Below are 230,686 nucleotides of genomic sequence, written 5' to 3'. Positions count from 1 at the left end.
ATCACCCGCGACGATCTGGTCGATCTGGGCGTTGACGTACCGCACCAACGCCGACGCCGCCCGTGACAAGGGTTCGACCGCCGGCAGCGGGGGCACGATATGGGCCAGCTTCGACGGATAGGTAGACGGCCGAGCACCCGCAGCCGCCAGCCGGTTGGTCAGCCGCTTGGGGACCGACCGGCTACGGGGCCCGAGTTCGGCCTCGACCTCACGCCACGCCAGCAGCCGCTCGTCCGCCCACGCGCGCACCGAGTCGTCGGCGATCTCGGCGCACAGCTCCCCGCCCTCGGCTCTGCGAAGCCGGTAGCGGTTGCGGACGGTGTGGATTGTCGCGATGCTGTCCAGACGTTTGCCGAGGGTCACCCCGGTGAGCAGCTCCCTGACGGCGTCGGGTAGCCCGTCGGTGGGCGGCCAATGCAGCTCCACGCGCCCCTCGGCCGCCGGAACCTTCACCTGCCATCCGGTGTCGTCGTCACCGGAGCGACGGCGGAGCAAGATGGCGTGCGTCTGCAGGTCGCGCTCCGCGGTGTCGTAGTACTCGCTGGTCAAGTCGACGATGTCGTGCTCGACGTGAGCATCCGTGAAGATGTCGCGCAGATCCGGCAACTGGAACTGATCATCGACGTCCCACTTGTCTTCCCGCTCGAGAGCCTCGTGCATACCTGAGGGATTTCCGCCTGGTCACACGGTCAAACCAGCTTCTCGAAGGTCGCCTCAGGCGCTGAGCTCTGCGGCGTCGGCCACGCCGGCGCCGAACCATCGCCGCAGTGCGTCGGTCAACCCACCATCGTCGGATCCGTCTGCGGCCCAGGCGACGTAGCCGTCGGGCCGGATCAGCAAGGCGGCCGGCCCGTCGACCACCCGCGCCCGCACGGTCTCGACCCGGTCGACCCATGCCTGCGCGGCATCGGCGTAACCGCCCGCCGAATCGATCAGCACCGGCCGGCCGGCCCGCATCAGCTCGGCCACCCGACGCCCGTCGTCGAGCACCAGCTCGGGCACCATCGACCCGCAGAGCCGGTGTCCCCCGGACCCCATGTCGTAGGGCAGGTCCGAGCCGGCGATCACGTTCGCGATGTGCGTCGCGCCGTCCGGCGTCGCCAGCAGTTCGGCGAAAAGTGTTCGCAGAGCATCGACTTCGGGACCGGCCGCCATCAGCGCGGCCTGCGCCATCGACTGCGTCATCACGCGCCGGCCGATCGGGTGACGTTCGGTGTGGTAGCTGTCCAACAACCCCGGCGGAGCCCAGCCGTTGAGTTCGGCGGCCAGCTTCCAGCCGAGGTTCATCGCGTCCTGCATGCCCAGGTTCAGCCCAGGACCACCCATCGCCGAGTGCACATGCGCGGCATCGCCGACCAGGAACACGTTGCCGGCCCGGTACCGGTCAGCCTGCCGGGTGTTCTGGCCGTTGATGCGCCGCAACGCATGTGGCCCGTCGCCGGGTGGCGGACCGATGGGCAGATCCACCCCGATCACCCGCGCGGCGCTCTCCCGCAGTTCCGCCAGCGTCAGCGGCGGAGCGTCGTCGGGCAGCATGTTCCCGTATTCGATCGTCCCGACCATCGGCCGGCTCGGCTCGAACTCGGCGTAGATCAGCACGCCACCATCGAACCTGTTGTGCCCGAACGGGATATGTCCGAACCCCGGGAGGTTCAGGCCCCCGTCGCCGGTGCGCAGCTCGTCCGGCACGCTGACATGTGCGATCCGAGCGACCACGTCGGTGGTGAACCCGGGGAACTCGATGCCGACGCTCTTCCTGACGAAGCTGCGCCCACCGTCGGCCCCGACGAGGTAGCGGGCGTCCAGCCGGTAGGAGTCCTCGGAGGAGGTCACCGACAGCGTGACACCGTCGGCGCGCGAATCGATTCCGGTGAGCTCGTGACCCCAGCGGATCTGCACGCCGAGGGACTCCACCCAGTCGACCAGCGTGCGCACCACGCGGGGCTGCTGAATCATCATGCCGTACATGGGATTGTCGACCACGCCGACGAAGGGCAGCCGCATACCCGCGAAGATGTAGCCGGGCATGGGTTGCGGCGGGTCGGCCGAGCCACTGAGCATCGCATAGAGGCCGCGCAGGTCGAGCGCGCGAACCGCCTGTCCGACAATCCCATTGGCCTTCAATTCGGTGCTCGCAGCGGCAAGTTGCTCGAGCACGACGGGACGAATGCCTGCCAATGCGAGCTCCCCCGCCAGCAACAGGCCGTTGGGCCCGGCACCCGATATGACGACGTCCGTCTTCTCGTTCATTTCTTCCTCTCGGGTTCAGGCAGTCCGGCGGTGACGGCCGCGAACCCCTGTCGCAGCAGCGCCGGAAATGACACCGGTGGGTCGGCATGTGCGTACTGGTCCATCGCGACGTCGCCGACGGCGCGGACCACGGCCACCACCAGCTGTGGATACATGTCGTGCACAGGGTCGGTGCCGGTGCGCTCGGCGATGACCGCCACCCACTCGTCGAACATCGCGCGGAATGTCGCGTCACGGATCTCCGGAACCATCAACAGTTTTCGCACCTCGGCAAGCTGCTGACGAGTCGGCAGGACGTTCTCCGCGCCGTACATGTCGGCGAAGTCCTCGTCGAGCGGCTCCAGCACGGCCTCCATGACCGACGTCCACAACGGCTCGTCGGCCGGCCGGTTACGCAGCGTCTCGATGCTGCGCCGCATACGTTCGACCTGGCGGTAGGCCAGTGCGTCGTACTTACCGGCGAAGTAATTGGTGAAGGTGCGCACCGAGACACCGGCCGAATTGGCGATGTCTTCGCGGGTGACGTTCTCCAGCCCCCGCTCGAACATCAGCCTCAGCGCCGCGTCGCTGAGCGCCCGCCGCGTGTCGAGTTTCTTACGTTCCCTGAGGCCCACGCCGACCACGCTAACCGAATATTGCCTATTGGGCAATATTTCCTGTTGGGCAATATTCTGTGGGACCGGCAGACGTGCTTGCCTGTCCCCGGTGTGAATCCCGGTGCGGCTGGATCAACTGGTGCCCAGCGGATCGATGGTCCACGCGATGTAGAGCACCGCGGCGCTGACGGTGGCAGTGGTGACGAAATCGATCGCCCGGGAGCGCACCACCAGCAGACCGGCCCGATCGTCGGCCAACGTCAGCCGCAATGCCGCGGCCACCCCGACCCCGATGCCGATGACGAGCGCGCCACGGCGCCAGTAACCCGCCACAACCAAGGCGAACGCCGCGATGAAGATCAGCCCGACCACGAGGATCGGCCACTGCCCGGCGAACACCTTGCGGACGAATTCCCGGGTGGTCACGCCAGTTTCGACTCTTCGAGCTCGACGACGTTGGTCAGCAGGAACGCCCGCGTCAGCGGCCCCACACCGCCGGGATTCGGCGATACGTGCCCGGCCACCTCCCAGACGTCGGGAGCCACATCACCGGTGAGCTTGTCGTTCACCCGGCTCACGCCGACGTCGACGACGGCAGCGCCCGGCTTGACCATGTCCGCGGTCAGCAGGTGCGGCACACCGACCGCGGCGATGATGATGTCGGCCTGCCGGGTGAGGCTGGGAAGATCGCGAGTTCCGGTGTGGCACAACGTCACCGTGGCGTTCTCCGAGCGCCGGGTGAGCAGCAGACCCATCGGCCGGCCGACTGTCACACCACGGCCCATCACCACCACATGGGCACCGGCGATCGGTACGTCGAAGCGGCGCAGCAGATGCACGATGCCGCGGGGAGTACACGGCAGCGGTGCGTCTTTGCCGAGCACCAACCGGCCGAGGTTGGTCGGGTGCAGCCCGTCGGCGTCCTTCATCGGATCGATGCGCTCAAGCGCGGCGTTCTCGTCGAGATGCTTGGGCAGGGGCAGCTGCACGATGTAACCCGTGCAGTCCGGATTGGCGTTGAGTTCGTCGATGGTCGCATCCAACTCGGCCTGCGAGATGTCCGCGGGCAGGTCGCGGCGGATGGAGTTGATGCCGACCTTCGCGCAGTCGGCATGCTTGCCGCGCACATAGGCCTGCGATCCTGGATCGTCACCGACCAGCACGGTGCCCAGACCGGGCGTGCGGCCCGCAGCGGTCAACTTCGCTACGCGTTCCTTGAGATCGGTGAAGATCTCGTCGCGCGTGGCCTTACCATCCAGCGTTATCGCACCCACCCTGTCATTCTTGCAGGCCGCATGGCAGGCTCCCGCTATGCACAGTTCTGCGGATGTGTTCAGTGAGGCCAAGTTGGGCCCGGTGACGTTGCGCAACCGTGTCATCAAGGCCGCCACGTTCGAGGCGTCGACACCGGACGCCCTGGTCACCGACGACCTCATCAAGTACCACCAGCTGCCCGCGGCAGGCGGGGTCGGCATGACGACCGTGGCGTACTGCGCCGTCTCCCCCGGCGGCCGCACCGATGGTTGGCAGATCTGGATGCGCCCGGAGGCCCTGCCAGGACTGCGGCGGCTCACCGAAACGATCCACGGCGAGGGCGCAGCCATCAGCGCCCAGATCGGCCACGCGGGCCCGGTGGCCAACGCCCGCACCAACAAGGCCCCGGCTCTGGCCCCCGTACGGTTCTTCAATCCGCTGTCGATGCGGTTCGCGCGCAAGGCCACCGTCGACGACATCCGCGATGTGATGGCGGCCCACGCCAACGCCGCACGGCTGGCCATCGACGCCGGATTCGATGCGGTCGAGGTGCATCTCGGCCACAACTATCTGGCCAGCTCGTTCCTCAGCCCGCTGATCAACCGCCGCTCCGACGAATTCGGCGGGTCGCTGGAGAACCGCGCGAAGGTGGCGCGCGGCGTGGTGCGCGCTGTGCGGGACGCCGTCGACAAACACGGCGACCGCCGGATCGCAGTGACCGCCAAGCTCAACATGAGCGACGGGGTGCGCGGCGGCATCTCAACCGAGGAATCGCTGCAGACCGCCAAATGGCTCGAGGAGGACGGCGGGCTGGACGCCATCGAGCTGACCGCGGGCAGCTCGCTGGTCAACCCGATGTACCTGTTCCGCGGTGGCGCGCCGGTCAAGGAGTTCGCGGCCAACTTCAAACCACCGATCAGCTGGGGTATCCGGATGAGCGGCCACAAGTTCTTCCGCGAGTACCCCTACCGCGAGGCCTACCTGCTGCGCGACGCCAAGCTGTTCCGCGCCGAACTCGAACTGCCGCTGATCCTGCTGGGCGGCATCACCAACCGCAAAACCATGGACCTCGCGATGGCCGAAGGCTTCGACTTCGTTGCGATGGGCCGCGCGTTGCTCGCCGAACCCGACCTGATCAACCGCATCAAGAACGAGGACACCGCAGGCTCGGTCGCCTCACTGTGCACGCACTGCAACCAGTGCATGCCGACGATTTACCGCCACACCCACTGTGTGGTCACCGGAGCGCCCGACTCTCTGTCAATCTGAGAGGTATGCGGGAGACCGCTGACGACGCCATGGTGACCTACCGCTACGTGCGGGTGGGTCTGGTCGCCCTCGTGGTGTTCTTGTTGGTGTCACTGGTGCTGACGGCCACCCGGACGTGTCTGCAGGGTTCGATCAGCGCGTTTTTCTATACCCGCACCCATGCGGTGTTCGTGGCCGCGCTGTGCGCCATCGGCGTATGCCTGATCGCCTACCAGGGCAGCCGCAACGCCGAGGATGCGCTGCTGAACTTCTCCGGGTTCATGGCGTTCGTCGTGGCACTGATCCCGACCGGAACGGACGGGCTGTGCAAGCCCTGGCTGCCGTCGGTGGCCGATCCGCTCGGCGGCGTCGCCAACAACATCACCGCCCTGTTCGTTGCCGCAGCCGCCGGGATCGCGCTGTATCTCGCATTGAGCCGGTGGCGGCCGCCGCAGCCGGAGCCCACCGCCGAAGACGACGAGTGCGCCACCGCCGCGGCGCTGTGGAAGTGGCTGGCGAAAGCGCTGCTGAAGACCGAAACCTGGCTGCCCAAGGCGTTGTTCGCGATCACCGTCGTCGGCGCCCTGGCATTGTTCTCGGACTGGTTCATGGCGCGGGCGCACGCGTTCGCCGCAGTCGCCATGTTCCTGGCCATCACGATGGTCGCGGTCTACCACGCCTGCTACGCCCGCGCCGCGGGCCGCCAGCAGCGGGCCCGGTTCTACGCCGCCATCGCGGTGCTGATGCTCGCCACGGTGGTCTTTGCCGTGGTGCTGCTGATCAAACATGTGGAGTTCGGCCTGCTGCTGGTCGAACTCCTGCTGATCGGCGAGTTCGCGGTGTTCTGGGCGGTCCAGACGTGGGACGTGTGGGAGCCGCGCGACAAGTACCCGCCCGAGGCGGTGCCCGCGCTGGCCAACGCCCCTCAGCCCGCCCGGTAACCGTCGATCAGCAGGTTCTGCCCGTCGCGCCGCAGCACGAGCACGGCCCCGGGAACCGGGACCAAGCCCTCGACCGCGGGTGCGGGCACCGCCCAGCCCGACTCCGCACAGGTCGCGGTGTCGTAGGTGCGCAGCGCCGGCTGGATGCCGCGGTCGGCGACGACGAAGCTGTGCGGGAAAACCACATACGACAGCCCGGCGCCGCGACCGGGCACCCTGTTGGTCAACCCGCTCACCGTCCCGTTGACCGTGCAGCGGGGCGCGCCGTCGGCACCGAACAGCGTCATCTGCCGGTCGGATACGACGAAGTCGTCGCCGGGCCCCGGAGAGGGCTGCGGGTAGCCGCGCTCGGGGAGCGCTGTGACCGTCTTCTGCACGACATTCGCGTACGACGGCGCAGCGGGCGCCCCGAAGCCCGCGAATTGCAGGAACACCCCGACGGCGTTGGCTGCGGCGGCGATGACATCGAGCGGTCGGGCCTGCGGATCCTGCTGGGGTGCTGCATGCACGACCACCGTGTCCCACTGGGTCACCCCGCTGGCCGGATCGACTGCGATGAGCCGGATGTCGACGCCGGCGGCCGACGTGCATCGGGCGACCGACACCATCCACGAGCGGGTGTCGGCATCGATCTGCCCGTCGGCGCACTCCGCGGGGTTCGGGTCCGACACCGTCCACGCCGGCTTGCCGGTGCGGGTGTCGAAGCGAGTCCACGACACCGCGTCCCGGGAGACCAGGTACGGCACATCGCGGTCGGCGGCGTGTCCGACGGCTTCGAGCATTCGCGCGTCGGTGGTGGTCCACAGCCGCGCTCCGGTGACGGCGTCGAGGCCTACCAAGGCCCGGCCCAGGGACACCACGACCGTGGCTCCGTTGTCGAAGACCGAGATGCCGTCGGCCGCGACGTCACTCTGCCCGGTACGTGCGTAATGCCAGCGCTCGGTGCCGTCGGCGCCGTATGCCGTGACCCGGCGGTCGGCGAACACGACGAAACCGGCTCCCGCTGCGGCGATCTGGTAGTGCCCCGGTTTGCCGACGAGCGTGCCGGGGGCCTCGGCGTCGAAGGTGCCTGCAACCGTGACACCGAAGCTGCGCTTGCCCAACTCCGACGGCAGCGCGGGCACATCGGTCGCCGCCGCCGTGGAGCCGTAGACAAAGCGATCGTCGTCGCCTGCGCGGAGCGCGCCCACGGTGACCACCGCGCCGGCGACCACCGCGATCACCACCCCTGTCACGACCAACCGCACACTGTCGCGGCCCAGCCGGGCAAACGCAGAGGTGGCCAGCAGCGTGGCGATCGCGCCGGCCAGACACAGCAGCCATGCCGCCACGCCCGCGGGCAGTGCAGGCGACACGGGGTATGCCTGGGTCAGGGTGCGGTAGAACGCCGGGATGCCCTGGCTGAAGTAGGCGAAGAACCCCAGCACCGCCAGCGTCACCAACACGACAGGGATGCCTGGCAAATCTCGCCCGTCGCGCCCACGCTGCCACACGGTGACCATCGAGGCGATCAGGAGCAGCGCGATGACGGTCACCGCCAGCGGCATGCGACTCGGCAGATCCGCACCCCAGCGGTGCAAACCACCGATGAACCACGCGTCGAGGCCCAGCGGGCGCTGCGGACCCAACCGGCTCCACCACCCCAGCGCGACAGCGCATGCCAGCAACCCCACCGCCACCCCGGCGCACACGGTTACCGCCGGCCGCAGCACGGCACGAATTCGTTCAGTCGCCTGATCTCGGGACATGCGGGCCATCGTCACACATGCCGCCACACGATCGCGGCGCGGCAATTCCCGCAGCCGGACGGTTAGAGTTGGTCCCGATGAGCCGACCAGCCCCACCCGCGCTGACCGTTCGGTACGACGGGTCGACCCGTACCTTCGCCGCAGGCAACGATGTCGTCATCGGCCGCGACCTGCGCGCCGACGTTCGCATCGCCCACCCGCTGATCTCGCGTGCCCATCTGGTGCTGCGGTTCGACCAGGGCCGGTGGGTTGCGATCGACAACGGCAGCCTCAACGGCATGTACGTCAACGGCCGCCGGGTGCCCTCGGTGGACATCCAGGACGGCCAGGTCATCAACATCGGCAACCCGGACGGCCCGCAGCTGAGCTTCGAGGTCGGCCACCACCAGGGCAACGTGGGTCGCACGCCGACGGTCGCGGTGCCCATCGCCACGCGGCAGTCCGGCAGCTGGCCCACGCAGGCGCCCACCGGCGGCGGCTGGCAGCAGCCGCACTCCCAGCCCCCGGCAGGCACGCAGCGCCCGGGATATCCGTCGGGCCCGCAGCAGCGCTATCCCACCGGCACGCAGTCCGGCTTCTCCAGCGGCCCGCAGTCGGGCTATCCGAGCGGTCCGCAGACCGGGTATCCGAGCGGCCCCCACACGGGTTATCCCAGCAGCCCGCAGTCGTACGCACCGCCGCCACCGCCGCGGCCCGCAGGCCCGCCCTCGGCGCAGGCCCCGACCACCATGGGCCCTGCCGTGTCGGCGCCGCGCGGCGGCAACGAGCCGATCGCCAACAAGGCGACCAGCATGCTCAAGATCCTGCGGCCGGGTCGCGGACCCGAGCCCGCGACGGGCGCGGTGAAGATCGGTCGCGCCACCGACAACGACATCGTGATCCCCGACGTGCTGGCCTCGCGCCATCACGCCAGCCTGCTGCCGATGCCGGGCGGCACCCAGATCCGCGACGAGCGCAGCATCAACGGCACGTTCGTCAACGGGGCCCGGGTGGACTCGGCGATCCTGCACGACGGTGACGTGGTCACCATCGGCAACGTCGACCTGACCTACACCGGCGGCACGCTGGTGCGGCGCAGCGAGACCGAGGCCGACACCCGCACCGGCGGGTTGGAGGTCCGTGCCCTCACGTGGACCATCGAGGGCAACAAGACTCTGCTGGACAACATCTCGCTGGACGCGCGGCCGGGCACGCTGACGGCCGTGATCGGCCCGTCGGGTGCCGGCAAGTCGACGTTCGCCAAGCAGGTCGCGGGTCTGACCCATCCGACCAGCGGCACGATCACGTTCGAGGGTCACGACGTCCACGCCGAGTACGCCTCCCTGCGGTCACGTATCGGCATGGTGCCGCAGGACGACGTGGTGCACGGGCAGCTCACCGTCCGGCAGGCGCTGATGTACGCCGCCGAACTGCGCCTGCCGCCCGACACCACCAAGGCCGACCGCGAACAGGTCGTCATGCAGGTGCTCGAAGAGCTCGAGATGACCAAGCATCTCGACACGCGTGTCGACAAGCTCTCGGGCGGTCAGCGCAAACGCGCGTCGGTGGCGCTGGAGCTGTTGACCGGCCCGTCGCTGCTGATCCTCGACGAACCCACCTCGGGCCTGGACCCCGCGCTGGACCGGCAGGTCATGACGATGCTGCGCCAGCTGGCCGACGCAGGCCGCGTGGTGCTCGTCGTCACCCACTCGCTGACCTATCTCGACGTGTGCGATCAGGTGCTGCTGCTGGCTCCCGGCGGCAAGACCGCGTTCTGCGGGCCGCCCAGCGAGATCGGCAACGAGCTGGGGACCACCAACTGGGCAGACATCTTCAGCACCGTCGCGGGCGACCCCGAGGCGGCCAAGCAGCGGTACCTGGCCATCCACGGCCCTCCTCCGCAGAGACCGCCCGCGGAGAAGCCGGCCAACCTCGGCGAGCCGGTCCACACGAGCCTGCTGCGCCAGTTCTCCACCATCGCGCGCCGCCAGATGCGGTTGATCGTCTCCGACCGCGGCTACTTCATCTTCCTGGCGCTTCTGCCGTTCATCATGGGCGTGCTGTCGCTGTCGGTGCCTGGTGAGACGGGCTTCGGACCGCCGAACCCGGCCAGCGATGCGCCCAACCAGCCCGGGCAGGTGCTGGTGCTGCTCAACGTCGGCGCCATCTTCATGGGCACCGCGTTGACCGTGCGCGACCTGATCGGTGAACGCGCGATCTTCCTGCGTGAGCAGGCGGTCGGCCTGTCCACGTCGGCCTACCTGCTGGCCAAGATCTGTGTGTACAGCGTCTTCGCGGTGATCCAGGCGGGCATCGTCACCGCCATCACGATCATCGGTGTCGGCGCGCCCACCCAGGGTGCCAACGTGCTCGGCAACGCGTCCTTCGAACTGTTCGTCGGCATGGCCGCATGTACCGTCTGCGCCGCCACCGTCGGCCTCGCGCTGTCGTCGATGGCCAAGACCAGCGAGCAGATCATGCCGCTGTTGGTGGTCGCGGTCATGAGCCAGTTGGTGTTCTCGGGCGGCATGATCCCGGTGACCGGCCGGGCCGGCCTGGATCAGATGTCGTGGGTCACGCCGGCGCGCTGGGGTTTTGCGACGACGGCCTCGACCGTGGGACTCACCGATTTGGTGAAGCCGCCGATCATGCCCGACGACTCGCTGTGGAAGCACACGTCAGGCGCGTGGCTGTTCAACATGGCCATGCTGGCCGGGCTGTCGGTGTTCTACATCGGCTTCGTGCGATGGAAGATCCGCCTCAAGGGCTGAGTTCGTCCGGCGAGCAGACATCGGGGTACTCCAGGCGCGGCGTGTCGGGTGCCGCACTGTCTGTTCGGCGGAGAAAGGCTAGCCGCCGACGGCGAGCCCATGGGCTGCCGCGTAGGCCAATGCCTGCTCGATGTCGACCTTGGCGCCGCGCAGCTTCGCCGTCGTCCAGAACGTGGGGTCGACGCGGGAGGCGCGCAGATCGGCCTCTTCGAACTTGGCGTCCTGCACGCGGGCGCCGGTCAGGTCGGCACGCCGCAGCACGGCCTTGCGCAGATCGGCGCCGACCAGACTGGTTTCCCGCAGCCGGCAGTCCGACAGGTCGACGCCGCGCAGATCGCACCCGCCGAGCACCGCAAGTGTGAGGTCGGACTCCACCAGGGTGATCGGCCGCAGCCGCGCCTCGGTGAACACCGAACCCAGCAGGCTGCAGTTGGTGAACGTGCTGTGCCACAGCGTGGCCCGACGGAACGTGCAGTTGCGGAACGCCGAGCCGGAATGCTCGGACTCGGACAGGTCGACGCCGCTGAAATCGCACTCGGTGAAGACGACGCGCTCGGTGCGCAGCCGGCTCAGTGCTCCGTCGTATTCGTCGGCGCGAAAATCGACGCCGACGAATTCCTCGTCGGCCCAGGAGAGTTCCGTCACGGGCTCAGCCCGGCAGCGCCGTCAGGCTGCTCAGTGAGTATTCGGTGATGGCGATCAGCGCAGCCTTGGCCGAATTGCGGTCGCGGGCGTCCACGGTGATCACCGGGATGTGGTCGGGCAGCGCGAGCGCCTTGCGGACGGCCTGCGTGGGGTGCCGCGGCGCGTCGTCGAACTCGTTGACCGCGACGATGAACGGCAGGTTGCGGGCCTCGAAGAAGTCCACCGCGGCGAAGCTGTCCTGCAGCCTGCGGATGTCGACCAGCACGATGGCGCCGATGGCCCCGCGGACCAGGTCGTCCCACATGAACCAGAACCGGCGCTGGCCCGGCGTGCCGAACAGATAGAGCACCAGATCCTCGTCGAGGGTGATGCGGCCGAAGTCCATCGCGACAGTGGTGGTCCGCTTGTCCGGGGTGCCGTCGAGGATGTCGACGCCCTCGGAGACGTTGGTGACCAACGCTTCGGTCCGCAACGGCATGATCTCGGAGACCGAACCCACGAACGTCGTTTTGCCTGCCCCGAACCCGCCCGAGATGACGATCTTCGTCGACGCAGCCCGCCGCCGCGGTTTGCCGCCGGCGCGGTCAGAGTGCCCGTAGACCACGCAGGGTCCTTCCTATCAGTTCGCGGCGCTCGTCGAAGGTCGCCGAGTCGTCGAGGGTGGTGTGCACCCGTAGATAACCCTGCGTCACCAGGTCCCCGATTAGCACGCGCGCCACGCCGAGCGGCAGGGACAAATGTGCCGCGATCTCCGCCACAGATGGGCTGTCGATGCACAGTTCCACAATTTGACCACGGACATCACGAGCCGACCAGCGCGGTTCCCGCGCCGGAGACTCCAATGCCTCCACCGGCGCCTCCAAGGGCAGATGGACGCGCGAATCGGTCCGGCCTGCGGTCAGCGTGTACGGACGGACCAGGCTCGGTTGCTCGGCGGGATCAGATACGTCCATGGACCGCTCACGAATGTTGGGTTGCCCGGCGCGACGACTGCACAACGGCGCCGACGCGTTCCACCAGGATCGCCATCTCGTACCCGATCTGCCCGATATCGCAGGATCGGCCGGCCAGCGTCGCAAGGTTCGAACCGTCACCGACCCGCATCAGCAGAAGGTAGCCGTTGTCCATCTCGACCACCGACTGCAGCACGTTGCCGCCGTCGAAGAGTTGCGCCGCGCCCGTGGCCAGGCTGGCCAACCCGGACGCCACTGCCGCGAGCTGGTCGGCACGTTCGATCGGCATGTCCTCGCTGGCCGCCATCAACAGGCCGTCGGCCGACACCAGGACGGCGTGCGACACCCCGGACACCTCGCGGGCGAACTTGGACACCAACCAGTCCAGAGAATCGCGCTGCGTTCCTCCACGGGTCATTCGCTATCTGTTCCTCTGGTCTCTCGGGCGTGCGACCGGCCGGCGGCCACGCCGCCGAAATGGTTGCTGATGCTCGCGCGGACGGCCTCGGGATCACGCGGCTGGAACGCCGCGAATACGCCGCTGTCAGGTTCGTCAGCCGATGCTACCGTTTGCGCGCTGTCCTCGTACCGGTGTGCTCCGCCGTTGCGGTGCCGGCCGTTGAGCCCGGCGACCGCCGCGACACCGCCCGGGACCAGGCGCGCACCCGGCGTACGCATCGGCAGACCTTCCTCGGTGTGCTGTTCGACCGGCGCATCCTGCGCCGCGGCGGCGACGGTCCAGCCCTTTTCCCAGACGGTCTTCCAGTCGAGGTCGGCGCTGCGGACGTGCGTCGTCGGGTCGATGTCCCATTCGGTCACCATCGACTGGTAGATCGCGTCGCCGTCCCCTGCGGTCGTCACCGGATGCGGTTCGTCGGCCGCGGGCTGCGGCGCGGCGAGCGGAGCAGGCGTCGGTGGGGTGAACTCCGCCTGCGCGCCGTTGGACGCGGCCTGTGCCCGCGATGCGAAGAACGCCGACGTGTTGGTGACGGCCGTGTTGGTCAGCGCCCCGTTCGCCGTGTCCCGGCTGGGATGCTCGTCCTCATCGGTCGGCCACTGCTGCGGCCAGGAGGCGGCCGGTTCGCGGGTCGGCAGCGCCTCGGCCGCCGGTTCCGCTGCGGGTTCCTCGGCCGCAGGCTCCGACGGTTCGGCGGTGATCGGGGCAAGCGTCGGGGGCAGGTCGGAAATACCGCTGGCCCCGGGATTGCGCTGCGGCAGCAGCCCGAACGGCGCGTCGGCGGAACCGTTGCGCATCGGTTCGGCGGCGTCGGCGGCCGAACCGCCCGGCCGGGTGTCGAGGCCCATCGCCGCGGCCAGGCCCATCGGGGCGTCGCCGGACGTGTTGACCGTCGGGCGCGGCGCCGGGGCCAGGGACACTCCGTCACGCACCAGCAGTTCCGCCGGAATGTAGATCCCGGCGGTGGTTCCGGAGTTGGGTTCGTCGGCAATGGTGCTGCGCAGCCGGACCACGAGCCCGTGCTGCGTGGCCAGGCGTCCGACCACGAACAGGCCCATGTGGCGGGCGGTGTACGGGTTGACCTCACCACCGGACTGCAGACGGGCATTGGCCACCCGCAGGTCGGCCTCGGTCATACCCAGACCGATGTCGCTGACCTCGATGACCAGCCCGCCGGTGTCCGCGTACACGGCCGACACGCGCACCTGAGAGATGGGCGGCGAGTAGCGCAGTGCGTTGTCGAGCAGTTCGGCCAGCAGGTGGATCAGGTCACCGGATGCCGATCCGACCACCTCGGCCTCGGCGACGGTGGCTGTGATGACCCGCGCGTAGTCCTCGACCTCGGAGGCCGCGGCGTTGATGATCGTGTCGATCGGGACCGGGTCTTTGTGCTCGCGCGTGACCTTCGAGCCCGACAGCACCAGCAGGTTGGCGCCGTTGCGTCGCATCCTGGCAGCCAGGTGGTCCAGCTTGAACAGGCTTTCCAGCCGCTCGGGATCGTCCTCGTCGCGCTCGAGCCGGTCGATCAGGGACAGCTGCTGGTCCACCAGCGAACGGCTGCGGCGCGACAGTGTCTCGAACATGTCGGACACCTGCGACTGCAGCTGCGCCTGTTCACCGGCCAGGAAGACGGCCTGCTGGTGCAGTTCGTCGACGGCGTGCGCCACCTGGCCGACCTCTTCGGTGGTGTACACCGGCAGCGGCTCGACGATGCCGGGCTCACCGCCGCTGCGGACGCGTTCGATCTCGGTCGCAAGATCCTCGTGGGCGACTCTGAGGGCGCTGTCGCGCAGGGTCCGCAGTGGACGCACGAGTGAGCGGGCGACGAGCAACACGATCACCAATGCGCTGACGATGGCGATGGCAACCAGAATCGCGTCGCGGATGGCCGTGCTGCGCTGATGGTTGGCTTCGGCGTCGACGGCGGCCGGGATGGACTCGGTGAAGTCGCCGATCATCTGTTCGGCGACCTTGTCGGTGGCCTGCAGCGAGGCGAGCAGATCGGGGTTGTCGACGAGCGGGATCGTCGGGTCGGACAACATGCCCAGCCGCTTGACCATCTCCGAGCGCAGCGTCGCCGCCTGCTCCGAGGCTCCGCCCAGAACCTTTGCCATCGCCGTCACGGTCGACGGTTCGGTACCGGCCAGCGCGACCATCGAGCTGCGCAGCACCGGCTCGGGCAGGTCGCCGCCGCGGGTGACCAGCAGCCGCTGCATCATCATCTGCCCGCGGGCGCCGATGGCCCGCGACAACGCGTCAGCCTTGAGCTGCACGTCCTGGTCGTCGGTACGCGCCGATCCCGTGATCGCGGTCTCCGCGGTGAGCAGCAGCGACCCGTACCCCATCACCCGTGTCCGCAGGTCGACGGCGTTGGCCGTCACCGCGCCGACCAGTTCCTGGCCCTTGTCGATCAAGCTGTTGACCGATTGTGCGACGTCGTTTGCGACCTGGGTGGAGTCCGTGCGCTGGCGCAGGTCGTTCTTGCGTGCGGTGAACTCCGCCGTCGCGGCCTGAGTGTCACCACCCTCGGTGGCCGCCACCATGACGCTCTCCAGCGCCGCCATGTATTTGTCGATGTCCGGGATCATCTCGGCGCGGTCTGCCGCCAGGCGCAGGCGGGAGGCCTCGACGGAGCTGCCGTAGATGCGCAGTCCGCCGAACACGATGGCGAGAATCAGCGGCACCAGAACGATGGCGAGCACTTTCCCGCGGACGGGCCAGTTGGCGGGCGACCAGCGAGATGGTCGCTTTGCCGGCACGTGTGGCGTCGACGCGAATTCAACCACCGTTCCGTCGGCCTGTTTGAGCTGCGAAAAGGCGGTCATCGGCATCCAACCCTGCTACCGGCTGCGTCTCGGCACTTCGGTCCTGAGGCGTGATTCATTAGGCTTCCTGCTGATTTCGCCCACGCTTGGGCGGGCGTCACTACGCCTGGCAATTCGACGAGTATGACAGCCACTGGCGAGCGTTTCCACAATTCTTACTGAACAGACAGAGTTCGTGACCGAGCCGTAGCGCAGTCGTGTGGTAATTGAGCAAACCTCGCAACCATCGCTGATCTTGTCGATCGCCGTCACCGGGAGTACGGTGCACCGGCCCGCCGTACGATGACCCTCGAAATGTTCCGGTTGCTGTTTTTCTCGCCTCGAATCGCCCCCAACACGGGTAACGCGATCAGGATGGTCGCGGCCACCGGCTGCGAATTACATCTGGTCGAGCCGCTGGGATTCGATCTGTCGGAGCCCAAACTGCGCCGGGCCGGGCTCGACTACCACGACCTGGCGTCGGTGACCGTGCACCCGGATCTGGCCACCGCGTGGTCGGCGCTGATGCCCGCCAGCGTGTACGCGTTCACAGCGCACGCATCGACGCCGTTCGCCGATATCAGCTACCAACCGGGCGATGTGCTGATGTTCGGACCGGAACCCACCGGATTGGATGCCGAGACGCTCGCGGACCCGCATATCACGGGCCGCGTGCGCATCCCGATGCTCGACGGCAGGCGGTCGCTGAACCTGTCCAACGCCGCCGCGGTCGCCGCGTACGAGGCGTGGCGACAGCACGGCTTCACCGGCGCCGTCTGACTCCCATATATAAGGCCTCGCGGTCAGGTCACCAGGTGTCCCAGTGCGTGAGTTGCTCGGCGGGCAGCCTCTTGGCGGGCTTGAAGTCGGTGCCCTTGGTGTAGGCGATGGGGAACAGCCCGGCCTGCGCGTACTTGTCGAACGGAATGCCCAGCACCTCGGCGGCCTGCTTCTCACCGTCGCCCAGCAGGTGCAGCGTCGTCCACGCCGAACCCAGGCCCCGCGAGCGCAACGCCAGCATGAAGCTCCATGCCGCGGGCAGCAGCGACCCCCAGTACGACGCCTGCATGCCGGCGGGCGCTCCGTCCGGGCGGCCCTCCAGGCACGGCACCATCAACACGGGTGCCTTCTCGAAGTTCTCGTTGAGAAACTTCGCCGAGCTCATCACGGCGCCGATCTGCTCGTCGCGGATATCGCCGCGCTCGGGTGCGGGCAGGTCGAGGTAGGGGTTGGCGTTGGACCGGTAGATGTCGGCCAGCGCCTTTTTCTTTGCCGGGTCGGTGACGAAGACCCACTGCCAGCCCTGAGCATTGGAACCGGTCGGCGCCTGCAGCGCCAGGTTCAGGCACTCCATGATCACCTCGCGCGGCACCGGCTTGTCGAAGTCGAGGCGCTTGCGTACCGATCGGGTGGTGGTCAGAAGTTCATCAGTGGACAAGTTCAGGTTCGAATCGGCTGTCATGGCGCGAGACTACATTCGGGCCATGACCGCTGAATTGACACCGGAAGTAACCGAACGCCTGACTGCCGATCACTACGGCTGGTTGACCACCGTCGCGAAATCCGGATTGCCCGTTCCCCGCTTGGTGTGGTTCTTCTTCGACGGCACCGATGTGGTCGTGTATTCGATGCCGGGCGCGGCCAAGGTCCGCCACGTCACGGCCCATCCGCAGGTGAGCCTGAACCTGGATTCGGACGGAAACGGTGGCGGTGTGATCGCCCTCGGGGGCCATGTCGCGATCGACGCAACCGACGTGGATCCGCGTGAGGACACCCCGTACTGGGCCAAGTACTCCTCCGATGCGGAGCGGTTCGGCCTGACCGAGGCAATGGCCGCGTACAGCACGCGGCTGCGAATCACCATCGACAAGGTGTGGACCACTCCGACCGGCGAGTAAGGGACAGACTCAGCGGTTCTGCCGTTCCGCGACGTGCCAGGCGCCGTGGTGGTTGTGCCAGCCGGGCTGGGCATTGGGGGCGGGGTGTGCGTAGGTGTGCGGGCTGTAGGAGTGGCCCGGTCCGGAAGGAGCCGTGGACGTGGTGCTTGCCGACGCGGTACCGGCCAGGCCGAGGGCGGCGCCGCCGATGATGCCGGCGGAGATGATCGGGAGGGCGATGGCGCTGGTGATGCGGTTCATTTCTGTATTCCTTTGCGTGAGTGGGCTTTTCGTTTGTCTCTTCGGCTTGTTTCGCCGTTGAGATAAGAATGCCGCCCCACGCGGTCCAGGTCTGTCGTCCTGGTGGTGGATACACCCGATGAATGTGGTGTCCTCCGATCGGAGGAAAGCCGGTATCAGCCGGCCGTCAGCGGAAGTCCCGGGAGCGGGACGCCACCTTGAGGTCGACGGGGCTCATCCGGTCGGCCAGTACGGTGACCGCGCCGCTGGCGTTCTGCACGATGCCCCTGATGACCAGCGCCGAGGCCGTCTGTGCCAACTTGCGGTGGCGCGCCCACACCCCCGGCGCGCACAGCACGTTGACCATGCCGGTCTCGTCTTCCAGGTTGACGAAGGTGACGCCCTGCGCGGTCGCCGGCCGTTGGCGGTGAGTCACCGCACCCGCCACCAGGATTCGGGTCCCGTCCGGAATCTCCAGCAGCCTGCTCGCGGGCACGACACCCAATGCCTCGAGGTCTTCCCGCAGGAACTGGGTGGGATAACTGTCCGGCGAGACACCGGTGGCCCACACGTCGGCGGCGGCCAGTTCCAGATCGGTCATCCCGGGCAGTGTCGGGATGTGCGATGACGACCCCACCCCGGGCAGGCGGTCCGGACGCTGAGTGGCGGCCGCGCCCGCTGCCCACAGCGCCTCCCGTCGGGTGATCCCGAAACACCCCAGCGCGCCCGCGGTGGCCAGTGCCTCGGTCTGCGGGATGCTCAGCTGAATCCGGCCGGTCAGATCGAGCAGAGTTGCGAACGGCCCGTTGGCATCCCGCTCGTCGACGATGCGCTGCGCCAGCTCATCGCCGATGTGCCGGACACTGCCGAGCCCGAGCCGAACCTCCAGCCCGCGGTTCTCGCATGTGGCGTAGGCCAGGCTGGCGTTGACGTCAGGCCCGTGCACCGTCACCCCGTGCCGTCGGGCATCGGCGACCAGCGACTGCGGTGAGTAGAACCCCATGGGCTGCGCCCGCAGCAGCGCCGCGCAGAACGCCGCAGGGTGGTGCAGCTTGAACCACGACGAGTAGAACACCAACGACGCGAAGCTCAGCGAATGGCTTTCCGGGAAACCGAAGTTGGCGAAGGCCTCCAGCTTGTCGTAGATCCGGTCGGCCACCTCACCGGTGATGCCGTGTTTCTCCCGCATGCCGTCGTAGAAGCGCGAACGCAGCCTGCGCATCTTCTCGGTGGAGCGTTTGGATCCCATGGCCCGGCGCAACTGGTCCGCCTCGGCCGCCGAGAAACCCGCGCAGTCGACGGCCAGCTGCATGAGTTGCTCCTGGAACAGTGGAATGCCCAGGGTCTTTTCCAGCGCGGGCTTCATCGAATCATGGTCGTAGGTGACCTTTTCCATCTTGTTGCGCCGCCGGATGTAGGGGTGCACCGAGCCGCCCTGGATCGGGCCGGGACGGATCAGGGCCACTTCGACCACCAGGTCGTAGAACTCGCGCGGTTTCAGTCGCGGCAGCGTCGCCATCTGAGCCCGTGACTCGACCTGGAACACCCCGACCGAATCGGCCTTCTGCAGCATCTCGTAGACCGCGGACTCGCTCAGGTCCAGCTTGGCCAGATCAACCGTGATGCCCTTGTGTTCGGCCACCAGATCGATCGCATAGTGCAGCGCCGAGAGCATGCCCAACCCGAGCAGGTCGAACTTCACCAGGCCGATGGCCGCACAGTCGTCCTTGTCCCATTGCAGGACACTACGATTGGCCATGCGGGCCCATTCCACGGGGCACACGTCGGCGATGGGGCGGTCGCAGATCACCATGCCGCCGGAGTGGATCCCCATGTGCCGGGGCAGGTTCGCGATCTGGGTGGCCAGGTCGATCACCTGCTCCGGGATGTCCTCGACCTCGGGTGAGTCGACCTTGCCGTTCCACCGGCTGATCTGCTTGCTCCAGGCGTCCTGCTGGCCTTGGGAGAATCCGAACGCGCGGGCCATGTCCCGCACCGAACTGCGCCCACGGTAGGTGATGACGTTGGCGACCTGGGCGGCGTAATCCCGGCCGTAACGTTCGTAGACGTACTGGATGACGTTCTCGCGCAGGTCCGATTCGATGTCGATGTCGATGTCGGGCGGGCCGTCGCGGGCCGGGGACAGGAACCGCTCGAACAGCAGCTCGTTCTTGATCGGGTCGACATTGGTGACCTTGAGCGCATAACACACCGCCGAATTGGCCGCCGATCCCCTGCCCTGGGCCAGGATGTTGTTCTCCCGGCAGAACCGGGTGATGTCGTGCACCACCAGGAAATACCCCGGAAACGTCAGCTGCTCGATGATTTTCAGCTCATGCTCGATCTGCGCATAGGCTGCGGGCGCCTGCGCAGGTGGCCCGTACCGTTCGGCCGCACCCGCCATGACCAGGTGCCGCAGCCAGGTGTCCTCGGTGTGCCCGTCCGGAACGTCGAAAGGCGGCAACTGCGGGGCGATGAGTTCCAGCCGGAACGCGCACTGGTCACCCAGATCCGCTGCTGCCGCGACGATTTCGGAACCGAACAGCTGTGCCATCTCCTCCCCCGAACGCAGGTGCGCCCCGCCCAACGGTGCCAGCCAGCCGGCCGCGGCCTCCATCGAGTTACGCGCCCGGATCGCCGCCATGGCCATGGCGAGGCGACCGCGGGAGGGCGCGGCGAAGTGCGCACCCGTGGTCGCGACGATGTTCACCCCGAACCGCGGCGCCAGGTCTGCCAGCGCGGCATTGCGTTCGTCGTCGCACGGCTGCCCGTGGTGAGTGAGTTCGACGCTGACCCGGCTCTGACCGAACCGGTCCACCAGGTCGGCCAGCGCCCGCTCGGCAGCCTCCGGACCACCTTCGGACAATGCTTGGCGGACATGGCCTTTGCGGCAGCCGGTGAGGATGTGCCAGTGCCCGCCGGACGCCTCGGTGAGCGTATCGAGGTCGTAGCGCGGCTTTCCCTTCTCACCGCCGGCCAGGTGCGCCCTGGCGATCTCCCGGGACAACCGCCGGTAGCCTTCGGGCCCCCGGGCCAGCACCAGCAGATGCGGGCCGGGCGGGTCAGGGACATCGGTGCGCGGCGTGTTGCCCAACGACAACTCGGCGCCGAACACCGTGGCCACGTCGAGTTCCCGTGCGGCCTCGGCGAACCGCACCACCCCGTAGAGCCCGTCATGGTCGGTCAACGCGATGGCCCGCAGATTCAGCCGGGCCGCCTCCTCGACCATCTCCTCCGGGGTGCTGGCGCCGTCGAGGAAGCTGTATGCCGAATGTGCGTGCAGTTCGGCATAGGACACCGCGCCGGGCGCGCGGGACACCTCGGGCGGTTGATAGACCCCGCGCTTCCGTGACCAGGCCGGGCTGTCGCCGCCGTCGCCGGACTCTTCCAGCGGGAGGCCGGACCGCCGCGGTTTGCCTTCCTCGGCGGGCCGAGGCATCCGACCCGAGAGGACCCGCTCCATCTCGGCCCAGCTCGGCGGCCCGTTGTGCCAACCCACCCCGCCAGTCTATCGAACATATGTTCGCATAAGTAGTCGAGCGGTGCCTGGTGCCGAATTTGGGCCTCAGCGCTTCTACCGGGTGGCTTCCTGTTCGCGTTTGATTTCCAGGGCGATGTCGATGAGTTGGTCTTCCTGGCCGCCGATCAGCTTGCGCTGCCCGGCCCGGTGCAGCAGCTGGTGCGCGGGCACCCCGTAGCGCTCGGACTGGCGGATGGCGTGCTTGAGGAAGCTGGAATACACACCCGAGTAGCCCATGATCAGCGCGTTGCGATCGAGCAGGCATTCAGCCGGCATCGCCGGTGCGACAACCTCTTCGGCAGCATCGGCGATATCGAAGAAATCGATCCCGGTCTTCACACCGATCTTGTCGAACACCCCGATGAGCGCCTCGACCGGCGCGTTACCCGCCCCTGCCCCGAACCGGCGGCACGACCCGTCGATCTGCTTGGCACCCGCACGCACCGCCTCAATCGAGTTGGCCACACCCAGACCGAGGTTCTCATGCCCATGGAAACCGACCTGCGCGTCGCTACCGAGTTCGGCGACCAACGCCGCCACCCGATCAGCCACCCCATCCAAAACCAGCGCACCGGCGGAATCCACCACGTACACACACTGGCATCCGGCGTCGGCCATGATGCGGGCCTGCGCGGCGAGCTTCTCCGGGCTGATCGTGTGGCTCATCATCAAAAACCCCACCGTCTCCAGACCCAGCTCACGAGCCAACCCGAAATGCTGGATCGACACGTCGGCCTCGGTGCAGTGCGTCGCGATCCGGCAGATCGACCCACCGTTGTTCTGGGCTTCCTTGATGTCTTCCTTGGTGCCCACCCCCGGCAACATCAAAAAGGCGATCTTGGCGTCCTTGGCCGTCTCGGCGGCCAGCTTGATCAGCTCCTGCTCAGGGGTCTTGGAAAACCCGTAGTTGAAGCTCGAACCGCCCAACCCGTCACCGTGGGTCACCTCGATGACCGGCACCCCCGCAGCGTCCAGCGCCGCGACGATCGCACCGACCTCGTCCTTGGTGAACTGATGACGCTTGTGATGCGACCCGTCACGCAACGACGTATCGGTCATCCGGACGTCCCACACCGGGTTGAAGAAAATGTCAGCGGTCATCGGACTGCCTCCTCGACGCTGAGCGACTCTTTGGCGATCTCTTCGCCGACCTTGGTCGCCGCCGCGGTCATGATGTCCAGGTTTCCAGCGTAGGGCGGCAAATAGTCACCCGCACCCTCCACTTCCACGAAAATGGTGACGAGGTGGTTGCCCCCGTTGACCACCGACGGCTCGTCGAACTGCGGCTCGTTGAGCAGCCGGTAGCCCGGCACGTACGTCTGCACCTCGGCCACCACATCCTTGATCGACGCCGTGATCGCGCCATGATCCGCATCCTCGGGAATCGCGCAGAAGATGGTGTCGCGCATGATCATCGGCGGCTCCGCCGGGTTGAGGATGATGATCGCCTTACCCTTGCGGGCCCCACCGATATCACGCACACCCGCACTGGTGGTCTTGGTGAATTCGTCGATGTTGGCCCGGGTTCCCGGGCCCGCCGAGGCAGACGACACCGATGCCACGATCTCGGCATACGGCACCTCCACCACACGCGACACCGCATACACCATGGGGATGGTCGCCTGCCCGCCACAGGTCACCATGTTGACGTTCGGTGCGTCCAGATGTGCGCGCAGGTTTGCCGGCGGGATAACACCGGGGCCTACGGCGGCCGGGGTGAGGTCGATGGCCCGGATGCCGGCCTCGGCGTAGCGGGGTGCGGCGTCGCGATGCACATAAGCACTGGTGGCCTCGAACACCAGATCAGGCTTCTCGTCTTGGGCCAGAAGCCAATCCACGCCCTCGTGACTGGTTTCCAAACCGAGCTTGCGCGCTCGCGCCAGGCCTTCGGACTGCGGGTCGATACCGATCATCCAGCGCGGCTCCAGCCATTCCGAACGCAGCAATTTGTACAGCAGGTCGGTGCTGATGTTGCCCGACCCGACGATGGCAACTGACGCTTTCTCAGCCATATTCGGCTCCCTTATTCGAAACTCAGTCTTACTGAACCTAACCCGGCGAAGTCGGCGACGAAATCGCTGCCCGCAGGTGCATCTATCGCACGCGTGCACGACCCCGGCAACACAATGTCACCGGCCTTCAGACGCACACCGAAACTCTCCACCTTGCGGGCCAACCAGGCCACCGCGGTCACCGGATTGCCCAGCACCGCATCACTACGCCCCTCGGCGACCACCTCACCGCGGTTGGTCAACACCGCATCGATGGCCCGGATATCCACATCCTTGGGCGACACCCGCGCCTCACCGAGCACCCATCCCGCCGACGACGCGTTGTCAGCGATGGTGTCGCACAACTTGATCTGCCAATTGGTGATCCGGGTGTCGATCAACTCGATCGCAGGCGCGAACGCCGCCGTCGCGGCCAGCACATCCTCCTCGGTGCACCCCGCCCCCGGCAGATCGTCGGCCAAGATGAACCCCACCTCCACCTCCACCCGCGGATAGAGGTACTTCGACGACTTCACCGGCACATCCTCGAAAACCTGCATCACATCGAGCAGATGCCCGTAATCCGGCTCGTCGACGCCCATCATGTCCTGCATCGCCTTGCTGGACAGGCCGACCTTGTGGCCGATCACCTTGGCGCCCTCGGCCACCCGCGCCCGGATGTTGATCAGCTGGATCTCGTAGGCATCCACCACATCAATCTCGCCATACCGATCAGTCAACGGGGTCGTCGGAACCTGGCTGCGCTCAGCCTGAGCCAGGTCTGCAGCCAGCTGATCACGAACCTCGACACTAAGCACGGTGTCGCTCCACCATGGCCTTGATGTCCATGCCCCCCAGGGAATCTGCTGCGACTTCGGCATTGTGTGCGTGTGCGAAGTGGTGGAGCCCGAAGACCGAATCCATTCCGTTGCGCATTCCCATCTGGTCCTCACACTGGTTGACCGCCTTCTTGGTCAACGACAGTCCAAACCGCGGCATCGATGCGATTCGTGAGGCCAATGCGAATGTCGTGCGCTCCAGATCATCACGAGACACGACCCGGTTGACCATGCCGACCTCGTACGCACGCTGAGCGCTGAACCGATCACCGGTGAACAGAAGCTCTTTGGCAAAACGCGACCCCACCATCCAGGGGTGGGCGAAGTACTCCACTCCCGGAATCCCCATCTGCACAACCGGATCCGAGAAGAATGCGTCGTCCGACGCCACGATCAAATCACACACCCAGGCCAGCATCAGGCCCCCGGCGATGCAGGCACCCTGAATCATGGCGATGGTCGGCTTCGGAATCTCCCGCCATCGCCGGCACATCCCGAGATAGACCTCCATCTCGCGAGCGAACCGTTGGTCCCCGCCAGACCTCTCGAGGTGATCCCACCAAAGCACCGCACGGTTGTCGTAGTGAACGTGGTGATCACGTCCAGGAGTGCCCAGATCATGACCCGCGCTGAAATGCTCACCGGCTCCGGCCAGCACGATGACATCGACCTCGTCATCGTCGACGGCTGACGCGAACGCCGAATCCAGGGCGTATGTCATCACCGAGTTCTGGGCATTCCGATAGCGCGGACGATTCATCGTGACAACCGCGACGCCGTCGCGCACCTGATACGTCACCACATCGGTCTCGTCGTGCAACTGTCCGTCTCCTTGACCCCAGATCCCAACAGACACATCGTCACGCCGAAACCACTGGCCCCATCCCGCAGCGTCCACTCACTGGAAGTCATATGACTCACACAGAACCGAGCGTCGATCGATTCAACCTTCCGATGTTCCAGTCATTCGACACTTGGGCTATGCGGGACAACGCGGATCGTGTGTGATCGCATCCGTATCACCTAGAAAGGGCTCTCAATGACGATGCTGACGTTCGAATACCAGGACACATTGCGTGAAGTCACCACCCCGAAAGGAGTTCTGCGCTACCACGAGGCCGGTGACGGTCCGCCGTTACTGATGCTGCATGGCTCCGGTCCGGGAGTGACCGGTTGGCGCAACTTCCGCGGCAACCTCGCCGTGTTCGCCCGGCACTTCCGCTGCCTGATCCTGGAGTTCCCCGGTTTCGGGATCAGCGACGATTTCGGCGGCCACCCGATGGTCGACGCGCAAGGGGCCGCGGTGGCGTTCACTGACGCTCTCGGACTCGAGCGCGTCGACGTGATCGGCAACTCCATGGGCGGCGGTGTCGGCGTCAACTTCGCCATCAACCATCCCGAACGCGTCGGGCGGTTGGTGACGATCGGCGGCATCGGCACGAGCATCTTCAGCCCTGGGCCCAGCGAAGGTATCCGACTGCTTCAGGAGTTCACCGAGCAGCCGACCCGGGCGAAGTTGGTCGACTGGCTGAACTCGATGGTGTATGACCCGAACCTCGTCACCGAGAACCTCATCGAGGAGCGGTGGGCGCTGGCCACAGATCCCGCAACGTTGGAATCCTCACGGCGGATGTACGGCAAGGCCGCGTTCGCGGCGATGATGGAGATGATGCGCACGATGGATTCCCCGATGCCGTGGGCGATCATGCACAAGGTACAGGCGCCGACCTTGCTGACATGGGGACGCGACGACCGGGTGAGCCCGCTGGACATGTCACTGATACCCATGAAGAGTATCCCGAACGCCGAACTACACGTGTTCCCCAACTGTGGGCATTGGGTCATGATCGAGGCCAAGGAAGCGTTCGAACGAACAGTGCTGCCGTTCCTCGGCGTCAGCCACCTGAACGGGGATAGCTGAGAAAGCGCAGCAGATACCGGGCCAGAGACCTGGCTGGCACAGGAGCCGGCCAGGACTCCGCACGGAAGTACGCATCAGAACCGCCATCAACGAAAACAACGCTTCCACAGAGGAAGTCAGCCGCATCCGACAGCATGAACATCATCCAGTCCGCGAGATGCCCGGCGTCACCGTAGCCCCCGACCGGCACCGGGAAGGATTTGACCGCCTTGGCTTCCTTTGGATCTGCCAACTGCTCGGCCAGCAACGGTGTCGTCACCGCCCCAGGTGCCACGGCGTTGAGTCGAATACCCGCACCCGCCCAGTCTGGGCGCACAGCCTGTCTTCGCACCCATCGAGCAACTGCGATCTTGGAGGCGGCATAGATCATCGCAGCGGAAGCCCGTCCGTAGAACCGCACCGCGCGCAGGGCTTTCTCGCCATCACCGGCCAGGAACGCCCGCACTGCCCGCCTCGGTACCGCCGGCGTGGTGGTTGCCGAATTGCTCGCGATCACCACCACTTTGGCGCGATCGCTGCGCGCCAAGGCCGGACGCAACGCATCCAACAGCTCAGTCACGCCGAAATAGTTGACCTGCGCGATGAGACGCTCCCGGCCAGGAATCGGACCGAGCCCTGCCGCCAGCACCGCGCCGTCAAGTACACCGCCGGAAGTGGTCAGTAGTTCACCCACAGCACTACGACGACCGCCATCGGTCGACAGGTCGGCCACGATCTCGCTGTCTCTGAGATCAACACCGATGACTTTGTGACCCGCCGCCCGTAACCGTTGCGCCACTTCCCAGCCCATACCGGACGCTGATCCGGTTACTGCATATGTGCCCACCGGTCAGGCTCCTCGCTCATCGGCTTCGGCGCCAAGTGAGGCTCCGGTGGCGCCCGCGATGAGCAGCCGGTGGCCGGCCGGTCTTCCGTCCAGCATTCGGCTCGTGCGTTTGGTGATGCGCCAGCCCTCCTCTCTGCGTTGCAGCTCAAAGTGGTTGGCGGCCGCACGCCATACGAGGTACTCCTGGGCCGATGCTTGCCAAGCTTGGTGAGGGAACTGACTGTCTGGCAGTGGCTGTGGACGGCGAAGCACGACGAGTGATTCACACAGCGCCACCGCGGTGTCGCCCGCGACGGTTACCACTGCCGGCCCGAGAAAGTGACAACACCCGGCCGCCACCAACTCGCCGTGCGGCGCTGAGCTGACCATCGCGCGGATGTCAGAACTACTGGTCATCCGCCAGCCCTCGACGTCATAGCTGCCATCTTCGGCCCACAACGACGCGGCGCCATCGGCATTCGCGCAGTCCACCGCCGGGCCGTAGGACGCGATCAACCGGGCGATGGCACGTTCGTCTTCCAACAGACGCACCCGGTGCAGTAGGTCGGTGACTGTCTCCTGGTCGAGGGTCACGGCGTGTTTCCTTCCACGGTGGCGGCGATGTCGGCCAGACGTATCAACTGCTCGCAGTAGTGTTCGACCGAGTGGGCCGCGATGGTGCAATACGCGACGGTGGCACCGCTGCCTGCCAGCTCCAGAAGCCGGGTCCGGCAATCGACTGGGTCACCGGACGGATCCACCGTCTGCCCAGTTCCCAAGATGACCTCGAATCCCGTTGGCACGTCGGTATTGTCGAGCATCACACGGACATCGGATGGGTCGAGACCGAATGGCATCCAGCCGTCGGCAAGGCTGACGGCCCGCTGCAATGAGGCCGCGGTCCGCCCACCTACCCAAATCGGCACGTCGGTGCGAGCAGCGTGCGGCATGACGGTCATCGCGGAGAATTCATGGAATCGGCCGGAATAACATCCTTCCGCCCGGCCGAGCGTCGCGCGCAGCGCGCGGATGGCATCGTCAGCACGGGCCGCGCGTTGCGGCCACACGGCTCCGATGAGATCGAATTCCTCTTTCAGAGAGCCAATCCCGACCCCGAGGACCACTCGGCCCGCGCAGATGCGGTCCAACGTCCCGTATCCCTTGGCGATGTCGAGGGGATGGTGATAACCCAGCACCAGCACCGCGGTAGCTAGGCGGATGCGACGCGTGTGGGCCGCGAGGAACCCCAACGTGGCCAGTGGATCCCAATACACCACACCGCGACGGGTCGCGTCGCTGCTGGGGATCGCGACATGCTCGGAACACGTCAGGAACTCGAAGCCCGCCTCATCGGCCACCTTCGCGACCGTGGCGAGATCGTCTACGGTGGCGGTCGCTTCCCACTCCGAAGCCACGCCGGGAACTTGAACGACGATCGGCGTCGACAGTCCTATCCGCATATCACTTACGCAGCCTGACCAGTTCCTGAATCGCTTCATGGGCTTCCAGCACCACCCTCGCACGGTCCGGTGAGCTGTTGCGCGCCGCGGTGGCGGCATTGCCGCCCGCCACGTACACCGGTCCGTCGTGCAGATGTGCAAGTCCTTCAGCGGCAACGTCGCCGGGTTCGTTGACGATCATCCCTGGGGCGTCGAAGTTGAGCCCGATACGCTCCATCGCCGGTGTCCGGGTCACTCCCAGCACCAATTCGAGAACATCTACGTTGTGCTCACGCAACTCGAGCCACAGACTCTCGGCGAACATCCTGGAGAAGGCCTTGGCACCAGCGTAAACCGAGTGCCGATCAGCGCCCATGTAGCCCGACAGGGAGCCCACGATCAGGATCCCCCCGCGACTGCGTTCCACCATTTGACGCCCGTACAGTTGAACAAGATCCATCATCCGGGTCACGTTCAAATCGATCACCTTCTGGAAGTCCGCAAGTGGCGCATCGAGGAACGGCTCGTTGCAGGTGCTTGCGCCCGCGTTGTAGATCAGCAGTCCCACCTCTAGGTCCGACGTCGCAGTGGAAATGCGCTGCACGGCAGTCCGGTCGAGCAGATCCACCGCCACTGTTCGGACCTCGGCCCCGACGGCCCGGCACTGGTCGGCCGTCTCTTCCAAGGGTTCGGGTTTACGTGCGATCAGCACAAGACCAAATCCGTCCCGAGCGAGTTGACGAGCGAACTCCGCGCCGACTCCTTCCGAGCCGCCCGCGATCACTGCCCACCTTCCGTACTTCTCGAGATCGGTCACCGATTTCTCCTCATCGTTGTGTGCTGCCGCCGTCGACCGGCAACGCGGCGGCGGTGATGTATCGGGCCTCGTCGGATGCCAGAAACAGGCTCGCATTCGCGACATCGTGCGGTTCCACCCACGGAATGTCGAGAAGGTTCATCGTCCGCGCCGCCTGTGCAAACTCTGTACGGGTGGGCACGCGGTCCAGGTCTGGCCGAAATCCGCTGCGGACCATGTCATTCTGGATCAGCGGTGTGTCAACGTTGGTCGGGTGGACCGTATTGACCCGAATCGCGTGCGGTGCAAGCTCATGCGCCAAGCTGCGCATCAGGCCGACGATGCCGTGTTTGGCTGCGGTGTAATGACCCACACCGACCAGTCCGCGGTGCCCAGCGATTGAGCTGACCAGGACGATGGAGCCGGCACCGCGCGCGATCAGCTGCGGCGCGGTGACTTTGCAGGTATGGAACACTCCCGTGAGGTTCACATCGAGCATGGTCTGCCAAGTCTGCTCATCCATCTCCGCCATGGCTGCCCTCGATGTGATTCCCGCTGTGGCACAGACGATGTCGAGACCACCGAATTCTGCGACACCGGTGTCGACCACAGCGGCGAGCCCGTCGACGTCACGGACGTCGACGATCGCGGTCGAGATGCGGCCACCGACTGCTCGCACGAGCCGCGCGGTGTCCGCAAGATCGACGGGAGTGGCCGGAGGTACGCCCACGGTGGCGATCGGGCCGCAAAGGTCGACGGCGATGACTGCGGCGCCTTCCTCGGCGAAGCGCACCGCCTGGGCGCGTCCGATGCCGCGAGCTGCACCCGTGATGAAAGCTACCTTCCGGGCCAGCCGCCCTTCCCTGTGCGTCATGTCTTTTGGGTGAGACCGGCGTCGACGACAAGCTCGGCTCCGGTGATGTATCTCGCGTCGTCAGAGGCAAGAAACACCACGGCGTTGGCAACGTCCACGGGCTCAACCCACGGCACGGGCAAAAGATGGCGGGCCGCAAGTACTCGCGCGGCATCGGCCTCTGTCGGGTCTTCGATGTCGGGGCACAGGCGTCGATACGTTGCCGCGTTGCGAACCATCGGGGTCGCGACCGCGCCGGGGTGCACCGTGTTGACCCGAATGCGTCGCGGGCCGAGCTCGTTGGCCAACGTGCGCGCCAGCCCGACCACGGCGTGTTTGCTCGCTGTGTAATGCGCGGAGTTGGCGGTACCGCGCATGCCGCTGGTCGAGCTGATGATGACGATCGATCCACCGTCGTCGCCGAAATGCCTGGCAGTCGCCTTTACGGTGTGCCACACTCCGGTTACATTGACATCGAGGGTGTCCCGCCACGCCTTTTCGGACAGTTCCCACGTCGGGGCTCCGGGCGGATGAATGCCCGCATTGGCCACAACGACGTCCAGGCGTCCGAGCTCGGCAACGGCAGCATCGACCACCTCGGAGAGCACGTGCGAGTTACGCACATCCGCCAACCCGGCGATACAGCGCCTTTCACGCTCCCGCACCAACGCTGCGGTACACCCGAGTTCGTCCTGCATCGCATCGATGTCCACCGCGATCACGTCGGCACCTGCATCGGCAAACCGCTCGCAGTGTGCCCGGCCCGTCCCGCGTGATGCGCCGGTGACCAGGGCAACCTTGCCCGCCAAGGTCGGCATCTAGGATCCCTCGATCAAGGCGAATCCCTTGTAATCGGCGTTGGCGATCTCGGCGCAGATGTCGAGATAGGTTGCAAATCCGCCGATGAACAACATGAAAACCCGCGGCTTTCCCGGAACGTTGGCACCCATGTACCAAGAATTCGCCCGGGGGAACAATGTCGCCTCGGCTCGCTGATTGCATTCGAGAACCCAGCCGTCCACGGCTTCCGGTGTGGCCTCCATGGCGGCGTAGCCCTGCTCGTCGAGGTAGGCGATGGCGTCGGCGATCCAGTTGATGTGCGCTTCGGCATGCAACACCATGTTCGCCAGCACGGCAGGCGCACCCGGGCCCGACACCAGGAACAGATTCGGGAAACCGTCGACACCCAGGCCCAGGTAGGTCCGCGGTCCATCGGCCCAGGAATCCACGAGCCGCCTGCCCCCGCGGCCGACGATGTTGATCTTGGCCAACGCGCCCGTCATCGCATCGAACCCGGTCGCCAGCACGATGGCGTCAACGTCGTAGTGCGCCTCGGTCGTGTTGATCCCGCTTTCGTCGACGCATTCGATGGGCGTCTTGCGAACGCTGACCAACCTGACATTGGACCGATTGAACGTCTGAAAATAGTTGGAGTCAGTACAGATTCGTTTCGTTCCGATCGGATGATCGGTGGGAATCAACAACTCCGCCAGCTCAGGAGCGTCGATGAGCGCGCGGATCTTCTCCTCATAGAATTTGCGCGCCTCCTCGTTGGCCTCGATGTTCGTCATCTGATCGGCGAAAGTCTTGGAGAACAGCACACCACCGAGATTCCAGCGCTCTTCGAATGCCGCGCGGCGCTCGTCCGGCGTGGCTTCCATGGTCAGTTTCGGGTGGACCACGTGCGGCGACCCTCCGCCGCTGCGCCACGACTTGTGGCGCCGCTCCGCGTAGTTGGCCTTGATCTCGGCGATTTCAGCATCGGTCAGTGCGCGGTTGCCCGCCGGGACACTGTAATTCGGTGTGCGTTGGAATACGTACAGCTGCTCTGCTTGTTCGGCGATCACCGGAATCGACTGGATGCCCGATGATCCCGTGCCGACGACGGCGACGCGTCTGCCGGTGAAATCGACGCCCTCGTGCGGCCAATGCGCGGTGTGGTAGATCTCGCCGGCGAAGGTTTCCAGTCCGGCGAAATCCGGCGTCAACGATGCCGACAGTGGCCCGGTGGCCATGACCACGAACCGCGCAGCGACAGTGACCGTACCGGCAGCACCCTCGCCGGTCACCCGCCAGAACAACGCATCCTCATCGAACACGGCAGAGCTGACCCGGGTGTTGAAGGTGATTCCGCTGCGGAGATCCAGCCGGTCGGCCACCCAGTTTATGTACTTGAGGATCTCGCCCTGAGTCGCGTACTTCTCGGTCCAGGTCCATTCCTGCTGAAGTTCTTCGGAGAAGGAATAGCAGTAGTCGACGCTCTCCACGTCGCAGCGAGCACCGGGGTATCGGTTGAAGTACCACGTGCCGCCCACATCAGGTGCAGCCTCGAACACCCGCACGGACAGTCCCCGCTCGCGGAAATGGTGCAGAGCGTACAACCCCCCGAACCCCGCTCCGACCACAACTACATCGACATCGAACCCGGTCACGCTGCTCACGCACCGTACGGTAGGGCCTCCGATCCGCACCGCCGGTGGAGTTTCCCGGTGAGCGGGCATCCCAAGATTTCGTCCCGGCCATTGGACAAGCGCCCACACCCGCGGTGTGGCCCCGGCCAAGATGGCACGCATGACCGACGTGGAATCCGCCCCGACGCAGACAACCGGCGTGCGTACCGTGGTGGTTACCGTCAGCGAGGTCATCGACGAAAGCCACGACGCTCGCTCACTGGTACTGACCGTGCCCGACGAGCACCGCGATCGGTTCGCCTACCGCCCCGGGCAGTTCTTGACACTGCGGGTGCCCAGTAACCTCACGGGTGCGGTAGCCCGTTGCTACTCTCTGGCAAGTTCACCGCACACCGACGAGTCCCCCAAGGTCACCATCAAGCGAACCGAAGGCGGATACGGTTCAAATTGGCTGTGCGACAACATTTCCTCCGGTGACACGATTGAGGTTTTGCCTCCGTCCGGAGTGTTCACCCCAACCAGTCTCGACGGCGACTTCTTGCTGTGGGCCGCGGGCAGCGGTATCACACCGGTGATGTCGATCTTGAAATCCGTGCTGGTGGCCGGCACCGGCCGGGTCATCCTATGCTACGCCAACCGCGACGAGAAGTCCGTCATTTTCGAAGCCGAGTTGCGTGAATTCGCAGCGCGCTATGCCGGCCGGATCACGGTGCTGCATTGGCTCGAATCGATTCAAGGCCTCCCAACCCACGCTCAGCTCAGCGCATTCGCGAGCATGTTCAGCGGCTACGAATCGTTCATCTGCGGACCAGCGCCCTACATGGCCGTGGTCAGGGAGGCGTTGACAGAGGCCGGCGTTCCACGGGACCGGATCCATCAGGAAGTTTTCCAGTCGCTGACCGGCGATCCGTTCGCCGAGGTAACCGCCGAAACGCTCGTTGTCGACGACACGGACGCTGCCGACGCCGAGATCCAACTCGACGGTCAGGTACATACGTTGCGATGGCCGCGCGGGCGCAATCTCGTGGAGACCATGCTGGCCGCAGGCATCGCCGTGCCCTACTCGTGTCGGGAAGGCCATTGCGGTTCGTGTGCGGCAACCACGATCGAGGGCGAAGTCGAGATGGGCAATGCCGAGATTCTCGAGGACAAAGACATCGCCGATGGCCTTTTCCTGGCCTGCCAGGCTTGTCCACGGTCACACAAACTCAAAATTGAGTTCTGAAACCCCTTTTCGACCCCCTCTGCCGACCGGCATTTCGGTATCTCACAACAGCGTCGCCGTTCGGTCAGGCCGCTTCTGTCGATACTGTTGCACCCCGGGCGATTCGTGTTCCGGCGGCTGGGAATCCGTAATTGCAGTGCTGATTCACGTCCACTCACTGGGACAGCCGCGACGGCTGGACGGCTGATGAGTCCACCATCAGAACCATGACGAAACGGGTGATCGACAGTATCGCGGAGCTGGCCGAGCAGCTCCGCGGACAGGCCGCCGAGGCGGAGAAGATCGGTAAGTTGACCGACGACACGGTCAAGACCATGAAGCAGGTGGGCTCCATACGGCTGCTGCAGCCGAAACGGCATGGCGGACTTGAGGTTCACCCGCGCGAGTTCGCAGAAACTGTGATGGCCACCGCGGCCCTGGATCCCTCCGCCGGGTGGATCAACGGTGTCGTGGGCGTACATCCGTACCAGTTGGCATACGCCGATCCCCGTGTCGGGGAGGAGATCTGGGCCGACGACATCGACACCTGGGTGGCCTCTCCCTATGCACCGCAGGGCGTGGCCAAACCGGTCGAGGGCGGCTATATCTTCAACGGCCGGTGGCAGTTCAGCTCCGGCACCGACCACTGTGACTGGATCTTCCTCGGAGCCATGATCGGCGATGCAGACGGCAAGCCGCTCATGCCCCCGCAGATGCTGCATATGATCCTGCCCCGCAAGGATTATGAGATCGTCGAGGACTCCTGGGATGTTGTCGGCCTGCGCGGTACCGGCTCCAAGGATGTCATCGTCAAGGATGCGTTCGTGCCGTCGTACCGGACGATGGACGCGATGAAGGTGATGGACGGCACCGCCCAACGCGAAGCCGGTATGACCGAGACGCTCTACCTCATGCCGTGGTCGACCATGTTCCCGCTCGGCATTTCTTCGGCGACCATCGGTATCGCCGAGGGTGCACTGGCCGCCGCTCTCGACTACCAGCGCGAGCGCGTCAACTCCAGCGGTGTCGCGATCAAGGACGATCCCTATGTCATGTACGCCATCGGTGAGGCGGCCGCCGACATCAACGCGGCGCGTCAGGAACTGCTCGCCAATGCCGACCGCATCTACGACATGGTCGACGCCGGCGAGGAGGTGTCGTTCGAGGACCGGGCCGCGGGACGACGCACGCAGGTACGTGCCGTGTGGCGGGCGGTGTCGGCGGTCGACGAGATCTTCGCCAGGTGCGGCGGGAACGCAGCGCGGATGGACAAACCACTGCAGCGCTATTGGCGCGACGTCCACGTGGGGCAGGCGCATGCGATCCACGTTCCCGGCACCGTTTATCACGCATCGGCATTGAGCTCGCTCGGTGTGGACCCCCAGGGTCCGCTGCGGGCGATGATCTGAGGGGAAGCGCAATGGCCTTGATCAAGAGCCTGGGCTACGTGACCGTCCAGGCGACCGATATCGAGCGGTGGCGCCATTTCGCCTTCGGCGTATTGGGTTTCGCGGAAGGCGGCGGGCCCGATCCCGCGACGCTGTACCTGCGCATGGACGAGCGCGCCGCCAGGATCATCGTCACGCCGGGCGATACCGACAAGATCGTCACCGTCGGCTGGGAGGTTCGCGACCACGCGGACCTTGAGGAACTCAAGAGTGCGCTTGACGCCGCCGGCGTTCCGTACAAGGAACTGTCACTGGCGGAGGCCGATGCCCGACGCGTTGAAGAGGTCATCGCATTCGACGATCCCGCCGGCACCTCGCTGGAGGTATTCCACGGCGCGGTACTCGATCACAGTCCCGTGGTGACACCGTTCGGCGCCAAGTTCGTCACCGGTGAACAGGGGCTGGGCCACGTGGTGCTGCCTGCATTGGACGTCAACGGATTGTTCGAGTTCTATACGCAGGTACTCGGGTTCAAGTCGCGCGGCGCGTTCCGGGTGCCGGTGCCACCAGAATTCGGGCCGGTACGGGTGCGGTTCATGGGTGTCAATCAGCGTCACCACAGCCTGGCCATCTGCCCGGCGTCGAACCTGCGCGACCCCGGGTTGATCCATCTCATGGTCGAGGTCGACACCCTCGACGCAGTCGGCCAGGCCCTGGACCGCGTGAACAAGGACGGCTTCCAGTTGTCGTCGACACTCGGGCGGCACACCAACGACAAGATGGTGTCGTTCTATGTGCGTGCGCCCGGCGATTGGGACGTCGAGTTCGGCACCGAAGGTACGCGCGTCGACGAAACCTATTACACCGCCGAAGAAATCACGGCCGACAGTTACTGGGGCCACGAGTGGGTATCTGATCTGCCCGCGGCCATGCGCCCGTGAACACCGACGTCGTTCCAGTTGCGGTGGGCGACATCGCCGGCTGGGATCACGAAGCCGATGTTGTCATCGCAGGCTATGGCGTCGCCGGTGCCTCCGCGGCGGTCGAGGCGGCACGTGGCGGCGCCGACGTGCTGGTGCTGGAAAGGACCGGCTCGTGGGGCGGGGCCGCAGCGATGGCGGGCGGATTCATCTACCTCGGCGGCGGTACGGCACTCCAGACCGCGTGCGGTTTCGACGATTCCGTGGAAGATATGGCCGCATTCCTGAATGTGGCCATGGGTCCGGGAGCTGACAGCGAGCGCATCGCCGACTACTGCGAACACAGCGTCGCGCATTTCGACTGGCTGGTCGGTTGCGGTGTGCCATTCAAGGCGGAGTTCTTCGGTGAGCCCGGCTGGGAGCCGATGGGTGACCAGGGTTTGATGTTCAGCGGCGGAGAGAACTCCTTCCCGTTCAACACCGTGGCGCGGCCCGCCCCCCGCGGTCACGTGCCACAGATGTCCGGCAAGAAGCAAGGTGAGGCCAGCGCCGGCTACATGTTGATGAAGCCGCTCGTCGAGACGGCGACGGCGGCGGGGACGCGGGCCCTCTACGACGTCCGTGTTCAGCGGCTCGTCGTCGATACCGGAGGGCGAGTCGTCGGCCTCACCGCCCGCCGCTTCGGCAACCCGGTCGCGATTCGAGCGCGGCGCGGGGTCGTGCTGGCAACCGGCAGCTTCGCATACAACGACTCCATGGTGGCGCAGTACGCTCCGCGCATCGCGGGTCGTCCGGCAGCGTCGATCGAGCAGCACGACGGACGAGCTATTCGTATGGCGCAGGCGCTGGGCGCCGATCTCGCACACATGGACGCCACCGAGGTCGCCATCTTCGCCGATCCTCAGCAGTTGGTGCGTGGCGTCCTGGTCAACGCCCGCGGCCAACGCTATGTGCCCGAGGACACCTACCCGGGCCGTATCGGCCAGCTGACGCTCTACCACCAGGACAACACCGCCTATCTGATCATCGACGGTGAGGCTCACGAGGAGGCAATGTCCTCACCGACACCGCAGCTGATGTTCCGGCCACCGACCTGGGTTGCCGATACCGTGGCCGAACTCGAAGAGGCAATCGGGTTGCCTCCGGGCTCGCTGCAGCACACGGTTGAGGCCTACAACGACGGTGCGACTCGAGGCGAGGATCCGCTTCTGCACAAGAAGCCGCAGTGGCTCAGGCCGATCGGCGCGCCACTGGGTGCCATCGATCTGAGGGAGAGCACGGGCGGATTCACGCTCGGCGGTCTGGCCACCACCCTTGACGCTGAGGTGCTCCACGTCAGCGGCGAACCCATTCCGGGCCTGTATGCGGCGGGCAGATCGACTGCCGGCCTGGCGGCGTGGGGGTACGCCAGCGGTATCTCGCTCGGCGACGGCAGCTTCTATGGTCGCCGGGCCGGGGCCGCCGCAGCCCGTGGTTGAGCGCCTCGGATGCAGCTGGACATCAGCTCCCTCGCCCGATTGGTGAGGTCCACTGCGCACACTCGCCGGGCACCTCCCTGACCGTTACCGCGAGCGCCTCCAAGATGTGACAGCAGACACATGTTTGTGGTAGTTATATTTCTATTAGTCATATAGCGACTAGTCATATCGCCGCCCGCGGAGGATCCCATGACCGCGACCATCGAACAGTTCGCGACCACCGCCACGAAGACCGCTGCCGACGCGCCCAGCGCGGTCATTGATCGCGTCTCCGCCGTTCTCGACGCATTCGACGGACCAGGCCGGCTCACCCTGGCGCAAATCGTGCGGCGCACCGGGTTGCCCCGTTCGTCTGCACATCGGTTTCTCGAGCGACTCGTGGAACTGCGCTGGGTGCGCCGTATCGGGCGCGACTACGAACTGGGGATGCGCCTCGTTGAGCTGGGATCGCTTGCGGTGCACCAGGACCGTCTACACAAAGCGGCGATCCCGATCCTGCACAAGCTGCATGCCGCCACGGGTCTGGTTGTTCACCTGGCTGTCCTCGACGGACCTGATGTGCTCTACATGGAGAAGGTGGGCGCCAGGATGGCCACAGCGATCCCGACGCGCGTCGGCGGCCGCCAGCCGGCACATTGCGCAGCGGTCGGCAAGGCCATGTTGGCGTTCGCAGACGATCACGCCATCGAGCTGCTGGGTACCGACCTGGGGCAACAAACCAAGTACTCGATCCGTACCCATGCTCAGTTGAGCAACGAGTTGTCGAAGGTACGTGCGCACGGCGTGGCATTCGATCGCGAAGAATCACTGCGCGGCTTCGGCTGCGTCGCTGCCCCGGTGGGAGACCCCGGCGAGGCTGTTGCCGCGATCTCGGTCTGTGGTCCGATGAGTCAGATCGTTTCGCTGGACCAGCAACTCGTTGCACCGGTACGAATGGCGGCGCTCGGAGTTTGGCGGTCGATGGAAGGCGCCCCGGTCCCGGCGGCGTTGCAGCATATGCGGCCGTTACGGGGCGGACCGGCGGCCTCGATTGCGCCCGCGGCCAGTAGCCCGCAGCCGGCATGAGCAACCATCACGAGGCAGCACCCGACGTGACCGCCGGGCTCGATCCAGAGATCGCCGACATCATCGAAGCGTTGGACTCCGGTTTCCCGGCCGTCCATACCATGACCGGCGAGCAGGCGCGTGCCGCGATCCGGTCTCGATTCGTTCCTGTGGCGCAACCAGAAGCCGTGGGCGCCATGGACGATACGACCGTTCCCGGTCCGGCCGGAGTGGTGCCGGTTCGGATCTATCGGCCGCGCACCGCCGAGGGCCCCGTACCTACGCTCGTATTCGCACATGGCGGCGGTTGGGTGTTCTGCGATCTCGACAGCCACGACGAGCTCTGCCGTGACCTCGCCAATCGCATTCCCGCCGTGGTGATCTCCGTGCACTATCGACGAGCCTCCGAGGAAGGCGCATGGCCGGCCGCAGCCGAAGACGTGTACGCCGCCACGTGCTGGGCGGCCGACCACGTTTCGACGTTGGGCGGCGACCCAGGCGCCATCATGGTTGGCGGCGACAGCGCCGGTGGCAATCTCGCTGCCGTCACCGCGGTGATGGCGCGTGACCGCGGCGGCGCCGAGTTGGCGGGCCAGCTGCTGCTGTATCCAGTCATCGCCGCCGATTTCGATACCGATTCCTACCGCCGGTTCGGCGAGGGTTTCTACAACCCCCGCCGCGCATTGCAGTGGTACTGGGACCAGTATGTCCCCGATATCTCCGACCGTGAGCACCCGTATGCATCTCCGCTGCAGGCCGATCTCGCCGGCTTGCCGCCGGCAATCACCTTCGTCGCCGGCCACGATCCGCTCCGCGACGAGGGTTTGGCGTATGCCGAAGCGCTGCGGGCCGCGGGGGTGTCGAGCGTTACGCGAGTGTTCGACGGAGGAGTTCACGGCTTCATGACCATGCGTGCTCTCGATATCTGCAGGCGTGCTCGCGCTCAGGCCTGCGTCGATGTGGCAACCGTACTCGGCCACAAGGTCACTGGGTAATAGCAGAGCCGTTCGGGGTTTCGAGGACCAACGGGGCAGCGGCACCGTAGCGCTGCTCCGGGTCAAGGACGCAATGGGTGCGATCGAATACCGTCACCATGCACCGGTTGTTGTGATTGCAGCGGCTGCGGACGCTGCGGTCGGCGCGCATCCGGTTCACCAGATCCGGCTCACGCAGCAGCGCACGACCCATTGCCAGGAAATCGAACCCCTCCCCCAACCCGACTTCGAGGTGTTCGCAGTTGGTGATGCCACCCAGCAGAATCAACTTGGTGTTGCGCATCAACGGAACGAATTGGCGTGCAGCAGAGAGCATGTAGAGATCCTCGTAGGGGTAGCTGCCCATCGCCCATTTGCCCGCGATTCGGATCGCCGGCCGCATTGCCCGCGGCATGACCTGGGCGAACTCTCGCACCGGAACATCCCCGCGGAACAGGTACATCGGCTTGAAAACCGATGATCCCTGGGTCAACTCGATGGCGTCCAAGGTTTCGTCGACATCCAGCAGCTGCGCGGTTCGCAACGCTTCGTCGATCCAGATGCTGCCGGGCAGACCGTCGTCCATGTCCAGTTTGGCGATCACCGCGACCCGGTTCCCGACCACCTCCCGAACGTGCTGCGCGATCTCGCGCACGAAACGTGACCTGTTGTCGATATCGCCGCCGTACTCGTCCCTGCGCCGGTTGATCAGCGCACTCAAAAAGGAACTCGGCAGATATAGGTGTCCGAAATGCAGTTCCACCGCGTCGAATCCGGCGTCTACGGCAACCTGAGCGGCGTCGCCGAACTGGTCGATGACCATGCCGATCTCACTTCGTTTGATCTCCCGGCAATAGGAGAACGAGGCCGGATTGACAAACCGGCTCGGCGCCACGGCCGTCACGCCGGTCAGCCGCTTCTGCGCCACTACACCGGCATGCCCCAGTTGCGCCGAGATGGCTGCGCCGGCATGGTGCACCGCGTCGGTGAGTTTGCGCAGGCCCGGTAATGCCGCCGCGTTCATGACGATTTGGCCCGGTGCACTGGCGGCCTCTGACGACACGCAGCAATAGGCAACCGTGGTCATGCCGACGCCGCCGGCGGCGAAGGTCCGATGGAACTCGACGAGGTCGTCGGTGACAAGGCCGTGCGGCGACCTGCCCTCCGAGGTCGCCGCCTTGATCATCCGGTTGCGCAACCGAATTGGGCCAAGGTGAGTCGGGGCGAACGGGTCTGGGCTGATGTCGTTCATTACGCTACTGTCACTCTCCCCGAGGGCGCGGTCAACGCCGCTCTCCCATTGGCCGGGAGCGCACAGCCGGGAATACCGATGTCATCCTTAACCTCGTTGCATGGCCGACAACGAAGTCAGGAAAGTCGTCTATGTCATCGACCGCGTGCTGACCCAGTGCGGCCAGGCGCGGGCGTTCATCGATCGATACCTCGCCGAGTACGCGCCCGGTGCGCGTGAGCGCGGTATGACGCTGGAGCACGTTCTGGTCAGCCCGCCGATCTGGTTCGACGACCAGCCCAACACCGTCACCGTTATCTGGAGCCTGCCCGACCCGCTGGCCTGGTGGCAGATGACCTGGCAAGGCCGCCCAGACCCGTCGCTGGCCCAATGGTGGTCGAGCATAGCCGAATTGGTGCGAGATCGATCGCGTTCGGTTGCCGCGTCGGCCGCGGATGTCGACACCCTGTGCGGAATGCAAGGAGAGACCGATGTATAGCGTCACCCGCCTGATCGATGTCACCACGAATCATCGCTCCCGACTGCTGACGACACTTCGCGGCGCCGCGACGGCCACCGATGCACAGAGCTGGATCGTGGCGGCCACCGAACCCGGTTCACGCAACGGAGGCGACCTACTGGTCCATCTGCGTTTCGCCGACGAGGGCCAATGGCGATGCGTGGCAGATCAGTTCGCATCGGTATTGGCAGATCCGGAAGTCACGCGGGTCAACGGTGTGAGCTACCACGGCACGCCGGTCAGCACCGGTACGCCGGGCACGGTTTACCGGACTCTGCTGCTGCGGGTGGCGCCTGAAGCCGATTCGGACACCGTTGCCCGCTTCGAGGCAGAGCTGCGATCGATGCCACGCTATGTGCACACCATCCGCGCGTGGCAACTGAGCCGGGTGATCGACTCCGTCGGGGCGACATCATGGACCCACGTGTTCGAGCAAGAGTTCACCGACGTCGACGGTCTGATGGGCCCTTACCTCATGCACCCGATTCACTGGGCGGTGGTGGACCGCTGGTTCGACCCCGAGACCACCGACGTGATTGTCCGCGACCGGGTGTGCCACAGCTTCTGCAGCATCGCCCAATCCCCGCTGTCCTGACCGCTCACACCCCCGCGGGCAGGATGTGCGGATGAGCTGTCACCGGCGGCTGCAGTGGTGGCAGAAGCTCTTTGCCATCGAGAGAATGCACCGTGAGGTTCTGCGACCACGGGTAGTGCAGACTGAACGCGACCAGTCCAGTGCGTTCGACGGCCGGCAGATGGCACATCGCCAGAACTGTCTCGGCGAGGTACTCCACGGGCTCGGTCGGAAACGTGTCCGGTATCAGGCTGGCCGCTCCAGGAGTTCGCACTGCACTGGTCGGGCCGACCGCGTTGACAGCGATATTGGCATCCAGCAACTCTGCGGCGATCCCCTGGGTGAACCGGTGCAGGGCCGCCTTCACCGATGCATAGACGACATCGCCGGAGACCTTGTTGTATTCGCGGTATGGCCGCACCGGCGGGAGCCCGGTCACCGAGCCGATATTGACGATCCAGCCACCACCCTGCTGGCGCATGTGTGGGATGGCTGCCTGCGTCAACACAAATGGCGTACGCACGTAGTGCTCGACGGTTCGATCGAAGGTGGCCATCGACATGTCTTCGATGACCGAATAGTCGGCAAACCCGGCGTTGTTGACCAGAATGTCGAGCCGGCCGGTGCGCTCCACAACCTGATCGACCAAGCCCGCACGCTGTTGTGGGTTTTCGAGGTCGGCGGCAATGCCGAGCGCGGTACCCCCGGCGGATTCGATGAGTTCGATGGTCTCGTCGATCGTTCCCGGCAACGCAGTCGACTCTCCCGCCCGCGTCGACAGGGAAGGTTCGTACGACCTGGCCGTCACCGCCACCGTCGCCCCTTCGGCGGCCAGCCGCTGAGCGATTGCCCGTCCGATACCGCGGCTGCTGCCGGTCACCAAAGCGGTTTTGCCGCTGAGTAGTTGGCTCATCCGACGACGAGATCCTCTTCTATCGGACGGCGGTGACTCTGCCACACGTCGATCAGTCGGAACGGGAAGGCCGTGACAATGCGGCCGCCGCCGGAACGGTAGTAGGTGTGTGCCGTCGGGGTGTGACACCACACCGTCTTGGCCATTGTCTCGTCGATCTCCCGTACGTAGTCTGTGAACGCCTCCGGCGTGACTTCGATGGTTTCGGCCCCTCGCAGCGCCATCAACTGCAGGCACTCCATGACGTAATGCACCATCACCTCGACACCGAAGTTGTGTCCGGCGCCATGACCGGGACTGTAGTTGGGCGCCGACGACACGAACATGTTCGGAAATCCCGGCACCATCCCACCCCGATAGGCACTAGGGCTGTCCCCCCACACTTCTCTCAGCCTGAGCCCATTGCGACCCCGAATATCGATGGTGGACAGGAAGTCCAGGTGATAGCCGGTTGCGTAGACGATGACATCCAAGTCGATCTGACGACCGTCTTGAGTGACGATGCCGCGCTCGTTGACCCGCGCGGGTTCAGCGGCCTCGACGTCGACGTGCGGTCGAGTCAACGCTGAGTAGTAGCCACCCGGATCGCGGATGATCCGCTTACCGTATGGCGCGAAGTCAGGTGTGACCTTCGCGGCCAGCTCACTGCCCGCCCCGAACGTCCGGTTGATGTAGTCCAGGCACATCTGCAAAAGCACGTCGTTGGCCTTCGATATGGACAGCGGGTGCTCGGCGGCCCATTCAGGATCACGCAGGATGACAGGATAGTTGTTGTCGGCGGTCCCCCAGAACGACTTCAGGCGATTCCAGTTGGCGTAATACGGCACGTGGTTGTTGAGCCATCGCCGGGGCTCGGGAACCTCGTCGCTCAATCTCTTGCGTGGCGCGACCCAATGAGGCTGTCGCTGGAACACTGTCAGATGCTGGACCTGGTCGACAGTGGCGTCGACGATCTGAACCGCCGTGCATCCCGCACCGATGATCGCGACCTTCTTGCCGGTGAGATCCAAATCTGGATCCCATTCGGCAGAGTGGATGCTCACCCCGGTGAAGGTTTCCATGCCCGCCAGTTCCGGCCAGCGAGGACGATTCAGGTAGCCGGTGGCCGGGATCACGACGTTCGCGTAGGACACGTCGTGGTTGCCACCCGGCGAGGCGGTGTGGACTTCCCATTGTTTGCGACGCTCGTCCCATCTCAGAGCCATCACTTCGGTACCGAACCTGGTGTGCTCGCGCAGCCCGTTCTTGTCGGCCACTGACACGAGATAGTTCTGATATTCGGCGCCCTGCGGGTAGTAATTCGACCAATCGCCGTTGATGTCACGCGAGAGCGAATAGTAAGCCGACGGAGTGTCCACTCCGATGCCCGGATAGACGGTGGTGTGCCAGGTGCCGCCGACCTCGTCGTTTCGATCAATGATCTCGTACTCGATTCCGGCGGCGGAAAGCTCAAGCGCGGCGGCCAATCCGGCAATTCCCGCGCCGATGACGACGACCTTGAAACCGGTGGGCAGCCTGGCGGCCCGGGGCAGGACGGGCTGCGACGGATGGAAGCCACCCTGTTCCAGCAACAGCCCCACATACTGCGTATCGACGTCGGTTCCCAGGGCCAGTGGGGCGATCCGACCGAACAGTTCCGGATCGTCGGCGCGCACGGCGTCCACCGGCCGCGGGGTGCCCATGGCAACGACGATCTGGTCGACGAGCTCGTCGAGAGTCTCCGGAGCGGCGACACCGATGTGCTCGGGCGGGTCGGGGACGTGGGAGATCTGCGGGCCGAATCGATCGACCACGTCGGGGTCACCGGTCAGTTGCGCCAGCACCGCTACCAGCACCCCGGCATCGGCCTGGCGCAAGTTCTCTCGCAGTTCGTCGGCATCCATCACTGCCTCGGCCGCCGTCGCGGTCGCATCGGTCGTCATCGAACCTCCCTTGTCTCTTTGAGTATGTGATCGGCGGCGAGCACCGGTGCGGCTCATGTCTACTGAGCGGGAGGTTGCTTGGTCGGCAGTCGTGGACGACGCCTAGTGTCACCGGACATGGACGGCCTCAATGACGTGCTCACCCCGGCGCGCAGTCACGCCCTCGGCGATATTCCACGCCGCTCGGCCCGCAGATATCCGGACAAGGTCGCGATCATCGACGGCGACGTGACACTGACTTTCGCCGAGTTCGAGCGCCTGGTGGATCGTGCCTCAGCAGCGTTGCAAGACAACGGTTTCTCCCCCGGAGACCGAGTCGCTGTGTTGGCTCACAACTGCTGGCAGTACGCGGTGCTGGCGTTCGCCACGGCTCGTGCCGCGGTGGTGCTGGTGCCCATCAATTTCATGCTCACGGCCGAGGAGATTTCGTACATCCTCGGCCACAGCAGGGTCACCGGTTTGATCGTCGAATCCGACCTGGCGGCAACGGCTGCCCGTGCCGTGCAGCTCGGCGGGGTCGTCGACACCACAGTGGCTCTCAACCTGCCCGGGCAGAGCACACCCGACGGCTGGACGGATTTCGACAACTGGCTCAAGACGAACTCGCCGGCGCCGAGGCACCACGTAACCGACGATCAGCTGATCCGGCTGATGTACACGAGCGGAACCGAGTCACACCCAAAGGGCGCGATGCACACCAGCCGCAGCCTGATGGGCAACTACGTCAGCTCCATCGTCGCCGGTTCCATGGAAAGCACCGACATCGAGATCCATTCGTTGCCCCTCTATCACTGTGCGCAGCTCGACAATTTCCTCATCACCGACATCTACCTCGGCGCCACGAGCATCATTCTTCCATGCCCCGAGCCCGAACTCGTCCTACGCGCGATCGAAAAGTACAGCGTCACAAATTATTTCGCTCCTCCGACGGTGTGGATCGGATTGCTGCGCTCGCCGGTGTTCGAGCAAGTCGACCTTTCCAGCCTGCGCAAGGGCTACTACGGAGCGTCGGCAATGCCCGTCGAGATCCTCGCCGAGATGCGCGAGCGCCTGCCGAACCTGCGCCTCTGGAATTTCTACGGCCAGACCGAGATGGCTCCGTTGGCATCAGCCCTCGGTCCAGACGAGCAGGATGCCCATGCGGGGTCGGCCGGCAGGCCGGCGATCAACGTCGAGACCGCGATCCTGGACGACGACAATGAGCCGCTGGGCGTCGGAGTTGTCGGGGAGATCGCGCACCGCAGCCCGCATCTGATGCTCGGCTATCTCGATGACGATGCCAAGACCGCCGACGCGTTTCGCGGAGGCTGGTTTCACTCCGGCGACCTCGGCTACTACGACCGGCACGGCCTCCTACATGTCGTCGACCGCAAGAAGGACATGATCAAGACCGGTGGCGAGAACGTCGCGAGCCGCGAGGTCGAAGAGATCCTCTACCGGCACTCCGGGGTCGAGGAGGCGGCAGTCTTCGGACTTCCCCATCCGGTATGGGTCGAGGCAGTGGTAGCCGCCATTGTTGTGCGGGAGGGTGTTGATCTCACCGAAGAAGACATCCTCGCGCATTGCCGACTCCACCTGGCCGGGTTCAAGACTCCCAAGCACATTTTCTTCGTCGACTCGCTGCCCAAGAACCCCAGCGGCAAGCTGCTGAAACGACTGCTGCGCGATCAATTCAATCTCGAGCGGGGTTCGGTGCGCTGAGGAGGTCGCGTGCACTACGCATCAAGTAACGCCCACTGGGCGGGAAGCTCTACGCGCGTGCGATCGCACTCGACATAGCCTGCGCTCTAAGGAGTCACCGCGGGGCAGCTGCGCTCGATGACTTCGGGACCGACGCTGGATCCAGCTGTCACCGAAGGGTCCACCAGCTACTGAAAGGACTGTGCCGACAGTGTTCAAGGGACGCATCGCAAGATTCGACGGGCCTGGTCAACCATTCCAGATCGAAACGGTCAGCCTACCCGCGGTCGGCCACGGCGAGATCCTCATCAGGGTCAGCCGCGCCAACATCTGCGGCTCCGATGTGCATGCCTGGCACGGCACGTTCGCCACCCGCGGACTCGGCGGTCAACTTCCCACCGTGTTGGGCCACGAGATGGTGGGCGCCGTCGAAGCACTCGGCGACGGTGTGTCCACCGACTCGAACGGCAGTCCACTCTCACCGGGCACCAGGGTCGTGTTTCCCTATTTCTTCCCCTGCCACACCTGCCGCAACTGTCTGGCCGGCCGCCGCAACGCATGTCTGAAGCTCAAGATGGCCATGCTTGGGCGCGCGGACCAGCCCCCTTACTTCGTAGGCGGATACGCCGACTACTACCTGCTTCCGGCCGGGGCCGTCGTCTACACCGTGCCCGACAACGTTTCCGACGACATCGCTGCAGGCGCCAATTGCGCCTTGTCACAAGTGATGTACGGACTCGATCGGGTTGATCTACAGCTCGGCGAATCCGTCGTCGTACAGGGGGCCGGAGCACTGGGCCTCTACGCGGTCGCGGTGGCGAAAGCCCGTGGCGCCGCGACGGTCATCGCTGTAGACGGGGTTCGCGAGCGTCTGGAGCTCGCCAAGGAGTTCGGGGCCGACGCGATCATCGATATCACCGAGGTTCCCGCCGATAGGGACCGGACGAAGATTGTCCGGACGCTCACGGAAGGTCAGGGCGCCGACGTAGTCGTCGAGGTGGTCGGGCACCCGTCGGCGATCGATGAGGGTCTCAAGATGCTCGGTCAGTTCGGACGGTACGTGGAAATCGGAAACATCAACATCGGCAAGACCTTTGAGTTCGACCCCTCGCGTTTCGTGTTCGCCAACAAGACCATGGTCGGGGTGTCGCTCTACGATCCGGCGGTACTGTCCCGGGCGCTGGCATTCCTCGACACGTTTCAAGACACGTTGCCCTTCGACCGGCTGGCCGCAGCGTGTTATTCCCTTGACGACATCAACGACGCGTTCGCAGCCGCCGAAGGCAAGCGCGACGTGCGCGCCAGTATCGTTCCCTGACGGAAAGCAGTCCAATATGCCCAGCTCCGATATGCATAACTACGATCGCGACGAGTTGTTCATCGATGGCCAATGGGTCAGGCCCGCGAGCACCGCGGCCATCGAGGTGATCGATCCTGCGACCGAGCACGTAATCGGCCGCGTCCCCGCAGGATCGGTCGAAGATGTGGACGCCGCCGTCGCCGCCGCGCGGCGCGCCTTCGACCCTTTGATCGGCATTGGCGAACGGTACGAACGTCTCACGCGCGTGATCGAGGCCATGGAGAAGCGGCTACCGGCCATCGCCGAGACCATCACCCGCGAGATGGGCGCACCCATCCGGATTGCTCAGTCGGTTCAAACTCAGGTTCCACTTGCGGTCGCGCGCGGATTCGCCGAAGCACTGCGGACATTCGAGTTCGAAGAACGCATCGGCAACTCCATGGTGCTACGCGAGCCCTATGGTGTCGTCGGCGCCATCACACCGTGGAATTACCCGCTCTACCAAGTGGTCGCCAAAGTCCTTCCGGCGATCGCCGCAGGCTGCACCGTCGTACTGAAACCCAGTAATGAAGCGCCTTTGTCGGTGTTCGAATTCGTCGAGGCGCTCCAGGCCGCCGAACTGCCGCCCGGGGTGGTCAATCTCGTGTCCGGGCCCGGCCGGGTGATCGGTGAACGGCTGTCCGAGCATCCTGACGTCGACTTCGTATCGTTCACGGGTTCGACCGGCGTTGGCAGCCGGGTGGGCGAACTGGCCGGTAAGACGATCAAGAAGGTCGCGTTGGAACTGGGCGGCAAGTCCGCCAACGTCATACTCGACGGAGCCGACCTGGCAACGGCAGTCAAAGTCGGTGTCGGCAGTGCCTTCCTCAACGGCGGCCAGACCTGTATGGCGTGGACGCGGATGCTGGTGCCACAGGCCCACTACGGCGAAGCACTCGACCTCGTCGAGGCCGCTGTATCGAAGTATCCGGTGGGTGATCCGTGGGATCCGAGCACCAGGATCGGCCCGTCGGCCTCACAGAGCCAGTACGAATCGGTAGTTGGGTTCATCGAACGTGCACGACGCGACGGTTCCCGGCTCCTACTGGGCGGGCCCGAGAAGATCCGCGACATCGGCTATTACGTCGCGCCAACGGTATTCGCCGACGTCGACCCGGAGTCGGAGTTGGGTCAGGAGGAGGTTTTCGGACCAGTGCTGGCAGTCATTCCGTTCACCGACACCGAGGATGCGCTGCGCATCGCGAACGGCACCCCCTACGGACTGTCCGGTGCAGTGTGGGCCGCCGACGACGCTGCCGCCATCGCGTTCGCCCGCGCGGTGCAGACCGGTCAGCTCGACATCAACGGCGGCAAGTACAACCCCGCCGCGCCGTTCGGCGGATACAAGAAGTCAGGCATCGGTCGCGAGCTGGGCCGAATCGGGTTCGAGGAATATCTGCAGGTGAAGTCGCTGCAGCTGCCCGCATGACGACGAGCAAACCAGGAGACGCACCGATGCAACCATTGAAGATCGACAAACGCGACACCATCGAGATCTGGACGATCAACCTGCCCGAGGTGGCCAACGCGATCACCGACGAGGATTTCATCGCAGCCTTTGAGGCGGCCGTCGACTTCGCAAACGCCGACACGGCAGTGCGCGCGATCATCTTGACCGGCGAAGGCAAGGTCTTCTCCGCGGGCGGCAACGTCAAGGAGATGGCCGACCGCCGCGGCATGTTCGGCCTCGACGCCATCTACCAGCGATACGCCTACGTCGACGGAATTCAACGACTACCACGGGCATTGACCAGGCTCGAGGTTCCGATCATCGCAGCAGTCAACGGTGCGGCGGTCGGCGCCGGATGCGATCTCGCCGCCATGTGTGACATCCGGATCGCCTCGGAGCGAGCATCTTTCGCCGAGAGCTTCGTGCAACTCGGACTGGTTCCCGGTGACGGTGGCACCTGGTTTCTGCAGCGGGCGATCGGCTACGCGCGTGCTGCCGAGATGACCTTCACCGGCGACCGCATCAATGCAGAGACTGCACTTGAGTGGGGCCTGGTCAGCCGTGTCGTCGAGCACGACGAGCTACTCACCGCTGCCACAGATCTCGCCACGCGCGTCATCAAGAATCCACCACACGCGCTGCGAATGGCCAAACGCCTGCTACGAGAATCACGTACGGGCGAGTTGGAGTCCACGCTGGGTATGGCCGCTGCCATGCAACCGCTCGCCCATCAAGATGCAGAGCACGTGCGCCGGATCGGGAAATGGCGAACCGCCTGATGGCACCGCCCCGAATGGTCCCGCCTGCGGCTCTCGAACGATCAGCGACCGCCGCGCTGCGCCAACAGGTGCGTGGGTTCCTCGCCGAGCAACTCGCTGCCGGAACCTTCACTCCCTCAATCGATTCCTGGTTGTCAGGATGGGACGAGGATTTCACAGCCCGACTGGCACAGCGAGGCTGGATCGGCATGACGGTGCCCAAGGAGTATGGCGGGCACGGGCGCAGCTTCATCGAGCGGTTCGCGGTCACCGAGGAGCTGCTGGCCGCAGGCGCACCCGTGGCCGCCCATTGGATCGCCGATCGGCAGATCGTGCCGTCACTGCTGAAGTACGGCACCGAAGCGCAAAAGCGAGAGTTCCTGCCCGCAATAACGGCGGGACGGTGCTTTTTCGGCATCGGTATGAGCGAACCGGATTGTGGCTCCGATTTGGCGAGTGTCCGAACCCGGGCCACGAAGGTGGCCGGCGGCTGGCACATCAGCGGCACCAAACTGTGGACCTCCGGCGCGCACCGCGCCCACGCCTTCATCGTGTTGGCCCGCACGGCTCCGCTGGATCCCACGCACCGGCACAGCGGTCTGAGCCAGTTCATCGTACGGCTCGACAGCCCGGGTGTTACCGTGCGACCGGTCATTTCGATGAATGGCCGCCACCATTTCAACGAGGTCGTCCTCGATGACACCTATGTGCCCGACGTCATGGTGTTCGGCAAGATCGGCGACGGCTGGCACCAGGTGACCTCCGAGCTGAGCTTCGAACGTAGCGGCCCTGAACGATTGCTGAGCACCTTCCCGCTGTTGGCTGCTTGCGCTGACGCCGAGGAAGCCCAAGCGATTTCGCGTGACACCAACCTCGGCCGACTGGTCGCACGCGTGGCCGGACTTCATCAGATGTCGATGGCGATCGCCGGTGCGCTCGAACGTCATGAGTCCGCCGACGTGCCGGCGGCAGTGGTCAAGGTACTCGGGACCACCACCGAGGGCGACATCGCCGACTTTGCCGATCTGCATGTCGGAGACGACAACACCGTTGGCCCAGCGATCCGGCAGTTGGCGGCGTTCGCGGTCGATCAGAGACCCGGATTCACCTTGCGCGGAGGAACCAACGAGGTACTGCGCGGCGTGATCGCCCGCGGATTGGGGATCCGATGACCACCCCATCGAACGGCACCGATCACCACGCGGCGTTATCCGTAGACCCAGATCTCGTTGGGATGATGAACGCGGTCTTCGCCGATCAACGGAAATCTGGGCCTGCCGCCGCCCCGATAACCCGCGACGCCGGTCTGTGGCAGCGACTCGACGAGCTCGGTCTCGTGCGACTGACGGGACGCGAGGAGACCGGCGGCAGCGCGGCTGGCTGGCCGGAGGCCGCCGAGCTCATGGCCGCCGCCGTACGCCACGGTATCCGGATCCCGTTGGCCGAGCATGATTTGCTGGCCTGCTGGCTCCTGGACGTTGTGGGGCTGCCGGCGGACGGCGCCGCCCGCACCATATGCGTGTTGGGCCATGACGGGACGGCACGCCACGTGCCGTGGGCCTCGACGGCCGAACGGGTCGTCGTGGTGTGGCCGACAGGTATTCACTATTACGCTGCCGATCTGGATGTTTCGGATCCTGCCGTGCAAATCACGCAGGGCACCAACATGATTGGTGAACCTCGAGACAGCATCAGCGCTGATCTGACCGCGCTGGCCGGCACACCGGTCGCCGCCGGCCAACTGACACAACTCAAGTTGAAATCGGCACTGGTACGTTCGATCCAAGTGTGCGCAGCGCTCGATCGAATCCTCGAACTGACCATCGAACACACCTCCTCCAGAGCCCAGTTCGGCCGCTCACTGTCGAAGTTCCAGGCGGTTCAAAACATGGTTGCCGACATCGCTGCAGAAGCGGCCTTGGCCCGTGCAGCCACCGAGGCCGCCCTCACTGCGGTCGTGCAGAGCGCTTGGTCGGCGCCAAACCTGGAGTTTCTCGTGGCAGTTGCCCGATCGTGCGCCGGCCATGCCACCTCGGTGGTGGTACGCAACGCGCATCAGGCGTGCGGTGCGATCGGGACCACGATGGAACATCGGTTGCACGAATACACCCGTCCCGCGCTTACCTGGCGGTCGGAATTCGGATCCGTTCAGTCCTGGGACGCCGTGGTGACCGATGCCGCACGATGCGTCGGTTCACGCGGCCTCTGGAGCTTGATCGCCGATTGAAAAACAGTCCACTGACTGGGCATTGCGGTACAACAGGCCACGCTGCAGCGATTGACTCCAGAAGCGAAGGATCATCACAACGAAACACCAACGGGAGACACATCGTGAGCGCTGACGCCATCTCACTGGCCGAATTGCAGGACTTTGTCGGTAATTTCTGGTTTCACTACGACGAGGCGCACTACGGTGAGATGGCTGCCGCGTTCGCCGAGGACGCTGCGTACCTGAGTCGCAGCGATTCGGGTTCGTGCCCGTTCGAAGAGGCGCTGGCGGCCGACTTGTCCGGTGCGGCCGCGATCATCCCCTGGTTGACGGAGCACCGCCGGGCCAGCCCCTACCCGCTTCGTCATCACGCGACGAACCTTCACATCACCGGCACCGAGGATGGTGTGACGTACGCGCGCTTCTACATCTTCGTCAATCAGGTCACCAATTTCGTTCCGTTCGCAGTGTCCAGCGGAGTCACTCACGTCGGCGTGCGTCGCGACATCAGCGCACCGAAAGGCCTGCAATTCACCAAGATGGAGGTCATTCTCGACGTCACCAATTCCGAGCCGCTGGCCGGCGCAGGCCTGCCCGGTGCTCCCGACGGCGCCGCGGCGGGCGCATGACGGTGACCTCCGCGCGCGAGTTGTTCGAAGGTGGCGTTGCCGTGATCACGGGCGCCGGAGCGGGAATCGGTGCCGGTTTGGCCCGATACGCCCACCGGCTTGGTATGACTACGGTCCTGGCCGACATCGACAAGGCCGCAGTCGAGTCACTGCGCGACGAACTCGACGACACTGGTGCCACCGCGGTAGCCGAACACTGTGATGTTCGCGATCCAGACGCAGTGGCGGCGCTGGCGGAACACGTCTATCACGATCGCGGCCCGGTCCGGCTTCTGGTGAACAATGCCGGAGTAGAGCAGTTCGGCTACCTGTGGGACACCCCGATCGCGAACTGGAATCGGGTGATGGACGTCAACGTCAGCGGTGTGTTCCACGGTGTACGCGCCTTCCTGCCCAGGATGATGGCGCATGACTCCCCCACGTGGGTTTGGAATCTCTCGTCGATCGGCGGGGTGGCGGCTGTGCCGTTGCAAGCGCCCTACATCATCAGCAAGCACGCCGTCCTGGCCCTCACCGAATGCCTGCGAATGGAAGTGGAGTTGTCTGGCCACGCTCACCGTATTCACGTCCACGCGGTGCTGCCGGGGGCCGTGAAATCCAACATTTTCGAGGCTGCAGGTGGCGTGGATGCCGGTGAGGCCAATGCCGATGTCGGTGCCGCCGAATCACAACGGGCAGCAATGCTGGACATCAAAGCCGAGGCCATGGACCCGCTCGCGGCAGCCCAAGTGATCTTCGACCAATCCGCGCAAGGCCGGTTCTACCTGCTGACCCAACCCGAATACGTAGGCTCGGCAATGGCAGAACGTGCCCAGGTGCTCACCACTCAGGTGCCACCGCAACTGCGCACTCAGCGCCGGTTCGACCCGGCCCGGCAGTGATCATGCGGTCCGCACAGGAGGGCCCCGCACTCGATCCCGATGCCGCAGCACGATACGCAGCGTTCGGACCCGTCAAACCGATCCGGCAACGCGGCCTCGACGCGGTCCGGGAAGCGCTCGAAACAGCACCGCTACCAACGGATATGCCACAGATGGCGGAGATCAGCGACATGACGGTTCCGGCATCCGCACGGCAGATACCCGTGCGCATATACCGGCCGGCGCGGACGTTCGATGACCCGGCACCGGTGGTGTTGCACTTCCACGGCGGCGGCCTGGTGATGGGCTCCAATCATTCGTTCGAACCACTGTCTCGCGGGCTCGCAGCAGCCAGCGGAGCAGTCGTGGTGGCGGTGGATTACCGGCTTGCGCCGGAGAATCCGCCGCCCGCGCAATTCGACGACGCCTTCACCGCCACCGAATGGGTGGCATCGAACGCCGCATCGCTAGGTGTCGACGCTGCGCGGCTCGTGGTTGCCGGAGACAGCGCCGGCGGCGGACTTGCCGCGGCCGTGGCCCTGGCGGCGCGAGACCATCACGGCCCGGCGATCTTCGCCCAGGTTCTCCTCTACCCGGGCCTTGATCGGGACATGGGAGCGCCCTCGATCACCCGGATGACCGAAGCGCCCATGCTGTTGCACGAAGACATCGTCTACATGCACGACCTGGCCGACCTCGGCGCCGACGCGCCCCACAGTCCGTACCGGGTACCGGCATACGCGACCGACTTACGAGGTCTTCCTCAAGCGATAGTGGTGACCGGCGAATGCGATCCGATCCGGGACTGGGGCGAACGCTACGCCGTGCGACTGCGCGATACCGGCGTCCAGACCACGCTCACCCGCTATCCCGGCATCTATCACGGATTCCTCATGCGGTACGAGGCGACCGCACGGGGTCGGCTGGCGTTGGCCGAAACTGGCGCGCTGCTGCGTGCGAAATTCGCCAATCCCCTTCCGTTCTGAGGACAGACCTACCGTCCCAATAGCCGGACAACCCGGGCCCGCACGACGGTGATTCGGCACACAATCGAACACACCAACGGCGTTTGTCAACGCCGCAACTGATAGGTAAGGAGTCCCTGTAATGCTCACCGAAGAGCGGCGCCTGGAGTTGTCAGACATCCTCCGCCCCGCCGCGCCGCCCCGCGAAATCGACAACGTCTACACCGACGATCAGCGGGATCGCCTGCTCGAAGTGGTTCGTAGGGACGCGCCGTGGAGGCTCATCATCGCTCAGCACTTCGCCTCGCCCGAAGAGCTAATCGCGACCATGAGCGGCAAATTCCCCGAAGGTTTCACTCCCACTCTCGATCTGTTCCTGACCCCGACCTTCCGCGGCTTCCTGGCGAACTACGGCACCCTGCTCTATCCGGAACTGCACGATTGCTTCTACAACGCCGGATTCATCGAACAGGCCAAGTCGTACTGGCATGCCGAATATGCCAAGCCGCAGATGATGCTGTTCAATATCAACGGACCATGCGCGAATCGCGATCCCGGACACCTCGATTCGCCCAGTTTCCGCGGTATCCGCTACGAGAACGCGCCAACTTGGCTGGTAAGCGTCATGGGCAAGTCCGGGTTGTTCCAGGAATACCTGATCAAGATGGCGCAGGTGATCACCTGGTTCTCCCTTGACGAGGGCAGTGGCTTCACCTATTGGCCCGAGGGGCCGCTGAGGGCGCCCAAGCGCGTGCTGCCGCCGGTGTACAACCGCGGAGTAGTGGTGCAGAACGAGATGCTGGTGCATCGCGGTGAGGCCAACGGACCACTGGAACAACAGGTTCCGGCCGGACTAGGTTTCGACACGGTGTTCGCCGGCGATCCGTCAGACCACGACTACTGGGTGCTCAAGAACGGCGAAGATGTGATCGCCCGGCATCACACCGACGAGCTGCGCTTCCTGGTCCACTGGTCGGCAGAGGTCTTCGAAGACTACGACGAACTGAAGAAGAACATGGACCACTCGGACGACCTGACCATCGACAAGGCCATCGACATGATGGTCGACGACCTCGGCAAAAAGGGCATCAAGCTCGACATCCCCAGTGCACCACTGCATGACGCGGCCTTCATCGGTGCCCTGAACGCAGGCTATGACCTCGGTGGCCCATCGATCTACCCTGACGAAGCACCGTTGAGCTCCTTCCAATTCGCGTGAGCTCTCCACCCGTTGTGTGCTCCGGCGCCCCAAATTTGGGGCGCCGGAGCACACAACGACTCTGGGCAGGGCTTGCACGTCGGCGACTGCAGCTCAGGAAGTTGAAGAGATCGGCATGATCGGGATCTTTTTCATGGCACTTTCGCGGGGGTCTGGCGCTGCGGCTGCCGCGGCGTCATTTTCTTCTCTTCGGGTGTTGGTCCATACGCAGAAGGGGCTCGCCTTACGCGAACTTGAAATCCTTGGGCGGCAAGTTTATGGCCAGCTTGCATCCTGGGAAGAATGGCGCTGAAATACTTTGCTCAAACGTGCAATTCATCCATGCCCGCGCCGGCGGATACAGGACCTCGTCAAGGTAGCGTTGTAGAACTTCGCAACGGCGCATGTTCAGCACAACGTGATCGGGGTTGTGAACGATGTACTCGCCGCCATAGCCCAAGGTGCCGTCGATACTCAGGCATGCCAGCTTCAGATAGTCCACCACGTGCACCGGTTCGATCTTGAGCACCTTGGCCAGCTTCGGGTACTGGTAATCGATGATCATCTGGTACATGTCCGGTAACGCCAGCTAAACTTCCTCCTCGGGAATGACTTTCACCCATTGGTCGATGAAGCAGTTGTGGTCCTTGAGGTACTGATCCCAGTAGGTCGTTATGAGGCGGCGCAGAGCAGGTTTGGTCAGATCGCCGGTTTGCACATCGAACGGGATGGCCTGGTATTGCGGGTTTTTCCAGTCCCACTCCGGCGGTGCGAGAAACCGACTCATCGGCATCACCTGGCGCATTCCACCGCGCGACACCTCCTCGGCAATGTCGATCGCCGTAGCCAGCCCACACTTGGGGGCGTATGTCTGGATATGGGCGTAGGGCATGAACACCATGACGTCTTCGAATACTCGGGCGAGTCGAGCGAGGAATTCCTGCGAGAAGTCCTCGATGTTACCCACCTTTCCCATGAAGTCGTGCTGGTAGTCGTCATAGTTGAGGCTCGTCCGAGCTTTCAGCGCCGAGGTTTCCAAACGCGGTGAACTTGAGATCGATCGCAGGTTCATGGCACTGATGATCAATAATCCGCAATACCGCCTGCGATGGCTGGATTGGGGGCAGGACATGGTCGACCCCGTCACCGAATTCCTCGCCACCCGTGTCCATCTGGACGAGGATCCGTTTGCCCGTGCGGTGCCCGCTCATCTGGTGATCCAGATCAGCCGCGAGGCCTATATCCATTGGGCCGAAGGCGGCGACTTCGATCATCTGCAGTCGGCCTTGAGGGCTGGAATACACATCGTCATGCGCGCCTTGACAACGCTGCCGTAGCGAAATTCGTTCGTCGAGCGGGAATTGGTAACTTCGGCAGAGAATCAGAGTTCATCGAGGACAGGCAGTGAACCATTGCGTACCGCGGCCTCGATGGACATCCTCAGCTGCTGACACACCAGAAGCCCAGCGCCCCCGGTGTCCCCACATCCCCGAAGCCGGCGCGGCGAATAGATGCTCGCTACTGTGCATTTCGATCGAGACGCGGCATTCCACTGCACGCTGGTCTGCTCCCAGCTGCTCTTTCGAACCAAAACGTGCGCCCCGCATGACAAACACGTGATCGGCGTCATGGGCGCGTCACGCAGCCGGTTGTCGGGGCGGAGACTCATTGCGTCAAGCCCACCAATCTGGGAAGTCGATTGGCCGCAAGATTCTGTTCGACCTCCTTCATCCACGCCTCGCGCGGACGAGAGGTGTCGATCTCGAATTCGAAGCGGTCCACCATGTCTGGGGCTATATCTGCGGTATCGACGTAGAACTGCTCGTACCACCGACGCAGCTGATACACCGGACCATCCTCTTCGCACAGCAGCGGGTTGTCGATTCGAGCCTTTCGCCGCCAGATGGCCACGTCCTGCTCGAAGCCGATCTTCACGAAGTCCCCCAGGGCGATCGCCATCTGCGTGGCTGCTTCTTCCGGCAGCGCCTCCGACTTCTCCACGGTGATTCCATATTGCAGCACAAAGGAATCCGCGTCGATGGGATAGTGGCAATTGAGCAGCACCGTGCGCTGATCGCCATGCTCGTAGTGGTAGGTCAGGTCATCGATCATGAATGACGGACCGTAATAGGACGCCACCGAGGTCGTGCCGAGAATCTTGGCGCTCTCGCCAGAACCGAGATCCGGCCGCGCCTCGCTCCTGTAGTACTGCGTGGCCACATAGCCTTCGAAGATGTTCTTGAACTCGGTCGGCAGCCCGCCGTGGATGTAGAAGAAGTGCGCCATATCGACGACATTGTCGATGATCTCGCGACAATTGGTGTTGACCGTCGTGGTGTACCAATGCCAGTCAGTCCAGGTGTCACCGCCCACCCCCTCGATACGCGGAATGGTGACGTCGACGGGTGGCGCCTTCTTCTCAGGATCGTTCCAGACGAACAACATCCCGTCCTGCTCGATCGTGGGCCATTTTGCAGTACGGGCAAGCTTGGGCACCCTACGGCTGTAGGGGATCTGCTTGCAGCGGCCGTCGCCGCCCCAGCGCCAATCGTGGAACGGGCAGGCGATCTCGTTGCCTTTGACCTCACCGTCGGACAGGTCGCCACCCATGTGCCTGCAGTAGGCGTCAAGTGCGTTGATGTTGCCGTCTTCTCCACGAAAGATTACCAGCTTGCCACCGAATGCGTTGATTGCGTGTGGTTTACCGTCACCTAGATCGCGGGTCAAACCCAGGCAGTGCCAGCCGCGCGCAAATCGCCTCGGGGCGGCATCGGCCTCGATCTGCCGAATGTCGCCTGCGCCGTCGGACTGCAACGAAGTCATGCCGCCATCCTCTTCATCTGATCGCTTACCAAAGGGACTAATCCTGTTGTAGCACCGGCACCGTGGACGAACCGACGCTGTGTTCCACTGACTGGGCAGGCCAGACACAAAGCTGCGACGTTCGTCTGAGAATCGGCGAGTGGATGATCCCCAGAACATGATTGTCGATCTGCTGGTTGTCGGCTCGGGAACCGGCATGGCCGCAGCACTCGCGGCCCACGAATTGGGTCTTTCAACACTCATAGTGGAGAAGACGGAGTACGTCGGAGGGTCGACCGCCCGCTCGGGTGGAGCGTTCTGGATGCCGGCGAACCCAGTCCTGACAGAGGCCGGTTCGGGAGACACAGTGGCAGCCGGACGCACGTACCTTGAATCCGTCGTGGGCGATGCTGCACCGATCAGCCGCGCGCACTCATTTCTGGATCACGGCGCCGCGACGATCGACATGCTGCGCCGCACCACCCCCATGAAATTTCAATGGGCGAAAGGCTATTCGGATTACCACCCGGAGCTGCCAGGAGGCAGCGCGGTCGGTCGCACGTGCGAATGCCGGCCGTTCAACACTTCGATACTGGGCCGGGAACTGGCGCGCCTGCGCCCCGGGGTGATGAAGTCGTCTTTCCCAATGCCGGTGACGGGTGCGGACTACCGCTGGCTGAACCTCATGGCGCGGGCACCCCGCAAGGCAATACCGCGCATCATGCTGCGCGCAGTGCAAGGGATCGGCGGCCTGGCCCTACGCCGACGCTATGCCGCCGGCGGGCAGGCTCTCGCCGCGGGCATGTTTGCCGGCGTCATTCGCGCTGGGATCCCGGTATGGACCAGCACTCCGCTCGTCCGGCTGCTCACCGACGGCGTCCGCGTCAACGGCGCGGTAATCAGCCGTGATGGCTCATACGTCACGATCACAGCGCGCCGGGGCGTCGTCCTGGCGGCCGGCGGATTCGACCATTCGATGGACTGGCGCCACAAATTTCAATCCGAATCGCTCGGCGAACACTTGAGTCTGGGAGCCGAGGGCAACACCGGTGATGCGATCCGCACCGCCCAGGAATTGGGCGCCGGGACCGCTCTGATGGATCAGGCGTGGTGGTTTCCGGCGTTCGCTCCCCTATCCGGGTATGCGCCCACCGTCATGCTCGCAGAGCGGTCGCTTCCGGGATGCCTGTTGGTCGATCAGACCGGCAACCGGTTCATCAATGAGGCAATCGACTACATGTCGTTCGGGCAACAAGTGCTGCAGCGCGAGCGCGCAGGGACACCGGTCGAGACCATGTGGATGGTTTTCGATCAGCAGTACCGCAACAGTTATCTGCTTGCCGCAGAGCTCTTTCCACGCATGCCGATTCCACGGCAATGGTACGACGCCGGCATCGCGCACCGCAGCGATGATCTCGCCGGACTGGCCAGGTCGATGGGTGTCGACCCGGCATCGCTGATCTTCACGATGAAGCGCTTCAACCAGTTGGCGCGCGCGGGTGAGGACGCCGACTTCGGCCGGGGAGCCAGTGCCTACGACCGCTACTACGGCGATCCGACCGTGACGCCGAATCCGAACCTGCGCGCCCTCGATCACGGCCCCTTCTACGCAGTCAGAGTAGTCCTCAGCGACCTTGGGACATGTGGTGGTCTGCAGGTAGATGACCTCGGTCGGGTATTGCGCGAGGATAGCTCGGTCATCGAGGGCCTGTACGCAATCGGCAACACGGCTGCCAATGCGTTTGGTGCCAGCTATCCCGGTGCGGGCGCGACCATCGGGCAAGGATTGGTGTTCGGCTATATCGCCGCGCGTCACGCCGCTGGGCGCATGAACTGATCGGAGGAGCAGGGCTGGCCGAGACCGGTCAGCCCTGCTCCTCCTCGGCTGCAATCCGCCGCTCGACCTCATACCAGTACTCACGCACAGGCCATTGAATACCCGTCACACCGGCTTGGGTGAACAAGTCACCGGCGGCATCGATTTCGTCGATCAACTGCTGTGCCAGATCCCGCTCAGCGGCGTAGTACCGCTCGGACCACCGCAGCGCCAAGTGCGCATACGACCAGGCCGGCTGCTCAGCGGTCCAGCGTGCCTCCGTCACAGCGGCACGCTGCATCCGATCGGCGTAGGCGACATGCTCGCCGAGTATTTCCTTGAGATGGTCAGGGCTGGTCAGGTGCCCCAAAATCACCCGCATCAGTGGATGATGCTTGAGGGTGGGCGGTTCAACCGGCTCTTCGTTACTCCATCGGGTGACCGCGGTCAGTCCGTCATCGGTGATTTTGTAGATTCGCCGACTGCGGGTGCTGCCCTCCACGCGTGAGGTGACCAAACCCAGCTGTTCGAGACGCTTGAGTTCAGAGTAGATCTGACTGTAGGCGGGAGTGGAGTAGAAGAACCGTATCGCCCAGTTGATCCACTTCTTGATGTCGTACCCGGAGAGCTCGTCTCCCCCGGACAACATGCCTAGCAGCGCCCACCCTGTGGGGGCGAGGTTAGGCCGGTCGGTGGGTTCTCGGGCAGCTTCCGTCACCGCCCAAGGCTAGCAACAGCCCGAGTGGCCCAGGTGCTGCGACAACCACTGACTGGGAGGACTCGTTGCAGGTAGGTCCCGTCGGCGCGACAGTTGAGGCGGTCTAACCAAAGGAGGAGCATGCCCGACGAGACGACCGCTGCTGGGCGCGGCGCACTACTCACACCGTTGGCCCCGGCAATGCGCCGGGTCCTCGGGCACTTCTGCACGGGCATTGCGGTGATCACGGCACACGATGGCGCCCACCCTATTGGCTTCACCTGCCAGTCGGTCACCTCTGTGTCGCTCGAGCCGCCGTACATTTCGTTCTGCCCGTCGGCCAATTCGACCAGCTGGCCCTTGATCCGTGAGGTCGGTTCGTTGTGCGTGAATGTCCTCGCAAGAGGTCAACGCGACGTCTGTGCTCGGTTCGCCACCCGCGGCGGCGACAAGTTCAAGGAGGTGGACTGGTTCGCCGGCAGCAACGGCGCTCCCACCCTCGTCGGCACTCTTGCCGCAATCGAGGCCGACGTCGAGTTGGAGCATGCCGCCGGAGACCACACCATCGTGGTGGCGCGTGTGACGGGACTGTGGGCACATGACGAACGCTCCCCGCTTCTCTTCTTCCGCGGCGATTACGGAGTGTTCGATGAGAACGACGATGTCTGATTCAGATTCGGCACAGTCCGGCGTCCGCACAAACGAGGCATACGATCGGGTATTCGCCGTGGGACACACCAGCGACCCGATTCCCGTTGTCGACGTCGAACGCGAAGAGTCGCTTTACGAACCACTGACAGACTCTCTGCGGCGCCTGATCGATGTGACGATCCGCAGCGAAGCTGCCGACAGCGTTGTGACGCAAGCGAGCCGGTCTGCTGCTAAGTCCCCGGCGCCGATGGATCAGACCGGGTCGAAGGCCGAGATCAACCATTTCCCATCGAGTTTGGTCAGGCTGACGACCACGCTGCTGGCGGTCAACGCGGGGTCGGGCCGCTCCTTGCTCACGGTCTCCTGATTGAGGAAAACCAATACCTTCGCCGATTCAGGATGGATTTCCATCATGGCGGCGCGCACAACTTGAGCGCTGGCCTTTATGCCTTTGTCTCGTACCGCCGGTGCCACCACGTCTGAGGTGAACTTTCCATAGTAGGTCAGGAAGTCGCCGACCATCAACGCCCGGGCGGTTGCCAAGTCTTTGTCGAGTGTTTCGGGGGCATACGACAACAGCGCCACGGTTCCGGTCGACGCGGCCTCGACGACGCCCTTGACCGCCACTGGGCCGGTCTCCTGAGCGACTCGGTACTGCGTGAAATACAGGATTGTGGCCGAGGAGGCTGATGACACGAGCAGGATTACGACAACGACGACGCGCCATCGCATCGCCAGAGCGCGCAATGTTCGCCCGGCTCTGCCGGGTTTCCTCGCCGGTTCGGCGGGCAGTGGCTCATCCTCGGACTCCTCGGCCACCGGTTCCACGAAGTCCGGATCGGCGACCGCAATATTGCCGCCGTCATCCTCGATGGTGGCCGTGGCGATTTCGTCGTTGACTGTCATGGCACAAACTCCACTTTCGACATCTTGATCTGATCGCCCTCACGCTGCAGGTCCACGCTGAGGCGCCAGGTGCGCGGCGCGTCCTTTGCCCCGGCCGCATTCGTGACCGTGGACGAGGCCGTCACCAACACCACCGCCGAATCGTGGGTCATCGACTCCACGGCTGCGGCGTTGGCAGTGGCCGCTGTGGTGACCTTCGCGTCTTTGGCTACTTTGATGAAATCCTCAGCGGCATGCTGAAAGTCGTCTCTGAACGCCCCGGTGGAGTTGTCGACGATGCGCTGCACATCGCCCTGGGCATTGTTGAAGTCGATGGACATCAACGTGACGACGACCTGGCGCGCGGCGGCGGTGAATTCAGCGCGGTCATGCGCCTCTCGAAGCACCTTCTGTTGATGCCATACGAAGTATCCAGTCGCGGCGACCAGCACCGCGGTGCAGGCAAGGGCCAACGCGGCGGCAACGATCGACGGGCGCGGTCGGGCCAGCCCCAGCCTGGGCAAGCGCCTGCCGTTGGGTTGCCTTGCCACCATGTCGGCATGAGAGGCTCCACCGTCCGACGCAGTCTTGCAGGCGTCAACCTCGGCCGCCTCGGCTGGGCGACTGGCGGCGGCCTGCTCACGCAGCCGCAGAGCCCGGGTACGAGCCGCCATTGCAGCCGATTCGGCTTCAGCGACCTCTGCCTCTGCCTGTTCGGCGAGCAGCGCGGCCTGGTCTGGTGTCAGTTCTGCTTCGTCAGCTTCCGCGTACTCCGAATTCCGGAGCGGTTCTTCTCGGTCACGCTGCGTCCTCGCACCTCGTGTCATGATCTGCAACTGCGTTCCTCCGATGGCGAATGTGACCGCGGCCACGTCCCGATATCCGCACGGTAATCCGCGGAACCCCCTCGACAGTTCGCCGTTTCCCACCCAGTGGGCAGGCATATCGTCGCCGCGCACTACCAGTGACGTAGCGCGCAGAGTGCTCCCTTCGGGCCACCGCTCCTCGTCACGGAGACACCATCAACGGCCAACTCGCAGTGGAACATCGGAGAGGTCGGCAATCGCCCGCTGGTCGCAGTGACCATGGCCCACTGATCAGGGTCGGCCAGCATCACATCGATCACCCATGGCTGGCCCGGACCGATTGTCGCCTCCACCTTGGGGCTGAATTCATAGGGGTTGTGACTGTAATCCGCCCACGTGGGCGGGTCGACCTCTCGATAGTAGATGTCCGCGGTTACTTGGCTTTCCGCCGAAACCTTGTAGGTCACGCGGTGCAGAACCGGATCGTCTGCGTGGGCCTGAACCGGCGTACACAACAATGGCGCTGCGAAAGCCACAATTACGGCTCTACGCATCAGTCTCCCCGTCCCCACATGGCAGTCCCATTTCGCGACTGACAACTCAGGAACAGGCCATCGGGAGCTTGGGCCACCCAATTCTCGTAACCTTCACAGCTTGAACCGAACTCTTTGACGCCAGCCATCGAGGGCGACCGGAAATACCTCGGCTCGTAGCGGCGCGGCGAGCCACAAAACACCAGCCGACCCCACGAAGTGGTGCCGAAGACGAAGTATGCGGTGTCCGAGCATGGCGCCCCAAGCACCACTCCCGGGGCAATACCGGGAACACACGACGGATCGCCACAGGTCGATGGCTCGGCCGCCGCACTGCCGGGCGTCATCAGCACAGATGCCAATACCGTCGCCACGGCCAGAGTCGTTCTCACAGGGTCACTTTGACATGCACTCGGCGGGTACCGGAGTCGATATGTCCGCTCAGTGGGCACACCCGCTCGTTGGGCCGATTGCCGGTGTTAGCGTCGGGCACCGCCGAATTCGCGCCGAACGGCCAGTCTGAGGAGTAGGCGATGTCGCGTGTAATCGTGTTGGTGTCGACCAGCGTAGCCGTAGTGGTCGGTGTCTTGACCGGGCCCACGGCCGTTGCCGACGACTCGTCGTGGGGACTGAACGGTACCTACGTCGCAACGTCCAACGGCGAGTGGGCCCGCAAAAACGAGGTCTTCTACGAACAAGACAGTGTCCGCAGCACCTGGGCGATCAGCACGCAGTGCAGCTATCCGGGCGAATGCACGGGAACGGTGCACAGCGAATGGGGTTGGACAGCACCGATTTATCAGAAGAGTGGGGTCTGGTACGTCAAGCACACCGTCGACAACTGGGTGCCATGCCAGGACGGAACGACAGCTCCCGGTCTGCAGGTTTTCCGCTTCAAAGCGATGACTCCGGATGGGGCGATGTCCGATCCCGCTTCCACGACTCTGGTGGGTGAAGACATCACCACGAGCCCTAGCGGTGCCTGCGGCGTCAACAAGCCCGTTTACATCAATATGCCGTTCAAGCTAGTCAAGGCGTGACGTGTGCCGGTAAGCCGGCGCCACTTACGGGACGCCGGCATCGCAGCCACTCGAGTCACTTGGGAAGTAAGTCTTCCCAAGTCCCCGCAGCCGGTGTCGCCAAATCGGCCTGGCTGTATACCTTCCCGTCCGGGGTCGCATATTGACCCGTCTTCGGGTCGTACGTCGCGAAGGCCACGGAGGGGCCCGCGGCGCCCGGGGCAAATGCGCTGGGCGCAGCAGGCAAAGCGCCGCCGGCAGGCGCCTGGGGCACGACGGGTCCGACCGGGGGCGGCGGCACTGCCCCATCGGCCGGCACGGAAGTCGGTGGCGGCGTACCCTCCGTCGGCCCGAAGATCTGGTCGCCGAAATTGACCCGGTCATCAGGCGGTACACCCTGGGCAATCAGATTCGGGTCGATTGGGTACGGGCCCGTGACGTGCTGTCGCATGGCCAGCGGCTCGTAAGGCTTGTCGCTGTCGCAGATTTCAACGGAAGGGGCGCGCTTCCCCGGATGGTCCATGCACGGGAAGTTACGTGCCCCGCGCACCCCGATCGGTGAGTCCTGCGGCAACTTGCAGTACAACCCGTCAGGGGTGTCAACGTCAGTCAAGTCCGCCGGTGACCGCCATGACGACGGCGGCAAGAAGCCAACCGTACACGCCGGTGGGTCGCCCAGCGTGAGACTGAATTCCGACAACGCCATACCCGTTGGATTGTTCAGGGAAGATCCGTAGGACTGGGTTGCAGCCAGGTATGGCGGCAAGAGCACGAGCAACTGTTCGATCGACGGATGGTAGGTCACGCCGATCTGGCCGATCGTGGTCAGGTTGGCCAACATCACCGGCAAGGTGGGCTTGACCTGGTTGAGCAACTGCGTGGCTTGGTCGGCGGCCCCGGAGCCGGTCCGCAGGATGGTACGCAGGGCGGTGTCGTCCGCAGCCACTTGCTGGCTGATCCCGGCCAGGCCCTGCGCCCAGGTACGTATCGCGTCGACGCTGGCAGCCTGACCGTCGAGCAACGGTCGGCTGTCGTCGACAAGTGTGCGCGTCTGATCCGCGGTGTGGTTGGCGTCGGCGCTCAGCCGCGCCGATGCGTCGAACAACGCGGCCAGGTCATGGCCGGTTCCGTTGAGTGCCTTGAATGATTCGCCGAGCAGGTCACCAAGTTTGCCTGAGGGGATACTGTCCACCAGCGCACTCATCTGATCGAGCATGGGGCCGACCGGAGGTGGGATGGATGCGTTGCTTTCGGCGATAACCGAACCATCTTGCAGGTACGGCCCGGTATCGGTACGGGGCCGCAGATCCACGTACTGTTCGCCGACGGCAGAGATACTGCGCACGTCGGCCTGCAAGTCCGCCGGGATCTTCGGCGTCTTTTGTAGCGACATCGTGACGACGGCGCCGTGTCGGGTGGGTGCAACGTCTGTGACCTTGCCGACCTCGATCCCGCGATAAGTGACATTGGCGAACTGGTACAGGCCTCCTGTCGACGGCAGCTCCAATGTGACTGTCATGCGGCCGATTCCGACGAGCACGGGGGCCTGCAGGTAGACAAGCACCATCATCGTGAGCCCGATGATCGAAGCGATCGAAAAGACGACCAGTTGAGTGCGGACGAAGCGGGTGAGCATCAGTTTCCGCCTCCCTGTCCCGTGGGGGCGTTCGCCGGCTGGTCGTCGCCCGACGGTGCCGGTGGGGCGTCGGGGGTGGCCCGCTCGGTCGGTGCGGGCGGGTTGTCTGCGCCGTGAGCCCCCGGCACGTCGACCAGCGGCGGGATCGGGGCAAGTTCAGTGGGGACCGGGGTAACGGGCGCTTTGAGCGGATCCAGCGTGTACGACGAGTACCACGGATCTCCCGGTGCGGGGACAAGCGATGCGCCTGGCTCGCCCCATCTGGTCCCGAGCAGGATTCCGCTCTTGAGTCTGGGGATCGTGAAGTCGAAAACGATGAACTGGTTCATGTAGTCGCCACGGATGCCCCGGTCGATGAATTCCTGCGTATATGGGTAGGTCGGAAGGTACGACAGCGCCGTCACGAGATCGGGTCCGACATCTGCCAATGCGCGCACGGTGGGTTCGAGATTTTTCAAGTTACGGACGAGGTCAGCCTGCGAGTCATTGATCAGACGATCGGCGGTGGCACTGAGACTGCCGAGCTTCTCCAATGCGGTGGTGATCTGGGGTCGTTGCTCGACCAGAATCTGTAGGGCAGCAGGGATCCGGTCAAGCGCTTTCGTAACGACATCGCGTTGTGCGGCAACGGTGCCGGCAAATCGGTTCAATGCGCTGATCGTCGCAACGATGTTCTCGCGCTGGTTGTCCAGAATCGTCACCACGCTGTTCATTCGGGTGAGCAAGTCGCGGATCTGGTCAGACCGACCGTCGAGCGCGGCGTTGAAGTTGTGGATTATGTCGCCGATCTGGGTGAGACCGCCACCGTTGACCACGGTCGACAGCGACGACAGCGTCTGCTCGGTCGACGGGTAAGTCGAGGAGCGATTCAGCGGAATGGTCGAGCCGGGCTGCAAGCGGCCTGTTGGAGGTTGGCCTACTGGGGGATCCAGCGCCAGGTGCATCGAGCCCAACAGGCTTGTCTGTCCCACGGTGGCTACCGCGTTCGCAGGCACGACGACATCCGGCTTGACCGATACATCCACATCGGCGTTCCAGTCGTCGACCTTCATCCTGCCCACCGTGCCAACAACCACATCGCTGACCATGACCGGCGAATTCGACTCCAACGTACCCACATTCGGTATCTGGACGTGATACATCACGGCATCGACATCGCTACCGACGGTGCCGGGCAATGGCAGCGAGTTCACACCGTCAAATGTGCAGCCTGAGAGGGCCACGGCGCTGGAGCAAGCCGCTGCGAACAATCCGCGCGCCGACCTGCGTCGTGTCTTCATGGCGTCCCTCCTGGTGGTGGCGGCACGGCAGCGGCCTCTGCAGGCAACAACATCTCCGGCAAGCTCGATGGCTTCCGCGTGGGCGGCGGGAGCATCACGCCGGGTACGGGGGGAATCGGGGCGCCGGGGAACAGTGCAGGCTGTGGATCCGCCGGCAGACCGCCAGGCGTGTACGCGCCGGGCGGATGTGCGGGATCTGCCCAACCGGCGGGCGGCGCAACGTCACCTGCACCGGTGTAGGCCGATACCGCGGGAGGTATAGCGGCTGGGCTGTCACCTGTGCCGCCACCCCCGGGGGCAAGTCCCGGTTGGGAATAGACGACGTTCTGGGGGGCGGGTCCCAGGTAGGCGTTGAAAGGCATCGGCAGGTAGTTGAAATTCATCAGACGCAATGCGGGGCCCAGATATTGAGCGCAGGCCTTGGCCGACTGCTCTGCGGTGGCGTTCTCGACGGCTCCGATGGCCGAACAGAGGAGCGCGACCGGGTTGGCGAAGTTGTTCATGGCGAACGACCCTCGTGGGCCTCCGGTGTCCGGGTTGTAGATGTTGTAGCCGTTGACGAGTGCATTTGGTGCCGCATGCAGCACGTTCTTGACCACCATGGCGTTGTCCGTCAGGACCTGGGTGACGTTCGCCAGCCGCTGGATCTGCTCCGCGGTCTGATCATGTGACCCTGCGATGAACCGCTGCACATCGCCGACAGCGCCGGATAGATTGTTGATGGCGGCATCGAGATCGGATCGGCTCGCGTCGACCGTACTGGTCACGTCGGCCAGTCGATCTTGGAACTGCACGATCTGAACATTGCTGTCGCGCAGCGCGGTAACGAATGTTTGCAGGTTCTTGATGACGTCGACGATGTTCGCGCTACCCTCGCCGAGAACGCGGCCCACGGTGGACAACTGGGTAATCGTCTCGTGCAGTTTCTCACCGTTTCCGTCCATGGCGTTGGCGGCCGTATCGATGAAGCGGCCGAGCGATGTATCCGACACGCCGTTGGCGGGGCCGAGTTCGGTCGCCAAGCGAGTCAGCTGCGCTTTGACTTCGTCCCACTCGACAGGCACCGCCGTACGATTCAGCCCGATCTCCGCGTGGTCGGCCATCACCGGGCCGCTCGCAGCGGGGCTCGAACCGTAGGCCGGGGTCAGCTGGACGTAGCGTGCCGAGACCAGGTTCTGGGCCACGATGATCGCCTGCGCATCGGCCGGGATGGGCACGTTGCGGTCAACGCTCAGAGTGGCTTTGGCCCGAGTGCCCTGCGGCTCGATCGCGTCGATGGTGCCGACCTTGACGCCAACGACCCGAACATCGTCGCCCGGATAGATCGCCGTCGCTGAACTGAAGTAGGCGACGATCGTCTTGGGGCTGAACAGCTTCTGGTACAGCAGCCAACCCGAGCCCGCCACGATCAAGGCCATCAAGGCAGCGAACAGCACCTTGGCCAACCGTGGAGTGTGTCTACGTTCGGCCATCATCGCCCTCCTCCGGGAATACCGTTGTAGGGGAACGGGAACTCGGCGCGCGGTCCGGCGTTGTCAGGCGGCTGCCCAGCGTTGACACCACGGCGGAACCCCAACGCGTAATCCAGGAATGGCTGAATCGCGGATCCGGGCAGCAAATTGGAGGCGAACCCGTAGTAGTAGAAGCCATTGTTCACGGCCTCCCCTTGGGTGAGCTGATACTTCGCCAGCCCGGCAAGCGATTTTGTGAGGTTGTCCCGATTGCGTTCGAGCATCTGCAGGACCTTGTTGAGCTTCTCCAAGGTCGGGGCGAGTTTCTTCTCGTTGTCGGCGACCAAGCCGGACAGCTGCTGGGCCACCGCCGACGTACTGGCCAGTAGGTTGACGATCGCATACCGACGCTGCTGCAGGACACCGAGCAGATCGTTGGCGTTGAGAAGGAGCCGATTGACCTGCTGGCTGCGCTCGGACAGGATCCCCGTGACATCGGCGGCACTCTTGAGGAGCCCGGACAGCGATTCGTCACGATTGTTGAGCGACTTGGAAAGTCGGGTGACACCGTCGAAAGTGGGCGCCAACTGGGGGGCTATCCGGTCGATGGTCTCCGACAAGGTGTCGAGCGACTGATTGATGGCCGAGGTGTCGGTGCCCGCGGTGTTCGAGGTGAAGTCTGATACCGCATCGGTCAGCGAATACGGCGACGCGGTGCGGGTCAGCGGGATGACACCCGAGGCACCGAGGCTGCCACTGCCGCGCGGTTGCAGTGTGAGGATCCGCTGGCCGAGCAGGGTCCCGGTCCGGATCTGCGCGGTCGTCTCGGATCCTAGGCGGACCTTTCCGTTGACCGCGAACGTCACCAGTGCACGGCCATTTTCGAGTTCGACGCTGGAGACGGTGCCGACGTTCACACCCGAGACCTTGACGTCGTTGCCCGCCGACAATCCTCCGGCCTCGGCGAACACGGCGTGATACCTGACCGACGTCGCCATCGACCACAGCTGTTGGGGCTGCATGCCGGCGACGATGGTCAGGATGATCAGCACCAGGCCGAGGAAACCGGTACGGACGAGCTGTTTTCCACGATATTTGTGCATCAGGGTTCTGCGCACCTTCCGGTGTTCTGAATGACCCAGGGGAAATGAGCGGTCCGTCCCTGCAGGTCGGTCACCCGCACCGACACGCCGCAGATGTAGAGGTTCAGCCAGCTGCCGTAGGAACCGAGCCGAACCAGCTTGCGATAGTTGGCGGGAGTCTTCTGCAGTGTCAGGTCGAGCCGGGCCATGTCGTTGTCGTTCGACAGCAGCGGAGCCAGTCGGCTCAATTGGTCGACGGTGCCAGACAGCGGCGGACGGGATTGAGTCAGCAGGTCGGCGAGCGACGCTGTCCCCTTGTCCAGCGCGGTGATCGCGTCTCCGATCGGGTCCCGGTCGGCGGCAAGGCCTGTGATCAGATTCTCCAGGCGGTCCACCGCACCGGAGAATTTGTCGCCATCTTTCGCGACGGTGGCCAGGGTGTCGTTGAGGTTGGCGATCAGCTGTGAGACGGTTTGACCGTTGTCGGCGACAGCATTGGTGAACGACGAGGTCCTCGCGAAAAGCGATTCCACATCACCACTTTGGCCTTGCAAGATCTGGATCAGGGAGCCGGTCAACGCGTTGACGTCCTGAGGATTCAATCCACGGATGACAGGTTTCAGACCGCCGAGCAGCAAGTCGAGGTCGAGAGCTGGTTCAGTCCTGTCTACCCCGATCCGTGACCCCGGGGGCTGAATCCTTGCCGCACCGGGCCGATTGACGAGTTCCAGATAGCGATCACCGACGAGGTTGAGGTAGCGGACCGCCGCCCGTGTCCCTTCCGTGAGCCGGACGGAGTTGTCGGCGTCGAAGGTCACGACGACCGTGTTGTCCGATTGCAGGGCCACATCCTTGACGGTGCCGATGCGGATTCCGGCCACTCGCACCGAGTCTCCCGATTTGAGACTGGAGGCGTCGGCGAACACTGCGGAATAGCTGCTGCTCGAACCGGATCGGTACTGCCCGAAGATTGCGAACAACGCCGCCGTCAGCAGCGTCATCACCACCGCGAAGACACCGAACTTGACGGCGGTTCGTCCCAGGCCCGTCATCCCGGTTGTCCGATCTGAGCGGAGTTGCGGGGCGGGCCGTCCAACGGTCCGTACAGCATCTGCTTGAGACCGTCGGAGTTGAGCAGGATGCCCTGGTTACCGTATTGCGCCGGATTGGCGTTGACATCTGTGACGACAAACGGTGGATGCTTCTGGAACGGCACCTTCGGCAGGTCTGTGCATTGCGGACCACCTGTCGCCGCCACCTTCGGAAGGTTCGCTGGATATCGGTACCGCTCCTGGCCGAGAACGACGGTCTGCAGCAACAGCCCGCCAGGAACCGGGCTGCCGGGTGCCTTGGCAAGCTGCGCGGCTCCACCAAGCCCGCAGGTAAGTGCCTCGTGGTACTGATTGGTCAGGTCGGTCGTCGGCGCAAGCAGGTGCATCACATCGGTGATCGCCTGGCGGTTGGTGCCAACCACGTCATTGCCTACATCGGACAAGCCGATCACGCTCAGCAGCACCGCGTCGAGGCTGCGCTGCTCGTCAACAAGCATCTGACTGGAGGTGGTCGCGGCTTTGGCGCTCGTGAGTAGATCCGGTGTGACATCGGCGTAGGCACTCGTCACCTGCGGCGCCACTGCAAGCTCATGCTCCATCGCGGGCAGGCTCGGGTCGATCTTGGTCAGGAATTCATCGAGATCGGACAACGTCTGGCCCATCTGCCCGCCTCGCCCATCAAGAGCCGATGACAGTGCGCCGAGGGTCTCGTTGAGTTTGTCCGGTTCGATCTTCGACAGCACCGATGACAGCTGCTCGAAGACGGTGTTGATCTCCACGGTGACGTGGTCGGCCGAAAGCACCTGCCCGGCTTGCAACGATTGTGTCGCCGGATCTTTCGGGGGAACGAACTCGACGAATTTCGAGCCGAACACCGTCGAGGACGCTATATCGACACCGGTGTTGGCCGGAATCAGGTCCATCCGTGCCGGGTCGATCGCCAGATGGATCGCCGCCTGACCGTCGGGCAGCGACTCGATGGACTCGACCGAACCCACCTGTGCGCCATGCAATTTCACCTTGGACTGAGGGTTCATCACCAAGCCGGCCCGCGACGAGAGCACGGTCACCGGCACAGCCTTGGTGAAGCTACCCCGGAACAGCCCCACCGCTACAGCCACAATCGCCACGACGATGGCTGCGGTCGCCAATCCGGCCAACGGACGCACCACATTCGGATTTCTCTTCATCGACTCGACGCGCTCCTAACCCGACAGGTTGAAGTTGCCGTTGGACCCATAGATCGACAGTGACACCAGCAGAGTCACCGAGATCACCACGATGAGTGAGGTACGCACCGCGTTGCCCACCGCCACCCCGACGCCCGACGGCCCTCCCGCCGCGAAATATCCGAAATACGTATGAACCAGAAGGACTGCCAGCGCCATGAGGATGGCTTGAAGGAAAGACCACAGGAGGTCGATCGGGTTGAGGAAGGTCGAGAAATAGTGGTTGTACAGACCCGCGGACTGGCCGAACATCACGACGGTGGTGAGTTTGCTGGCGACGAACGACAGGATCACCGCGATGGAGTACAGGGGCGCGATGGCGACCATGCCCGCGACGATGCGGGTGCTGACCAGGTACTCGACCGGCCGGATGCCCATGGTCTCGAGTGCATCGATCTCCTCGCTGATCCTCATGGCTCCCAGCTGAGCGGTGACACCGGCACCGAAGGTGGCGGCCAACCCGATACCGGCGACGACCGGAGCTGATATCCGCACGTTGATGAAGGCGGCGAGGAATCCTGTCAGGGCTTCGATGCCGATGTTGCCCAGAGAGCTGTATCCCTGGACTGCGAGGGTTCCGCCGGCAGCCAGGGTCAGAAAGCCGACGATCACGACCGTGCCGCCGATCATCGCCAGTGTGCCTGCGCCCATGCTGATCTCGGCGACCAGCCGCACGATCTCGCGGCGGTAGTGCACCGCGGCGTGGGGCATTCCGGCCAAGGCCCTGCCGTAGAACAGTGTGTGGTCGCCCAACCGACTCGCGGCCTCGATCGGCCTGTTGAGTTCCCGGGAGACCCGTGGGTAGAGCGCACGTATTGTCATCGCGAATCCTCCCGGCCTCAGTGCGCCGTCATCCGGATACCGATCGCGGTGACCACCACGTTGACCACGAACAGCGCCATGAACGCGTAGACGACGGTTTCGTTGACCGCGTTGCCAACCGCCTTGGCGCCGCCGCCGCTGATCGTCAGCCCTCGATAGCAGGCAACCAGTCCGGCGATGAGCCCGAACAGCGCCGCCTTGACACAGGAAATGATGACTTCGGGCACGCCGGTCAGCAGGGTGATCCCGGCAGCGAAGGCGCCAGGGTTGACCCCTTGGATGAACACCGAGAAGGCGTAGCCACCCAGGATGCCGATGATGACGACCAGACTGTTGAGAAGCAAAGCCACCAGCCCGGAGGCCAACACGCGGGGCGCAACGAGCCGTTGGACCGGATTGATCCCCAGCACCTCGAGCGCGTCGATCTCGTCGCGTATGGTCCGTGAACCCAGGTCGGCGCACATTGCGGTAGCACCGGCGCCTGCCACGATCAGCACCGTCACCATCGGCCCGACCTGGGTCACCGCCCCGAAGGCCGCGCCGGCGCCCGACAAATCGGCCGCGCCGAGCTCGCGCAGCAAAATGTTGAGGGTGAAGCTCACCAGCACGGTGAACGGAATGGCCACCAGCAGTGTGGGCAGCAAGGAGACGCGTGCGACGAACCACGACTGCTCCAAGAACTCCTTGCCCTGAAACGGTCGGCGGAACACGAACTTGACTGCGTCGGCAGACATCTTGAACAGACCACCGACGGCCTGCAGCGTTCCCGACGTGCCAGCGCTCAGCACGGGCAATCCGGTGGACCAGCGGTCCGCGGCCTTATTCACCATGTGTCACCGAATACTCCATTACGATCCGCCTACAGCCATCTCGGCAACGTGCCGAACTTGGTGGGGACGTCCCAAACCTTCGCAGCCATCCGTGATCGCGAACACACAACCTCCCACCCAATGGGAGCCGTCACTGCCAGGCGCCCGTCCAAGCCGCACCGTAGGTAGTCGCTGCCGGATCCGACGACGAGCCGGCCCCACATCGGACAGGAGCCACAACCGTGCCCACTGCACTGCCTGCATCGACGATCGCCCCGTCACGCTTCGCCAACCGTCGGGTGTTGATCACCGGCGGCGGCTCCGGCATCGGCCAGGCATGCGTGCTGCGCATCCTGGCCGAAGGCGGTCGGGTCGTGGCAGCCGACATCAGCGCAGACGGACTGGACGACACCGTTTCTAGGGCTGTGGAATTCGGGGAGCGGCTGACCACCGTGGTGATGGACGTAGGCGACGAGGAATCGGTGCGCACCGGTGTCAGCCGCGCCGTCGAGGCCGTGGGTGGCCTCGACACCCTGGTCAATGCCGCCGGGATTCTGCGTTCAGCGCACCTGGCGGCAACCAGCCTCGATGATTTCGAACAAGTGGTCCGGGTCAACCTCGTCGGCACCTTCCTGGTGACCCGTGAAGCGATCGGCCCGCTGCATGAGGGCAACGGGCCGGCCGTGGTGAATTTCAGCTCCACCTCCGCGCAATTCGCACACCCCTACATGGCGGCCTACGCAGCTTCGAAAGGCGGGGTGCTGGCGATGACACACGCGTGGGCATCAGAGTTCTCCAAGGCCGGGATCCGGTTCAATTCCGTTCAGCCAGGGTCGATCTCATCGGGTATGACCGACGGCTCCGGCGAGTCGCGACAAAGTGTCGGCCCAGGTCTACCCGATGACGCCGACTACACCCTGTTCGGCAAGGTCGCCCCGATGCTGCCCATTGACGGTGGCGCAATCTTCGCGGCTCCCGACGCAGTCGCCGGTGTGGTCGCCCTGCTCGGCAGCAACGATGCGTATTTCATCACCGGCACAGAGGTCCGTGTCGACGGCGGTTCGCACATGTGACGTGACCGCCGAAACTGACTCGGAGACAACACATGCCGATTCCGAAGCCCATCGTCGCCCTCGCCAGTCTGATGACCGCGGTCGGCTGGCTGTCACCCGTCGCGCACGCCACCCCCTTCTATGCCAACTACCAGTTGCTCATTCCCGACCGGTACGACTTCCACACCTGGACATGGGCAGTCTCGTACTGCGTTCCGGAAGCCCATGACTGCGTACAGATCAACGCGATACCGATGCCCATCGCGAAGGCGTTCGAGTACCGCGGAAACGCCACCCTGACCGACGGCCGTTACACACTGACCGTAGATGTGCCAGACGGGCTGCGCTGCGGCAACGTCTACTACGGTCCGGTCGTCGCGACCCGAGACGTGTACTCGTGGGATGCGCAGACCCTGACCGGCACGCTGCAGTCCTCATTCGCGGCGGGCTGCGACGGCGCACCGAGTGGAACGTTGACCTATCCGTTCTCACTGGTTCGGCTGTAGGCCCGAGAAACGCCCGGACCGACGCGGTTTGCCCGTAAGCACCCACTCAACCTCGGCGGTCCGTCGTGCCAGCCCTGTGATCTCTCAGGACATCACAAGATGCAGGGACGGCCGGTAGGTGAGCTCCTGGATGCGGCCGTCGAGCGTGCGGCTCTCGATCAGCTCGAGGTCGAAGTCGGCAGCACCCCGGAAGATCGGGTCGTCGCCGGTCTGGCCGGTGATGACCGGGAAGATCGTCACCTGGATGCGATCGACCAGGCCGGCGGCCATCAGCGCCCGGTTCATCGACAGGCTGCCGTGCGAGCGCAGCGGCACGTCGGACTCCTCCTTGAGCCGCGCGACGACGTCGACGGCGTCACCGCTCGCCACGGTCGCGTCCGGCCAGTCCAGCGGCCCGGCCAGGGTGCTCGAGACGACCGTCGCAGGCAGGTTGCGCATGCGGGTCACCCAGGGATCGCCAACGGACTCATCGGTGCCCGAGCCCAGCAGCTCGGTGAACGTCCGATAGGTGTTGGCGCCGAACACCATTCGCTGCTCTTCGCCGTAGAGCGCGAGACGGTGGTCGAGCAGTTCGGGACCTTGCTTGCCCCAGTAACCACCCCAGTCACCGCCGTTGATCCCGCCGTAGCCGTCGAGGCTGGAAAAGACGTCGAAGGTGTATGTGGCAGCCATGATGCTCTCCTCGGGTGTCGGATTTGTCGATATAGACGCGGCGCCAAGGCAAAACTCATCGCGCTTGCCCCAACAGCAAGTCCGCGTGCCATCGGAGCCGAGTCAGGCAAGACTCGGCACATGCCTCACGACACCCCGCCACCGCGGACCGGGTCCGACGAGACCACGACCCTGCGCGGCTTTCTCGATTACCTCCGCACCTCGATCGCGGCCAAGGTTGACGGAACACCCGAACCTGCCGTGCGAACGCCCGCGGTGCCGTCGGGCACCAACCTGCTCGGCCTCGTCGAGCACCTGGCCCACGTCGAACGCTGGATCTTCCTCGGCGAAGACGTCACCGACTGGCAGGCGACGTTCCGCGCGCCCGAAGCGGACAGCGTCACCGATGTCGTCACCCGCTACCGGGCCGCGGTCGCCCGCGCCAACGAAATGCTGGACGGCTGCGGCGATCTCGACGCGCCCGTGCCCGGACGCGCCGCCCCCAGCCTGCGCTGGGCCCTCACGCACATGATCGAGGAGACCGGACGTCACGCCGGCCATGCTGACATCATCCGCGAACTGATCGACGGCTCGACCGGCCGGTGAACACGACCCGCACGCGAGTAGGCCGGCTTTCCTTCAGCCCGGTACGTCCATCCTCTGGGTGCCAAGAACCGCCAGCAGCCGCATCGCCTCTTCCGACGGCGAGCCCGGTTCCGGCGTGTAGATCACGACACGTTGATCGCGGTCGGCGATGTCGAGCGAATCGCAGTTGACCGCGACCGGGCCGACCACCGGATGGGCGAACGTCTTGCACAGGGTCGGCCGGGACACGATGTCGTGCGCATTCCACAGCCCCGCGAATTCAGCACTGCCGGAACGCAGTTCGGCGATCAGCGCGTTGGTCTCCGGGTCGTCGGGATACCGTGCGGCAGTGGCGCGCAGGTGCAGTGCGGCAGTGTGGGAGAACTCGTCGGCGTCGGACACTCCGTACAGCCGTCGCCCGTCCGGCGGATGCGGCCCGAGAAACGCCCGCCGCACCAGGTTGCGGTCCCGGCGCGACAGTGCCGAGAAGTCCTCCATCAGCGCGCACGCCAGGTCGTTCCAGGCGAGCACCTCATAGGTCGCCGACAGCACGATGGCAGCGGCTTGCGGCAGCCGCTGGATCAGGTCGAGGATGCTCACACGAACCTCCCGCGGCGGGCCGGGTGGCCGCTCGAGTTCGACGCCGGCCAGCAGGTAGAGATACGCCCGCTCGGCATCGGAAAGGCGAAGTGCCCGAACCAGACCGGAAAGCACGTCAGCTGACGGGTGTGGGGCCCTTGCCTGTTCGAGACGCGTGTAGTAGTCGGTCGAGATGAACGCCAAGTGCGCGACCTCGTCGCGCCGCAGGCCAGGGGTGCGACGCCGTTGACCGACGGGCAGACCCACGTCGGCAGGCCGGATCCGCTCGCGCTTGCTGCGCAGGAACGCGCCGAGCTCTCGCTTGTCCACGCTGCCATTCTCCGTGGGACCGCCGACCGTAGCCAGGTACCGGTGATACCTGGATAAGACCGGCGCGCGCCCGCAGGCTCGCTGTCATGACTTCTCCGACGAAAACCGGCCTGCTGGAAGGCAAGATCGCATTCATCACCGGCGCGGGTCGCGGTATCGGCGCCGCGGCCGCCCGCCTGTTCGCCACCGAGGGCGCCACCGTCGTCCTCGCGGCGCGGACCGAGAGCGAGCTCAAGGCGGTCACCGAAGACGTCCGATCCGCGGGCGGCACTGCCGATTACGTGGTCTGTGACCTGGCCGACGGATCCAGTGTGCGGACCGCGGTACAGCGGGTCGTCGAGCTGTGGGGTCGTCTCGACATCGCCTTCAACAACGGCGCGACGATCCAGCCGCCGGGACCACTGCACGAGGTGTCCGAGGACGATTTCGACCATGTCTACACGGTCAACCTCAAAGGCCTGTGGCTGGCGCTGTCCGCCGAGGTGTCCGCGATCAGCGCGACCGCCAAAACCGGTGCGATCGTGAACAATTCCAGCGTCGGGAGCCTGCACAGCAATCCCGACCTGCCAGCCTACGGAGCGATGAAGCGCGCGGTCAACAGCCTCACCGAGTCAGCCGCCGTGAGCTACGGGCCGCAGGGAATCCGGGTCAATGCGATCGCTCCCGGACCGACCATGACGGAAATGATCCAGCAGTGGGAGGACGCGAGCCCCGGCGTGGTCGACCGGCTGATCGCGGACACACCGCTGCGGCGCGCTGCGCGGCCCGACGAGATCGCGGAAGCCGCCGCCTGGTTGCTCAGCGACCGCGCGTCCTACATCACGGGTGCAACGCTACGGGTCGACGGCGGAACCTGGGTGTGACCGAGGCGACCGGCAAATCCTCGGCTGTTGCCAGCCGGCCCAGGTAGCCTGGCGTCGACCGGGGAGGAATCGTGTTCCGTGAACTGATCGCGCTGGGTATCCGTTCAGGTGCGGTGTACCGCGTGAACATCGCCGATGGCTCGGCGACCACTGTTCACAGCGACGGCCTCGGCCCGTCCCCCGACGGCGTGGTGGTGCGTGACGGTGTCGTCTACTGGACCACCATGGGCGTCCCCACCCGCGACCCGGCACTCAAAGGCGAAGCCAGCCTGGACTATTCCGCGCGTAATGGGGGTCTGCACGCGGTGCGCCTGGACGGCACCGATGCACACGACGTGATCCCGGTCGGTTCACTGACAACCGGCAAGCAACTCACCGTCGACGCCGCAGGCACCCTCTACTGGGGTGACCGGGAGGGTTGCCGGGTGAGCTGTGTGCGTCCCGACGGCAGCGCTTTGACCGACCTCGTGGCCAACGCCCGGGACGACAGCTGGCTGCAGGAATGCGTCGGCGTCGCCGTCACGTCCACTCACCTGTACTGGACCCAGAAGGGGCCGGCAAAGGGCGGCAAAGGCCGAATCCTACGGGCCGGCTTGACCATTCCCGCCGGGCAGACCGCGGCCGACCGTACCGACATCGAAGTGCTGTGGGATCACCTGCCGGAGCCGATCGACCTTGAGGTCCACGGCGACTGGCTGTATTGGACCGACCGCGGCGCTGCGCCGGCAGGCAACACCCTCAACCGGGCACCGCTCCCCGGCCCCGGTGCCACCGGTGCCCAACCGGAGATCCTCGCCGACGGATTCGCCGAAGCGATCGGCCTTGCCGTCGACGAGGACACCGCGTACGTGTCGGACCTGGGCGGGCACATCCGCGCCGTGCCGCTGCCCGGGTGTCCCGGGGAACCTCGGCTGGTCGCCGACATGGGTGAACCGATCTCGGGGATCGCCGGGATCTGAGTCGACAGGAGGGCGGCATGACCTACGCACACACCTTCGGCGATGTCGAGCACCGACCGGTCGCCGTGATCGGGGCCGGCACGCTCGGACGGCGCATCGCGCTGATGTTCGCCTCTCGCGGCGGCACTGTGCGCGTCTACGATCCGAGCGCCGAACAGGTAGCCGCCGCAACCGAATACGTCGCCCAGACGCTGCCCGGGGTGATCGAGCGCCGGGGCTCCGGTGCGGTCGGCCGCGCCGAGGCCGCGGGGTCGCTCGACGATGCGCTGCGTGACGCCTGGCTGGTGGTGGAGGCCGTCCCCGAGCGGCTCGACATCAAGATTCCGCTGTGGGGCCAGATCGACGCCGCGGCACCCGCCGACACGATCTTCGCGACGAATTCGTCGTCGTATCCGTCCCGGCTGATGACGGAGCACATCCGGGACAAGAGCCGGATGTGCAACATGCACTTCTACATGCCGCCGGGGTCCAACGCCGTCGACCTGATGTCGGACGGCGAGACCAGCCGCGACGTGCTCGACACCCTGTTGGCGGTACTGCCCGAGTACGACATCCACCCGTTCGAGGCCCGCAAGGAGAGCGTCGGCTTCATCTTCAACCGGGTGTGGGCGGCGATCAAACGCGAGTGCCTCGAGGTGGTCGCCGAGGGCGTGGCCCGTCCGGAGGATGTCGACGGCATGTTCCGGATCAACTGGCACATGCCCGTCGGGCCGTTCCAGATGATGGACCAGGTGGGCCTCGACGTCGTGCTCGACATCGAGAATCACTATGCCGAGGAGAATCCGCATCTTCCGGCGGGGCCGCGCGAGCTGCTGCATCGCTACGTCGACGCGGGCAAGCTCGGCGTGAAGACCGGTGAGGGGTTCTACCGCCACCGCTGAACCGGCCGATCAGGCTGCCAAATTGCTGTGAACCCCCTACGATGCCCGTGGGCTGGGGGATCGACTGCAAAGGACGGCAATGGCGTCAACGAAGTACATCGGTTATGTCGGCGGTGTGGCGGTAGCCATGGGTGTGGGTGCGGCGATCGCCACAGCCGGCCAGGGCACCGCCAACGCCGATGCGACCGACGGCGGTTCGGCCGCCAAGGACGCCGGCACCAGCACGTCGGTCAACGCCGGGCCCAAGCGCACACCCGCCGGCCCGGCCAAAGCACTGTCGAAGATCAACGACAATGTGGCGAAGGTCAGCGCCCAGGTCACCAAGACGGCACACACGGTGTCCACGTCGCTCTCGGACTCTCTGGCCAAGCCCGCCGCACAACCGGTGACCAAGGTCGGCAGCAAGCCCGCGCCCAGTGCGGCGGACTTCGAGGCCAAGCAGGTCGACCGGCTCAAGAAGATGTTCGAGCCCAAGCAGGCCGCCGCACCGAGCCAGCCCACCGCGCCGAAAACGGACAGTTCCGTCGACGCGCCGGTGTCACGGGCGGCTGTCCAGGCCGACGCCCCGTCACCGACGGCGGCCCCAGCGTGGAGCCCGAATCCGTTCCGCGCCGATGATCCGAAGCCGACGAACGAACCCGACCTGGTGCAGCAGCTCAGCAGCACCCTGATCGGGATCACCCCGGAAGCGTTGCAGCCCGTGACCCGTGAAGGCGTGGAGGCCGGTTACCGGGTCAGCCAGATGGTGCCGTGGCTCAACATCGTGGTGCCTGCCACCAAGATCATCCCCAACCTGTCCCCCGCCTTGCAGAGTGATCCGGCCGGCCTGCGAGCTCGTCAGGTCATCGTCAACCAGTTGCTGATCACCACCCAGCCGGGCTCGCTCGCCTTTTACGGGTACGACGAGGTCGCCGATCTGCTCAACGTGGAGTACCCGGCCGACGATCTCAAGCAGCAGGCCTTCGTAACGGCGTGGAACATCCTCGACCCGTTCCAGCTGGCGCATGTTTCCGGTGAATCGGGTATCGACCGGACCTACGCCGTGTGACGCCGGCCCGCGAATTCGACGTGGCGCTACGCCCAAGGGGTTTCGGGCATCATTGACCCTCGCCGTCACTCACATCGTCGCGCGGCACCACGATCATCGGAACGTCGACCACCCGCAACATCTTTGCGGCCGTTGAGCCGAGGAAAATGCGCTTGGGTGCGCTCAGCCGGCTGGACCCCACCATCAGCACGTCACCGTCGTGCCAGTCGAGCTTGTTGATCGCGGCTTCCACCGTCGAGCCGGTCACCACCGTCGAGGTCACCGGAAAGCCTTCGGGCAGGCTGGATTTCGCGGTTTCCAGAGTTTCGCGAGCATGATCCTGCGCGTGCTCACGCACGGCGTCGTCGTCTGAGCGCAACGTACCGAAGGTGGGATCGAGTGCCACCAGCGACACCAGCCGCAGCGGCGTGCCGGCCGCCTTGCTGGCCCGTACCGCGGTGTCCAGCAATCGATCCGCGCCCTTGCGGGTGCCGAGCGCACAGGTGACTTCGCGAACCCGCTCGATGGTCGATTGCCGAGTTCCGCGCGGCGCCACCGCGACTGGCACCGGCGACGAATGCAACAGTTCGTTGACCACCGAGCCCAGCGAGAAGCTGCCTGCCAAGCCGCCGCCGGAGCCGCCGACCACGATGGCCTCAGCGTCGAGCCGCACCGCCTCGTGGATCAACCCGTCGGTGAACGACTCGTCGAAACTCAGATGACTGTGGGCGACAACGTCGTCGGGTACCGAGGCGACCGCCTCCTCGAGCCAGCCCTTGGCCTGCTCGGCGAGCACCTCCTCGTACCCGCCCTTGGGCACCAGTGCAGGCAGGCCCGTGTCCTGGGGTAAGACGATGCATATCTCGACCTCTGCGCCGAGCGTGCGGGCGAACCGCACCGCCAGAGCCAACGCGTCGGCGCCACCGGCTGTGGCGAGATATCCAACGACCAACTTCATCAGTCACCACCGTTCCCGCACTGCGTTGTGCGCCCGTAGTCGGACAGATCCTGTCAACCCACGGCCCGGTTTATCACAGCTTCGACGAAATTCACCGCAGCGCGGGGCAATCAGTCGACATACTCGGCGGCGCCGTCGTCCAGCACCACCCGCTCGCCGGTGCCGTCCGGCGCGGCGGCGGTGGTGCGGAACACGGCCTTGCCCGGCGCGGTGCGCCAGATCGACGTGGTCAGCGTCTCCCCGGGAAACACCGGTGCACTGAACCGCGACGCGACGGCGCGAAGTCTGGTCGCGTCACCGCCGCACAACTCGGCGATCAGGGCGCGCCCGGCCACGCCGTAGGTGCACAGCCCGTGCAGGATCGGTTTCGGGAAGCCTGCGAGGTTCTTGGCGAACCACGGATCGCTGTGCAGCGGGTTGCGGTCGCCGGACAGCCGGTAGATCAGGGCCTGGTCCTCGCGGGTCGGCAGGGCCAGTCGCGCATCCGGCTCGGACTCCGGGATCTCCGGGGCCGCCGGACGCTGCCCGGGCTGCCCGCCGAAACCGCCCTCACCCCGAATCACCACGGTGGTCAGGGTTTCCACGAGCACCTCGTCGGTCGCGGGATCGGTGCCGATGCCTTTGAGCATCACCACGGCGTTCTTGCCCTCACCCTTGTCCTGGATGTCGGCGACCTCGGAGACCACCTTCAGTTTCCCGGCCGGCGGCAGTGGTTTTGCCACCCGGATCTCCTGCGAGCCGTGCAGCAGCATCCCGAAGTTGAACGTGCCGATCTTGGCGGCCGCCGCGAAGGGCGAGCACGCGATGATCGCGTACGTCGGCAATACCTGCTGCTCGATGTCATGGCTGTTCTCGGTGGTGAACTGCAGATCGTCGAGGCCTGCGCCGACGCCGACGGCGTACAGCAGGGTGTCGCGGTCGGTCCACTCGAAGACGTGCGGGTCGGTCTTCTCGCCGATGGCGTTGGGGTTGATGGGCATGGATCGGACGATAGACCGTCGGTTGACGTTTGCCCGGTGAGGGGCGACCATGTCTGGCATGCGCTATGTCGTTACCGGCGGTACCGGGTTTATCGGACGCCGCGTCGTCTCCGAGATCTTGGCCCGCGATGCCTATGCCGAAGTGTGGGTGCTGGTCCGGCGGGCGTCGCTGGCCCGGTTCGAGCAACTGGCCGGTGAATGGGGCGAACGGGCGAAGCCGCTGGTCGGCGACCTGACGGCGTCCGATCTCGGGTTGACCGACGCCGACATCGCCGACCTGGGCTCCGGCGACGACGGGATCTCGCACGTCGTGCACTGCGCGGCGATCTACGACATCACCGTCGGCGAAGCCGAGCAGCAGGCGGCCAACGTCGAGGGCACCCGTGCGGTGATCGGACTGGCCCGGCGGCTGGACGCGACGTTGCACCATGTGTCCTCGATCGCGGTGGCGGGCAGCTACCCCGGCGTGTACACCGAGGACGATTTCGACGTCGCCCAGGATCTGCCCACGCCGTATCACCAGACCAAGTTCGAAGCCGAGCTGCTGGTCCGGTCCTCACCCGGACTGCGCTACCGCGTGTACCGGCCCGCCGTGGTGGTCGGCGACTCCACCACCGGTGAGATGGACAAGGTCGACGGCCCGTACTACTTCTTCGGCGTGCTGGCGCGACTGGCCGCCCTGCCCAGGTTCACCCCGGTGATGCTGCCCGACTCCGGCCGTACCAACATCGTGCCGGTCGACTACGTTGTGCGAGCGCTCGTGCATCTCATGCATGCCGAGGGCCGCGACGGTGAGACCTTCCACTTGACCGCTCCGAAAACCATTGGGCTGCGCGGGATCTACCGCGGGGTGGCCGAGGCGGCCGGGCTGCCGCCGTTGCGCGGATCGTTGCCGCGCGCCGCCGCCGCACCGGTGCTGCAGGTGAGCGGACGGGCCAAGACCGTGCGCAACATGGTGGCCACGCAGCTGGGCATTCCCGGTGAGGTACTCGATGTCGTCGACCTGATGCCGACCTTCACCGCCGAGCACACCACCGAGGCGTTGCGCGGCACCGGCATCACCGTGCCCGAATTCTCTTCCTACGCACCGCAGCTGTGGCGGTACTGGGCGCAGCATCTCAACCCCGACCGGGCCCGCCGCGACGATCCGGCAGGTCCACTGGTCGGCAAGCACGTGATCATCACCGGCGCATCCAGCGGTATCGGGCGGGCCTCGGCCATCGCGGTGGCCGAGCGCGGCGGCTGCGTGTTCGCATTGGCCCGCAACGGCCAGGCGCTCGACGATCTGGTTGCCGAGATCCGTGCCGCCGGCGGGCAGGCGTACGCCTTCACGTGCGATGTCACCGATTCGGCATCGGTCGAGCACACGGTGAAGGACATCCTCGGCAGGTTCGGCCATGTCGACTACCTGGTGAACAACGCAGGCCGGTCCATCCGGCGTTCGGTGGTGAATTCGACCGACCGGCTGCACGACTACGAACGGGTGATGGCGGTCAACTACTTCGGCGCGGTGCGCATGGTGCTGGCGCTGCTGCCGCATTGGCGTGAGCGCCGGTTCGGCCATGTGGTCAACGTGTCCAGCGCGGGTGTTCAGGCCAACAGCCCCAAATACAGCGCCTACCTGCCGAGCAAGGCCGCGCTGGATGCCTTCTCCGAAGTGGTCGGCACCGAAACCCTCTCGGATCACATCACTTTCACCAACATCCATATGCCGTTGGTGAAGACCCCGATGATCGCACCGTCGCGCAAGCTCAACCCGGTGCCGCCGATCTCGGCCGAGCACGCCGCGGCGATGGTGGTCCGCGGGCTGGTCGACAAGCCGGCCCGCATCGACACCCCGCTGGGCACCCTGGCCGACTTCGGCAATTACCTGACCCCGAAGCTCTCCCGCCGGGTGTTGCACCAGCTGTACCTGGGCTACCCCGATTCAGCGGCCGCCCGCGGCGAAGCGCCTCCCGAACCACCGGCCGCGCTCGCTCCGGTCAGCAGCTCGCCGATGCGCAGGCCGAAGCGCCCGGCCCGCACCGGCGCATCGCTGCGAGTGCCACGCGCCGTGAGCCGCCCGGTCAAACGGGCGGTGCGGCTGGTGCCCGGCGTGCACTGGTAACCGGTTCGCCTATCGTTGACCCGGTGACGCGACTACCTGTCTTCGCCGACGTCGATACCGGAGTCGATGACGCGATGGCCCTGGTGTATCTGCTGGCCAGTCCCGACGCAGAGTTGGTTGGCATCGCCTCCACCGCGGGAAACATTGGCGTGCAACAAGTCTGCGTCAACAATCTGGGCCTGCTGGAGCTGTGCCGGGCAGACGACATCCCGGTGTCCAAGGGTTCCGAGCAGCCGCTGAGCGCCCCGTTGCGCACCGCGGAAGACACCCATGGGCCCGAGGGGCTGGGCTATGCGCGACTGCCCGCCACCGATCGGCAACTGACCGGGCACGACTCCGCGCAGGCATGGGTGGCCGCGGCGAGAGCACATCCGGGTGAGTTGATCGGCCTGGCCACCGGCCCGTTGACCAATCTGGCCCTCGCGATGCGGGCCGAACCTCGTCTCCCCCGGCTGCTGCGCCGGCTGGTGATCATGGGTGGGGCGTTCGACTACCGCGGCAACACCACCCCGGTCTCGGAGTGGAACATCAGCGTGGATCCGGAATCGGCGGCCGAGGTGTTCGGCGGCTGGGCCGCGGCGTGGGGCACCGACGCACCGGAACACCTGCCGATTGTGTTGGGGCTCAACCTCACCGAGCACATCGCGATGACGCCGCAGCTGCTGGGCCGGCTGGCCGAGGCGGCGGAGTCACCGACGGCGCCGATGAGCGAGCTCGACGCACGCGGGACCCGGTCGGCGGCGGTCAATCCGCTCATCCGGGTGCTCGAGGACGCGATGCGGTTCTATTTCGAATTCCACTTCGACACCGACGACGGGTATCTCGCGCATCTGCATGATCCGCTGGCCGCCGCGGTGGCCCTCGACCCCGACCTTGTGCAGTACCGGCAGACCACGGTCGACGTCGAGCTGACCGGCACCTTGACCCGCGGGATGACGGTGGCCGATTGGCGCGGGCACTGGGGCCGCCAACCCAACGCGCTCATCGGTGTCCGGGTGGACCCGGCGGTGTTTTTCGACAGGTTCATCGAGCGGGTCGGCCCGTTCGCGCAGCGGTTGGGGTGAGCCCGCTCAGGCGGCCAGATCGGCCGTGACGTCGACGGCCTCCCCCGCCGCCAGTGCCACCACCCGGACCGGCAGGTGTTCGGTAGCCGCCCCGAGGCGTTGCACCGCATCGTCCTGCTCCACGTAGAACGGTGGCTGGTCGACACCGAAGTGCATGGGCACCAACGCTTTCGCGTGCAGGATCGCGGCCGCCTGGGCTGCCTGCTCGGGGGTGAGCACCGCAGGCAACGGACTGGCAGGCTGAAGATGCGGGAAGTTCACCGCGGCCCCGTTGATCGGCAACACCGCGACGTCGATGGGGCCGACCCGGCGGGCGATGAGCCACCAGTATCCGTGGAATATCGTGTCGCCGCCGTGGAAGATCCGCTGACCGTCGGCCTCGATGACCCAGTTCACCTGGGGGTCGCCGAGCCCGTCGACCGATGGCACCGCGGTGACGGTAAACGGGCCGAGTTCGACGCGCTGCCAGTCGGAGACGGTGCGGACATCCAAGGTGCTGGCGGCGAGTCGTGCTTCCTGTTCGGCGGTCCACACCGATTCCTCGGCCGATCCGATGAACGGCGGTGGGCGGAGCACGATGCCCGTCGGCCCGACTGCGGATTGGATCGCGGGCACATCGGTGTGGTCGGCGTGTAAGTGGGTGACCAGGGCGGCCGCGGCGCTCTGCTGCGGGTCGAGCAGCGCTCCCGGCGGCAACGCCGAACTGATGATCTTCGACTGCCGGACGTAGTCGACGACCAGCGATGCACCTTGTGCACCGACCTCGATGCCGGCCCAGCCGAGTCTACGGATCTTCATGTACGCGTGTCCTTTCCACGTCGATGCGGGATGTGATGGCTGCGGTGGCCCGGTCATAGGCGGTGTCGTCGTCGAACAGCACGGCCTGTGAGTTCGCGGCGACGGCGAACGCGTCGAGTTCGAACACGAGCTGCACCGGGTCGAGGTCCGCGCCGATCTCGCCGGCGGCCTGCGCCTCCCGCACGAGTTGCTGCTGCAGGCCCAGCCAGCTCAGCCGGCGTTCGCGCAGCGCATCACGCAGAGCGCCGTCGCGGGCGTCGTATTCGGCGGTGACGGCGGCGAAGAAACACCCGCCGGAGAACACGCGCCGGCGCGAATAATCCATCCACTGCCGGTAGAGCGCCAACAGCCGAGGCATGCCTTTCGGCGCCGTCAGGGCGGGTGCGATCACCTCGGTGGTGAACACCTCCCCGGCATAGTCCACCGCCGCGAGCTGCAACTGCGCCTTGGACCCGAAGTGGGCGGCCACGTTGCTCTTGCTGGTGCCGCATTCCTGGGCCAGCCGGGCAATCGAAAGGCCTTCCAGCCCTTCGGCAGACGCAATGTCGGCAGCGCTGGCCAGGATCGCCGCGCGAGCGCGGGCGCCGCGAGCAAGGCGGCCGTCGGAGATCTCCTCCATACCGCCAAACTATACGAACGATCGTTCATAGATCAAGGGCTATTCATAGACTCCCTCCAGGTACCACCGCCGTTGCCGGTAGCACAGCAGCAGCGCCAGGCCGTTCGCTTCGTCGCCCAGCAGCACCTGCGCCCGCGCGGTGCGCCCCGCGCCCCGGCTCTGCGGGTCCCACCACCGTTCGTCGACCGGCCACGGCCCGGCCCACCAACGCAAGCTGCCGTCGCGCCTGCCCGCACCGGCCAGCCGAGCCGGATCCGCGGTGAACATCCCCCGGCTGGTGACCCGTACCGGAACACCTTGCCCGTCAAGGAGTTCCACCGGATCATCGAGCAGGACCGTGGGCGAGGGCTCGGGCAGTTGCCCGGGCCAGGGCTGCCGCGGGTCGGCCCGCGGCACCGGCTCGTCCCCCAGCGGCGTGAGGGTGATGCGTTCGGCAGGCCCGCGCCCACCGCTGAGCACCGGCACCTGAACCGCCTCCGGTCCGAGCAAGCCCTGCACCCGTACCAGCGCGCGCCGGGCCCGCAGCCGGTCCTCCCCGCCCACACCGCCCCACAACGGCAGCTGCAGTGCCGCCGCGGACACCACCTCCACCGGGCGCAATCGCAGCACGGTGACCGGCGCGGTGGGCTTCTCGGAAGTACGCCGGTTCAGCCAGCCGTCCAGCTGCCAGCGCACCCTGTCGGCAGTCGCATCCTCGGTCAGCGGTTCGGCACACCGCCACACCCGTTCCAGCTCTTCGCCGTTGGCGGTGACGGCATGGATGGCCAACCGGGTGCAGCCGACGCCCGCTCCTTCCAGACTGCGATGCAGGGCGCTGGCCAGCGACCGCCCGGCGAAGGCCGCCGCGTCCACCCGCTCGATCGGCGGATCGCAGTTCATCACGGCGTCGAGTTCGGCAGCCGGGTCCTTCCCCGATGGCTTCCTGGCCGACTCGCCGCGGGCGAAGGCGTGCGCGGCCACCGCGTCGGCCCCGAACCGGGAGGCCACATCGGTACGCGACAGCTCGGCGAACTGACCGAGGGTACGGATTCCCATGCGCCACAACAGGTCTGCCAGCTCTTCGCGGCCCGGTGCGGCCAAGGCAGGTTCGGTGGCCAACTGCCGGATGGACAGCGGGGACAAGAACAGGGCATCGGTACCGGGTTCAACGATGCGTCCCGCCCGGGCGGCGAAAACCGCGGTGGGCAACTGATCCGCGATGCCCACCTGACATTCCGACCCCGCCGCGGCCACCGCGTCGACCAGCCGTTCGGCTGCTGCAGGTTCGGATCCGAAGTAGCGAGCCGCCCCGCGCACCGGCAGCACCAGCAGACCCGGCCGCAGCACCTCGGCCCGCGGCACCAGATCATCGACCGCGACCGTGACGTTCTCGAAGTGGCGGGCATCACGGGCCGGATCAGCGGCGACGACATGCAGATACGGACACCGGGCCTGGGCCTCCCGTCGACGCAGCCCACGCCGCACCCCCGACGCCCGCGCCGACGCCGAGCAAGCGACGACCCGGTTGGCCAGCGTGACCGCGACCGGAGCGGTCGGCTCCAAGCCCGCCGCGGTGGCCGCCGCGACGGCAGGCCAGTCCATGCACCACAGCGCCAGCACCCGAGACGCCGACACGGTCTAACCGCCTGCCACGCAGACTGATCCGGCGGCGCCCCGCATGGCCAGCCGGACCCGGCCGATCCGGCCACGCCCGGGTGCGGGCAGGCCGCTGCCCGCACCGGTCACGTCGTAACCGCAGACCCTGGCTTCCAACCAGGTGGAGGCACCCCGCCACTCACCGTCGGTGACCAGCAGCGTGCACCCTTTCTGCCGGGCCCGCGCCACCATCACCCTGGCCCGGCCCGGCGGTACCGCGCGCCCACCCAACCCGAGCAGCACCAGATCCATCCCGTCCATCAACACCGACGCCACTTCGACCGGATCCGCCCCAGGATCCGGAATGACCGCAAGCCGGCTCAGATCGGCACCCATTTCCACCGCGGCCAGCAGCCCGACATCGGGTTGCCCGACGATCGCGGCGTGCCCGCCCGCCGCCGTCACCGCCGCCACCATGCCCAGTGGCAGCGACCGGGCACCCGACATCACCGCGACGGTTCCGCGCGGCAGCGTCGTGGGCAACCCGGCAGGCGTCGGGTCAGCCGGGAATTCAGGGAGTTCCAGCAAAGAATTACCCGCCGGAATCGCCGCGCCGGCCCGACCCACCCCCCGATGCGCCGGACCGACCTTCCCCGACACTGCGGCGATCTTGCGCCGCAGATGTTCCACCTGCTCAGCGCGGGTAAGCCGGCCCAGTTCAAGGTCCGCCGCAACGGTCACAGCAGCACCTCCAACACCATCTAAACCAGGCCGTGTTCGAATATATGTTCGATACACCGAGTAAACACCCACACCCCGACAGCGTCAAGCCGCGGACGGTCGCCTCGAAGCGACCGGCAACACCACCGGGAATGCTCCTGCGCCCTTTTGGGCTTTAAGTTAAAGTTCGACTACCAAAACCCACTTCGGGATGGGACTGGTGCACGATCACCCGATCGTGCGGAATCGCACAACGATTCGCCGAAGGCCAGCGCTCAAATACCGGGGGACAAGTGAGGACACCATCATGAGGTCTGGGCAATTGACTCGTCGGCTCGCCGTCATCGCCGGCGGCGCCGCTGTCGTGGGCATGATTTCGTTCACCGCGTCGTGCGGCACCAAGGAAAAGGCTCCCGAGACGACGACGCCGACCACCACCACGACCACCACCACGACGACGACGACACCGGCCTATCCTGCGCCGCCGCCTTCGGTCGAGCCCACCGAGAAGTCGATCAACCCCACCGGTGGCAACCTGTTCACCCCGACGGTGAAGGCGCCGCCGCCGGCGACCGCCATCCCCGGCGACCACTAGAACCACGCGAGGTTCGTTCGTCAGTCGTGGATCCATGACCCGGCCGCGCGTCATACCCGGGTACGCACTGCTGACGTTGATCCTGGCAGGAGCGCTGCTCCTGGCATCGGACCTGCGGGCTACCCAAGCACCGGGCGTAAGGACTCCCATCGGGGGTCCTTACGCCCAATTGCTTGCTGCCTCAACCGATCTCGGCCCTTCCCACAATGACTCGGTCCAACTCACCGTCGCCCTGCAGAGCCGGCTACGGCCGGCAGCGCTCTACCAATGGGCCGACGCACACCGATTGTCGGTGCGGTGGCGCTCGGGCGACCCTTGGGCCATCGTCGACGGCGCGCCCGCCGACATGGCGAGCGCCTTCGGCGTCGACATCCACGACTACCTGGGTAGACGTGGCCAGGTGTTCTATGCGTCGCCGCAGCAGCCTGCGATACCCGAACCTCTGCGCGGCGAAGTCACCGAGGTGGGCCGCCTCCTCGGCTACACCCCGCCCCGGATGTCGCGGCCGGACCTGTCGAACCTGCCCGCCGATGTCCCCGACCGCGGGCTGACCCCCACGGCGCTGCTCAACACCTACAACCTGAGCGGGCTTGCGCGACAGGGCTACACCGGCAAGGGCACCACCATCGTGATCTTCGCCTTCGACGGCTTCAAGCAGACCGATCTGGACACCTTCGCCACCACCTTCAACCTGCCGCGGTTCACACCGATTCTGGTTGGCGGACAGCCCAGCGAACCTCACGGCGAGACGACGATGGACCTCCAAGTCGCCCACGCCATCGCGCCCGATGCGCGCAAGGTGGTGATCAACGCCCGGCCAACGGTCCAGGGCGACGGCGCTTACGAGAAAATCGGTCAGATGCTCTTGTCGGCGGATGCCGACTATCCCGGTGCGGTGTGGAGCTTTTCCATCGGCTGGGGCTGCGACAAGCTGATCACCGCCGCCGATCTCGCCCCGGTCCGCTCCGCGCTGGCCACCGCACATTCCCACGGCACCACGGCGTTCAACGCCAGCGGCGACCTGGCCGGCCTGGAATGCAAAGGCGGACAAGACTGGTCGTCACCGCCGGGCCCCGATGACGTCGGATTGGACTCGGTCGCATCGCTGCCCGAGATCACCAACGTCGGAGGCACCACGCTGTCCACCGACACCGACGGCAGTTGGCTGGCCGAACAGGCCTGGTTCGACGTACCGCTCACCCAGGGCACCGGCGGCGGCGTCTCGGCGCTGTTCGTCCGACCGGAGTGGCAGCGCGGGCTCACCGCGCCCGATGACGGTGGCGCCGAGCGGCGGTTCACCCCGGATGTGTCCGCGGTCGCCGACCCGTTCACCGGGGTGAAGATCGTGCTGAACGATCAACTGTTGGTCGGCGGCGGCACCTCCCAGTCGGCGCCGCTGTGGGCCGGGATGGCCGCGGTGATGAACCAGTACCTGCTCGCCAACGGCGGCCGGGAGCTCGGTGACCTCAATCCCCTGCTGTACCGCATCGCCGCCGGCGCCCCGCTGCCCGCCTTCCACGACGTCACGCTCGGCGGCAATGCGGTGGCCAGCGCCGGCCCGGGCTACGACCTGGTGACCGGGCTCGGAACGCCCAACGTGGACAACCTCGTCAAGAACATCCTGGTGTGGCAGAGAGCGAATCCATGATTAGCGGAGCGAAGGCGGATCGCGCATGAGTATCGATCCCGGCCTCGACCCGGCAGGTCCCGCGACGATGCGGTGCGAGGTGTGCCAACTCGACGTCCCCGCGGGCCAGTACTGCGGGCTGTGCGGCGCGCCGCTGTCGGAGCACCGGGGCGACGGCCCGCACTGGCTGCGGGTGCGGTCTTTCAGCGCCGCCCCCGGCCAGCACCTGCTGATCCCGTCGGTCACCAGTTCGCTGTTCCCGCACCTTTCGCCGCGGTCGCGGACCGCGTTCCTGATCGGTCTGGGGCTGTTGCTGGCGGGGCTGGTGGCCGCTGCCCTGTTCCGGCTGCCCGCAGCGCTCATTACGGTCGCCGCCCTCGGCCTGCCGCTGTTGTTCGGAATCTACTTGCACGAGTCCGATGTTCACCGCGACGTCCCGCGCAGCACGCTGGTACTCACCGCGGTGCTGGGCCTGGGCCTCGGGACCGGCTGGGTGCTCTTGACGGGCGGCGCGATGGCCCGCGCGTATGGCGTCCCGCTGGGCATGGGTATCACCGGATCGCGCATGCTGCGCGACGGCATCGGTGTGTCCCTGGGCGGCATGGCACTGATGCTGGTCCCCGTACTGCTGGTGCGTTTCATCCGCCGTGGGACGCAAGAAGCGTTGGACGGCTACGCAATCGGCGCGTTCGGCGCATTGACCTACTGCGCTGCGGCGACGATGACGCGCCTGGCCCCGCAGTTCACCACCGGCATGGTGGCACGGGATCGGCCGATGAGCGGGCTGCTGATCGAGGCAGGCATCCGGGGCGTGGCGGTGCCGACAACCGCCGCCGCCGTGGGCGGGCTGATCGGTGCCGCACTGTGGTTCACCCGGCCGCCGAACAAGGTTCTCGTGCACCGCGGCTTCGTGCGCATCACCCTGATGCTGTTCGCGGCCGGGGTGATGATCCTCTACGCCGGGCTGGGGCTGATCGACATCGCGCGGTTCCCGCAGTGGTTGCAGTTCGCGCTCTACATCGCGCTGGCCGCAGTGGCGCTGCTGCTCCTGCGGGTCGGGGTCCATCTGGCGTTGCTGCACGAGGCACACGACGAGATCAACACCGACGAGCCACTGCTGTGCGCGCAATGTGGACACGTCGTGCCTGACGCTCCGTTCTGCGCACACTGCGGCGCGGCTACCCATGCGTCGTCGCGCAGTTCGCGCGCAGCCCGCAGGACGGGCCGCCCGACTCCTCAGGAGGAGCCCGGCGAGATCACGGTCGGACTGCTTCCCGGCTATTCGATCCACAAGGGGACATTCACCGCTGCGCCGGTCCACAAGACGTCCTACACCGGGCTGGCACTGGCTCTCGGCGTCGTCATCGTCGTGGTGGCGGCGGGGCTGGTCGGGCTCTCGGCGGCACTGCAGAAGCCCGCAGCACGCTACGTGTGCCCGCCGAACTGCGGCTCGCCACCGATCGGGCAACCTGTCACCATCAATCCCCTGTACACCGCACCCGACGGATCGTTCACGGTGGCATATCCGGCTGAAGGGTCGGCCTACAAGATCACCACCACCGATCACGGCGTGATGGCGAACCTGACGGCAGGCGATGGCGGCACCATGCAGTTGTTCAGTAGGCCCGCTGCCGGGAAGACGCCGAAAGACATTGCGGTCCAACTGGTTCACCAGACATTCCCGGACACCAAGACCGCCTACGAGATACCCAACACGATGGTCGGTTATCAGCCCGGGTTCGGGCTTGCCGCCGACTGCTGGCCGCAGGGCTCGACCAGCAGCTACGCCAGGATGCGGGTGATCATCATGGTGGCGGTCAAGCATGATCTCGCGCTCATCGCGGCGGCCGTGGGGCCGTACCGCCAGTTCGGCCCTGACTCCGGTTCCGGCAAGCCGTCCGGCGCCAATCTGCAGCTCGCGTTGGATATGGGCAAGTACGTCAACAGTTTCCGCTGGCGCGGGGATCCCGCGCGGTAATCGGCCGGTCACCTACGAGGTAATACCGCCGTCGCCAAATGATGACATTGACAAATGTCATCATTTGTTGGTGTACTCAGCGAACCGCTTCGACGAGGAGGTTCGATGGCCGACCCTGGCATCCCCCGACGTGGCTCACTGCGATCCCGCGGCGCGGCCGCGATCAGCACGCTGACTCTGCGACAACTGAGCGGGGCACTCCCTCCCGAGCACGTGCTCGGACTGTGGGCGTCACGGTGCCTGATCGCGCGGATCATGGACACCTTCGGCCCGCCCCTGGCGGGGACCCGGGTCGAGCCCGTCGATGTGCGGATGGCCGACGGCAGGCGGGTGATCGGCGAGTGGGTGCGCGGCTCCGGTGTTTCCACCGCGACGCCCGAGCACGCCATCTACTACGTGCACGGCAGCGGCTTCGCACTCTGTTCGGCGCGGACACACCGGCGCCTGACGGCCTGGCTCTCCCGGCGCACCGGCCTGCCGGTGTTCAGTATCGACTATCGCCTGGCTCCCGAACACCGATTCCCCACTGCCGCAGACGATGTGGCCGCCGGCTGGGACTGGCTGTGCACCGACGGCCGGCTCGATCCGGAGAACGTCGTGATGGCGGGCGACTCTGCCGGTGGGCACCTGGCCGTTGACCTGCTGCTGCAACCGAACACGGCGCATCCGTCCGGGCTGGTGTTGCTGTCACCGCTGATCGACTTGACCTTCGCGCTCGCCCGGGCTCGCGAGCAACTGCACCGCGACCCGGCGATCAGGGCGTCCGACGCCGCACGCCTGATCGGACTATATTGCAGCGCAACCGATCTCACGCATCCGCGGCTCACGCTCGACGTCGCGCGCGGCCGCCCCATGCCCCCGACGCTCATCCAGGCCGGCGGCGCCGAGATGCTCGTCGCCGATGCCCGCAAGCTCGATGCCGACATCCGCGCCGCAGGCGGGCACAGTGAACTCGAAGTGTGGCCGGACCAGGTGCATGTCTTCCAGGCCTTGCCGCGGCTGAGCCCCGACGCGGTGGCGGCGATGGGCCGGATCACCGGTTTCATCTCGGAATCCTTGCACCACAACGCCGTCAGAGAGGTAGCCGGATGAACATCTTCGGCAGCAGCCGCAAGCGCAGCCATCGCGCCGACGCGGTCGTCACCGGCGCGGGCAGCGGCATCGGCGCCGCGTTCGCCGCAGAGCTGGGCCGCCGAGGCGGCCGGGTGGTGTGCGGCGACATCGACGAGGGCGCCGCCCGCGCCACCGCTGAGGCCATCGTCGCCGACGGCGGCCAAGCCACCGCCGTGCACTGCGACGTGTCCCGCATCGAGCAGGTCGAGCAGCTGGCCGACGCCGCGCAGACGTGGTTCGACGGCCCGCCAACCCTCGTCGTCAACAACGCCGGCGTCGGAGCGGGCGGCAGGCCCATCGGCGAGATCAGCCTCGACGACTGGAACTGGGTGCTCGGCGTCAACCTATGGGGCCCGATCCACGGCTGCCACGTCTTCACCCCGATCTTGCGTGCCGCACAAGGTGATCAGCCCCGCGGCATCATCAACGTCGCATCGGCCGCCGCGTTCGGTGCCGCGCCCGGCATGGCCGCCTACAACGTGAGCAAGGCGGGCACGCTGTCCCTGTCGGAGACCCTGGCCGCCGAGTTGTCCGGCACCGGGATCAACGTCACGGTGTTGTGCCCGACGTTCGTCAAGACCAACATCGTCGAATCCGGCAGGATCACAGCACAATCGACACAATTGGCCGACCGGCTGATGCGGTGGACCGGCTTCTCTCCGGAGCGCGTCGCCCGCATGTGCCTGGACACCAACGACCGTGGCGGCCTGTACTGCATGCCCCAACCCGACGCCCGCATCGGTTGGGGCATCAAACGACTCACCCCGACGGTCTACACCCGTGCGGTGGGTATGACGACCCGGTTCACCAGCTCGGAGGAGGTTTCGTAATGGCCATAGACATGGATGTGATGCTCGCGAAGATCAAGGATCGGCAATGGGCCCTGGCCGATATCGACTGGGACGCCCCGGGAGCCGAAACCATCACCGACGAGATGCGGCCGAAGCTCAAGGCTTTCATGGCCGATCTGTGCTGGATCGAGAATGTCGGTGCGCGTGGATTCGCCGCATTGGCCAAGAAGGCGCCCACCCCGACCATCGCCGAGATCTACCGCTACTTCCACGCCGAGGAGCAGCGGCACGCCAATGCCGAACTGGCGCTGATGAAGCGCTGGGGCATGCTCGAAGACGGTGAGATGCCCGAACCGAACGTCAACATCCGGTTGGCCATCGAATGGTTGGACACGTACTCCGACAACATGTCCCTGTCGGTGCTCGGCACCGTCATCCCGATGCTCGAGGTCGCGCTCGACGGGGCGTTGCTGAAGTTCCTGCTCGAAGAAGTCGACGATCCGGTCTGCCATCAGGTGTTCGAGAAGATCAACAATGACGAGTCCCGGCACATCGCAGTCGATTTCGAAGTGCTCAACATGATCGGGCACGCCAGTATGCGGCGCCTCGCGGTGGAGTTCGTCGGCAATGTGGCATCGCCGGGCGTCATCATCGGCGCCTTGATGTACGTTCCTCTGCTCAACCGCATGCGCAACAACATCGTCGACATGGGGCTGCAGCCCGAGAAGCTCTACAAGGCCATGATGCGGTTCAAGGAACTCGGTGGTCGCGCCGAATACACCTGGCGCGTACCGGCTTATCAGCTGCTCAAGCTGCACGGCCGGATGGTCACCAACCCGCGCCACCCCTACCACTGGGTGGCCAACCCCATGGTGTGGGCATCCGACCGGTATCCGAAAACCCTGCTGCGGCCGATCCCGAGTTGGTTCAAGGAGCTGACCCACGAGCCGGCGGCCTGATATGCGCACCTATGACACGCTCATCGTCGGCGCCGGGTTCACCGGTATTGGCACCGCCATCAAGCTCGTCGAGGCCGGTGTCGAGGACTTCGTCATCCTGGACCGCTCCGATCGCGTCGGGGGAACCTGGCGAGACAACACGTATCCCGGTGCGGCGTGCGATGTTCCGTCGTTGCTGTACTCGTTCTCGTTCGTCAAGAACCCGGACTGGTCGCGGGCCTACTCCCCCGCCGACGAGATCCGTCGGCACATCGAGGACATGGTCGACACCTTCGACCTGCGTCGCCGCATCCAGTTCGGCGTCGAGGTCGACGGCCTGTCGTTCGACGAGGCCGAAGGCGTGTGGACGGTGAAAACCACCGGCCGCTCAGGGTCTGATCGCTCCTCACGTCCACGGCACTTTCAAGCCCGGACCGTGGTACTGGCCTCGGGCCCGCTGCCCGATCACAAGTGGCCCGACATCCGGGGGCTGGAGACCTACGAGGGTCACAAGATCCACAGTGCGAACTGGGATCACGACTACGACTTCACCGGAAAGCGGGTCGCGGTGATCGGCACCGGCGCCAGCGCCGTGCAGATCATCCCGGAACTGGTGAAAACCGCGGGCTTCGTCAAGGTGTTCCAGCGCACCCCGGGGTGGGTGATACCGCGGCTGGATTTCGCCACCCCGCCGGAGGCTCGCGCCCTGTTCGCGAAAATCCCTGCCGTACAAGAGCTTGCCCGGCAAATTCTGTTCTGGGGCCATGAGGCGAGTGCGACGGCGATGGTGTGGAACACGCCGCTGACGGGCTTGGTGGCCCGCATCGGCAAGGCACACCTGCGCAGGCAGGTCGCCGATCCGTGGCTGCGCCGACAGCTCACCCCGGATTTCACGCCCGGCTGCAAACGCATGCTGGTGTCCAGCGACTACTACCCGGCGCTGCAGCGCGACAACTGCAAGCTCATCGACTGGCCCATCGCCACCATCAGCCCGGTCGGCATCCGCACCAGCGACGGCATCGAACACCATCTGGACGCCATCGTGTTTGCCACGGGTTTCGACGTTCACCTCACCGGCCCGCCCTACCCGATCACGGGGCTGGGCGGCCGCTCGCTGGCCGATGAGTGGAAAGGCGGCGCGCAGGCGTACAAGAGCATCAACGCCCACGGCTATCCGAACCTGTATTTCATGACGGGCCCCAACTCCGGGCCCGGCCACAACTCACTGCTGGTGTATGTCGAAGGCCAGATCGACTATGCCGTGTCCGGCATCACGGCGCTGCTGCGCAACAATCTTCGCTACCTCGACGTGCGGGCCGACGTCCAGCAGCGCTACAACGAAGCGCTGCAGAAGCGGCTCACCAAGACCACGTGGATGACGGGGTGCAAGAGCTGGTACCTGACCGCCGACGGATTCAACGCGTCGATGTACCCCGGATTCGCCACCCAGTATCTTCGACAGATGCGGGATTTCCGGTTCGGCGACTATGACGCAGCGGTACGCGACACACACGTGGCGATCAGCTCGTCGGCCTGATGGCAGCCGCCAAGCCGTCCGGGCAGCAAGCCGGCGCGATCTCGGCCATCCTGACCGGGCTGCGCCGGGCGCCTCGGCAGATCCGACGCAGCTCGCGTGACGTCGTCGAGAACGCCGTCACGCAATTGTTCGATGCGGCGGTACAGCCGCACGGTGTCGCGGCGTCCGGCGAGTATCGCCTCGACGAGCTGGCCCGGCTGGCCGGGACCACCACCCGCAACATCCGCGTGTACCGCGATCGCGGGTTGCTGCATCCGCCGCTGCGGGTGGGCCGCATCGCGCTGTTCAACGACACCCACCTGACCCGGTTGCGGCTCATCACCTCGATGCTCGACCGTGGCTACAACATCGCCCACGTCCACGAGATGCTGTCGGCATGGGAGCAGGGCAAGGACATCGGCGATGTGCTCGGTTTGGAGAGCGCCATCGTCGGCAACTGGGGCGCCGAGAAACCCGAACGCCTGCCTGTTGCCGACGCGAAGCATCTGGTCGACGATGCCGCGGCGTTCGACCGGCTGGTTGCCATCGGGGTGATCAAACTCGATGACGAAGACGCAATCATCCTGCGGCCCAAGCTCATCGAGGCCTTCAACGAGATCCGCCAGTACGGCGTACCCATCGGCACGTTGATCGACGTCCATGAACAGGTGCTGCCGCATCTCGACGCGATCAGCTCGATCCTGGTGCGTGCCGGCGTCGATCAGGTGGCCGACAAGATCAAACCCGGTGAGTCGCTGCCCCCGGACACCGAAGTGGCCGAGCTGATCACGATGCTGGTGCGGTTCCGCACCCAGGCCGTATCCGCCGTCAGCGCCACCCTGGCGGCCTCGATCGAATCGACCATCGAATCCGTCGTCGGCCAGATGCTCACCGAGTACGTCGATAAGGCCGCCACCAACCCCGGCGAACAGACGTAGAGTCGGCCAAAATTGGCGCGCGGACCACCACACCGAGCTACTTAGACTCGGTCTCATGGTGGTCTCGGCGGCGGCGCGTGCAGCGTCGATGATTGCGGTCGCGGTGGCCTGCGTGGTCGCATGCGGCGGCGGTCCGTCCTCCGCGCAGCCGTCGACCGGGCATCCGCAGGCCACGATAGAGCGGCGCCCGGCGCCGACCATCGACTTCGACCGCTTCTCGACGGTGAACCTGGCCGACTACGCGACGTATCAATCCTACGGCGTGAGCGCTGCCCAGTGGCAGACGAACAACGGAATTCGTTGTCGCATACAGCTTTCCGGCAACAACATGCCGGGACCGTTCGGGATCGACTGCTGGAGTGAAGATTCGCCGGCGATGCCGGCCGGGATGAACACCGCGGGCGTGAGCCTGTGGGGGTACGACGCCGACGACCCCGCCAAAGACCCCGGCGTGACACCCCCGCCGCATCACGTGTTCTCGACGTTCGCCCACCTCGACCCGGCGAAGCTCAACGACCGGTACGAAACGCATTTGGTCGGCCTCAAATCACAGCCGGTCGATCCCGCGAGCTATCACCTTCTCGGCCCCGGGCAGAAGATCGTCGTGTCCCGAGCCGAGCTCAGTTCATCGCCAGGGGGCGACCCGTCGTCGACGGTTGCGACCTGCGCCGTCGGCGACGACGGCTCACTGACCTGTGAACAGCAGGGCGACGGAGCGCGCTACGGGTTCTTCCTGTCCCCGGTCGCCGACGCCTACGTCTGGTGAGTGAATGCCAGACGGTCGCCTACTAACTGCCGAGCAGACTTAGCGGTCCCCAAACAGCGGCGTGTCGCGAACCTCCGCGTCTGCTCGCGGAAGAAAGTCGCGGAAGAACTACTACTCCCACTCGATGGTGCCGGGTGGCTTGCTCGTGACGTCGAGCACCACGCGGTTGACCTCGGGCACCTCGTTGGTGATGCGGGTCGAAATCCGTTCCAGCACTTCGTAAGGCACGCGGGTCCAGTCCGCCGTCATGGCGTCCTCACTGGAGACGGGACGCAGCACGATCGGGTGGCCGTAGGTGCGCCCGTCGCCCTGCACACCGACCGAGCGGACATCGGCGAGCAGCACCACCGGGCACTGCCAGATCTGCTGATCCAGGCCGGCGGCCGTGAGCTCCTCGCGGGCGATCGAATCGGCGCGCCGCAGTGTGTCCAGTCGCTTGGCGGTCACTTCGCCGACGATGCGGATGCCCAGGCCGGGGCCTGGGAAGGGTTGGCGCCCAACGATTTCCTCCGGTAGGCCGAGTTCCCGGCCGACGGCCCGCACCTCGTCCTTGAACAACAGTCGCAGGGGCTCGACGAGTTTGAACTTCAGATCGTCGGGCAGGCCGCCCACGTTGTGATGGCTCTTGATGTTGGCCGTGCCGGTACCGCCGCCGGATTCGACGACGTCGGGATACAGCGTGCCCTGCACCAGATATTCGATCTCGGCCTCGGAGCTGCCGAGCGTGTCACGCACTGCCCCCTCGAAGGCGCGGATGAATTCTCGGCCGATGATCTTGCGCTTGCCCTCGGGGTTGGTCACCCCGCCCAACGCTTGCAGGAACCGGTCGGCGGCGTCGACGGTGACGAGCTTGGCGCCGGTGGCGGCGACGAAGTCGCGCTCGACCTGGGCTCGCTCCCCGGCCCGCAGCAGGCCATGGTCGACGAACACACATGTGAGCCGGTCACCGATGGCACGCTGCACCAACGCGGCGGCCACCGCGGAGTCGACCCCGCCCGACAGCCCGCAGATGGCCTGCCCGTCACCGATCTGCTCGCGCACCGCCTCGATGAGTTGCTCGGCGATGTTGGCAGGTGTCCAGGTCGGCCCGATGCCGGCGAACTCGTGCAGGAACCGCGTCAGCACCTGCTGCCCGTGCGGCGAATGCAGCACCTCGGGGTGGTACTGCACTCCCGCCAGCCGACGGGCCCGGTTCTCGAATCCGGCGACCGGGGCCCCGGCGCTGCTGGCGATGACGTCGAATCCGTCCGGTGCGGAGGTGACGGCGTCGCCGTGGCTCATCCACACGGGCTGCGTCGCGGGCAGGTCCGCATGCAGATCGCCGCCGGACACTGCCAGCTCGGTGCGACCGTACTCGCTGGTCCCGGTGTGCTCGACAGTGCCGCCGAGCACCTGCGCCATGGCCTGGAACCCGTAGCAGATACCGAACACCGGCACGTCGAGGTCGAACAGCGCAGGGTCCAGGCGCGGCGCACCGTCGGCGTACACGCTGGCCGGCCCGCCGGACAGCACGATCGCCTGCGGATCGCGCGCCTTGATCTCCTCGACGCTGGCGGTGTGCGGGACGACCTCTGAGTACACCCGCGCCTCGCGAACGCGCCGCGCGATCAGCTGGGCGTACTGCGCGCCGAAGTCGACGACGAGAACGGGGCGGGGGGATTCTGCTGCCACCGGCTCAGTCTAGGAGTTGAGGTGCCCCGACCCTCATTCCGGCGTGAGCATCCGGCCGATCTGGGCGGCGACGGCGCCACGCACCACATCCTCGCCGACCTCCTCGAGACCCGTGGCCGATCGCAGGAACGGCTCGAACAAGCGCCAACCCATTTGGAGCGCAACGGCATTCGCTGCGGCCAACCGGCCCTCTTGCTCATCGTCGAATCGCGGCACCACCCGATCCACCAGCATGGCCACGTTGGGGAAATGTGACTGCAGCTGCCCCACCGGATACCCGTCGAGCAGGGCGCGGGCCATGACCCGCATATGCCGGTCCATGGCCTGCTCGATCTCGCCGGCAGGCGCGCCACCGTCGAGCAGGACGGTCAGCGACTCCCCCAGGTGGTCGAGCACTGCCCCGACCAGACGTTCCTTGGTGCCGAAGTGCCGGTAGACCAGCCCGTGGTTCACCCGCGAGCGGGCAGCGATGTCCCGGATGGAGGTGGCGGCCGGGCCGCGTTCGGCGAAGAGTTCGGCCGCTGCGGCCAGCGTTGCCGCCACCACCTCGTCACGACCGACGGGAGCGGAAGTCCCAGGCTCGGCCACTGGCGGATCTGTAGTCACCTGGCTACACTAGCCCACATCCAGCTGTAGTCATTCGACTACACATTGGCCGACCAGCGACAAAGGACCTCAACCATGACGATTGCCACCACCGGTATCACCGTGACAAAACTGGGCAGCCGCATCGGCGCACGCGTCGACGGTGTGCGGCTCGCCGGGGATCTCGACGCCGACACCGTCGCCGCGATCCGCCGCACGCTGTTGCAGCACAAGGTGATCTTCTTCGGCGACCAGCAGCACCTCACCGATGACGAGCAACACGCTTTCGCGCGCCTGCTGGGCACCCCGATCGGTCATCACGCACTCAAACAGGACGGCGTCCCGATCATCACCCCGATCGACTCCGAATACGCCAAGGCCACCCGCTGGCACACCGATGTCACCTTCGTGCCGGACTACCCCGCGATCTCGGTCCTGCGTGCCGTGACGCTGCCGTCGTACGGCGGATCCACGCTGTGGGCGTCCACCGCCGCTGCCTACGACCAGCTCCCCGAGCCCCTCAAGCACCTGACCGAGAACCTGCGCGCGGTGCACACCAACCGCTTCGACTACGCCGCCGCCCCGGCGGTCCAACGCACCGAGGCCCAGCAGCTGATGCGCGCCGCCTTCGAGAAACCCGACTTCCGCACCGAACACCCCGTGGTGCGGGTGCACCCCGAGACCGGCGAACGCACGCTGCTCGCCGGCGATTTCGCGCGCGGGTTCGTCGGCCTCGACAGTCACGAGTCCCACGTGCTGTTCGAGCTCCTGCAGCGCCGAATCACCGCGCCGGAGAACACCGTCCGATGGAACTGGACGCCGGGCGACGTGGCGATCTGGGACAACCGCGCCACGCAGCACCGTGCGGTCGACGACTACGACGACCAACGGCGCGTCATGCACCGCGTCACCCTGGCCGGCGATGTACCGGTCGACGTGCACGGCCGGCCGAGCCGGGTGATCAGCGCGGCGTGAGCGACCGGCTCACATCTTGATCGCCGGGATCAGCCTGTTGAGGTTCCACAGCCGGTCGCGCCTGGCGGACAGGCACGAGATCGTCACCGCCCCGGCCCAGATGATCACCAGCGCGATGATCGCCTGCCACAGCCGGTAGTCGATGCCGCCCAGGATCAGCTGCCGTAAACCGTTGACGCCGTAGGTCATCGGATCGTACTTGTGGATCACCTGGAACGGCTTCGACGTGGTCTCGACGGGATACATGCCGCCGGCGCTGACCAGCTGCAGCATCAGCAGCGCCATCACCAGCACCCGGCCCACAGCCGGCCCGACGAGGGCGTTGATCGCCTGGGTGGCGGCAATGAACGCACACGAGATCAACACCATGAACCCGAGCATCGCCCAGGGGTGCACGGCGTGCATGCCCAGCGCGAACCGCACCACGCAGTACAGGATGACGGCCTGGAAGAACCCGATCATCGCCGCGGGCAGGTAGCTGGCGAGGACGACCCGGATCGCCAGCACTTCGGCGGCGACGGCCCGGGTCTGCAAGGGCTTCAGGATCATCCACAGCACCAGCGCGCCGAAGAACAGCGCCAGCGTGAGGAAAAACGGCGCCATCCCGGTGCCGAAGTTGGGTGCGGCGTTCTCGTGTGAGGTTTCCAGATTGACCGGGCCGCCGATGGTGTCGGCGATCGCGTTCTTCTGCTGGGTGCTCCAATCGGGCACCTGCTTGGCCCCCTCCGCCAGTTTGGTCGCCAGCTCGGCCGAGCCTGACCGCAGTTGCGCGGTGCCGGACTTCAGCTGCACGGCGCCGTCATCGAGTTTGGCGATACCGCTGGCCAATTCGGCACTGCCGGACGATAGCTGTTGCGCCCCGCTGCGCAGTTGGGTCAGCTTGTTGTTGAGGTCCTGGCCGGTGTTGCCGACTTGATTGAGCGCGGAGTTGAGCGGACTGCCCGGATTGCGCAGCGCCGTGGTCATCGAGATCGCGGCATTCTCGGCGTCGGTGAGCTGCTGGCGGATCTGCGGCGTGAACTGATGCCCGCGCAGCTGGTCCTGGATCCCGCGCAGGGTACCGGCGGCATTGTTGGCCAACGGATCCGGACTTCCGGACAGCTGGTCGATCACCGCGGTCAGCGAGTTCGCCGCGGCATCCTGCGCCGTCGCGATCCCGCCGATCTGCTCGTTGGCCTGCTGCAGGGCGGTCGCACCCTTCTGCAACTGGTCGGTGTTGCCGCCGATCTGGGAGAGCGCCTTGGTCACCGTGACCAGCGGGTCGGTGGCCTTGGTGATGCCATCGGAGAGCTGCTTGGCGCCCGAAGCGACCTGCGCCGACCCGGACCGCGCGGTGTGCAGGCCGTTCGACAATTCACCGGCGCCGTCGTCGACCTTCACCGCGCCGTCGGCGAGTTGCTGCGCACCGTCGGCGGCCTGCTTGATGCCCGCCCCGGACGAAACCACCACCGAGAGCACCTGATTGACGGCCTGGCCGGAGATCCGGGTGGAGACGGCGTTGAGCACCTGGTCGACGGCGGTGCGGCCGATGCTCGACGAGATGTAGTTGTTGGCGTCGTTGTAGACGGCAATCAGATTGGCCCGCTTGGGTTCTCCGGTCACCGGGGACGCGATCGCCTCGCTGAAGTCCGGCGGCAACTCCAGCATGAAGTAGTACTTGCCGTGCTCGACGCCCTGGCGCGCCTCATCGAGATCGACGACGTGCCAGTCCAGGCTGGCATCGTCGGTCAGGCTCTTGGCGATCTCATCGCCTGCCTTCACCTGCACGCCGGACACCACGGTCCCGCGATCAGAATTGACCAGCGCCACAGGCATTTTGTTGACGTGCCCGAACGGATCCCAGTACGCCCACAGGTAGAGCGCGCCATAGACCAGGGGCAGCAGCATCAGCACGATGATCGCCAGCCGGGTCATTCGGCTGCGGCCGAAGCGCTTGATCTCCGAGCCGAGTGCGAGTCCAGCCAGCATCGTCAGTCCTTCCCGGTCAGGATGCGGTGATCGTGTAGGTCGTGGGCGGGGGCGTCCGGGCCGAGCGGATTGGTGACGCCGACCACGACGGTGCGTTTGGTCGCGATGGCGGCCAGGCGTTCGATCGCTGTCGCGCGCCGGTTGTAGTCGCGCACCTGCTCAAGGTCGCCGACCACGAGGATCGGCCGGTTGGAGAACAGCGACAGGGTGACCCGCAGCAGGAACATCTCCAGGTCGGACAGATCGCTGATGAAGGACTTCGGCGAGGGCGTCGGCACGTCGCCGAACACCAATGACAGTTCGACTACTCCGGCCTGGTCGGACACCTGCGAGTACCACGGCGCCAGCCAGCGCCGCTGCTCGGCGAGAACCGTCTGCACAGTCACCGAGTCCGGTAGCTCGTCGATGTCGTCGAACGCCGCGATCGAGCAGTGCTTGCGGATGGCCCGCGGCTGCGTGTCGCCGCACACCGTGATCGTGCCGTGCGTCGGCTTGAGCCGGCCGGCCAACGTCAGCAGCAGCGCTGTCTGTCCCCAGCCACCAGGCATCTGGATGGCGTGAAAGCCCCGGGTCAGCTCGAGATCGACACCCGAGAACAGCGGCTCATGTTCGCCGTCCACGCCAAGTCCGGCGGCGACGATCAGAGGTTCGTCGTCCGGTTCGTCGGTTTCGGTCGTCTGCACGACGGCCGCGTCGCCCTCGGACTTCTCGCCCTCGTGGGCGTCGGTCTCATCCTCGGGAGTGTCCGTCTCGTCCCCTGGTTCGGTCGGGCCATCGCCGGACTGCAGGTCAGCCTCGCCCGGTTCGTCCTCTGCGCGCATGCGGTTGCTCTTTCCGTTGCCCGTTGCCGTCACCGGTCGATTCTGCGCGGTATGCCATTGCTGCTCCCCCACCGAACCGCCGGTTCAAAGTCTGCCATCCCCGACATTTCGATACCCACTGGTATCCATTCGATACTCGCGAGTATGCTGCGGGGTATGCCGTCTGTCAAACCCGCACGCACCAGGCCGACCCGGGGCGAGGTGCGCGACCGGATCCTCGACGCCGCCCTGGCCGTGTTCGCCGCCGAGGGGTTCGCCGGTGCGACCATCGACGCCATCGGTCAGGCGGCGGGATTCACCAAGGGCGCGGTGTACTCGAACTTCGAATCCAAGGACGAGTTGTTCCTGGCGCTGCTGGACCGCCAGTTCGAAACGCGGGGTGAGTTGATCGCGACCGCCTTCGACAACAGTGGCGGCGACACGGCCGCCACGGCCCAGGCGTTGAGCAGATCCATGCTGGAGTCGATTCACGACCAGAACGAGTTCTACCTCGTCCTCACCGAATACTGGCTGCGGGCCGTGCGCGATCCACAGCTACGCGACCGCCTGATCGCGCGGCGTCGCGCCGCCGTCGAGCAGGCGCTGCACGTCGTCAACAACGTCACCACCGCACTGCCCCGGCAGAACCTGCTGGCACTGGCCCAACTGGTCGTCACGATGTCGACGGGGGTCGCCATGGAGGAGGTGCTGCAACCCGGGACCATCGACGAATCCATGCTGGCCCGCCTCATCGCCGCGCTGGTGCAAGCAGCGCCACACGCCGACCAGGCGTAGGGATCACCGCCCCGGTTACGCCAGGCGCCGCGCTTCTTCCAGGATCTCCATGGTGCGCACAGCATCGCGAGGATCGACCGGGACGGGGCCTTGGCCGCGGACCGCGGCAGCGACGGCGTCGTAAAAGTCTTGGTAGCTGCCGGGGTCCAACGCGATCGTGGACCGCTCGTCGCCTGCGCCGAACTGCGCGACGCGGGTGTCGTGGTCGAAGCCCGGGTCCGAGGGCATGGCGCCGTCGACCCGCAGCGCGTGTTCCTGTTGATCGAGGCCTTCCACGACCACGGTTCCCTTGGTCCCCGACAGCCGGAACCGCGGACCCGTGACGCCCACCAGAGACCCGGCACTCAGCCGGCTCACCGCTCCGGATTCGTGCTCCAGTTCGAGGAAGGCGTCATCGTCGGCGGCGCCGCCGTCGTGCAGTATGCGAAGCCGCGCATGCGCGACGCGGCGAACGGGCCCGAGCAGCTGCACCGCCTGATCCACCAGGTGCGGACCCAGGTCCAGCAGGATGCCGCCGCCGGCGTCGACCGTCGTCGTGGCCTTCCAGTTCTTGTCCAGCTGGGGCTTCCACCGTTCGAAACGAGACTCGAAGGTGTGCGGGGTTCCCAACGCGCCGTCGGCCAGCATGCGCTGAATGGTCCGAAAATCCCTGTCCCACCGACGGTTCTGGTAGACGACCAGGGGACGGTCGTGGGCGACGGCGGCCTCGACGATGCGGTTGGCGTCGGCGACGGTCGGCGCGAAAGGCTTGTCGACCACCACCGCCGCGCCGTGGGCCAATGCCGCCGTGGCGTGCTCGACGTGCAGTGCGGGCGGTGATGCGACGACGACAAGGTCGAACTGGCCTGACTTCAGCATCTCGTCCACCGAGGCGAAGACCTCGACAGTTGGGGCGAGGGCACGAGCCCGCTCCGCCCGCGCCGCGTCGGTGGTGACGACGCCTCGCAGCTCATAGTTCGGATTCGTGGCGAGGAAGCGCGAGTGGAAGAACTCGCCTGCGACGCCGAATCCGATGACTCCGGCGATAAGACGGTCGGTCATGTCAACTCCTCACAGCGGTTGGTTAGGAACGTACTCATTGGCGCGCTCAGCCGTGGCAATCCGCCAGGTAGTACAGCGTGTCCGGACTCAACGCCTTAAGGTGTCGTGATGCGCAGGAGAATGCTGATGGCACTGGTGAGCGCGGCGGTCGGCGCCGGCGTCACCGTCCCCGGTGTGGCCGCGGCCGACCCGCCGCCGCCTCCGCCCCCGCCGCCGCTCAATCTCAACGCACTCACGCCGGTGAAGCCGTCGGACTTCGCGATGCAGAACGGTGAGTACTACGCGTTCGCGGTGCCGGGCGATATCGCATGCGCCATCAGCCGCAAGTCGGGCAACTACGGCTGCACGGGTCCGCTGCCCGCAGCTCCGGACGGCGCGAACGCCGTCACGGGTGGACAGCAGGGTCCGCCGACGTTCCTCAACGACAACCGGCCGCTGTTCGGCTTCGACGGGCTGCCCAACCGACTGCTGCCCGGATCGCGCATCAGCTTCCGCAACGTGACGTGCGGAACCGACGGCACGGTGACGATGTGCAGCAACTCCTATGACGGGGCGGGATTCGCCCTCACCCCGGCAAGCAGCTTCATCCTCGGTGTCAACAACCCGCTGCTGCTCAACACCGGCGAGGGGCGCAACCCCTTCGCCAACTAACCGCCCGTGTTGACCGGCTCGATCGGCAACCGCCGCAACGCACCTGGCGCGTCGGCGGGCACCACGGGATGCAGCGGTGCGATCGGGTCGAGGCGCTGATACGGCTCGCCCTGGGCCGGCCGAGTGTCTTCCTCACCCTTGTTCGGCCACAGCGACGCCGCCCGCTCGGCCTGCGCGGTGATCGAAAGCGACGGATTAACACCGAGATTCGCCGAGATCGCGGCACCGTCGGCGACGTAGAGCGTCGGGTAGTTGTACACCCGCTGATACGGATCGATCACGCCGTGTTCGGCGTCGGCACCGATCGCGGCGCCGCCGAGGAAGTGCGCGGTCAACGGGATGTTGAACAACTCGCCCCATGTGCCGCCTGCGATGCCGCCGACCTTCTCGGCCATCCGCCGGGTGAACTCGTTGCCCACCGGGATCCACGTCGGGTTCGGTTCGCCGTGGCCCTGCTTGGACGTCAACACCCGCCTGCCGCCCGGGCCGCGCTTGGTGAACGTGGTGATCGAATTGTCCAGATGCTGCATCACCAGGGCGATGACCGTCCGCTCACTCCACCGTGCCGGGTTGAGCAGCCGGATCAGCAGCGCCGGGCGCTCGCGACCCTGGTCGAGGAACTGCCGCCACCGCGGCACATCGGTGCCGCCGGGGCCCGTGCCGTCGGTCATGAGCGTCTGCAGCAGGCCCATCGCGTTGGAGCCCTTGCCGTAGCGCACGGGTTCGACGTGGGTGTCTTCGGTCGGGTGTACCGACGATGTGATGGCCACGCCGTGGGTGAGGTCCAGATCCGGTGGCACCGTGAGGGTTTGGGCCCCGACGATCGACTCGGAGTTGGTGCGGGTCAACACGCCGAGGCGATCGGACAGCTTGCGCAGTTTGCCGGTGTCGCGCATCTTGAACAGCAGCTTCTGGGTGTTGTACGTGCCCGCCGCCAGAATCAGGTGCGTGGCGGTGAAGGTCTTGCGGTCCCGGAGCAGCTTGCTGCCGGTCTTGACCGTGGTGACCTCCCACAGGCCGTCGCCACGCTGCTCGAACCCGGTGACCGTCGTCATCGGATGCACCCGCGCGCCCGCCGATTCCGCGAGGCCGAGGTAGTTCTTGACCAGCGTGTTCTTGGCGCCGTGACGGCAGCCCGTCATACATTCGCCGCATTCCAGGCAGCCGGTGCGGGCAGGCCCGGCGCCCCCGAAGAACGGGTCGGGCACGGTCTTGCCCGGGGTCTTCTCGCCGTCGAGCCCGAAGAACACGCCGACCGGTGTGGCGACGAAGGTGTCCCCGCAGCCCATGTCGTCGGCGACCTCTTTGACGATGCGATCGGCATCGGTGAAGGTCGGGTTCTTGACCACTCCGAGCATGCGCTGCGCCTGCTCGTAGTGCGGCATGAGCTCGGCGCGCCAGTCGGTGATGTCTTTCCACTGCGGGTCGTTGAAGAACGGCGCCGGCGGCACGTACAGCGTGTTGGCGTAGTTCAGCGATCCGCCGCCCACGCCGGCACCGGCCAGGATCATCACGTTGCGCAGCAGGTGGATGCGCTGGATGCCGTACATGCCGAGTTGCGGCGCCCACAGGAACTTACGCAGGTCCCACGAGGTCTTGGCGAAGTCGGCGTCGGCGAACCGCCTGCCGGCCTCCAGCACACCGACGCGGTAGCCCTTTTCGGTCAGCCGCAGCGCACTGACGCTGCCACCGAACCCCGAACCGATAACCAGGACGTCGTAGTCAGGCTTCATCCGAACAGTATGACGCTACCCACAGGTAACTAGCTAGACAGGAGGCCCTAACTTGTAAAGACGCGCGTACCTGTCGCGGGGAATCAGGACCCGACGGTCAACCCGACCTTCTGGAACTCCTTGAGGTCGCAATATCCGGCCTTGGCCATGGCCCGGCGCAGACCGCCCACCAGGTTCAACGAGCCGAACGGATCGTCGGACGGACCGTTGAGCACGGTTTGGAGCGACGGCCGCTCCCCCATCGCGATCTGCAGGAGCGCGCCGCGCGGCAGTGACGGGTGCGCCGCGGCGGCCGGCCAGAACCAGCCTCCGCCGAGCGCCTCCGCCGCCGAGGACAGCGGAGTGCCCAGCACCACCGCGTCGGCGCCGCAGGCGATCGCCTTGGCCAGGTCGCCCGAGGTGTGGATGTCACCGTCGGCGAGCACGTGCACGTAGCGGCCACCGGTCTCGTCGAGGTACTCGCGGCGCGCGGCTGCGGCGTCGGCGATGGCCGTGGCCATCGGCACGCTGATACCCAGCACCTCGTCGCTCGTGGTCACACCGTGCGTCGAGCCGTAGCCGACGATGACACCGGCCGCGCCGGTCCGCATGAGGTGCAGGGCGGTGCGGTGGTCCAGCACGCCGCCGGCCACCACCGGCACGTCGAGCTCGGAGATGAACTTCTTGAGGTTGAGCGGCTCCCCGTCCTGCGCGACCCGCTCTGCGGAGATGATGGTGCCCTGGATGACCAACAGGTCGATGCCGGCTGCCACCAGGGCCGGTGTCAGCGCCTGGGCGTTCTGCGGGCTGACCCGCACGGCCGTCGTCACGCCGGCTTCCCGGATCCGCGCCACCGACTGGCCGAGCAGGTCGGGGTCAAGCGGTGCGGCGTGCAGCTGCTGCAGCAGCCGGATCGCGGCCGAGGGCTCGGGCTCTTTCGCGGCGGCCTCGACCACCTGGGCGATCTTCTCCTCGACGTCGGCATGCCTGCCGATCAGGCCTTCGCCGTTGAGCACGCCGAGCCCGCCGAGACGCCCGAGTTCGATCGCGAACTCGACCGATACCAGCGCATCGGTGGGGTGGGCCACCACGGGGATCTCGAACCGGTAGGCGTCGAGCTGCCACGTCGTCGACACGTCTTTCGACGACCGGGTGCGCCGTGACGGCACGATGTTGATGTCGTCGAGTTCGTAGGTTCGGCGGGCTGTTCTGCCCATGCCGATTTCGACCATGTCACGCATGACGAGCCTCTCTTGTGCGTGTGCTTCGGCGCGCGAGCGCCCGTCAGCGGGTGTAGTAGTTCGGTGCTTCGACGGTCATCGTGATGTCGTGCGGGTGGCTTTCCTTGAGCCCCGCCGCAGTGATCTGCACGAACTGTGCCTGCTGCAGTTGCTCGATGGTCGCCGACCCGGTGTAGCCCATGGCCGCGCGCAGACCGCCGGTGAGCTGATGGATGACGGTCGAGAGCGGCCCGCGGAACGGGACCCGGCCCTCGATGCCCTCGGGCACCAGCTTGTCCTCGGAGAGCACGTCGTCCTGGAAGTAGCGGTCCTTGGAGTAGCTCTTGGCCGCACCCCGGCCCTGCATGGCGCCCAGCGAGCCCATGCCGCGGTAGCTCTTGAACTGCTTGCCGTTGACGAAGATCAAGTCGCCGGGCGACTCGGCGGTGCCCGCCAGCAGCGAGCCCAGCATGGCCGTCGACGCACCCGCCGCGAGGGCCTTGGCGATGTCACCGGAGTACTGCAAGCCGCCGTCGGCGATCACCGGTACCCCGAACGGCTTGCACGCCGCGACGGCTTCGAGGATCGCGGTGATCTGCGGGGCACCGACCCCGGCCACCACGCGAGTGGTGCAGATCGAACCGGGCCCGACGCCGACCTTGACCGCATCCGCACCGGCCTCGACCAGCGCGGCCGCGGCGGCCCGGGTGGCGACGTTGCCGCCGACCACCTCGACGCGGTCACCGACCGCGGTCTTGAGCCGGTACACCATGTCCAGCACGCCCCGGTTGTGCGCGTGGGCGGTGTCGACGATCAGCACGTCGACCCCGGCCTCGACGAGTGTCATCGCCCGGGTCCAGGCGTCGTCACCCACGCCGACGGCGGCGCCGACCAGCAGCCGGCCGTCGCTGTCCTTGGTGGCCAGCGGGAACTGTTCGGTCTTGACGAAGTCCTTGACGGTGATCAGCCCGGTGAGCTTGCCGTGGCCGTCGACGATGGGCAGCTTCTCGATCTTGTGGCGGCGCAGCAGCCCGAGCGCGGCCTCCGCGGAGACCCCCTCGCGGGCGGTGATCAGCGGGGCCTTGGTCATCACCTCGGAGACAGGCTTGTTCTGGTCGACCTCGAACCGCATGTCGCGGTTGGTGATGATGCCGACGAGGGCCCCGTCGGAGTCGACCACCGGCAAACCCGAGATCCGGAATCGCGCGCACATCGCGTCGACCTCGGCCAGGGTGTTGTCGGGCGAGCACGTGACGGGGTCGGTCACCATGCCTGCCTCGGACCGCTTCACGGTCTCCACCTGACCGGCCTGCTCGGCGACGGGCAGGTTGCGGTGCAGCACGCCCATGCCGCCGGCCCGGGCCATCGCGATGGCCATCCGCGACTCGGTGACGGTGTCCATGGCCGAGCTGACCAGCGGCACCTTGAGCCGGATCTTGCGGGTGACCTGGCTGGAGGTGTCCGCGGTGGCGGGCACCACGTCCGAGGCGGCAGGCAGCAGCAGCACGTCGTCGAACGTCAGGCCGAGCATGGCGATCTTGGTCGGATCGTCGCCGCCGGTCGGCACCGGTACGGCAATGGGAACGCTGCTTTCAGCGATCGACATGGGCGGGCCTCCAGATACAGGCGGTCGCAGAGCTTTACCCCTAATCCTATCGGCTCGCCAGGCGGGGTCGGCGCCACCGCCGCAATGGCGGCCGGGTCGCGACGTGCATCGGCTCCCGGCCGCCACGTCGCACGTCGCGGCACCTTGCGCGGCTGGCGCGATACCTGTGCCGCTGCGTAGTGTGGATCTCGTGCGTGACCACCTGCCACCTGGTTTGCCACCCGACCCCTTCGCCGACGATCCGTCTGATCCGTCGGCCGCACTTGATGCCATCGAGCCGGGCCAGCCTCTGGACCCCCAGGAGCGCACCGCTGTCGAGGCCGACCTTGCGGATCTGGCGGTGTACGAGGCGTTGCTGGCGCACAAGGGTATCCGCGGTCTGGTGGTGTCGTGCGACGAATGCCAGCAGGACCACTACCACGACTGGGACATGCTGCGCGCCAACCTGCTGCAGCTGCTCGTCGACGGCACGGTCCGCCCGCACGAGCCGGCCTACGATCCCGAGCCTGACTCCTACGTGACCTGGGATTACTGCCGTGGTTACGCGGACGCCTCGCTCAACGAAGCCACGTCGGAAACCGACGGCTACCGCTGAGCGGCGCCGCCCAGTCCCAGCCCCGGTAACCCGGGGATTTCGATGACCGTCGTGACCGGAAGCTGAGGTACGGCCGCGCGCCCCGGAGGTGTGCCGGCACCCTGTTGCTGCTGTGGCGGCGCCTCTTCCCCATGCTGCGTTGCGCCGTCACCACCACCGGTCGCCCCGCCGCGTGCCGGGACGGTCACCGTGGGCTCAGCCGCCGGCGGAACACTCACCGTCGGCATGGTCGTGGTCTGGGTGTGCGCCGGTGACGGCACCACCGACGAGGGCACCGTCGACACCGCCGAGGACGGTGGCACCTCCACGCGTGGACTGGTCGACGGGGCCGCGGTACTGGTCGACGGATTCTGCGACGACGGCGCGGCCGGTGACGAGGTCTCGGTCGACGCCGACGGAGCGGGTGTGCCCGATGCGGGGGACGACGACGGTGACACCGGTGTGCCGGCCGGCGACGTGGTGTCCGACGGCGCCGGGCTGGTGCTCGTCGGTGTCGGGGTCGACGGAGCCGTGGTCGACGGAGTGCTCGTCGGTGAGGACGTGTCGGACACGCTCGTGGAGGTAGCCGGGTTGCTCTGCGTCGCAGGCACCTCCGGCAGCACGATCGGCGGCGCGTTCGGCGGTACTGTCGCGTTCGGATCGCGGTTCTCGACCTTGACCGACAACTGCTGCAACTGATCGACCAGCTGCTGCTTGCGCTGGGTGTCGTCGACGGTCGCCACCGTGGTGGTGACGGTGCTCAGCTTCTCCTGCGCCGCCTGCCACTGCCCCTGGTCGATGAGCTGCTGGACCTGCGCGAGTTCCGCGGAGGCCAGCTCGACGTTGACGTCGCGGGTCGGCCGTTCGCCGAACAGCGTGGTGCGCATGCCGTATAGGGCGTCACCGGGCCCGGCGCCGTAGACGGCCGCGCCGAACCCACCCAGGCACAGCACTGCGGCCGCCACCGAGCCCACCAACGCCAGGGGCAGCCGTGGCCGCCTGCCCCGCGTGCCGCGGTCGAGGGCCGTGATGGCGTCGCGCGTCGTCACGACACCGGAGGTGGGACGCCGCGCCTCGTCGCGCCAGCCGGCGAGCAGCTGGGCCAGTTCGGCTTCCGCAGGGTCGGTTGCGTACACCTGGCGGTCCAGCGAGAGCGCCTCGATGAACCGATCGGTGCGGTTGATCTCGTTGAGTGAGGGATCGCCACCATTGGACGTCCAGCGGCCGAAGTCAGGCATAGTCACGCCCCGTCGCCATGACTTCGGACTTCAGCCGGTTCAGCGCCCGGTGCTGGGCCACGCGAACCGCGCCAGGGGTGCTGCCGACGGCCTCGGCGGTCTCTTCGGCGCTCATGCCGACGACGACCCGCAGGATCAGGATTTCGCGCTGTTTCTCCGGCAGTACCGACAGCAGCTTGGCCATTCGTGCCGAGGACTCGTTGTCGAGAGCAGACTGCTCCGGGCCCGCGTCCAGCGAGTAGCGCTCCGGCACCACATCGGTCGGTTCAGCCCGATTCCGGGCCGCCGCGCGATGCGCGTCAGCAACTTTGTGCGCGGCGATGCCATATACGAAGGCCAGGAACGGTCGTCCCTGATCCTTGTAGCGCGGCAGCGCCGTAATGGCGGCCAAGCACACCTCCTGCGCAACGTCATCCGCTGAAAGACCACTTCGCTCGGTCGTGCCGACCCGCGCCCGGACGTAGCGAACGATGATCGGCCGGATGATCTCCAGGACTTCCTGAAGCGCATTCCGATCGCCGGCCACAGCCTCAGCAACGACAGCGTCGAGACGGTCTCCCGAACTTGTCATCGTGGGCGGTATCTCCAGCGTTACTTGGCACCGACACTCGCAGGCGCTTGGTTGAGCTAAACAATAACGATCGGCGCGGGGCGACCGGATCAGTCGCCGGTCCAGACCCCGCCTCTGCGACGCACTGTATCGGCGCTGACGTCGCGGATCGTGCCGACTTGCGCGGGTGAGTGGGCCGCACTGCCGATGTCGGCCAGCAGACAGGCTAGCGCCCATCGCAGCGGGACGAGGCCGAGCTTCTCGGTGGCCGCCAGTGCGGCGTCGGCGACGACGCGCGCCCGGTCGGGCTGACCTGCACTACACAGCGCGGCTGCCAGCACCACATCGGACTTCACCGCGTGACGCGCCGACGGGTACCCAGCGGCGGCCCTTGCACCGCGTTCGGCATGGGTGACCGCCGTGGCCCCGTCACCGCGCATCATCGCCAGCTCCGCACTGACCCATGCCAGGCGAACCGCCACGCGCCCTGCGGGCTCGCCGACCACCGAACCGGCCCGCTGCAGCAGCCGTGCAGACAATGCGAACCGGCCGACTCCGAGCGCATCGGCGGCCAGGCCGATCAGGGCGTCGGCCGGGGCCTCGGGGTCGGCGGCATCCTCTCCCCCACTGTGGGCCCAGGCCTGGCCGTCGGCCCCGCGGGCGCTGTTGTGACCGCCGAGCTGGCGCATGAACGACGCCCGGGTGCTGAGGCTCAGCGACAGCAACGGTCCGGAGGCCACGCTGCGCTCGATCGCGGACAGCTCGGCCAGAGCGCAGGCGTAGCGCCCCTGACCGCCCGCAGCCACCGCGCGCAGCCATCGATCGCGCGGTGTCGCCGCGCTGGGCAGCGGCCAGCGGCCCGGGTCGTCGCCGAACGCGGCGTTCGCCAGCACGGTTGCTGCCTCGGTGGTGGTGCTCATCGGTTTGCGACGCTATCAACGTCGGACAAAAGCCGGGTCCACGGGAACCCGATACCGCAAGACACGGATAAAAGATATTCTCGAATCCGCATTCGTTAACAATTGATGCCCGCGACGTTAATAAGGTGTCAACGGAGCCATCGCCGCGATCAATGCCGAGTGTTGCCACGGCCGGTCCGAACAGCGGAAACATCGGCGACTCAGCCAGTGCTTAACACGGCTCTCGTGACGGACACATCGCAATGATGAACGTGATGTAAATTCTCGACCTGCGGATATGTCATTGAGCACACGCTCAGGCTATTGACGCGAATTAATGAGCGCCCCTAGTTTGTGTGCACGAGTAGTCATCGGCGACATGTGCTCAGTTCGGTACCACCAACTCACGCACGCTCACGTAATCGGAATGGGCGCGCAGAGAGGGGCTTCCTCCATGCCACAGCCGCAACAGCTACCCGGACCCAACGCGGACATCTGGGATTGGCAGATGCAAGGGCTTTGCCGGGGCGTCGATTCCTCGGTGTTCTTCCATCCTGACGGGGAACGCGGACGGGCCCGCGCCCAGCGCGAGTTGCGCGCCAAAGAGATGTGCCGCAGTTGCCCCGTGATCACACAGTGCCGTTCGCACGCGCTGGCCGTCGCCGAGCCCTACGGCATCTGGGGCGGGCTCAGCGAATCCGAGCGCGAGCTGCTCCTGAAGCGCGGCGTCCGCCGAACCGCCTGACTTCAGCAAACGAAAAGGGCCCTCATTCCGTAATGGAGTGAGGGCCTTTTGCTGCGCGTGACCGACGAATATCGCCGTCACCGATCAGAACGGCGCAGCCGGCCGAGCTCTGAGGTCTACTGTGACGCAGTGCTTCGACGGCCAACCGGGCACCCCAACGCGACAGGAGGGTAGACCATCAAGGACATCGCCGACTTCTTGGCTGCCCACGATCCGTACAACCGTCTCGACGAGAAGGATGTGAACCGGCTGGCCGCCACTGTCGAAGTCGAGTACTTCTCCGCGGGGACAACCATCGTCGAAGCCGAATCCGACGCGCTGCAGCGACTTTTCGTCGTCCGCACCGGCAGCGTCGAGGTGACCGACCGCGGCCACGTCGTCGACGTCCTCGGCCCCGGCGACACCTTCGGCCACATCTCGGTGTTCTCCGGTCAGCCCCCGCCCCTCACGGTCCGCGCCGCCGAGGACACCCTCTGCTATCTGCTCGACGACCCCCGCGATGTTCTCGAACACCCGCAGCGACTGTCCTTCTCGTACTACGGCGATCAGATCGCCCGCGCGCGATTGATCTCCTCCGGTGGAACCTTCGGTCAGCTCGAGCGGCCCATCGGCGAGGTCATGCACCCCATCACGTGGTGTGAGCCATCGGAATCCATACGTGACGTCGCACGGCGAATGACCGACGACCACCGATCGTGCGCGGTGTTCCAGCGCGGTGACGACGTCGGCATCGTCACCGACGACGACTTCCGCCGCAGGGTGGTCACCGGAGAAGTCGGCATCGACGCCCCCATCGACACCATCGCCTCCCTGCCCGCCATCGTCATGTCAGCCGACCGCACCGTCGGCGCCGGGTATCTGCTGATGTACGAACGCGGCATTCACCATCTCGTCGTCGTCGACGGCGCCAGCGGCCGCCCGGTCGGCATCACCCGGGTGGTCGACATGGTGGCCGGCGAAGTCCGCCATCCCCTGGTGATCCGCACGGAGACGGGCGCGGCGACCAACCTCACCCAATTGCGCGACGCCGCAGCCATGCTCACACCCACCATGCTCGAACTGTGGGACACCGGCGTGCCCGCCCATCACTTCGGATCCCTACTGGCGGCGATGATCGAAGCGATCGTCGCGAAGGCCATCGAGCTCACCGCCACCGCACCGCCGCTGCCCGACCTGGACTGCGCCTGGATGCTGCTCGGGTCGGTCGGCCGGCGCGAACCGCTGCCCAACTCCGACGTCGACAGCGCGCTGGCCTGGGTCACCCGCTCCCCCGACGACCCCGAGCCCGACAGGTCGGTCGTCAGCGCCGCGACCGAACCGGTGATGGACGCGTTGGAAAGCTGCGGGCTGCGCACGTGCCCGCAGGGGCTCAACGCGTCGTACCCGTTGTTCAACCGGTCGGTGTCCGGATGGCGGGCCGCCGCGGAACGCTGGCGCCAGAACCCGGGCAACGTCGGCGAACTGCTCTTGGCCGCGACGATGCTCGACGCCCGGCCGATCACTCGTCCGGTCCTGACGCGGCCCATGCGCACGGCCCTGATCTCGGGCGTGGGTCGCGCGCAGTTCACCCGCGCCCTGACCCGGCTGTCCATCGCCAGCCGTCCGCCACGGGGATTCGTGCGCGGGTTCGTCGCCGATCACTTCGGCGAACACAAGAACCGCCTCAACATCAAGAAGGCCGGTATGCGCCCGATCGTGACCATGGCCCAGGCGCTGGCCTTGCAGACCGGGGATCTGAGCGGATCCACCACCGACCGCCTCGACCGGGCCCGCCGGGCAGGGCTGCTCAATGTCGACGATGCCGAATCGCTCAAGACCGCCTTCACGCTGTGTTACCAACTGTCGGTCGATACCCAGATGCGCGCGTTGCGTGACGGCAAGCCCATCGAACCGACCGTGGCCCCATCCGATTTGGACAGCCTGGAGTTGCGGCACTTGCGCGACGCGTTCCGGGTGATCGCCGCCGTGCAGGACAAGGTGGCCGGCCGTTGGCCTTACGGACTCGGATATACCGACCATGCGTAACCTGCTGTCGCGCAAGAACTCAGGCCATGGCGACCGCAGCGGTAGCCGCTCGTGGCGCGATGACGAACTCTGGGTGGTCGATCTGGAGACCACCGGTCTGAACCTGCGCAGCGACAAGATCATCTCCTACGGCGCCATCCCGATCCACCACGGACGCATCCTGATGGCTCACGCCACCTACGGCCTGGTGCACATCGCCGAAGCCGTTCCGGCGCCTTCGGCCTGCATCCACGGCATCCGCACCCAGGACCTCGCCGCGGCACCACCCATCAAAGATGCTGTCGCACAGCTGCATACACTCATCGGTGATCGGCCGATCATCGCCCACTGCGCCGTCATCGAACGGACGCTGCTGCGCCGCGCGTACCGTGGCTGCGGCCGCCGTCTGACCAATCGGTTCATCGACACCGCTCCGCTGGCCGCACGCGCACTTGGAGTTCCGATCACCGAAGGGGCCATCTCCCTCGAATACGCGGCCACCAAGATCGGCGTCCCCGTCCACACGCCGCATCACGCGTTGGGCGACGCCGTCACCACCGCCAATCTGTTCCTCGCGCTCGCCAGTCGCTTGGAGCAACAACTCGGCACGCTGAGCACGGCCACGCTCATCGAGATCTCCACCAAACAGAAACAATCGACGTAAGGACCCTTCATGGCGACGACCGAAGTGACCGTGACCGAAACCGGCCAGGGAACCTACACGCAAGAGATCACCGCCGGAAACCATCGGTTCGTCGCCGACGAACCGCAACCGGTCGGAGACGACGCCGGCCCGAACCCGTACGACTTCCTCCTCGCCGGGTTGGGCGCATGCACGTCGATGACCGTGCGGATGTACGCCAACCGCAAGGGCTGGCCACTGGAACGCGTCCGCGTGACGCTGCGGCATTCCCGGATCCACGCCAAGGACTGCGCCGACTGTGAGACGAAAATGGGAATGCTCGATCAGATCGACCGCGAGATCGAGTTGATCGGCGACCTCGACGACGACCAACGAGAACGGCTGATGGCCATCGCCGAGCGCTGCCCCGTGCACCAGACCCTGACCTCGGAGATCCACATCACCACAACGGCTGTGTGACGCCGTCAGCGATGGTCTGCAGCCCCTGTTATCCGCGCCCCGGCCAGCTGGGCGGGCGCTTTTCGATGAAGGCGGCAACACCCTCGAGGGCACTGGGATCCATCATGTTGCACGCCATGGTGGTCCCGGCGTCGGCGTAGGCCGCCTCGATGCCGACGTCAATCTGGCGGTAGAACAAGGCTTTTCCCATCGCAACTGCGACCGCAGGTTTCGCGACGATGCTCGCGATCAGGGTCTCGACCTCGCCGTCGAGCGCCTCCGCAGGCACCACCCGGTTCACGAGCCCCAACGCTCGAGCCTGCTCGGCCGAAATGAAGTCACCGGTGACGAGCATCTCGAAGGCCGCTTTGCGCGGTACATTGCGCGACAATGCGACTCCCGGTGTCGCGCAGAACAATCCGACGTTGACGCCACTGACCGCGAAGCGCGCATCGTCGCTCGCCACCGCCAGATCGCACATCGCGACGAGCTGGCACCCCGCGGCGGTCGCGATACCGTGCACCCGCGCGATCACCGGTACCGGCAACCGCTGAATCGAGAGCATCACCGCGGTGCAGCGGTCGAACAGCTGTCGGTAGTAGTCGAGCGATGGCTCGGCCCGCATCTCCTTGAGGTCGTGGCCTGCGCAGAACGCCTTTCCTGCCGCCGCGAGAACCACAGCGCGCACGGTCTGGTCCTCGGCCAGCGCGTCCATCGTCTCGCCCAACGCGGCAAGCATTGCCTCGGACAGTGCGTTGAAAGCCTGCGGCCGGTTCAGCGTCAGGGTCACGACGCCGCGGTCGTCGCGGTCGTGAAGCAGCAGCGGTGCGTCCATGCCTTCGGGACGCTAGCACCCGCCGCGGTCGTTCGATGGCTACTTGCCGTCGTCGACCCCGTCGAACACCTGCACGACATAGTCGAATGATGCGGGCGTGACACCGAGTTCACGCCCGAACGGATGATCGAGCAAGAAGATCAAGAACAGCAGCAAGCCGAGCAAGATCGCAATCGCACTCGACAGAAACATGTGATTGAGCGGATTGCTCAGGTGGGTGAAGCCGATCAACCCGATGAGCAGAACGGCCCCGAACAACAGCCCACTCCACAGCAGTCCCGGAATGCGGGGCTTGGCATCGAGGATCCTGGTATTGCGTTGGGTGGTCAGCACATTGAGCTGTTGGCGCATTTCGGCATTGATGGGATTCGCCGAGGAAGGTTGCTGCTGACCGAGCATCCGGTACATGTCGGTGATCGCGGTCCGCGCCGCGGCGCTGGCTGCGCCATCTCCTCGACTGCCCCATTCGGCTTTCACCGCGGCGGTGTAGTCCCGCAGCAACTCACGCGTAGGGGCCTGGTCAGGTGCCGGCAGGCTGACCGTCTGCCGGTACATCGTTGCCAAGGTCGACGATTCGTTGGTGACGTTCGCCTCGGCCGAGGAGAACTGCTCCCAGGCGACGACGACGGTGAAGCCCAGCAGCGCACCGTAAACGAGCGCAACGGTCGTCAGGAACGGCGAGAGGGATCCCGTGGGCTGCGCGGCGTCCGGCCGGTACGCCGTCTTGTTGGCGACCCAGACACTCGCGACCGCCAGGTAAACCGACGTGGAGAGCACCGCGGCCAGGAACAGCCATAGCCCGGTCAGGCTCAATCCACCCATTGCCCACGCACCACCGGGGGTTGGTCAGGGCGTCGGCGGCAGCCCGCAGCGATCGCGGAAGTCGACCGACGGTTGCCTGATCCGCGCAAGATCGTCCCGGACAGTCGGATTGGCGTCCAGATAGCTCTGAACCTTGTCCCGGATCTGGTCCTTGGGCTGGCCCTTGAGGCCGGTGAAGAAATCGTTGACGTCGGGGTGCTCGGTCAGATAGTTCGACGTGTCGAACGTGACACCGGACATGACGCGCGCCATTTCGGCGGCCGTGCACGGCGGCGGCACCGGCGGATCGGCAACAGCAGACGCCGCGCCGAGCAGTGCCGTACCGGCCAGGGCGCCGGCAGCGATCGCGGCTCCCAGTGGGCGGTATGTCAGACGGCTTCGCAACATGTTTGGCTCCTTCGATCAGATGGTCGCACGCAGCAGGTTCTCAACGTGGGCCGATACCACCACCGCCGCCGGGCCGACCTGGACCTCCCGGGCCGCCGGGACGCCCCGGGTTCCAGACGATTCCGAGATCCCAGTCGTTGCCGCAGTACCAGTCGTATTCACACGGATAGGGAACGACGGGTGTGGCAGCTACGGGTCCGCCGTCAGCACCACGCACGTCCCCTTGCGCACAGACGGTGGCGTAGCCCGAACTCGTGCAGTCGGCCTTGGCCGCAGGCGCCCCAGTCACGAGCCCGACGGGCACCATCGTCATCGCCAATCCGAAAATCAGGTAGCGCTGTGTAATTCGCACGCCGCTTCCTCCTTTTCTGCAGGCAGGAGGGCCTGAGGAACCGAATACGTCGAGGTTATCCCTTACCGCGTTTACATACGGCGGAATTAACGTTAAAGACAAACTCGCCCGCTGCGCCTAGGCGTCAAGCGGATTGGCCCTGATGCGCTCGGCACCGTTGTTGGCGATCGATGCGGCGGCCGCACCGTTGGGTTTGCGTCTCGCCTGATCCTCGAAGCACGCCAGGAACTCGTCGCCGAACCCGTGCCGGGGATAGCGCGCCAGTATCGTCGCCCGTGCGTCGGTGGGGAACTCGTCCGGCCGGCGCCCGGCAACGTCCCACGCCGTCGCGACCTGCAGCAGATGGGACTCGGGATCGACGGCCGCGGACACGTCGTCGCGCATGTGCAAGACGATGATCTCCGTCGCCCTGGCCGCCCGCTCGGCGGACCAACCGGCCGCGACCCCGAACACCCATGCCAGGTCTCCGCCTGCCTCCTCGAACGACACCCGGTGACTGTCGAACGGGTCGGTCAGCGCGATGTCGTGCAGGAGCGAGGCGACGTAATAGAGCTCGTCGTCGAATTCGATACCGTGCGCGGCGGCGTAGCGCGCACCCCACAGATACGACCGGATGCAGTGATTGAGCAGGGCGGGCGAATAGAAGCGGCCGGCCACGGAGAGTGCGGCCGTTGCCGCCGGTGTCTGCGGGAACGTGTCGTCCATCGGGTGTTGCCTCCAGGTTGCTCGACGATAGCGCCCATCAGAAGTTCACACCGGAGAACATCACCCGCCCCGGGTCGTATTTCTGCCGGACGGCGGCCAGCCGGGAGAGGTTGGCGCCGAAGTACCGCGACGCGGGCTGGTTCGCCTCGAGATAGTTCACGTAGCCGCCGACCGAATACGGTGCCACGGCTTGGTGAGCGGTGCCGAGCCAATTGGCTGCTGCTGCCGGCGAACCGGAGGTCTCCACGTACCACTGGACCAGAGCGGACTGCCGTCGCCACGGGAACGCGGTGTCCCCTGGCCCCACGGTGGCCAACGCACCGTCGAGCGCGTGCATGATCACCAACGGACGACCGGCCCCGGCGGGAAAGGCGTTGAACGCCGCGGCGATTCCCTGCGCCGCGGCCGGGGTGATTGACGAGAAGACATCGGATCCGCCGACGTAGCCCAGCGGCGAGGGATTGAGGTTGTTGACGGCGAGGTACTGGACGAGATCCAGGTAGTTGAACGTGTGCTTCTCGACCGTCATCGGTTGCAGTCCAACCGCTTTGGATACCGCGGCCGATACGGCGTCACCGGAGCCCGCCGGACTGGTCGCGAGGATGCGACAGTGCGCGCCACCCGGGTCGGTGATGGTGTCGGCCAGCGCCCAGCTGCTGCGGTCGGCGGTGCGCAGCCAGGTCTGCCACCCGAGGAGCACCTGCGGAAACGACTCCAGCGGGAAATGCAGGCTCGCGGCGTCCACATCGCTGGTGGGGAAGGTGGCAAAGGTCAGCGCCGTGGTCACCCCGAAGTTGCCTCCGCCCCCACCTTTGAGCGCCCAGAACAAATCCGGATGCTCGTTGGCCGACGCGATCACGCCCGCGCCGCCGGGCAGCACCACCGTCGCCGACACCAATTGATCGCACATCAGGCCCGCGTGCCGCGATTGCGCGCCCAACCCGCCGCCCAGGGCGTGCCCGGCCACTCCGACCGTCGGGCATGTCCCGGTTGGGATCCCCCGACCATTCGCGGCCAGGGCCTGATGGATGGTGTACAGACCGGTCGCAGGCGTCACCGTGACGTAGCCGGTGGCGGCGTCGTAGTTGACGCCGCCGGGCAATTGACGCAGGTCGAGGATCATGGCGCCGGTGGCTGTCGACGCGCCCACATAAGAGTGCCCGCCACCGCGCGGAGCGACCTTGAGGTTGTGGGCAGCGGCGAACGCCATCGCCTTCTGCACCTCCACCGCCGAGGTCGGGGTGACCACGGCGGCCGGCGCGAAGTCGTTGAAGTTGGTGTTGAAAACCGCCTTGGCCGAGGCGAATTGGCCGTTGTCAGGCAGTATCACCTTGTCGCCGATGGCGGCTGACAGGTCTCCCCAGCCCGACGCTGCCGGCTGGGCACTGGCCCGGTTCGATCCGAACACCGTCCCGGTGACCAACGCTCCGACGGCACCCCGCAGGAATGTCTGACGCGAGATCCCACGCGGTGACTCCCGCGGTACCGTCATGTCCGAATTCTTGCCCAGTCATCATCAAAACCGGCTCCGCCGCAGTCTGTGTCGCGGTATCGGTCAGGTAACCGATTCGCCTCCAACGGGATACGCCGGATCGACGCTGAAAACCGCAACGGTGGCTGCCTTGCCTTTGATCGCGTGCGATCCACGATCGACCAGGCCGGCCGGTCGGGAAACCAGCGCGTCAACCGTCTGCTGGGTAAGCAGAATCATCGCGCCGGTGGTTTTGGTGAGCTGCTCGACGCGGGCCGCGACGTTGACGGTGTCCCCGATCAAGGTGAACTCCAGCTTGGCTCCTCCGCCGATCGTGCCGGCGATCACCGGACCGGTATTGATGCCGATGCCGATCCGAAGCTCATCGCCGAAGCGCGCAGCAACGAGCCGCTGAATCAGAACGGCGGTGTCCACCGCGACATCGGCATGCCCCGCAAGGTCGTTGGGCGCGCCGAACACGACCAGGGCGCCGTCCCCGAGAAACTTGTTGACGTGCCCACCGGCGTCGACCACGGCGGGCACGACGATCTCGAACAACGCGTTGAGCCGAGACACTGTGTCCTCGGCAGTGTTCGCCTCGGCGAACGGGGTGAAGTCACGGACGTCGATGAACATCACCGTCACCTCACGGCGCTCGCCGGCGAACACGTCATCGCTCTGCGCGAGCAGCCGGGCCGCCAGCGCGGGGTCGACATAGCTGCCGAACGCCAGCTGAAGTCGTTGCCGCTCAGCCAAACCCGCTTGCATCCTGTTGAATGACGCCGAGAGTGCCCCTAAGTCGTCGTCTTGGACCACGGGCAGACGTTGGCTGTAGTCGCCCGCGGCAACACGTTCAGTGCCCTCGGCAAGATCGCGTATCGGCCGGAGGAAGGGTGCGATTGCCATGACCGCCACCGGTCCCGAGATGAGTGTCAACGCACACCCGATCGCCAAGGACACGATGGGGTCCTCGCGGGCGCGGTCGATCACCGACGCCGTGATCGCCGCGCCGGTGGAGAATCCGAAGGCCATCGCGATCATGGTGACGTGCGACCACAGGGCAAACGTCGGGTGCGCGCGTGGCAGGGAATCGCCCATTCCCGTGTCACCGGCGATGGCGGTCCTGACCGGCCTCAGCGATCCCTCGCTGAAGCTGTGCACACCGAACACTCCGGTGGCCGCTCCGTAGGCCGCGCCGATAATCGCGTACTGGACCAGTCGCCACCCGGTGGCGCCCGCGACCACACCGACAACGACCGCGACGCACGGCGTCCAGACGACATCGGTTGCGAACACTCGGGCAGTCGTGCGCCGCGCGTAGACGTAGGTGGCCGCCAACGCCTCCTTCGGATCGACCGCGCGGCCTGCTGCCCACTTCTCGATCAGGCGCAACCGCTTCGAGCCGGGCAGGACCATCAAGTAGACCCGCACCAGCATGGCGATACACGTGATGACGGCCGCCTGTACGTAGCGATCAGATCCCTCGAAGGCGACGATGATCAGCGGGTAGGCCAGGTGGACCGACAGGCCCGCAAGGTATACGAGGACGCAGATCGCCCACGAGTACGTCGGTCCGTACCGGTCCCACACCCATTGAAAGATCCGGTCCATGCCGAAACAAAACACCCCCGGCCTGCAGGCCGGGGGTGTTTCGTACGCACTACCTAGTGGGCGTGCCCGTGGTGATGGCCGTGGTCGGCCTCTTCCGCAGGCTTGTCCACGACAGCGGTTTCGGTGGTCAGGATCATCCGGGCCACCGATGCGGCGTTGAGGACCGCCGAACGGGTCACCTTCGCCGGGTCGACGATGCCTTCGGAGACCAGGTCACCGTAGGCCAGCGTCGCGGCGTTGAAGCCCTGCCCGTTGCCCAGCTCGCTGACCTTGTTCACCACGACCGAGCCGTCGAGCCCGGCGTTGGTGGCGATCCAGTACAGCGGGGCCGACAGCGCGGAGGAGAACACCTCGACGCCGATGGCCTCGTCGCCCTTGACCTCACCGCGCAGCTTGTCGAGGGCGGCGCGAGCCTGCACGAGGGCGGCGCCACCACCGGTGACGATGCCCTCTTCGACGGCGGCCTTGGCTGCCGCGACGGCGTCCTCGACCGCTTCCTTGCGCTTCTTGAGATCGGTCTCGGTGGCCGCGCCGACCTTGATCACCGCGACGCCGCCGGCGAGCTTGGCCAGCCGCTCCTGGAGCTTCTCGCGGTCCCAGTCGGAGTCGGTGGTCTCGATCTCGGACTTGAGCTGCTTGACGCGGTCGGCCACGGCGTCCTTGGAGCCGCCGCCGTCCACGATCACGGTGCTGTCCTTGCTGACCACGACACGACGCGCCGAACCCAGCACGTCGAGGCCGGCCTCGCGCAGCACCAGGCCCACGTCGGGGTTGACCACCTGGGCGCCGGTCACGATCGCGAGGTCCTCCAGGAACGCCTTGCGGCGGTCACCGAAGAACGGCGCCTTGACCGCGACGGCCTTGAGGGTCTTGCGGATGGCGTTGACGACGAGCGTCGACAGTGCCTCGCCTTCGACGTCCTCGGCGACGATCAGCAGCGGCTTGCCTGCCTCGGCGACCTTCTCCAGCAGCGGCAGGAGGTCGGGCAGGGAGCTGATCTTGTCGCGGTGCAGCAGCACCACGGCGTCTTCGAGCACTGCTTCCTGCAGGTCGAAGTCGGTGACGAAGTAGGCGGAGATGAAGCCCTTGTCGAAGCCGACGCCCTCGGTGATCTCCAGCTCGGTGTTGAGCGTCGAGGACTCCTCGACGGTGACCACGCCGTCATGGCCGACCTTGGTCATGGCCTCGCCGACCAGCTCGCCGATCTGCTCGTCACGCGAGGAGACCGTGGCGACCTGCGCGATCGCGGTCTTGTCGGACACCGGCTTGGCGGCGGCCAGCAGGGCCTCCGAGACCGCGTCGGCGGCCTTGCCGATGCCGGAACCGAGTGCGATGGGGTTGGCACCGGCAGCGACGTTGCGCAGCCCGGCCTTGACCAGAGCCTGCGCCAGCACGGTCGCGGTGGTGGTGCCGTCACCGGCGACGTCATTGGTCTTGGTGGCGACGGACTTGACCAGCTGGGCACCGAGGTTCTCGAATGCGTCTTCCAGGTCGATCTCGCGGGCGATGGTGACGCCGTCGTTGGTGACCTGCGGTCCACCGAATGCCTTGGCGAGCACCACGTTTCGGCCGCGCGGGCCCAGGGTCACCTTGACCGCGTCGGCGAGCTTGTCGACACCGGCCTCCATGGCACGCCGCGCAGTTTCGTTGAACTCAATCTGCTTGCTCATAGATGTCTTTCCTTATCACGCATACCGCCCCGGACATCGCCCGTACGCGTACGGGGATCTCCGGGGCGGGACACGGTGCTTTTACTTGGAGACGACAGCCAGCACGTCGCGGGCCGACAGGATCAGGTACTCCTCGCCGTTGTACTTGATCTCGGTGCCGCCGTACTTGCTGTAGATGACGGTGTCGCCCTCGGCAACGTCCAGGGGGATCCGCTTCTCGCCGTCCTCATCCCAGCGGCCGGGGCCAACTGCGACGACGGTGCCTTCCTGCGGCTTTTCCTTGGCGGTGTCAGGGATGACCAGACCGGAAGCGGTCGTGGTCTCGGCCTCGTTGGCCTGAACGAGGATCTTGTCCTCGAGTGGCTTGATGTTGACTGCCACGATGGAAGCCCTCCACTTGTCGGGGTGTGGATCCGGGGGGATCCCCAGATGCCGGTTACCAGGTGTTCGTGGCATACGTCCGTGCCCTCGCTCCGTCGTCGCGGGTGCCGGCGCTGGGGTTGGCCGCGTGCCACCTAGCACTCTATACATGCGAGTGCTAGCACTCAAGGTTGGACCCTGACTATTCGGCGGGCTGTTCGTCCACGGCGAACACGACGGCAGCCGGCCCCTCCGGACCGGCGCAATCCCGGACCCACCCCAATCGCCACAATCACGCCTCGACGGCGAATCACGCATGGGATGCTGTGGCGCAAATGCACGGGTCACGTCCCGTTTCGAGCCGCCCCGAGAGGTCTGTGTTGTTCTAGCGCCAGCAGTGAAGGAGAGGGAAATGGCCGATACCGCCTCTAGCGGTGAGCAGGAATTCTCAGTGCATCCGGAGCTGGCGCGGATGGCCGCCCAGGGTGTCGACGTCGCCGAAGTCATCGCGTTGGCGGGTTACATCGGCGTGTCGGCCAAAGAGGATGTCGTCCGGCTCCACCCTGAGCTGGACGACATGTCGATCAGTATCGACATCCCGAAGAGCGACATCCTGGCCGTCAGAGACGCACCCGCGCCGACGATGCCGATGGGCGGAGTCGTCGTCTGGCTGGCCCGCACGGCCGAGGTGACGTTCCGCCGGACGCGCACGGTCTCTGCCACGGCTGCGCAGGTGCGACGCTTCTTCGACGCCGGTTCCGTGCTGGAGCCCAACAGCACCGAACGGGCCGTGGATCGCCTCAACATTCAGATGAGTCCGGCGTTGCGCGCCAAAGTTCCTCCTGTGTACATCCCGCCGGAGCAGTGCGCAGTGTGCACCTCGAAGAACTGCTCGTCGCACTGCCTGCCGCCGTGCCAGTCGCAGTAGATGAGACTCGACGACCTCTGCGGCGTGATCGACGGGCAAGGCTTCCCGTCCCGAGACGCAGCCGAGCACCCGGACCGGCACTCGGTCGTCGCGGCGCGCGCGGCCATCACCGCGGCGGTGCGTGACGACGAGTTCTTGGTCGATTGCATGGCGCGCGAGCTCGATCTCATGCAACGCCCGGCACCACGGCGCGGCCTGGTTCCCTTCTACACTCTGGCGGGCTACGGAATCCGGTTCGCCTTCGGCTACTGGCCACCGGGCAGCAGCGCAGGCGCCCACGAGCACACGGCCTGGACCATCACCGCCGTCTGCCGCAACGAACTCACCGTTCAGACCTACGATCGGGACCAGTCCTATCGGCGACAGGAATTGGTCCCCAAGAACCGCTTTGCGGCCCCGGCGGGACGCGTCGGCTTCATCTACGAACCGTGTATCCACGACCCGCGCAACCCGACGAATCGATGGTCGCTGTCGCTGCATGTGACGAGCCCGCGCGACGGTGAGCGCCGCGACGACGCAGATGCGTGCCTGCCCGTACTGCAAGCGCGACGGCCGGTCGACGCCGACGATCCGTACCTCTGGGTTCAGACGGCCAGATATCGGCAGGCGTTGCTTCGCGAAGTCGCCCGATTCCTGGCGCAGACCGAATGCGCTGCCGCCGAACACCTTCTCGATCGGTGCCATCAGCTCGGCTCGGCCGCGACGCGCCGGTTCGTCACCGGCCTTGGCAGACCAGAACCCGACAGTCCGGACCGCGGCGCGTCGCCGGTCTTGACGATCACGCACCCGGATCTCGCGCTGAGCTGTCGCGATGTCGATGGTGGTGTTGCGTTGGGTGTCGAGACGCCCGGCGGCTGGATCGAACAGCTGCGGATGACCAGGTTGGCACGCGAGGCCATCGTGTTCTGCACGCGCAGAGGCGAATTCGATGTGAGCGAGATTCCGGGGCCGGTGACGGCAGCGGAGCGATATGCGATCGCCGAAGCCCTGGAAGATGCCGGCCTGTTCCGAATGGAGCCCACCTGATGTCCACGGCCGAATCCGCAGTCCAAGCGACGGTTTCCCCGCTGCTTCGCGATGCCTTGTCGTTCGAGGCACCCTATGTCGTCGAGCGACTGGTGAAGGATCGCGTCGTCGGCGAACCGGGCGAAGGCCGCGAACTGTTAGCCGAGATACTCAGATATCTGGTGCTGTGTGAGCTGAATCGCGATGTCGTCGTCGGCATGTATTCGGCCCGCGTCGACGAGGCCTGGCACGCGTTCATCCTGTACACGACGGAATACACCGACTTCTGCATGCGCTTTTTCGGCCGGTACGTCGGGCATGCCCCCAAGAACGCCCCGCGCGCAGGCCCCCACGATCACCGCGACCGGCGCGAACTCACCTTCGACGAGTTCCGCGAGCGGTATCAGGACGCTTTCGCCGAGCCGCTGCCGGACGTGTGGTACGACGTGCGCAGTATCGTGCCCGCGCGCCGGGTGTTCAACGACTCCGCACCGAATATGACGGTGACGCAGCATGATTCGATCGCAGAGCTCATCGATGACGGCGGCACCGTGATCCTGTCGGCCAATGCGATCGCCTACGATGCCTTGCGGTTCATCGCCCAGACAGGAGCCTTCTACGTTCGGGAGCTGCCGGGCGGGCTGACCGACGACGAGAAGGTCAACCTGATCAGGACGCTGACGTCGTGGGGCCTGTTGCGGGTCGCGCCGTGACGCCTGCGATCACCTCTGATAGACGCTCGGGTCGATCATGAGATGCGCTGACACATCTCCGACCATCTCCACGTCGACCGTGCGCTGGGTGAAGTGCCAGCCCTGGTCATCTCGGGCGAACCGGTCGGCGTAGCGCCCGACCACGATGGGTTGCAGTGCAACCGCATCGGTGTTCTGGACGACGACGAAGGTCGACCGCGCGGTCGCGTGCCCGTCGTCGATCTCCACGATCGGGTTGAGCACGAGGTGCCGGGTCCGCGGGGTGTTGCCGTGTTCGGGATAGCGCCGCGTGCTCGACGCGAAGAGCTTCGCGATGTCCTCGGCACCGGACGTGGCCGGCGATGCGGTACCGCCGAACGTGGCCCGGGCGAGCAGCTGCCCGACGCCGTCGAAATCACCCGCGTCGATGAGCTCGGCGTAGCGGTACAACAGCTCGGTGATCTCCAGCTTGTCCGCCGGGCTCACGCCACCTGCCCCTGTAGCACCGGCAGCCCGGGGTCGCTTGCGGCATCCAGCGGTGAGGGCGCAGCGCCCGCGGCGATCAGATGCGCGGCGAACGACGCGATCATCGCGCCGTTGTCGGTGCACAATCGCGGGCGCGGCACCCGTAGCGTCAAACCCGCTGCGGCGCAGCGTTCTTCGGCCAGTTCCCGCAGCCGCGAGTTGGCAGCCACCCCGCCGGCGATCAGCAGTGTCGAGACACCGAGGTCGGTGGCCGCACGCACGGCCTTACGCGTGAGCACATCGGCAACCGCCTCCTGGAAGCCGGCCGCGATATCGGCCTTGACCTCATCGGAATGCGTCGCTTCTTTCTCCCAATAGCGCGCGACCGCGGTCTTCAGGCCCGAGAAACTGAACGCGTACGGGTCGTCACGCGGCCCGGTCATCCCCCGCGGGAAGACGATGGCGTCACGGTTTCCGGTGCGGGCGAGGTCGTCGAGCACCTTGCCGCCGGGGTAGCCGAGCCCCAGCAGCCGGGCCACCTTGTCGTAGGCCTCACCGGCCGCGTCGTCGACGGTGCTGCCCAGCTCGACGATCGGCTCGCCCAGCGACCGGACGTGCAGCAGGTGCGTGTGTCCGCCGGAGACCAGCAGCCCGACGCTCTCCGGCAGCGGGCCGTGGTCGTAGACGTCGGCGGCCAGGTGCCCGCCGAGATGGTTGACCGCGTAGAACGGTACGTTCCAGCCGGCCGCGTAGGCCTTGGCCGCGGCGACGCCGACCAGCAGGGCCCCGGCCAGTCCGGGACCGATGGTCGCGGCGACGACGTCGGGCCGCTCGATGCCCGCGGAGTCCAGTGCCCGCCGCATGGTCGGGCCGAGCGCTTCGAGATGCGCGCGCGAGGCGATCTCGGGGACGACGCCCCCGAACCGGGCGTGCTCGTCGACGCTGGAGGCCACTTCGTCGGCCAGCAGCGTGATGGTTCCGTCGTCAGCGAGCTCAGCGATGCCGACTCCGGTTTCGTCACAGGAACTTTCGATGGCCAGGATGATCATGATGGGCTCCCCGCGGGAAGGCGTTGCATGGTATACGCGTCGGCGCCGCTGGCTCGGTAATACCGTTTACGCAGACCGATGTTGACGAATCCGACGCTCTCATAGAGCTTGATCGCCGGCACGTTGTCGGTCCGCACCTCCAGGAAAACCGTTCCGCCCGAGGCGAATTCGAGCAACTCCGCGAGGAGCCTGCGGCCGATGCCCTGGCCCTGGAACTCGAGGTCGACACCGATGGTGTGCACTTCGTACTCGTACGGGCGGACCCGGCCCAGCCGGGAGATGCCGGCGTAGCCGACCAGGCGCCCTTCGCTGCGCGCGGCGATGTAGTGGTTGTGCTTGGCGGCCAGCTCGGCCAGGAAGGCCCGCGCAGGCCAGGGATCGTCCCCGGGGAACAGCTGGGATTCCAGTTCCGCGCAGCGGTCCGCGTCAGCCTTGGTCCTGTCGTCGTAGGTGATGGTCATTTCTGCACCGCCACAGACGGTTTGGCATCAGGGCGGCGCAGGTACAGCGGGATCAGCGGTGCCGGTTCGGCCCAGTCCCCCACCGCGGCGACGAGGCCGTCGGGCGTCGGGTACACCGGTTCCAGACGCGGCAGGTCGAACAACGCGGCGTGCTCGGGCGATCCCGCTACCCGGTCCGCCCCGGCGGGCACATCGGCGGGTGCGTTGACCGCAGGGCCGTCGACCCGCACCCCGTCGCGGTAGCGCGCCCAATACACCTCGCGGCGGCGGGCATCGGTGACCACCAAAACCTCACCAGAGGTGCGGACCCCGATGGCGTCGAGGCTGCACACGCCATGGACCGGGACACCGAGGGCGTGTCCGAACGCCGCGGCGCTGGCCATCCCGACCCGCAGCCCGGTGAACGGGCCGGGCCCGCACCCGACGACGACGCCGCCGAGGTCGGCCACCGTGAGCCCGGCGTCGCTCAGCGCGCCGAGCACATTCGGGGTGAGCTGCTCGGCGTGCGCCCGGGGGTCGACGGTGACCCGTTCCGCCAGCGTCGTCGCCGTGCCGTCGTCGGCGCGCCGGACCACCCCGGCGCTGACCGCCGGGGTGGCGGTGTCGATCGTCAGCAGGTTCACGGCGCGTTCCACTGCCACGTCACGGTACGGACCTCACTGTCGGGATCCCGGTCGATCCGGATATCGAGATGATGATCGGACAAGCGCTCGGCCAGGCCCTCGCCCCACTCGACCACCACGACGGCATCTTCGAGATCGGTGTCCAGATCCAGCGCGTCAAGTTCGCCCAGCAGGTCGGCCCCGGCATGGTCGAGCAGCCGGTACATGTCGACGTGGATCATCGCGGGCCGGTCGGCGTGGCGGGCCCGGTGCACCCGGGCCAGCACGAAAGTCGGCGACACCACGGGTCCCTCGACATCCATCGCCTGCGCAATTCCCTTGGCCAGCACCGTTTTTCCCGCACCCAACGGCCCGGACAGCACCACGACGTCCCCGGCGCGCAGGCCGGCACCGAGCGTCGCGCCGAGGGCGATCGTGTCGTCGGCGGTGCCCACTTGCGCGGTACCCGCGGTGCGCTCAGTCATGGGGCCGCACCCGCTCGCGCACCCGCCGCGACAGCGTGACCAGTTTGGACGGGGTGGCCCGCTGGACCAGTCCGACCAGGGCGTCGTCGATCACCTCGGGTTCCTCCAGTTGCACCAGATGGCCGGCGCCCCCGACGATCACCAACTCGGATTTCGGTAGCTGCGCGGCCATGGCCTCTGAGTATTCCATCGGGGTGAGCAGGTCCCGGTCACCGCACGCGATCAACGTCGGCACCCGGGCGAGCACCGGCAGCGCCGCGGACTCGTCGTGCACCTCGAGTGCGTGCAGGAACTCCACCAGCGTGGCGATCGGCGTGCTGTGCATCATCTGCTCGGAGAACTCCACCACGCTCGGGCTGATCTTCTCGTCGCCGTACGACGCGGCGCGCAGGATGGGACCGATGACCGACCGCGCGGCGCCGCGGGTCCGGTGCACCGTCTTGGGGGCATACCGCGCGGCGAACCGGACCCCCTCCAGCGCCGGGTTGCGCAGGATCTCACCGAGCGGGGACCGCGACACCCCTTCGGCGGCCGAGGCGATCAGCGCGGCACCGACCACCCGCGACGGGTAGCGCTTCGGGAACTGCCGGGCATGCGACAGCACGGTCATGCCGCCCATCGAATGGCCGACGAGTACCACCGGCCCTCGCGGAACCGTCACTGCCAGTACGGATTCGAGGTCTTTGCCGAGCTGCTCGACGGTGTAGGTGTCGGGGTCGGAGGTTCCGGACTGGCCGTGGCCGCGCTGGTCGTAGAACACCATTCGCACCTGCGGACCCCACTGTTCGGCCAACCGGGCCCGCTGAAAGTGGAAGGCGCCCATCTGAAGACAGAATCCGTGCGCGAACACCACGGTCAGCGGCGCGTCGAGCGGCCCGACCTCGCGCACCGCGAGCGGCACCCCGTCGGCGGTGGTGACGACCGAACTGCGGTCGGCGTCGAGAAGGTGGAAATTCTCGCCGGCGTACGGATCCTCGGCGAGCACCCGGCGCCCCAGCGACCGTGCCACCGATGCACCGGCGACGGTGCCGATGGCGGTCAGCCCCGCTGCACCCGCCAGCCAGCGGGCCCGGTGATGGTGCTCATCGGGGGCGCGGTCGCTCAATGGCTCTGGCCCGAAACGTAGCTGCGGACGACGCGGCCGCGGGGGCTGGTGACGATCTCGTAGTGGATGGTGTCGAGCAGATCGGCCCAGTCCTGCGCGGTGGATTCACCCTGGGTGCCCGGCCCGAACAGGATCGCGTCGTCGCCCTCGGTGACGTCGGCCGCGTCCGGCCCGAGGTCGACCACGAACTGGTCCATGCAGACCCGCCCGACGGCACGCCGCAGTTTGCCCCGGATCAGCACGTCGAACCGGCCGCTCAGGGCCCGGTAGACCCCGTCGGCATAACCGAGCGGCAGCAGCGCCAGCGTGGTGTCACGATCGGCCACCCACAGGTGACCGTAGGACACGCCGTCCCCGGCCTTGACCGAACGTACAAGTGTCACTGGGCATTTCAGTGTCATCGCAGGACGAAGGCCCACATCGCCGCGGTCGGGGACCGGGTTGAGGCCGTAGACCGCGACGCCGGGGCGCACCATGTCGAACGCCAGGTCCGGCCGGGTCAGCACGGCAGGTGAGTTGCTCAGGTGGGCGATCTCGACGGGGACGCCGTGCTCGCGGGCTTGATCACGCATCGCGGCCAACCGCTGCGCCTGCACGTCGTTGAACGGATGGTCGACAACGTCACCGTGCGCCAGGTGGCTCATGATGCCGCGCACCCGGATCGCACCGTCGGTATGCGCGCGGTGCAGGGCGGTGAGCAGCGCGGGGTAGTCGGCGGGGCTCACCCCGTTGCGGCTCAGCCCCGTGTCGACCTTGACCGTCACGGTGGCGGGCGACCCGACGTCAGCGACCGCCGCGAGGACCTCGCCGAGTTGGCGCGCTGATGACACCGCCACTTGGACATCGGCCGCGACAGCCGGGGCGAAGTCGGTGCCCGGTGGGTGCAGCCAGGCCAACACCGGTGCCGTGATGCCGCCGGCACGCAGCGCCAGCGCCTCGCCGACGGTGGCGACGCCGAGTTCGGCGGCCCCGGCGGCCAGCGCGGCGCGGCCGACCTGGACAGCGCCGTGCCCGTACCCGTCGGCCTTGACCACCGCCATCACCTGCGCCGGCCCGGCCAGCTCGCGCAAAACCTTCACGTTGTGCTCGACGGCGCCGAGATCCACCACTGCCTGCGGCGCGGTGTGCTGAGTCAGGGGGGCCGTGAGTTCGCTCGTCTGCATCGTCATATCACCGCCCGCCATTGTCCCAGAAGCGGCGAGCGGCCCCGCACCGGAGCGTGCGGCGTCAGTGCGTGAAGGGTTGCACCCGATCGAAGAATCCGCCCGGCTTGAGTTTGTCGAGGTGGCCGAGGGCGGTGATCAGGTCCTCCTTGAGGGCCCTGGCCAGGTCGGCCGAGAAGCCCTCACGGACCACGATCCGCAGCACGACGACATCGGACGCATCGTCGGGCATCGTGTAGGCCGGAACCTGCCAGCCGAACGCCCGCAGCGCCTGCGACACGTCGAACTCGGTGTAGCCCGGGTCGCCGCTGAGCCGGAAGCTGATCACCGGGATGGCCGACCCGTCGGAGATGATCTCGAAGTGCTCGCTTGCCCGCAGCTCGTCGCCCAGCCAGCGTGCGGTCTGCGACAGACACTGCATGACCTGGGTGTATCCCGCCCGGCCGAGGCGCAGGAAGTTGTAGTACTGGCCGACCACCTGGTTGCCGGGGCGGGAGAAGTTCAGGGTGAACGTCGGCATGTCCCCACCCAGGTAGTTCACCCGGAACACCAGGTCTTCGGGCAGGTGGTCTTTGCTGCGCCACACGACGAACCCGATGCCCGGATAGGTCAGGCCGTACTTGTGCCCGCTGACGTTGATCGAGACCACCCGGGGCAGCCGGAAATCCCACTGCAGGTCCGGGTGCAGGAACGGCACCACGAAGCCGCCGCTGGCGGCGTCGACGTGCACCGGGACGTCGACGCCTCCGCCTGCCGCCAGCTCGTCGAGCGCCGCGCAGATCTCGGCGATGGGTTCGAGCTCACCGGTGAACGTGGTGCCCAGGATGCCCACGACGCCGATGGTGTCCTCGTCGACCGCCCCGAGCACCTGTTCGGGAGTGATGACGTAGCGCCCCTCGGCCATTGGCAGATACCGCGGTTCCACGTCGAAGTAGCGGCAGAACTTCTCCCACACCACCTGAACGTTGGACCCCATCACCAGATTGGGGGTGCGCCCCTTCCATCCGTCGCCGACCTTCTCGCGCCAGCGCCATTTCAGGGCCAGGCCCGCCAGCATCACGGCCTCACTGGATCCGATCGTGGATACCCCGGTGGCGCTGGCCGGGTCGTCGTCGCGCAGGTCTTCGGCGTGGAAGAGATCGGCGACCATGTTCACGCACCGCGTCTCGATCGCCGCGGTCGCCGGGTACTCGTCCTTGTCGATCATGTTCTTGTCGAACGTCTCGGCCATCAGCTTTCCGGCCTCGTCGTCCATCCAGGTGGTGACGAACGTCGCCAGGTTCAGCCGTGAGCTGCCGTCGAGCATGAGCTCGTCGTGGATGAACCGGTAGGCCGCAGCGGGTTCCATCGCGTCGTCGGGCAGGCGCAGCGCCGGCACCGGCGCCATGTCGAGCCGTCCGGTGTAGGCGGGGGCGACTTGGGCGTGGGAATGCTTGCGGGACATGGTGTTCCTTCCGTTACAACGACGCGATCGCCGTGCGGATGTGGGCCAGGATGGCCGACGCCGATGTGGGTGCGGGTCGTGGACCCGGGTCGGCCGCGGAGAGGTTGGCCGCGTGGGCATGCACGAATGCCCCGGCGGCGGCGGCCCGTGCCGGCTCGAGCCCGGCCGCCAGCAGAGAGCCGATGACACCCGAGAGCACGTCGCCCGAACCGGCGGTGGCGGCCCACGATTGACCGGCCGGGTTGAGGTAGGTGGCACCGTCGGTGCCCGCGATGACGGTGACGTTGCCCTTGAGCAGGACCGTGGCGCCGAGCCGGTCGGCGAGCCTGTGGGCCGCGCCGACGCGGTCGTCCCCGACGGGTTCGCCCGCCAGCCGCTGGTACTCCCCCGCGTGGGGCGTCAGCACCGTCGCGGCGTTGCGGCCGGCCACCAGGCCGGGGTCCTGGGAGAGCAGCGTGAGCCCGTCGGCGTCGACGAGAACCGGCAGGTCGGTGTCGAGGACGAACCGCAGTGCCGCCTTCGCGTCGTCATCGGTGCCCATACCGGGGCCGGCCACCCAGGCCTGCACCCGCCCGGCCTCCTGCGGGCTTGCCGCGGCGATGACTTCCGGCCAGTGGGAAAGCACCTGCTGTGCAGCACTTCCCGCGTAGCGCACCATGCCCGACGTTGCGGCCACGGCAGCGCCGACGCTGAGCACCGCCGCGCCCGGGTACGTCGCCGAACCGGACACCAGCCCCGTCACGCCCTGGGTGTACTTGTCATCGTGGGGACCGGGAACCGGCCACAGCGCTCTGACGTCGTCGGCGTCGAGTCCGAGCACGTCCGTGGCGGGCAGATCCAGGCCGATGTCGACGAGTTCGACGCGTCCGCAATCGGCCAGTGCGTGTACGGGTTTGAGACCGCCGAAGGTCACGGTGAGTGCGGCGCGTACATGCGGGCCGTCGGTGGACCCGGTCTGCACGTCGATGCCGCTGGGGATGTCGACGGCGACCACCGGCGCGGTGGTGGCGGCGAACACCTCGGCGGCGGCCGGCCGCAACGGGCCACGCCCCGAGATCCCCACCACCCCGTCGATCACGAGATCGGTTGCGGCAGCGATCTTTTGCACGACCCTGCCGCCTGCGGCGCGGAATGCGGCCAGCGCGGCGGGGTGGGTGCGGTCCACGTTGAGCAGCACGGCGTCGGCGGCGGCGGCGCGGCGGCGCAGGAAGGTCGCCGCCCACAGCGCGTCGCCGCCGTTGTCGCCGGAGCCCACGACCGCGCACACCCGGCGGCCCGCGACCCCGCCGGTGCGGGCGACCAACTCGCGGGCGATGGCCGTCGCCAATCCGTAGGCGGCACGGCGCATCAGGGCGCCGTCGGGCAGCGAAGCCAGCAGCGGGGCCTCAGCGGCTCGGATCGCATCAGCGGTGTAGTAGTGCCGCATCAGCTCCCGCCCCGATCGATGACTCTCGACATGCCCGCGCGCCAACAGGTTACGCGGGATCGCATGATGGGGTCATGAGTTCGGGCCCAAACCCCGCCGGGGCTGCCGAAATGATCGGCCGCAAGCACGCCTCAGAGACAGATGCGCTCGCGATCGCGTCGGGCATCGCCGGTCTCGGCGTCGAAGAAGTACGTCCGCTCCGGCGGCAGTGTCAGGCCGATCGGGGCACCCGAGGCCAACTCGGTGTCTGCCGGTGCCTGCACGATCACCCGCGTCTGCGTGTCCCCGGCGTCGACAAGGGCCGTCACCAGGACATGGCTGCCCAGCGGTTCGACGAAGTCGACGCGGGCCGGCACCATGCCTTCGCGGCAGTGAGCCGACAGCTGCAGATGTTCGGGGCGGGCCCCGACGGTGACCGGCCCGTCCGGGGAGGATGCGGGTGTCACCGCGGCACCGCCCACATGCAAGATGCCGGAGCGGATGACCGCGGGAATCAGATTCATCGGTGGACTGCCCATGAAGGCGGCGACGAACGTGTTGGCCGGGCGGTTGTAGATGTCGTCGGTGGTGCCGATCTGCTGCACCTCGCCGTCGGACATCACGCACAGACGGTCCCCCAGCGTCATCGCCTCCACTTGATCGTGGGTCACGTAGATCGAGGTGACCGGGACCTCGCGGTGCAGGCGTTTGAGGTCCCCGCGGACCTGGTTGCGCAACTTGGCGTCCAGGTTCGACAACGGCTCGTCGAGAAGGAACGCCCGCGGTTCACGGACAAGCGCACGTCCCATGGCCACTCGCTGTCGCTGCCCGCCGGACAGTTGGCCGGGCTTGCGGTCCAGAAGTCCGGTGATCTGCAGCAATTCGGCGGTTTCGCGCACCCGACGGTCGATCTCCTGGCGCGGGGTCCGGCGCTGCCGCAGGCCGTATGCGAGGTTGCGATAGACCGACATGTGCGGGTAGAGCGCATAGTTCTGGAACACCATCGCGATGTCGCGCTGCCCGGGCGCAAGGTCATTCACAACGGTGCCGCCGATCCGGATCTCTCCGGATGTCGGCTTGTCGAGGCCTGCGAGCAAGCGCAGCGCGGTGCTCTTACCGCAGCCCGATGGTCCGACGAGGATCAGGAACTCGCCGTCCGACACGGTCAAGTTCAGCCCCTTGAGCGCGAGCACATCCCCGGAAAACCGGCGGGTGACATCACGAAACTCCACTTCAGCCAACGTTCAGCCCTTCAGTCCGGTACTGGCCACCGATTGCACGAAATACCGTTGCGCTCCGACGAACACCAACAGCATGGGCAACAGGCTCATGACATTCGCCGCCATCAACAGCGGCCATTTGACCCGATGTGCTCCCTGGAAATAGCTGAGCCCCAACGGAATCGTCATCTGGTCCTGCGACGTGATCACGATCAGCGGCCACAGGAAGTCGTTCCAGGAGGTCAGTACGGTCAGTGCCGCGAGGGTGGACAACGCGGGCAGCGACAGCGGCAGCACAATCTTGAACAGCACGCCCAGCCGGGATGTCCCGTCCACCCGGGCCGCTTCTTCGAGCTCGACCGGAACCGTCTGAAAGAACTGGCGCAGGAAGAAGATGCCGAAGGCCGTGGCCAGGTTGGGCAACATCAGCGCGCCGATGTGATCGATGCCCAGGCCCGCCCACACGTTGTCGCCGAACCATTTGACGATCAGGAACACCGGGATCATTGTGACCTGGAACGGCACCATCAGAGTGGCCATCAACGTGGCGAAAAGCGCTCCCCTGCCCAGGAATCGGATGCGGGCAAAGGCGTAGCCGGCCAGGCTGCAGACAATCAGGTTGCTCACCAACACCACTGAGGTGACCAACAGGCTGTTGAGAAAGAAATGCCCGAAGGGTGCGGCGTTCCAGGCGTCGACGTAGTTCTCGAACCGCGGCCGCTCGGGCAGGAGCACCGGCGGGAAGCGGTTGGCCTCCCCTTCGCTCTCCAACGAGGTGACAAGCATCCACAACAGCGGGACGACCAGCAGGAAGGTCAGCGGGATGAGAACCAGATGCCACGGGCTGAACGGGATTCGCATCTTCCGTCGGCCCGGCGGATGCTGCTGTGCCTGCTGCGCAAGGGTTTCGGTTTCGGGTAGTCGGGTGGTGGTCATGAGGTGTGCACATGCTTCCGGGCGATACGGAACTGGACGGCGGTGATCAGCAGGATGACCACGAACAGCGCGTAGGCCATCGCCGCGGCGTACCCGGCGTCGAACTGCACGAACGCCCGGTCCCACAGGTAATACACGATGACGGTGGTGGCGCGTAGCGGTCCGCCGCGCGTCGTCGCGTAGACCTCGTCGAACAATTGGAGCGCGTTGATGGTCAGCCAGACGACGAGGAACAGATTCGCCGGTCCCAGCAGTGGCACCGTGATGGTGCGGAAGCGGGTGAACGGGCTCGCCCCGTCGATCGCCGCGGCCTCGTGCAGTTCGGCGGGAACTCCCTGCAGGGCAGCCAGATACACGATGACCGAGAATCCGGTCCAGCCCCAGATCGTCATGGCCACGATCACGTACAGGGCTTGGGTCGGCGAGGCCAGAAAGGGCTGTGCCGGAACGCCGACGGCGCCCAGCGCCGCGTTCACCAGACCGTAGTCACGGTCGGTCAGCCACAGGAAGATGATTCCTTGCGAGATGGTCGAGACCGCCATGGTGATGTACGCAGCGGTTCGGTACACCGAGATGAAGCGCACCGAGCGGTTCAGCGCCGCCGCGACGAACAGACCGACGAGCATCGTGCCGGGTACAAACAGCGCCGTGTAGATGATCGTGTGCTTGATCGCCTCGACGACCACTGGATCCTCGGCCAGTTTGCGATAGTTGTCCAAGCCCACCCACGGGGTTTCGGGCGTCAGCAGATCCGACCGCTGGAACGACAGCATCAGCGACATCAGCACCGGCAACAAGCCGAAGGCACCGATGAGCACCGCAGCCGGACTCACCAGCGCCCATCCCGCCACTGTCTCCGACCGGCCGAGCCACTGGAACCGGGCGGTCAGCCCTCTCGCCGACACCACGCTCACTTCCCGGCCAGCGCGGCGTCGGCAGCCCGCGCTGCGGAGTTCAGTGCATCCGCGGGCTGCTCTTTGCCGAGCATGACCGCGACGATCGCCTGCCCCAGCGCCTCGGAGATCGCCGGATACTGCTCGACGGTCGGCCGCACGTTCTTCACGTTGGCCAGGTTCTCGACGAATGTGGCACTGCCCGGGAGTTTTTGGTTCAGCTGCTCGCGGAACGCGGGATCCTGCCCGACGGACTGCCGGGTGGGCAGATCCCCGGTGCCCAACGAGAACGCCTTGACCTGTTCGGGTGCGGTCAGCCATTTGACGAAGTCGATCGCCGCCTGCTTGCGCTTGTCCCCGTTGTTGAACACCACCCAGTTGTCGGGACCCGAGATCGTTTGGTGCGTACCACCGGCGAACGTCGGCATCACCTGCACCCCGTATTCGATGTCGGACAGCTGGCTGAGGTCCCAGGGACCGGTGACCAGCATTGCGACCTTGCCGCTGTTCATCAGCTTCGGGCCGTTCTCGTTGGTGGTGTCGAGGTAGAGCGACTTGTCGGTGACCGCCATCTGTTGCAGGGTGGTCAGGGCCTTCACACCGGCCTCGGAGTTGAAGGCAGCCCGCTCGTTGTCGTGCGTCAAGACGTCACCACCGGCCTCCCAGAGCATCGGAATGTAGTGCCACACCGTGTCTTCGCTGCCGTCGGCGGGGATGAGCCAGCCGTACTGCCCCTTCGCCGGGTCGGTCAGTTTGGCGGCAGCACTGCGAAAATCGTCCCACGTCCAGCTCGCCGTCGGCGGCGCCACCCCGGCCTCGGCGAACAGCTTCTTGTTGTAGACGATCGCGAGATTGTCCACCAGGGCGGGTACCCCGACGATCTTGTCCCCGACCGTCGCCGCCTGCCGCTCGGCGGGATAGAAGTCGTCCCAATTCCAGTCGGGCGACGAAACCACCTCGGACATGTTGACCACAGACTGGATCTTGGCGATGTTCGGGGACCACGACCCGAACATGTACGCCACATCGGGGGCGCTGCCGCCGCGTACCGCGGTCAGAACTTTCTGCAGCACGAGGTCATTGCTGGAGTAGAGCTCTTTGACCCGGACGTCGGGATGCTCCTTGTTGTACTGCGCGATCAGACCCTTGAACACTTCACCCTCGGTGTCCTGGTACCCGTGCCACACCGCGATCTCGACCGCGCCGGACGATGACGACCCGCCACCGCACGCGGCAAGTGCGAGGGCAAGAACAGCAACCACTGCGATACAGAGCCGGTGTCGGATCACGGTAGACACTCCTTTGTTGGCGACATGTGGACGTGGGTCTGGTTCATGGCCGGCCGTTCTCACGGCGCCAACGTCGAGCGCAGCGGCGCGGGCAGGAGGTCACCATGTGCGGTGGTCAGCTCGTTGCACAGCTCCCATATCTGGTCGACGGTAAGCGTGGCAGCGGTGTTGGGATCGACCATCGCCGCCGCTCGCACCAGGCGGGGATCGCCATTGACCGCGGCACGCACCGTCAAGTCCACGGGACCGAGGAAGTTCCGGTTGAGCGCGGCACATTGCGGCGGCAGCTCACCCACCTTCATCGGATGGGCCCCCAGCGCGTCGAGTACGGTCGGAACTTCGACGGCAACGCCGTCCGGCAGATTGGTGATCAGCCCGTGGTTGACCACGTTGGCCGAGATGACGCGCCTCGTCCCGGTTTCCAACGAATGGATCACCTGCGGTGCGTACTCGGTGGAGCCGGTATCGATCGGGAGCGTCTTCGTGTCCGCCAATTGGTCTCTGACCCGGGCATATTCGGCCAGATTCGCCTCGCTGATGGACACGTACTCGCCCACGTTGATCCGCAGCCGGTCGACCTCGTCGGGATGGCGCGTGTACCACGGCACGTACTCGCTGGAATGCTCGCTGGTCTCCGTGGGGTAGTAACCCAGGCGCCGGTACATGTCCACTCGCACCCGCCGCCGCAGTTCGGGATCGGCGGTAATGCGCTCGTCCAACAAGGGATACAGGTCCTGCCCGCCACGTTCCCACCGCAACACCCACGCCTGGTGGTTCACGCCCGCCGACCAGTAGGACACCTCGTCATACGGCACGTCGATGAGTTCACACAGGCCGACCATCGTCCAGTACACCGAATGGCACAGGCCGAGCACCTTCAGCCGCGGTGCGACGTGATGCAGGAAGCTGACGTTCATCGCCATCGGGTTGGTGTAGTTGAGCAGCCAGGCGTCCGGGCACATCTGCTCCATGTCCCGGGCGATGCCCGCGAGCACCGGAAAAGTCCTCAGGCCGCGGAAGATTCCGCCGATACCGATCGTGTCGCCGATGGTTTGGTTCAGCCCGTAACGAGCCGGAATCTCGAAGTCGCGCAGCGTCGCCTCGTGCATGCCGACCTGAATCACGTTGATGACGTAGTCCGCGCCGTCGAGCGCGCGGCGCCGATCGGTCGTGGCGATCACCTCCGGGCTGGCGCCCGCCGCACGTGCGGTCGCGTGCGCAATCGCCTCGGCTGTTTCCAGCCGCTCGGAATCGATGTCGTGCAACACGATTCGAGTGGATTCCAGTTCCGGGAAGGACAGAATGTCACCGAGAAGTTCGCGGGTGAACTCGACGCTACCCGCGCCGATGACGACCACTGTGGGCTTCACGTAAGGCTCCTTGTGTGTGTGCTTCCGGATACGGCGGTCGCCGTGGGCGTTTCACCGCGTTTCTCGTCGCTGTAGACCATCAGCGTCGAGCCGAGCAGGGCCAGCACGATGCCGGCGGCTCCGTAGGGGGTGGGCAGGGCGTGATAGGCGACCAGTGAGACCACGATGGTCAGCGCAGGCGCCAGCGCGTTGGTCGTCGGTGCGACGATGCTGGCCTTGCCGCGGTGCAGCGCCATCACCAGAAACAGCGCGCCGACCGCGTTGAGCAACTGCGTTCCCGCTGTCAGAACCGGTGCCTGCCAGGGATATCCGGTCGGGATACCACTCATCGACAGCACCGCGACAGGAATCAGAAGGATCGCGCTGATGGCCATCCAGCCGAACGTGGTGGCTTCGTTGACGCCCACTGTCGCGGTCTTTCGCATGAAGTACGCCTGGACTCCCCAGGCCACACAGATCAGGATGGCTAGCGGCAGCCATGGGCCGGACGAGCCCGTGGAGTCGGCACTGGTGATGCTGAACAGCACGATGGCCGCCAGTGCCGCGACGAGGCCGACAACCGCCAGGGCCCTGATCCGCTCGCGTAGCAGGACCATTGCCATGACCACGGTGATGGCAGGTGAGATGGAGACGATCGGGAAGATCAGGTACGCCGGGCCCATGGTGAGCGCCTGGAACAACAGCAATTGTCCGCCGGCGCCGGTGAGCCCGATGAGAAGGCCGTAAACCGCGGCGCGTGGCCGCCGGTCGAAGCGCTGGCGCCGCAACGCAAACGCGGCCGGAATGATCATGGTCAGCGCCCAGATGCTGTAGATCATCTCGTCGGGGTAGCCGTACTTCGTGGCGGGTAGAGCAGACCAGGCGCCCCAGACCCCCCAGAACAGGATCAGCAGCGTCGCGTAGAAGATCCAGCCGCGGCGGCGGCCGGTGGTGATTGTCGCATCGGTCATGTCACGGTCACCTTGTTCGAATCACGCGTGGGTTGAGGTGAGTTGGCGCAGCGCAGCAGAACTGAGCGGATGGCCACTGCGCTTGGCCGCGTAGAGCGCGGCGCCGAGTACGGGGTCGAGCAGCGGGCGTTGCAGGTCGTACTTGGCGGGCCGCTCTCCGAGCGCGGCGACGAACAGATCCCGAAAGCCGTCGTCGGAGAACATGCCGCCGGAGTACGAGACGGGGACCGGTTCTTGTTCGGTGAACCCGATGAGCGCCGCAGTGGTTTCGACCAACGTGACCAACTCGGACACGGCGGCAGACAGGATCTGCCGGGCCGCAGCGTCACCTGCGCGTGCCGCCTGGCACACGGTAGTCGCCAGGGCTGCAATGGAACTGCGGTTGCCCGCCCACTTCTCGATGACCAGGCTCACCACGTCGAGATCCGCGCCGAGCTGCAGCCGCTCTTTCAGAAGCTGGTGAAGCGGACCGGGCGCGAGCCTGCCGTCACTCATTCGGCTGAAGGCGTTGAGCCCTTGCGTGGCAACCCAATAGGCGGAACCTTCGTCGCCGAACAGTTCGCCCCAGCCGCCGACCCGGCGTCCGACACCGCGCCGTTCGCCGTACGTCATCGAACCCGTACCGCTGATCACGTTGATACCGTCCGCGCCGGCCAGAGATCCGGCCCAGCCGCACACCATATCGTTGTCACAGTCGTAGCGATCGTGGCCGAGTACCACCGCGGGGACAGCATCGATGCGGTCGAGATCGCTGCTCGACTCACCGTACCCGGGGATACCGAAGAACGCGGCGTCGATGTCGGCGGTGTTGATGCCCGCTTGCCCGCAGATATCCGTGACACCTTGTACCAGAACACGTTCCACGACATCGAACCCGTCGTTGAAGTAGTACGAGGTCGGTGCCGCGGCCCGGGCCACGACGCGCCCCATGTCGTCGATGAGGGCAAACGCAGTCTTCGAACCCCCGCCGTCAACTCCGAGAAAAAGGGCCATCGTCGATCACCGCGCTTCCGGGTCAGTGGAGGGCATCGGATGGATCGTGACGCCCCGCACGACGCGGCTGACCTCGCCGGATGGGAACGGATTGTCCGGTGTCTTGTTGTATTCCAGCGCGCTGAACAGCGCGAGGTACTGGGCGAACACCAGATAGGGCAAGGCTACCTGCGCGTCGTCCAGATGCTGGAGCCCCGGCAGCACGATCGCTGCCCCCAACGCCGCGGGGATGGGTTCGCAGCTGAGCACTCTGACTGCGTCTGGACCAAGCTGGGCGCGCAGTTCGGCGACGATGTCCAGGTCGTAACGGCGGGTGTAGGGATCGGTCGAGACGTACACCACCGCCAGTGTGCGACCGTCGAGCACCGACTTGGGTCCGTGCCGAAATCCCAAGGGGGAATCGAAATAGGTGACGACCTCGCCGGCGGTGAGTTCGAGGAGCTTCAATGCCGACTCCTGCGCCAACCCTGTCAACGGCCCGCAGCCGAGATAGACGATGCGCTGCCACTTGCTCTGCGCCAAAGCCCGGATGTCGGGCTGCAGAGTGACGACGTGTTCGGCAGCGCCCGCCAGGGCCTCGACGTCACTGCGGCGCGCCGGTCCCAGCGTCAGCAAGCATGACAGCAGCATCGACGTCAGGCTGGACGTCATCGCAAAGCCGGTGTCATTGGTGCGCTCCGGCAGGTATACGACGCGGGAATCGGCGCGGCCGCGGTGCGCGCGACCCAACTCCCCCGCACGGTCGCATGTGTAGATCAAATGCCAGACGTCGCCGACGAGTTCGTCGGCCAGCGCTGTGGTGGCGAGGCTTTCCGGGCTGTTTCCCGACCTGCCGAACGAGACCATCAGCGTCGGTGTGTCCCGCTCGAGGTGGTCTCGCGGACTGGCCACGATGTCTGTCGTCGCGATGGCCTCGACGCGCCTGCCGAGATGCCGCCGCAGCGCCGGGGCCGCGATCTGACCGGCGAACGCCGAGCTACCGGCCCCGGTGAGGATGACCCGCAGGTCGGGCCGCGAGACGATGCTGCGGAGGAATTCGGCGAGATCGTCATCGGTTTCGGCGCCAACCTCGCGCCAGGCGTCCGGTTGCTGGCCGATCTCGAGAATGGTTGCGCCACCGTCTTCTTGAGCGGGGACTTGAACTTGCGAGCTGGTCATCGGCGTTCTCCTGAGATCAAGGGTTGTGCAGTACGGCAGGCGTCGGCGTAGGGGCGCAACGCGTCACGTATTCGATCGATCACCAACGCCTGCGCGGTCGTGTCCAGTTCGCCCGTGCGGATCCGTTCGTACTGGGTCGGCAGGAACTGGCTGATCAGCGGCATGGGGATGCCGTTGCGATCGAGGTTCGCCAGAAGTGTCCGGCGGGCGGTGTCCACCTCGTCGTCCGCCCAGTAGTAGCGGAGTCGGTCGCTGTAGCTGTACCGGCGAGCGGTGCGCTGAGTGGCCGGGTCGCCTTCGTAGTAGGTCTGCCAGTGCCCGGGGTCGGCGAGCATCCTGCGTTCGACCACGTCGATGAGGTTCGACCGGTCCGGCTGTGCGACAAGCTCGTCTTCGATGTGGGCGAGCGCGAAGAGCGCCTCGCGCATGGCAAAAGTGAGCGCAGGTCCGACTTTGAGGATGGCCCAATGGTCCTCCACCAGCTCTCGCAGCTGGGCCGGACGCTGATAATCGGTGGAATGCGCCTCGAAGACCAGATGATCTTCAGCGTCGAGGACATGCCGAAGTTCCGCGGTCGCGTCGCGGTCGTAGTCGATGACGTTCAGGTGATCGAATTCGACGCCGGGCTGTACCACCAAGGCGACGATGCGCGGCCAGACATCCTCGAGTGCCGCCTCGGCCAACGCAGCTTTGTGCGCAGCGATGGTGCGCAGGGCCCGTTCGGCCGGTGTCGGGGTGAGCCGGCTCAGGGTTTCGTGGGCTCCGCCGGGCACCGGCACTTCGGTGCCGATGACGTACACCGGGCCGTCGAGGCCCGCGCGTTGCGCACTGTCTTCGGCGATCCGCAGCAATCGCGCGGTGCGGCTCGCCACCACCGCATCGGAAAGCACAGCCGGGTCGTCCGCGCAGGACATGCTGCAGTCCAGGTGGATCTTGCGGTATCCGGCGCTGACGTACCCGGCGATCAGGACATCCGCGTTCGCCATTGCGGCGCCGGCATTTTGATGCTGCCACCGATTGGGCCCGAGGTGGTCTCCACCAAGTACGACGCGGTCGCGCGGAAACCCGTACTCATCGGCAACACCGAGGACCAGATCGCGGAATTCCGCCGGACGCATACCGGTGTAGCCACCGAACTGGTCGACCTGGTTCGACGTCGCTTCGATGAGCACGTAGCTGCCGTCGGCCATGGCCTGTGTGAGAGCAGCCGCCACGACCGTGGGATGCGCCGAACACACGGAGTAGACGCCGACGGGCTCACCGCTCTTGTGCGCTCGGATCATCTCAGCGATTCGTTTGTCGGGCAACGTGTTCGATTGAGTGCTGGTCATCGCTTCTGCTCTCCTGCGGTCACGGGCTGCCGCGACGGCCCGAGAGAACGGCACAGTTCCGCGACGGTGTCCCCGATCGCCTGGCGGCCGGCCTTCACGTATCCGCGGGGGTCGGTGACCGCAGCGTCGGTGGCGAGCACGTCCCGTACCGCGCCGGTGAAGGCAACATTGAGCGCGGTTCCGATGTTGATCTTCCGGATGCCTGCTTGCACGGCCTGCCGGAGCTGGCCGTCGGGAACTCCGGAAGATCCGTGCAGGACAAGGGGAATCGGCACGCGCGTTGCCAACTCATGGATCAGCGCAAGGTCGAGCCGTGCGTCGCGGACCGTCATCGCATGCGTGCTGCCCACGGCCACCGCAAGGCCGTCGACGCCGGTCTGTTCGGCGAACAACACCGCCTCGTCCGGGTCCGTCCGGGCGCCCGACGTATGCGCGTCGGCTTTGCCTCCGATCTCGCCCAGCTCAGCTTCCACCCACAACCCTGCCCGGTGCCCGGCATCGGCGAAGGACCGGGTCCTCTCGACGTTGTCCTGATACGGCAATTGGGCGGCGTCGACCATGATCGATGTGACGCCGAGTGCATCGGCTGCCGCGATCGCGTCGCCGAGCAGTGCGGGATCCCGAAAGTGGTCGAGGTGCAGAGAGATTGGGACGACACTGCCCTCGGCGATCCGCGCACAGGCCGACGCCACCGGCGCGAGCCGACCGCCGTGGAAGCGCACGGTGTTCTCGCTGATCTGCATGACGACGGCGGCGCCCGCATGTTCGGCTCCGGCAGCGATTCCTTCAGCGTGCTCGATGGTGATGACGTTGAACGCCAGGACGGCTGAGCGTTCGGCGGTCGCCGATGCGATGAGGTCGGAGGTGGCGGTCAGGGTCACGAGGCGACCCGCAGTGGGGGGAGGGTGCTGTCGAACATTCGTCGATCATGAAAAGCTCGCTCAAAGCGCGCAATAGCAATCCACGAAACGATCAGTAAAACTGATTGTCTCGACCATCAGCCCAGGGAGACACAGCAATGTCGATCAAACGCACTGACCGAATGCGCGAAGTGCTCTCGCTGCTCCGAGAGCGTGGCGAAGTAGCGTCGCACGTGCTCTGTGCCGAACTGCGGGTGTCTGCCGCGACGCTCCGCCGCGACCTCGCCGAGCTTGAGGGGCAAGGACTTCTGGTGCGCACCCATGGCGGTGCCCGCGCACTCGACCCGAGTGGCAGCGAAATCCCGGTTCGGCTTCGCGACCACCGGATGGTCGCCATCAAGCGCCGGATCGCTCAGCATGCCGCCGCGCTCGTGCCTGCGGGCCAACAATCGGTGGCGTTGACCGGCGGCGTCACCACGGGCGAGGTCGCCCGGGCGTTGAAGGGACGCCCGCAGATGACTGTGGTCACCAACTCGCTGACGATCGCTGCCGACTGCGCTGTGGATGCGCACATGAAGGTGATCATGACGGGCGGCCTGGTGAGAGCGAATTCCCTTGAGGCTGTTGGCCCTATGTCCGAACACGCGTTTCAGGTCATCACCGTCGGCACCGCCGTTCTCGGTGCCGACGGGATGTCGGCCGAGGTCGGTGCGACGACCTTCGACGAGGCTGAGGCCCGCACCGCCATCGCGATGGCGGCCAATGCTCAGCGCGTCGTGGTAGCCGTCGACGGATCGAAGATCGGCAAGGTCACGCTCGCGAAGATGGTGGCGCTCAACCAGATCGACCATCTGGTGACCGATTCCACGGCCGCTGCCGAACAGCTTGATCTCATCGCGTCTGCAGGTGTGGACGTTCACGTCGTGGACGTCGGCGACAGCCTTTGACAATCAAGCTCTTTCAGGGTCGGCCGACAACGCGCACGATGGTCTCCCCTGCCGCGCGCAACCGGTCGGGAGTGTGTGAGGCGTAGCCGAGCACGAGCCCGGGCGGACCGGGCAGCCGCCGATGCCAGGACAGCGGGTGCACCAGAACACCGGCTGCCCGCAACTCGTCGGCCAGTGCCACGTCATCGGCACCGGCGGGCAGCATGACCAACAGGTGCAGACCCGCCGCCACCCCGGTGATGGTTGCCGAGGGCAGCGCGCCCGACAGGCTCTGCAGCAGGGCGTCGCGCCTGGCTCGGTGCCTGGCCCGGACCAGCCGGACATGCCGGTCGTACTCGCCGGATTCGAGCAGCCGCGCCAACACCAGCTGCGGCACCGTGGGGCTACCCAGGTCGGTGGCGTGTTTGGCATCCACCAGCTCGGCGAAGCGGCTGCGGGGCGGCACCAGCCAACCCAGCCGCAGTGCGGGGGCAAGGCTCTTCGAGGTGCTGCCGGTGTAGGCGATGCGGTCCGGCGCTGACGGGTGCAGCGCCGGGACGGGCGCGCGGTCGTAGCGGTACTCGGCGTCGTAGTCGTCCTCGACGATCAATTCGGCCTCCCACGACAGCAGTTCGCGCCGCCGGGCCGGGGCCAGCACCACCCCCGTCGGGAACTGGTGCGCCGGCGTCAGGAATGCCGCCGCGGCACCGGACGCGGCGAGCGCATCCACGTGGATGCCGTCGTCGTCGACCGGGACCGGAACCGCTCGCAGGCCCCAGTATTCGAATTCTTCGACGGCACCGCGCGACCCGGGATCCTCGACCGCGATCGCCTCGGTTCCCTCGCGGCGCAGCTGCTGGGCAAGCAGGGACATGGACTGGGCCACCCCGGCGACGATGAGGATGTCGTCGGGTTCCACCCGCAGGCCGCGAGTGCGTCCCAACCAGGGAGCCAGCGCGGCACGCAGCCGCGGATGGCCGCGCGGGTCTCCGTAGCCGAGGTCCTCGGGAGCCGTCTCGGCGAGCGCGACCCGTTCGGCGTGCAGCCACATGCTGCGCGGGAACGCCGAGAGATCGGGCACGCCGGGCGAGAGGTCGATGCCCTCGGCGAGGGTCAGGCGCGGGCGCGGGAGTCGGTGCGTGTCGAAGGGTGCCGCGGAGCGCGGAGATGTACTCACCGGCCGGGCGAGTACCACGGTTCCGCCGCCGGAGCGGCCGCTGACCAGGCCTTCGTCGGTGATCCGGCGGTACGCCTCGACCACCACTCCACGCGAGATGCCGAGTTCGCCCGCCAGCACGCGGGTGGCGGGCAATCGGGTGCCGGGAGCGAGCCGGCCGTCGCGGATCGCGGCGCGGAACGCATCGGTGAGCCACGCCGTGATGCCGCGACTCGGCGCGGTCGACGGGTCGAGCTGGAGAAAATCCGCCCCGAAGGAAACTTGGTCCACTAGATACGCCAATGCTTGGTGCTGTTTGTTGGACCATGATCCAACCATCATGAGCTCATGTCCAGCACTACGACCCGCGCAGCACTCTGCGGTGCCCTGGGTATGACCTTCGTCGGCGGCAGTGTCGCAGCGTCGGGGGTGCTCGCCGGCGCTCCGCTGCTCACCGCTCAGGCACTCCGCTACGCGTGCGCGTGCGCCCTCCTGCTGGGCTGGGTGCGGCTGACCGGCCGCAGCGTGCGGCGCCCGCGCGGCAGCGAATGGCTCTGGCTCGCGGGCATCGCGGCGAGTGGACTGGTGCTGTTCAACATCGCACTCGTGCATGGCTCGCAGCACGCCGAACCCGCCGTGCTGGCGGTTGCCGTCGCCTGTGTACCGGTGGCGCTGGCGACGATCGGCCCGGTTCTGGAAGGCCGACGCCCCACCACGCGTCTACTGGCGGCTGCGCTGGTGGTCAGCGCGGGGGCGGCCATCGTCGAAGGGCTCGGTGACGCGGACGCCACGGGCCTGCTGTGGGCGCTCGTCGTCTTCGCGTGCGAGGCGGGCTTCACGCTGCTCGCCGTGCCGGTCCTCGGTTCACACGGTCCGGCCGGCGTGTCGGTGCACACCACCTGGATGGCCGCAGCCATGTTCGGCATACTCGGGCTGAGTAGCGAAGGTTGGCGTGCGGCAACCACATTCGCTGCCCGTGAACTCATGGCCATCGGCTACCTGGCGGTCGGCGTGACCGCGCTGGCGTTCATCCTCTGGTACACGTGCGTGGGCCAGTTGGGCGCAGCGCGGGCCGGCCTGCTCACCGGGGTGGCCCCGGTTGCCGCAGCGGTGATCGGCATCCCCGTCGCCGGATCCTTGCCCGCGATCCCCGTGTGGGCCGGCGTCGCGCTGATCGCATGCGGGCTGGCCGCGGGCCTCGGTGCCACGCCTCGGGCTCATCGCGAAGCGTCATGCGATGCGCGCGCGGCCGCCTCGGTCGAGGTTTAGCGCTTCCGCGAGCGGGTTAGCCAATGAGTCGGTCCAATTTCATCCCGACTCAGATTGGAGTTGCACCACCATGACATTCACCAAACTGTTCGCAAGTGCCCTGGTTGCCGGTGGTATGGCGGCAGCGGGCGCGGCAGGGCTCAGCGCCGCCACGGCGAGCGCCGCACCGCCGGTCCCGGCCGCACAAGGCATGCCGATGATTCCCATGGCTCCTCCCGCCGGCCCCAACCCCGGCCCGCCGCCCGCGTGGGCACCGCCGGCACCGGCCGCGCCGGCCTGGGGCATGGGCAACCCGCAGGTGTGGGACCGCGGCTGGCAGCACTGGGGCGTGTGGATGAACGGCGTGTTCATCCCGACCTACTGATCGGCCGCTATCGCGTAGATTGCCGCCACCGCAGCGCCGCTGCGGTGGCGGCTCGCGTTCACGGGGCAGGCCACGCGCCGGTGCTGCCGGGTTGCAGAACCTCCAGTGCCGCATCGATGTTCGGCACAATGCTCTCGCCGTACCCGCCGACCAGCTGTCCCAGGGCGCGGGCGATGTGCGGGCCGACCGTCGCGGCCGCCAGTATCTCCTCGGCGATCACGATGCCGTTGACGATATGGGCGGTGCGCAGCCGCCCGTCGCGATCCAATTCGTAACGCCAGTCGGCGATCTGGATGCGTTCGGGCGCCGAGCGGAACATGCCGCGCTGCGCCGGGGTGTGAACGACGCCGGGCACGCCGGCGAACACGGCGACGACGAGCCCTACCCCGCCCGGCCCATCGAGGGCGGCCGCGACCGTGCGGCTGACCCGCCCGGGGTCGAACGCGCTCACTAGCCGCTCATCGGCAGGACGAACGACGGCTCGATGGCTTCGCCGGATCCGGTCTGGCGCACCGCGGTGCCTGCGGCATAGAACTCGAGCGTGTGATACCCCCAGCAGTAGTTGTCCACCGCGGTGTACACCCCGACCACCCCTTTCGCACCGTCACGTTCGGCTTCGGCCTGCATACGCGACATCGCCAGTTCCCGGGCCTGGTAGTTGCCGTGGGTCCACTGTGGCATCTCGACGTTCTGCCCGATCTGGCGCATGGTCTGCAGAAAGCCCTGGGCCGCTACGTGGAAGACACAGTTGCCCATGACGAACGCGACCGGCGCCCACCCGGCCCGCAGCAGCGTGATCAGATCCTGGCCGGAGAGATGACTGCTGAAGGCTTGGCCGTTGGCACGGCGGTACGCACCCGGCTGCGCGGCGTAGCGCACCGCGGTCCCGACCGCGATGAACTCAAGGTGCTCCCCCGATTCACCGTGTGCGCGCCAATACAGCTCGACGCCGACCACACCGTCGGCGCCGACGTTGTCGGCCTCAGCTTGCATGCGCGCCATGGCATTCCAGCGAGCGCGGTAGGTCGCCTCGGTGAGCACGGTCAGCTCCATCTGCTGCCGCAGCCCGCTGAACTGGAAGCCCACGTGGTAGACCGAAACACCCATCACGAGGTCGATGGGTTCGAATCCGGCCCCGTGCAGCAGGACGAATTCGTTGACCGTCAGATCGGAGGTGAAGATGCGGTCGGCGTGCGACAGCCGCTCACCGGCGACGGGGTCGAGAGGGTTGGGTTGCATGCCCCAATCGTCGTGCGCCACCGCGCCGCGCGCATGCGGATTGCCCTGGCCGGCATCGACGTACAGCTAACTCACAGAAGAAGTCAACGGAAGACGACGGTGCTGTGCCCGTTGAGCAGGACCCGGCTTTGGCAGTGCCAGCGCACCGCCCGGGCCAGCGCCAGCGCCTCGGCGTCGCGCCCGACGGTTGCCAGGGCGCGCTCGTCGTAGGTGTGGTCGATGCGGATCACCTCCTGCTCGATGATCGGCCCTTCGTCGAGTTCGGGAGTCACGTAATGCGCGGTGGCGCCGACCAGCTTGACGCCACGCTGGAATGCCTGCTGGTACGGGCGTGCACCTTTGAAACCGGGCAGGAACGAATGGTGGATGTTGATGGCCCGCCCGTAGAGCGCGGTGCACGCCTCATCGGAGAGCACCTGCATGTACCGGGCCAGCACCACCAGGTCGATGTCGAGATCGTCGACGAGTTTGAGCAGTTGGGCCTCGGCCTGCGGCTTGTTCTCCGCCGTCACGGGAATGCGGTAGAACGGCAGCCCCGCCGCCTCGGCCATGGACCGCAGGTCGTCGTGGTTGGACACCACGGCCGCCAGCTCACCGTCGAGAGTGCCTGAGCGCCAACGGAACACCAGGTCGTTGAGGCAGTGCCCCTGCTTGGACACCATGACGAGCACCCGGGGTACCCGGTCGCCGCGGATTGTGAACGACATGCCGAATTCTTCTGCTGTGGCGGCGAACTCGTCGATCAGCTGGCCCTCGGTGCTGTCCCCGTCGACCTGGAAGGCCGTTCGCAGGTAGAGCTGGCCGCGCCCGGCGTCGTCGAACTGCTGGTGCTCGACGATGTCGCCCTTGTGCTGGAACAGGAATCGGGTGATGGCGTGGACGATGCCGGGCCGCTGCGGGCAGGTCAGGGTCAGGGTGAAGCTGTTCACTGCTTGCCTCTCAGCACTCGACCACGTTGAGCGGCAGCTCGACGACGTTGAGCGCCAAGCCGCCGCGAGCGGTCTCCTTGTACTTGACGCTCATGTCGGCGCCGGTTTCCCGCATGGTCTTGATCGCCTTGTCCAGCGACACGTGATGTGTGCCGTCACCGTGCAGGGCCATGCGGGCGGCGCTGATCGCCTTGATCGAGCCGACGGCGTTGCGCTCGATGCACGGGATCTGCACCAGGCCACCGACCGGGTCGCAGGTGAGGCCCAGATTGTGTTCGATGCCGATCTCGGCGGCGTTCTCGACCTGCGCGGGCGTGGCGCCCAACACTTCGGCAAGCCCGGCTGCGGCCATCGAGCAGGCGGAGCCGACCTCGCCCTGACAGCCCACCTCGGCGCCGGATATGGAGGCATTTTCCTTGAACAGCAAGCCGATTGCGCCTGCGGTCAAAAGGAACCGCACCACGCCGTCCTCGCTGAAGCTGTCGATGAACTGGCGGTAGTAGTGCAGGACCGCTGGGATGATGCCGGCCGCGCCGTTGGTCGGTGCGGTGACGACGCGACCGCCCGCGGCGTTCTCCTCGTTGACCGCCAGCGCGTACATGGTCACCCACTCCATCGCCCGCAGCGCGTCGTGCTCGTCGCTGCCGTTCTCCAGCCGCTCGCGCAGTTCTGCGGCGCGGCGGCGGACCTTGAGTCCGCCGGGCAGCACGCCGGTGACGTGGGTTCCGCGGTCGACGCACTGCTGCATGACGTCCCAGATGTGCAGCAGTCCCGCTCTGATCTCGGCTTCGCTGCGCCACACCTTCTCGTTGGCCATCATGAGATCGCTGATGCTCATGCCGGTTTCGGCGGTGAGCCGGAGCATCTCGGCTCCGCTGCTGAACGGGTACGGCACCGGGGTGGGATCCACGACGAGGACCCGGGTGCCGGTTTCATCCTCGTCGAGAACGAAACCGCCACCGACGGAGTAGTACTCGCGGCGTTCCAGTTGATTGCCCGCCGCGTCGAATGCCTGGAACACCATGCCGTTGCTGTGGAAGTCGAGGCGTTCGCGGCGGTGCAACACGATGTCCTGGTCGACGTCGAACCGGATCGGGCGGGTGCCCGCGAGCCGCAGCTGCCCCTCGGCGCGGATGGCGTCGACGCGCGGATCGGCCGCGACCGGGTCGACCAGTTGCGGCTGTTCGCCCTCAAGGCCCAGGACGACGGCCTTGACACTGCCGTGGCCGTGGCCGGTGGCGCCGAGCGAACCGTACAGGTCGCAGCGCACGGCGGCGGTGTCCGCGATGAGGCCCTCGGCCGCGAGCCGCGACACAAAAAGGTATGCGGCCTTCATGGGCCCGACCGTGTGGGAGCTGGACGGGCCGATGCCCACCTTGAACAGCTCGAAAACGCTGACAGTCACGCCGTTGACCTTTGTGTTCGGTGACGACCCCTGGAAGCTCACACGCCACTTGCGGTTGGATACTCGATTAATATATCAACTGCGTTTTAATCTGCATAGGTGCGTTCGCACGCAATAACTGTTGGATATCACTGCTAAGATCGGGCCGTGGCGATCATCCCCATCGGCTCAGAAACTGCACCGGCCTCCTTGGCCGATCGTGCGTACCTGGCGCTGCGGGACCAGCTGACCACGCTGCAGATCCGGCCCGGCGAGCCCATCGACGACATTCGGGTGGCCAGCGAACTCGATGTCGGCCGCACGCCGGTGCGCGAGGCACTCAAGCGCCTCGAAGACGATCGTCTCGTCATCTCCTACCCCCGCCGCGGGACATTCGCCACGGGCGTGGAGATCACGGATCTGGCGTATATCAACGAGATTCGCCTACAGCTCGAACCCCTGGCCGCCCGGCGCGCGGCCGAGCGTGCCAGCGCCGCGCAGCGCGACGAGTTGCAGCAGCTGCTGGACGCGTACAAGACGATCGACGATCTGCCCACCGATCCCACCGAATTGATGCGGCTGGACATCACCATCCACCGCAGCATCTACCGGGCCGCGGGCAACCCGCACCTGGAAGACGTGCTGGTCCGCTACCACAACCTGGTCACCCGCATCTTCTGCCTTTTCCTCGAGCGGCTCACCGACGTCGCCGAGCACATCAACGAGCATTCGGCCATCCTGTCGGCCATCATCAGCGGTGACGGCGACGCCGCCGCCGAACTCACACTGCAGCACGTGACAGGCTTCGAGGTCGGAGTGCGCGCCGTCATCTGACGTCGCCACCGGACCATCACGAGTTCGTCCGTTTCGGACGCCTCTGCACCCCTTTTCACCCGTCGGGTTTCTGCCAATGCCCTGCCGCAGCAAGCCGTTCTCTCCCCACTGTGGCTGGTTCTGGGCAGCGTCGGCAAACCCGCGTCGACCAAACCCCACAGACCCCTTGACCTGGCTCGAACGCGGCCGCTAAGGTGATCGCCAACTGATATATCAATCGTCTGGACCAGAGGAGTCAGTATGGGTGTTCAAACAGAGGCCGCGCACGGCACGGTCTTGGGCCAGTCCCTCGCCGACGCCGACCCGGAGGTCTACGCCGCCGTCACCGACGAGCAGCGCCGCCAGGAGAACACCCTGGAGATGATCGCCAGCGAGAACTTCGCACCGCTGTCGGTGATGGAGGCGCAGGGCAGCGTGCTGACCAACAAGTACGCCGAGGGTTACCCCGGCCGGCGCTACTACGGCGGCTGCGAACACGTCGATGTTGTCGAGCAGCTGGCCATCGACCGCATCAAGGCCCTGTTCGGCGCCGAGTACGCCAACGTCCAGCCCCACTCGGGCGCACAGGCCAACGCGGCCGCCATGGCCGCCCTGCTGCAGCCCGGCGACACCATCCTCGGCCTGGCCCTGGCCCACGGCGGTCACCTGACCCACGGCATGCACCTGAACTTCTCCGGCAAGCTGTACAACGTCGCCGCCTACCACGTGCGCGAAGATGACCATCGCGTCGACATGGCCCAGGTGGCGGAGCTGGCCCGCGAGCACCGCCCGAAGGTGATCATCGCCGGATGGTCGGCCTACCCGCGGCAGCTGGACTTCGCGGAGTTCCGCCGGATCGCCGACGAGGTGGGTGCCTACCTCATGGTCGACATGGCGCACTTCGCCGGTCTCGTCGCCGCCGGGCTCCACCCGTCGCCCGTGCCGCATGCGCACGTCGTCACCTCGACAACCCACAAGACTCTCGGCGGGCCCCGCGGCGGCATCATCCTGACCAACGATGCGGCGCTGGCCAAGAAGTTCAACTCGTCGGTGTTCCCCGGCCAGCAGGGCGGCCCGCTGGAGCACGTCATCGCCGCCAAGGCCGTGTCGTTCAAGCTGGCAGGCGAGCCCGCGTTCCGTGAGCGCCAGCAGCGCACCCTCGAAGGCGCGAAGATCCTGGCCGACCGTCTGCTGCAAGAGGATTCACGCAAGGCCGGCATCAACGTGGTTTCCGGTGGCACCGACGTGCACCTGGTTCTGGTCGATCTGCGGGAATCCGAGCTCGACGGCAAGCAGGCCGAGGACCGGCTGCACCGCGTCGGAATCACGGTGAACCGCAACGCCGTTCCGTTCGACCCCCGGCCGCCCATGGTCAGCTCGGGCGTGCGGATCGGCACCCCCGCGCTGGCTACGCGTGGATTCGACCTCGACGCGTTCCGTGAGGTCGCCGACATCATCAGCCTCGCCCTGCGCCCCGACACCGACGATGCCGGCCTGGCCGCTCTGCGCGACCGCGTCGACGTTCTGGCCGCCCGCTTCCCGCTCTACCCCTCCCTGACGAAGGTCGCACAGTGACAACAGCTTCCACGACCCCGCCCGGCGCCCACCTGCCGGAGCACCCTGATTTCCTCTGGCGCACCCCCGAGCCCAAGAAGTCCTACGACGTCGTCATCGTCGGCGGCGGTGGACACGGCCTGTCCACCGCCCACTACCTGGCGAAGAACCACGGCATCACCAATGTCGCAGTGCTGGAGCGCGGTTGGCTGGCCGGCGGCAACATGGCCCGCAACACCACGCTGATCCGGTCGAACTACCTGTGGGACGAGAGCGCCCGCATCTACGAGCACGCCCTGAAGCTGTGGGAAGGGCTCGAAGACGACCTCGACTACCCGATCCTGTTCAGCCAGCGCGGCGTGCTCAACCTCGCCCACAGCCTGCAGGACGTCCGCGACAGCGTGCGGCGTGTGGAAGCCAACAAGCTCAACGGGATCGACGCCGAGTGGGTGGATCCCAAGCAGGTCAAAGAGCTGTGCCCGATCGTCAACATCTCCGACGACATCCGCTACCCGGTGCTCGGCGCGACGTATCAGCCGCGGGCCGGCATCGCCAAACACGATTACGTGGCATGGGGATTCGCGCGCCGCGCCGACGAAGCCGGCATCGACATCGTCCAGAACTGCGAAGTGACCGGGTTCTCCACCGACGGCGACCGGGTCACCGGCGTGCGCACCACCCGTGGTGACATCGCGGCCGGCCAGGTCCTCCTGTGCGCGGCCGGGCACACGTCGACGCTGACCGACATGCTCGGCATCCGCACGCCGCTGCAGAGCCATCCGCTGCAGGCGCTCGTCTCCGAGCTCCTCGAGCCGGTGCATCCGACGATCGTCATGTCGAATGCCGTGCACGTCTACGTATCTCAGGCGCACAAGGGTGAGCTGGTCATGGGCGCAGGTGTCGACTCGTACAACGGGTACGGCCAGCGTGGTGCGTTCCACATCATCGAACGCCAGATGGCCGCCGCGGTCGAGTTGTTCCCGGTCTTCGCCAGGGCGCATCTGCTGCGCACCTGGGCGGGCATCGTCGACGTCTGCCCGGACGCATCGCCCATCGTGGGCCGCGCCGGCTACGAGAACCTCTACCTCAACGCGGGTTGGGGCACAGGAGGTTTCAAGGTGACCCCCGGCATCGGCTGGTGCCTGGCGGACACGATCGCCAACGGCCGCGAGCACGAGTATGTCGCCCCGTTCAGCCTCGACCGATTCATCACCGGCGCGCTGGTCGATGAGCACGGCGCCGCCGGCGTTGCCCATTAGCCGGCTCGCCGGCGCTGCCCACTAGATCTCAGGAGTCACCATGCAACTCATCGAATGCCCGTGGTGCGGGCCGCGCGAGGAGACCGAATTCCATTACGGCGGTCAGGCACACGTCGCCTACCCCGAAGATCCTCAGGCTCTCACCGACGAGGAGTGGGGCCACTACGTGTTCTTCCGTAACAATCCCAAGGGATTGTTCGCCGAGCGCTGGACCCACAGCGCAGGCTGCCGGCGCTGGTTCAACGCGCTGCGCGACACCGCCACCTACAGATTCCACCGCGTGTACCGCCTGGACGAGCAGAGGCCGACAATCTGATGAACGCATCTTTGCGCACCACCGACGGTGGCCGTATCGACCGGAACACCGTGCACACCTTCACTTTCAACGATCGTGAACTGACCGGGCACGCCGGCGACACGCTCGCCTCCGCTCTGCTGGCCAACGGCGTGCACCAGGTGGCCACCAGCATCAAGCTGGGCCGGCCCCGCGGCTTCACCTCGGCGTGGGCCGAGGACACCGGTGGTCTGGTGCAGATCGAACACCCCTTCCCCGAGCCGATGCTGCTCGCGACCACCGTCGAACTGTTCGACGGCCTCGTCGCCCGCGGTCTGCCCGGTCAAGGCCGGTTGGCCGAAACCGCCGACCCGGCGCGGTACGACGCCACCCATGTGCACACCGACGTGCTGGTCGCCGGTGCCGGGCCTGCCGGCCTTGCCGCCGCGCTGACCGCGGCGCGCGCCGGCGCCCGGGTGGTGCTGCTCGACGAGCAGAGCGAAGCCGGTGGCGCACTGCTGGGCAGCACCGACACCATCGACGGCAAGCCCGCCCTGGATTGGGTCGCCGACGCCACCGCCGAGCTGGCCGGCTACCCCGAGGTGCTGCACCTGCAGCGCACCACCGCGTTCGGGCACTACGACGACGGCTTCGTGCTCGCGGTGCAGCGCCGCACCGACCACCTGGGTGCCGCGGCACCCGCGGAGATCAGCCGTCAGCGGGTCTGGCGCATCCGCGCACGCCAGGTCATCGTCGCCGCCGGTGCACACGAGCGTCCGGTGGTCTTCACCGACAACGACCGGCCCGGCATCATGCTGGCCGGCGGTGCGCGAACCTTCCTGAACCGCTACGGCGTCAAGGTCGGCGAGCAGGCCGTGGTGTTCACCACCAACGACAGTGCGTATCTCGCGGCGTTCGAGTTGCACGACGCCGGCGTGGCGATCAGCGCCATCGTCGACGCGCGCGCCGACGTGTCAGCGCGGCTGCGCGACGAGTGCGCTGCCCGCGGCATCGACCTGCAGACCGACTCCGTGGTGCGCGGAACCCGCGGCGAAAACCGCGTGAGCCATGCACTCGTCGCCCGGTCCGGCAGCACCGACACCACTGCGGTGGCCTGTGACGTGCTGCTCGTCAGCGGCGGCTGGAACCCTGCGGTGCACCTGTTCAGCCAGGCCCGCGGCGTCCTGCGCTACGACGAGGCGCTCGGCGCGTTCGTACCCGGCGAGCCGCTGGCCGGCGTGCACGTCGTCGGCTCCGCCAACGGTGTGTTCAACCTGCCCGGCTGCCTGCGCAGCGGACGCGAGGCAGCGGCCGCGGCACTCGACGCGCTCGGCGTCGCCACCGCCGCCGAACCGTTTGCGGGCGAAGCTGATTCGACTTTGGACAGCGACGCGGGCATGGTGCTGTGGCAGGTTGCCGATCCGGAGGGCACGGCCAGCCAGTTCGTCGATGTCCAGCGCGACGCCACCGTGGCGGACATCGAGCGCGCGGTTGGCGCGGGCATGCGGTCGATGGAGCACATCAAGCGCTACACCACCATCGGCACCGCACACGATCAGGGCAAGACGTCCGGCGTGGTGGCCTCCGGCATCACCTCCGAACTGCTCGGTGTCCCGGTCGCCGACCTGGGTGTCACCACGTTCCGCGCGCCCTACACTCCGGTGGCGTTCGCCGCGCTCGCGGGCCGCAACCGGGGCCACATGTTCGACCCGGAACGCGTTACCGCCGTGCATGATTGGCATGTCGCCCGCGGAGCGGTGTTCGAGGACGTGGGCCAGTGGAAGCGGCCGCGCTACTACCCGGTGAACGGCGAGAGCATGGAGACCGCGGTGCTGCGTGAGTGCGCGGCCACCCGCGGCGGCGTGGGAATCCTGGACGGCTCCACCCTCGGCAAGATCGACGTGCAGGGCCGCGACGCAGGCGCATTCCTCGACATGCTCTACACGAACATGATGAGCACGCTCAAGGTCGGCATGCTCCGCTACGGCGTGATGTGCGGTGTGGACGGCATGGTGATCGACGACGGCACCGTGATGCGGTTGGCGGACGACCGATTCCAGGTGTTCACCACCACCGGCGGCGCGGCCCACATCCTGGAGTGGATGGAGGAATGGCTGCAGACCGAGTGGCCGCACCTGAAGGTGCGGATGACGTCGGTCACCGAGCAGTGGCACACCTTCCCGGTCGTCGGCCCCAAGTCCCGCGACGTGATCGGCGCCGTCTTCGGCGATGTGGACGTCAGCAACGAGGCGTTCCCGTTCATGGCCTGGCGCGACACCAGCCTTGACGGCGTGCACGTCCGGATCGGGCGGGTGAGCTTCTCCGGTGAGCTGGCCTACGAGGTCAACGTCACCGGCTGGCACGCGACTGCGGTGTGGGAGCGTCTGATCGCCGCGGGTGAGCCGTACGGGATCACGCCGTACGGAACCGAGACCATGCACGTGCTGCGTGCCGAGAAGGGCTACCCGATCATCGGGCAGGACACCGACGGCACCGTGACACCACAGGATCTCGGCATGAACTGGGTCGTGTCGAAGAAGAAGCCGGACTTCATCGGCAAGCGGTCGTTCACCCGAGCGGAGAACCTCAACCCGCTGCGCAAGCAGTTCGTCGGGCTGCTGCCCGTCGACGCACAGACCGTGCTTCCCGAGGGCGCCCAGATCATCGAGACCTGCGCCGACGGCGTCCTTCCCCCGCCGCCGGTGCCGATGCTCGGCCAGGTCACGTCCAGCTACCGCAGCGCCGAGCTGGGCCGGCCGTTCGCCCTGGCCCTGGTCAAGGGCGGGCACGCCCGCATCGGAGAAACCCTGCACGTTCCCGTGGACGGCAGGCTGGTGTCCGTCGAGGTCACCAGCAGCGTCCTGGTCGATCCCGAAGGAGCACGCCGCGATGGCTGACACCCTGTACCGCCAAAGCCCGCTGCAGGACTGGCAATCTCGGTTCGCCGAGCTGCCGCCCTCGGCACGGCTCGAAGAGGAGCCTTTTGTCACCATGGTCGATCTGTGGGTCGACCCCGACGGGGCAGGAGCCGCCGCTGCGGCCGGGGTCCTCGGTGTCGATGCGCTGCCCACCACGCCGTCGACGGCGGTGGACGGCGCGGACACCACGGTGATCTGGTTCGGGCCCGATGAATGGCTCGTCACCTCCACCGGCCGGGCCGGCGAGGATCTCGAAGCACAGCTGCGGGACGCGGTCGCCGAGCACGACGGCGCGGCCGTCGATGTCTCGGCGCAGCGCACAACGCTGCGGCTGCGCGGCGAACACGCCCGCGACGTCCTGGCCAAGGGCTGCTCACTGGATCTGCATCCCTCGGCCTTCGCGCCGGGCGCCGCCGCGCAGACCATGCTCGGGCTTGCCGCTGTCGTCCTGATTCCCTTGGCCGACAACGGCACCGACTACCGCATCCTGGTGCGGTCGTCGTTCGCCCGCTATCTCGCCGAGTGGCTCGTCGACGCTGCCGGGGAGTACGCGATCACGTGGTAGCCGGTTTCCGCACACCGGGGTCACCGGTGACCCCGGTGTGCGGCACGGCCGATGTCCCACGTGGATCGAACTCCGGGTCTTGACCGCCCCCGCCGTCTGCCGTACCGTTTAAAACGAACTTGATATATCAGATGGCGATCAATAGTTGGCCTTGGGGTCACGACACTTGAACTCAGCAGACGGGAGACCTGAGATGCATCTCGATTGGTATGACCGACGCATCGTGAGCTTCGTGTTGGACTCCGACCTGCTCTCACAGCCGAACGAAAGCACGCGCGTGCAGTTCGGGATGGACGCCCGCAGGATCATGAAGCGATTCGACGCGGTGCTCGATGTGTCCATGTCGCAACAGCTGCCCCTCGACGCTGCGGATATGGACCTGGTGAACCGGGCGCGGCAGTACCGGGCGATCGCTCGCCCGACCTGCACCGTCTGACGCCTGCTGTCAGGACGACGCGTCCGCCTCATCCCAGAATCGGCGAGCACGCTGCGCGATCTCGTCCGGATACTCGCCGTTGATGGCGTGTGACGCCTGCGCCCACACCTCGACCTGCCCGTGCGGCAGCAGGTGGCGCGCCCGGGCCGCCGCCCGATCAGGATTGTGCATGACACTGCGGCCTGCGATCAACGCCAACACGGGAGCCGCCAGCGAGCGCAACTGGGCATCAGTGAACAGTGTGGGCATGGGCGTGCGCAGCGCGAAATCTCTTGATCCGGCGGAGATCAGCTCAGTTTCGGCGGCCGCTTCGATGTCGGCGCCCCCGGATATCCAACTGAGCACCCGGCGGCGCAGCGTCTCGGGCATCCCGGGTGCATACATGAGCACCGCGGCCAGCATCGTCTTGACAGGTATCCGGGCGAAGGTGAACACCGGATCAAGCAACGTCAACGAGGCGATCCGATCCGGTTGGTGCACTGCGCAATTCGTCGCGGTCCAGCCGCCGATCGACACCCCGAGCAGGTGCGCGCGGGATAGGCCGAGGCCCGCCAGCGCGTCGTCGAGCCAGCGCGCCTGGTCGCCCGGAGTCCGGAGCTCCTTGCGCTGCACCGATAATCCGGCCTCGCCGAGCAGGTCGATGCCGTAGATCGTGCGATGCGCCCGCAGCGACGTCAGGTTGGTCCGGTACATCGGCGTCGCGGCGTTGCGCCCCGGCAACAGGACAACCGGCGTGCCGTCGTCCGGACCGGCGAACCGGTATGCCCGCACCGTACCGAATGTGGTTGAGACATCCGATATCTCGCAGTCGGGCAGCTTGGCCATTCCGGCGCGGTAGGCACGCAGATAGTCATCGAACGCCGCGTCATCGATGAACCCGCCGAGGCCGCCACGGGCCCAGCGTGCCGTGAAGTTGACCTCCGGTACTGCCAGATCCATACCTTCAGCGTAGGTCGACGTTGGTCCCGTCGGCGGTCCAGCCTTCGGCGGGGCGCAGTGTACAGGTCTCGGGAATCGAACCGCGCCGGTAGAAATCGGTGAACAGTGCTGCCGCCTCGTCGGCATCGAAAACCTCTGTCGCACCGACCATCTGAGTACTGGTGGGCAGCTCGATCGGCTGGTCCAGCGCGGAGCCATCAGAGCCTGCGCGACCGATGACGTAGCGCACCGACTCGACCCCCCATTGCTGCCCGCCCGGTTTGCGGATCTCGACGGTGATGCGATCCGGTCCGGACCCCGCGGCCTGCAGGTAGGTGTCATCGTCGCCGATCGGCGTGAGAATCAGCGCGAAGTCGTCGCGGCCGTTGAACTTGCGCAGGCGACGATCGAATGAGCCGCCGCGCTCACGCCCTGCCGCGAGCGTGACGGTCACCGGTCCACTCGTACCGGACACCAACGTCAATCGGTGGGTGGGCTTGACCATTTCCCAGTACTCGGCCTGCACCTCGGCCGGTTTGCAGAACACCGACAGCAGTTCGAACACAGTGCCGCGCGGTCCCGACATGGGGCCGTGTTCACCTCGGGCGAGCTCGGCGTCGGCCAGCGCGCCCGCCGCGTCCCGGTCCCCCACCGCGATCAGGGTGACGATCTCGCGCAGCCGGTTGCGCGGCCAGCCCGCCTGCTCGGCGGGCATCGCCTGCAGGGCCTTCAGATATGCGTCCACGTCGGGATGTGCGGCGACGAATTCGGTGGTGAGGCGGTCGAATTCGTCGAACATGGTCGTCACCGCGGCATCGGGTTGAGCCGGGTCGGGCACGTCGACAAACCCCGATCCGACTTCCAGCCCGTCAACGGTGAACCAGCCGCTGACCCGCAGGTTCAACCGCTTGCGAGGCCCACCGAGATCCTCGTCGGGCATGAACGCTTCCCACAGGATCTCATCGAGCACCCGCGGTTTGATGGCCACCGTCCATCGCCAGCGCGGTACCGCCTCACCTTTGGTCGCCCACCGGCCTGCGGAGAAAACGCTCAGGTACACCGAGTCGGCCCGATAACCACACCCCGCGACGAATCGCAGACCACGCGCCTTGCACTCGTCCTTGATCCGCTGGTCCCAGAGCTTGTGGAGTTCCTTGGCGGTGGGCACGCGGCGCTATTCGACGGTGACGGACTTGGCCAGGTTGCGTGGTTTGTCGACGTCGTACCCGCGGGCCCGGGCCACCCCGGCAGCGAACACCTGCAACGGGATGGTCGACAGCAACGGCTGGAAAAGCGTTGACACCGAAGGTATCTCGATCAGGTGATCGGCATACGGCCGGACCGTGTCGTCGCCCTCCTCGGCGATGACGATGGTGATGGCACCGCGGGCCTGGATCTCCCGGATGTTGCTGAGCAGCTTGGCGTGCAACATCTGCGCGTTCTTGGGTGACGGCATCACCACGATCACCGGGAGATCTTCCTCGATCAGCGCGATGGGGCCGTGCTTGAGCTCACCGGCCGCGAAGCCCTCGGCGTGCATGTAGGCGAGCTCCTTGAGCTTGAGCGCGCCCTCCAACGCAACCGGGTAACCCACATGGCGACCCAGGAACAGCACCGCCGATGACAACGCGAACCGCTGCGCCAACTGGCTCACGGGCTCGATGCCGGCCAGCACCCGCTTCACCAGAGCCGGCATGGACTCCAGCACGTGGTACTCGCGCCGCACCTCGTCGGGGTACTTGGTACCCCGCGCCTGCGCGAGCGCCAGCCCGACCAGGTAGTTCGCAGCGATCTGCGCCAGGAAGGTCTTGGTGGCCGCCACGCCGATCTCCGGCCCGGCACGCGTGTAGAGCACAGCGTCGGCCTCGCGCGGAATCTGGCTGCCGTTCGTGTTGCAGATGGCCAGCACCTTGGCCTTCTGCGTCTTGGCGTGCCGCACCGCCTCCAGCGTGTCGGCGGTCTCGCCGGACTGCGAGATCGCGATGACGAGCGTGCTGCGGTCCAGTACGGGATCGCGGTAGCGGAACTCGCTGGCGAGCTCGACCTCGACGGGCAGCCGGGTCCAGTGCTCGATCGCGTACTTGGCCAGCAGGCCCGAGTGGTAAGCGGTGCCGCAGGCGACGATGAACACCTTGTCGATCTCGCGAAGTTCCTGATCGCTCAGGCGCTGTTCGTCGAGCACGATGCGGTCGTCGACGAAGTGACCCAGCAGGGTGTCCGCCACGGCCGCCGGTTGCTCGGCGATCTCCTTGAGCATGAAGTAGTCGAAGCCACCCTTCTCGGCGGCGTCGAGATCCCAGTCGATGTGGAACTCGCGATAGTCCACATCGTCGTTGCCGTAGAAGTCGGTGATGCGGTAGCTGTCGGCGGTGATCACGACGGCCTGATCCTGGCCCAGCTCGACAGCGTCCCGGGTGTGTTCGATGAACGCCGCGACGTCGGAGCCGACGAACATCTCCCCCTTGCCGACACCGACCACCAGCGGCGTGGACCGGCGCGCCGCCACGATGGTGCCCGGATCGTCGGCGTTGGCGAACACCAGCGTGAAGTGGCCTTCCAGGCGCTGCAGCACCGCCAGAACCGAGGCCGGGAAGTCACCGGCGGTGTCGCCGTGGGCGTACTGCCGGGCCACCAGATGCACGGCCACCTCGGTGTCGGTGTCGCTGGCGAACTCGACTCCGGCGGCTTCCAACTCGGCACGCAGCCCGGCGAAGTTCTCGATGATGCCGTTGTGGACCACGGCGATCTTGCCCGCGGCGTCGCGGTGCGGGTGTGCGTTGCGGTCGGTGGGCCTGCCGTGGGTCGCCCAGCGGGTGTGGCCGAGGCCGGTGCTGCCCGTGAGCAGGTCATCGTCGGTCTCGGCGAGCGCGGCCTCCAGGTTGACCAACCGGCCGGCGCGCCGACGTACCGTCAGCCCGCCCTCGCCGTCGACCAGCGCGATCCCCGCTGAGTCGTAGCCCCGGTACTCCATGCGGCGCAGCGCGTCGACGACGATGTCGCGGGCCGGGCGCACCCCGACGTAGCCGACGATTCCACACATAGGGACCCAGGGTAGTGCAGGCGGCGCCCCGCACCTGCTTCCGCTAGCTGTGAGCTGATTCATCAGGATGGGCAGTTGGTGCACCGACACCATTCGTCCCCTGCTCGGACATGGGCGTGGGCTACGGTCATCGGGTGGCCAGCACCAAGAAGCTCTTCCGTGCGTTGACCCGCCGCGGACCGCACCGCGTACTGCGCGGTGACTTGGCATTCGCAGGCGTACCCGGCGTCGTGTACACACCCGAGGCCGGTCTGAATTTGCCCGGCGTGGCGTTCGGCCACGACTGGCTGGCGAAAGCCGAGAACTACACCCGCACCCTGGAGCATCTGGCGTCCTGGGGCATCGTCGCCGCGGCACCCAGTACCGAAGCTGGAGTGGCGCCCTCGGTGCTCAACTTCGCCTTCGACCTCGGCGCCACGCTGGACATCGTCAGCGGCGTGCGGCTCGGGCCCGGCAAGATCAGCGTGCACCCGGCCAAGCGAGGCCTGGTGGGGCACGGTTTCGGTGGTTCGGCCGCGGTGTTCGCGGCGGCCGGGCTGGCCTCCGGACCGCACGCCCCGAAGGCGGTGGCCGCGTTGTTCCCCACGGTCACCAAACCACCGGCCGAGCAGCCGGCGGCGACGCTCAAGGTGCCCGGCCTGATCCTCGCCTCCACCGGCGACCCCCTCAACCTGCGCTCCAACGCTGCCGAGCTGGCGGCGGCGTGGCAGGGTTCGACGCTGCGCACCGTCGACAAGGCCGAGTCCGCCGGTCTGGTGGAAGGCCGCAAGCTCACCCGGTTCATCGGTCTGCCCGGCCCGGACCGCGGCACGCAGAAGGTGGTCCGGGCGCTGCTCACCGGATACCTGCTGGCCACGCTGGCCGGCGACAAGACCTACCGGGACTTCGCCGACGCGGAGGTGGCGCTGCCGCGCACCGGATTCGCCGACCCCGACGCCCCGCCGGTCCAGTTGGAGGACAAGGTCGCTGCCCTGCTGAAGGGCTGACTCCCCGGCGGGCATGAGAGCCCGCGAGATTGACGTAAACGCAGCTCCGAGCACGCCGGAACGACCTTTTCGTCGTTTTCGCGGAAGGCGCGCGTTCGACAAAGCCCGGGCCACACCACCGTCCCAACCAACCGGTTGATGGTGTATAACTCCACCATGCGGACGGGCATCTTTCTGAGCTATGCGGGCGGCTTCAAAGAGGCTGCCGATCAGGTGGTCGAGTTGGAGAAGGTGGGCATCGACCTCGCCCTGGTGCCGGAGGCCTACTCGTACGACGCCATCAGCCAGCTGGGCTACCTGGCCGCCAAGACCTCGACCATCGAACTCGGCACCGGTGTCGTGCCGATCTACACCCGCACCCCATCACTGCTCGCGATGACGGCCGCAGGCGTGGACTACGTCTCCGATGGCCGTTTCCGGCTCGGCATCGGCACCTCCGGACCCCAGGTCATGGAGGGCTTCCACGGCGTTCCGTTCGACGCGCCGCTGGGCCGCACCCGCGAGGTGGTCGAGATCTGCCGTCAGGTGTGGCGGCGTGAGGACGTCAACTACGCCGGCAAGCACTACCAGCTGCCGCTGCCCGCAGAGCGTGGCACCGGCCTCGGCAAATCCCTGCACCTCATCAATCATCCAGTGCGCGAACGCATTCCGATCACCATCGCGGCTCTGGGGCCGAAGAACGTGGAGCTCACCGCTGAGATCGCCGAGGGTTGGCAGCCGGTCTTCTACTACCCCGAGAAGGCTGACGACGTCTGGGGTGACGCCCTGCGCGTCGGCGCTGCCAAACGCGACCCGGGACTGGGGCCACTGGACGTGATGGTCAGCGCCAGCCTGGCCATCGGCGATGACGTCGACGACCGGCTGGCATGGGCGAAACCCCAACTGGCCCTGTACATCGGCGGGATGGGCGCCCGCGGCAAGAACTTCTACCACAACCTCGCCACCCGGTACGGATTCGGCGACGTTGCCGACCGCATCCAGGATCTGTACCTGGCGGGCAAGAAGGCCGAGGCCGTCGCGGCCGTCCCCGACGAGCTGGTGCGCAACGTATCCCTGGTGGGGCCAACGGGATTCGTGAAGGAACGGCTCGCCGCCTACGCCGAGGCGGGTGTGACCACGATGCTGGTGCATCCGCTGGCCACCTCCGACACCGAGACGGTGCGGTTCTGCGAAGAACTGGTGTCGCTGACGCGATAGCCCGCGCAGGTTGCGAGAGTTCGAGTCGAGCGTCGCGGGCCGGCGAATTCCTTCAGAGGTCCAAAACAAGCGGTGCGGATGTAGGTTTGGCCCGCGAGACACAGACCAGCATTTGTCCCAGTTCCCGTTGTTCGTCGGTGAGCAGGTTGTCGCGATGGTCGACGTCACCGGCAAGCACCTGCTGCACGCAGGACCCGCAATACCCTTGTCGGCACGAGTAACTGACGTGTGGAAGGTATGACTGCAGCGCGGCCAAGGTGCTCTGCTGGGCACCAACCTGTATCACCGTGGCGCTTCGGGCCAGCATCACTTCGAACGGCTTTCCGTCGACAACAGGTAGCGGTGAGAAACGCTCGAAGTGCAACTCGGTACCGGGCGCGACGGTGCGACGGACGGCGTCGACCATCGGGGGTGGGCCACACACATAGACTGCGGTCGTTTCATCAGCCCCGGCGAGTAGCTCAGTGGTACCTGGTCGTCCGTGCTGATCGGTGGTGTGCACCCGCACCTTGTCGCCGAAGGCGGATAGTTCGTCCAGAAACGGTAGATTGTCGCGGTGCCGGCCGACGTAGCACAGCGACCACGGCACTCCCGTGCACTGAGCGAGCCGCGCCATGGGCAGGATGGGCGTGATACCGATGCCGCCTGCGACGAAGTGCAGCCTCTGTGCGCGCGACGCTGAACCGGGCAGGGGCATGAGGAATGCGTTGCGCGGCGTACTGATCTCGATGACCTGGTTCACGCGCAGCCCATGCGCTTCCTTGGAAGAGCCACTGCCATCCCACGTTCGTCGGACGGCGAATCGGTACTCCTGGGTTCGACGCGGGTCGCCGCAGAGCGAGTACTGGCGTGTGCGCCCGGACGGGAGATGGGTATCGATGTGGGCGCCCGGGTGCCACGGAGGCAGGGCCGTGCCGTCGTGCGCCGCCACGGTGAGTTCGACGACGGTGCCATCCCGCGCCACGTTGCGACGACGCACCACGAGCATTTCCCGGCGATTGCGGGCATGGGCGAGTTCCGGAAGCTCGCCGTCGCCGCCCAGACGCATGACACCGGACACGAACTTGGCGACGGCGTAGCCGGCGAACCGGATGAGGAGGTCGGGTCGGGTGGTTCGGTAAAGGCCCGGTGGCGGGTCGCCGACGTGCGAACCGATCACCCGACGGGCTGACTCAGCCATGGACCGCTCGCGCCGCGGGAGATGTGGCCAGGTAGGCGACCGCTTGTGCTGTAACACCTTCGTCGACCGGATCGTAGTCAGGTCGCAGCAGCCGCAGCCCGCAACGGATCATGAAGCCTCCGGTGGGAATGGTCCCGCGCCTGCCCGCGGCGCGTAGTTTCCACAGGAGCCGGACGTAGCCGAGATTGGGCAGCGCTGGATCTTCGTGGATGAGGAACTTGGTGCCGCGCAACAACATCGTGAAGAACACGACACTGACCAAGACCCCTGCGACTGCTTGGGCCAGGAAGTCCATGCCGAAATACTTGGCGACGTGGTAGGACACGTGGCGGTGCTCGACCTCCTCGGCCCCGTGCCACCGGTACAGGTCACACAAAGTCGGGTCGACACCCATGTCATCCCAAGCGTTGTTGAGCGCCCAGTGGCCGAGCACACCGGTGAAATGCTCTGCGGCACACAGCGCATGGGTGCCTGAGGCCAGCGCCTTGCGCCGGTGGCGACCGGAGACTCCGGCCATCCGCCGGTCGTATTGTGCCGCAACCCATTCCAGCTGACGATAGAACGGGTCGGGCTCGATGCCGTGGCGCCGGACGTAATTGACCAGGACGTCGTCATGGGTCTTGGCGTGCACCGATTCCTGGCCGATGAAGCCGATGATCTCCTCGCGCAGACGCTCATCACGCACATACTCCATTGCGTCTGCCAGCAACCTGGAAAACCACCGCTCCGCCACCGGCAGAAACAGGTTGAGGGCCGTGACGATGTGCGAACCATACGGATCCCCCGGAATCCAGTGCAGCGGCGCACTGTGCCAGTCGAAGCGAACTTCCCGTGGCCGCAGGGCAACCTCCTCGGGGGCGAAGTGGTCTGCCGCCGACGCCGTCGCAGGTTCACCGTGCACAATGCCGCCCATCTTTTCGCGACGGCTCCGACCGCCGCCCTTCACTACAGATTCGGAACGCAGGCGCCCGCAGATGGGTTCAATGGCGTCCGAAATGGGAAGCCATCCGCGGCCGGGTTGGCTGCGAATTCCGTGAGCGGACCCGATGAACCGGCGCGTTCACCCGCACGTGTCAGAAAGGTGGATCCACTCATGCCCAGCTTGACCCCGCACTTCAAGGATGTACAGGCTCACTACGACCTCTCCGACGATTTCTTCGCCCTGTTCCTCGATCCGACACGGACCTACAGCTGCGCGTACTTCGAACGCGACGACATGACGTTGGAGGAGGCGCAGCTGGCCAAGATCGACCTGGCGCTGGGCAAGCTGCGCCTTGAGCCGGGGATGACGTTGCTCGACATCGGCTGCGGTTGGGGCGCTACGCTACGGCGCGCGATCGAACGCTACGACGTCGACGTCGTCGGGTTGACCCTGTCCAAGAACCAGGCCGCGCATGTGCAGGCGATGTTCGACCGCTTGGACAGCCCCAGGCGCCGGCGAGTGCTGTTGGCCGGGTGGGAGGAGTTCGACGAACCGGTCGACCGCATCGTGTCGATCGGTGCGTTCGAGCATTTCGGCCATCAGCGGTATCCGGCGTTCTTCGACATGGCGTATCGGGCCCTGCCGTCCGACGGCGCGATGTTGCTGCACACGATTTGCGGAATCCACCCCAACGACGCCCAACGGCTCGGCGTGCCCATCACGTTCGAGCTGGCACGCTTCATCAAGTTCATTCTGACCGAGATCTTTCCCGGCGGTCAGCTGCCGTCTGCGCCCATGGTCGAAGAGCACGCGAACGACGTGGGCTTCACGCTGACCCGCCGGCAATCGCTGCAGTCCCACTATGCGAGGACCCTGGACATCTGGGCCAGCGCGCTACAGGCAAATCGCGTGCAGGCCACTGAGATCCAATCGCAGGAGGTCTACGAGCGGTACATGAAATACCTGACAGGATGCGCGAGGTTGTTCCGGCAGGGCCAGGTTGATGTCAATCAGTTCACGCTGGAGAAGTCCGGACGTTCATGAACGCCGGGTGGGGTCGGTACAGCGGTTGGTGAGAACCCGCGACGCGACGCCGGCAATTGCAGCACGGCTTTGGCTCAGAACGAAGCAACGGCAAGTGGATTCGACATGACTAGCAACGATCCGGTGGCGGCATTTCGGCTCAAACTCACGCCGCGACAACGCGAATTGCTCCGGACCCAGCTACGAGCCAACTCCGAGAACGCCTACGACGATATCGAGGAGAACGGTGATCGGCCCGTCGGCGAGTTAGCAGGCCGGTGGCGGGTTTTCGATCGTCTTCCTGAAGAGACATGGGCGCTTCCCGCCTGGTGGCGGCGCCAGTTCGCACGCGGATTCGACGACCTGGCTCTTGACCTTGAAGTCGGCCATCTCCCCTACCCCCGGAGCGTGGCCGAAGAAGTCGCGCTCATGCTCAGCATCGCTGACGCCCAGGCCGCACTGATGAACGGCCAGTACAACGACAGGGTCGTGGCTCTGCCTGCGACCCCGGGAGATGACGACTGGCAATCAGCGACAAATTCCCTCGTCAGTGGTCGGCACATCGACTGGCAACACTGCCTCGACGACACCCTGGAATGGCTCGGTGATCCACCCATGTCAACGAGCTGGTTCAATCCCTTCAATGGTTTCGAGCCGCGACCCGTCAACCGGGGATTCCGCCGTTGAGGATTGACCACAACCGTCCCTGATTCGGGCGATGTCGACTCCGAGCCCGAACTGCCCCCCGGGACATCGCTTCAGGTTCATTACGTCGCCTAGCAGGGTATACAGCGCTCCACACTCCGCTGGAGGATGAAGGGAGGCGGGTCGTGGAACTGACCGATCGCCTCGATGCCGCGCAGCGGCGCTATCCGGTGTTCGGCTATCCGCTGGCGGTGCTCTACAAGTTCATCGACGATCAAGGCGGATACTTGTCGGCGCTGATCGCGTATTACGCGTTCGTCTCCGTCTTCCCGCTGCTGCTGTTACTCTCGACCGTCTTGGGTTGGGTGCTGGTAGGTCATCCGGCGCTGCGCGATCAGGTGCTGCATTCGGCGTTGCACGAGTTTCCCGTGATCGGGTCACAATTGGGCGAACCCAAGCAGATCAGCGGAGGCATCGCCGGAGTAGTCGTAGGAACGTTGGGCGCGCTGTACGGTGGCCTCGGCGTCGGCGTGGCGCTTCAGAACGCGATGAACACCGTGTGGGCGGTTCCACGCCACCGTCGCCCAGATCCCCTCAACGCGCGTGGCCGGAGTTTGTTGCTGTTGGTCACCGTGGGTGCAGCGCTGCTCGCAACGACGGTACTGTCCGCGATCAGTGGTGGTGCGGGCATCTTCGGCGTCGGCGTCAAGATTGCCGTCGTCGTGGGGTTGTGCGTTGTGAATACCGCTGCGTTCGTCGCGGCGTTCCGGATCAGCACGGATCGTTATTTGACCGTGCGGCAGGTCGCCCCGGGAGCCGTCATTGCGGCACTGGGCTGGCAACTGTTGCAGTCCTTCGGCGCTGTCTACGTTGGGCACGTGGTCAAGAGCGCCAGCGCGACCAATGGGGTGTTCGCATTGGTTTTGGGCATGCTCACGTTTCTGTACATCACCGCCGTTCTGGTGGTGCTGTCCGCGGAGATCAACGTCGTGCGGGTCGACCACCTTCATCCGCGAGCGTTGCTCACCCAGTTCACCGACAACATCGATCTCACCGCGGCTGATCGCGACGTGTACACCGGACAGGCGACGGCCCAACGCAGTAAGGGTTTCGAGAACGTCGAAGTCACGTTCGACTCACCACCGCGCGCCGACGAATCGCCGCGTGGCCAGAATGCCCCAGCGCCTCCAGCAACCACACCGACCGAGACGTCCCCATAACGGCGTTACTGACTTTCGTCGACCAGTTCAGCCGCTGAAACGTATCACCGCAGCTCACCATGGCCCACCAAGGCTCTATAGTGATACGATTCACCACACGCTGAGCACGGCAAACGCGAAGGGAAACAAACATGGGACAACTCGACGGGCAGGTTGCCTTCATCACCGGTGTCGCACGCGGCCAGGGCCGCTCGCACGCCCTGACTCTCGCGCGCGAGGGCGCCGACATCATCGGACTCGACCTGTGCGCCAAGCCCTCCACCACCGCCTACGACGGCGCCACCTACGAGGACCTGCAGGAAACCATCCGGCTCGTCAAGGAGACCGGACGCCAGATCGTCGCCGAGGTCGCCGACACCAGGGACTACGAGCAGGTCGAGTCCGTCTTCACGCGGGGTATCGAGCAGTTCGGCCGCGTCGACATCGTGCTGCCGAATGCCGGAATCTGTTCGGGCGCCAAGACGTGGGAGATCACGCCCGACGCCTGGCGGGAAATGGTCGAGATCAACCTCAACGGCGTATTCCACACTGTCAAGGCCGCGATACCGACGATGATCGCCGCGGGTCGCGGTGGCAGCATCGTCTTCACCGGTTCCACCGAGGCCATCAAGGGAGCCGAGAACATCTCGTCGTACGCGGCCTCCAAGCACGGGGTCACCGGGTTGATGACCTCGCTGGCACGGGAATTGGGCCAGTACAACATTCGGGTCAACTCGGTGAATCCGACCTGCGTGGACACCCACATGATCAACAACGACTTCGTGTACGGCCTGTTCCGCCCGGACCTGGACAAGCCGACCCGCGAGGACGTCATCGACACCTTCGCCGGCACCCACATTCTTCCGGTGCCGTGGATCCAGCCGCAGGACGTCAGCAACGCGATCCTCTACCTGGTGACCGAGCCCGGCCGCTACATCACGGCGACCCCTCTGGTCATCGACGCCGGCTTCATCGTGAAGTCCTGAAACCGCAGCCGACCCAGCCCCTCGCATGACGTGTTGCGTCGTGCGAGGGGTTGCGAACTGTTGCGGGTCGAGTGGTCGGTAGTTGTCGGTGGTGTGCTGTAGGAACAGATGTATGAATCTGGCGGTGTGGGCAGAGCGCAAGGGTGTTGCGCCGGTTACCGCGTATCGCTGGTTGGGCGCGGGGGCGTTGTCGGTACCCGCCCGGAAAGTGGCCGGCTGATGATTGTCGACGAGCCTTCTCGCGTTGCGGGACCGCGGTAAAGGGCGGCGGTGTCCGGGCGGGTCTCCTCGGCGGATCTGGATCGGCAGGTAGTGCGGGTGACTGGGCGGGCCAGGGCTGAACTGATTGCTGCGCTGCTGGGTGACCCGATGGTGAGTCGGATCGTGGTGCACCGAGACCGCTTCTGCCGGTTGGGCTCTGAGCACGTTCAAGCCGCTCGTGCCGCCCAGGGTCGTGAGCTGGTGGTGGTCGGTTCGGCCGGGGTCGATGACGACCTGGTGGGTGATATGACCGAGATCCTGACATCGATGTGCGCGCGTCTGTATGGCAAACGAGCCGCGCAGAACCGGTCCAAGCGTGCACTGGTGGCTGCGGCGTCCGATGACGTGCAGGCGGCCTGAGATGCCGCGTTTCGAGATCCCCGACGGCTGGTGTGTGCAAGCGTCCCGGTTCACGTTGGATCCGACAGCCGAGCAGGCCCACGCGTTGGCTAGGCATTTCGGTGCCCGGCGTAAGGCATACAACTGGACTGTCGCGGCCTTGAAGGCCGACATCGAAGCCTGGCATGCGACCGGCGACGCGACGGCGAAGCCATCGCTGCGCGTGCTGCGCAAACGGTGGAACACCGTCAAGGACACCGTGTGCGTCAACGCGCACAGCGGTGAAGTGTGGTGGCCCGAGTGCTCGAAGGAAGCCTACGCCGACGGCATCGCCGGTGCGGTCGAGGCCTACTGGAATTGGCAAACCTCCCGTGCGGGCACCCGTGCAGGGAAACGGATCGGGTTCCCCCGCTTCAAACGCAAGGGCCGCGACGCTGACCGGGTGTGTTTCACGACCGGGGCGATGCGGGTCGAGCCAGATCGACGGCATCTCACGCTGCCGGTGATCGGCTGTGTGCGTACGCACGAGAACACCCGCCGGATTGAGCGGCTCATCAGCAAGGGACGGGCGCGGGTTTTGGCGATCTCGGTGCGCCGCAACGGCACCCGGTTCGATGCGAGCGTGCGGGTCCTGGTGCAGCGGCCCGTGCAGCCTGGCGTGGCACGGCCCGATTCGCGGGTCGGTGTCGATGTCGGGGTCCGGCGCCTGGCCACGGTCGCCAGCACGGACGGCACCGTCGTTGAACGGGTCGACAACCCGCGCCCGCTGCACGCAGCGCTCACGCAGTTGCGGCACGTGTCCCGTGCTCGCTCGCGCTGCAGGAAAGGCTCACGACGCCATCGTGAGCGCACCACCGAGCTGTCCCGGCTGCATCGCCGGGTCAACGATGTCCGTTCGCATCATCTACACGTCCTGACAACACGTTTGGCCAAAACCCACGGCTGCATCGTTGTCGAAGGTTTGGATGCGGCGGGAATGCTGCAGCAGAAGGGGCTGCCAGGGGCTCGGGCCCGGCGACGTGGGCTCTCCGATGCCGCCCTGGGCACACTACGGCGACACCTGTCCTACAAGACCCGCTGGTACGGGTCACAACTGATCGTGGCCGACCGGTGGTTCCCGTCGACGAAAACCTGCCACGTATGTCGGCATGTCCAGAACATCGGATGGGCTGAACACTGGCAATGTGACGCGTGTTCGGCACCCACGCATCACCGCGACGACAACGCCGCTATAAACCTCGCACGCTACGAGGAACCCGTTAGCGTCGTCGGCCCAGTTGGGGCCGCCGTCAAGCGTGGAGCCGACCGTAAGACCGGGCCCCGCCCGGCCGGTGGCAACGAAGCGCGGAAGGGAACCGGCCATCCGGCCGGCGAACAACCCCGAGACGGGATGCGAGTCACATGACCACTAACGATCACTCACTCGCAACGGCTTAGTCTTTTCCCATGGTGACCAGATGGTGACGATGAAGGACGTCGCAAAGGCTGCGGGCGTATCCCAGGCGGCGGTCTCCTACGCCTTCAGCGGATCACCGAAAGTCTCTGCCGGGCAACGGGATCAGATCCTCGCCGTGGCAGCAGAGCTTGGTTACCACGGCCCCAGCATCGCGGGTGCGAGCCTGCGTTCCGGCCGGATGGGCACGGTGGGGGTGATCATCCCCGGGACACTGGCCCTGGCGGTCGAGGATCCTTCGACGGCGCTGCTGCTCAAGGGCATCGTCGAGGCCGGCGAACTCGCCGACGTCGCACTGACCTTGCTGCCCGCCGACGGCACCGCGACCGACCCGGCCCGCTCGCCGCATTCCGGTGCGTTGCGCGGCCTCGTCGACGGGGTGGTCATGCACTGCCTACCCGATGCCCATCCGGTCGTCGCCGCGATCCTGGCCCGCGGGATCCCCGCGGTCGCAATCGATTCGCCGCAAGTCCCCCACCTGCCCTACGTCACGGTGGATCACCACGCCGCGGGTATGGTTCAGGCGAATCATCTACTGGCACAGGGACATCGGCGCATCGGTATCATCACCGACCGGCTGGGCCCTATCCCCCAGCCGGGCTTCCGGCTGCCTTCGGCCATTCCCACGGCCACCGAACGCTATCTGCGGGAACGGTTGACCGGTGTGCTCAGGGCATGCCGGGATGCTTCGATACCCGACACCGATATCGCGATCGTCGAGTCGGCAGGCATCGATCGGCAGAGCGGGCTGATCGCCGCCGAGCAGCTCATCGCCGGGTTCCGGCCGACCGGTGTGCTCACCACGTCGGATGTCCATGCCGCGGCGGCATTGCGGGTGCTGGCGGACAACGGGATCGCGGTACCGCAGCATGCGTCGGTCATCGGGTTCGACGACGCGCCGATCGCCGACCTGCTCGGGTTGACCACCATCCGGCAACCGTTGGTGGACAAGGGCAGAACGGCGGCCACCATCCTGCTGGACCTGATCGCGGGCCGCACCCGCAGACGTTCGGTGAAACCCACCGAACTGGTGGTGCGCACGACAACCGGTCCGGCGCCGCGTTGACCGGCACAGCGAAAACGCCGCCGGCGGACTCGAGGGAATCCACCGGCGGCGCCTGCGCTGGGCACTACTCGGTCGCGGTCACCGCCTGACGGTCGGGCTCGGCCAGCGGCACCTGTCCGGCGAACCGCTCCATGTCGTGCTTGGCGCGGTGCTCCCTGAGCAGGTCGGCGATCTCGATGGCGTCGCCCTCGGGCGCAGTCGAGTGTCGGTAAGGCTTGGCCACGACCATGTAGATCAGACCGACACCGGCAACGATCAGGAAGCCGATCAAGGCGATCCAGCGATCGAAGAAGTGCAGGCTCGGGTCGCCGTTGGGGCGGGCCAGCACGATCATCGACAGCACACCGTAGGTCAGGGCGCCGATACCCACCGGCCAGCCCCACTTGCCGAGCGACCAGTTGCCACCGGGCTTCCAGCCCTTGGCGCGGGCCCGCAGCGAGGCGAACACCACCATCTGGAAGGCGAAGTAGCCGGCCAGCATCTGGAACGCGGCCACCCGGAACAGCGCGTCGGGCAGGAAGTACAGCAGCACGAACAAGCAGATGCACAGCGAGGCGACCAGGACGATCGCGTTCACCGGAACCTTGCGACCGGAGATCTTCTTGAAGATGTGGGCACCGGGGAACATGTCGTCACGGGCGAAGGAGAAGATCAGCCGGCTGCCTGCGGCCTGCTGTCCCATGACGCACGCCAGGAAGGATGTCAGCGCGATGACGAGGAAGATCTTGGTACCTGTCTCGCCGAACGTATCGGTGAGGATCGCCGTGATGGGATTGGCGACCTTGTTGTCGACGATGTCCTGCAGATTGGGTGCGGCCAGGATGTAGCCGACGAACGCGAACAGTGCTGCGGCCCCACCGAGTATCACGGTGAGCATCATCGATCGCGGGATGGTGCGCGACGGATTGGGTGTCTCCTCGGCGACCTCGCCGCAGGCTTCGAAGCCGTAGTAGAGCACCAGACCGATGATCGCGGCGGTGACGAAAGCGCTCAGGTAGTCACCGTCGTGGGCGGTGCCCATGGTGTCGAACAACACCGAGAAGTTGTTCTTGCGCGCGAAGATCAACAGGTACAGGCCGACCACCACGATGCCCGCCACCTCGGCGGCCAAACCGACCTTGGCGATGGTGGCCAGCGTCTTGGACCCGGTGGAGTTCAGGGCCACACAGATGAGCACCACGATGGTGGCGATGATCAGCTTCTGCAGTGGCGTCGACGAGATGTTGGAATCCGAATGGAACAGTGCCAGTACGAAATCCGCGCTGAACATCGCGGTGGTGGTGCAGCCGACGACGATGCCCGCGATGTAGATCCACGACATGATCCACGCGTACGGGCCGTTCCACAGGCGCCGTGCCCACTGGTACAGGCCGCCGGCGATCGGAAATTGAGAGACGATCTCGCCAAAGACCATGGCCACCAACAGCTGTCCGCCCGCGGCGATCACGAGCCATAGGATCGACGGCGGCCCTGCCGTGGTGAGGGCCTGGGTGAACATCGACAGCACACCCACCATCGGCGACAGGTAGAGGAACCCGAGCGCGAAGTTCGACCACATGCCGATCTTCCGGTCGAATTTCTCTTCGTAGCCCAGCACGCGCAGATGGGCGTCGTCGCCGCTGAACGACCCACCCCCGCCGTTTGTCACTGTCATTGCGATCTCCTCGGATTCACGTTCTTGATATCGGATGATCTGGTCAACTCACCGGGCGGGTCGCACCGGCGCGATGACGCTGGATCCCGGGTCATGTGACTGCGACCACACATGAAGTCTGGTCTCCGGCGGCACCCACAGGCAGACGCACTTCGTGCAACCAACGGTGGAGAGATTTCCCATTGCGGGTACCGAATCCCATCGGAAATCCCTTCGAAACACGCACTGAACTTGCTGGTCAAACGGCTGATATGACGATGCCGCGGGACGTTACTGCCGCGCCGCCCACGCGATGCCCTGTTTGGTGAGCCGACGGACGTCGTCGCCGGCCAGGTCCTGCGGCGCATGGCCGACCGAGTGGTAGAAGACGCGCCCCTGCCCCCACTGGCGTACCCAGGCCACTGGACTCCTCAACCCGTCCAGCCACGGGAAGTGCTCACCGCTGAAGGTGGTCTCGGCGAGGACCGTGTTGTTGGGGTCGACGCTCATGTAGTACTGCTCGGACACGACGGGAAAGTCGTTGACCCCGTTGGTCACTTCGTGCTCACGGTCGGTGATCGTCACGTCGTACGGTTGCGGATATCCCTCGCCCGCGGGGTGGGCGAGGAAATCGCCGCCGAGCATCAGGTGATACCGCAGGCTCGACCGGAACGCGGCCGCCGCGCCATGCCAGGCCGCCACCCCGGTGCCCGCCTCAACCGCCGCCAGCAGGTGGTCCTCCTGGGAGTCCGACAGATCCTCGGTGGTCAGTGCGTTGTTCCAGCCCAGGATGATCAGGTCGTAGCCCGTGAGATCGCGGTCGAGGGTGAAGATGTCCTGCGACTCCTCCATGTCGAAGCCCAGTTCACCGACCACGAGTTCGCGGGTCCACTCGGCGATGTTGTATGGGCTGTGGCCGGGCCATCCGCCGTACAGGTACAGAACGTTGGTCACGCTTCGGACTCCTCTTTCGGTTGATCGGTTGACCGCGGGTTCAGCAGGGCATCGGGCGCCAGCAGCTGCGCCACGCGCTCGGCGGACATCAGCCCCTCGGCCACCACGAGATCGGGTATCGCCGCGCCGGTGTGCAAGGCCCGCTTGGCAATTCGTGCCGACTCCGCATAGCCCAGGTAGGGCGCGAGCGCGGTGATCACACCGATCGAGTTGGTCACCGATTCGGCGAGGCGCTGCTCATTGGCCGTGATCCCGACGATGCAGCGCTGTACCAGTGTTCGGCATGCGGCGGTCAGGTGTGCAGCCGAGGTGAACAGGCAGTGCGCGATGATCGGCTCGAACGCGTTGAGCTGCAGTTGCCCGGCCTCGGCCGCCATGCTGATGGTGACGTCGTTGCCCACCACCTCGAAGGCCACCTGGTTGACGACCTCGGGGATCACGGGGTTGACCTTGCCGGGCATGATGCTCGAACCCGCCTGCACCGCAGGCAGATTGATCTCGCCGAGGCCCGACCGGGGCCCTGAGGACAGCAGCCGCAGATCGCTGCAGATCTTGGACAGTTTCACCGCAGTGCGCTTGAGCACCCCGGACACCTGAACGAAGGCCCCGACGTCCTGGGTGGCCTCCACCAGGTCGGTCGCGGTGGACAGGTCGATCCCGGTGAGCGCACCGAGCGTGGCGCACACCCGCTCGGCATACCGAGGATGGGTGTTGAGCCCGGTGCCGATGGCCGTGCCACCGAGGTTGATCTCGGTGACCAGTTGCGCGGCCTCCCGCAGCCGTTGGGCGTCCTCGGCGACCATCACCGCATACGCGCCGAACTCCTGGCCCAGCGTCATCGGCACGGCGTCCTGCAGTTGGGTCCGGCCCATCTTCAACACATCGCGAAACTCGTCGGCCTTGGCACGGAACGCCGCAGACACCTCCTGCAGCGCGTCATGCAACTCCGACAGGTACATCTGCAGCGCGACCTTGATCGCGGTCGGGTACACGTCGTTGGTGCTCTGGCCCCGGTTGACGTGTTCGAGCGGATGCAGCCGGTGGTAGTCGCCGCGGGCCGCGCCCAGGTGTTCCAGCGCCCGGTTGGCGATCACCTCGTTGGCGTTCATGTTGCTCGACGTGCCTGCGCCGCCCTGGATGACGTCGACGACGAAGCTGGAATGCAGCCGCCCCGAACGAATCTCGTCACACGCCGAGACAATGGCCGCGCAGCGCGCCGCGTCGAGCAGACCCAGCTCGCAATTGGTCAGCGCGGCAGCCTGTTTGACCGCGGCCAGTGCATTGACGAACTCGGGATATGTCGACAGCGGGATGCCGGAGATGGGAAAGTTTTCCAGCGCCCGGGCCGTGTGCACCCCGTAATACGCCTCGGCCGGTACCGCCCGGCTGCCCATCGAGTCCTCCTCGATGCGCAGCTGCGGATCGGCCGTGAGGGTCACGTCGGGCATCACCGCCACGTTTCGCTCGGTGGGGCGACCCGCGCCCCGGGCAGACCATCGTAGAAGCCGCCGCCGGCACAACTCGTGAGCTCGAGCTGCATCCCCCACGGCGACCGGAAGTAGAACCAGCGCTGCCCGGCCACGGGAGCGGCGGGGTCGACACCGTTGGGGCCCTCGTGCACGACCACCCCGGGGATCGCCTTGACATAGTCGTATCCGGCGTCGATGTCGTCGACGTAGAACGCCAGATGATGCCCGCCGACATCGCTGTTGGTCGGCGGTGTGCGGACCTGGTTCGGTGCGTCGTACTCGAACAGTTCGATGTTGTGGTGCTGCCCGAGCCGCAGCATGGCCAGGGTGCACCGCGCCCCCGGGTCGACGCCGAGACGCCGGCGCATGCTGTCGGATTCGGCGTCGGCGAACGGGCCGTCGGTGAAGATCAGTTCAGCACCGAAATGGTCGACGAAGAACGCGACGGCCTCGTCGAGGTCGGGCACCGTGTAGGCGACGTGGTCGACCGACCGCATGGTCGGAACCTTGGGCTGATGGGCGTCGGTCATGTCTCAATTCTCCGACGACGCGGCCGCCGGAACCCGATCGAATCGGTGATCGGTCCACGGCAGATCGTCACCGCCGTACTTGGCGGCCCGCACATCGGCCGACCGGGCATGTCCTTCGAAGTTCTCCAGCCGGGCGGCGCGCCCGCACAGCCGGCCCAGCTCAGCGCTCGACTGCGCATCGGTGATCTCTTGGTAGGTCACGGTTTTCAGGAACTTCCCGACCCACAGGCCGCCGGTGTAGCGGGCCGCGCCCAGCGTCGGCAGCACATGGTTGGTGCCGATCGCCTTGTCGCCGAACGATACACAGGTCTTCTCCCCCAGGAACAGGGCGCCGTAATCCTGCATCTCGGCCAGCGCCCGGCGCGGTTCTTCGGTGAGGATCTGCACGTGCTCGCTGGCGAAGTGGTCCCCCAGCGCGAACGCCTCCTCGATGGTGTCCACCAGATGCACTTCGCCGTGATCGGCCCAGGAGACCGCGGCGATCGCGTTGGTGGGCAGGTTGACCAGCTGGCGCTCGACCTCGGCGATGGTCTCCAGACCCACCCGCTCGGAGGTGGTGATCAGCACGACCGGTGAATCCGGACCGTGCTCGGCCTGGCTCAGCAGATCGGCGGCGACCACGAACGGGTCGGCGGTGTCATCGGCGATGATGAGAACCTCCGTCGGCCCCGCGAACAGGTCGATGCCCACCTCACCGAACAGCTGCCGCTTGGCTTCGGCCACATAGGCGTTGCCCGGGCCGGTGAGCAGGTTGACCGGGTCGATGGTCTCGGTACCCAGCGCCAGCGCCCCGATGGCCTGTACCCCACCCAGGACGTAGATCTCGTCGGCTCCGGCCAGGTGCATGGCGGCGACGCTGATGGCCGGTGGAGTGCCCTGGTTGGGCGGTGTGGTGGCCGCGACGCGGGGCACCCCGGCCACTTTGGCGGTCACGACGGTCATGTGGGCCGAGGCCGTCAGAGGGTAACGCCCGCCGGGAACGTAGGCGCCCGACGCCGCCACCGGCACATGCTTGTGGCCGAGGCGCACACCCGGCAGTGTCTCGACCTCGATGTCGAGCATCGAATCACGTTGTGCCTGTGCGAAATCGCGTACCTGGCGCTGCACGAACGAGAGATCGTCGACGACGGTGCCGGGCAGGTCGGCGACGATCTTGGCGACCTGCGCCTCGGTGAGCCGGAAAGACTGCGGCGCCCACTTGTCGAACTGCTCGGAGTACCTGCGGACCGCGGAATCACCGTCTGCGCGAATGTCGTCGAGCACGCGTCCGACGGTGTCGACGACCTGCGGGTTGCTCTTGTGTGGTGTTCCGCTCTGAGCGGCCGGCGCCTTGAGAATGACCGACACGGTGGTTCTCCCTCGAATTGCACTGAGTGGGTAGCTGGCGCCGACGACCAGGGGCTTCGGCGTAGTTACCAGTCTCTGGGCAGCGAACGCCCGGTCACAGACTCACTATGTGCAAGGATCGACGGCTTCGCTGCGCACATTCGCCGCTGGCATCGGTGGCCGCACCGCACGCGCGCCCACGGTGCACACCAGGACCGCCAGCAGGGGAACCGCCATCGCCAGTCGCAGGGTCACCACGTCGGCCAGCCAACCGATCACCGCCGGACCGGCGAGGAACGCCGCGTAGCCACCGCCGACCACCCGGGAGAACTGCGTGGCCGACCCCAGGTTGCCTGCCGCGCTGAACACCTGGGGTATCGCGCCGGACAACCCGAGACCGAAGACGACCCAGCCGATCAGCGTCAGTGGTAGGGCACCGGAGAGCAGCACCACGGCCATCCCGACCGCGGCGCCGGCGCAGCCGTAGCGGATCACCGCCACCGGTCCGACCCGGGCGCTGACCCAGTCGGCGGTGAACCGTCCGACGGTCATCGCCGCGACGAACGCGGCGAACGCGAGGGCTCCGACAGCCTTCGACGTCCCCAGCGCGTCCTGGGCGTGCAGGCTGCTCCAGTCTGTTGCCGACCCCTCGGCGAGGTACAGCAGGAACGCAAGAATGCCCAGCAGGACGAACCGCCGGCGCGCGGGCGCTGCCCGTGGGGTGTCGCCGGGCGGTGTGGGCGTCGTCGTGTCGGGTTGGGCGCGTAGCAGATTCGGCGCCGACACCACGGCGGCGACGCCGCACACCGACCCGAGCACCACCGCGGTCGACGGCGTCGACCACCCTGCGGCCAGCGTGGCAGCACCGATCAACGAACCGAGCACGGTGCCCACCGAGAACACCGCGTGGAACGCCGACATGATCGGCTTACCGGCCGACTGCTCGACGACCACGGCACGCGCGTTCATCGCGACATCGGTGATGCCGGTACACACCCCGAACGCGAGCAGTCCGGCCGCAAGCGCCACCGCTGAGCCCGCGGTGAGCGGAAGCGCCAGTGTCAGGGCCATCGCCAGGGCACCCGCCAGCGCCACCCGTCCCGCGCCGAGACGGTCGACGAGCGGACCGGTGATCTGCATTCCGCCGAGCGCCCCTGCGCCGTTGAGCAGCAGCATGGTGCCCAGGGCAGCCGCGGATATCCCGGTGCGCTGCTGCACGGTGGGGATGTGCACCGCCCAGGTCGAGATGCACACCCCGAACCCGGCGAACAGCAGGAAGACCGTGATCCGCGAAGCCCTGTACCCGGTCACCGCGTCGCGGGCACCCGCCTCGCGGCGCGCTCGCCTTCGTGCACAGCCTCCATCATGGTGCGGCTGGCGACGGCGTCGCCGACCCGCTCGACTGTCACGCCTCGGTTCTTCAGCGCGAAGTAGAGCTCGGTCACGGGGCGGTGCCAGCCCGCCAGGATTACGGTGTCGATGCCTTCCAGTGTGCCCGTGGCGCCCTTCTCGACGATGCGCAGGGTCGGCCCGTCCACGGCCGTCATCGTGGTGAACGGATGTGTGGACATGCCGGACTCGAGGATTCGCGGCACCGCGAGGTTGGCGCTGAACGGCCCCAGCTTCGCCCCGACATAGGGCAGCGGTGTGAGGAACTCGACCTGGTGACCGTCGGCCTGCAACTGCAGCGCGAGCCCGATGCCCTTCCAACCGCCCTCGCCGTCGTCGACGATCGCGACGTGGTGACCGACGGGCTTGTCCTCGTCGAGCACGTCCCACACCGACAGCACATGGGGCTGATCGAGCCCGGGGGTGTGCGTGATGCCCTGGGCCAGGTTGCCCACGATGTCGGCCGCGGGTGCCGAACCGGTGGCCACGATGATGTGGTCGGGATCGAGCGCGAGTATCTCGTCGGCCGTCGGCGACCAGCCCAGTCGCAGATCGACACCGTGCTTGCCGATCATCACGTCGAGATGGTCGATGACACCACCGATCTCGGCGCGGCCCTTGATCTTCGCCGCGATCCGCAGTTGGCCGCCGGTGCGGTTGCGGCGCTCGATGAGGATCACCTCGTGTCCCTGCCTGGCGGCGGTCTCGGCGGCTTTCATACCGGCCGGGCCCGCGCCGATGACGACGACCCGACGCCGCAAGGTGGCCTGCACCAGGGTGCCGATGCCGAGCTCGAGTTCATACCCCGCCGCCGGGTTGTGCACGCACGAGGAGTGCGTCACGTTGAACAGCCGATCGATGCAGCCCTGGTTGCAGCCTATGCAGCGGCGGATCTCGTCGAGGCGCCCGGCTTTCATCTTGTTGACCGTCTCGGGGTCGGCGATCTGCTGGCGGGTCATGGCCACCATGTCGGCGTGGCCCAGCGACAGGATGTCGGCGGCGTCGAGCGGATCGTTGATCCGCCCGACCGCGATCACCGGGACGTCGACGACCTCTTTCACCGCTGCCGCCAGGCTTTCCCAGATTCGTTTGGGGTGCTGCATGTCCGGCACGTTCTGGTGTGCCTCGTTGTAGGTCGCCGCCTTGACGCACAGGTAGTCGATCTTGCCGGTGGCCGCGACCGCGGCGGCGATCTGCTGCGCGTCGCCGACTTCCAGGCCGCCCGGGCTGAAGTCGTGGCCCTGCAGGTTCATTCCCACGAGGTAGTCCGGACCCACCTCGGCGCGCACGGCGTCGATCACCCGCAGCACGATGCGCATGCGGTTCTCCAGCGAGCCGCCGTATTCGTCGGTGCGGTGGTTGGAGAACGGTGACAGGAACGACGCGAGCAGGTAACCCCCGTAGCCCGAATGGATTTCGACACCGTCCATGCCGCCCTGCTTAGCGTGCCGGGCTCCGATGGCGTGGGCTTCGATGATCTCCTCGATGTCCTCGGATTCCATCTCCTTGGGCATCTCGAGGTTGAACGGGCACGGGGTGTTCGACGGACCCCACAGGGCGCGTTCGGTGAATGTCGAATGTCCTTGCCGGCCACCGTGCCCCAACTGCATGACGATGCGGGCGCCGTGCTCGTGCACGGCGGCTGAGATGCGGCGCAGGCCGGGGACGATCTCGGGCAGCCACGCCCGCGGTTCGCCCGGGACGTCCTGCGAGGTCGGGTGGATCTGCGGGAAGGCCATGCCGATCAAGCCCGCTCCGCCGATGGCACGCTCACGGTAGTAGGCCACGTGCTGCTCGGTGGGCAGGTAGTCCTTGGCCATGCCGGTGCCGTGCCCGGTCATCACGACCCGGTTGCGGATCTGCACGTTGCCAAGGGTGATGGGCTCGAACAACGGGGCGAGCACGCGTGCGGTGTCGTCGGTCAACTCGTCGACCATGGTCATGGATCGTCAATTCCTCAGTGGGTCAGTAGATGTGCGAGATCTGTCAGGCAGTAAGCGCGCCGGAGCGGCCGAGCCGCAGGGCCAGCGCGGCCACGGTGATGGCCGGGTTGACCGCGGCCGACGACACGAACACCGAGCTGTCGGCGATCCACAGGTTGTCCACGTCGTGGCTGCGCAGGTCGGCGTCGACCACGCTGGTGGCGGCATCGGCACCCATCCGGGCCGTGCCGCACTGGTGCGAGGTCGCCTCGACGCCGAGGCTGCGGGTCATGACGATCGGAAACCCGGCCCGGCGCACCACTTTCTTCATGCGTGCGATCAGATCCTGGTGAGAGGAGAGGTTGGTCGCGCGTCGCGTGACGGTGATCTGGCCTCGGGTGTTGAGCGCGATCCTGTTCTCCGGCAACGGCAGATCCTCGGACTGGATGAACATGTCCAGGGTGTACTTGGTGACCTCGTCGAGGATCGGCATCGGCACCCAGGGCTTGCCCAGTTTGGCCTGCGGGCCGCGCAGCTTGCCGAGGCCCTGGACGTTGCCCAGCGGAAACCTGTTGTCCGGTCCGGCGAGATACCAGTCGTTGATGCCGATGGTCTTCTGGTAGACGGCCTCGTTCTGTCGTCGCGGATCGATGGCCAGGAAGAACGTGGTCACGTGGGCCATGTAGTTGCGCCCGACCTGGTCCGACGAGTTGGCCAGCCCCTGCGGATGCGCGTCGGAGGCAGAGCGCAGCAGCAGCGCGGCCGTGTTGGCCGCGCCGCAGGCGATCACGAACTTCTTGGCCCGTACCTGAATCTGCTTGCCCGCATGCACTATCCGGGCACTGGTGACCTGTCGCCCGGTGGCGTCGGTGTCCAGCCGGGTGACCTCGGCGTTGGTGAGCAGGCGGACGTTGCGCGACTCTGCGCGCAGCGCGGGCCGCACCGCGGAGACGTCGGCGTCGCCCTTGGCGTCGATCATGCAGGGGAACGAATCGCAGGTGTAACAGCGCACGCAGCCGCCGCCGGGCCGGTAGTCGATGGACAGCGGCGAGGAGAACGGATGCAGCCCTTGCTTTTTCGCCGACTCGACCAGCCGGGCCATGGCGCCCTCGTGCGGCACGCCCGGGAACGGGTAGTCGGTGGACCGCCAGGGGTCGGTCGGGTCCTCCCCTTTGTTGCTGTGCACCCAGAACATCTGCTCGGCCTCGCCGTAGAACGGTTCCAGGTCGGCGTAGCTGATCGGCCAGGACGGCGAGACGCCGTCCGCGTGCTCGACCGCATCGAAATCGCTCTCGCGGAACCGTGGCAGGGTCGCACCGTAGAGCTTGGTGCTACCACCGACGTAGTGGTAGTTGCCGGGCACGAACTCTTTGGCGGCGACGGTGTCGTACCACGCGGCGGAGTTCTTGTAGCGGCCCTTGGTGTGCACCGCGTCGAACGACCAGTTCTCGCGTTCCACCGGCAGGAAGTCGCCCTGCTCGACGATCAGCACCTCGGCGCCGCAGTCGCGCAGTGCGTAGGCCAGGCTGCCGCCACCCATACCGGACCCGATGATCGCGATGTCGGTTTCGACGACGTCGGCGGGGTCCGAGACGACTTGGGTCTGCAGCGCGGCCACCGGCGGTGACATCGGGGGCGTTATGGCCAATGGCAGGGATTTTTTCGGCAACATGTACGGGCTCCTCCGGGCTGAGAGGACGATGGGCTGCCCGCAATGCGGGTTATCCCAAATCTAGGAGCGCCGCCGCAGGGGCACGACCCGCAGAGTGCGCAGCATCCCGCCAGCGACTACACATTGTGTGCAACCTCAGCGATTCTCCTGCCGCTGCAGCAGGTCGTGGCCCCGCACCGCGAAAATGAGGGCCTGCCGCGTGTCGGGGTCGTCCAGGGACCGGCCGAGCAGGCTGGTGATCCGTTCGAGGCGGTAGTACAGCGTGCGGCGCTGGACATAGAGCTGCTGGGCGGCCTGCGATTTGTTGCCATCGCAGGACAGGTAGGTGCGCAACGTCGGCAACAGCGGGCTGGTCGAGTTGGCATCGTGTTTGAGCAGCGGGCCCAGCTCGTCCTCGATGTAGCGCGCCAGCTCCGGGCCACCGGCCAGCGAAGCCAGCAACCGCAGCACACCGAGATCGTCGAAGCGGTGCACCGCCTTGTCGGGTCGTGCCGCGGCCACCGACGCCGCGCTGCGGGCCTGGTCGACCGCGGTGTGCAGTTGCCCCGCGCTGACCGGGCGGCTGATGCCGGCGCGCACGTTGGCCGCTGACAACCGTTGCACCACTTGCTTTTCCGAGCTGGTTCGGGACAGACCCAGGATCGCCAGCGTGTGTTCGCCGACGTCGGCGACGACGGCAGGCACGTGCAGGGATCGGCAGAGTTCCTCCATGGCCTCGTCACTGGTGGCGCCCGCCGGGGTCTCCTTGCACACGTAGACCGCCAGCAGTGCTCGGTCCCGCAGGTCACGTCCTATTCTCATGGCCCTGGTCACGAAGGACTCGCCGGAGATGTCACCCAGCAACAACCGGTTCACCAGCGCGTTCTGCCGCTGCGCCGATTTCGCGCCGCTCTCGCGCGCGCCGAGCAGGGCGATCGCGATACCGTCGGTGGCCCGGTCCAGCGCGTAGCCGGCGGTGCCGGCCAGCGGGCTTCCGCCGTGCAGCACATGCAGCCAGCCCCAGCGCTCGCCCCGCAGCACCACTGCGCGCCGTGTGCAGTTGTGGGCGGAGTTGGCGTTGCTGACATCGCCGGCGACGGTGTCGTGGTCGATGCGGGAATGATGTTCCCATTCGGCGAGCACCGTGTCGGCTTCGGTCGACGGACCGGAATACGCGACGACCTGGCGGGTCGCGTCCTCCAGCACCACCGGATGACCGACCTCGGCGGCCAGCGCGTCGGTGAACAACACCGGGTCACGGCCGGCCAGCAGCAGCTGCATGAACGTGGCGTTGAGCCGTTCGTAGGCGCTCAGGTCGAGGACCCGCTGGTCGACGATCGATTCGTGCACCTGCGCCGAAACCTCGACGAACGGCAGTTCGCCCGCCAGCCCGACCAACGGGAAGCCCCGTTCGCGCGCCGCGTCGATCAACGGTTGCGGCATGGTGTCGAAGGCTCGCCCACTGATTTCGATGACCAGCACCGCGGCTTGTGCGTCGGCGATCTCGGTGAGGTAGCGTCGTTGCCGCTCGGGGGTCGACCCGATGCCCAGCCCGGCGGTCAGCAACATCTCGCCGCCGGTGAGAAACCGTGCGATATCGGGCACTTCGGTCGGATGGACCCAGCGCACCGTGCGGTCGAGGTTCTCCTCGCCGGCGTACACCTGAAGCGGCACGCGGCTGAACACTTCGAGCTGCAGCGCCGCTCGCACCGTCATCGCCATGGCTGTTCTCCGTTTCGCAGGGCAATTCGTCCAATGACAACACGCCGAATGCCGACAACTTGTGCAGTCACTTGCTCATCCGCTGCGCAAACTGAGTCTAACGACCGGTGTCGACCAGTGGGCAGACTGGCGTCAGGCTGTATCTATCCCGATAGTCACCCGACACGAAGGACACTCATCATGCCCAGGCTCAACGGCGGACAGGTCATCGCCCGCATTCTCAAGGAGTACGGCGTCCCCTACGTCGCAGGCATACCCGGCCACGGCATCTGGGGCCTGATGGATGCGTTCAACGAGGACGAGTCCAAGATCCCGTTCATCCAGACCTACCACGAGCAGAGTGCGGTCCATCTGGCCGACGGGTTCTACCGGGTGTCCGGCAAGCCGATGGCCGCGGTGACCTCAATCGGTGCGGGTGCGTCCAACACGGTGCTCGGGCTGGCCACCGCCTACAGCGATTCCACCAGCGTGCTGGTGATCACCGGTGGCCCGCCGCGCCACATGCGTGGCCGCGGTGTGCTGCAGGAGCTGGAACGCCAGAAGGACAACGGCTTTCCGCAAGTGGCAGAGGCGGTTTCGAAGCGCAGCTGGGTGGCCAACAGCATCGAGGACCTGCCGTTCATCATGCACCGCGCGTTTTCCGCGATGCTGACCGGCAGGCGCGGGCCGGCCCATATCGAGGTGCCGTGGGACCTGCACGCCGAGACGGCCGAGGTGAACTTCCATGATCTGGCCCGCCGGCTTCCCGTCGGGCTGCAGTACCCCGATCCGGAGGCGATCGAACGCGCCGTGGCGCTGCTGGCCACCGCAAAGCGGCCGGTGATCGTGGTCGGAGGCGGGGCGATCAGCGCCTACGCCACCGACGAGGTGCGCGCCCTGGCCGAAGGCCTGGACATCCCCGTGGTGACGACCTGGAACGGCAAGAGCGCGTTCCCCGAGGATCACGACCTGTTCGTCGGCAGTGTCGGCCAGACCGGCACCATCCACGGCAACTACCTGGCCGCCAACGCCGACGTGGTGGTATCCATCGGTTGCCGGTTCACCGACTGGTCCGCGTCGAGTTACGCCAAGGGACAATCGTTCTCGTTCCCGCCGGCCAAACTCATCCACATCGACATCGACCCGCACGAGATCGGCAAGATCTACCCGGCCGAGGTCGGTATCCTGGCCGACGCCAAGCCCGCGGTGGCCGCGATCGTGGCCTCGCTGCCCGCCAAGCCCGACCGCACCGAATACCTCGCCGAGATCGCGCAGCGCAAGGCCGACTGGGAGGCCGAGCTGGCCGGCCGCCGCGATACCGACCGGTTCCCGTTCACGCTGCAGCGGCCGTTGGCCGCCTTGCGCAACGTGATGGACCGCAGCGGCATCGTGCTGGTGGGCTCGGGCAACACCCAGGGTGCGGTCAAGCAGACGTTCCCGGTGTACGAGCCGCGCACCCACCTCACCACGGGCGGGTTCTCATCGATGGGCTGGCCGGTACCGGCCGCGTTGGGCGCCAAGCTGGCAGCCCCGGAACGTCAGGTCGCGACCATCACCGGGGACGGCGATTTCCTGATGACCGCCCAGGAGATCGGCGTGGCCATCCAGCACGACATCCCGGTGGTGTTCATCGTGCAGGACAACTCCGGCTACATCTCCATCCGCGGGGGCCAGCGCAACGCCACCGACCGCATCATCGGCACGGAGTTCAACCGGCCCGACGGCACGCCGTACAGCCCGAGTTTCAAGGCGCTCGGCGAATCATTCGGGCTTGAGTCATTCCGGGTGGATTCCGCGGCCGATCTGGAACCGACGTTCAAACGCGCATTCGACGCCAAAGCTCCTGTGCTGGTGGAGATCCCGACCGACCGCGACCTGGCGAGCCCGTTCGTGCCCGGTTGGTTGGATTTCCCGCCGCTGCCGCACATCACCGACGAACGCGCCGACGAGTACCGCGAGCGGCGCGCCAGCGAACAGCACCAGTAACACCCATCGCAGCTCCGCCATCCGTCGCAGTCGACGGGTGGTGGAGCTGTTCTGCATCAACGTCATTCACCGAGATCAACGTCATTCACCGAGCAAGGAGAACCGCACATGAACCGTCTCGACGGCAAGGTGGCAGTGATCACCGGAGCGGCGCGGGGACAGGGCCGCTCGCACGCGTTGCGGTTGGCCGAAGAGGGTGCCGACATCATCGCGCTCGACATCTGCCGCCAGATCGATTCGGTCCCCTACCCGATGGCCGATCTCGACGACCTGGCCACCACGGTCGACCTGATCAAGAGCCGGGGCCGACGCATCTTCGCCGCGGAGGTCGACGTGCGTGATCTGCCCGGAATGCAGGAGGCGGTGGCCGCCGGCGTGTCCGAGCTGGGCCGGCTGGACATCGTCGTGGCCAACGCGGGCACCCTCAACGACACCGCGCCGCTGTGGGAACTTTCCGAGCAGCAGTTCCAGGATCAGATCGACGTGAACCTGACCGGCGTATGGAAGACCATCAAGGCAACGGTGCCAACCCTGTTGCGGCAGAACGACGGTGGGGCCGTGATCCTCATCAGCTCGATCTCCGGGCTCACCGTGGAACTCAACGTCGGCCACTACGCGGCGGCCAAACACGGCGTCAACGGGCTCATGCGCACCCTGTCGGGTGAACTCGCGCCGTACGGGATCCGGGTCAACTCGATCAATCCGACCAACGTCAACACCCTGATGATCAACAACCCGCGCTACAACCGGTTGTTCGCAGGCGGCAAGGAGGGTGCGACCCAGGAGGATGCGCTGCCCGCGCTCACCGCGATGCACGCGTTGCCCGTCCCGTTCCTGGAGCCCATCGATGTCAGCAACGCCGTGGCGTACCTGGCCTCCGACGACGGCCGCTACATCACCGGCACCGCACACGTCATCGACGCCGGTGCCCTGAACCCCTTCAAGGCACGTCACCTGACCGAGTAGCGCGCTACGGGGTGGGCGCGTCGTCCCGGATCAAGCCCGCGTCGCGCAGGTCGACCCAGACCTGCTGCGGCACCGGCGATTCGAACAGCTCGGCGTTGCTGATCTGTTGGCGGTGGTTGCGCGCGCCGAGGCAGATGCTGGTCACCACCGGGTGCGCGTACGCGAACTGCAGGGCCACCGCAGGCAATGCCACCCCGTGCCTGCGGCAGATCCGTTCGAGATCAGCGGCTTTCGACAAGATCTCGGCCGGCACCGGGCCGTAGTTGAACCGGGCGCCGTCAACCGGACCGGTGGCCAGCACACCGCTGTTGTAGACGCCGCCCAGCACGATGCCGATACCGCGTTCGGCGCACAGCGGGAACAACGTGTCGAGGGGTTCCTGCTCCAGCAGCGTGTACCGGCCCGCGAGCAGGCAGATGTCGACATCGGTCGCCTTGACGGCCTCGACCATCACATCGGTCTCGTTGACCCCGAATCCGATGGCCCGCACCACGCCCTGATCACGCAATGACTCCAACGCCGGGAAGGCACTCACCACGGCCTGCCGGAACAGCTCGGGCTGCGCAGCCCCGTGGGTGTAGTGGTCGCAGTCGTGGATGAACAGCATGTCGAACCGGTCGGTGAGCATCCGCTGCATGCTCTGTTCGACCGCTCGCATGACCCCGTCGTAGCTGTAGTCGAATTCGGCGACGAACGGCGGGATTTCGAGGTATTGGCCGTTGGTGCTCGGCGCATCGATCTCCGGGCGCAGTACCCGGCCGACTTTGGTGGACAGCACGGTATCGGTGCGGTCGCGGTCACGTAGCGCATGCCCGAGCCGATATTCACTGAGCCCGTTGCCGTATCCGGGTGCGGTGTCGAAATACCGCACGCCCTGGTCCCAGGCCAGGTCCACGAGTTCACGAGCCTCGGCGTCGGTGAACACCCCGTTGAAGTTGCCGATCGGCGCCCCACCGTAACCGATCGCGGTGAATTCCAGGCCCGACCGTCCGTGTATGCGGGTATCCGACAGCTTCATGACGACCTCGCCTTCTGGAGGTCCGGCCGGTGCCGGACCTTTCCTTCCGACGCTACGGTCGCCGCCTGCGTCAGAGTCGACACAGATTGCGAAATTCTTTGTCCAACAACTGCACAACGATGGCTATCGATCGAGGATCCACCCACGGGCCCGCGCGACGGTGGCCGCGGGATCGAAGGATTCGGCATGCCAGGTGGTCGACCGGACCTCGCCGCGAGGGCCGTAGCTCTGCATGATGCGGACGTGGTGCGGCAGGGTGATGAAGCGCTGCAGGGCTTCCTCGTCGGTCCACACCGAGATCGAGCCCGTGCGACCGGGCGTGGGCATGCTCCACAACCACAGCCCGACGGCCCCGGGCATGGCGTACCAGCCCTCCCGCATGCGCATCCCGTGGACAGCGATGCCGGGCACGTCGCGTCGACGCTGCGCGGTGTACTCGGTGACGCTGACGACGACGGGATTGTCCGCCGGGTCAACAGGTCCGGGCATCCACGAGGTGACGAGCGGCTGGGCAAGTGCCCCCGAAATATCGGTGATCACGGTCATGGCATCCAGAGTGGCCGTAATATTGGTGCGTGTCAGGATCCAATCTTGACGGTCTTGAACAGACCAATTCTGCAGAGTCCGGTTTCCCGCCGGACCTGTTGCTCACCCTCGATCGGTCGTCACGCTCCGGCCTCGCCGCCCAACTCCAGCACCAGCTGCGCACCTCGATTCAGCACGGCAGACTCCCGGCCGGAACGCTGCTTCCGCCGTCACGCCTGCTCGCCGAACAACTCGGCGTGGCCCGCAGCGTCGTCGTCGCCGCATACGAACTGCTCGCGTCCGACGGCTATCTGACCACGCGGCAAGGGTCCGGCACCCGCGTCCGGCCGGTCGCCGCACCCCCGCCATCGCGCACCTCACCCGCGCCGTCGCGGTACATCCCGCTGCTCGGCGGCATACCCGACCCGGCCTTGTTCCCACGCACCGAATGGCTTCGGCACTACCGCGCAGCGCTCACCGAAACTCCCAATGCCCAACTCTCCTACCCCAATCCGCGCGGGACGCCCGCGCTGCGGGAGGCCCTGGTGGGCTACCTCGCGCGCGTCCGAGGAGTCGCGACGACACCCGATCACCTGCTTGTCACCTCGGGCCTGACCCAAGCGGTGACGTTGGTGGCCCGTGCTCTGCAGGCCCGCGGATACGACGCAGTCGCAGTCGAGGATCCGGGGTTCGCCTTCCATCGCGACGCGATCATCAACACTGGGTTGCGGGTCGTACCGGTACCGGTCGACGATGACGGACTGGACGTGGGCCGGCTGGCCGAACTCGACGTCGGCGCGGTACTTCTGGCACCCGCGCATTCGTACCCGACAGGGGCAGCGTTGAGCCCAGAGCGCCGGTTGGCGCTCATCTCCTGGGCCCGCCACCGTGATGCGCTCATCCTCGAGGACGACTACGACGCCGAGTTCCGCTACGACCGGACGCCCATCGGCGCCTTGCAGGGACTCGCGCCCGACCGCGTCGCATACGCCGGCTGTATCAGCAAGACATTGACCCCGTCCCTGCGTCTCGGCTGGATTGCCCTGCCGCCCTGGCTGATTCACGACGTCACAGCGCAGAAGCTCTACGACGACATGGGCAACTCCACGCTCGAACAGCTCGCGCTGTCGCGATTTCTCGAAACCGGCGGATTCACCCGCCACCTCCGCCGGGTGAGGCCCGTCTACCGGCGCCGCCGCGACGCCACGCTGGCGGCGATCGCCGAATCCCTACCGCAGACCGCACCCAGTGGGGTCGCCGCCGGACTGCACATCTATCTGCGTCTGCCCGCCGACACCGATGAGGAGGCACTGGTGATTACCGCGCGACAGCGGGGCCTCATCCTCTCGGGTGCCCGTGCTCACTGGTCGGATCCCGGCGCAGCGCCACCGGCCCTGGTGATCGGTTACGGCGGGATCGGCGATACGGCGCTGCGCGACGGCATCACACTTCTCGGCTCGATCCTGCCGTGACGGAAGTCCTCAGGACAGCGTGCTGCCACCGTCGACGGTGAGCACCACGCCAGTACCGAACTCCTGCTCCATGAGGTACACGTAGGCGCGCGCCGTATCTCCGGCCTCACCGATGCGTCCGACGGGTAGTTGACTGGCGAACTGGTCGTAGATGGCCTGCCGGTCCGTCTCGCTCAGCGTGTCCCACAGCGGGGTCCGAATCGGCCCCGGCGCAACGGTATTCACCCGCAGCGGGGCCAGCTCGAGGGCAAGCGCCCGCGTCATCGCATTCACCGCACCGCAGACCGCGGTCGGCAGCACCCCCAGCCCGGGCCGCTCGGCAGCGGTTCCGCTGGTGAGCGTGATCGATCCTCCCGACGTGATCTGTGACGCGAAAACCTTGATGGCGGTGAGGGCTCCGACGAAGCGGACGAGCAGGAAACTGTTGATCGCCTCCGGCGTCAGAGCGCTCAGCGGGGCCAGTGCCAGTGCGTCGCCCGCGGTGTACACCAGATGCTCGATCGCACCGACCTCGTCGACCAGCCGGTCGAGAGCGGTGGTGTCGGTGAGGTCGACGGTCAGGCCGCGGGCGCCGTCGGGCAGGGTCGCCAGTGCGCGGTCGACACTCGCCTGTTGCCGGGACGCGACGATCGGGATGCCACCACGCTCGGCGACGGCGGAGGCGACACCCAGCCCGATTCCGGAGGTGCCGCCGACGATGAGGACGCGTGCGTTCTTGAGGCTCATGGCTCCACCGTCCACGTGAGCGGCGCCCGCGTCCAAGACCCTTTTGGTCGAGTGTCGATACCCTGGAGGTATGGCCATGCCGGACCTCGACATCCGCAAGTTGCGGTACTTCGTCGCGGTCGCCGAGGATCTCAACTTCGGCCGCGCCGCACGGCGGCTGCACATCGCCCAGCCCGTGTTGTCGCGCCAAATCCGGGCATTCGAAACGGAACTCGGTGTGCAGCTGTTCGTCCGGGATTCGCGTGGCACCCAACTCACCGCGGCCGGCAACCAACTGCTGATCGACGCGAAGCATCTCTTGGACGAGATCTCCGCCGTGCAGCAGCGATTGCGCGCCGCGATGCCCACGGCCACGATCACGGTCGGGGTGTCGCCGGGTCTACGGGCTACCGCCGCCGCGGCGGCCTTCGAAGCTGCGGGCCCCCACCGGCGGGCGGTGGTGCGTCAGGTAGGCCTGCTGGAACAGGTCGAGGTGGTGCGCAGCGGCGAATTCGACGTGGTCTACGCACGCGAACCGTTCGATCACGACGGGCTGGGAACTGCGGCCCTGCTGTCCGAGCCACTCGACGCGGTGTTGCCCGCCGACGATCCCCTGGCCACCAAGCCGTCGGTGCGGCTCGCCGAGCTGCGCACGCGCAAGCTGCTCTTCGACCCCCAGGTACTACCCGAGTGGAAATCGTTGGCCCCGCCCGAACAGCGCTGGGCGCCACCGCGCAGCGCCATCCGCAGCGTGGAGGACAAACTCGAACATGTCGCCGCGCGTGAAGGTTTCGTGGTGCTCCCGCGATCGGCCACGGCCTACTACCGTCGCCCCGACGTCCGGGTGGTGCCGATCGAGGACCTCGAGCCAGGCCAGGTGAGCCTGATCTGGAATGCCGCGGTGGACAACCCGGTTCGCGACGAGTTCGTCGCGGCGGCCTTAGCGTGCCGCGACCAGACCATCTGATCCACGACCTAGCTCAGCTTTGAGACCCGTCGGCTGGTTGACTGTCACAGCGACACAGATACGGGGTGGGCAACGTGGACGGACAGGCAGGCCGGTGGTTACGCAGCACGCTGACCGGCTGGCAGAAGCCCACCCTGCGCCCCGTCGACAACAGTGGCGAAGGCGCAGAAGGCTTGGTTGGCTTCGTTCTGGCGGCGGCGATTGTCGGTGCACTGACCGGCCTGGCCGCCGCCAGCTTCCGGCTGCTTCTGGATCAGGCGGCCAAGTGGCGTGAATCGCTGTCCGGCTGGGCGCACGGCAGCTGGTGGGGCCTGATCGTCGTGGTAGTCATCTGCGCCACCTGCACGGCGGTCGCGGCGGCGTTGGTGGCACGCGTCGAGCCGAACGCCGAAGGCAGCGGCATCCCGCGCGTCGAGGCGGTCGTCGAAGGCCGAGCCGAGCCCGGCCGCTTCCGGATTCTGCCGATCAAGTACATCGGCGGCCTGCTCTCGCTGGGCGCCGGCCTGGCGCTCGGACGCGAAGGGCCGTCGGTGCAGATGGGTGGTTCGATAGCGGTGACCGTCGCGTCGGTGACCCGCCGGTCCCGTGCCGACTTGCAGATCCTGGCCGCCGGAGGCGCCGCGGCCGGCCTGGCGACCGCATTCAACGCGCCCATCGCGGGTGGGGTGTTCGTGTTGGAGGAGCTCGTCAAGCGCTTCGACCCCAGAACGACCCTCGCCACCCTGGTGGCCTCGGCGTCGGGATTCATGGTGGCCTTTCCCCTCGTCCATTCCGGCACCGATTTCCACATGCCGCAGCTGGACGCGCCCCGACTCGCCGACGCGGGCTGGGTGGTGGTGGTCGGCATCGTCACCGGCGTTCTCGCCGTGCTCTACAACAAGGCCATCATGTTCGGTCTGCACAAGGCCGACACCAGCCGCTGGCCCGTCGAAGTGCGCGCCGCAGCCATCGGTGGCGGAGTCGGCTTCCTTCTCTGGTGTGCGCCGGACCTCGTCGGCGGCGGCGACAACCTGACCCAGGAAGCGCTTCTGGGCCACGGCACGACGTGGGCTCTGATCGGGGTACTGGCATTGCGGTTCGTCCTCGGTGTCGCCTCTTACGCGGCGGGGACCCCGGGCGGTTTGTTCGCGCCGATGCTCGTGCTCGGCGCCGACGCCGGGCTCATCGTCGCACTGATGGCCGGCCACTTCATGCCGCATGCCGCGCCCGATGCGGCAGCACTCGCACTGATCGGGATGGCAGCGTTCTTCACTGCCAGCGTGCACGCACCGGTAACCGGTCTGATACTCGCCACCGAGCTCACCGGCACCACCAATCAGTTGCCACCGATGCTCGGCGCGTGCGCCACCGCGCTGCTGGTCGCCATGGTCCTCCGGTCGCGGCCCATCTACGGTCTGCTCGCCGACCGTGCTGCTAGCCGTAGCTGAGCGGGCTTGTCGGGGCGCGGGGGTAGTGTCGCTCATATGTTCGATATCGCGGTGTTGGCGCAGGTCAGCGAGGACGCTGATGAGGCTGCACTGCATCGGCGGATGGAAGAACTCGAGCGGGTGAAGTCCGCGGCAGCCGCCGGGCAAGCCCGCTGCGCGGCACTGCTCGACGCCAAGCGCCGCGCCGCCGACGCGGCCGCCGGGATACCGAAGGCCAAACAGGGCCGCGGGGTCGCCTCGGAGATCGCCCTGGCCCGCCACGATTCCCCCAATCGCGGCAACCGCCACCTCGGCTTCGCCAAGGCCCTGGTCGACGAGATGCCCCATACCCTGGCCGCACTGGAGTCCGGGGTGCTCTCCGAATGGCGCGCGACGTTGATCGTGCGGGAATCGGCGTGGCTGAGCATCGAGGACCGGCGGGTGTTGGACGCCGAGATGTGTGCCGACCTCACCCGGCTCGACGGCATGGGCGACGCGCGCATCGAGGCCGAAGCCAAGACGATCGCCTACCGCCTCGACCCGCAGGCCATCGTGGACCGGGCCGCCACGGCCGCCGAGGACCGCACGGTGACCATCCGGCCGGCACCGGACTGTATGACGCGGGTGACGGTGCTGGTACCGGTGCAGCAGGGTGTCGGGGTGTATGCGTCGTTGAAACACCGTGCCGACACCACGTTTGATGGCCGCACCCGCTCTCAGGTGATGGCTGACACGCTCGTCGAGCGGGTCACCGGCCGCCCCACCGACGTTCCCGAACCGGTCGCGGTCAATCTCGTCATGTCCGATCAGACCCTGCTCGGTGACGATGACAGTCCCGCGGTGCTCGAGGGCTACGGGCCGATGCCCGCGGCGGTGGCCCGCAACCTCGTGCGGGCCGCGGTGGGCGACAAGCGGTCGCGGGCGACGCTGCGGCGGCTCTACCGCCATCCGAAGTCAGGGGCGTTGGCGGCGATGGAGTCGCGGTCGCGGCTGTTCCCCAAGGCGCTGGCCAAGTTCATCGGGTTGCGCGATCAAACCTGCCGCACCCCGTACTGTGATGCGCCGATCCGCCACCATGATCACGCCCGACCGCACGCGGGTGGCGGACCGACCAGTGCACTCAACGGCCTCGGGCTGTGCGAGCGCTGCAACTACGTCAAAGAGTCACCCGGCTGGAGCGTGACCACTCATGACGAAAACGGGGTTCACACCGCCGAATTCGTCACCCCCACCGCAGCGCGCTACCACTTGACCGCCCCACCACCACCAGGCCCGGTCGAAATCTACGACAGCGTGACCGAACTACACGTCGCGATCACACTCGCACGCTGCCCCCGCGCGGCCTAGCCGCCCACCTGTGGTAGATCGTCCGCGGCGATCTCGCAGGGCGTCTTGCCTGCGGGTGCCGCTACCGGTTCGGCCGGCGAAACCGGAGCGACGGGTGGCGCGACAGTGGGAGCCGGCGCCTGCGGTGTAACGGGCTCGGCGGTATCCGCGGGTTCGGTGGGTTCGCCGAGCACTGCCGCCGCGTCCTCCTCGGGCGGCTCGTCCCCGGCAGCTGGGTCGCCCTCACCTTCGGTGTCCTCGTCGGCTTTGGCGTCCTCGTCAGCTTCGTCCGAGTCCTCTTCGTCAGGCTCGCCAGCTTCGTCGGAGTCTTGTTCGTCAGTGTCGTCGGATGCGTCCTCATGGTCGACCAGGTCTGAGGCATCGCCTGACCCGTCGGAAAGCGCAGTGTCGGTCGCGGGCGCGGATGCTCCGTCCGCCGACGATCCGATCAATCCACCGAACAGGTCGGCCAATTGTTGACCGATGCCGGACAAACCCGATCCGAGCCCCGTCAACCCGGCACCCGGGAGGCCACCGCCGGACGGGCCGCCCCACGCCGCAGCTGGATCGAACGCAGCAGGACTGGCAGCAGGGACGACGACCGGATCGGCAGCGGGCGATGCGAGAGGTGGTGCAGGAGAGGCGCTTTGAGGCTCCGCGTACGGCGCGCTGATGGGAGCTGCCCAGGGCGCCTGCTCCCCATGGCCGGCCGGCACGAACCCGGCGGGTATCGTGGCGGTACTGCCGACGGGCGGATCGGCCGGAACACCAGTGACCGGGCGCGGCGTCCATGACGGTCCGAGATCCCCCGGAATCTCGAAGACCGGAGCCCGTGTATCGGTGAGTGCGGAGATCGCGGATGCGTACGCATCGGACACCGCGGTACCCGCCGAGCGCATCGCGGACACCCACTGCTGTCCGATGTCGTTGTCCACGAACGGTTTCACCTGAGTATCGATCAGCTCGCTGGCGGTGTCACGATCACCAAGACCGGTCCGCACCGTGCGGGCCGCGGCCAACCAGGCCTCACGCTGTGCTGCGCAGCGCTCCGCGATCCGCTCGGTGACCGCGACCTTGCTGTCAACGGCCTGCCACAGCTGATCGCGCAGCCAGGCGACGGTTTCTGCTGCTCCGCGCAGCGCGACGACGGCCTGCTGGGCAGTGCCACCCTGACGGCGCAGGAACTCGCGCGCGGCCTGCGCACCACGCCCCTGCCACGCCTGCTCGAGTGCGCTGAGCTGATCGTCCTGCAGCCGCAGCGCCCGTTCGGCGGCCGCCACAGTTTCCGACAGCATCGCACCGTCAGCGGCGAGCACCCTCAGATCGAGGCCGTCCTCGCCGGCGTACCAGTCGTGCACCTGCCCCATGTGCACAGTGAGGTCCGGATGTCGGTAACCCAAAAGCCCACAGGCCCAGACCAATTCAGCGAAGGTCTCGACGGCATCCTGACCCTCATCCAAACGTGCTGCGACATCACCGGTTTGGGCCACAACTCAGCCCACCCGGGCAGCTGCGCCGGCATCGGCGGCGACGTAGCGGTCGGTGGTGCTGCGCAGTACCGCGGCCACCTCGCCTACTGCGCGGGCCCATTGGCTCAGCGGCGCAATCCGCTCGTCGAGCGCCGTCCGCAGCGTTTCACCGGATGCAGTGTGCTCCCGACCGGCCGTCGCGCCGTCGAACCGCAGTCGCACTCCCACACAGGACTCGACGATCTCGGCCGCGGCGTCATATTGACGTGCCACATCCAGCAGTGCCCCGACGTCGACGTGGGCGGCGTCCACTTCTCCCATGCCCGATTTAGACGCAGCGGGCCGCCGAGCGGTTCCCTCAGTTCTGTGCGCTCACCGACTCGGCCACGCGAGCTGCGAGCCGGTGGGCGGTGTCCTCGTCGGCGGCTTCCACCATCACCCGGACCACCTGCTCGGTACCGGAGGGCCGCAACAGGATTCGCCCGGTGTCCCCAAGCTGCGCCTCGGCCTCGGCGACCGCGAACTGCACCGAAGGCGACTGAGCCACGGTCGCCTTGTCGGCGACCCGGACGTTGATCAACACCTGCGGCAGGGTGCGCATCGGCTGCGCCAATTCGGCCAGGGTGGATCCGGTCTGCGCCATCCGCGACATCAGCCGCAGACCCGTGACGATGCCGTCGCCGGTGGTACCGAAACTGCTGATCACGATGTGACCCGACTGCTCACCACCCAGGGAGAATTCGCCGGCCCGCAGTTCTTCGAGCACATAGCGGTCACCGACGCTGGTGGTGCGGACCTCGATTCCTGCAGCCCGCATGGCCAGATGCAGGCCCAGATTGCTCATCACCGTGGCGACCAGCGTGTTGGACGCCAACTCATTGGCCTGCTGCATGGCCAGCGCGAGCACCACCATGATGGCGTCGCCATCGATCACCCGGCCCGTGGCGTCGACCGCGAGACACCGGTCGGCATCGCCGTCGTGCGCGAGGCCCAGATCGGCGCCGTGCTCACGGACCGCGGCCTGCAGCACGTCGAGGTGGGTGGACCCGCAGCCGTCGTTGATGTTGAGCCCGTTGGGAGCCGCGTTGATGGCGATGACGTTGGCGCCCGCCGCGCGGTAGGCCAACGGCGCCGCCGCCGACGCCGCACCGTGCGCGCAATCCACCACCACGGTCAGCCCGTCGAGCCGGGTTGTGACGGCCTTGCTGACGTGGCGCAAGTAGCGGTCCAGTGCGTCCTCGGCGTCCTGCACCCGGCCGATCCCGGCACCGGTCGGCCGCATCCCGGGACCGGAGTTGACCAGTTCCTCGATGCGGTCCTCGGTGGCGTCATCGAGCTTGTGGCCGCCAGGACCGAAAATCTTGATGCCGTTGTCGGGCATCGGATTGTGCGATGCCGAGATCATGACGCCGAAATCGGCGTCGTATGCCCCGGTCAGATACGCCACCGCGGGCGTCGGTAACACCCCGACTCGCAGCGCATCGAATCCTTCACTGGTCAGCCCGGCGATCACCGCGGCCTCCAGCATCTCGCCGCTCGCCCGCGGGTCACGACCCACGACCGCGACACGACGGCGTGCCCCACCTGCAGAACCCAACCTACGAGCGGCCGCGGAGCCCAGCGCCAGCGCCAGCTCGGCCGTCAGATCGCGATTGGCGACTCCGCGCACCCCATCGGTGCCGAACAGTCGACCCATACCCACAAACTTCTCATAAGAAGGGCATAAAGAGCCAACTGAGGTCCCCCGCAGCCATGCCGCCGCCGAATCGCAATGGCCTCGAGACCAGCGGGTGCGCCGCCCGCACCTCAATGCGGATGCGGGCGGCGCGGGCCGAGCTGACTATTGCGCCGGGGCGTGCGTCGCGGTCGGCACGGGCAACGCGGACGACGTCGGGGTCGTCGACTTCGTGCTGGGTGCGATGGTCGGGGCGGACTGGGTGCCCTCCGCGTTGCTGGAGTCGTTCTGCCGCAGGTCGACCGCCCCCAGGCTGCTGTTGCACACGTTCTGATCGCCGCCGTTGGCGTCGACGGCCTCAACCGCGGGGGTCACCTGCCCGACATCGCGGTTGCACACGCTTCCGACGATCTGCGCGGCCGTCGCGACAGGGACGTTGTGCAGCGTGCCCGAGGTGCCGACGACCACGTCGACCTGTCCGTCGCCGCGCGGCTCGGCATTGGCCAGGCCCAAACCAACCGACGCCAACAACGCACCACCCAGGGCGGTACCAACCGTCACACGCTTCATCGTGCTCTTCATCAACCAGTCCTTTCAGTCAGGAAGCGACCCGGTCCCCCATCGAGCTGACTGACCCGTACCGGCGGGCAGATTCGGCCTGCCCAGACGCATATTCGCGCCCCGCTCGGCACCCAGGGTTTTCCATTTTCCGAGCTGATGTCAAAACGAATACATCAGAAATTAAGCGATTAGGCGGGCTATCGGATTAACTCCATTCGCACCGATATAAATGCGCAACGCCATGAACTGGCCAATGCTCAATAAGGCCCGATGGTGGGATGATTACTGAAATAGAGAGACTGGGATAAATAAGAAAAACCGCCGAGCGTGGATATTCCACGCCCGGCGGTTTGACGGCGAAACAGATCAGCGCTTGCTGTACTGAGGAGCCTTACGGGCCTTCTTGAGACCGTACTTCTTGCGCTCGATGGCACGCGGGTCACGCGTGAGGAAGCCCGCCCGCTTGAGCGCGGGCCGGTCCTCCGGCTGAACCAGGATCAGCGCCCGGGCGATGGCCAGACGGAGCGCACCGGCCTGGCCGGACGGGCCGCCACCGTCGAGGTGGGCGTAGACGTCGAAGCTCTCCAACCGGTCGACGGTGACCAGCGGGGCCTTGATCAGCTGCTGGTGCACCTTGTTCGGGAAGTAGGCCTCGAGGCTGCGGCCATCCAGGTTGAACTGGCCGGTGCCGGGCACCAGACGCACCCGCACCACGGCCTCCTTGCGGCGGCCGACGGTCTGGATGGGACGGTCGATGATGACCGGCTCGCGGTGCTCGACGACCTCTTCGACGGCCTCCGTCACAACGTCGGCCACGGCCTCGGTCTCATTCACTTCGGTCACTGGGCCACCTGCTTGATCTCGAACGGAACCGGCTGCTGCGCGGCGTGCGGATGCTCCGGACCGGCGTAGACCTTCAGCTTCTTCTGGATCTGCCGGCTGAGCTTGTTGTGCGGCAGCATGCCGACGATGGCGTTCTCGACAACGCGGGTCGGATGCTTCTGCAACAGCTCGCCGATGGCGCGCTTACGCAGACCACCGGGGTAGCCCGAGTGGCGGTAAGCGAACTTCTTGGTGAGCTTGTCGCCGCTGACGGCGATCTTGTCGGCGTTGATGACGATGACGAAATCGCCACCGTCGACGTTGGGCGTGAATGTCGGCTTATGCTTGCCGCGGAGCAGCTTGGCTGCTTCGACGGCGAGCCGGCCGAGCACCACGTCGGTGGCGTCGATGACGTACCACGACCGCGTGGTGTCACCCGCCTTCGGCGTGTATGTAGGCACAGCGCTTACCTCTCTCGTATCGGGTTGCCCCGTTGTGGTTGTCGGTCCGGCGGATGCATCTCGGTGTTCCCGGCGACCGACGTTGACCCGGGACCCGCTTGCCCGCGAGGGCAGCACACGCCAACGGAGCAGCCTACCGTGCCCTGTCGGCGCAGGTCAAAACGCCGTTTAGCGGGACGCCCGCGGTACGGGCGCATCGCGAGAAGCAAATGCCCAAGAGGCTTGAAGGCAACTCACAAGAAACACCGACCCGAATTCCCAGATTACCGGCGTGCACTCGCTTTACCTGCTCTAGAACCAGGGGGTTCAGATCATGGCTGCCGAGAAGAAGATCAGCGTAAGAGCACTCGCCGCCGTGGTAGGTGGAGGCGCTGTGTTGGCATTGGGTTGGCTGGGCGTCGCATCCGGAGGTTCGAGCACGTCGCTGGCCGTGCACTTGCCCCCACCTCCGCCCACAGTGTCCTCACCGGCCATGCAGATAGGTGCGACGACCACAACCGAGGCACCGGCCACCCAACCACTGGTCGCGAAAGCCAAGCCGGCCATCAAGGGTCCGGCCGCGCTGCCGTCGGAAGAGGCCGGTCTGCCCTGAGGCGGGTCCTAACCCGCAGGCGCCGCAGGCGTCGGCGTGGTGGAGGTCTTCGCCGCCGCAGCCGCAGCGCGGCCCTCGGGGCTGCCGAGCGAGTTGCCGGGGGCTTTGGCCGACGCCACCGCGGCGTCGCAGTTGAGCGATACCAGCGTCTGGTTGACGGCTGAGCCGCTCGAGTTCGGCGCAGGCTGCTCGGTGTGGTCCACCTGGTTGGTGACGACACAGTCCGACCACGCCAGGCGGTCACCGACGGTGGTTCGGACCACCGGTGTGTAGCCGGCGCCGCTGAGCGTGCTGCTCGCGTCGCCGTACTTCTGGCCGACGACATTCGGCGAGGAAGCCTGCGCGGGCCCGCTGAATACGAGCGAGACCGCCGGCGCGGCGACGGCAATCGCGACCACGCCGAGAATACGTGAGTTCATCTCGTCCACCTCCTCCTACGGATCGGCCGTCAACCCGCCGGGCTGGCGGCCGAGGTCGTCACCGTCGCCGTGTTCCCGATCTTCATCTGACCGATGGCGGGCTGGCTGTAGGTGGTGTTCCCAGGCGCGTCACCAGATCCGGCCAACGGGATCCCGAGCCCTGACGGACCGCTATCCGGTTGTGCGAGTGCGAATCCCGCCATCGCCGCGACGGCACCGGCACCGATCACAACGCCGAGAACTCGTACGCGGTGCGGTCGGAACGGGACCCCTCCGTGGTTTGTCTCCATAGGACAATCTCACGCCGGATTCTGTGGAACAGGCTACCCCTAGGCTGTGTGATCGCTGTATCAGCGAACTCGTACGAGCCAGGCAGGATATTCACGGACTCCGTTGCAGCACAAGGGGTTACGCGGCAACACCACAGGACTTGCCCAGCGCTGGCCCGAAATGCACACAGGCCCAACACAGCTGCGAATCAGGTGAGCTCCGTGGCGCCACCCTGTCCGAGAGTCGCGGTGCGCGACGTGTCCTTGAGGTCGACGCCAGAGCGGCCGAGCTCGCGCGCCCCGGCCACCAGACCGGCCGCCACCCGGGCCGCCTCGGCGTAACCGAGCCCGTCGGGCGGATGGATGTTGGAGATGCAGTTGCGGTCGGCGTCGGTGCGCCCGGGCTGCGGCAGATGCGTCAGATAGATGCCCAGGCTGTCGGCCACGCTGAGCCCCGGCCGCTCCCCCACGATCACCAGCAGCGTGCGCACATGCGACCGTGCTCCGACATGGTCACCGAGGGCCACCCGGGCCTGGGTGGCGATCACGGGCGGCGCCAGGGTGTAGCGATCCTTCAGCTGCTCCACGAGCGCCGCCAGCAGGGCAGCGCCATGGTGGTTGAGGGCCGTCGGCGACAGCCCGTCGGCCAGCATGAACCCGATGTCGGCCGGGGTGTCGGGCACGCTCATCGAGTCGGCGGGCATCCGGCCGAGATCCGGCCGGCGCAAGTACTCGTCGCGCGAGATGGCGCGGCTGGTCACCAGCGTCGGCTCACCGATGCCGATCCGGCGCACCTCTTCGGCGAGCTTCTCGACGTCCAGCGGCACGTGCACCGCATCGCGCGCGGCGGCATGCGCGGCGGCGAGCTCGAGCACCCGCCGGGTGGGCAGTCCGTTACCGGCCCGCCCGAGGCCGATGCGGGCCTGGGTGGTCTTGCGCAGTTCGTCCCAGAACTCCTGTACCGCAACGTGATTGGTGCTCACAATGCCTCCGCCGAAGTGAGCGACCGGAGCGCCGAGCGTTCCAGGTCGAACGGGGTGAGCCTGCCGGTTTCGTCCACCATGCCCACGGTGCGCAGCCAGGCCTCGAATTCCGGCGCGGGCCGCAGGCCGAGCGTGCGCCGCGTGGTCAGCACGTCATGGAACGACAGGCTCTGATACCCCAGCATCACGTCATCGGCACCCGGCACGGTGATCACGAACGCCACCCCCGCCGCAGCCAGCAGCGTCAGCAGGGTGTCCATGTCGTTCTGGTCGGCCTCGGCATGGTTCGTGTAGCAGACGTCCACGCCCATCGGCAGACCGAGCAGCTTGCCGCAGAAGTGGTCCTCCAGGCCGGCCCGGATGATCTGCCTGCCGTCGTACAGATACTCGGGGCCGATGAACCCGACGACGGTGTTGACCAGCAGCGGCTGCAGGTCACGGGCCACCGCGTAGGCGCGGGTCTCCAGCGTCTGCTGGTCCACCGGCTTGCCGCCGACACCCAGGTGGGCGTGCGAACTCAGCGCCGAACCCTGCCCGGTCTCCAGGTACATGACATTGTCGCCCACAGTGCCCCGATGGAGGCTGCGCGCGGCCTCGTTGCCCTCCCGCAGGAGCGCGATGTTGACCCCGAACGCGGTGTTGGCGCCCTCGGTGCCGGCGATCGACTGGAAGGCCAGGTCCACCGGCGCCCCGGCCTCGATGAGCCCGATCGTGGTGGTGATGTGCGACAGCACGCAGGACTGGGCCGGGATGTCGTAGCGGGTGCGGATCGAATCGAGCAGATGCAGCAGATCGGAAGTGGCCTGCGGCGAATCGGTGGCCGGGTTGATCCCGATCACGGCATCACCGCACCCCAGCAGCAAACCGTCGAGCACGGCCGCGGCGATGCCGCGCGGATCGTCGGTCGGATGGTTGGGCTGCAGCCGCGTCGCCAGCGTGCCAGGGCTGCCGATGGTGGTGCGGAACGCCGCGCTGACCCGCATGGCGGCCGACACCGCGATCAGATCCTGGTTTCGCATGATCTTGCTGACCGCGGCGACCATCTCCGGGGTGAGGCCGGCCGAGATCTCGGTGATGCGTTCAGCGCTGCCGTCGTGCGAAGCGGTTTCCAGCAGCCAGTCCCGGAATCCGCCGACGGTGAGGTGCGACACGGCCGAAAAGGCTTGGCGGTCATGGGTGTCCATGATCAGCCGGGTGACCTCGTCGGTGTCGTACGGAACAACTTCCTCGGTGAGGAAGGTATCCAGCGGCAGGTCCGCGAGCACCCAGGCCGCGGCCGCCCGCTCCCCGTCATGTTCGGCTGCGCATCCGGCCAATTGGTCGCCCGAACGCAGCGGGGTGGCCTTGGCCATCACCTCGACGAGCCCGTCAAAGGTGTAGTTGACTCCCGAAACCTGTTGCTGGTACTTCATTTCAGTTCGCTCTCCGCTTCTGCCAGCATCGCGAACTCCTCATCGGGCGAGTTGGCCACCAGGCGGTGGCGGCTGTACACGGCGAAGTACACCATGAATGCGGCGAACACGCCCAGACATAGGCCGGCGGCCACCGGATTGACCAGGAAGGTCGCGATGACGGCCAGCACGGCGATGACGAGCGCGAAGCTGGTGGTGATGGCACCGCCGGGAGTTCGATACGGCCGCGGCATGTTGGGTTCCCGCACCCGCAGCACGATATGGCTGACCATCATCAACACATAGCTCAATGCAGCGCCGAAGACAGCCATGTTCAGCAGCAGATCGCCCTTGCCGGTCAGCGACAACAGGAATCCGATGACGCCGGGGACGATCAGCGCCAGCGTCGGCGCCTTGCGGGAGTTGGTCACCGACAGTCTGGTGGGCAGGTAACCGGCCCGCGACAATGCGAACAGCTGCCGCGAGTAGGCGTAGATGATCGAGAAGAAGCTTGCGATGAGGCCGGCCAGCCCGATGTAGTTGACGAGCCGGGCCGCGGTGGTGTCACCGAGCGCTTCGACGAGCGGGTTGCCCGAGTCCGACATCTGCTCGGCGCCGCCGGCCCCGGTGGTCAGCACGAGCACCACCGCGCAGCTCACGAGCAGAACACCGATCGCCGCGATGATTCCGCGTGGGACGTTGCGCTCGGGGTTGGCGGTTTCCTCGGCGGCCAGCGGAACTCCCTCGACGGCAAGGAAGAACCAGATGGCGAACGGGATCGCGGCCCAGATGCCGAGGTAGCCGTGCGGCAGGAAATTGGACGACCCTGCCGCGCTGTTGTCCACGGCGATGTTGGTCAGATTCGCGACGTCGAAGTGCCCGACGGCGGCGACCGAGAAGATCAGCAGACCGACCAGGGCGATGGCCGTGATCACGAACATCACCTTCAGCGCCTCACCGACACCGGACAGGTGGATCCCGATGAACAACGCGTACGCCGCCAGGTACACCCACCAGCCGTTGGTGATGCCGAACAACCCCAGCGATTGGACGTAGGCGCCGATGAACGTGGCGATGGCTGCCGGTGCGATCGAGTATTCGATGAGAATCGCAGTGCCGGTGGCGAATCCGCCCCACGGGCCGAGGGCCCGGCGGGCGAATGTGTAGCCGCCGCCTGCCGCGGGCAGCGCCGAGGACAGCTCGGCCATCCCGAGCACGAGCGCCAGGTACATGCCGGCGATGATCACCGCGGCGATCACCAGGCCGCCGAACCCGCCCTGCCCGAGGCCGAAGTTCCAGCCCGAGTAGTCGCCGGACACGACGTAGCTGACGCCGAGGCCGGCGAGCAGCAGCCAGCCCGCGCTTCCGGATTTGAGCTGGCGCTTCTGCAGATAATCTGCGCTTTCGAGGTGTTCCTCAACAGCAGACACTTCGAACTCCTTAATATGCAAAGCTTTTCGATGAGCTGGCACGTCAGCGCCCAGCGCGACATTTCCTCCGGGGCGTCCGCCCACCGAAGTCAAAGGTCCGAAAATCGACCTTTAACTAGTATCACTTGACCCGGCTCAGATGTCCAGAGCGAGTTTGAAAGCCGGATCTCCTTGTGTTTCAAGACTTTCCGTAAACCCACGAGGGCACCGCGAATGCTCCGGTGTCACGAGTCACGGGCGGTTTCTCGCAACACCGTCGCATTCGCGGTGCAGGGTATTCAGTTGTCGGGCTGGTGTGCCTCTTTAGAAGAATCCCTGGGCCTTGTTGCTGTAGGACACCAGCAGGTTCTTGGTCTGCTGGTAGTGGTCCAGCATCATCTTGTGGTTTTCACGGCCGATACCGGACTGCTTGTAGCCACCGAACGCGGCGTGCGCGGGGTACTGGTGGTAGCAGTTGGTCCACACGCGGCCGGCCTTGATGTCGCGGCCGGCCCGGTAGGCGGTGTTGCCGTTGCGGCTCCACACGCCCGCGCCCAGTCCGTACAGTGTGTCGTTGGCGATGCTGATGGCGTCGTCGTAATCCTTGAACGACGTCACCGCGACGACGGGTCCGAAGATCTCCTCCTGGAAGATCCGCATCTTGTTGTTACCCGCGAACACCGTCGGCGCCACGTAGTAGCCGCCGTTGAGGTCGCCGCCCAGCTGCGCCCGGTCACCACCGGTGATCAGCTTGGCGCCTTCGGATTTGCCGATCTCGATGTAGGACAAGATCTTTTCCAGCTGATCGTTGGAGGCCTGCGCGCCGATCATGGTCTCGGTGTCCAGGGGATCGCCCTGGCGCACCGCCTTGGTCCGGATCGCGGCCAATTCCAGGAACTCATCGAAGATGTCGGCCTGGATCAGGCTGCGCGACGGGCACGTGCAGACCTCACCCTGATTGAGGGCGAACATCGTGAAGCCCTCGAGCGCCTTGTCCTGGTAGTCGTCGTTTGCGGCCAGCACATCGTTGAAGAAGATGTTGGGGCTCTTGCCGCCGAGTTCGAGGGTGACCGGGATGAGGTTCTGCGACGCGTACTGCATGATCAACCGGCCGGTGGTGGTCTCACCGGTGAACGCGATCTTGGCGATCCGGTTGCTCGAAGCCAGCGGCTTGCCCGCCTCGACACCGAAGCCGTTGACGATGTTCACCACACCCGCCGGCAGCAGATCACCGATCAGCGAGAACAGGTAGAGGATCGAGGCCGGGGTCTGTTCGGCGGGCTTGAGCACGACAGCGTTGCCAGCGGCCAAGGCGGGGGCCAGCTTCCACGTCGCCATCAGCAGCGGGAAGTTCCACGGGATGATCTGCCCGACCACACCCAGCGGCTCGTGGAAGTGGTAGGCGACGGTGTCCTCGTCGATCTGGCTCAGCGAGCCTTCCTGCGCGCGCAGCACACCGGCGAAGTAACGGAAGTGGTCCACCGCCAACGGAATATCGGCGTTGAGCGTCTCGCGGATCGGCTTGCCGTTGTCCCACGACTCCGCCAGCGCGATCGACTCCAGATTCTCCTCGATGCGGTCAGCGATCTTGTTCAGGATCACCGCACGCTCGGCGGGCGAGGTCTTGCCCCACGCCGGTGCCGCGGCATGCGCGGCGTCGAGCGCCTTCTCGACATCAGCCTCGGTGGACCGCGGAATCTCGCAGAACACCTGCCCGGTGACCGGCGACGGGTTCTCGAAATACCGCCCCTCGACGGGGGCCACCCATTCGCCACCGATGTAGTTGCCGTAACGCGACTCGAAGGTCATCAACGAGCCTTCGGCACCCGGACGGGCGTACACAGTCATGACTTCTCCCTGCCTTCAGACGACGAAATGTGTCGGTGGTCACTGAAGATAGGGACGGGAGGGTTGCACCACAGTTGCACGACGTTGCAACGTCGCCGCCTGCACCTTCAGCTCAGGTCGAAATCGATGCCGACAAGATGGCCGTGCGCCTTGGCCCGGGTGCCTGCACCGGCGTCGCTGTGGTCGTGCAGCTTGCGCCAACCCTCGCGGTCGTCGCGGCCTTCGGGCAGCTCAAGCCAGCGCCGCAGCGTATCGAGGTTGGATTCCGCCAGTACGGCGCCACGCAGACCGGCACTCAGCTCGGTCCGCACCCTCGCCACGGCCGGAGACACCGACTGCGGCAGCAGCTCCCCGGAATACGCCCGCAATGCCGCGTCCACGTCGTCGGCACCCAGCGCATCGAACACCTCCCCCATATCGCTCGCGATGGGTTTGACCAGCCGGTAGGGCCGCGACGCGAGATAGGCCTCACCGATGACCCGGCGCAATCGGGACATCTCGGCCCGGATGGTCACCACGTCGAGGTCCTTCTCATCGAGCAGCACGGCGAGGTGGTCGGCGCTGAGACCTTCCGGATGACGCAGGAGCAACACCAGAATGTCGGCGTGCCTGCCGGTCAGCATGGTGGACCGCACCACGCCGTCGTCGTCGGTGTACTGCCACTGCGGGCGGTCGGCTCCCAGCACGGTGAGACGAGCCTCGGCGGGCGGCGGTTGGCTCGCGGGCCGGGTCAGCCGCAGCAGCGCCAGATGGTTCTCCACCGCCACCGCGGTGGCCCGGACGAGCGCCAGGGTCTGCGGCGTCACGATCGCCGAGCCACCCGTGAGGTCAATACTGCCGAGCAGCGCTCCGCTGGCCGGATCGTGGACCGGCACCGCCGTGCAGTTCCACGGCTGCACGACCCGGGAAAAGTGTTCGGAACCGCGGATCTGCACCTCGGCGTCGAGGGCCAGTGCTGTGCCCGGCGCGTTGGTGCCTGCACTGCGCTCGCTCCAGTCGGCCCCCGGGACGAAGTTCATCGCCTCGACCTTGCGGCACGCGGCGAGGTCACCTTCCACCCAGAGCAGGGTGCCGTCGGGGCCCGTGATCGCGACGACGACACCCGAGTCGGCGGCATCATCGACCAGCAGCCGGCGGATCACCGGAAGGGCACTCGACAACGGGTTGGCGTCCCGCAGTGCGCCCAGCCGGGCGGCGGCCGCGGCAGCCTGTGCGCCGCGGTCAGGGTCCACGCCGATGGCCAGGCTGCGCTGCCAGCTCTCGGCCACGACACGCCGAACGGGAGTCGAGTCGAGGTAGGCAGCGTCGACCTCTCCGGCGACGAAAAGCTCGCGGACCGCGCGCACCTGCGCCGACGGCACCCGGCCGCCGGAGGTCCTCGACATGCCCACCTCGATCACACTCCTCGCAGCAGGCCATTTCCGCAGGCCACCGCGTGTTCGCAAGGATAGTTGACCGGGGCTCGCCGGAAGAAATATCGGTGCAGTCGGATCGCCGCTCCCGGCTGCCACACGGCCGCCCAGTCGCGCAGGTCACACCGCGTCGAGGCGAAATCGGCCGTTTCGTACCGGTAGACTCATCGGCGATCGGCACATCTGTTCTGCCAGTGCCGCCTCCTCGATCGTCACACCGAGCGCCGCGGGATGTCACCCGCGCCGGGCAGGACGACCGCCCTCGACTTTTCGGAGTTTCATTTTGTCTGCGCCAAACCACAGTGGCAGCACTGTGCCCACGTTCGCCGAGCTCGGCCTTCCCGCCGAGATCGTCACCACCCTCGCTGCCAACGGCGTCACCGCGCCGTTCCCGATCCAGGCCGCCACCCTGCCCGACTCTCTGACGGGTCGCGACGTGCTCGGCCGCGGCCGCACCGGCTCCGGCAAGACGTACGCGTTCCTGCTGCCCTTGGTCGCCCGCCTGGCCCGCAGCGACAGCCGCCGGATGGCGCGCAGGCCGCGCGCCCTGATTCTCGCGCCGACCCGCGAACTCGTCACCCAGATCGAGGCCTCGCTGGCCCCGCTGGCCGCCGCGACCGGCCTGAAGTCGCTCAACGTGTTCGGCGGCGTCGGTGCCGGCCCGCAGATTTCGGCTCTGCAACAGGGTGTCGACGTCGTGATCGCGTGCCCGGGCCGGCTCGAGGACCACGTGCGGTCAGGTCATGCCGATCTGTCGGCCGTCGAGATCACCGTGCTCGACGAAGCCGACCACATGGCCGACCTCGGCTTCCTGCCCGGCGTCAAGCGTCTGCTGGACAAGACGCCGAAAGACGGTCAGCGGCTGCTCTTCTCGGCCACCCTCGATGCCGGCGTCGACGTGCTGGTCAAGCGCTACCTGCACGATCCGGTAGTGCACAGCGTCGATTCGGCGCAGTCACCCGTCGCCGCGATGGTCCACCACGTGCTGCACGTGGACAACGCGGCCCGTGTCAACGTCGTCGCCGATCTGGCCGCTGCGCCGGGCCGCACCATCGTGTTCGCGCGCACCAAGCACGGAGCGAAAAATTTGACCCGCCAGCTCAATTCGCGAGGCATCTCGGCGGTCGAGCTGCACGGCAACCTGTCTCAGAACGCGCGAACCCGTAATCTCACCGCGTTCTCCGACGGCTCCGCCACGGTGCTGGTGGCCACCGACATCGCCGCCCGCGGAATTCATGTCGACGATGTGAACCTGGTCGTGCACGCGGACCCGCCGGTCGAGCACAAGGCCTATCTCCACCGCTCCGGCCGTACCGCCCGCGCCGGCAATGAGGGAACCGTGGTGACCCTCATGCACGACGCGCAGGTGTCCGACGTGCGGAACCTGACCCGCAAGGCCGGCGTCAAGCCGACGATCACCCGCGTCAACGGCACCGATCATCCGGTGTTGCAGCAGATTGCTCCCGGCGAGCGGGTTTTCGGTGAACCGAAGCGTCCCGAGGCGAAACCGGCCCGGCCCCAGCCCGCGCAGCCGCGGCGAAGCAAGCCCCGCAACGCGGGGCACCCTGTCGGGGCCTCCGGTTCCCGCGCCGGAAGCCCTGCGGCGCGCAATGGCCGGCGGCGCCGGCCGAGTCGTCCCAACGACGCCGCGGGTAACGCCAAACACTAAAACGGGCCGCGCGGCCGCTTAGACTCTGCAGCGATGCTGTTCGACGTCGTGATGGCCTGCGCGCCACTGGTCGCGGTCGCCCCCGCGGTGATCGCCGTGGCAACCTGTCACACCGACTTCGCCTCGAAGGGGCAACTGCAGCGCGGGCTGTACCGCTCGCTGCTGCTCGCCGAGAAACTGCCGGCGACCACGCCCGGCAGCAGGCAGATCGCGGCCGACATCGACAAAGCCACCCTGGCGGTGGCCTACCGAGCGCAGTATCCGCAGCGCAGCACGGAGACCACTCGGCTCGCACTGGTCGGTCTGGGATTGCTGACCGCGCTGGTCGTCTACTACGCATTGCTGTGGGTCGATGCCTGGTGGGTCTATCAGGTGCTGTTCGGCATCCCGGTGCTCCTGACGGCGGCTTGGCTGTACCGGGCTGTCGGCAACTTCGTCCGCAATGACGGCCTGACCCGCACGGTGTTCGGATACTTTGGCGCCCCAACCCAATTGATCAGGCCCAGCAGTGAACTGATCGCCAGGACCCCGCCCTTGACGATGGCCGCGGTGTTCGAGCGGGCGGCCGAGATCCGAGACCGCGATCACGGCGTGGCGCTCAGCTCCGTGGATGCCGTGAACGCCGCCATGGCGTCCTTCCACACCCCGGTCGATTGGCGCGCTCTGGTGGACCGCACCCGCAGGCAGCTGCACACCACCGATTATCGCGGGCATGCCGAAACGGCCAGGACTCAGGCAGAAAATGTTGCTGCTCAATCCTTTTCACTGATCAGCAGCGGATATGACCGTGCGCTGCAGACCCTGACCGGGCCGGTGTTCGCGCTGCGGTTGTCGTGGCTCGACGCCCGCGAGCACGATCGGATCGCCAAAGCTGAGCGGGCAGGCGACGTGTATCGGGCGGCGTGGCTTGCGACGCACTACCGCGACGAACGCAGTCGCGTGGCAGGCCAACTGTCCTGGCTGCGCGCCCAGCGAAATGTGCGGCCCCGCTGGCCTCTCCATTCCGAGCGGGACCGCACAAGCTTCGCCGGTGGGGATCAATAGCCCCACGCGTTGGCGGCGCTGCGGTCGGTGGCGGCCACATCGTCGGCGCCGTCGCGAACTGCATTGCCCAGGTTGAACAAGATCTCGTTGAGGGACGTCGCGGCCTGGTTCCAGCGCGTCTGTTCCAGCTGATACGCCTCGGCAGCTTCGCGAGTCCAGACGCTCTGCAGCGGGGCGAGCTGTGTGCGCAGGTCCTCTAGGGCCGCGTTCAGCCGGGCCGAGGTGGTGTGAATCTCCTGGCGCACCGTGTATTCGATCTCACCGAAGTTGTAGGACAGTACCTGGCTCATGGGTCGCTCCGATCACTCACAGGGTGTCCGCGACGGCACCGAGCTGCTGCGAATGTCCCTCGGCAGCTTCGCGGAGCGTGCGTTCGTTGTAGCGGATGGTTTCCGCGATGCGCTGAAGCGCGGTGTGCAGCTTGAGCGATTCACTGTTCCAGCGGTCGACCACATCACGGAACCGCAGCGCCGCCGCCCCACCCCAAACCGACGGTGGCACAATGCTCATCCGGCCGATGAACGTCTGCAGCATGGCGCGGATGTCATCGTTGACGACATCGATCCGGCCGGCCGCAGTGGTCATCACGTCGAAGTCGGTACCAAGGGATCCCGAGGTTGAAGCCATCTCGCACCTTCCGGTTTGTCTTGCGGGGTATATCAATTCGACGCAGGCGGTGCCGATTCGGTTCCACCCGATTTCACAACACTGCATGCGCCGAGCGGATCGCCGCCTCGCACGGCGCCGCTCTCCGCTCTGCCGGGCCCTGGCAACCGACCGCGATGCGGACCGTCTTGTCGGCGAACACCGCCCAGCCGATCTCCCGCCCGCCGCGGACCTCGCGGTAGCTCACTACTGGACGATCGGCGATGCGGTCAGCCGGGTTGAAGTCGGTGAACACCCCCGCGGGTTGTTGGTCCAGAGCGCGACGCAACGTGTCGGCCACTGCCTGCAGGTCGGCCGTGTCGATCGGCGACTGGGTCAGATAGATGACGGTATCCGGATCGGCCACCGAAACCACCTCCACCCGGGCTGATCCCGGGCCGGATGTCACCCGGCGCACATGCCAATCCGCGGGGACCTGCATCCCAACCCGGCCCTCCACCAAAGCCTTCTGCTCGGCAACGGCGCCTGGCCGGGCGGCCAGGCCCGCGCACGCGATCGCCGCGGCTACTGCGATCCCGATCAGGTGACGGGCGCCCCGGCGGCGCCTGGTCACCGTGAACGCGGGGACCTCCTCGCGCGGAACGGCTGCGCGTGCGCCGGTACTCAGCATCCGGGGGCCGGCCATGGATACCGTTGCCCCGTGGGCACGTACGGCGTCACCGACCGCGCGAGCCAGGGCAGCTGCACCGCTGACCTCACACGGCGCGTCGACGATGACCTGGGTGGCCCCTCGGGTCGCATGGACCACGTCGCCTGCCAATGCGCACGGTTCACCGCGACGGACCAAGCGCACCGATTCAGCGTCCTCGCACGACACCATCATCAGCTCGTCGGCGATCTCCACCACCGCCCACGACGGGTGGTCCAGCGTCGCGGCGAGGGCCTGAGCCCGGTGCAGCACAACAGCGTCGAGTTCGACAGTGGCAGTGCGGATCCGGTCGGTCTGGTCGGTGGTCCACCACGTCGGGCATACGACGATCGGTGCCTCGAGGTTCCGGCCCGCGGCCGCGCGGATGACCTGAGCCCACAGGTCCTCGACCCGTACCGGTTCGTCGTCGACGAGCGCCACGGCGTCGTCGATGCACTCCACCGCGATCCGCGCAGGCTCGTCGGCAACCGTGCCGGGGCCGCGCACCAGTACTGGGCCTGCCTCGATGACCGCGGTCGTCACAGCATGTCCTGCTCGGGGACGACGGCCACCTGGATCACCTGATCGCCGCCGGTGCGGGTGACGAGCGTGCCACGCCCGGGCGGCAGCTGCTGGGGTCGCACGCCGAACAGCACGCCGTCCTCAGCACCCGCGCTCATCACGAGGCCCATACAGCCGAGGTCTCGCATCCGTGCCAGCATCGGGTCGAACATGGCCCGTGCCGCTCCCCCGGACCTGCGGGCCACGACGACGTGCAGCCCCACATCCCTGGCGTGCGGCAGGCATTCGAGCAAGGGGCTCAGCGGGTTGCCATTGTCGCCGACGACCAGATCGTAATCGTCGATCACAATGTAGAGCTCCGGCCCGGACCACCAGGAGCGGGTACGCAACTGCTGCTGGGTGACGTCGGGTCCGGGCATCCTCGCTCGCAGAAGCTCCAGCGCAACCGGCAGGTGGGTCGCCACCGCTTGCGGTGAGATGGCGTAACCGGCCAGATGGTCGGACTCGACCACCCCGAGCAGAGTGCGTCGGAAGTCGATGAGGAGCACACGCACATCGCGCGAACTGTTGGACGCGACCAGTTCGGCGCACAGGGTGCGCAACGCCGTGGTCTTGCCGCACCCGCTGTCACCGAGCACGAGCAGATTGCTCTGGTCGGTGAAATCCAGTAGCACCGGCCGTAATTCGTGCTCACCGAGTCCGATGAGCGCCTGACCGGCCGGCCGCGCTTTGATGACCGGCTGCAGATCGCGATGGTCGATCACCGTCGGGAGCAGCCGAATCGGCGGAGCGCACATGTCGGGATATTGCGCACGCAGCGTCTGGCCCACGCGTGCGGCAGCCTCGACCAGATCCGTGGTACTCGGCACGCCGTCGAGCCGGGGTACTCCGATCAGCAACTCACGGCCGTCCGGGGTCAGTCCCCGTCCGGGGCGTCGGTCGGTGAGGGTGCGGGCACGTTTGCGGTCAATCTCCGATTCGGCGGGGTCACCGAGCCGCAGTTCGATCCGGGTGCCGAGCTGGTCCTTGACCGAGGGGCGGAATTCCGCCCAGCGCGATGCCGTCAGTACGACGTGCACGCCATACGAAAGGCCTTGTGCGGCAAGACTGGTGATTGCCATCTCGACCTCGTCGAGGTTCTGTCGCAATACCGACCAACCGTCGACGACGAGGAATACGTCGCCGAATTCGTCGTCGGCAACCGTCGGGTCGGAGGCGCGACGCTGACGGTACGCGGCCATCGAGTCGACCCCCAGCTCGCCGAACCGCGCCTCCCTGCCCCGCACCAGGTCCTCCAACTGCGCCACCGTGCGCCGCACCAGTTCCAGGTCGTGGCGGCCGGCCACCGCACCGACATGGGGCAGCGCGCGCAAGGAAGCCAAACCGCCACCGCCGAAGTCGAGGCAATAGATCTGGACGTCTCGGGGATGGTGGGTCGCCGCGAGGGCCATCACGAGGGTTCTGGCGGTGATCGACTTGCCGGACTGTGGACCGCCGACGATCGCGACATTGCCCGCGGGGCCTTTGAGAGTGACGGTGAGCCGGTCCCGCCGCTGCTCGAAAGGGCTGTCGACCAACCCGATCGACGCCGTCAACGGTGTGCGGGACGACAGCAACACGTCGCTGAGCGCCACAACGTCCGGTAGTGGTGGAAGCCAGACCTGATGCGCGGGCCGACCGTGCCCGGCGATACGCGCGAGCACCGCGTCGATCAGGGTCGGTCCGGTCTCGCGGCGCGCCACCGTACCGGCCGACGCCCATGCCGCCGTGAACCGGTGGACGGCGGTGGGCCGGACCGGCACCGGTGCGGGCGTCGGCGTCGGCGTCGAGACGTATGCGGTTTGAAACCGCACGAGGTCACCGGCGGGTGTTTTCAGGTAGGCCGCGCCCGGTGTACTCGGCAGTTGGTGAGCATCGGCGATGCCCAGCACAGCGCGGGATTCGCTTGCCGAGAAGGTCTTCAGACACACCCGGTAGGACAGATGGGTTTCCAGCCCGCGCAACCTGCCCTCGTCGAGACGCTGACTGGCCAGGAGCAGGTGCATGCCCAACGACCGCCCCAGCCGGCCGATGGCGACGAAGAGTTCGGCGAAATCCGGGTGCTGGTGGAGCAGCTCGGAGAATTCGTCGACGATGATCAGCAGGGCGGGCAGCGGCAGGTCGGGCCGGTGCCGCTGGTATTCGGTGATGTTCGCGAGATTGCCCGCCGCGCGCAGGAGTTCCTGGCGACGGGTGATCTCCCCGGCCAACGCATCACCCATGCGTGCGACCAGCGCCGCCTCGTCGGCCAGATTGGTGATCAACGCGCTCACATGTGGCGCCGACTGGAGTCCGAGAAATGTTGCGCCGCCCTTGAAGTCGACAAGGATCAGATTGAGTACCTCGGGCGGATGAGTCGCGACCAAGCCAAGGGCGAGGGTCCGCAGGAACTCCGATTTGCCGGACCCGGTCGCCCCGACACACAGCCCGTGCGGGCCCATACCGTTCTGGGCGGCCTCCTTGAGGTCGAGGTGCACCGGTGTGCCGTCCTCGCTGACGCCGATCGGAACCCGTAGCACCGAACCAGGCTGCCGCCAGGTGACCGTGGGATCCAGCGCAGTGGGGTCGCCTATCCCGAGCAGGCCCGGCCAGTCCGTCGGTGCCCGTGCCGACCCGGCCGGCTGATGCGCCGATTGCCGTCGCGCACACGTCAGCGCCTCGTCGATCGTCATGCTGTCCCAATGGATGTCGCCGGAATCGACATCGATCCGCAGCTCGGCGGCCTCCTCACCGATGACCACCACGGTGACGCCGGCAACCGGTGGCGGCAGTTGCACCTCCGGATGATCGACGATGATCACCAGGTGCGGGACCACCGCGCCGCGGCATGCCTGCGCGAGCGTGCGGTAACGCAGATGGTTCTCGACATCATGCGGATGCCGGTGGTGCGGAATCCATTTCAGCCACTCCCACCGCGCCGCCGAGGCGTCGTCCAGCACCGCGGCCACCCGCACGTCGTGGGGTTTGTGCGCTACCGCCAACCCACAGACCAATGCGCGGACCAACGCCCGGGCGCGTAAGGGGTCGCCGCAGATCGACACGCTCCCGGTGGTGCGCAGTGCCACCGTGACCGGCGCCTCGGGCACCACGGCGCGCCGACGCAGCAGACGCTGCAATGCGGCCGCTGTGACGGGATCCTGCTCGACACCCGGAGCGGACTCGGACACCACCAGCCTGGTCGCCGGCACGACTTCACCGACACCGATGCGGACCACACAGAAATCGGGTTCGTCAGGACCGCGCCGCCACATCGCGTCCGTACCCACGACCGTCCACAGCACATCCGGGTCCGGATGCCGCGTGTACAACGAATCCCGCTGTGCGCCTGCGGTCCCCGCCGCCGCCACGTCGATGCCGTCGAGATAGTTCAGGTAATTCCGCCGATCGCGATCGAGTTCCGCGGCCCGTCCCGTGCCACGCACGCTGTAAGCCAGCGTGCCGAGCGCCGACATCACCATCATCACGGGGAACAGCGTGAACATCGGCCCGCGCGAAGCTGCGGCACCCGAGCCGAAGTAGACGACCATCATGCCGACCACGGCGAGCACGAGTACCAGCGGCAGCAGGCGGGCCAGCACATTGGTCGGCGCACTTGCCGGCACCGGTGGCGGCGCGTCGATGACGAGCTCGCCGGACGTCGCCGGCGAGCTCGGCCGGTGTTGCGCGGTGAGCTCCATCGACGTTAAGACGCACGCCAGAGCCGATCCGTTCCACCCGAAATTGCCGCACTCCGCTGTCCCGGTGCTCGGCTACGGTGAGATCACTGGCGTCAACCGGGGGGTGATGGCGTGCCGAATGCATTGTGCCGAGTCGCGATTCACTGTGAGCTGCCCGGCGCCGGCGAGGTGGCGACGGTCGACTTGAGTCTGCCTTCGTCGATGACCGTCGGGCAATTGCTGCCCGCCATCGCCGATGCCGTCGGCGCAGGCACCGGGCCGCGACGCTGGATCTTGTCCCGCGTCGGCGGGCCGTCACTGGACGAGTCGATGTCCTTGAGCCAGCATGACATTCGGGACGGCGATCTATTGTTGTTGTCTGCCGCCGCGGTGCCTGAGCCACGGCCTCACGACCCGTCGCTGATCGGCGCACTGGCCCAGGCGATCCCGGACAACCCGCACCCCGCGTTGCGCCCGGTCGGTTGTCTGGGTGCCGTGTTGATCGGCGCCCTGACACTGGTGGCGGCAGACGGTGTGGGGCGCGTCGCCACCGCGGCGGCCCTGACCGTTGCCGTGACCGGCGCCGCGATGGCCGCACGCCGGGCGCAGTGTGGCCCGCACTCGGCCACCGTGCTGGACGTGTGTGCGGTGTTGCTGGCCGCGGTGCTCGGATTTCTGGTCGTGCCGGGCGGGCCGGCAGCGGCGAATGTCTTTCTGGCCGCGGTCGCATCGGCTTCGGTCGGCGCGGTTCTGCTCCGGGTATCTGACGGCAGCACAGTCATGTTGATCGCCGTGGTGGCGGCGACGGCGACTGTCGGGGTGGTCAGCGGGGTGGCGGTGATATGGCCGATGTCCGCAGCGGCGCTCGGGGCTGTGGTGGCGAGCGCGGCGATGGGCGGCCTCACGGCCTCTCCGCGATTGTCGATCGCGCTGGCCGGTCTCACCCCTGCGCTCCCCGGCGACGACGATGAATCTGACGGCGACATCGCCGGCCGCGTGCTGCGCGGGAGCCGGACGCTGACGGGCCTGGTCACCGGATTCTCCGTCGCAGCGGCGCTGGGCACGATGATTGTCGCTGTCGACGCCGGGCACCCGCCGGCAGCCGCGGCGTTCATCGGCGCGATCGGTGTAGCACTGATGCTGCGGGCCCGCTCGCATGCATCGGGCCTCTGCCGGATCGCGCTCGCCACAGCTGGATTCGCCGCTACCACAGCGATATTCGTTCTCATCGTGGCGTGGGCACCCAGATCCGCGCACTGGGCGGCAGGCATTGCCGTCAGCGCAGGACTCGCGGCGCTCACGCCGGGGGTGGCCACCCTGGCCACCGGCCACCGGGCCACCCGCATCCTCGACGCCGTGGAATACCTGGCACTGGCGTCGGTGGCACCGCTGGCATGCTGGCTCGCCGGTCTCTTCGACCTGGCCCGAGGTCTGAACCTGCCATGAGCAGGGTCGCCCGACTGACCGCGGCGGCTGCCGTCCTTGCGCTCGCAGCGGCACCGACTGCCACCGCTCTGGGGCCACGGCCGATTCCGGCGGTGGAGCCACCGTCGGTCGACAGTGCGTTGCTGCCGCAGGCGTCGGCGCCCGGTCCCCCGGGGCCGACACGGCAACGCGGGCAATGCTTCACACCGACAGCACACGCCGCCGACGGCGCCCACAATCCGATCGAGCTCGAGGCGGTGTGGCGGCTCACCAGGGGTCGTGGTCAGACCGTCGCGGTGATCGATACCGGGGTGGTCCGGCACCGCCTGCTGCCCCATCTCGTCGGCGGGGGCGACTACGTGGCCCGGGGCGACGGGACGACTGATTGTGACGGACACGGAACCATCGTCGCCGGGGTGATCGGCGGAGCGCCCGACGGCCTCGGCTTCAGCGGGATCGCTCCGGACGCAACGATTCTCAGCATTCGTCAGTCGAGCACCAAGTTCGCCGTCGAGGGCCAGGCGGCGGGCATCGGTGACGTCGACACCCTGGCTCGGGCCGTGCGCACCGCAGCCGACCTGGGTGCCACCGTCATCAATATTTCGTCGGTGGCCTGCGTGGCCGCCACCGACCGCCTCGACGATCGGGCTCTGGGTGCCGCGCTCGCGTACGCGGTCGATGTGAAGAACGTCGTCGTGGTGACCGCGGCAGGCAATGTCGGCGGAGCCGGCCAGTGTCCGGATCAGAATCCGCCATTGGGGCCGACCGGTGGACCGGACTGGGACGGGGTGCGTGCGGTCGCGAGCCCGGCTTGGTATGACGATCTGGTCTTGACCGTCGGATCGGTCGGCCGCGACGGCGCCGCGTCGGATTTCACATTGGCCGGGCCCTGGGTCGACGTCGCAGCACCGGGTGAGGCGGTGGTCTCGCTGCATCCCGACGCAGACGGGCTGATCGACCTTCTCGCAGCAGGGAAACCGATCTCGGGCACCAGTTATGCAGCGCCGGTCGTCGCGGGAATCGCGGCCCTGGTGCGGGCGCGGTTTCCGCAACTCAGTGCGCGCGAGGTCATGCACCGCATCGAGGCGACGGCACACCGTCCGCCGGCGGGGTGGGACCCCTATGTCGGCAGCGGAGTAGTCGATGCCTTGGCAGCCGTCAGCGGTGGAGCACCCACATCCGCAGCACCGGTGGTTCCACCTGTGCTGGCGACACCGTCGGCCGCTGTCGAGGATGGACTGCCACGCCGGGTCGCATTCGGCGGCGCGGCCGCGTGCATTGTCGTCGCCCTGGTGGTCATCCTGTCCGCCAAGAGATTACGGGGCCGTACCGGCGACATTCAGCCCGTCGCGGACGACTGATGCGGCGTCGCGGCCCAGTTCGGGGCCGCGGGGCAGAACGGCCAACATCGGCCACGGGGCGGCCACCGCGGGCCCGGGCAGACCGAGATGCTCGGCAGCCCGTTCGTCGTGCACACCGAACAGCACCCCACGGTCGTTGAGGTAGAAGAGCGATCCGGCGGTCCCGCCGGTTCCGACGACGGGGGTCGACCGCACCAGCGCACCGCGGCCGGCTGGGATGACGACCCGGTCGATGTTCGGCCCTTCGTCATCCGACTGCGCGAGCGTCACCCCGTCGGACATGGGCAACGAACTGCCCACGAACACCGTCGTATTCGTTTCCGAACCCTGCCTGCGGTGATTCCAGCCGGCGCACACAGTGTCGCCGGTGTGCTGCTCGACCCGATCGGGAAACCTGCCCACCGGTAACGTCTCGACGAACGGCACGGTCGCGATCACGTCGGCTGCGATCACCGGGGGTTGTCCGCCGGGCTGGGCGACCGTGAACCGGATCAGGTCGGCAACGACGGGGTCGACACGCTGCACCCCGTCGGACAGCACGGCGTAGAACTCGTGGCCTGCCGCGCGTTCCACCCGCACCACCGTGCCGATGCCGAGACCATCCAGCGCGGGCGGGCCGGGTGCGCCCGCATCGGTGATCTGCGGAGCCGCGATCGCGGGCGCCTCGGGAACACTGTCCAGCAGGGAGCGCGAAACTGTCAGCGGTTCAACACCTTCCAGATGCAGTGCGCGCACCACCGCGATATCCCGCAGATCGACCGCCGCACGCCAGCCGTCGAAGATCAGGTACGTGGCAGCGGGCCCCTCACCTCGCGGGGCCACCAGTAACGCCCGCCCGCTCGGCAGGCCGCCGGTATCCGCGGGCACGCGCCCCACGATCAGCACCGTCGCCGGCGGATCGGCCACATCGCACAGCGTCCAACCCGACTCGTCGATGCCCAACGGACGATCGATCTGGGTGGGTGCACCCGGAATACCCACCAGCGGACCGCGTTTCGCGGCGGCGAGCGCGTGGGCACTCACCGGTCTCGGGTTGGCCGGGGTTGCGGCCAGCAACCGGGCTGACGCCAAATTCAGCACCGGGTGCATGGTGTCGGATATCCGCACATACAGGGCCCCGGTTTCGCGGGCCATGACTATCGGCGTCTCATCGAGATCGCCACCGGGACGCAGCATTGCCGTCGCCGCGCACACCGCGAACGCCACGACCGTGAGCACAGCGCCGGTGGTCAGCGAAATCGCCTGTGCACGTAGCGGATCGTCGATCATCCGGGCGTCGCCGCGCACCAGTGCGTGTTGCGTGCGCCGGATCAGGAAGCGGTGCCCGTTGAGTTGCAGCCGGGTCGCCGGTCGTCGTGCCATATGTCCCCCGGCGATCACTCTAACCCCGTCGCGCGGGGCCGCCAGGCAGGAAAAGTGGTACCCGAAATCTGCCTCAAAATGGAGCCCAGTCATGAGCCACCAGCGGGCTAGCGTGGCTGTCATGTCCGCCAGTGCCGACGCGATCGATTCTCGGTACCATCCGTCCGCTTCGGTACGTCGTCAGCTGAACAAGGTGTTCCCCACCCACTGGTCCTTCCTGCTGGGTGAGATCGCGCTGTACAGCTTCATCGTGCTGCTGATCACCGGCGTGTGGCTGACCCTGTTCTTCGACCCGTCGATGGCCGAGGTCACCTACAACGGGGTGTATCAACCGCTTCGGGGCGTACAGATGTCACGCGCCTACGAGACGGCGCTGGACATCAGCTTCGAGATCCGCGGTGGCCTGTTCGTCCGCCAGATCCACCACTGGGCCGCCCTGATGTTCGCCGCATCGATCATGGTGCACATGGCCCGGGTGTTCTTGACCGGCGCGTTCCGACGCCCGCGCGAGGCCAGTTGGGTAACGGGAGCAATCCTGTTGATCCTGGCCATGTTCGAGGGCTACTTCGGTTACTCGCTGCCCGACGACCTGCTCTCCGGCATCGGCCTGCGCGCCGCACTGTCGTCGATCACCTTGGGATTACCCGTGATCGGCACCTGGTTGCACTGGGCGCTGTTCGGCGGCGACTTCCCCGGCACCGTGCTGATCCCGCGCCTCTACGCCCTGCACATCCTGCTGATCCCTGCCGTCATATTGGCGCTCGTGGCCACTCACCTCACCCTGCTCTGGTTCGGCAAGCACACGCAGTTCCCCGGACCGGGACACACGGAAAAGAATGTTGTCGGCGTGCGCGTGATGCCGGTGTTCGCGGTCAAATCCGGGGCGTTCTTCGCGATGATCACCGGCGTGCTGGGCCTGATGGGCGGCCTGCTCACCATCAACC

218 protein-coding genes and 2 pseudogenes (1 of these 220 cut by a window edge) are annotated in these 230,686 nt (G+C 66.5%); 88 read left to right on the top strand and 132 right to left on the bottom strand.

Features of this window, described 5'->3' with window-relative positions; all coding sequences use genetic code 11:
* The 5 genes from RMCB_RS20020 to RMCB_RS20000 all read right to left on the bottom strand — a co-directional run.
* Positions 1-660: the start of a CYTH and CHAD domain-containing protein gene (locus tag RMCB_RS20020; protein WP_062830186.1), read on the bottom strand. It extends 765 nt beyond the left edge of the window; 660 of the gene's 1,425 nt are visible here — the first part of the coding sequence; it begins with the start codon at positions 658-660; its stop codon lies beyond the left edge, outside the window.
* 54 nt (positions 661-714) lie between these two features.
* Positions 715-2,250 carry an FAD-dependent monooxygenase gene (locus RMCB_RS20015; RefSeq protein WP_062830185.1) on the bottom strand — a complete coding sequence of 512 codons (1,536 nt, stop codon included), beginning with the start codon at positions 2,248-2,250 and terminating at the stop codon, positions 715-717.
* A complete protein-coding gene (locus RMCB_RS20010) occupies positions 2,247-2,864 on the bottom strand; it encodes a TetR/AcrR family transcriptional regulator (RefSeq protein ID WP_062830286.1) in 618 nt (205 codons plus the stop codon). Before RMCB_RS20010 ends, RMCB_RS20015 begins: the two co-directional genes overlap by 4 nt.
* Positions 2,865-2,978: 114 nt before the next feature.
* The gene (locus RMCB_RS20005) at positions 2,979-3,272 is read right to left on the bottom strand and encodes a DUF3017 domain-containing protein (protein ID WP_029367760.1); all 294 of its coding nucleotides are present in this window, start codon (positions 3,270-3,272) and stop codon (positions 2,979-2,981) included.
* The gene (locus RMCB_RS20000; RefSeq protein WP_062830184.1) at positions 3,269-4,120 is read right to left on the bottom strand and encodes a bifunctional methylenetetrahydrofolate dehydrogenase/methenyltetrahydrofolate cyclohydrolase; all 852 of its coding nucleotides are present in this window, start codon (positions 4,118-4,120) and stop codon (positions 3,269-3,271) included. The genes RMCB_RS20005 and RMCB_RS20000 overlap by 4 nt, the downstream gene beginning before the upstream one ends.
* Before the next feature lie 37 nt (positions 4,121-4,157).
* Between RMCB_RS20000 and RMCB_RS19995 the strand changes: the two genes are divergently transcribed.
* Together RMCB_RS19995 and RMCB_RS19990 are read left to right on the top strand one after the other, a co-directional pair.
* On the top strand, positions 4,158-5,369 hold the full coding sequence (locus RMCB_RS19995) for an NADH:flavin oxidoreductase (protein ID WP_062830183.1): 1,212 nt from the start codon (positions 4,158-4,160) through the stop codon (positions 5,367-5,369).
* Between the two features lie 5 nt (positions 5,370-5,374).
* Positions 5,375-6,289, top strand: a complete 915-nt coding sequence (locus tag RMCB_RS19990) for a hypothetical protein (RefSeq protein ID WP_062830182.1) — start codon at positions 5,375-5,377, stop codon at positions 6,287-6,289.
* Here the strand turns inward: RMCB_RS19990 and RMCB_RS19985 are convergent.
* A complete protein-coding gene (locus RMCB_RS19985) occupies positions 6,274-8,037 on the bottom strand; it encodes a BamB-related PQQ repeat family beta-propellar protein (RefSeq protein ID WP_063979649.1) in 1,764 nt (587 codons plus the stop codon). The two genes, RMCB_RS19990 and RMCB_RS19985, sit on opposite strands and share 16 nt — an antisense overlap.
* 77 nt (positions 8,038-8,114) lie before the next feature.
* Here RMCB_RS19985 and RMCB_RS19980 point away from each other — a divergent pair, with 77 nt between their 5' ends.
* The gene (locus RMCB_RS19980) at positions 8,115-10,787 is read left to right on the top strand and encodes an FHA domain-containing protein (protein WP_062830180.1); all 2,673 of its coding nucleotides are present in this window, start codon (positions 8,115-8,117) and stop codon (positions 10,785-10,787) included.
* Between the two features lie 78 nt (positions 10,788-10,865).
* On the opposite strand, the gene RMCB_RS19975 is transcribed toward RMCB_RS19980, so the two are convergent.
* The 5 genes from RMCB_RS19975 to RMCB_RS19955 are packed head-to-tail and all read right to left on the bottom strand — an operon-like array spanning position 10,866 to position 15,667.
* A complete protein-coding gene (locus RMCB_RS19975; RefSeq protein ID WP_062830179.1) occupies positions 10,866-11,432 on the bottom strand; it encodes a pentapeptide repeat-containing protein in 567 nt (188 codons plus the stop codon).
* A 4-nt stretch (positions 11,433-11,436) separates the two neighbouring features.
* Positions 11,437-12,036, bottom strand: a complete 600-nt coding sequence (locus tag RMCB_RS19970) for a GTP-binding protein (RefSeq protein ID WP_029367752.1) — start codon at positions 12,034-12,036, stop codon at positions 11,437-11,439.
* A complete protein-coding gene (locus RMCB_RS19965) occupies positions 12,017-12,385 on the bottom strand; it encodes a DUF742 domain-containing protein (protein WP_062830178.1) in 369 nt (122 codons plus the stop codon). Before RMCB_RS19965 ends, RMCB_RS19970 begins: the two co-directional genes overlap by 20 nt.
* A gap of 7 nt (positions 12,386-12,392) precedes the next feature.
* A complete protein-coding gene (locus tag RMCB_RS19960) occupies positions 12,393-12,803 on the bottom strand; it encodes a roadblock/LC7 domain-containing protein (protein ID WP_029367750.1) in 411 nt (136 codons plus the stop codon).
* On the bottom strand, positions 12,800-15,667 hold the full coding sequence (locus RMCB_RS19955; protein WP_063979648.1) for a HAMP domain-containing sensor histidine kinase: 2,868 nt from the start codon (positions 15,665-15,667) through the stop codon (positions 12,800-12,802). Before RMCB_RS19955 ends, RMCB_RS19960 begins: the two co-directional genes overlap by 4 nt.
* Before the next feature lie 294 nt (positions 15,668-15,961).
* Here RMCB_RS19955 and RMCB_RS19950 point away from each other — a divergent pair, with 294 nt between their 5' ends.
* Positions 15,962-16,426: a tRNA (cytidine(34)-2'-O)-methyltransferase gene (locus tag RMCB_RS19950; protein ID WP_029367748.1), complete on the top strand. Its 465-nt coding sequence runs from the start codon at positions 15,962-15,964 to the stop codon at positions 16,424-16,426.
* Positions 16,427-16,454: 28 nt separating this feature from the next.
* Here RMCB_RS19950 and RMCB_RS19945 read toward each other — a convergent pair whose 3' ends face one another.
* On the bottom strand, positions 16,455-17,108 hold the full coding sequence (locus tag RMCB_RS19945) for a nitroreductase family protein (protein ID WP_062830177.1): 654 nt from the start codon (positions 17,106-17,108) through the stop codon (positions 16,455-16,457).
* A 22-nt stretch (positions 17,109-17,130) separates the two neighbouring features.
* On the opposite strand from RMCB_RS19945, the gene RMCB_RS19940 reads away from it, so the two are divergent.
* Positions 17,131-17,544: a TIGR03667 family PPOX class F420-dependent oxidoreductase gene (locus RMCB_RS19940; RefSeq protein WP_062830176.1), complete on the top strand. Its 414-nt coding sequence runs from the start codon at positions 17,131-17,133 to the stop codon at positions 17,542-17,544.
* A gap of 9 nt (positions 17,545-17,553) precedes the next feature.
* Here the strand turns inward: RMCB_RS19940 and RMCB_RS19935 are convergent, their stop codons facing one another.
* The 6 genes from RMCB_RS19935 to RMCB_RS19910 form a co-directional block, all read right to left on the bottom strand.
* Positions 17,554-17,784: a hypothetical protein gene (locus tag RMCB_RS19935; RefSeq protein WP_029367743.1), complete on the bottom strand. Its 231-nt coding sequence runs from the start codon at positions 17,782-17,784 to the stop codon at positions 17,554-17,556.
* Between the two features lie 166 nt (positions 17,785-17,950).
* Positions 17,951-21,262, bottom strand: a complete 3,312-nt coding sequence (locus RMCB_RS19930; protein ID WP_062830175.1) for an error-prone DNA polymerase — start codon at positions 21,260-21,262, stop codon at positions 17,951-17,953.
* 75 nt (positions 21,263-21,337) lie between these two features.
* Positions 21,338-22,384 (bottom strand): 4-hydroxy-2-oxovalerate aldolase, encoded by a 1,047-nt coding sequence (dmpG, locus tag RMCB_RS19925; protein WP_062830174.1) that lies wholly within the window; start codon positions 22,382-22,384, stop codon positions 21,338-21,340.
* Positions 22,381-23,295 carry an acetaldehyde dehydrogenase (acetylating) gene (locus RMCB_RS19920; RefSeq protein ID WP_062830173.1) on the bottom strand — a complete coding sequence of 305 codons (915 nt, stop codon included), beginning with the start codon at positions 23,293-23,295 and terminating at the stop codon, positions 22,381-22,383. Before RMCB_RS19920 ends, dmpG begins: the two co-directional genes overlap by 4 nt.
* Positions 23,296-23,306: 11 nt before the next feature.
* Entirely contained in the window at positions 23,307-24,092 is a 786-nt protein-coding gene (locus RMCB_RS19915; RefSeq protein WP_062830172.1) for a 2-keto-4-pentenoate hydratase, read from the bottom strand.
* Positions 24,085-24,933 carry an enoyl-CoA hydratase gene (locus RMCB_RS19910; protein WP_062830171.1) on the bottom strand — a complete coding sequence of 283 codons (849 nt, stop codon included), beginning with the start codon at positions 24,931-24,933 and terminating at the stop codon, positions 24,085-24,087. Before RMCB_RS19910 ends, RMCB_RS19915 begins: the two co-directional genes overlap by 8 nt.
* Positions 24,934-25,158: 225 nt before the next feature.
* On the opposite strand from RMCB_RS19910, the gene RMCB_RS19905 reads away from it, so the two are divergent.
* Complete coding sequence (locus RMCB_RS19905) at positions 25,159-26,034, top strand: alpha/beta fold hydrolase (RefSeq protein ID WP_062830284.1); 876 nt, start codon at positions 25,159-25,161, stop codon at positions 26,032-26,034.
* Here the strand turns inward: RMCB_RS19905 and RMCB_RS19900 are convergent.
* The 7 genes from RMCB_RS19900 to RMCB_RS19870 are packed head-to-tail and all read right to left on the bottom strand — an operon-like array spanning position 26,009 to position 32,428.
* Complete coding sequence (locus tag RMCB_RS19900) at positions 26,009-26,860, bottom strand: SDR family oxidoreductase (RefSeq protein WP_062830170.1); 852 nt, start codon at positions 26,858-26,860, stop codon at positions 26,009-26,011. The genes RMCB_RS19905 and RMCB_RS19900 overlap by 26 nt on opposite strands.
* Positions 26,861-26,863: 3 nt before the next feature.
* Positions 26,864-27,433 carry a nuclear transport factor 2 family protein gene (locus RMCB_RS19895; protein WP_062830169.1) on the bottom strand — a complete coding sequence of 190 codons (570 nt, stop codon included), beginning with the start codon at positions 27,431-27,433 and terminating at the stop codon, positions 26,864-26,866.
* Positions 27,430-28,299: a TIGR03619 family F420-dependent LLM class oxidoreductase gene (locus RMCB_RS19890; protein ID WP_062830168.1), complete on the bottom strand. Its 870-nt coding sequence runs from the start codon at positions 28,297-28,299 to the stop codon at positions 27,430-27,432. The genes RMCB_RS19895 and RMCB_RS19890 overlap by 4 nt, the downstream gene beginning before the upstream one ends.
* 1 nt (position 28,300) lies before the next feature.
* A complete protein-coding gene (locus RMCB_RS19885) occupies positions 28,301-29,095 on the bottom strand; it encodes an SDR family NAD(P)-dependent oxidoreductase (RefSeq protein WP_062830167.1) in 795 nt (264 codons plus the stop codon).
* Between the two features lie 10 nt (positions 29,096-29,105).
* Positions 29,106-29,948 (bottom strand): mycofactocin-coupled SDR family oxidoreductase, encoded by an 843-nt coding sequence (locus RMCB_RS19880; protein WP_062830166.1) that lies wholly within the window; start codon positions 29,946-29,948, stop codon positions 29,106-29,108.
* On the bottom strand, positions 29,945-30,745 hold the full coding sequence (locus tag RMCB_RS19875) for a mycofactocin-coupled SDR family oxidoreductase (RefSeq protein WP_062830165.1): 801 nt from the start codon (positions 30,743-30,745) through the stop codon (positions 29,945-29,947). The genes RMCB_RS19880 and RMCB_RS19875 overlap by 4 nt, the downstream gene beginning before the upstream one ends.
* Positions 30,746-32,428: a flavin-containing monooxygenase gene (locus tag RMCB_RS19870; RefSeq protein WP_062830164.1), complete on the bottom strand. Its 1,683-nt coding sequence runs from the start codon at positions 32,426-32,428 to the stop codon at positions 30,746-30,748. It abuts the gene before it with no gap.
* Between the two features lie 70 nt (positions 32,429-32,498).
* On the opposite strand from RMCB_RS19870, the gene RMCB_RS19865 reads away from it, so the two are divergent.
* From RMCB_RS19865 to RMCB_RS19840, 6 genes are all read left to right on the top strand, one after another.
* Positions 32,499-33,563 carry a ferredoxin--NADP reductase gene (locus RMCB_RS19865; RefSeq protein WP_062830283.1) on the top strand — a complete coding sequence of 355 codons (1,065 nt, stop codon included), beginning with the start codon at positions 32,499-32,501 and terminating at the stop codon, positions 33,561-33,563.
* Between the two features lie 206 nt (positions 33,564-33,769).
* Complete coding sequence (locus tag RMCB_RS19860; protein WP_062830163.1) at positions 33,770-34,951, top strand: acyl-CoA dehydrogenase family protein; 1,182 nt, start codon at positions 33,770-33,772, stop codon at positions 34,949-34,951.
* 11 nt (positions 34,952-34,962) lie between these two features.
* A complete protein-coding gene (gene bphC / locus RMCB_RS19855; RefSeq protein ID WP_062830162.1) occupies positions 34,963-35,871 on the top strand; it encodes a biphenyl-2,3-diol 1,2-dioxygenase in 909 nt (302 codons plus the stop codon).
* Positions 35,868-37,328, top strand: coding sequence for an FAD-dependent oxidoreductase (locus RMCB_RS19850; RefSeq protein WP_062830161.1), 1,461 nt, complete (start codon positions 35,868-35,870; stop codon positions 37,326-37,328). Before bphC ends, RMCB_RS19850 begins: the two co-directional genes overlap by 4 nt.
* Positions 37,329-37,517: 189 nt before the next feature.
* A complete protein-coding gene (locus RMCB_RS19845; RefSeq protein WP_062830160.1) occupies positions 37,518-38,393 on the top strand; it encodes an IclR family transcriptional regulator in 876 nt (291 codons plus the stop codon).
* Positions 38,390-39,367 (top strand): LipP1 family hormone-sensitive lipase, encoded by a 978-nt coding sequence (locus RMCB_RS19840; RefSeq protein ID WP_062830159.1) that lies wholly within the window; start codon positions 38,390-38,392, stop codon positions 39,365-39,367. Before RMCB_RS19845 ends, RMCB_RS19840 begins: the two co-directional genes overlap by 4 nt.
* On the opposite strand, the gene RMCB_RS19835 is transcribed toward RMCB_RS19840, so the two are convergent.
* A complete protein-coding gene (locus tag RMCB_RS19835) occupies positions 39,357-40,598 on the bottom strand; it encodes an NADH:flavin oxidoreductase (RefSeq protein ID WP_062830158.1) in 1,242 nt (413 codons plus the stop codon). The genes RMCB_RS19840 and RMCB_RS19835 overlap by 11 nt on opposite strands.
* 100 nt (positions 40,599-40,698) lie before the next feature.
* On the opposite strand from RMCB_RS19835, the gene RMCB_RS19830 reads away from it, so the two are divergent.
* Together RMCB_RS19830 and RMCB_RS19825 are read left to right on the top strand one after the other, a co-directional pair.
* Entirely contained in the window at positions 40,699-41,076 is a 378-nt protein-coding gene (locus tag RMCB_RS19830) for a hypothetical protein (protein ID WP_062830157.1), read from the top strand.
* Positions 41,069-41,692 (top strand): Dabb family protein, encoded by a 624-nt coding sequence (locus RMCB_RS19825; protein WP_062830156.1) that lies wholly within the window; start codon positions 41,069-41,071, stop codon positions 41,690-41,692. The genes RMCB_RS19830 and RMCB_RS19825 overlap by 8 nt, the downstream gene beginning before the upstream one ends.
* Before the next feature lie 4 nt (positions 41,693-41,696).
* Here the strand turns inward: RMCB_RS19825 and RMCB_RS19820 are convergent, their stop codons facing one another.
* Together RMCB_RS19820 and RMCB_RS19815 are read right to left on the bottom strand one after the other, a co-directional pair.
* Complete coding sequence (locus RMCB_RS19820; RefSeq protein WP_062830155.1) at positions 41,697-42,584, bottom strand: SDR family NAD(P)-dependent oxidoreductase; 888 nt, start codon at positions 42,582-42,584, stop codon at positions 41,697-41,699.
* Complete coding sequence (locus RMCB_RS19815; protein ID WP_062830154.1) at positions 42,581-44,506, bottom strand: flavin-containing monooxygenase; 1,926 nt, start codon at positions 44,504-44,506, stop codon at positions 42,581-42,583. Before RMCB_RS19815 ends, RMCB_RS19820 begins: the two co-directional genes overlap by 4 nt.
* Before the next feature lie 117 nt (positions 44,507-44,623).
* On the opposite strand from RMCB_RS19815, the gene RMCB_RS19810 reads away from it, so the two are divergent.
* The 10 genes from RMCB_RS19810 to RMCB_RS19765 all read left to right on the top strand — a co-directional run bounded on the left by RMCB_RS19810 (position 44,624) and on the right by RMCB_RS19765 (position 55,615).
* Positions 44,624-46,207 carry an acyl-CoA synthetase gene (locus RMCB_RS19810; protein WP_062830153.1) on the top strand — a complete coding sequence of 528 codons (1,584 nt, stop codon included), beginning with the start codon at positions 44,624-44,626 and terminating at the stop codon, positions 46,205-46,207.
* Positions 46,208-46,397: 190 nt separating this feature from the next.
* Complete coding sequence (locus RMCB_RS19805; protein WP_062830152.1) at positions 46,398-47,504, top strand: zinc-binding dehydrogenase; 1,107 nt, start codon at positions 46,398-46,400, stop codon at positions 47,502-47,504.
* A gap of 31 nt (positions 47,505-47,535) precedes the next feature.
* Positions 47,536-48,954, top strand: a complete 1,419-nt coding sequence (locus RMCB_RS19800; RefSeq protein WP_062830151.1) for an aldehyde dehydrogenase family protein — start codon at positions 47,536-47,538, stop codon at positions 48,952-48,954.
* Between the two features lie 26 nt (positions 48,955-48,980).
* Complete coding sequence (locus RMCB_RS19795; protein WP_062830281.1) at positions 48,981-49,754, top strand: crotonase/enoyl-CoA hydratase family protein; 774 nt, start codon at positions 48,981-48,983, stop codon at positions 49,752-49,754.
* Positions 49,754-50,905 (top strand): acyl-CoA dehydrogenase family protein, encoded by a 1,152-nt coding sequence (locus tag RMCB_RS19790; protein WP_062830282.1) that lies wholly within the window; start codon positions 49,754-49,756, stop codon positions 50,903-50,905. Before RMCB_RS19795 ends, RMCB_RS19790 begins: the two co-directional genes overlap by 1 nt.
* On the top strand, positions 50,902-51,960 hold the full coding sequence (locus RMCB_RS19785) for an acyl-CoA dehydrogenase family protein (RefSeq protein WP_062830150.1): 1,059 nt from the start codon (positions 50,902-50,904) through the stop codon (positions 51,958-51,960). The genes RMCB_RS19790 and RMCB_RS19785 overlap by 4 nt, the downstream gene beginning before the upstream one ends.
* A gap of 104 nt (positions 51,961-52,064) precedes the next feature.
* Complete coding sequence (locus RMCB_RS19780) at positions 52,065-52,571, top strand: nuclear transport factor 2 family protein (RefSeq protein ID WP_062830149.1); 507 nt, start codon at positions 52,065-52,067, stop codon at positions 52,569-52,571.
* Positions 52,568-53,452, top strand: a complete 885-nt coding sequence (locus tag RMCB_RS19775; protein WP_062830148.1) for an SDR family NAD(P)-dependent oxidoreductase — start codon at positions 52,568-52,570, stop codon at positions 53,450-53,452. The genes RMCB_RS19780 and RMCB_RS19775 overlap by 4 nt, the downstream gene beginning before the upstream one ends.
* A 2-nt stretch (positions 53,453-53,454) precedes the next feature.
* On the top strand, positions 53,455-54,417 hold the full coding sequence (locus RMCB_RS19770; RefSeq protein WP_062830280.1) for an alpha/beta hydrolase: 963 nt from the start codon (positions 53,455-53,457) through the stop codon (positions 54,415-54,417).
* Between the two features lie 121 nt (positions 54,418-54,538).
* Entirely contained in the window at positions 54,539-55,615 is a 1,077-nt protein-coding gene (locus RMCB_RS19765) for a hypothetical protein (RefSeq protein WP_062830147.1), read from the top strand.
* 223 nt (positions 55,616-55,838) lie between these two features.
* Here RMCB_RS19765 and RMCB_RS36630 read toward each other — a convergent pair whose 3' ends face one another.
* Positions 55,839-56,168, bottom strand: coding sequence for a hypothetical protein (locus tag RMCB_RS36630; protein WP_234792192.1), 330 nt, complete (start codon positions 56,166-56,168; stop codon positions 55,839-55,841).
* Positions 56,169-56,183: 15 nt separating this feature from the next.
* The gene (locus RMCB_RS36625; RefSeq protein WP_234792191.1) at positions 56,184-56,666 is read right to left on the bottom strand and encodes a hypothetical protein; all 483 of its coding nucleotides are present in this window, start codon (positions 56,664-56,666) and stop codon (positions 56,184-56,186) included.
* Between RMCB_RS36625 and RMCB_RS19755 the strand changes: the two genes are divergently transcribed.
* Positions 56,665-56,931, top strand: a complete 267-nt coding sequence (locus tag RMCB_RS19755; RefSeq protein WP_062830146.1) for an acyl-CoA-like ligand-binding transcription factor — start codon at positions 56,665-56,667, stop codon at positions 56,929-56,931. The genes RMCB_RS36625 and RMCB_RS19755 overlap by 2 nt on opposite strands.
* A gap of 44 nt (positions 56,932-56,975) precedes the next feature.
* Here the strand turns inward: RMCB_RS19755 and RMCB_RS36620 are convergent, their stop codons facing one another.
* Together RMCB_RS36620 and RMCB_RS19745 are read right to left on the bottom strand one after the other, a co-directional pair.
* The gene (locus RMCB_RS36620) at positions 56,976-57,263 is read right to left on the bottom strand and encodes a hypothetical protein (protein ID WP_072278506.1); all 288 of its coding nucleotides are present in this window, start codon (positions 57,261-57,263) and stop codon (positions 56,976-56,978) included.
* Positions 57,260-58,417 carry a 3-ketosteroid-9-alpha-monooxygenase, oxygenase component gene (locus RMCB_RS19745; protein WP_062830145.1) on the bottom strand — a complete coding sequence of 386 codons (1,158 nt, stop codon included), beginning with the start codon at positions 58,415-58,417 and terminating at the stop codon, positions 57,260-57,262. Before RMCB_RS19745 ends, RMCB_RS36620 begins: the two co-directional genes overlap by 4 nt.
* Positions 58,418-58,556: 139 nt before the next feature.
* On the opposite strand from RMCB_RS19745, the gene RMCB_RS19740 reads away from it, so the two are divergent.
* Positions 58,557-60,233, top strand: a complete 1,677-nt coding sequence (locus RMCB_RS19740; protein WP_062830144.1) for a 3-ketosteroid-delta-1-dehydrogenase — start codon at positions 58,557-58,559, stop codon at positions 60,231-60,233.
* 28 nt (positions 60,234-60,261) lie between these two features.
* Here the strand turns inward: RMCB_RS19740 and RMCB_RS19735 are convergent, their stop codons facing one another.
* Positions 60,262-60,930: a PadR family transcriptional regulator gene (locus tag RMCB_RS19735; protein ID WP_062830143.1), complete on the bottom strand. Its 669-nt coding sequence runs from the start codon at positions 60,928-60,930 to the stop codon at positions 60,262-60,264.
* Positions 60,931-61,050: 120 nt separating this feature from the next.
* On the opposite strand from RMCB_RS19735, the gene RMCB_RS19730 reads away from it, so the two are divergent.
* Positions 61,051-61,578 carry a flavin reductase family protein gene (locus tag RMCB_RS19730; protein ID WP_084388556.1) on the top strand — a complete coding sequence of 176 codons (528 nt, stop codon included), beginning with the start codon at positions 61,051-61,053 and terminating at the stop codon, positions 61,576-61,578.
* Between the two features lie 234 nt (positions 61,579-61,812).
* Here RMCB_RS19730 and RMCB_RS19725 read toward each other — a convergent pair whose 3' ends face one another.
* The 4 genes from RMCB_RS19725 to RMCB_RS36615 form a co-directional block, all read right to left on the bottom strand.
* Complete coding sequence (locus RMCB_RS19725; protein WP_072278505.1) at positions 61,813-62,466, bottom strand: hypothetical protein; 654 nt, start codon at positions 62,464-62,466, stop codon at positions 61,813-61,815.
* Positions 62,463-63,272 (bottom strand): Rv1363c family protein, encoded by an 810-nt coding sequence (locus RMCB_RS19720; protein ID WP_234792190.1) that lies wholly within the window; start codon positions 63,270-63,272, stop codon positions 62,463-62,465. Before RMCB_RS19720 ends, RMCB_RS19725 begins: the two co-directional genes overlap by 4 nt.
* A 131-nt stretch (positions 63,273-63,403) precedes the next feature.
* Entirely contained in the window at positions 63,404-63,805 is a 402-nt protein-coding gene (locus RMCB_RS19715; protein WP_062830277.1) for an Rv2576c family protein, read from the bottom strand.
* A complete protein-coding gene (locus tag RMCB_RS36615; protein ID WP_072278512.1) occupies positions 63,805-64,131 on the bottom strand; it encodes a hypothetical protein in 327 nt (108 codons plus the stop codon). Before RMCB_RS36615 ends, RMCB_RS19715 begins: the two co-directional genes overlap by 1 nt.
* Positions 64,132-64,317: 186 nt before the next feature.
* On the opposite strand from RMCB_RS36615, the gene RMCB_RS19705 reads away from it, so the two are divergent.
* A complete protein-coding gene (locus RMCB_RS19705; protein WP_062830141.1) occupies positions 64,318-64,824 on the top strand; it encodes an Rv2253/PknI dimerization domain-containing protein in 507 nt (168 codons plus the stop codon).
* A gap of 55 nt (positions 64,825-64,879) precedes the next feature.
* On the opposite strand, the gene RMCB_RS19700 is transcribed toward RMCB_RS19705, so the two are convergent.
* From RMCB_RS19700 to RMCB_RS19665, 8 genes are read right to left on the bottom strand one after another with little or no spacing between them, the layout of a single operon-like run.
* Positions 64,880-66,439 carry an MCE family protein gene (locus RMCB_RS19700; RefSeq protein WP_062830140.1) on the bottom strand — a complete coding sequence of 520 codons (1,560 nt, stop codon included), beginning with the start codon at positions 66,437-66,439 and terminating at the stop codon, positions 64,880-64,882.
* Positions 66,439-67,719, bottom strand: coding sequence for an MCE family protein (locus RMCB_RS19695; RefSeq protein WP_084388555.1), 1,281 nt, complete (start codon positions 67,717-67,719; stop codon positions 66,439-66,441). The genes RMCB_RS19700 and RMCB_RS19695 overlap by 1 nt, the downstream gene beginning before the upstream one ends.
* Positions 67,716-69,194: an MCE family protein gene (locus tag RMCB_RS19690; RefSeq protein ID WP_062830139.1), complete on the bottom strand. Its 1,479-nt coding sequence runs from the start codon at positions 69,192-69,194 to the stop codon at positions 67,716-67,718. The genes RMCB_RS19695 and RMCB_RS19690 overlap by 4 nt, the downstream gene beginning before the upstream one ends.
* Positions 69,191-70,273, bottom strand: coding sequence for an MCE family protein (locus RMCB_RS19685; RefSeq protein WP_062830138.1), 1,083 nt, complete (start codon positions 70,271-70,273; stop codon positions 69,191-69,193). The genes RMCB_RS19690 and RMCB_RS19685 overlap by 4 nt, the downstream gene beginning before the upstream one ends.
* On the bottom strand, positions 70,273-71,304 hold the full coding sequence (locus tag RMCB_RS19680) for an MCE family protein (protein ID WP_062830137.1): 1,032 nt from the start codon (positions 71,302-71,304) through the stop codon (positions 70,273-70,275). Before RMCB_RS19680 ends, RMCB_RS19685 begins: the two co-directional genes overlap by 1 nt.
* Complete coding sequence (locus RMCB_RS19675) at positions 71,301-72,494, bottom strand: MCE family protein (RefSeq protein WP_062830136.1); 1,194 nt, start codon at positions 72,492-72,494, stop codon at positions 71,301-71,303. The genes RMCB_RS19680 and RMCB_RS19675 overlap by 4 nt, the downstream gene beginning before the upstream one ends.
* Positions 72,495-72,509: 15 nt before the next feature.
* The gene (locus RMCB_RS19670; protein ID WP_062830135.1) at positions 72,510-73,355 is read right to left on the bottom strand and encodes an MlaE family ABC transporter permease; all 846 of its coding nucleotides are present in this window, start codon (positions 73,353-73,355) and stop codon (positions 72,510-72,512) included.
* Between the two features lie 17 nt (positions 73,356-73,372).
* On the bottom strand, positions 73,373-74,185 hold the full coding sequence (locus RMCB_RS19665) for an MlaE family ABC transporter permease (RefSeq protein WP_062830134.1): 813 nt from the start codon (positions 74,183-74,185) through the stop codon (positions 73,373-73,375).
* A gap of 221 nt (positions 74,186-74,406) precedes the next feature.
* Here RMCB_RS19665 and RMCB_RS19660 point away from each other — a divergent pair, with 221 nt between their 5' ends.
* The gene (locus tag RMCB_RS19660; protein WP_456152463.1) at positions 74,407-75,237 is read left to right on the top strand and encodes an SDR family NAD(P)-dependent oxidoreductase; all 831 of its coding nucleotides are present in this window, start codon (positions 74,407-74,409) and stop codon (positions 75,235-75,237) included.
* Positions 75,238-75,308: 71 nt separating this feature from the next.
* Positions 75,309-75,722, top strand: coding sequence for a hypothetical protein (locus tag RMCB_RS19655; RefSeq protein ID WP_109784359.1), 414 nt, complete (start codon positions 75,309-75,311; stop codon positions 75,720-75,722).
* A gap of 84 nt (positions 75,723-75,806) precedes the next feature.
* Here RMCB_RS19655 and RMCB_RS19650 read toward each other — a convergent pair whose 3' ends face one another.
* Positions 75,807-76,394 carry a dihydrofolate reductase family protein gene (locus RMCB_RS19650; protein ID WP_084388554.1) on the bottom strand — a complete coding sequence of 196 codons (588 nt, stop codon included), beginning with the start codon at positions 76,392-76,394 and terminating at the stop codon, positions 75,807-75,809.
* A gap of 120 nt (positions 76,395-76,514) precedes the next feature.
* Between RMCB_RS19650 and RMCB_RS19645 the strand changes: the two genes are divergently transcribed.
* Positions 76,515-76,979, top strand: a complete 465-nt coding sequence (locus RMCB_RS19645) for a DinB family protein (RefSeq protein WP_062830131.1) — start codon at positions 76,515-76,517, stop codon at positions 76,977-76,979.
* Between the two features lie 33 nt (positions 76,980-77,012).
* Here the strand turns inward: RMCB_RS19645 and RMCB_RS19640 are convergent, their stop codons facing one another.
* Positions 77,013-77,867, bottom strand: coding sequence for a helix-turn-helix transcriptional regulator (locus tag RMCB_RS19640; protein WP_062830130.1), 855 nt, complete (start codon positions 77,865-77,867; stop codon positions 77,013-77,015).
* 86 nt (positions 77,868-77,953) lie between these two features.
* Here RMCB_RS19640 and RMCB_RS19635 point away from each other — a divergent pair, with 86 nt between their 5' ends.
* The 4 genes from RMCB_RS19635 (at position 77,954) to RMCB_RS19620 (ending at position 81,618) form a co-directional block, all read left to right on the top strand.
* Positions 77,954-78,730, top strand: coding sequence for an SDR family NAD(P)-dependent oxidoreductase (locus tag RMCB_RS19635; protein ID WP_029367736.1), 777 nt, complete (start codon positions 77,954-77,956; stop codon positions 78,728-78,730).
* 71 nt (positions 78,731-78,801) lie between these two features.
* Positions 78,802-79,689, top strand: coding sequence for an SMP-30/gluconolactonase/LRE family protein (locus RMCB_RS19630; RefSeq protein WP_062830129.1), 888 nt, complete (start codon positions 78,802-78,804; stop codon positions 79,687-79,689).
* A gap of 17 nt (positions 79,690-79,706) precedes the next feature.
* Positions 79,707-80,570: a 3-hydroxyacyl-CoA dehydrogenase family protein gene (locus RMCB_RS19625; RefSeq protein WP_062830128.1), complete on the top strand. Its 864-nt coding sequence runs from the start codon at positions 79,707-79,709 to the stop codon at positions 80,568-80,570.
* A gap of 79 nt (positions 80,571-80,649) precedes the next feature.
* A complete protein-coding gene (locus tag RMCB_RS19620; protein WP_062830127.1) occupies positions 80,650-81,618 on the top strand; it encodes a hypothetical protein in 969 nt (322 codons plus the stop codon).
* Between the two features lie 49 nt (positions 81,619-81,667).
* On the opposite strand, the gene RMCB_RS19615 is transcribed toward RMCB_RS19620, so the two are convergent.
* Both RMCB_RS19615 and RMCB_RS19610 read right to left on the bottom strand, forming a co-directional pair.
* Complete coding sequence (locus RMCB_RS19615) at positions 81,668-82,555, bottom strand: universal stress protein (RefSeq protein WP_029367732.1); 888 nt, start codon at positions 82,553-82,555, stop codon at positions 81,668-81,670.
* A 110-nt stretch (positions 82,556-82,665) separates the two neighbouring features.
* Positions 82,666-83,535: a MaoC family dehydratase gene (locus RMCB_RS19610; protein ID WP_062830126.1), complete on the bottom strand. Its 870-nt coding sequence runs from the start codon at positions 83,533-83,535 to the stop codon at positions 82,666-82,668.
* Positions 83,536-83,593: 58 nt separating this feature from the next.
* On the opposite strand from RMCB_RS19610, the gene RMCB_RS19605 reads away from it, so the two are divergent.
* Positions 83,594-85,642 (top strand): SDR family oxidoreductase, encoded by a 2,049-nt coding sequence (locus RMCB_RS19605; RefSeq protein ID WP_109784350.1) that lies wholly within the window; start codon positions 83,594-83,596, stop codon positions 85,640-85,642.
* Positions 85,643-85,665: 23 nt separating this feature from the next.
* Complete coding sequence (locus tag RMCB_RS19600) at positions 85,666-86,706, top strand: nucleoside hydrolase (RefSeq protein ID WP_072278504.1); 1,041 nt, start codon at positions 85,666-85,668, stop codon at positions 86,704-86,706.
* Positions 86,707-86,712: 6 nt separating this feature from the next.
* On the opposite strand, the gene RMCB_RS19595 is transcribed toward RMCB_RS19600, so the two are convergent.
* From RMCB_RS19595 to RMCB_RS19580, 4 genes are read right to left on the bottom strand one after another with little or no spacing between them, the layout of a single operon-like run.
* A complete protein-coding gene (locus RMCB_RS19595) occupies positions 86,713-87,504 on the bottom strand; it encodes an MBL fold metallo-hydrolase (protein WP_072278503.1) in 792 nt (263 codons plus the stop codon).
* Positions 87,491-88,123, bottom strand: a complete 633-nt coding sequence (locus tag RMCB_RS19590) for a TetR/AcrR family transcriptional regulator (RefSeq protein WP_062830124.1) — start codon at positions 88,121-88,123, stop codon at positions 87,491-87,493. The genes RMCB_RS19595 and RMCB_RS19590 overlap by 14 nt, the downstream gene beginning before the upstream one ends.
* Before the next feature lie 39 nt (positions 88,124-88,162).
* Positions 88,163-89,704 carry a DNA polymerase Y family protein gene (locus RMCB_RS19585; RefSeq protein WP_109784358.1) on the bottom strand — a complete coding sequence of 514 codons (1,542 nt, stop codon included), beginning with the start codon at positions 89,702-89,704 and terminating at the stop codon, positions 88,163-88,165.
* Between the two features lie 36 nt (positions 89,705-89,740).
* Positions 89,741-90,439, bottom strand: coding sequence for a DnaE2-dependent mutagenesis accessory factor ImuA' (locus RMCB_RS19580; protein ID WP_062830122.1), 699 nt, complete (start codon positions 90,437-90,439; stop codon positions 89,741-89,743).
* A gap of 286 nt (positions 90,440-90,725) precedes the next feature.
* Here RMCB_RS19580 and RMCB_RS19575 point away from each other — a divergent pair, with 286 nt between their 5' ends.
* The 9 genes from RMCB_RS19575 (at position 90,726) to RMCB_RS19535 (ending at position 100,680) form a co-directional block, all read left to right on the top strand.
* Positions 90,726-91,013, top strand: a complete 288-nt coding sequence (locus RMCB_RS19575; protein WP_062830273.1) for a hypothetical protein — start codon at positions 90,726-90,728, stop codon at positions 91,011-91,013.
* 34 nt (positions 91,014-91,047) lie between these two features.
* Positions 91,048-92,661, top strand: coding sequence for a S53 family peptidase (locus tag RMCB_RS19570; protein ID WP_062830121.1), 1,614 nt, complete (start codon positions 91,048-91,050; stop codon positions 92,659-92,661).
* Between the two features lie 25 nt (positions 92,662-92,686).
* Positions 92,687-94,618: a zinc ribbon domain-containing protein gene (locus RMCB_RS19565; RefSeq protein ID WP_062830120.1), complete on the top strand. Its 1,932-nt coding sequence runs from the start codon at positions 92,687-92,689 to the stop codon at positions 94,616-94,618.
* Positions 94,619-94,723: 105 nt separating this feature from the next.
* The gene (locus tag RMCB_RS19560; protein WP_062830119.1) at positions 94,724-95,710 is read left to right on the top strand and encodes an alpha/beta hydrolase; all 987 of its coding nucleotides are present in this window, start codon (positions 94,724-94,726) and stop codon (positions 95,708-95,710) included.
* Complete coding sequence (locus tag RMCB_RS19555) at positions 95,707-96,561, top strand: SDR family NAD(P)-dependent oxidoreductase (RefSeq protein WP_036422953.1); 855 nt, start codon at positions 95,707-95,709, stop codon at positions 96,559-96,561. The genes RMCB_RS19560 and RMCB_RS19555 overlap by 4 nt, the downstream gene beginning before the upstream one ends.
* Positions 96,561-97,481, top strand: coding sequence for a hypothetical protein (locus RMCB_RS19550; RefSeq protein WP_062830118.1), 921 nt, complete (start codon positions 96,561-96,563; stop codon positions 97,479-97,481). The genes RMCB_RS19555 and RMCB_RS19550 overlap by 1 nt, the downstream gene beginning before the upstream one ends.
* Before the next feature lies 1 nt (position 97,482).
* Positions 97,483-98,997 carry a flavin-containing monooxygenase gene (locus RMCB_RS19545; protein WP_062830117.1) on the top strand — a complete coding sequence of 505 codons (1,515 nt, stop codon included), beginning with the start codon at positions 97,483-97,485 and terminating at the stop codon, positions 98,995-98,997.
* Positions 98,997-99,914, top strand: coding sequence for a MerR family transcriptional regulator (locus RMCB_RS19540; RefSeq protein WP_062830116.1), 918 nt, complete (start codon positions 98,997-98,999; stop codon positions 99,912-99,914). The genes RMCB_RS19545 and RMCB_RS19540 overlap by 1 nt, the downstream gene beginning before the upstream one ends.
* A gap of 55 nt (positions 99,915-99,969) precedes the next feature.
* On the top strand, positions 99,970-100,680 hold the full coding sequence (locus tag RMCB_RS19535; RefSeq protein ID WP_062830115.1) for a hypothetical protein: 711 nt from the start codon (positions 99,970-99,972) through the stop codon (positions 100,678-100,680).
* A 111-nt stretch (positions 100,681-100,791) separates the two neighbouring features.
* On the opposite strand, the gene guaA is transcribed toward RMCB_RS19535, so the two are convergent.
* Together guaA and RMCB_RS19525 are read right to left on the bottom strand one after the other, a co-directional pair.
* Entirely contained in the window at positions 100,792-102,351 is a 1,560-nt protein-coding gene (gene guaA / locus RMCB_RS19530) for a glutamine-hydrolyzing GMP synthase (RefSeq protein WP_062830114.1), read from the bottom strand.
* A gap of 33 nt (positions 102,352-102,384) precedes the next feature.
* Positions 102,385-102,957, bottom strand: coding sequence for a TetR/AcrR family transcriptional regulator (locus RMCB_RS19525; RefSeq protein WP_234792189.1), 573 nt, complete (start codon positions 102,955-102,957; stop codon positions 102,385-102,387).
* Between the two features lie 75 nt (positions 102,958-103,032).
* On the opposite strand from RMCB_RS19525, the gene RMCB_RS19520 reads away from it, so the two are divergent.
* The gene (locus RMCB_RS19520; RefSeq protein ID WP_062830112.1) at positions 103,033-103,911 is read left to right on the top strand and encodes a TauD/TfdA dioxygenase family protein; all 879 of its coding nucleotides are present in this window, start codon (positions 103,033-103,035) and stop codon (positions 103,909-103,911) included.
* Between the two features lie 9 nt (positions 103,912-103,920).
* Here the strand turns inward: RMCB_RS19520 and RMCB_RS19515 are convergent, their stop codons facing one another.
* Both RMCB_RS19515 and RMCB_RS19510 read right to left on the bottom strand, forming a co-directional pair.
* Positions 103,921-105,879: a YhgE/Pip domain-containing protein gene (locus tag RMCB_RS19515; protein WP_062830111.1), complete on the bottom strand. Its 1,959-nt coding sequence runs from the start codon at positions 105,877-105,879 to the stop codon at positions 103,921-103,923.
* A 2-nt stretch (positions 105,880-105,881) separates the two neighbouring features.
* Positions 105,882-106,562 (bottom strand): P-loop NTPase family protein, encoded by a 681-nt coding sequence (locus RMCB_RS19510; RefSeq protein ID WP_062830272.1) that lies wholly within the window; start codon positions 106,560-106,562, stop codon positions 105,882-105,884.
* Between the two features lie 282 nt (positions 106,563-106,844).
* On the opposite strand from RMCB_RS19510, the gene RMCB_RS19505 reads away from it, so the two are divergent.
* Positions 106,845-107,474: a TetR/AcrR family transcriptional regulator gene (locus tag RMCB_RS19505; RefSeq protein ID WP_062830110.1), complete on the top strand. Its 630-nt coding sequence runs from the start codon at positions 106,845-106,847 to the stop codon at positions 107,472-107,474.
* Positions 107,475-107,489: 15 nt separating this feature from the next.
* Here RMCB_RS19505 and RMCB_RS19500 read toward each other — a convergent pair whose 3' ends face one another.
* Entirely contained in the window at positions 107,490-108,515 is a 1,026-nt protein-coding gene (locus tag RMCB_RS19500; RefSeq protein WP_062830109.1) for a Gfo/Idh/MocA family protein, read from the bottom strand.
* A 108-nt stretch (positions 108,516-108,623) separates the two neighbouring features.
* Between RMCB_RS19500 and RMCB_RS19495 the strand changes: the two genes are divergently transcribed.
* Positions 108,624-109,166: a hypothetical protein gene (locus RMCB_RS19495; protein WP_063827623.1), complete on the top strand. Its 543-nt coding sequence runs from the start codon at positions 108,624-108,626 to the stop codon at positions 109,164-109,166.
* Here RMCB_RS19495 and RMCB_RS19490 read toward each other — a convergent pair.
* The 3 genes from RMCB_RS19490 to guaB all read right to left on the bottom strand — a co-directional run bounded on the left by RMCB_RS19490 (position 109,163) and on the right by guaB (position 113,704).
* The gene (locus tag RMCB_RS19490; RefSeq protein WP_062830108.1) at positions 109,163-110,899 is read right to left on the bottom strand and encodes a GMC oxidoreductase; all 1,737 of its coding nucleotides are present in this window, start codon (positions 110,897-110,899) and stop codon (positions 109,163-109,165) included. The two genes, RMCB_RS19495 and RMCB_RS19490, sit on opposite strands and share 4 nt — an antisense overlap.
* 83 nt (positions 110,900-110,982) lie before the next feature.
* Positions 110,983-112,110 carry a GuaB3 family IMP dehydrogenase-related protein gene (locus tag RMCB_RS19485; protein ID WP_029367685.1) on the bottom strand — a complete coding sequence of 376 codons (1,128 nt, stop codon included), beginning with the start codon at positions 112,108-112,110 and terminating at the stop codon, positions 110,983-110,985.
* Positions 112,111-112,162: 52 nt separating this feature from the next.
* Complete coding sequence (gene guaB, locus RMCB_RS19480; protein ID WP_062830107.1) at positions 112,163-113,704, bottom strand: IMP dehydrogenase; 1,542 nt, start codon at positions 113,702-113,704, stop codon at positions 112,163-112,165.
* 190 nt (positions 113,705-113,894) lie between these two features.
* Between guaB and RMCB_RS19475 the strand changes: the two genes are divergently transcribed.
* Positions 113,895-114,299, top strand: a complete 405-nt coding sequence (locus RMCB_RS19475) for a DUF5319 domain-containing protein (RefSeq protein ID WP_029367683.1) — start codon at positions 113,895-113,897, stop codon at positions 114,297-114,299.
* On the opposite strand, the gene RMCB_RS19470 is transcribed toward RMCB_RS19475, so the two are convergent.
* The 3 genes from RMCB_RS19470 to RMCB_RS19460 form a co-directional block, all read right to left on the bottom strand.
* Positions 114,290-115,516, bottom strand: a complete 1,227-nt coding sequence (locus tag RMCB_RS19470; RefSeq protein ID WP_062830106.1) for an anti-sigma-D factor RsdA — start codon at positions 115,514-115,516, stop codon at positions 114,290-114,292. The two genes, RMCB_RS19475 and RMCB_RS19470, sit on opposite strands and share 10 nt — an antisense overlap.
* A complete protein-coding gene (locus tag RMCB_RS19465) occupies positions 115,509-116,087 on the bottom strand; it encodes a sigma-70 family RNA polymerase sigma factor (protein ID WP_062830105.1) in 579 nt (192 codons plus the stop codon). Before RMCB_RS19465 ends, RMCB_RS19470 begins: the two co-directional genes overlap by 8 nt.
* 89 nt (positions 116,088-116,176) lie before the next feature.
* Positions 116,177-116,986 (bottom strand): hypothetical protein, encoded by an 810-nt coding sequence (locus tag RMCB_RS19460; RefSeq protein WP_062830104.1) that lies wholly within the window; start codon positions 116,984-116,986, stop codon positions 116,177-116,179.
* Between the two features lie 433 nt (positions 116,987-117,419).
* Between RMCB_RS19460 and RMCB_RS19455 the strand changes: the two genes are divergently transcribed.
* From RMCB_RS19455 to RMCB_RS19440, 4 genes are all read left to right on the top strand, one after another.
* Positions 117,420-117,710, top strand: coding sequence for a WhiB family transcriptional regulator (locus RMCB_RS19455; protein ID WP_029367677.1), 291 nt, complete (start codon positions 117,420-117,422; stop codon positions 117,708-117,710).
* A gap of 198 nt (positions 117,711-117,908) precedes the next feature.
* Entirely contained in the window at positions 117,909-119,735 is a 1,827-nt protein-coding gene (locus tag RMCB_RS19450; protein ID WP_234792187.1) for a putative nucleotidyltransferase substrate binding domain-containing protein, read from the top strand.
* The gene (locus tag RMCB_RS19445) at positions 119,728-120,378 is read left to right on the top strand and encodes a 3'-5' exonuclease (RefSeq protein WP_062830102.1); all 651 of its coding nucleotides are present in this window, start codon (positions 119,728-119,730) and stop codon (positions 120,376-120,378) included. The genes RMCB_RS19450 and RMCB_RS19445 overlap by 8 nt, the downstream gene beginning before the upstream one ends.
* Before the next feature lie 9 nt (positions 120,379-120,387).
* A complete protein-coding gene (locus RMCB_RS19440) occupies positions 120,388-120,816 on the top strand; it encodes an OsmC family protein (protein ID WP_062830101.1) in 429 nt (142 codons plus the stop codon).
* A gap of 28 nt (positions 120,817-120,844) precedes the next feature.
* On the opposite strand, the gene RMCB_RS19435 is transcribed toward RMCB_RS19440, so the two are convergent.
* The 9 genes from RMCB_RS19435 to groES form a co-directional block, all read right to left on the bottom strand.
* Positions 120,845-121,630, bottom strand: a complete 786-nt coding sequence (locus tag RMCB_RS19435; RefSeq protein ID WP_062830100.1) for an enoyl-CoA hydratase — start codon at positions 121,628-121,630, stop codon at positions 120,845-120,847.
* Between the two features lie 39 nt (positions 121,631-121,669).
* Positions 121,670-122,452: a bestrophin-like domain gene (locus tag RMCB_RS19430; RefSeq protein WP_062830099.1), complete on the bottom strand. Its 783-nt coding sequence runs from the start codon at positions 122,450-122,452 to the stop codon at positions 121,670-121,672.
* A 24-nt stretch (positions 122,453-122,476) separates the two neighbouring features.
* Positions 122,477-122,839, bottom strand: coding sequence for a heme-binding protein (locus RMCB_RS19425; protein ID WP_062830098.1), 363 nt, complete (start codon positions 122,837-122,839; stop codon positions 122,477-122,479).
* Positions 122,840-122,879: 40 nt separating this feature from the next.
* A complete protein-coding gene (locus RMCB_RS19420; RefSeq protein WP_072278501.1) occupies positions 122,880-123,191 on the bottom strand; it encodes a hypothetical protein in 312 nt (103 codons plus the stop codon).
* Positions 123,192-123,308: 117 nt separating this feature from the next.
* Positions 123,309-123,896, bottom strand: a complete 588-nt coding sequence (locus RMCB_RS19415; RefSeq protein WP_062830097.1) for an HD domain-containing protein — start codon at positions 123,894-123,896, stop codon at positions 123,309-123,311.
* 37 nt (positions 123,897-123,933) lie between these two features.
* Positions 123,934-125,388 carry an FAD-dependent oxidoreductase gene (locus tag RMCB_RS19410; protein ID WP_062830096.1) on the bottom strand — a complete coding sequence of 485 codons (1,455 nt, stop codon included), beginning with the start codon at positions 125,386-125,388 and terminating at the stop codon, positions 123,934-123,936.
* A gap of 63 nt (positions 125,389-125,451) precedes the next feature.
* Complete coding sequence (locus tag RMCB_RS19405) at positions 125,452-126,978, bottom strand: adenylate/guanylate cyclase domain-containing protein (RefSeq protein WP_062830095.1); 1,527 nt, start codon at positions 126,976-126,978, stop codon at positions 125,452-125,454.
* A gap of 53 nt (positions 126,979-127,031) precedes the next feature.
* Positions 127,032-128,648 (bottom strand): chaperonin GroEL, encoded by a 1,617-nt coding sequence (gene groL, locus RMCB_RS19400; RefSeq protein ID WP_062830094.1) that lies wholly within the window; start codon positions 128,646-128,648, stop codon positions 127,032-127,034.
* Positions 128,649-128,729: 81 nt separating this feature from the next.
* Positions 128,730-129,032, bottom strand: coding sequence for a co-chaperone GroES (groES, locus tag RMCB_RS19395; protein ID WP_029367666.1), 303 nt, complete (start codon positions 129,030-129,032; stop codon positions 128,730-128,732).
* A gap of 388 nt (positions 129,033-129,420) precedes the next feature.
* On the opposite strand from groES, the gene RMCB_RS19390 reads away from it, so the two are divergent.
* Genes RMCB_RS19390 through RMCB_RS19380 form a run of 3 tightly spaced genes read left to right on the top strand, consistent with a single transcriptional unit; the run spans position 129,421 to position 131,654 of the window.
* Complete coding sequence (locus RMCB_RS19390; RefSeq protein ID WP_062830093.1) at positions 129,421-129,936, top strand: hypothetical protein; 516 nt, start codon at positions 129,421-129,423, stop codon at positions 129,934-129,936.
* Positions 129,937-130,962, top strand: a complete 1,026-nt coding sequence (locus RMCB_RS19385) for a cupin domain-containing protein (RefSeq protein ID WP_062830092.1) — start codon at positions 129,937-129,939, stop codon at positions 130,960-130,962.
* Positions 130,962-131,654, top strand: a complete 693-nt coding sequence (locus RMCB_RS19380; protein ID WP_062830091.1) for a glycine-rich domain-containing protein — start codon at positions 130,962-130,964, stop codon at positions 131,652-131,654. Before RMCB_RS19385 ends, RMCB_RS19380 begins: the two co-directional genes overlap by 1 nt.
* A gap of 9 nt (positions 131,655-131,663) precedes the next feature.
* Here RMCB_RS19380 and RMCB_RS19375 read toward each other — a convergent pair whose 3' ends face one another.
* The 19 genes from RMCB_RS19375 to RMCB_RS19285 all read right to left on the bottom strand — a co-directional run bounded on the left by RMCB_RS19375 (position 131,664) and on the right by RMCB_RS19285 (position 150,833).
* Entirely contained in the window at positions 131,664-132,119 is a 456-nt protein-coding gene (locus RMCB_RS19375; RefSeq protein WP_062830090.1) for a nuclear transport factor 2 family protein, read from the bottom strand.
* Positions 132,116-133,147: a tRNA (adenosine(37)-N6)-threonylcarbamoyltransferase complex transferase subunit TsaD gene (gene tsaD, locus RMCB_RS19370; protein ID WP_062830089.1), complete on the bottom strand. Its 1,032-nt coding sequence runs from the start codon at positions 133,145-133,147 to the stop codon at positions 132,116-132,118. The genes RMCB_RS19375 and tsaD overlap by 4 nt, the downstream gene beginning before the upstream one ends.
* Complete coding sequence (rimI, locus tag RMCB_RS19365) at positions 133,144-133,608, bottom strand: ribosomal protein S18-alanine N-acetyltransferase (protein WP_062830088.1); 465 nt, start codon at positions 133,606-133,608, stop codon at positions 133,144-133,146. Before rimI ends, tsaD begins: the two co-directional genes overlap by 4 nt.
* On the bottom strand, positions 133,605-134,231 hold the full coding sequence (gene tsaB / locus RMCB_RS19360; protein WP_109784357.1) for a tRNA (adenosine(37)-N6)-threonylcarbamoyltransferase complex dimerization subunit type 1 TsaB: 627 nt from the start codon (positions 134,229-134,231) through the stop codon (positions 133,605-133,607). Before tsaB ends, rimI begins: the two co-directional genes overlap by 4 nt.
* Entirely contained in the window at positions 134,228-134,695 is a 468-nt protein-coding gene (gene tsaE / locus RMCB_RS19355; protein ID WP_062830087.1) for a tRNA (adenosine(37)-N6)-threonylcarbamoyltransferase complex ATPase subunit type 1 TsaE, read from the bottom strand. Before tsaE ends, tsaB begins: the two co-directional genes overlap by 4 nt.
* Positions 134,688-135,800: an alpha/beta fold hydrolase gene (locus RMCB_RS19350; protein WP_062830086.1), complete on the bottom strand. Its 1,113-nt coding sequence runs from the start codon at positions 135,798-135,800 to the stop codon at positions 134,688-134,690. The genes tsaE and RMCB_RS19350 overlap by 8 nt, the downstream gene beginning before the upstream one ends.
* Positions 135,797-136,963 (bottom strand): alanine racemase, encoded by a 1,167-nt coding sequence (gene alr / locus RMCB_RS19345; RefSeq protein ID WP_062830271.1) that lies wholly within the window; start codon positions 136,961-136,963, stop codon positions 135,797-135,799. The genes RMCB_RS19350 and alr overlap by 4 nt, the downstream gene beginning before the upstream one ends.
* Positions 136,964-137,027: 64 nt before the next feature.
* A complete protein-coding gene (locus tag RMCB_RS19340; protein ID WP_062830085.1) occupies positions 137,028-138,407 on the bottom strand; it encodes a glutamate decarboxylase in 1,380 nt (459 codons plus the stop codon).
* Between the two features lie 13 nt (positions 138,408-138,420).
* The gene (locus RMCB_RS19335; protein ID WP_062830084.1) at positions 138,421-139,833 is read right to left on the bottom strand and encodes an NAD(P)H-hydrate dehydratase; all 1,413 of its coding nucleotides are present in this window, start codon (positions 139,831-139,833) and stop codon (positions 138,421-138,423) included.
* A 131-nt stretch (positions 139,834-139,964) separates the two neighbouring features.
* The gene (locus RMCB_RS19330) at positions 139,965-141,053 is read right to left on the bottom strand and encodes an ABC transporter ATP-binding protein (protein ID WP_062830083.1); all 1,089 of its coding nucleotides are present in this window, start codon (positions 141,051-141,053) and stop codon (positions 139,965-139,967) included.
* A gap of 3 nt (positions 141,054-141,056) precedes the next feature.
* Complete coding sequence (locus RMCB_RS19325; RefSeq protein WP_062830082.1) at positions 141,057-141,968, bottom strand: carbohydrate ABC transporter permease; 912 nt, start codon at positions 141,966-141,968, stop codon at positions 141,057-141,059.
* A complete protein-coding gene (locus RMCB_RS19320) occupies positions 141,965-142,876 on the bottom strand; it encodes a carbohydrate ABC transporter permease (protein ID WP_062830270.1) in 912 nt (303 codons plus the stop codon). The genes RMCB_RS19325 and RMCB_RS19320 overlap by 4 nt, the downstream gene beginning before the upstream one ends.
* A gap of 2 nt (positions 142,877-142,878) precedes the next feature.
* Positions 142,879-144,150: an ABC transporter substrate-binding protein gene (locus RMCB_RS19315; protein WP_062830081.1), complete on the bottom strand. Its 1,272-nt coding sequence runs from the start codon at positions 144,148-144,150 to the stop codon at positions 142,879-142,881.
* 59 nt (positions 144,151-144,209) lie between these two features.
* Complete coding sequence (melA, locus tag RMCB_RS19310; RefSeq protein ID WP_062830080.1) at positions 144,210-145,520, bottom strand: alpha-galactosidase; 1,311 nt, start codon at positions 145,518-145,520, stop codon at positions 144,210-144,212.
* Entirely contained in the window at positions 145,517-146,470 is a 954-nt protein-coding gene (locus RMCB_RS19305) for a DMT family transporter (RefSeq protein ID WP_062830079.1), read from the bottom strand. The genes melA and RMCB_RS19305 overlap by 4 nt, the downstream gene beginning before the upstream one ends.
* Positions 146,471-146,491: 21 nt before the next feature.
* Positions 146,492-147,463 (bottom strand): N-acetylglucosamine kinase, encoded by a 972-nt coding sequence (locus tag RMCB_RS19300; RefSeq protein ID WP_062830078.1) that lies wholly within the window; start codon positions 147,461-147,463, stop codon positions 146,492-146,494.
* 6 nt (positions 147,464-147,469) lie between these two features.
* Positions 147,470-148,621 (bottom strand): SIS domain-containing protein, encoded by a 1,152-nt coding sequence (locus tag RMCB_RS19295; protein ID WP_062830077.1) that lies wholly within the window; start codon positions 148,619-148,621, stop codon positions 147,470-147,472.
* Positions 148,618-149,952 carry a D-tagatose-bisphosphate aldolase, class II, non-catalytic subunit gene (locus RMCB_RS19290; protein WP_062830076.1) on the bottom strand — a complete coding sequence of 445 codons (1,335 nt, stop codon included), beginning with the start codon at positions 149,950-149,952 and terminating at the stop codon, positions 148,618-148,620. The genes RMCB_RS19295 and RMCB_RS19290 overlap by 4 nt, the downstream gene beginning before the upstream one ends.
* Positions 149,949-150,833 (bottom strand): class II fructose-bisphosphate aldolase, encoded by an 885-nt coding sequence (locus tag RMCB_RS19285; protein ID WP_062830075.1) that lies wholly within the window; start codon positions 150,831-150,833, stop codon positions 149,949-149,951. The genes RMCB_RS19290 and RMCB_RS19285 overlap by 4 nt, the downstream gene beginning before the upstream one ends.
* A gap of 137 nt (positions 150,834-150,970) precedes the next feature.
* On the opposite strand from RMCB_RS19285, the gene RMCB_RS19280 reads away from it, so the two are divergent.
* Positions 150,971-151,759: a DeoR/GlpR family DNA-binding transcription regulator gene (locus RMCB_RS19280; RefSeq protein WP_062830074.1), complete on the top strand. Its 789-nt coding sequence runs from the start codon at positions 150,971-150,973 to the stop codon at positions 151,757-151,759.
* Between the two features lie 13 nt (positions 151,760-151,772).
* Here the strand turns inward: RMCB_RS19280 and pdxR (RMCB_RS19275) are convergent, their stop codons facing one another.
* Positions 151,773-153,185, bottom strand: coding sequence for a MocR-like pyridoxine biosynthesis transcription factor PdxR (gene pdxR / locus RMCB_RS19275; protein ID WP_062830073.1), 1,413 nt, complete (start codon positions 153,183-153,185; stop codon positions 151,773-151,775).
* A gap of 57 nt (positions 153,186-153,242) precedes the next feature.
* On the opposite strand from pdxR (RMCB_RS19275), the gene RMCB_RS19270 reads away from it, so the two are divergent.
* Both RMCB_RS19270 and RMCB_RS19265 read left to right on the top strand, forming a co-directional pair.
* The gene (locus RMCB_RS19270) at positions 153,243-154,163 is read left to right on the top strand and encodes a DMT family transporter (RefSeq protein WP_062830072.1); all 921 of its coding nucleotides are present in this window, start codon (positions 153,243-153,245) and stop codon (positions 154,161-154,163) included.
* Positions 154,164-154,233: 70 nt separating this feature from the next.
* On the top strand, positions 154,234-154,527 hold the full coding sequence (locus tag RMCB_RS19265; protein ID WP_062830071.1) for a hypothetical protein: 294 nt from the start codon (positions 154,234-154,236) through the stop codon (positions 154,525-154,527).
* A 58-nt stretch (positions 154,528-154,585) separates the two neighbouring features.
* Here RMCB_RS19265 and RMCB_RS19260 read toward each other — a convergent pair whose 3' ends face one another.
* The 4 genes from RMCB_RS19260 to RMCB_RS19245 all read right to left on the bottom strand — a co-directional run bounded on the left by RMCB_RS19260 (position 154,586) and on the right by RMCB_RS19245 (position 158,100).
* The gene (locus RMCB_RS19260; RefSeq protein ID WP_062830070.1) at positions 154,586-154,978 is read right to left on the bottom strand and encodes a DUF5073 family protein; all 393 of its coding nucleotides are present in this window, start codon (positions 154,976-154,978) and stop codon (positions 154,586-154,588) included.
* Positions 154,978-155,766, bottom strand: a complete 789-nt coding sequence (locus tag RMCB_RS19255) for a heavy metal-binding domain-containing protein (protein ID WP_062830269.1) — start codon at positions 155,764-155,766, stop codon at positions 154,978-154,980. The genes RMCB_RS19260 and RMCB_RS19255 overlap by 1 nt, the downstream gene beginning before the upstream one ends.
* 83 nt (positions 155,767-155,849) lie before the next feature.
* Positions 155,850-156,695: a formyltetrahydrofolate deformylase gene (gene purU, locus RMCB_RS19250; RefSeq protein ID WP_062830069.1), complete on the bottom strand. Its 846-nt coding sequence runs from the start codon at positions 156,693-156,695 to the stop codon at positions 155,850-155,852.
* 10 nt (positions 156,696-156,705) lie between these two features.
* Positions 156,706-158,100, bottom strand: a complete 1,395-nt coding sequence (locus tag RMCB_RS19245) for an L-serine ammonia-lyase (protein WP_062830268.1) — start codon at positions 158,098-158,100, stop codon at positions 156,706-156,708.
* Between the two features lie 147 nt (positions 158,101-158,247).
* Here RMCB_RS19245 and RMCB_RS19240 point away from each other — a divergent pair, with 147 nt between their 5' ends.
* The 7 genes from RMCB_RS19240 (at position 158,248) to RMCB_RS19210 (ending at position 165,898) form a co-directional block, all read left to right on the top strand.
* Positions 158,248-158,913 (top strand): GntR family transcriptional regulator, encoded by a 666-nt coding sequence (locus RMCB_RS19240; protein ID WP_029367629.1) that lies wholly within the window; start codon positions 158,248-158,250, stop codon positions 158,911-158,913.
* A 240-nt stretch (positions 158,914-159,153) separates the two neighbouring features.
* Positions 159,154-160,467, top strand: a complete 1,314-nt coding sequence (glyA, locus tag RMCB_RS19235) for a serine hydroxymethyltransferase (protein WP_062830068.1) — start codon at positions 159,154-159,156, stop codon at positions 160,465-160,467.
* The gene (locus RMCB_RS19230; protein ID WP_062830067.1) at positions 160,464-161,705 is read left to right on the top strand and encodes a sarcosine oxidase subunit beta family protein; all 1,242 of its coding nucleotides are present in this window, start codon (positions 160,464-160,466) and stop codon (positions 161,703-161,705) included. Before glyA ends, RMCB_RS19230 begins: the two co-directional genes overlap by 4 nt.
* A 40-nt stretch (positions 161,706-161,745) precedes the next feature.
* Entirely contained in the window at positions 161,746-162,021 is a 276-nt protein-coding gene (locus RMCB_RS19225; protein WP_029367626.1) for a sarcosine oxidase subunit delta, read from the top strand.
* The gene (locus RMCB_RS19220) at positions 162,021-164,876 is read left to right on the top strand and encodes a 2Fe-2S iron-sulfur cluster-binding protein (protein WP_062830066.1); all 2,856 of its coding nucleotides are present in this window, start codon (positions 162,021-162,023) and stop codon (positions 164,874-164,876) included. Before RMCB_RS19225 ends, RMCB_RS19220 begins: the two co-directional genes overlap by 1 nt.
* On the top strand, positions 164,869-165,462 hold the full coding sequence (locus RMCB_RS19215; RefSeq protein ID WP_062830065.1) for a sarcosine oxidase subunit gamma: 594 nt from the start codon (positions 164,869-164,871) through the stop codon (positions 165,460-165,462). The genes RMCB_RS19220 and RMCB_RS19215 overlap by 8 nt, the downstream gene beginning before the upstream one ends.
* 193 nt (positions 165,463-165,655) lie before the next feature.
* Positions 165,656-165,898 carry a hypothetical protein gene (locus RMCB_RS19210; RefSeq protein ID WP_062830064.1) on the top strand — a complete coding sequence of 81 codons (243 nt, stop codon included), beginning with the start codon at positions 165,656-165,658 and terminating at the stop codon, positions 165,896-165,898.
* A gap of 9 nt (positions 165,899-165,907) precedes the next feature.
* Here RMCB_RS19210 and RMCB_RS19205 read toward each other — a convergent pair whose 3' ends face one another.
* The 3 genes from RMCB_RS19205 to glmS are packed head-to-tail and all read right to left on the bottom strand — an operon-like array spanning position 165,908 to position 169,856.
* Positions 165,908-166,837: an alpha/beta fold hydrolase gene (locus RMCB_RS19205; RefSeq protein ID WP_062830063.1), complete on the bottom strand. Its 930-nt coding sequence runs from the start codon at positions 166,835-166,837 to the stop codon at positions 165,908-165,910.
* Positions 166,838-166,841: 4 nt separating this feature from the next.
* Positions 166,842-167,984, bottom strand: coding sequence for a hypothetical protein (locus RMCB_RS19200; protein ID WP_062830062.1), 1,143 nt, complete (start codon positions 167,982-167,984; stop codon positions 166,842-166,844).
* Between the two features lie 6 nt (positions 167,985-167,990).
* The gene (glmS, locus tag RMCB_RS19195) at positions 167,991-169,856 is read right to left on the bottom strand and encodes a glutamine--fructose-6-phosphate transaminase (isomerizing) (protein ID WP_062830061.1); all 1,866 of its coding nucleotides are present in this window, start codon (positions 169,854-169,856) and stop codon (positions 167,991-167,993) included.
* A 134-nt stretch (positions 169,857-169,990) separates the two neighbouring features.
* Here glmS and RMCB_RS19190 point away from each other — a divergent pair, with 134 nt between their 5' ends.
* Both RMCB_RS19190 and RMCB_RS19185 read left to right on the top strand, forming a co-directional pair.
* Entirely contained in the window at positions 169,991-170,842 is an 852-nt protein-coding gene (locus RMCB_RS19190) for a dienelactone hydrolase family protein (protein WP_062830267.1), read from the top strand.
* A 156-nt stretch (positions 170,843-170,998) separates the two neighbouring features.
* Positions 170,999-172,039 (top strand): LLM class F420-dependent oxidoreductase, encoded by a 1,041-nt coding sequence (locus RMCB_RS19185; protein WP_062830060.1) that lies wholly within the window; start codon positions 170,999-171,001, stop codon positions 172,037-172,039.
* Between the two features lie 52 nt (positions 172,040-172,091).
* Here the strand turns inward: RMCB_RS19185 and RMCB_RS19180 are convergent, their stop codons facing one another.
* Both RMCB_RS19180 and RMCB_RS19175 read right to left on the bottom strand, forming a co-directional pair.
* Complete coding sequence (locus RMCB_RS19180) at positions 172,092-173,219, bottom strand: PDR/VanB family oxidoreductase (RefSeq protein WP_109784348.1); 1,128 nt, start codon at positions 173,217-173,219, stop codon at positions 172,092-172,094.
* Positions 173,212-174,132, bottom strand: coding sequence for a metal-dependent hydrolase (locus RMCB_RS19175; protein ID WP_062830266.1), 921 nt, complete (start codon positions 174,130-174,132; stop codon positions 173,212-173,214). The genes RMCB_RS19180 and RMCB_RS19175 overlap by 8 nt, the downstream gene beginning before the upstream one ends.
* 180 nt (positions 174,133-174,312) lie before the next feature.
* Between RMCB_RS19175 and RMCB_RS19170 the strand changes: the two genes are divergently transcribed.
* The 7 genes and pseudogenes from RMCB_RS19170 (at position 174,313) to RMCB_RS19140 (ending at position 181,113) form a co-directional block, all read left to right on the top strand.
* On the top strand, positions 174,313-175,185 hold the full coding sequence (locus RMCB_RS19170) for a cyclopropane mycolic acid synthase family methyltransferase (protein WP_062830265.1): 873 nt from the start codon (positions 174,313-174,315) through the stop codon (positions 175,183-175,185).
* A gap of 105 nt (positions 175,186-175,290) precedes the next feature.
* Positions 175,291-175,851: a hypothetical protein gene (locus tag RMCB_RS19165; RefSeq protein ID WP_062830059.1), complete on the top strand. Its 561-nt coding sequence runs from the start codon at positions 175,291-175,293 to the stop codon at positions 175,849-175,851.
* A gap of 143 nt (positions 175,852-175,994) precedes the next feature.
* Entirely contained in the window at positions 175,995-177,029 is a 1,035-nt protein-coding gene (locus RMCB_RS19160) for a YihY/virulence factor BrkB family protein (RefSeq protein WP_062830058.1), read from the top strand.
* A 131-nt stretch (positions 177,030-177,160) separates the two neighbouring features.
* On the top strand, positions 177,161-177,994 hold the full coding sequence (locus tag RMCB_RS19155; RefSeq protein WP_062830057.1) for a mycofactocin-coupled SDR family oxidoreductase: 834 nt from the start codon (positions 177,161-177,163) through the stop codon (positions 177,992-177,994).
* Between the two features lie 112 nt (positions 177,995-178,106).
* Positions 178,107-178,615, top strand: a pseudogene (locus tag RMCB_RS19150) (IS607 family transposase).
* A gap of 1 nt (position 178,616) precedes the next feature.
* On the top strand, positions 178,617-179,999 hold the full coding sequence (gene tnpB / locus RMCB_RS19145; protein ID WP_062830056.1) for an IS607 family element RNA-guided endonuclease TnpB: 1,383 nt from the start codon (positions 178,617-178,619) through the stop codon (positions 179,997-179,999).
* Positions 180,000-180,051: 52 nt separating this feature from the next.
* Positions 180,052-181,113 (top strand): LacI family DNA-binding transcriptional regulator, encoded by a 1,062-nt coding sequence (locus RMCB_RS19140; RefSeq protein WP_062830055.1) that lies wholly within the window; start codon positions 180,052-180,054, stop codon positions 181,111-181,113.
* 64 nt (positions 181,114-181,177) lie between these two features.
* On the opposite strand, the gene RMCB_RS19135 is transcribed toward RMCB_RS19140, so the two are convergent.
* From RMCB_RS19135 to RMCB_RS19095, 9 genes and pseudogenes are all read right to left on the bottom strand, one after another.
* On the bottom strand, positions 181,178-182,767 hold the full coding sequence (locus RMCB_RS19135; protein WP_062830054.1) for an APC family permease: 1,590 nt from the start codon (positions 182,765-182,767) through the stop codon (positions 181,178-181,180).
* Positions 182,768-183,037: 270 nt separating this feature from the next.
* Positions 183,038-183,700: a ThuA domain-containing protein gene (locus tag RMCB_RS19130; protein ID WP_062830053.1), complete on the bottom strand. Its 663-nt coding sequence runs from the start codon at positions 183,698-183,700 to the stop codon at positions 183,038-183,040.
* On the bottom strand, positions 183,697-185,148 hold the full coding sequence (locus tag RMCB_RS19125) for an aspartate ammonia-lyase (protein ID WP_062830264.1): 1,452 nt from the start codon (positions 185,146-185,148) through the stop codon (positions 183,697-183,699). The genes RMCB_RS19130 and RMCB_RS19125 overlap by 4 nt, the downstream gene beginning before the upstream one ends.
* The gene (locus RMCB_RS19120; RefSeq protein WP_062830052.1) at positions 185,148-185,699 is read right to left on the bottom strand and encodes a VOC family protein; all 552 of its coding nucleotides are present in this window, start codon (positions 185,697-185,699) and stop codon (positions 185,148-185,150) included. Before RMCB_RS19120 ends, RMCB_RS19125 begins: the two co-directional genes overlap by 1 nt.
* A gap of 3 nt (positions 185,700-185,702) precedes the next feature.
* A complete protein-coding gene (gene hisD / locus RMCB_RS19115) occupies positions 185,703-187,046 on the bottom strand; it encodes a histidinol dehydrogenase (RefSeq protein WP_062830051.1) in 1,344 nt (447 codons plus the stop codon).
* 105 nt (positions 187,047-187,151) lie between these two features.
* The gene (locus RMCB_RS19110; RefSeq protein ID WP_234792197.1) at positions 187,152-188,483 is read right to left on the bottom strand and encodes an MFS transporter; all 1,332 of its coding nucleotides are present in this window, start codon (positions 188,481-188,483) and stop codon (positions 187,152-187,154) included.
* Positions 188,471-190,351: pseudogene (locus RMCB_RS19105) on the bottom strand (oxidoreductase); the annotation flags it as partial. The pseudogene RMCB_RS19105 and the gene RMCB_RS19110, both read right to left, overlap by 13 nt.
* Before the next feature lie 49 nt (positions 190,352-190,400).
* Complete coding sequence (locus RMCB_RS19100) at positions 190,401-192,008, bottom strand: FAD-dependent oxidoreductase (RefSeq protein WP_234792186.1); 1,608 nt, start codon at positions 192,006-192,008, stop codon at positions 190,401-190,403.
* A 135-nt stretch (positions 192,009-192,143) separates the two neighbouring features.
* Positions 192,144-193,709, bottom strand: coding sequence for a PucR family transcriptional regulator (locus RMCB_RS19095; protein WP_062830047.1), 1,566 nt, complete (start codon positions 193,707-193,709; stop codon positions 192,144-192,146).
* 180 nt (positions 193,710-193,889) lie between these two features.
* Between RMCB_RS19095 and RMCB_RS19090 the strand changes: the two genes are divergently transcribed.
* Together RMCB_RS19090 and RMCB_RS19085 are read left to right on the top strand one after the other, a co-directional pair.
* Positions 193,890-195,674: a thiamine pyrophosphate-binding protein gene (locus RMCB_RS19090; RefSeq protein ID WP_029368486.1), complete on the top strand. Its 1,785-nt coding sequence runs from the start codon at positions 193,890-193,892 to the stop codon at positions 195,672-195,674.
* Between the two features lie 108 nt (positions 195,675-195,782).
* Entirely contained in the window at positions 195,783-196,640 is an 858-nt protein-coding gene (locus tag RMCB_RS19085; protein WP_062830046.1) for a mycofactocin-coupled SDR family oxidoreductase, read from the top strand.
* A gap of 4 nt (positions 196,641-196,644) precedes the next feature.
* On the opposite strand, the gene RMCB_RS19080 is transcribed toward RMCB_RS19085, so the two are convergent.
* Together RMCB_RS19080 and RMCB_RS19075 are read right to left on the bottom strand one after the other, a co-directional pair.
* Positions 196,645-197,658: an aldo/keto reductase gene (locus tag RMCB_RS19080; RefSeq protein WP_062830045.1), complete on the bottom strand. Its 1,014-nt coding sequence runs from the start codon at positions 197,656-197,658 to the stop codon at positions 196,645-196,647.
* A gap of 123 nt (positions 197,659-197,781) precedes the next feature.
* Positions 197,782-198,204 carry a hypothetical protein gene (locus tag RMCB_RS19075; RefSeq protein WP_062830044.1) on the bottom strand — a complete coding sequence of 141 codons (423 nt, stop codon included), beginning with the start codon at positions 198,202-198,204 and terminating at the stop codon, positions 197,782-197,784.
* Positions 198,205-198,233: 29 nt separating this feature from the next.
* Between RMCB_RS19075 and pdxR (RMCB_RS19070) the strand changes: the two genes are divergently transcribed.
* Positions 198,234-199,655, top strand: a complete 1,422-nt coding sequence (gene pdxR, locus RMCB_RS19070) for a MocR-like pyridoxine biosynthesis transcription factor PdxR (RefSeq protein ID WP_063979642.1) — start codon at positions 198,234-198,236, stop codon at positions 199,653-199,655.
* A 9-nt stretch (positions 199,656-199,664) separates the two neighbouring features.
* Here pdxR (RMCB_RS19070) and RMCB_RS19065 read toward each other — a convergent pair whose 3' ends face one another.
* Positions 199,665-200,381, bottom strand: coding sequence for an SDR family oxidoreductase (locus RMCB_RS19065; RefSeq protein WP_062830262.1), 717 nt, complete (start codon positions 200,379-200,381; stop codon positions 199,665-199,667).
* A 70-nt stretch (positions 200,382-200,451) separates the two neighbouring features.
* Between RMCB_RS19065 and RMCB_RS19060 the strand changes: the two genes are divergently transcribed.
* The 3 genes from RMCB_RS19060 (at position 200,452) to RMCB_RS19050 (ending at position 204,080) form a co-directional block, all read left to right on the top strand.
* Entirely contained in the window at positions 200,452-201,327 is an 876-nt protein-coding gene (locus tag RMCB_RS19060) for a LysR family transcriptional regulator (protein ID WP_062830043.1), read from the top strand.
* 74 nt (positions 201,328-201,401) lie between these two features.
* Positions 201,402-202,754: a chloride channel protein gene (locus RMCB_RS19055; protein WP_234792183.1), complete on the top strand. Its 1,353-nt coding sequence runs from the start codon at positions 201,402-201,404 to the stop codon at positions 202,752-202,754.
* A 36-nt stretch (positions 202,755-202,790) separates the two neighbouring features.
* Entirely contained in the window at positions 202,791-204,080 is a 1,290-nt protein-coding gene (locus tag RMCB_RS19050; protein ID WP_062830041.1) for an HNH endonuclease, read from the top strand.
* On the opposite strand, the gene RMCB_RS19045 is transcribed toward RMCB_RS19050, so the two are convergent.
* The 6 genes from RMCB_RS19045 to rplM all read right to left on the bottom strand — a co-directional run bounded on the left by RMCB_RS19045 (position 204,077) and on the right by rplM (position 209,047).
* A complete protein-coding gene (locus tag RMCB_RS19045; RefSeq protein WP_234792182.1) occupies positions 204,077-205,519 on the bottom strand; it encodes a hypothetical protein in 1,443 nt (480 codons plus the stop codon). The genes RMCB_RS19050 and RMCB_RS19045 overlap by 4 nt on opposite strands.
* A 33-nt stretch (positions 205,520-205,552) precedes the next feature.
* The gene (locus RMCB_RS19040; protein WP_062830039.1) at positions 205,553-205,849 is read right to left on the bottom strand and encodes a type VII secretion target; all 297 of its coding nucleotides are present in this window, start codon (positions 205,847-205,849) and stop codon (positions 205,553-205,555) included.
* 37 nt (positions 205,850-205,886) lie between these two features.
* On the bottom strand, positions 205,887-207,224 hold the full coding sequence (gene glmM, locus RMCB_RS19035; protein ID WP_062830038.1) for a phosphoglucosamine mutase: 1,338 nt from the start codon (positions 207,222-207,224) through the stop codon (positions 205,887-205,889).
* A gap of 144 nt (positions 207,225-207,368) precedes the next feature.
* A complete protein-coding gene (locus RMCB_RS19030) occupies positions 207,369-207,773 on the bottom strand; it encodes a hypothetical protein (RefSeq protein WP_407662133.1) in 405 nt (134 codons plus the stop codon).
* Between the two features lie 357 nt (positions 207,774-208,130).
* Positions 208,131-208,607 carry a 30S ribosomal protein S9 gene (rpsI, locus tag RMCB_RS19025; protein ID WP_036423327.1) on the bottom strand — a complete coding sequence of 159 codons (477 nt, stop codon included), beginning with the start codon at positions 208,605-208,607 and terminating at the stop codon, positions 208,131-208,133.
* Positions 208,604-209,047, bottom strand: coding sequence for a 50S ribosomal protein L13 (rplM, locus tag RMCB_RS19020; RefSeq protein ID WP_029368467.1), 444 nt, complete (start codon positions 209,045-209,047; stop codon positions 208,604-208,606). Before rplM ends, rpsI begins: the two co-directional genes overlap by 4 nt.
* A gap of 313 nt (positions 209,048-209,360) precedes the next feature.
* Between rplM and RMCB_RS35880 the strand changes: the two genes are divergently transcribed.
* A complete protein-coding gene (locus RMCB_RS35880; protein WP_131805555.1) occupies positions 209,361-209,639 on the top strand; it encodes a hypothetical protein in 279 nt (92 codons plus the stop codon).
* Positions 209,640-209,647: 8 nt separating this feature from the next.
* Here RMCB_RS35880 and RMCB_RS19015 read toward each other — a convergent pair whose 3' ends face one another.
* From RMCB_RS19015 to RMCB_RS18985, 7 genes are all read right to left on the bottom strand, one after another.
* Positions 209,648-210,058 (bottom strand): hypothetical protein, encoded by a 411-nt coding sequence (locus tag RMCB_RS19015; protein ID WP_062830261.1) that lies wholly within the window; start codon positions 210,056-210,058, stop codon positions 209,648-209,650.
* Positions 210,059-210,087: 29 nt separating this feature from the next.
* Positions 210,088-210,348 (bottom strand): hypothetical protein, encoded by a 261-nt coding sequence (locus RMCB_RS19010; RefSeq protein WP_062830036.1) that lies wholly within the window; start codon positions 210,346-210,348, stop codon positions 210,088-210,090.
* Between the two features lie 188 nt (positions 210,349-210,536).
* Positions 210,537-211,310, bottom strand: coding sequence for an ethanolamine ammonia-lyase subunit EutC (gene eutC / locus RMCB_RS19005; RefSeq protein WP_062830035.1), 774 nt, complete (start codon positions 211,308-211,310; stop codon positions 210,537-210,539).
* Positions 211,307-212,722, bottom strand: coding sequence for an ethanolamine ammonia-lyase subunit EutB (locus RMCB_RS19000; protein WP_062830034.1), 1,416 nt, complete (start codon positions 212,720-212,722; stop codon positions 211,307-211,309). Before RMCB_RS19000 ends, eutC begins: the two co-directional genes overlap by 4 nt.
* Positions 212,719-214,131: an ethanolamine permease gene (gene eat, locus RMCB_RS18995; protein ID WP_062830033.1), complete on the bottom strand. Its 1,413-nt coding sequence runs from the start codon at positions 214,129-214,131 to the stop codon at positions 212,719-212,721. The genes RMCB_RS19000 and eat overlap by 4 nt, the downstream gene beginning before the upstream one ends.
* Positions 214,132-214,434: 303 nt before the next feature.
* Positions 214,435-215,958: an aldehyde dehydrogenase gene (gene adh, locus RMCB_RS18990; protein WP_029368457.1), complete on the bottom strand. Its 1,524-nt coding sequence runs from the start codon at positions 215,956-215,958 to the stop codon at positions 214,435-214,437.
* Positions 215,959-216,065: 107 nt separating this feature from the next.
* Complete coding sequence (locus RMCB_RS18985; protein ID WP_062830260.1) at positions 216,066-217,343, bottom strand: GAF domain-containing protein; 1,278 nt, start codon at positions 217,341-217,343, stop codon at positions 216,066-216,068.
* A gap of 340 nt (positions 217,344-217,683) precedes the next feature.
* On the opposite strand from RMCB_RS18985, the gene RMCB_RS18980 reads away from it, so the two are divergent.
* Both RMCB_RS18980 and RMCB_RS18975 read left to right on the top strand, forming a co-directional pair.
* Positions 217,684-219,039 (top strand): DEAD/DEAH box helicase, encoded by a 1,356-nt coding sequence (locus tag RMCB_RS18980; RefSeq protein WP_062830032.1) that lies wholly within the window; start codon positions 217,684-217,686, stop codon positions 219,037-219,039.
* 33 nt (positions 219,040-219,072) lie between these two features.
* Positions 219,073-220,083, top strand: a complete 1,011-nt coding sequence (locus tag RMCB_RS18975) for a hypothetical protein (protein ID WP_062830031.1) — start codon at positions 219,073-219,075, stop codon at positions 220,081-220,083.
* On the opposite strand, the gene RMCB_RS18970 is transcribed toward RMCB_RS18975, so the two are convergent.
* From RMCB_RS18970 to eccCb, 4 genes are all read right to left on the bottom strand, one after another.
* Positions 220,077-220,373: a WXG100 family type VII secretion target gene (locus tag RMCB_RS18970; protein WP_062830030.1), complete on the bottom strand. Its 297-nt coding sequence runs from the start codon at positions 220,371-220,373 to the stop codon at positions 220,077-220,079. The genes RMCB_RS18975 and RMCB_RS18970 overlap by 7 nt on opposite strands.
* 16 nt (positions 220,374-220,389) lie before the next feature.
* Positions 220,390-220,710, bottom strand: a complete 321-nt coding sequence (locus tag RMCB_RS18965) for a WXG100 family type VII secretion target (RefSeq protein ID WP_062830029.1) — start codon at positions 220,708-220,710, stop codon at positions 220,390-220,392.
* A gap of 73 nt (positions 220,711-220,783) precedes the next feature.
* Complete coding sequence (locus RMCB_RS18960; RefSeq protein ID WP_062830028.1) at positions 220,784-221,920, bottom strand: type VII secretion-associated protein; 1,137 nt, start codon at positions 221,918-221,920, stop codon at positions 220,784-220,786.
* Entirely contained in the window at positions 221,917-225,615 is a 3,699-nt protein-coding gene (eccCb, locus tag RMCB_RS18955) for a type VII secretion protein EccCb (protein WP_062830027.1), read from the bottom strand. The genes RMCB_RS18960 and eccCb overlap by 4 nt, the downstream gene beginning before the upstream one ends.
* A 111-nt stretch (positions 225,616-225,726) precedes the next feature.
* Between eccCb and eccD the strand changes: the two genes are divergently transcribed.
* Together eccD and mycP are read left to right on the top strand one after the other, a co-directional pair.
* On the top strand, positions 225,727-227,040 hold the full coding sequence (gene eccD / locus RMCB_RS18950) for a type VII secretion integral membrane protein EccD (protein WP_062830026.1): 1,314 nt from the start codon (positions 225,727-225,729) through the stop codon (positions 227,038-227,040).
* Positions 227,037-228,380, top strand: coding sequence for a type VII secretion-associated serine protease mycosin (mycP, locus tag RMCB_RS18945; RefSeq protein ID WP_062830025.1), 1,344 nt, complete (start codon positions 227,037-227,039; stop codon positions 228,378-228,380). Before eccD ends, mycP begins: the two co-directional genes overlap by 4 nt.
* Here mycP and eccB read toward each other — a convergent pair.
* The gene (gene eccB / locus RMCB_RS18940; RefSeq protein ID WP_062830024.1) at positions 228,336-229,742 is read right to left on the bottom strand and encodes a type VII secretion protein EccB; all 1,407 of its coding nucleotides are present in this window, start codon (positions 229,740-229,742) and stop codon (positions 228,336-228,338) included. The genes mycP and eccB overlap by 45 nt on opposite strands.
* Positions 229,743-229,863: 121 nt before the next feature.
* On the opposite strand from eccB, the gene RMCB_RS18935 reads away from it, so the two are divergent.
* Positions 229,864-230,686 (top strand): cytochrome b (locus tag RMCB_RS18935; protein WP_407662132.1); only part of this gene is annotated, 823 nt, incomplete at its 3' end.

Origin of the sequence: Mycolicibacterium brisbanense (genome assembly GCF_001570425.1) — a bacterium.
Lineage (GTDB): Bacteria > Actinomycetota > Actinomycetes > Mycobacteriales > Mycobacteriaceae > Mycobacterium > Mycobacterium brisbanense.
Note: the sequence above shows the minus strand (reverse complement) of the source record. Positions and strands in the feature narration are given on the sequence as shown.

Bases quoted from the DNA above. Each gene is read 5' to 3' on its own strand.
- RMCB_RS19500 (WP_062830109.1), bottom strand. From the start codon at position 108,515: ATGACCGACCGTCTTATCGCCGGAGTCATCGGATTCGGCGTCGCAGGC.
- RMCB_RS19015 (WP_062830261.1), bottom strand. From the start codon at position 210,058: ATGAACTCACGTATTCTCGGCGTGGTCGCGATTGCCGTCGCCGCGCCG.
- RMCB_RS19770 (WP_062830280.1), top strand. From the start codon at position 53,455: ATGCGGTCCGCACAGGAGGGCCCCGCACTCGATCCCGATGCCGCAGCA.
- RMCB_RS19940 (WP_062830176.1), top strand. From the start codon at position 17,131: ATGACCGCTGAATTGACACCGGAAGTAACCGAACGCCTGACTGCCGAT.
- RMCB_RS19295 (WP_062830077.1), bottom strand. From the start codon at position 148,621: ATGACCAGCTCGCAAGTTCAAGTCCCCGCTCAAGAAGACGGTGGCGCA.
- RMCB_RS19995 (WP_062830183.1), top strand. From the start codon at position 4,158: ATGCACAGTTCTGCGGATGTGTTCAGTGAGGCCAAGTTGGGCCCGGTG.
- RMCB_RS19460 (WP_062830104.1), bottom strand. From the start codon at position 116,986: ATGAGCACCACCACCGAGGCAGCAACCGTGCTGGCGAACGCCGCGTTC.
- RMCB_RS19950 (WP_029367748.1), top strand. From the start codon at position 15,962: ATGTTCCGGTTGCTGTTTTTCTCGCCTCGAATCGCCCCCAACACGGGT.
- RMCB_RS19565 (WP_062830120.1), top strand. From the start codon at position 92,687: ATGAGTATCGATCCCGGCCTCGACCCGGCAGGTCCCGCGACGATGCGG.
- RMCB_RS19785 (WP_062830150.1), top strand. From the start codon at position 50,902: ATGACCACCCCATCGAACGGCACCGATCACCACGCGGCGTTATCCGTA.
- RMCB_RS19210 (WP_062830064.1), top strand. From the start codon at position 165,656: ATGCATCTCGATTGGTATGACCGACGCATCGTGAGCTTCGTGTTGGAC.
- RMCB_RS19465 (WP_062830105.1), bottom strand. From the start codon at position 116,087: ATGACAAGTTCGGGAGACCGTCTCGACGCTGTCGTTGCTGAGGCTGTG.
- RMCB_RS19095 (WP_062830047.1), bottom strand. From the start codon at position 193,709: ATGGCGATGACGGTGCGAGCGGCGCTGCAGCTCGAAGTGTTCAGCCGC.
- RMCB_RS19800 (WP_062830151.1), top strand. From the start codon at position 47,536: ATGCATAACTACGATCGCGACGAGTTGTTCATCGATGGCCAATGGGTC.
- RMCB_RS19920 (WP_062830173.1), bottom strand. From the start codon at position 23,295: ATGGCTGAGAAAGCGTCAGTTGCCATCGTCGGGTCGGGCAACATCAGC.
- RMCB_RS19415 (WP_062830097.1), bottom strand. From the start codon at position 123,896: ATGGACGACACGTTCCCGCAGACACCGGCGGCAACGGCCGCACTCTCC.
- glmS (WP_062830061.1), bottom strand. From the start codon at position 169,856: ATGTGTGGAATCGTCGGCTACGTCGGGGTGCGCCCGGCCCGCGACATC.
- RMCB_RS19545 (WP_062830117.1), top strand. From the start codon at position 97,483: ATGCGCACCTATGACACGCTCATCGTCGGCGCCGGGTTCACCGGTATT.
- RMCB_RS19305 (WP_062830079.1), bottom strand. From the start codon at position 146,470: ATGACCGATGCGACAATCACCACCGGCCGCCGCCGCGGCTGGATCTTC.
- RMCB_RS19820 (WP_062830155.1), bottom strand. From the start codon at position 42,584: ATGAGCCAACTACTCAGCGGCAAAACCGCTTTGGTGACCGGCAGCAGC.
- RMCB_RS19685 (WP_062830138.1), bottom strand. From the start codon at position 70,273: ATGCACAAATATCGTGGAAAACAGCTCGTCCGTACCGGTTTCCTCGGC.
- RMCB_RS19725 (WP_072278505.1), bottom strand. From the start codon at position 62,466: ATGACAGTCAACGACGAAATCGCCACGGCCACCATCGAGGATGACGGC.
- RMCB_RS36625 (WP_234792191.1), bottom strand. From the start codon at position 56,666: ATGAACCTGCGATCGATCTCAAGTTCACCGCGTTTGGAAACCTCGGCG.
- RMCB_RS19060 (WP_062830043.1), top strand. From the start codon at position 200,452: ATGGCCATGCCGGACCTCGACATCCGCAAGTTGCGGTACTTCGTCGCG.
- RMCB_RS19175 (WP_062830266.1), bottom strand. From the start codon at position 174,132: ATGGGCGGCATTGTGCACGGTGAACCTGCGACGGCGTCGGCGGCAGAC.
- mycP (WP_062830025.1), top strand. From the start codon at position 227,037: ATGAGCAGGGTCGCCCGACTGACCGCGGCGGCTGCCGTCCTTGCGCTC.
- RMCB_RS19050 (WP_062830041.1), top strand. From the start codon at position 202,791: ATGTTCGATATCGCGGTGTTGGCGCAGGTCAGCGAGGACGCTGATGAG.
- RMCB_RS19410 (WP_062830096.1), bottom strand. From the start codon at position 125,388: ATGACGGTACCGCGGGAGTCACCGCGTGGGATCTCGCGTCAGACATTC.
- RMCB_RS19650 (WP_084388554.1), bottom strand. From the start codon at position 76,394: ATGGCTGCCACATACACCTTCGACGTCTTTTCCAGCCTCGACGGCTAC.
- RMCB_RS19745 (WP_062830145.1), bottom strand. From the start codon at position 58,417: ATGACTTCGTTGCAGTCCGACGGCGCAGGCGACATTCGGCAGATCGAG.
- RMCB_RS19505 (WP_062830110.1), top strand. From the start codon at position 106,845: ATGCTGCGGGGTATGCCGTCTGTCAAACCCGCACGCACCAGGCCGACC.
- adh (WP_029368457.1), bottom strand. From the start codon at position 215,958: ATGACTGTGTACGCCCGTCCGGGTGCCGAAGGCTCGTTGATGACCTTC.
- RMCB_RS19225 (WP_029367626.1), top strand. From the start codon at position 161,746: ATGCAACTCATCGAATGCCCGTGGTGCGGGCCGCGCGAGGAGACCGAA.
- RMCB_RS19080 (WP_062830045.1), bottom strand. From the start codon at position 197,658: ATGAAGCTGTCGGATACCCGCATACACGGACGGTCGGGCCTGGAATTC.
- RMCB_RS19715 (WP_062830277.1), bottom strand. From the start codon at position 63,805: ATGCGTAGAGCCGTAATTGTGGCTTTCGCAGCGCCATTGTTGTGTACG.
- RMCB_RS19690 (WP_062830139.1), bottom strand. From the start codon at position 69,194: ATGATGGCCGAACGTAGACACACTCCACGGTTGGCCAAGGTGCTGTTC.
- RMCB_RS19980 (WP_062830180.1), top strand. From the start codon at position 8,115: ATGAGCCGACCAGCCCCACCCGCGCTGACCGTTCGGTACGACGGGTCG.
- RMCB_RS18985 (WP_062830260.1), bottom strand. From the start codon at position 217,343: ATGTCGAGGACCTCCGGCGGCCGGGTGCCGTCGGCGCAGGTGCGCGCG.
- RMCB_RS19065 (WP_062830262.1), bottom strand. From the start codon at position 200,381: ATGAGCCTCAAGAACGCACGCGTCCTCATCGTCGGCGGCACCTCCGGA.
- RMCB_RS19905 (WP_062830284.1), top strand. From the start codon at position 25,159: ATGCTGACGTTCGAATACCAGGACACATTGCGTGAAGTCACCACCCCG.
- RMCB_RS19265 (WP_062830071.1), top strand. From the start codon at position 154,234: ATGACATTCACCAAACTGTTCGCAAGTGCCCTGGTTGCCGGTGGTATG.
- RMCB_RS19030 (WP_407662133.1), bottom strand. From the start codon at position 207,773: ATGAAGCGTGTGACGGTTGGTACCGCCCTGGGTGGTGCGTTGTTGGCG.
- RMCB_RS19520 (WP_062830112.1), top strand. From the start codon at position 103,033: ATGACGATTGCCACCACCGGTATCACCGTGACAAAACTGGGCAGCCGC.
- RMCB_RS19955 (WP_063979648.1), bottom strand. From the start codon at position 15,667: ATGACCGCCTTTTCGCAGCTCAAACAGGCCGACGGAACGGTGGTTGAA.
- RMCB_RS19620 (WP_062830127.1), top strand. From the start codon at position 80,650: ATGGCGTCAACGAAGTACATCGGTTATGTCGGCGGTGTGGCGGTAGCC.
- RMCB_RS19590 (WP_062830124.1), bottom strand. From the start codon at position 88,123: ATGGAGGAGATCTCCGACGGCCGCCTTGCTCGCGGCGCCCGCGCTCGC.
- rimI (WP_062830088.1), bottom strand. From the start codon at position 133,608: ATGACCATCACCTACGACGACAGGACCAAGGCTGACGCGGACCGCTGC.
- RMCB_RS19290 (WP_062830076.1), bottom strand. From the start codon at position 149,952: ATGACCAGCACTCAATCGAACACGTTGCCCGACAAACGAATCGCTGAG.
- RMCB_RS19645 (WP_062830131.1), top strand. From the start codon at position 76,515: ATGCCTCACGACACCCCGCCACCGCGGACCGGGTCCGACGAGACCACG.
- RMCB_RS19455 (WP_029367677.1), top strand. From the start codon at position 117,420: ATGCCACAGCCGCAACAGCTACCCGGACCCAACGCGGACATCTGGGAT.
- RMCB_RS19390 (WP_062830093.1), top strand. From the start codon at position 129,421: ATGGCCGATACCGCCTCTAGCGGTGAGCAGGAATTCTCAGTGCATCCG.
- RMCB_RS19670 (WP_062830135.1), bottom strand. From the start codon at position 73,355: ATGACAATACGTGCGCTCTACCCACGGGTCTCCCGGGAACTCAACAGG.
- RMCB_RS19385 (WP_062830092.1), top strand. From the start codon at position 129,937: ATGAGACTCGACGACCTCTGCGGCGTGATCGACGGGCAAGGCTTCCCG.
- RMCB_RS19875 (WP_062830165.1), bottom strand. From the start codon at position 30,745: ATGCCGACCTTGGCGGGCAAGGTTGCCCTGGTCACCGGCGCATCACGC.
- RMCB_RS19090 (WP_029368486.1), top strand. From the start codon at position 193,890: ATGCCCAGGCTCAACGGCGGACAGGTCATCGCCCGCATTCTCAAGGAG.
- RMCB_RS19185 (WP_062830060.1), top strand. From the start codon at position 170,999: ATGCGGACGGGCATCTTTCTGAGCTATGCGGGCGGCTTCAAAGAGGCT.
- RMCB_RS19575 (WP_062830273.1), top strand. From the start codon at position 90,726: ATGAGGTCTGGGCAATTGACTCGTCGGCTCGCCGTCATCGCCGGCGGC.
- RMCB_RS18970 (WP_062830030.1), bottom strand. From the start codon at position 220,373: ATGAGCCAGGTACTGTCCTACAACTTCGGTGAGATCGAATACACGGTG.
- RMCB_RS19120 (WP_062830052.1), bottom strand. From the start codon at position 185,699: ATGACCGACGCCCATCAGCCCAAGGTTCCGACCATGCGGTCGGTCGAC.
- RMCB_RS36615 (WP_072278512.1), bottom strand. From the start codon at position 64,131: ATGACGCCCGGCAGTGCGGCGGCCGAGCCATCGACCTGTGGCGATCCG.
- RMCB_RS19135 (WP_062830054.1), bottom strand. From the start codon at position 182,767: ATGACAGTGACAAACGGCGGGGGTGGGTCGTTCAGCGGCGACGACGCC.
- RMCB_RS19985 (WP_063979649.1), bottom strand. From the start codon at position 8,037: ATGTCCCGAGATCAGGCGACTGAACGAATTCGTGCCGTGCTGCGGCCG.
- RMCB_RS19610 (WP_062830126.1), bottom strand. From the start codon at position 83,535: ATGCCCATCAACCCCAACGCCATCGGCGAGAAGACCGACCCGCACGTC.
- RMCB_RS19810 (WP_062830153.1), top strand. From the start codon at position 44,624: ATGGACGGCCTCAATGACGTGCTCACCCCGGCGCGCAGTCACGCCCTC.
- RMCB_RS19215 (WP_062830065.1), top strand. From the start codon at position 164,869: ATGGCTGACACCCTGTACCGCCAAAGCCCGCTGCAGGACTGGCAATCT.
- RMCB_RS19935 (WP_029367743.1), bottom strand. From the start codon at position 17,784: ATGAACCGCATCACCAGCGCCATCGCCCTCCCGATCATCTCCGCCGGC.
- RMCB_RS35880 (WP_131805555.1), top strand. From the start codon at position 209,361: ATGGCTGCCGAGAAGAAGATCAGCGTAAGAGCACTCGCCGCCGTGGTA.
- RMCB_RS19680 (WP_062830137.1), bottom strand. From the start codon at position 71,304: ATGACGGGCCTGGGACGAACCGCCGTCAAGTTCGGTGTCTTCGCGGTG.
- RMCB_RS19165 (WP_062830059.1), top strand. From the start codon at position 175,291: ATGACTAGCAACGATCCGGTGGCGGCATTTCGGCTCAAACTCACGCCG.
- RMCB_RS19615 (WP_029367732.1), bottom strand. From the start codon at position 82,555: ATGAAGTTGGTCGTTGGATATCTCGCCACAGCCGGTGGCGCCGACGCG.
- RMCB_RS19560 (WP_062830119.1), top strand. From the start codon at position 94,724: ATGGCCGACCCTGGCATCCCCCGACGTGGCTCACTGCGATCCCGCGGC.
- glmM (WP_062830038.1), bottom strand. From the start codon at position 207,224: ATGGGTCGACTGTTCGGCACCGATGGGGTGCGCGGAGTCGCCAATCGC.
- RMCB_RS19335 (WP_062830084.1), bottom strand. From the start codon at position 139,833: ATGCGGCACTACTACACCGCTGATGCGATCCGAGCCGCTGAGGCCCCG.
- RMCB_RS19880 (WP_062830166.1), bottom strand. From the start codon at position 29,948: ATGACGCACAGGGAAGGGCGGCTGGCCCGGAAGGTAGCTTTCATCACG.
- RMCB_RS19155 (WP_062830057.1), top strand. From the start codon at position 177,161: ATGGGACAACTCGACGGGCAGGTTGCCTTCATCACCGGTGTCGCACGC.
- RMCB_RS19815 (WP_062830154.1), bottom strand. From the start codon at position 44,506: ATGACGACCGATGCGACCGCGACGGCGGCCGAGGCAGTGATGGATGCC.
- RMCB_RS19825 (WP_062830156.1), top strand. From the start codon at position 41,069: ATGTATAGCGTCACCCGCCTGATCGATGTCACCACGAATCATCGCTCC.
- RMCB_RS19405 (WP_062830095.1), bottom strand. From the start codon at position 126,978: ATGGACCGGATCTTTCAATGGGTGTGGGACCGGTACGGACCGACGTAC.
- RMCB_RS19485 (WP_029367685.1), bottom strand. From the start codon at position 112,110: ATGGTCGAAATCGGCATGGGCAGAACAGCCCGCCGAACCTACGAACTC.
- dmpG (WP_062830174.1), bottom strand. From the start codon at position 22,384: ATGACCGCTGACATTTTCTTCAACCCGGTGTGGGACGTCCGGATGACC.
- RMCB_RS19085 (WP_062830046.1), top strand. From the start codon at position 195,783: ATGAACCGTCTCGACGGCAAGGTGGCAGTGATCACCGGAGCGGCGCGG.
- RMCB_RS19425 (WP_062830098.1), bottom strand. From the start codon at position 122,839: ATGTTGCGAAGCCGTCTGACATACCGCCCACTGGGAGCCGCGATCGCT.
- RMCB_RS19840 (WP_062830159.1), top strand. From the start codon at position 38,390: ATGAGCAACCATCACGAGGCAGCACCCGACGTGACCGCCGGGCTCGAT.
- RMCB_RS18965 (WP_062830029.1), bottom strand. From the start codon at position 220,710: ATGGCTTCAACCTCGGGATCCCTTGGTACCGACTTCGACGTGATGACC.
- RMCB_RS19535 (WP_062830115.1), top strand. From the start codon at position 99,970: ATGGTGGTCTCGGCGGCGGCGCGTGCAGCGTCGATGATTGCGGTCGCG.
- RMCB_RS19765 (WP_062830147.1), top strand. From the start codon at position 54,539: ATGCTCACCGAAGAGCGGCGCCTGGAGTTGTCAGACATCCTCCGCCCC.
- RMCB_RS19720 (WP_234792190.1), bottom strand. From the start codon at position 63,272: ATGACACGAGGTGCGAGGACGCAGCGTGACCGAGAAGAACCGCTCCGG.
- RMCB_RS19755 (WP_062830146.1), top strand. From the start codon at position 56,665: ATGGCACTGATGATCAATAATCCGCAATACCGCCTGCGATGGCTGGAT.
- RMCB_RS19795 (WP_062830281.1), top strand. From the start codon at position 48,981: ATGCAACCATTGAAGATCGACAAACGCGACACCATCGAGATCTGGACG.
- RMCB_RS19605 (WP_109784350.1), top strand. From the start codon at position 83,594: ATGCGCTATGTCGTTACCGGCGGTACCGGGTTTATCGGACGCCGCGTC.
- RMCB_RS19865 (WP_062830283.1), top strand. From the start codon at position 32,499: ATGACCGACGTGGAATCCGCCCCGACGCAGACAACCGGCGTGCGTACC.
- RMCB_RS19790 (WP_062830282.1), top strand. From the start codon at position 49,754: ATGGCACCGCCCCGAATGGTCCCGCCTGCGGCTCTCGAACGATCAGCG.
- RMCB_RS19270 (WP_062830072.1), top strand. From the start codon at position 153,243: ATGTCCAGCACTACGACCCGCGCAGCACTCTGCGGTGCCCTGGGTATG.
- eccCb (WP_062830027.1), bottom strand. From the start codon at position 225,615: ATGGAGCTCACCGCGCAACACCGGCCGAGCTCGCCGGCGACGTCCGGC.
- RMCB_RS19965 (WP_062830178.1), bottom strand. From the start codon at position 12,385: ATGGACGTATCTGATCCCGCCGAGCAACCGAGCCTGGTCCGTCCGTAC.
- tnpB (WP_062830056.1), top strand. From the start codon at position 178,617: ATGCCGCGTTTCGAGATCCCCGACGGCTGGTGTGTGCAAGCGTCCCGG.
- RMCB_RS19540 (WP_062830116.1), top strand. From the start codon at position 98,997: ATGGCAGCCGCCAAGCCGTCCGGGCAGCAAGCCGGCGCGATCTCGGCC.
- RMCB_RS19170 (WP_062830265.1), top strand. From the start codon at position 174,313: ATGCCCAGCTTGACCCCGCACTTCAAGGATGTACAGGCTCACTACGAC.
- RMCB_RS19205 (WP_062830063.1), bottom strand. From the start codon at position 166,837: ATGGATCTGGCAGTACCGGAGGTCAACTTCACGGCACGCTGGGCCCGT.
- RMCB_RS19380 (WP_062830091.1), top strand. From the start codon at position 130,962: ATGTCCACGGCCGAATCCGCAGTCCAAGCGACGGTTTCCCCGCTGCTT.
- RMCB_RS19675 (WP_062830136.1), bottom strand. From the start codon at position 72,494: ATGAAGAGAAATCCGAATGTGGTGCGTCCGTTGGCCGGATTGGCGACC.
- RMCB_RS19730 (WP_084388556.1), top strand. From the start codon at position 61,051: ATGCCCGACGAGACGACCGCTGCTGGGCGCGGCGCACTACTCACACCG.
- RMCB_RS19440 (WP_062830101.1), top strand. From the start codon at position 120,388: ATGGCGACGACCGAAGTGACCGTGACCGAAACCGGCCAGGGAACCTAC.
- RMCB_RS19585 (WP_109784358.1), bottom strand. From the start codon at position 89,704: ATGGACTGGCCTGCCGTCGCGGCGGCCACCGCGGCGGGCTTGGAGCCG.
- RMCB_RS36620 (WP_072278506.1), bottom strand. From the start codon at position 57,263: ATGAGTCTCCGCCCCGACAACCGGCTGCGTGACGCGCCCATGACGCCG.
- guaB (WP_062830107.1), bottom strand. From the start codon at position 113,704: ATGTCGATCGCTGAAAGCAGCGTTCCCATTGCCGTACCGGTGCCGACC.
- alr (WP_062830271.1), bottom strand. From the start codon at position 136,963: ATGCAGACGAGCGAACTCACGGCCCCCCTGACTCAGCACACCGCGCCG.
- RMCB_RS19990 (WP_062830182.1), top strand. From the start codon at position 5,375: ATGCGGGAGACCGCTGACGACGCCATGGTGACCTACCGCTACGTGCGG.
- RMCB_RS19570 (WP_062830121.1), top strand. From the start codon at position 91,048: ATGACCCGGCCGCGCGTCATACCCGGGTACGCACTGCTGACGTTGATC.
- RMCB_RS19870 (WP_062830164.1), bottom strand. From the start codon at position 32,428: ATGCCCGCTCACCGGGAAACTCCACCGGCGGTGCGGATCGGAGGCCCT.
- eccB (WP_062830024.1), bottom strand. From the start codon at position 229,742: ATGGCACGACGACCGGCGACCCGGCTGCAACTCAACGGGCACCGCTTC.
- RMCB_RS19655 (WP_109784359.1), top strand. From the start codon at position 75,309: ATGACCGCGGTCGGCTGGCTGTCACCCGTCGCGCACGCCACCCCCTTC.
- RMCB_RS19340 (WP_062830085.1), bottom strand. From the start codon at position 138,407: ATGTCCCGCAAGCATTCCCACGCCCAAGTCGCCCCCGCCTACACCGGA.
- RMCB_RS19890 (WP_062830168.1), bottom strand. From the start codon at position 28,299: ATGCGGATAGGACTGTCGACGCCGATCGTCGTTCAAGTTCCCGGCGTG.
- RMCB_RS19635 (WP_029367736.1), top strand. From the start codon at position 77,954: ATGACTTCTCCGACGAAAACCGGCCTGCTGGAAGGCAAGATCGCATTC.
- bphC (WP_062830162.1), top strand. From the start codon at position 34,963: ATGGCCTTGATCAAGAGCCTGGGCTACGTGACCGTCCAGGCGACCGAT.
- RMCB_RS20015 (WP_062830185.1), bottom strand. From the start codon at position 2,250: ATGAACGAGAAGACGGACGTCGTCATATCGGGTGCCGGGCCCAACGGC.
- RMCB_RS19845 (WP_062830160.1), top strand. From the start codon at position 37,518: ATGACCGCGACCATCGAACAGTTCGCGACCACCGCCACGAAGACCGCT.
- RMCB_RS19040 (WP_062830039.1), bottom strand. From the start codon at position 205,849: ATGGGAGAAGTGGACGCCGCCCACGTCGACGTCGGGGCACTGCTGGAT.
- RMCB_RS19595 (WP_072278503.1), bottom strand. From the start codon at position 87,504: ATGAAGATCCGTAGACTCGGCTGGGCCGGCATCGAGGTCGGTGCACAA.
- RMCB_RS19000 (WP_062830034.1), bottom strand. From the start codon at position 212,722: ATGAAGTACCAGCAACAGGTTTCGGGAGTCAACTACACCTTTGACGGG.
- RMCB_RS19300 (WP_062830078.1), bottom strand. From the start codon at position 147,463: ATGGCCCTTTTTCTCGGAGTTGACGGCGGGGGTTCGAAGACTGCGTTT.
- RMCB_RS19220 (WP_062830066.1), top strand. From the start codon at position 162,021: ATGAACGCATCTTTGCGCACCACCGACGGTGGCCGTATCGACCGGAAC.
- RMCB_RS19010 (WP_062830036.1), bottom strand. From the start codon at position 210,348: ATGGAGACAAACCACGGAGGGGTCCCGTTCCGACCGCACCGCGTACGA.
- RMCB_RS19945 (WP_062830177.1), bottom strand. From the start codon at position 17,108: ATGACAGCCGATTCGAACCTGAACTTGTCCACTGATGAACTTCTGACC.
- RMCB_RS19695 (WP_084388555.1), bottom strand. From the start codon at position 67,719: ATGAAGACACGACGCAGGTCGGCGCGCGGATTGTTCGCAGCGGCTTGC.
- RMCB_RS19705 (WP_062830141.1), top strand. From the start codon at position 64,318: ATGTCGCGTGTAATCGTGTTGGTGTCGACCAGCGTAGCCGTAGTGGTC.
- RMCB_RS19140 (WP_062830055.1), top strand. From the start codon at position 180,052: ATGGTGACGATGAAGGACGTCGCAAAGGCTGCGGGCGTATCCCAGGCG.
- RMCB_RS19125 (WP_062830264.1), bottom strand. From the start codon at position 185,148: ATGCCCGACGTGACCCTCACGGCCGATCCGCAGCTGCGCATCGAGGAG.
- tsaE (WP_062830087.1), bottom strand. From the start codon at position 134,695: ATGACTGAGCGCACCGCGGGTACCGCGCAAGTGGGCACCGCCGACGAC.
- RMCB_RS19075 (WP_062830044.1), bottom strand. From the start codon at position 198,204: ATGACCGTGATCACCGATATTTCGGGGGCACTTGCCCAGCCGCTCGTC.
- RMCB_RS36630 (WP_234792192.1), bottom strand. From the start codon at position 56,168: ATGTACCAGATGATCATCGATTACCAGTACCCGAAGCTGGCCAAGGTG.
- RMCB_RS19180 (WP_109784348.1), bottom strand. From the start codon at position 173,219: ATGGCTGAGTCAGCCCGTCGGGTGATCGGTTCGCACGTCGGCGACCCG.
- RMCB_RS19445 (WP_062830102.1), top strand. From the start codon at position 119,728: ATGCGTAACCTGCTGTCGCGCAAGAACTCAGGCCATGGCGACCGCAGC.
- tsaD (WP_062830089.1), bottom strand. From the start codon at position 133,147: ATGATCATCCTGGCCATCGAAAGTTCCTGTGACGAAACCGGAGTCGGC.
- RMCB_RS19255 (WP_062830269.1), bottom strand. From the start codon at position 155,766: ATGCAACCCAACCCTCTCGACCCCGTCGCCGGTGAGCGGCTGTCGCAC.
- RMCB_RS19100 (WP_234792186.1), bottom strand. From the start codon at position 192,008: ATGTTGCCGAAAAAATCCCTGCCATTGGCCATAACGCCCCCGATGTCA.
- RMCB_RS19835 (WP_062830158.1), bottom strand. From the start codon at position 40,598: ATGAACGACATCAGCCCAGACCCGTTCGCCCCGACTCACCTTGGCCCA.
- RMCB_RS19435 (WP_062830100.1), bottom strand. From the start codon at position 121,630: ATGGACGCACCGCTGCTGCTTCACGACCGCGACGACCGCGGCGTCGTG.
- RMCB_RS19860 (WP_062830163.1), top strand. From the start codon at position 33,770: ATGACGAAACGGGTGATCGACAGTATCGCGGAGCTGGCCGAGCAGCTC.
- RMCB_RS19495 (WP_063827623.1), top strand. From the start codon at position 108,624: ATGCGCAGGAGAATGCTGATGGCACTGGTGAGCGCGGCGGTCGGCGCC.
- RMCB_RS19550 (WP_062830118.1), top strand. From the start codon at position 96,561: ATGGCCATAGACATGGATGTGATGCTCGCGAAGATCAAGGATCGGCAA.
- RMCB_RS19325 (WP_062830082.1), bottom strand. From the start codon at position 141,968: ATGACCACCACCCGACTACCCGAAACCGAAACCCTTGCGCAGCAGGCA.
- RMCB_RS19515 (WP_062830111.1), bottom strand. From the start codon at position 105,879: ATGCTGGCTGGACTCGCACTCGGCTCGGAGATCAAGCGCTTCGGCCGC.
- RMCB_RS19490 (WP_062830108.1), bottom strand. From the start codon at position 110,899: ATGAAGCCTGACTACGACGTCCTGGTTATCGGTTCGGGGTTCGGTGGC.
- RMCB_RS19280 (WP_062830074.1), top strand. From the start codon at position 150,971: ATGTCGATCAAACGCACTGACCGAATGCGCGAAGTGCTCTCGCTGCTC.
- RMCB_RS19960 (WP_029367750.1), bottom strand. From the start codon at position 12,803: ATGACCCGTGGAGGAACGCAGCGCGATTCTCTGGACTGGTTGGTGTCC.
- RMCB_RS19830 (WP_062830157.1), top strand. From the start codon at position 40,699: ATGGCCGACAACGAAGTCAGGAAAGTCGTCTATGTCATCGACCGCGTG.
- RMCB_RS19665 (WP_062830134.1), bottom strand. From the start codon at position 74,185: ATGGTGAATAAGGCCGCGGACCGCTGGTCCACCGGATTGCCCGTGCTG.
- glyA (WP_062830068.1), top strand. From the start codon at position 159,154: ATGGGTGTTCAAACAGAGGCCGCGCACGGCACGGTCTTGGGCCAGTCC.
- RMCB_RS19470 (WP_062830106.1), bottom strand. From the start codon at position 115,516: ATGCCTGACTTCGGCCGCTGGACGTCCAATGGTGGCGATCCCTCACTC.
- RMCB_RS19775 (WP_062830148.1), top strand. From the start codon at position 52,568: ATGACGGTGACCTCCGCGCGCGAGTTGTTCGAAGGTGGCGTTGCCGTG.
- RMCB_RS19430 (WP_062830099.1), bottom strand. From the start codon at position 122,452: ATGGGTGGATTGAGCCTGACCGGGCTATGGCTGTTCCTGGCCGCGGTG.
- RMCB_RS18975 (WP_062830031.1), top strand. From the start codon at position 219,073: ATGCTGTTCGACGTCGTGATGGCCTGCGCGCCACTGGTCGCGGTCGCC.
- RMCB_RS19625 (WP_062830128.1), top strand. From the start codon at position 79,707: ATGACCTACGCACACACCTTCGGCGATGTCGAGCACCGACCGGTCGCC.
- groL (WP_062830094.1), bottom strand. From the start codon at position 128,648: ATGAGCAAGCAGATTGAGTTCAACGAAACTGCGCGGCGTGCCATGGAG.
- RMCB_RS19700 (WP_062830140.1), bottom strand. From the start codon at position 66,439: ATGCTCACCCGCTTCGTCCGCACTCAACTGGTCGTCTTTTCGATCGCT.
- RMCB_RS19555 (WP_036422953.1), top strand. From the start codon at position 95,707: ATGAACATCTTCGGCAGCAGCCGCAAGCGCAGCCATCGCGCCGACGCG.